This window comes from Haloferula luteola, assembly GCF_014201715.1.
GTDB classification, from domain to species: Bacteria; Verrucomicrobiota; Verrucomicrobiia; order Verrucomicrobiales; family Akkermansiaceae; genus Haloferula; species Haloferula luteola.
Map to the genome: position 1 here is coordinate 286,913 of NZ_JACHFD010000001.1, position 169,828 is coordinate 456,740.

General features: G+C 59.1%; 139 protein-coding genes, 1 tRNA gene and 1 pseudogene (1 of these 141 only partly in view). 78 read left to right on the forward strand and 63 right to left on the reverse strand.

The window, feature by feature from the left end; translation table 11 throughout:
• Positions 1 to 31, forward strand: the final stretch of a protein-coding gene (gene argH, locus HNR46_RS01265; RefSeq protein WP_184015022.1) for an argininosuccinate lyase. Its footprint begins 1,331 nt before the window's first position; the window shows 31 of its 1,362 coding nt (coding positions 1,332–1,362); its start codon lies beyond the left edge, outside the window; its stop codon occupies positions 29 to 31.
• Here the strand turns inward: argH and HNR46_RS01270 are convergent.
• Complete coding sequence (locus HNR46_RS01270) at positions 28 to 1,704, reverse strand: ShlB/FhaC/HecB family hemolysin secretion/activation protein (protein ID WP_184015024.1); 1,677 nt, start codon at positions 1,702 to 1,704, stop codon at positions 28 to 30. The genes argH and HNR46_RS01270 overlap by 4 nt on opposite strands.
• Before the next feature lie 62 nt (positions 1,705 to 1,766).
• Positions 1,767 to 2,867 (reverse strand): hypothetical protein, encoded by a 1,101-nt coding sequence (locus HNR46_RS01275; RefSeq protein ID WP_184015026.1) that lies wholly within the window; start codon positions 2,865 to 2,867, stop codon positions 1,767 to 1,769.
• A 299-nt stretch (positions 2,868 to 3,166) separates the two neighbouring features.
• Between HNR46_RS01275 and tatC the strand changes: the two genes are divergently transcribed.
• The 6 genes from tatC (at position 3,167) to HNR46_RS01305 (ending at position 9,226) form a co-directional block, all read left to right on the forward strand.
• Entirely contained in the window at positions 3,167 to 4,402 is a 1,236-nt protein-coding gene (tatC, locus tag HNR46_RS01280) for a twin-arginine translocase subunit TatC (RefSeq protein WP_184015028.1), read from the forward strand.
• Positions 4,403 to 4,477: 75 nt separating this feature from the next.
• Positions 4,478 to 5,353: a YicC/YloC family endoribonuclease gene (locus HNR46_RS01285; RefSeq protein ID WP_184015030.1), complete on the forward strand. Its 876-nt coding sequence runs from the start codon at positions 4,478 to 4,480 to the stop codon at positions 5,351 to 5,353.
• Positions 5,354 to 5,416: 63 nt separating this feature from the next.
• A complete protein-coding gene (locus tag HNR46_RS01290; protein WP_184015032.1) occupies positions 5,417 to 6,226 on the forward strand; it encodes an ABC transporter permease in 810 nt (269 codons plus the stop codon).
• Positions 6,227 to 6,329: 103 nt separating this feature from the next.
• Complete coding sequence (ribH, locus tag HNR46_RS01295; protein ID WP_184015035.1) at positions 6,330 to 6,824, forward strand: 6,7-dimethyl-8-ribityllumazine synthase; 495 nt, start codon at positions 6,330 to 6,332, stop codon at positions 6,822 to 6,824.
• Positions 6,824 to 7,708: a transcription antitermination factor NusB gene (nusB, locus tag HNR46_RS01300; protein ID WP_184015037.1), complete on the forward strand. Its 885-nt coding sequence runs from the start codon at positions 6,824 to 6,826 to the stop codon at positions 7,706 to 7,708. Before ribH ends, nusB begins: the two co-directional genes overlap by 1 nt.
• 126 nt (positions 7,709 to 7,834) lie before the next feature.
• Positions 7,835 to 9,226 carry an AI-2E family transporter gene (locus HNR46_RS01305; RefSeq protein ID WP_184015039.1) on the forward strand — a complete coding sequence of 464 codons (1,392 nt, stop codon included), beginning with the start codon at positions 7,835 to 7,837 and terminating at the stop codon, positions 9,224 to 9,226.
• 17 nt (positions 9,227 to 9,243) lie between these two features.
• On the opposite strand, the gene HNR46_RS01310 is transcribed toward HNR46_RS01305, so the two are convergent.
• Together HNR46_RS01310 and HNR46_RS01315 are read right to left on the reverse strand one after the other, a co-directional pair.
• Positions 9,244 to 10,893: a LamG-like jellyroll fold domain-containing protein gene (locus HNR46_RS01310; RefSeq protein ID WP_184015041.1), complete on the reverse strand. Its 1,650-nt coding sequence runs from the start codon at positions 10,891 to 10,893 to the stop codon at positions 9,244 to 9,246.
• Entirely contained in the window at positions 10,890 to 11,441 is a 552-nt protein-coding gene (locus HNR46_RS01315; RefSeq protein ID WP_184015043.1) for a sigma-70 family RNA polymerase sigma factor, read from the reverse strand. The genes HNR46_RS01310 and HNR46_RS01315 overlap by 4 nt, the downstream gene beginning before the upstream one ends.
• A gap of 167 nt (positions 11,442 to 11,608) precedes the next feature.
• On the opposite strand from HNR46_RS01315, the gene HNR46_RS01320 reads away from it, so the two are divergent.
• Positions 11,609 to 12,553: a hypothetical protein gene (locus tag HNR46_RS01320; protein WP_184015045.1), complete on the forward strand. Its 945-nt coding sequence runs from the start codon at positions 11,609 to 11,611 to the stop codon at positions 12,551 to 12,553.
• A gap of 84 nt (positions 12,554 to 12,637) precedes the next feature.
• Positions 12,638 to 15,541: a BNR-4 repeat-containing protein gene (locus tag HNR46_RS01325; RefSeq protein WP_184015047.1), complete on the forward strand. Its 2,904-nt coding sequence runs from the start codon at positions 12,638 to 12,640 to the stop codon at positions 15,539 to 15,541.
• A gap of 502 nt (positions 15,542 to 16,043) precedes the next feature.
• Here the strand turns inward: HNR46_RS01325 and HNR46_RS01330 are convergent.
• Complete coding sequence (locus HNR46_RS01330; protein WP_221284949.1) at positions 16,044 to 19,682, reverse strand: LamG-like jellyroll fold domain-containing protein; 3,639 nt, start codon at positions 19,680 to 19,682, stop codon at positions 16,044 to 16,046.
• 364 nt (positions 19,683 to 20,046) lie between these two features.
• On the opposite strand from HNR46_RS01330, the gene HNR46_RS01335 reads away from it, so the two are divergent.
• Positions 20,047 to 22,884, forward strand: a complete 2,838-nt coding sequence (locus HNR46_RS01335; protein ID WP_184015051.1) for a glycoside hydrolase family 2 TIM barrel-domain containing protein — start codon at positions 20,047 to 20,049, stop codon at positions 22,882 to 22,884.
• A 38-nt stretch (positions 22,885 to 22,922) separates the two neighbouring features.
• Here the strand turns inward: HNR46_RS01335 and HNR46_RS01340 are convergent, their stop codons facing one another.
• From HNR46_RS01340 to HNR46_RS01350, 3 genes are all read right to left on the reverse strand, one after another.
• The gene (locus HNR46_RS01340; RefSeq protein ID WP_184015053.1) at positions 22,923 to 23,540 is read right to left on the reverse strand and encodes a pyroglutamyl-peptidase I; all 618 of its coding nucleotides are present in this window, start codon (positions 23,538 to 23,540) and stop codon (positions 22,923 to 22,925) included.
• A 29-nt stretch (positions 23,541 to 23,569) separates the two neighbouring features.
• Positions 23,570 to 24,520, reverse strand: a complete 951-nt coding sequence (locus tag HNR46_RS01345; protein WP_184015055.1) for a malate dehydrogenase — start codon at positions 24,518 to 24,520, stop codon at positions 23,570 to 23,572.
• 290 nt (positions 24,521 to 24,810) lie between these two features.
• Positions 24,811 to 25,719: a LamG-like jellyroll fold domain-containing protein gene (locus tag HNR46_RS01350; RefSeq protein ID WP_184015057.1), complete on the reverse strand. Its 909-nt coding sequence runs from the start codon at positions 25,717 to 25,719 to the stop codon at positions 24,811 to 24,813.
• A gap of 398 nt (positions 25,720 to 26,117) precedes the next feature.
• Between HNR46_RS01350 and HNR46_RS01355 the strand changes: the two genes are divergently transcribed.
• The 4 genes from HNR46_RS01355 (at position 26,118) to HNR46_RS01370 (ending at position 31,325) form a co-directional block, all read left to right on the forward strand.
• On the forward strand, positions 26,118 to 26,672 hold the full coding sequence (locus HNR46_RS01355; RefSeq protein ID WP_184015059.1) for an ECF-type sigma factor: 555 nt from the start codon (positions 26,118 to 26,120) through the stop codon (positions 26,670 to 26,672).
• On the forward strand, positions 26,662 to 28,824 hold the full coding sequence (locus HNR46_RS01360; RefSeq protein WP_184015061.1) for a serine/threonine-protein kinase: 2,163 nt from the start codon (positions 26,662 to 26,664) through the stop codon (positions 28,822 to 28,824). Before HNR46_RS01355 ends, HNR46_RS01360 begins: the two co-directional genes overlap by 11 nt.
• Positions 28,825 to 29,055: 231 nt before the next feature.
• The gene (locus tag HNR46_RS01365) at positions 29,056 to 29,802 is read left to right on the forward strand and encodes a hypothetical protein (RefSeq protein ID WP_184015063.1); all 747 of its coding nucleotides are present in this window, start codon (positions 29,056 to 29,058) and stop codon (positions 29,800 to 29,802) included.
• Between the two features lie 110 nt (positions 29,803 to 29,912).
• A complete protein-coding gene (locus tag HNR46_RS01370) occupies positions 29,913 to 31,325 on the forward strand; it encodes a glycoside hydrolase family 30 protein (protein ID WP_184015065.1) in 1,413 nt (470 codons plus the stop codon).
• 14 nt (positions 31,326 to 31,339) lie between these two features.
• On the opposite strand, the gene HNR46_RS01375 is transcribed toward HNR46_RS01370, so the two are convergent.
• Positions 31,340 to 35,332, reverse strand: a complete 3,993-nt coding sequence (locus tag HNR46_RS01375) for a carbohydrate-binding protein (protein ID WP_184015067.1) — start codon at positions 35,330 to 35,332, stop codon at positions 31,340 to 31,342.
• A gap of 199 nt (positions 35,333 to 35,531) precedes the next feature.
• On the opposite strand from HNR46_RS01375, the gene HNR46_RS01380 reads away from it, so the two are divergent.
• Complete coding sequence (locus HNR46_RS01380) at positions 35,532 to 36,233, forward strand: FadR/GntR family transcriptional regulator (protein ID WP_184015069.1); 702 nt, start codon at positions 35,532 to 35,534, stop codon at positions 36,231 to 36,233.
• On the opposite strand, the gene HNR46_RS01385 is transcribed toward HNR46_RS01380, so the two are convergent.
• Positions 36,199 to 37,227 (reverse strand): hypothetical protein, encoded by a 1,029-nt coding sequence (locus HNR46_RS01385; RefSeq protein WP_184015071.1) that lies wholly within the window; start codon positions 37,225 to 37,227, stop codon positions 36,199 to 36,201. The genes HNR46_RS01380 and HNR46_RS01385 overlap by 35 nt on opposite strands.
• Positions 37,228 to 37,352: 125 nt before the next feature.
• Here HNR46_RS01385 and upp point away from each other — a divergent pair, with 125 nt between their 5' ends.
• Positions 37,353 to 37,970, forward strand: coding sequence for a uracil phosphoribosyltransferase (upp, locus tag HNR46_RS01390; RefSeq protein ID WP_184015299.1), 618 nt, complete (start codon positions 37,353 to 37,355; stop codon positions 37,968 to 37,970).
• Positions 37,971 to 37,974: 4 nt separating this feature from the next.
• Here upp and HNR46_RS01395 read toward each other — a convergent pair whose 3' ends face one another.
• Positions 37,975 to 39,690, reverse strand: a complete 1,716-nt coding sequence (locus tag HNR46_RS01395; RefSeq protein ID WP_184015072.1) for a hypothetical protein — start codon at positions 39,688 to 39,690, stop codon at positions 37,975 to 37,977.
• The gene (locus HNR46_RS01400) at positions 39,687 to 41,264 is read right to left on the reverse strand and encodes a hypothetical protein (RefSeq protein ID WP_184015074.1); all 1,578 of its coding nucleotides are present in this window, start codon (positions 41,262 to 41,264) and stop codon (positions 39,687 to 39,689) included. Before HNR46_RS01400 ends, HNR46_RS01395 begins: the two co-directional genes overlap by 4 nt.
• A gap of 193 nt (positions 41,265 to 41,457) precedes the next feature.
• Here HNR46_RS01400 and HNR46_RS01405 point away from each other — a divergent pair, with 193 nt between their 5' ends.
• From HNR46_RS01405 to HNR46_RS01420, 4 genes are all read left to right on the forward strand, one after another.
• Positions 41,458 to 41,613: a small basic protein gene (locus HNR46_RS01405; RefSeq protein ID WP_184015076.1), complete on the forward strand. Its 156-nt coding sequence runs from the start codon at positions 41,458 to 41,460 to the stop codon at positions 41,611 to 41,613.
• 89 nt (positions 41,614 to 41,702) lie between these two features.
• A complete protein-coding gene (locus tag HNR46_RS01410; protein WP_184015078.1) occupies positions 41,703 to 42,584 on the forward strand; it encodes a pseudouridine synthase in 882 nt (293 codons plus the stop codon).
• Between the two features lie 99 nt (positions 42,585 to 42,683).
• Complete coding sequence (gene acs / locus HNR46_RS01415) at positions 42,684 to 44,621, forward strand: acetate--CoA ligase (RefSeq protein WP_184015080.1); 1,938 nt, start codon at positions 42,684 to 42,686, stop codon at positions 44,619 to 44,621.
• Between the two features lie 7 nt (positions 44,622 to 44,628).
• Positions 44,629 to 45,501 carry a hypothetical protein gene (locus HNR46_RS01420; RefSeq protein WP_184015082.1) on the forward strand — a complete coding sequence of 291 codons (873 nt, stop codon included), beginning with the start codon at positions 44,629 to 44,631 and terminating at the stop codon, positions 45,499 to 45,501.
• A 7-nt stretch (positions 45,502 to 45,508) separates the two neighbouring features.
• Here the strand turns inward: HNR46_RS01420 and mpl are convergent, their stop codons facing one another.
• A complete protein-coding gene (gene mpl / locus HNR46_RS01425) occupies positions 45,509 to 46,897 on the reverse strand; it encodes a UDP-N-acetylmuramate:L-alanyl-gamma-D-glutamyl-meso-diaminopimelate ligase (protein WP_184015084.1) in 1,389 nt (462 codons plus the stop codon).
• A 203-nt stretch (positions 46,898 to 47,100) separates the two neighbouring features.
• On the opposite strand from mpl, the gene HNR46_RS01430 reads away from it, so the two are divergent.
• Entirely contained in the window at positions 47,101 to 48,033 is a 933-nt protein-coding gene (locus HNR46_RS01430; protein ID WP_184015085.1) for a choice-of-anchor A family protein, read from the forward strand.
• 27 nt (positions 48,034 to 48,060) lie between these two features.
• Here HNR46_RS01430 and HNR46_RS01435 read toward each other — a convergent pair whose 3' ends face one another.
• The 3 genes from HNR46_RS01435 to HNR46_RS01445 form a co-directional block, all read right to left on the reverse strand.
• Positions 48,061 to 48,942, reverse strand: coding sequence for an HAD family hydrolase (locus HNR46_RS01435; protein WP_184015087.1), 882 nt, complete (start codon positions 48,940 to 48,942; stop codon positions 48,061 to 48,063).
• A 68-nt stretch (positions 48,943 to 49,010) separates the two neighbouring features.
• Positions 49,011 to 50,936 carry a heavy metal translocating P-type ATPase gene (locus HNR46_RS01440; RefSeq protein ID WP_184015089.1) on the reverse strand — a complete coding sequence of 642 codons (1,926 nt, stop codon included), beginning with the start codon at positions 50,934 to 50,936 and terminating at the stop codon, positions 49,011 to 49,013.
• A gap of 72 nt (positions 50,937 to 51,008) precedes the next feature.
• The gene (locus HNR46_RS01445) at positions 51,009 to 51,896 is read right to left on the reverse strand and encodes a TIGR01777 family oxidoreductase (RefSeq protein ID WP_221284951.1); all 888 of its coding nucleotides are present in this window, start codon (positions 51,894 to 51,896) and stop codon (positions 51,009 to 51,011) included.
• A gap of 84 nt (positions 51,897 to 51,980) precedes the next feature.
• Between HNR46_RS01445 and HNR46_RS01450 the strand changes: the two genes are divergently transcribed.
• Both HNR46_RS01450 and HNR46_RS01455 read left to right on the forward strand, forming a co-directional pair.
• On the forward strand, positions 51,981 to 54,500 hold the full coding sequence (locus HNR46_RS01450; protein ID WP_184015093.1) for an LPS-assembly protein LptD: 2,520 nt from the start codon (positions 51,981 to 51,983) through the stop codon (positions 54,498 to 54,500).
• The gene (locus tag HNR46_RS01455; RefSeq protein WP_184015095.1) at positions 54,497 to 55,135 is read left to right on the forward strand and encodes an NAD(P)H-dependent oxidoreductase; all 639 of its coding nucleotides are present in this window, start codon (positions 54,497 to 54,499) and stop codon (positions 55,133 to 55,135) included. The genes HNR46_RS01450 and HNR46_RS01455 overlap by 4 nt, the downstream gene beginning before the upstream one ends.
• A 76-nt stretch (positions 55,136 to 55,211) precedes the next feature.
• Here the strand turns inward: HNR46_RS01455 and HNR46_RS01460 are convergent, their stop codons facing one another.
• The 5 genes from HNR46_RS01460 to HNR46_RS01480 all read right to left on the reverse strand — a co-directional run bounded on the left by HNR46_RS01460 (position 55,212) and on the right by HNR46_RS01480 (position 59,813).
• A complete protein-coding gene (locus tag HNR46_RS01460; protein WP_184015097.1) occupies positions 55,212 to 55,652 on the reverse strand; it encodes a DUF2383 domain-containing protein in 441 nt (146 codons plus the stop codon).
• Positions 55,653 to 55,841: 189 nt separating this feature from the next.
• Complete coding sequence (locus HNR46_RS01465; RefSeq protein WP_184015099.1) at positions 55,842 to 56,522, reverse strand: ABC transporter ATP-binding protein; 681 nt, start codon at positions 56,520 to 56,522, stop codon at positions 55,842 to 55,844.
• Between the two features lie 13 nt (positions 56,523 to 56,535).
• Positions 56,536 to 57,516: an alpha-L-glutamate ligase-like protein gene (locus HNR46_RS01470; protein WP_184015101.1), complete on the reverse strand. Its 981-nt coding sequence runs from the start codon at positions 57,514 to 57,516 to the stop codon at positions 56,536 to 56,538.
• Positions 57,513 to 59,054, reverse strand: a complete 1,542-nt coding sequence (locus HNR46_RS01475; protein ID WP_184015104.1) for a UUP1 family membrane protein — start codon at positions 59,052 to 59,054, stop codon at positions 57,513 to 57,515. Before HNR46_RS01475 ends, HNR46_RS01470 begins: the two co-directional genes overlap by 4 nt.
• A 72-nt stretch (positions 59,055 to 59,126) precedes the next feature.
• Positions 59,127 to 59,813, reverse strand: coding sequence for an ATP-dependent zinc protease family protein (locus tag HNR46_RS01480; RefSeq protein WP_184015106.1), 687 nt, complete (start codon positions 59,811 to 59,813; stop codon positions 59,127 to 59,129).
• Positions 59,814 to 59,875: 62 nt separating this feature from the next.
• Here HNR46_RS01480 and HNR46_RS01485 point away from each other — a divergent pair, with 62 nt between their 5' ends.
• From HNR46_RS01485 to HNR46_RS01530, 10 genes are all read left to right on the forward strand, one after another.
• A complete protein-coding gene (locus tag HNR46_RS01485) occupies positions 59,876 to 61,285 on the forward strand; it encodes an efflux transporter outer membrane subunit (protein WP_184015108.1) in 1,410 nt (469 codons plus the stop codon).
• Positions 61,286 to 61,353: 68 nt separating this feature from the next.
• Complete coding sequence (locus tag HNR46_RS01490; RefSeq protein WP_184015110.1) at positions 61,354 to 62,559, forward strand: efflux RND transporter periplasmic adaptor subunit; 1,206 nt, start codon at positions 61,354 to 61,356, stop codon at positions 62,557 to 62,559.
• A gap of 217 nt (positions 62,560 to 62,776) precedes the next feature.
• Positions 62,777 to 63,655, forward strand: a complete 879-nt coding sequence (locus HNR46_RS01495; protein WP_184015112.1) for a LysM peptidoglycan-binding domain-containing protein — start codon at positions 62,777 to 62,779, stop codon at positions 63,653 to 63,655.
• Between the two features lie 190 nt (positions 63,656 to 63,845).
• On the forward strand, positions 63,846 to 64,853 hold the full coding sequence (locus HNR46_RS01500; RefSeq protein ID WP_184015114.1) for an AAA family ATPase: 1,008 nt from the start codon (positions 63,846 to 63,848) through the stop codon (positions 64,851 to 64,853).
• A gap of 13 nt (positions 64,854 to 64,866) precedes the next feature.
• Complete coding sequence (locus HNR46_RS01505; RefSeq protein WP_184015116.1) at positions 64,867 to 66,639, forward strand: hypothetical protein; 1,773 nt, start codon at positions 64,867 to 64,869, stop codon at positions 66,637 to 66,639.
• Between the two features lie 25 nt (positions 66,640 to 66,664).
• Positions 66,665 to 67,657, forward strand: a complete 993-nt coding sequence (locus HNR46_RS01510; protein ID WP_184015118.1) for an ABC transporter ATP-binding protein — start codon at positions 66,665 to 66,667, stop codon at positions 67,655 to 67,657.
• 8 nt (positions 67,658 to 67,665) lie between these two features.
• Positions 67,666 to 69,135 (forward strand): hypothetical protein, encoded by a 1,470-nt coding sequence (locus HNR46_RS01515; protein ID WP_184015120.1) that lies wholly within the window; start codon positions 67,666 to 67,668, stop codon positions 69,133 to 69,135.
• Complete coding sequence (locus tag HNR46_RS01520) at positions 69,132 to 70,016, forward strand: DUF58 domain-containing protein (RefSeq protein ID WP_184015122.1); 885 nt, start codon at positions 69,132 to 69,134, stop codon at positions 70,014 to 70,016. The genes HNR46_RS01515 and HNR46_RS01520 overlap by 4 nt, the downstream gene beginning before the upstream one ends.
• Positions 70,016 to 71,818 (forward strand): BatA domain-containing protein, encoded by a 1,803-nt coding sequence (locus tag HNR46_RS01525; RefSeq protein ID WP_246417864.1) that lies wholly within the window; start codon positions 70,016 to 70,018, stop codon positions 71,816 to 71,818. Before HNR46_RS01520 ends, HNR46_RS01525 begins: the two co-directional genes overlap by 1 nt.
• Positions 71,815 to 74,526 (forward strand): vWA domain-containing protein, encoded by a 2,712-nt coding sequence (locus HNR46_RS01530; RefSeq protein ID WP_184015126.1) that lies wholly within the window; start codon positions 71,815 to 71,817, stop codon positions 74,524 to 74,526. The genes HNR46_RS01525 and HNR46_RS01530 overlap by 4 nt, the downstream gene beginning before the upstream one ends.
• Before the next feature lie 10 nt (positions 74,527 to 74,536).
• On the opposite strand, the gene HNR46_RS01535 is transcribed toward HNR46_RS01530, so the two are convergent.
• From HNR46_RS01535 to HNR46_RS01560, 6 genes are all read right to left on the reverse strand, one after another.
• Complete coding sequence (locus HNR46_RS01535; RefSeq protein ID WP_184015128.1) at positions 74,537 to 76,354, reverse strand: sodium:solute symporter family protein; 1,818 nt, start codon at positions 76,352 to 76,354, stop codon at positions 74,537 to 74,539.
• 9 nt (positions 76,355 to 76,363) lie between these two features.
• Positions 76,364 to 76,648 (reverse strand): DUF4212 domain-containing protein, encoded by a 285-nt coding sequence (locus tag HNR46_RS01540; RefSeq protein ID WP_184015129.1) that lies wholly within the window; start codon positions 76,646 to 76,648, stop codon positions 76,364 to 76,366.
• Positions 76,649 to 76,763: 115 nt separating this feature from the next.
• Positions 76,764 to 78,059, reverse strand: a complete 1,296-nt coding sequence (locus HNR46_RS01545; protein WP_221284952.1) for an AI-2E family transporter — start codon at positions 78,057 to 78,059, stop codon at positions 76,764 to 76,766.
• 66 nt (positions 78,060 to 78,125) lie between these two features.
• Positions 78,126 to 79,136, reverse strand: coding sequence for a TIGR01777 family oxidoreductase (locus HNR46_RS01550; protein WP_184015131.1), 1,011 nt, complete (start codon positions 79,134 to 79,136; stop codon positions 78,126 to 78,128).
• On the reverse strand, positions 79,133 to 79,627 hold the full coding sequence (locus HNR46_RS01555) for a hypothetical protein (RefSeq protein ID WP_184015133.1): 495 nt from the start codon (positions 79,625 to 79,627) through the stop codon (positions 79,133 to 79,135). The genes HNR46_RS01550 and HNR46_RS01555 overlap by 4 nt, the downstream gene beginning before the upstream one ends.
• A gap of 59 nt (positions 79,628 to 79,686) precedes the next feature.
• A complete protein-coding gene (locus tag HNR46_RS01560; protein WP_184015135.1) occupies positions 79,687 to 80,208 on the reverse strand; it encodes a GbsR/MarR family transcriptional regulator in 522 nt (173 codons plus the stop codon).
• A 192-nt stretch (positions 80,209 to 80,400) separates the two neighbouring features.
• Between HNR46_RS01560 and HNR46_RS01565 the strand changes: the two genes are divergently transcribed.
• The 5 genes from HNR46_RS01565 (at position 80,401) to HNR46_RS01585 (ending at position 88,077) form a co-directional block, all read left to right on the forward strand.
• The gene (locus HNR46_RS01565) at positions 80,401 to 83,055 is read left to right on the forward strand and encodes a lamin tail domain-containing protein (RefSeq protein WP_184015137.1); all 2,655 of its coding nucleotides are present in this window, start codon (positions 80,401 to 80,403) and stop codon (positions 83,053 to 83,055) included.
• Positions 83,056 to 83,177: 122 nt separating this feature from the next.
• On the forward strand, positions 83,178 to 83,813 hold the full coding sequence (gene pdxH, locus HNR46_RS01570) for a pyridoxamine 5'-phosphate oxidase (protein ID WP_184015139.1): 636 nt from the start codon (positions 83,178 to 83,180) through the stop codon (positions 83,811 to 83,813).
• A 92-nt stretch (positions 83,814 to 83,905) separates the two neighbouring features.
• Positions 83,906 to 84,658, forward strand: coding sequence for an ABC transporter permease (locus HNR46_RS01575; RefSeq protein ID WP_184015141.1), 753 nt, complete (start codon positions 83,906 to 83,908; stop codon positions 84,656 to 84,658).
• Positions 84,658 to 86,178: a motility-associated ABC transporter substrate-binding family protein gene (locus tag HNR46_RS01580; RefSeq protein WP_184015143.1), complete on the forward strand. Its 1,521-nt coding sequence runs from the start codon at positions 84,658 to 84,660 to the stop codon at positions 86,176 to 86,178. The genes HNR46_RS01575 and HNR46_RS01580 overlap by 1 nt, the downstream gene beginning before the upstream one ends.
• A gap of 9 nt (positions 86,179 to 86,187) precedes the next feature.
• Positions 86,188 to 88,077: a DUF4340 domain-containing protein gene (locus tag HNR46_RS01585; RefSeq protein WP_184015145.1), complete on the forward strand. Its 1,890-nt coding sequence runs from the start codon at positions 86,188 to 86,190 to the stop codon at positions 88,075 to 88,077.
• Between the two features lie 64 nt (positions 88,078 to 88,141).
• On the opposite strand, the gene purC is transcribed toward HNR46_RS01585, so the two are convergent.
• The 3 genes from purC to HNR46_RS21125 all read right to left on the reverse strand — a co-directional run bounded on the left by purC (position 88,142) and on the right by HNR46_RS21125 (position 93,039).
• Complete coding sequence (gene purC / locus HNR46_RS01590) at positions 88,142 to 88,858, reverse strand: phosphoribosylaminoimidazolesuccinocarboxamide synthase (RefSeq protein ID WP_184015147.1); 717 nt, start codon at positions 88,856 to 88,858, stop codon at positions 88,142 to 88,144.
• Positions 88,859 to 88,898: 40 nt separating this feature from the next.
• Positions 88,899 to 91,010: a right-handed parallel beta-helix repeat-containing protein gene (locus HNR46_RS01595; RefSeq protein WP_184015149.1), complete on the reverse strand. Its 2,112-nt coding sequence runs from the start codon at positions 91,008 to 91,010 to the stop codon at positions 88,899 to 88,901.
• 67 nt (positions 91,011 to 91,077) lie between these two features.
• Positions 91,078 to 93,039 (reverse strand): glycosyltransferase, encoded by a 1,962-nt coding sequence (locus tag HNR46_RS21125; protein WP_184015151.1) that lies wholly within the window; start codon positions 93,037 to 93,039, stop codon positions 91,078 to 91,080.
• A 174-nt stretch (positions 93,040 to 93,213) separates the two neighbouring features.
• On the opposite strand from HNR46_RS21125, the gene aroC reads away from it, so the two are divergent.
• Together aroC and HNR46_RS01610 are read left to right on the forward strand one after the other, a co-directional pair.
• The gene (gene aroC / locus HNR46_RS01605; RefSeq protein ID WP_184015153.1) at positions 93,214 to 94,299 is read left to right on the forward strand and encodes a chorismate synthase; all 1,086 of its coding nucleotides are present in this window, start codon (positions 93,214 to 93,216) and stop codon (positions 94,297 to 94,299) included.
• Between the two features lie 114 nt (positions 94,300 to 94,413).
• Positions 94,414 to 96,078, forward strand: a complete 1,665-nt coding sequence (locus HNR46_RS01610; protein ID WP_184015155.1) for a DUF5722 domain-containing protein — start codon at positions 94,414 to 94,416, stop codon at positions 96,076 to 96,078.
• Here HNR46_RS01610 and HNR46_RS01615 read toward each other — a convergent pair whose 3' ends face one another.
• Complete coding sequence (locus tag HNR46_RS01615; protein WP_184015157.1) at positions 96,079 to 96,423, reverse strand: hypothetical protein; 345 nt, start codon at positions 96,421 to 96,423, stop codon at positions 96,079 to 96,081.
• Between the two features lie 5 nt (positions 96,424 to 96,428).
• A complete protein-coding gene (locus HNR46_RS01620; protein WP_184015159.1) occupies positions 96,429 to 96,782 on the reverse strand; it encodes a hypothetical protein in 354 nt (117 codons plus the stop codon).
• A 476-nt stretch (positions 96,783 to 97,258) separates the two neighbouring features.
• On the opposite strand from HNR46_RS01620, the gene lysS reads away from it, so the two are divergent.
• The gene (lysS, locus tag HNR46_RS01625) at positions 97,259 to 98,737 is read left to right on the forward strand and encodes a lysine--tRNA ligase (RefSeq protein WP_184015161.1); all 1,479 of its coding nucleotides are present in this window, start codon (positions 97,259 to 97,261) and stop codon (positions 98,735 to 98,737) included.
• Between the two features lie 150 nt (positions 98,738 to 98,887).
• On the opposite strand, the gene HNR46_RS01630 is transcribed toward lysS, so the two are convergent.
• From HNR46_RS01630 to HNR46_RS01650, 5 genes are all read right to left on the reverse strand, one after another.
• A complete protein-coding gene (locus HNR46_RS01630) occupies positions 98,888 to 99,430 on the reverse strand; it encodes a hypothetical protein (RefSeq protein ID WP_221284953.1) in 543 nt (180 codons plus the stop codon).
• A gap of 55 nt (positions 99,431 to 99,485) precedes the next feature.
• Entirely contained in the window at positions 99,486 to 100,271 is a 786-nt protein-coding gene (gene folE2 / locus HNR46_RS01635) for a GTP cyclohydrolase FolE2 (RefSeq protein ID WP_184015165.1), read from the reverse strand.
• A gap of 70 nt (positions 100,272 to 100,341) precedes the next feature.
• Positions 100,342 to 100,584 (reverse strand): 30S ribosomal protein S18, encoded by a 243-nt coding sequence (gene rpsR / locus HNR46_RS01640; protein WP_184015166.1) that lies wholly within the window; start codon positions 100,582 to 100,584, stop codon positions 100,342 to 100,344.
• A 6-nt stretch (positions 100,585 to 100,590) separates the two neighbouring features.
• A complete protein-coding gene (gene rpmG / locus HNR46_RS01645) occupies positions 100,591 to 100,764 on the reverse strand; it encodes a 50S ribosomal protein L33 (protein ID WP_184015168.1) in 174 nt (57 codons plus the stop codon).
• A 54-nt stretch (positions 100,765 to 100,818) separates the two neighbouring features.
• Entirely contained in the window at positions 100,819 to 101,403 is a 585-nt protein-coding gene (locus HNR46_RS01650) for a TraR/DksA family transcriptional regulator (protein WP_184015170.1), read from the reverse strand.
• Between the two features lie 185 nt (positions 101,404 to 101,588).
• Here HNR46_RS01650 and scpB point away from each other — a divergent pair, with 185 nt between their 5' ends.
• The 3 genes from scpB to HNR46_RS01665 all read left to right on the forward strand — a co-directional run bounded on the left by scpB (position 101,589) and on the right by HNR46_RS01665 (position 104,520).
• A complete protein-coding gene (gene scpB, locus HNR46_RS01655; protein WP_184015172.1) occupies positions 101,589 to 102,311 on the forward strand; it encodes an SMC-Scp complex subunit ScpB in 723 nt (240 codons plus the stop codon).
• Positions 102,308 to 103,378 carry a prephenate dehydratase gene (gene pheA / locus HNR46_RS01660; RefSeq protein ID WP_184015174.1) on the forward strand — a complete coding sequence of 357 codons (1,071 nt, stop codon included), beginning with the start codon at positions 102,308 to 102,310 and terminating at the stop codon, positions 103,376 to 103,378. Before scpB ends, pheA begins: the two co-directional genes overlap by 4 nt.
• Before the next feature lie 290 nt (positions 103,379 to 103,668).
• Positions 103,669 to 104,520: a hypothetical protein gene (locus tag HNR46_RS01665; RefSeq protein ID WP_184015176.1), complete on the forward strand. Its 852-nt coding sequence runs from the start codon at positions 103,669 to 103,671 to the stop codon at positions 104,518 to 104,520.
• Positions 104,521 to 104,596: 76 nt separating this feature from the next.
• Here the strand turns inward: HNR46_RS01665 and HNR46_RS01670 are convergent, their stop codons facing one another.
• From HNR46_RS01670 to HNR46_RS01680, 3 genes are all read right to left on the reverse strand, one after another.
• Positions 104,597 to 106,549: an amylosucrase gene (locus HNR46_RS01670; RefSeq protein ID WP_221284954.1), complete on the reverse strand. Its 1,953-nt coding sequence runs from the start codon at positions 106,547 to 106,549 to the stop codon at positions 104,597 to 104,599.
• Positions 106,550 to 106,640: 91 nt separating this feature from the next.
• Positions 106,641 to 107,507, reverse strand: a complete 867-nt coding sequence (locus HNR46_RS01675) for a CvfB family protein (RefSeq protein ID WP_184015178.1) — start codon at positions 107,505 to 107,507, stop codon at positions 106,641 to 106,643.
• A gap of 6 nt (positions 107,508 to 107,513) precedes the next feature.
• Entirely contained in the window at positions 107,514 to 108,083 is a 570-nt protein-coding gene (locus HNR46_RS01680) for a ribonuclease H-like domain-containing protein (protein ID WP_184015180.1), read from the reverse strand.
• Between the two features lie 91 nt (positions 108,084 to 108,174).
• Here HNR46_RS01680 and HNR46_RS01685 point away from each other — a divergent pair, with 91 nt between their 5' ends.
• Complete coding sequence (locus HNR46_RS01685; protein ID WP_184015182.1) at positions 108,175 to 108,795, forward strand: hypothetical protein; 621 nt, start codon at positions 108,175 to 108,177, stop codon at positions 108,793 to 108,795.
• Here HNR46_RS01685 and HNR46_RS21135 read toward each other — a convergent pair.
• The 5 genes from HNR46_RS21135 to HNR46_RS01710 all read right to left on the reverse strand — a co-directional run bounded on the left by HNR46_RS21135 (position 108,750) and on the right by HNR46_RS01710 (position 119,784).
• Positions 108,750 to 113,873, reverse strand: a complete 5,124-nt coding sequence (locus tag HNR46_RS21135; protein ID WP_184015184.1) for a DNA repair ATPase — start codon at positions 113,871 to 113,873, stop codon at positions 108,750 to 108,752. The two genes, HNR46_RS01685 and HNR46_RS21135, sit on opposite strands and share 46 nt — an antisense overlap.
• 232 nt (positions 113,874 to 114,105) lie before the next feature.
• The gene (locus HNR46_RS01695; protein WP_184015185.1) at positions 114,106 to 116,187 is read right to left on the reverse strand and encodes a flotillin family protein; all 2,082 of its coding nucleotides are present in this window, start codon (positions 116,185 to 116,187) and stop codon (positions 114,106 to 114,108) included.
• Positions 116,184 to 116,831, reverse strand: coding sequence for a hypothetical protein (locus HNR46_RS01700; RefSeq protein WP_184015186.1), 648 nt, complete (start codon positions 116,829 to 116,831; stop codon positions 116,184 to 116,186). The genes HNR46_RS01695 and HNR46_RS01700 overlap by 4 nt, the downstream gene beginning before the upstream one ends.
• 121 nt (positions 116,832 to 116,952) lie before the next feature.
• Complete coding sequence (locus HNR46_RS01705) at positions 116,953 to 118,578, reverse strand: FtsX-like permease family protein (protein WP_184015187.1); 1,626 nt, start codon at positions 118,576 to 118,578, stop codon at positions 116,953 to 116,955.
• A 39-nt stretch (positions 118,579 to 118,617) separates the two neighbouring features.
• Positions 118,618 to 119,784, reverse strand: a complete 1,167-nt coding sequence (locus tag HNR46_RS01710; RefSeq protein WP_184015188.1) for a class I SAM-dependent rRNA methyltransferase — start codon at positions 119,782 to 119,784, stop codon at positions 118,618 to 118,620.
• A gap of 96 nt (positions 119,785 to 119,880) precedes the next feature.
• Between HNR46_RS01710 and HNR46_RS01715 the strand changes: the two genes are divergently transcribed.
• Positions 119,881 to 121,461, forward strand: a complete 1,581-nt coding sequence (locus HNR46_RS01715; RefSeq protein ID WP_184015189.1) for a trypsin-like serine peptidase — start codon at positions 119,881 to 119,883, stop codon at positions 121,459 to 121,461.
• Positions 121,462 to 121,574: 113 nt separating this feature from the next.
• Positions 121,575 to 122,027 carry a c-type cytochrome gene (locus HNR46_RS01720; protein ID WP_184015190.1) on the forward strand — a complete coding sequence of 151 codons (453 nt, stop codon included), beginning with the start codon at positions 121,575 to 121,577 and terminating at the stop codon, positions 122,025 to 122,027.
• Between the two features lie 136 nt (positions 122,028 to 122,163).
• On the opposite strand, the gene mscL is transcribed toward HNR46_RS01720, so the two are convergent.
• From mscL to HNR46_RS01745, 5 genes are all read right to left on the reverse strand, one after another.
• Positions 122,164 to 122,565, reverse strand: coding sequence for a large-conductance mechanosensitive channel protein MscL (gene mscL / locus HNR46_RS01725; RefSeq protein WP_184015192.1), 402 nt, complete (start codon positions 122,563 to 122,565; stop codon positions 122,164 to 122,166).
• Positions 122,566 to 122,601: 36 nt separating this feature from the next.
• Positions 122,602 to 123,867 (reverse strand): competence/damage-inducible protein A, encoded by a 1,266-nt coding sequence (locus HNR46_RS01730; protein WP_343076005.1) that lies wholly within the window; start codon positions 123,865 to 123,867, stop codon positions 122,602 to 122,604.
• Positions 123,868 to 123,906: 39 nt separating this feature from the next.
• Entirely contained in the window at positions 123,907 to 124,263 is a 357-nt protein-coding gene (rsfS, locus tag HNR46_RS01735; protein ID WP_184015194.1) for a ribosome silencing factor, read from the reverse strand.
• Between the two features lie 57 nt (positions 124,264 to 124,320).
• Complete coding sequence (gene rnc / locus HNR46_RS01740) at positions 124,321 to 125,016, reverse strand: ribonuclease III (RefSeq protein WP_184015196.1); 696 nt, start codon at positions 125,014 to 125,016, stop codon at positions 124,321 to 124,323.
• Between the two features lie 60 nt (positions 125,017 to 125,076).
• Positions 125,077 to 125,152, reverse strand: a tRNA-His gene (locus HNR46_RS01745).
• Between the two features lie 89 nt (positions 125,153 to 125,241).
• Between HNR46_RS01745 and HNR46_RS01750 the strand changes: the two genes are divergently transcribed.
• The gene (locus tag HNR46_RS01750) at positions 125,242 to 125,538 is read left to right on the forward strand and encodes a Smr/MutS family protein (protein WP_184015198.1); all 297 of its coding nucleotides are present in this window, start codon (positions 125,242 to 125,244) and stop codon (positions 125,536 to 125,538) included.
• Here the strand turns inward: HNR46_RS01750 and HNR46_RS01755 are convergent.
• Entirely contained in the window at positions 125,492 to 126,016 is a 525-nt protein-coding gene (locus HNR46_RS01755; protein WP_184015200.1) for a cob(I)yrinic acid a,c-diamide adenosyltransferase, read from the reverse strand. The genes HNR46_RS01750 and HNR46_RS01755 overlap by 47 nt on opposite strands.
• Before the next feature lie 68 nt (positions 126,017 to 126,084).
• Between HNR46_RS01755 and HNR46_RS01760 the strand changes: the two genes are divergently transcribed.
• The 13 genes from HNR46_RS01760 to HNR46_RS01820 all read left to right on the forward strand — a co-directional run bounded on the left by HNR46_RS01760 (position 126,085) and on the right by HNR46_RS01820 (position 136,326).
• The gene (locus HNR46_RS01760) at positions 126,085 to 126,822 is read left to right on the forward strand and encodes a 7-carboxy-7-deazaguanine synthase QueE (protein ID WP_184015202.1); all 738 of its coding nucleotides are present in this window, start codon (positions 126,085 to 126,087) and stop codon (positions 126,820 to 126,822) included.
• A 93-nt stretch (positions 126,823 to 126,915) separates the two neighbouring features.
• Positions 126,916 to 127,305 carry a hypothetical protein gene (locus HNR46_RS01765; protein ID WP_184015204.1) on the forward strand — a complete coding sequence of 130 codons (390 nt, stop codon included), beginning with the start codon at positions 126,916 to 126,918 and terminating at the stop codon, positions 127,303 to 127,305.
• Between the two features lie 13 nt (positions 127,306 to 127,318).
• Positions 127,319 to 127,984 carry an HAD family hydrolase gene (locus HNR46_RS01770; protein WP_184015206.1) on the forward strand — a complete coding sequence of 222 codons (666 nt, stop codon included), beginning with the start codon at positions 127,319 to 127,321 and terminating at the stop codon, positions 127,982 to 127,984.
• A gap of 96 nt (positions 127,985 to 128,080) precedes the next feature.
• The gene (gene hpf, locus HNR46_RS01775) at positions 128,081 to 128,668 is read left to right on the forward strand and encodes a ribosome hibernation-promoting factor, HPF/YfiA family (protein WP_184015208.1); all 588 of its coding nucleotides are present in this window, start codon (positions 128,081 to 128,083) and stop codon (positions 128,666 to 128,668) included.
• A 134-nt stretch (positions 128,669 to 128,802) separates the two neighbouring features.
• Positions 128,803 to 129,378 carry an RrF2 family transcriptional regulator gene (locus HNR46_RS01780; RefSeq protein ID WP_184015210.1) on the forward strand — a complete coding sequence of 192 codons (576 nt, stop codon included), beginning with the start codon at positions 128,803 to 128,805 and terminating at the stop codon, positions 129,376 to 129,378.
• A complete protein-coding gene (locus HNR46_RS01785) occupies positions 129,362 to 129,550 on the forward strand; it encodes a YezD family protein (RefSeq protein ID WP_184015212.1) in 189 nt (62 codons plus the stop codon). Before HNR46_RS01780 ends, HNR46_RS01785 begins: the two co-directional genes overlap by 17 nt.
• A gap of 107 nt (positions 129,551 to 129,657) precedes the next feature.
• The gene (locus HNR46_RS01790) at positions 129,658 to 130,929 is read left to right on the forward strand and encodes a porin (protein WP_184015214.1); all 1,272 of its coding nucleotides are present in this window, start codon (positions 129,658 to 129,660) and stop codon (positions 130,927 to 130,929) included.
• A 19-nt stretch (positions 130,930 to 130,948) separates the two neighbouring features.
• Positions 130,949 to 131,701, forward strand: coding sequence for a PTS sugar transporter subunit IIA (locus HNR46_RS01795; protein ID WP_184015216.1), 753 nt, complete (start codon positions 130,949 to 130,951; stop codon positions 131,699 to 131,701).
• Positions 131,702 to 131,721: 20 nt separating this feature from the next.
• Positions 131,722 to 132,741: a sulfate ABC transporter substrate-binding protein gene (locus HNR46_RS01800; protein WP_184015218.1), complete on the forward strand. Its 1,020-nt coding sequence runs from the start codon at positions 131,722 to 131,724 to the stop codon at positions 132,739 to 132,741.
• Between the two features lie 51 nt (positions 132,742 to 132,792).
• Positions 132,793 to 133,617, forward strand: coding sequence for a sulfate ABC transporter permease subunit CysT (gene cysT / locus HNR46_RS01805; protein WP_184015219.1), 825 nt, complete (start codon positions 132,793 to 132,795; stop codon positions 133,615 to 133,617).
• 3 nt (positions 133,618 to 133,620) lie between these two features.
• Positions 133,621 to 134,460, forward strand: coding sequence for a sulfate ABC transporter permease subunit CysW (gene cysW / locus HNR46_RS01810; protein WP_184015221.1), 840 nt, complete (start codon positions 133,621 to 133,623; stop codon positions 134,458 to 134,460).
• 2 nt (positions 134,461 to 134,462) lie between these two features.
• Complete coding sequence (locus HNR46_RS01815) at positions 134,463 to 135,455, forward strand: sulfate/molybdate ABC transporter ATP-binding protein (RefSeq protein ID WP_184015223.1); 993 nt, start codon at positions 134,463 to 134,465, stop codon at positions 135,453 to 135,455.
• Between the two features lie 67 nt (positions 135,456 to 135,522).
• Positions 135,523 to 136,326: a lipid II flippase family protein gene (locus tag HNR46_RS01820; RefSeq protein WP_221284955.1), complete on the forward strand. Its 804-nt coding sequence runs from the start codon at positions 135,523 to 135,525 to the stop codon at positions 136,324 to 136,326.
• Here the strand turns inward: HNR46_RS01820 and HNR46_RS01825 are convergent.
• Together HNR46_RS01825 and HNR46_RS01830 are read right to left on the reverse strand one after the other, a co-directional pair.
• Entirely contained in the window at positions 136,313 to 139,333 is a 3,021-nt protein-coding gene (locus HNR46_RS01825; protein ID WP_184015227.1) for a UvrD-helicase domain-containing protein, read from the reverse strand. The genes HNR46_RS01820 and HNR46_RS01825 overlap by 14 nt on opposite strands.
• Complete coding sequence (locus HNR46_RS01830) at positions 139,317 to 142,037, reverse strand: PD-(D/E)XK nuclease family protein (RefSeq protein ID WP_184015229.1); 2,721 nt, start codon at positions 142,035 to 142,037, stop codon at positions 139,317 to 139,319. Before HNR46_RS01830 ends, HNR46_RS01825 begins: the two co-directional genes overlap by 17 nt.
• An 86-nt stretch (positions 142,038 to 142,123) precedes the next feature.
• On the opposite strand from HNR46_RS01830, the gene HNR46_RS01835 reads away from it, so the two are divergent.
• A complete protein-coding gene (locus HNR46_RS01835) occupies positions 142,124 to 144,208 on the forward strand; it encodes a sulfatase-like hydrolase/transferase (protein WP_184015231.1) in 2,085 nt (694 codons plus the stop codon).
• Here HNR46_RS01835 and HNR46_RS01840 read toward each other — a convergent pair.
• On the reverse strand, positions 144,193 to 145,215 hold the full coding sequence (locus tag HNR46_RS01840) for a glycosyltransferase (RefSeq protein WP_184015232.1): 1,023 nt from the start codon (positions 145,213 to 145,215) through the stop codon (positions 144,193 to 144,195). The two genes, HNR46_RS01835 and HNR46_RS01840, sit on opposite strands and share 16 nt — an antisense overlap.
• A 91-nt stretch (positions 145,216 to 145,306) precedes the next feature.
• Here HNR46_RS01840 and HNR46_RS01845 point away from each other — a divergent pair, with 91 nt between their 5' ends.
• Positions 145,307 to 146,326 (forward strand): glycosyltransferase family protein, encoded by a 1,020-nt coding sequence (locus HNR46_RS01845; protein ID WP_184015234.1) that lies wholly within the window; start codon positions 145,307 to 145,309, stop codon positions 146,324 to 146,326.
• 84 nt (positions 146,327 to 146,410) lie between these two features.
• On the opposite strand, the gene HNR46_RS01850 is transcribed toward HNR46_RS01845, so the two are convergent.
• Positions 146,411 to 146,878, reverse strand: a complete 468-nt coding sequence (locus HNR46_RS01850; protein WP_184015236.1) for an ecotin family protein — start codon at positions 146,876 to 146,878, stop codon at positions 146,411 to 146,413.
• Between the two features lie 48 nt (positions 146,879 to 146,926).
• Positions 146,927 to 148,441: a phytoene desaturase family protein gene (locus HNR46_RS01855; protein ID WP_184015238.1), complete on the reverse strand. Its 1,515-nt coding sequence runs from the start codon at positions 148,439 to 148,441 to the stop codon at positions 146,927 to 146,929.
• A 71-nt stretch (positions 148,442 to 148,512) separates the two neighbouring features.
• Between HNR46_RS01855 and gluQRS the strand changes: the two genes are divergently transcribed.
• From gluQRS to HNR46_RS01880, 5 genes are all read left to right on the forward strand, one after another.
• Positions 148,513 to 149,373: a tRNA glutamyl-Q(34) synthetase GluQRS gene (gluQRS, locus tag HNR46_RS01860; protein ID WP_184015240.1), complete on the forward strand. Its 861-nt coding sequence runs from the start codon at positions 148,513 to 148,515 to the stop codon at positions 149,371 to 149,373.
• A gap of 8 nt (positions 149,374 to 149,381) precedes the next feature.
• Entirely contained in the window at positions 149,382 to 149,885 is a 504-nt protein-coding gene (locus HNR46_RS01865; RefSeq protein WP_184015242.1) for a YceD family protein, read from the forward strand.
• Between the two features lie 12 nt (positions 149,886 to 149,897).
• A complete protein-coding gene (gene rpmF / locus HNR46_RS01870; RefSeq protein ID WP_184015244.1) occupies positions 149,898 to 150,080 on the forward strand; it encodes a 50S ribosomal protein L32 in 183 nt (60 codons plus the stop codon).
• 88 nt (positions 150,081 to 150,168) lie between these two features.
• Positions 150,169 to 151,206 (forward strand): phosphate acyltransferase PlsX, encoded by a 1,038-nt coding sequence (gene plsX / locus HNR46_RS01875; RefSeq protein WP_184015246.1) that lies wholly within the window; start codon positions 150,169 to 150,171, stop codon positions 151,204 to 151,206.
• 43 nt (positions 151,207 to 151,249) lie between these two features.
• Positions 151,250 to 151,744 (forward strand): hypothetical protein, encoded by a 495-nt coding sequence (locus HNR46_RS01880; protein ID WP_184015248.1) that lies wholly within the window; start codon positions 151,250 to 151,252, stop codon positions 151,742 to 151,744.
• Here the strand turns inward: HNR46_RS01880 and HNR46_RS01885 are convergent.
• The 5 genes and pseudogenes from HNR46_RS01885 to HNR46_RS21140 all read right to left on the reverse strand — a co-directional run bounded on the left by HNR46_RS01885 (position 151,738) and on the right by HNR46_RS21140 (position 155,693).
• Positions 151,738 to 152,952, reverse strand: coding sequence for a bifunctional folylpolyglutamate synthase/dihydrofolate synthase (locus tag HNR46_RS01885; RefSeq protein ID WP_184015249.1), 1,215 nt, complete (start codon positions 152,950 to 152,952; stop codon positions 151,738 to 151,740). The genes HNR46_RS01880 and HNR46_RS01885 overlap by 7 nt on opposite strands.
• 67 nt (positions 152,953 to 153,019) lie before the next feature.
• On the reverse strand, positions 153,020 to 153,847 hold the full coding sequence (accD, locus tag HNR46_RS01890; protein ID WP_184015251.1) for an acetyl-CoA carboxylase, carboxyltransferase subunit beta: 828 nt from the start codon (positions 153,845 to 153,847) through the stop codon (positions 153,020 to 153,022).
• A gap of 57 nt (positions 153,848 to 153,904) precedes the next feature.
• Positions 153,905 to 154,363: a ComF family protein gene (locus HNR46_RS20795; RefSeq protein ID WP_184015253.1), complete on the reverse strand. Its 459-nt coding sequence runs from the start codon at positions 154,361 to 154,363 to the stop codon at positions 153,905 to 153,907.
• A 72-nt stretch (positions 154,364 to 154,435) separates the two neighbouring features.
• Positions 154,436 to 154,642: pseudogene (locus tag HNR46_RS21480) on the reverse strand (double zinc ribbon domain-containing protein); the annotation flags it as partial.
• Complete coding sequence (locus tag HNR46_RS21140) at positions 154,635 to 155,693, reverse strand: CPBP family glutamic-type intramembrane protease (RefSeq protein WP_184015255.1); 1,059 nt, start codon at positions 155,691 to 155,693, stop codon at positions 154,635 to 154,637. The gene HNR46_RS21140 and the pseudogene HNR46_RS21480, both read right to left, overlap by 8 nt.
• 98 nt (positions 155,694 to 155,791) lie before the next feature.
• On the opposite strand from HNR46_RS21140, the gene HNR46_RS01905 reads away from it, so the two are divergent.
• The 8 genes from HNR46_RS01905 (at position 155,792) to HNR46_RS01940 (ending at position 164,020) form a co-directional block, all read left to right on the forward strand.
• Entirely contained in the window at positions 155,792 to 156,064 is a 273-nt protein-coding gene (locus HNR46_RS01905) for a hypothetical protein (protein WP_184015257.1), read from the forward strand.
• A gap of 98 nt (positions 156,065 to 156,162) precedes the next feature.
• Positions 156,163 to 157,239 carry a M42 family metallopeptidase gene (locus HNR46_RS01910; RefSeq protein ID WP_184015259.1) on the forward strand — a complete coding sequence of 359 codons (1,077 nt, stop codon included), beginning with the start codon at positions 156,163 to 156,165 and terminating at the stop codon, positions 157,237 to 157,239.
• Positions 157,236 to 159,113: a hypothetical protein gene (locus tag HNR46_RS01915; RefSeq protein ID WP_184015261.1), complete on the forward strand. Its 1,878-nt coding sequence runs from the start codon at positions 157,236 to 157,238 to the stop codon at positions 159,111 to 159,113. Before HNR46_RS01910 ends, HNR46_RS01915 begins: the two co-directional genes overlap by 4 nt.
• A gap of 9 nt (positions 159,114 to 159,122) precedes the next feature.
• On the forward strand, positions 159,123 to 160,064 hold the full coding sequence (locus HNR46_RS01920; protein ID WP_184015263.1) for an AAA family ATPase: 942 nt from the start codon (positions 159,123 to 159,125) through the stop codon (positions 160,062 to 160,064).
• Positions 160,065 to 160,078: 14 nt separating this feature from the next.
• On the forward strand, positions 160,079 to 160,975 hold the full coding sequence (locus HNR46_RS01925) for a helix-turn-helix domain-containing protein (protein WP_184015265.1): 897 nt from the start codon (positions 160,079 to 160,081) through the stop codon (positions 160,973 to 160,975).
• A 91-nt stretch (positions 160,976 to 161,066) separates the two neighbouring features.
• Positions 161,067 to 161,480, forward strand: coding sequence for a DoxX family membrane protein (locus HNR46_RS01930; RefSeq protein WP_184015267.1), 414 nt, complete (start codon positions 161,067 to 161,069; stop codon positions 161,478 to 161,480).
• Between the two features lie 84 nt (positions 161,481 to 161,564).
• Positions 161,565 to 162,647, forward strand: a complete 1,083-nt coding sequence (locus HNR46_RS01935; RefSeq protein WP_184015269.1) for an L-dopachrome tautomerase-related protein — start codon at positions 161,565 to 161,567, stop codon at positions 162,645 to 162,647.
• 134 nt (positions 162,648 to 162,781) lie between these two features.
• Entirely contained in the window at positions 162,782 to 164,020 is a 1,239-nt protein-coding gene (locus HNR46_RS01940; protein WP_184015271.1) for an MFS transporter, read from the forward strand.
• 153 nt (positions 164,021 to 164,173) lie between these two features.
• Here the strand turns inward: HNR46_RS01940 and HNR46_RS01945 are convergent, their stop codons facing one another.
• Positions 164,174 to 166,633 carry a LamG domain-containing protein gene (locus tag HNR46_RS01945; protein ID WP_184015273.1) on the reverse strand — a complete coding sequence of 820 codons (2,460 nt, stop codon included), beginning with the start codon at positions 166,631 to 166,633 and terminating at the stop codon, positions 164,174 to 164,176.
• Positions 166,634 to 167,404: 771 nt separating this feature from the next.
• Here HNR46_RS01945 and HNR46_RS01950 point away from each other — a divergent pair.
• Both HNR46_RS01950 and HNR46_RS01955 read left to right on the forward strand, forming a co-directional pair.
• Positions 167,405 to 168,274 (forward strand): glycoside hydrolase family 25 protein, encoded by an 870-nt coding sequence (locus HNR46_RS01950; protein ID WP_184015275.1) that lies wholly within the window; start codon positions 167,405 to 167,407, stop codon positions 168,272 to 168,274.
• Between the two features lie 216 nt (positions 168,275 to 168,490).
• Positions 168,491 to 169,276 carry a hypothetical protein gene (locus tag HNR46_RS01955; protein WP_184015277.1) on the forward strand — a complete coding sequence of 262 codons (786 nt, stop codon included), beginning with the start codon at positions 168,491 to 168,493 and terminating at the stop codon, positions 169,274 to 169,276.
• 165 nt (positions 169,277 to 169,441) lie between these two features.
• Here the strand turns inward: HNR46_RS01955 and HNR46_RS01960 are convergent.
• On the reverse strand, positions 169,442 to 169,828 hold a 387-nt coding region (locus tag HNR46_RS01960; RefSeq protein WP_184015279.1), incomplete at its 5' end, for an IS630 family transposase.

Genomic DNA, 169,828 nt, shown 5'->3' on the forward strand with positions numbered 1-169,828 from the left:
CCGCTGGAACACTGGGCTCTCATCGAACTAAAAGCTCATCGAGACGCCGAGGTGATTCCGATGTTCGGTATCATCAAGGCGCCATCCATGGTCGAAGCGGAGATCCACGTGCCCCCATAGCCGGGCGCGAAGGCCCAGTCCAACGCTACTCAGCGAGACGGAACCCCCATCGTCATCCTGCAACGCAGCATGGTCGAAGAAGGCCAAAAGCCGAAAATCACAGCGCGGAATCACCGAAATCACCGGGGTCTGCACCTCCAGCCCCCCAACGGCACCGTTGTCCATCGAATAGGCTCTTTCATCGACTCCTCGAACCGTCTGGTAACCTCCCGCGCCCAATTGCTCTGCGGGGAGAAGATGAGAATCGGCCGCCTGAAGGGACCATCGCCCCACCCAGCGCCAATCTTTTTCCGTCCTCCACCACGCATTGGCATCGAAATTGGCAATCAGGTAGGTGGCATCCGCCTGCAGATCATAGGCGCGAAACGCCGCGTCCCGATTGCGATCCCCCAATCCACCTGGAGAATATCGCAAGTCCGAGGAAAACTTGACGCCAGCCGACTTCCATTCTCGTTCGATTCGATGGGAAACCTTCCAATCCGCCATCACCACCTCCCCCGGCGTGACGGAGGCACCACCGAAAAGCAAAAACTGGTCGGTTCCCTTGAGTTCAAATCCCGCCCATAGGCTCTGCTCCCACGCTCCCGCTTTAGGTAAGATCATCCGATCCAACACCGCGAGGGTCCAGGAACTGCCCTCTGTTTCCAACGGAATGCCACGGAACAAATAGCGCGACGCGACCTCTGCATAGGCGGCATCCACCTGAATCACCTGGTGACTGCGGTGCAGTGGAATCTCCCACCGGATCGCGTTGGCAGTGAGCGATGACGCCGGCATGCCCATCACTCCACGCCAAGCCAGCAAATGCTCATTCGGCAGTAGGCCGCTGACTCCAAAAACCATCCGATCCTGGCCGAGCACATCCGGCCCACTGTTCTCATAGCCCACACTGACTTGCCACGGACGCCGCTCCTCCAGCGCGATCAATAGATCAGCACTGGCCAGGCCCTCTCCCGGAGACACGAACAAACGTGGATGGCGAAATCCAGTCCGCCCATACCACGTGAGCTGCTCCTCCAACTTCTTGCGCTGCAGCCATTCCCCGGTCCTCAACCTCAGTCCCTGGCGAATCAGCTCAGGATTTCCGTGCTTCGGTGGAGTCACCCCCACCTTGCCGACTTTCCCCACTTCCACGTCGATCACCAATCCCCCCTCAGAAAAATCCTGTTCTGGCGCACTGACCAGCACCACAGGGAAACCCTCCGCATCGTAGTGCAACAAAATCTCATCGGCCATTTGCCCAAGAGAAACATCCGTCACCGGATGCCCCAAAAAGGGCTTCAACCTCGCCGCGAGAGTCGCAGGCGAAGGAAGCACCAACTCTCCACTGGCTTCGATTCCCTCCGCCAACGCAAACCAGTCGCCACCTTCGGCCGAACGCAAGCGAATGACCTTCAAAGCATCCGCCCACGTCTGGTTGGGAACCTCATCCTGACCCGTTTGAGCCTCCACGGAAGGCAAGGACTCCACTTCCGCCTGATCCGGCAAGTTGGGCTGAATCCCAGGCAGCGATTCGGCCCGGACCACCCCCAGCCCCATCAGCAAAATCCATCCTTTCACCCTCACAGGCGTCCATCCTCTCATGAAAAAAGGTCGCCGGACAAGGGACGGCATCAAAGATTTCCAGCCCGAGATCCGGGGAAAGCTCACCGGCGGGCGGTTTTCTTTTGCTCATCAGAACTCGATCCTCCGCGAGTTCCACGCATCCCGAAAAATGAACTCCGCGCCATCAAGGCTTTTTTGACCGGTGCTGCGACGTTGCGTGTTGGATTCGGTTGAGTGACCGAAGAGCTCGCACTGACGGCATTGCTCGTCCGCACCGCGGAAGCCGTGGTGATCCGTGTTCCATCCGGACGTCTCAGTGTCGGCACCTTCAAAATGGAGTCACTCACCACCGCAGGGGCATCGGCCTCGTCGAAATTGGCCCGTGGAGCCTGCTCGATCACTCCCTTGAAGGCCATTTCCCCGACAATGATCGCGCGATTGTCCGAGAAAACCCGCCCATCGCCGCCCACTTCGATGAAGATCCGACCCGTCTGTGCGTCCAGAGTCCCGACGTTGTGGACCTCCTTGCCAGCACGAATATCGATCTGTGACGCGTGCGTGGTCCCTTGGTAGAGCACAAACCCTTCTTCTCCAGCATCCTTGAGGCGTTGATTCCCACTCGCGGAAACCTTGATCCGATCCGTCCCAGCCATCCGCACGGCCCCTGTCGCAGTCAGCTCGCCCCGCCGACCCACGATCAATTGCTGGCCGCCGAGCATGATATCGCCATCCGTAGCATTGACGAAACCATCGACCTTCAGAATTCCCGATCCCAGGCTCCCATCAAGGGTGTATCCATTGCCATCAAGAACATCGGCCGGGTTCGCATTCAGACTGGCCAGAGTCACACTCTTCGCCGTGATCGATCCGCCCACGAAAAGATTTCCTCCGGGTGCAAAAAAGCTCACCGAGCCATTCGACGTCACCGTTCCGTTCAGGAAGTAGCTACCACCCCCATTCAGGTAGTTGAGCACTTGGTTGCCTCCGATGAAGTCAAAGACCAACTCGCTTCCCTGATCCAAGTTGAAGTCCCCCCAATCAAAGACCGAATCATCAGAAATCGTAAAAATCGTCTTCGTGCCCGTCTCCGTCTCGATCGTTTCCCACGTCGCGGAGCCTGAGGACAGGACGGGGTCAGCCGCCTGAACAACAGGAACACAGGCGGCAATGGCCACCCGGAGGGAGCGGGAGTTGAGGGACATGGGGAGAAACGGAGGAAACAGGTAACTTCGGGGAGTTCGTTTACCTGCACGGGATATACAACCCTCTCGGTATTTAAGGGAATACAAAAAACGCACGTGATAAAAGACTTGACCCTCCAAACCATCAAAATCCCCCGATATCCTGACCCGGACGGCTTCTCATGGTGTCGAGCAATCAGGTTCTGGCGACCGATTTGACCACTCCGGACCGAGCGTCGCGGCGGCAGTCGACTTCAGGGCATTTTTGCCTCGGCACTTGCGAAAGATCCCTTCCCACGCGCAGTATCCGCCCGCCGCCGATGTTTTTGCTCAAGAAGGTCTTCCAACTCCGGGACAAAACGAACCCAGAAATGGAGAAGCCATTTTTGGATCACCTTGAGGACCTGAGAGTCATGATCATGCAAGTGGTCGTGACCCTGATCATCTCCATGATCCTGTGCTTCTCGCTCCAAGGGTATTTGATGGATGTGTTGCGGGCACCCGTGCAGAACGTCTGGCTCGAGCACACCCGGGGATCTCTTCCCTCCGACATCACTCCCGAGTCTTGGGAGCAGGCTAAAGACCTCCTCAATCGGTCCATCGACCTCTCTCCGGAACAACGCTCCGCATTTTATGAGCACTTTGATCCTCAGGTCCTCCGATATTTGGACGCCATTCGATTGATGCGCGCCGCAAAGGCTTTGAACGAAACCGATCGCCTGCCATTCCTCGAACAACAGGCGGCGGACGACGCCGAACTCAAGCGCATCATCGAAGCCGTCTCTGCCACTGGAGCCGATCCCGACAGTCGGGCGGGCTCGGACGTGATGATGATGTCCGCCCTGAAACCGACCGAGACCTTCATGCTCTCGATGAAACTGGCGTTCTTCGCCGGCGTTGTTCTGGCCTTTCCATTCCTGCTCTACTTCATCCTCCAGTTCATTCTCCCGGGCCTCCACCAACACGAACGCAAGATCCTCTGGCCGTCCATGTTCGTCGGCTTTGCGCTCTTCCTCACGGGGGTGTTCTTCGCCTACTTTTTCGTTCTCCCGAAAACTCTCGTCTTCTTCTTCGAGTGGAGCATCGACATGGGCGTCACCAACGACTGGCGAATCGGTGAATACATCACCTTCGCCACCCAATTCACCCTGCTCTTCGGGCTCTCCTTCGAGCTTCCCGTCGTGATCATGGCCCTCGTCAAACTCGGCCTGCTGACCTACGACATGATGCGCCGGACCCGTTCCTATGCCATCGTGGCCATCGTCGTGGCAGCCGCCATGATCACTCCGACTTCGGACGTGCTCACCCTCTCCCTCATGGCTGTTCCGATGTATGTGCTCTACGAAGCCTGCATCCTCCTCGCGTGGCTCGACCAACGCAAGCGGCGCCGCGCGGAAAAGGAAGAAACCCTCCAGCGCTATGGCCTGACGCCTCCATCAACCGACGACGAAGCCCCCAAAACCATCGATCTTCCAACCGATGAGCCCGAAACCATGGCTTCGGATGACGACGATGACTCCCAGGAAAAACCCTCGGATCCAGAGGATGCTCGTTGAGGCCACCTACGACTTCGAGTCATGACGGAGCTTTCCCCTTGGCCCAGGGCAGCCCCTTCCCTCTACTTTCGATCCATGCATTCCATGACAGGATTCGGTCGCGGTTCGGCAACCTCCGATGAGGGAACCGCCACCGTGGAAATCGCCGGTGTGAACCGCAAACAAGCGGAAGTCGTCATCGCAGGTATCCGCGACCTCCCTGAGCTGGAAAATCAGATTCGCAAGGCGGTTTTGACCCGGATTTCCCGCGGACGCCTTCAGGTCACCCTCGATTTCCAGGCCCGTGCTGGAGATCGCTCAGCGGTCGCCATCGACCCCAACTCCTCCATGGAGCTCGAGGCCGCCTTTCGTCAGCTTTCCGATCGCCTTGGACGCGAAGTCCTTCCGCTCGCTGCCGATTTCCTCCGCGCTCCGGGAATCGTCACCTTTGAGGATCGAGTGCTCGACCCCAAGACCGCTTGGAGCGCCATCGAAGCTGCCCTCGAAACGGCCTTGGGACAGCTTCTCGAAATGCGCGCCAACGAAGGTCGCGATCTCGCTCAAGACCTCACCCAGCGCCTGAATACCCTCGCGCAACTCCGCACCACCATCGGCGAGCTGGCTCCCGCCCGCCCGGAACGCTACCGCGAGGCCCTCGCCAAACGCATGGCAGATGCAGGCTTGGAATTCGATTTGGCCGACGATCGGGTTCTTCGTGAATTGGTGCTTTTCACCGACCGGATCGATATTACCGAGGAACTCACACGCCTCGATTCTCACTTCCGCAAATTCCGCGAGTACCTCACCGGCAGCGAACCTGCCGGACGTCACCTCGATTTCCTCTGTCAGGAAATCCATCGCGAATTCAACACCATCGGCTCGAAAGCCAGTGACGCGCAGATCGCCCAACATGTCGTGACCGCCAAGGCTGAGTTGGAGAAAATCCGCGAGCAGGTCCAAAACGTCGAATAGGCGTCCTTCGCCCACTCTTTGCGGTCGCCAGACCACCCCGGATGCTCCAGCTTCCGGCGCGTCATGTTCCACCCCGCCATTGTCCGTGCGCTGGTGATGCGTCAGGTTCTGCTTTACACTCGGAACCCCGTCCGCGCCATCGAGCTGTTTTTCTGGCCCATCGTTCAGCTCCTTGTTTGGGGCTTCGTCACAGTCTTCCTCCAACAACAATCCGGCGGCGGCCAGGAAGGATTTGGCCGCGTGATCACCTTCCTGATCGGGGCCATCATTCTTTGGGACTCCCTTTTTCGTTCCCAACAAGGGGTCGCCATCTCCTTCCTTGAAGACGTTTGGACACGCAATCTGCTCAACGTCTTCGCGGCGCCGATTCGCATGACCGAATACCTGGCGGCCTCCTTCACGGTCGGCCTTTTGCGAGTCATCATCACGGGGATCGTGCTCTTCGCCATCGCCCTTGCGGCGTACTCCTTCAACCTGTTCCAATTCCAAGGCTATCTTTTCGTCTTCTACGCCAACTTGATGATGTTTGGTTGGACCCTCGGTATTCTCTCCACCGCCCTGGTATTGCGCTGGGGACATGGCGTCGAATCGCTTGCTTGGGCGATTCCCTTCATGGTCCAACCCTTTGCCTGTGTCTTCTACGACATTTCGGTGCTTCCGAGCTGGATGCAGGGAATCGCTCTCGCCATGCCTCCCGCCCACATCTTCGGGGGCATGCGGGAAATGGTCGCCACCGGCAGCCTGAATCTCTCCGACCTCGCTTGGGCTGTAGGCCTGAATTTCCTCTACCTCGCTTTCGCCAGCGCCCTGTTTTCCCGAACCCTGGGAGTCGCGCGCGAACGGGGACTCTTGGTCAAAACCGCTTCGAGCTGACGAGGGATCCCTGCGAAAATCCCCTTAGTCCGGTTCCTCGGTTCACCCCTTAAAGTCGCGCCGCTCCGTTGACAATTCGTGCTTCGCCACGCATACGACCCCCATGTCCACGGCGCTCCCACCCAAGCCCCGCATCATCGGCCCCCGGATGCGCGTCTGCATTGTCGCATCTCGCTACAACGAGCAATTCTCTGACGCCTTGGTGGAAAACACCGTGGCCGAGCTCAGCGAGTTGATGCCGAACACGCGGATTGACGTCATTCGTGTCCCCGGTGCTTACGAAATCCCCGTGGTCGCGGCCGCCGTTCTCGACCGCCAACTTCCTTCTGCCTTGATCGCCCTCGGCGTCATCATCAAAGGTGCCACCGCCCATGCCGACCTGATCGCCGGATCGGTGGTCGACAGCCTCCAACAGCTCGCCGTGCAGTATCAGACTCCGGTCATCAATGAAGTCCTCCTCGTTGAGGATGAGAAGCAGGCATACGCCCGCTGCATCGGTGCCAACCTGAACCGCGGACGGGAAGCCGCTCGGGTCGCCGCTTCCATGGTCGACGTCTTCCAGGAACTCAACCGCACCCTGCCGCTCGGCACCCGCTGATGCCCAGCCGACGTCAAATCCGCCAAACCGCCATCCAGTTTCTCTACTGCTCGGACGTCGAGGGTGGAGGGGATCCTGCCGCCTTGCGCGATCCATTCTGGCAATTTGTCACGGAGTCCGATCGCCGGGCGATGATGCTGGCGATTCGCCGTACCATCCAACACCTCAACCTGGGTCGCGAACAACGCCGCGCGGAATTCTCCGAACGACTTCCCGCCGCACTCGCCACCCTCAAGGCCAATCCCGAACTCGAAGAACACGCCTCGCAACTCCGCCGGGTCTCCGAACTCGAGGATGAATGGGACCGCGTCATCGTCGAACTCGCCCGGTCCACCGGTGACGACGAAGGCGACGCTCTCGTCGCCCGCCTCACTCCGCTCATCGATCGCCTGTTTTTGGTCAACCGAGAACTCATTTACTCCCGCCAACAACTCACGCGCGTCCTTCTCGACTTTCCCAATCTTCGCTCCCAAATCGAACCGATTCTCGGCTCCATCAAGCGTCTCGACCGAATTTCCGCGCGACTCAAAATGGTCGAAACCCCCGAGGATTTCCCCGAGCACGCCGAGTTCGCTCGCATCCGCCAATCGCGCGCTGAACTCCGTGAACTCCGCGAACAGGTCGACCGACTCGTGGATCGTGTCCTTGCCAAGAAAGACGCCATCGATCGCATGCTGGAAAGCATCATCGACAACTACGCACCCGAACGCGTCGACCCGATCGACCGCGCCATTTTGCGCCTCGGCACCCTCGAAATCCTCTTCGACGACGACGTTCCGGCAGCTGTTGCCATGAATGAAGCCATCGAACTTGCCCGCCAATTCGGGACCACCGATTCGCCACGTTTCGTCAATGGCATCCTCGACCGCATCGCGCGCGGTTGATCTCCGGGTTTCCCCTAGGCATCCTTGGGTGGGCCCGGCGATTCCAACTGCCAGGCGATTTTCCCATCCCCTCGCCCGGCAAAAGCTGCTAGTTCACCATCTGTTCGCCGATGGCGATTCTGATCCATGCGCCGCCACCCGACTCCTTTCCAGATCCGCACCCTTTGGAATGCCGCGACAGGCGTCGCCATCACCATCCTTGGACTGCTCTTGGTGCTGATCATCTGGTTGATGGGAAAAGTGCTCGGGTTCCTCCAACCCGTCATCGTTCCCCTCGCCGTCGCCGGCATCATCGCTTATCTCCTTGATCCGGTTGTTCGCTGGTTCCAGAAGCGCGGGCTCTCCCGGATTCGCGCCGTCGTCGCCACCTTCGGCTCTTTCCTTGCAGCGGGGGCGCTCCTTACCGCCATCACCATTCCGATGGTCGGAAACCAAATCAATGCCTTCCGCTCGAATAAGCCCGGAACGCAAGAGGCCTCATCGACGCCAGCCCAAGAAAGCTCCGAGGAGAAATCCAACACTCCTTTCGACCAACGCATTGTCGATGCCTTGGTGGACATCCGCACCCGCACCCCGTGGACCCGCCCCGTCATCGATTCTGTCCTCGCTCCTCCTACGGACGAACTGCCCGCCCCCGAACGGGCCACCCAAGGCGAAGAGATCTCCGACCGGCTCGACACGTATGCCGAGGAACTCGACGATCAACCCGACCAGAAACCCGAACACGGCATCCGCTTCAGGGAGACCAGTCTATGGAGCCAGGTCAAAGCCCTCAATGACGACGCCGTCCACTGGATCAAAGGTGGCACCGGGAAAATTCTCAACTTCCTCGGCCTCGTCCTCGGCTTCGTGATGGTGCCGATTTACCTCTACTACTTTCTCAAGGATAGCTCCGCAATCCGCGAACATTGGCACGAATACGTGCCGCTGAAAGCCTCTCGCTTCAAAACCGAAGTCATCGAAACTCTGACCGAGATCAACGGCTACATGATCTCCTTCTTTCGCGGTCAGGTTCTCGTTGCCTTCATTGATGGCCTTCTGATCGGAGTCGCCCTCACCGCCTTCCGCCTTCCACTTGGGTTGCTGATCGGCATCATGATGGCCATTGTTGGCATCATCCCCTTTGTCGGAAATATCCTTACCCTCATCCCGGCGTGTCTCATCGCCTGGTTCCACTATTCGGACCCGAATCACGCCTCCATCGTCGGTTCCAACCCCTGGGCCAATGTGGCTGCCGTTTGTGCGATCTTCTTCATCGCCCAACAAATCAACTCGATGGTCACTGCGCCGAAAATCGTCGGTGACTCCGTGGGCCTTCATCCCATGACCGTCATTTTCTCCATGATCTTCTGGTCCCTCATCCTTGGAGGTTTTGTGGGAGCCTTGCTCGCAGTCCCCCTCACCGCCTCCATCAAGGTGCTCTTCCGCCGCTACATCTGGGAGCGGAAAATCAAGGAACAATCCGCCGAATCCGAAGTCGTCGCCCCCGACGAACCGCTCACTGAGCCCGCATCCTAGGAGAAGTCCCCATCGATTCAGTCCGCCCGGCCGACTTCATACAACTGGCGTAGTTCACTCCCATCGAGCACACGGGAGAACAACATGAACTCGTCAATCAGGCCGGTCCAATTGCGGAAACTCCACTCTTCCCCCAAGTCCGGCCGAGCCACGTGAGCTTCGGGCTCCGGGTCGAAGAAATTTCCCAGCGTGGCACGCCCAAATCTTAGCGCGACGGTTTCTTCCAGCCGATTTCGGCCCACCTCCACGCCGTCCACATAGTGGACCACTTCCCCGGCACCGGCATCATAGGTCGTCGCTAACATCCTCCAACTCCCGTAGGTCCACGGCGTCACCACCGGATCACTGAATGCCCGGAGAAAAGGACTCACCGGCTCCGATCCCGGAGGGCGCACACCAAAAAGGAAACGCCCGTCATCCGATAGCTGCCAATGCACCTCGCCATCGATGCCATATTCACTGAGAAACAATCCATTGTAACGTCGCGGAAGTCCATCCACCCGTGCCCATGTGACGAACGAAGCCGCCAAGAATCGCCCGGGAATATCCACACGCACACGATCCGCCGGACGTCGAAAGGCCAACGCCGGCTTCCCGGGCCAGCGGCCGGTCGCCCACTCCGCAGAAATCACGGTGCCGCTCTCAGGTTCTCGCCCATTACCCGCGTGATTCCGAATCACACGCGTTCCTCGCTCTTCCGGCGTGAGGCTGAAATGAGTGATCAGTGACGGATCTGCATCGATCCTCACACAAGATTCCCGCCATCGCTCCAGTCGGCTCAGATCTTTCCGCTGCCGCACGGACTCCAACTCCCCCGCAAGATCCATCGGCAACCACTCCAACGGATTCAGCCCCTGCTTTCCGGCCAATGAAACCGCCTGGCCTTGCTGCAAGCGCCTGGTCACTCCTGAACCACCTTCCTTGGCGGTCGTCACTTCAATCTCTCCTTCCAGCGCTTGGACACGAGTGGTGGATTGGCCCTCCACCCGCACGCTGAAACGCCTTCCAAAATCGGTCACCATCCCATCCGGCAGCATCATGCGAAATCCCACTGCACTCTCGGGCACCTCTGCCTGCGCCTGACCATTCAAAACCGTGACCTGAAAATCACTGTCCGGAATAAACGTCGCAGGCCCCTGGAGAGTGATTCTCGCACCACTGAAGAAATCCAATTCGATCAGGCCTCGACGAATCTCAATGGCCTGGCCGGCCCCGATCGACTGCCCTCGCAGAAATCGAACGTCCGCCTCCACATCCACCGAACTTGTGAGTGTCGCCACCGGATTTCCATCCGCAGAATGCAGCACCGGGCGCGGCGCAACGGCGTCGGCCATCTCACGACTCATCCCCTCCTGCCCCCGAGATTGCCAGCCCCAAGCGATCAGCACTGCCGCGGCCGCCGCCCAACCCGCACCACCGGTAATCCATATCTTCCACCCACCTCTTCGAGCTTCGCGAGCGTCGGAATGCCCGGGGAACTTCAATTCATCGCCCCGTTGCTCACTCCCCCACGACTCCAAGGCCTGCTCCATGGCAGCCCGTTCCCAGAAAGCTTCCCGTGCTTCCCCCGAAACCTGCAGCTCCGCCTCAAGAGCCTCCCAATCCTCCTCGGACAGCTCTCCTGAAAAATAGCCATCCAGGCGGCGATCGTGAGAGTCCGACTTCATGAGTTTCGAAAGGGGGCCATGCGCGTTTCCAAGCACTCCTTCAAACCACTCCTTGCCCGAGAAAGCGAAACATACACCGCCTCAACGGTCCATCCGACCCGCTTGGCGATCTCTGCAGGCTTCTGCTCCAGCACATAGCGCAGATGGACCAACTTCCGCATGCTGGCAGGCAACCGGTCGATGCAATGGCGCAAGTGATCGAGCCGGTAATCCTGCTCCTCCGCTGCCTCGTCGCTCGCCAACCGCTCCAATGTTTCCTCAGCAAAAAACCGATGCCGGCTCGACTCCCGCCTCACCATCTCCAGCACCTTCAGGCGAGCCACCGTACACGCCCACTTCGGAAACGAAGTGCCTTCTTCAAATTGCCCCGCCTTGCGCGTGATGGTTAAAAAAGTTTCCTGCAACACATCATCCGCCAAATGCCGATCCCGCACCAGGCCACGAATGAAGCCACGGATCAAATCGATGTTCGCGAGGAACAACGAATGAACCAAACGGACGGCATCCTCAGACGCCTCTGACGAAGGAGAGCTCAACTTCCCCTCCATGTCATGAAAGTCCGAAACCTTAGCCAAGTCTGCGGAAAAAAGATTTCGCAGAAAAATCTCACTAAGGTTTTCAGCCCTTCAGACATCGGCTCCTGACCTCCGAGCTGCCTCCTCATGATTGGGCGGCATCTCCTCACGGTCTCGATTGATCACCGACTCCCATTGCCATGAAAAATACCCCTTTTCTCCTTGCTGTCGCCCTGACCGGCTTGTCCGCTCCGGCATCCGCCATCACTGTCACCCTCACCTCCGGCAACGCCGCCGGCACCTCCGGCATCAATAGCGCCACGGGCTGGAGCAACGGGGCGGCACCCTCGGCCGGAAACACCTATGAAGCATCCACCACCTGGTTGCGGACTCCAACCAGCAGCGGCGACTTCGTTTTCGCCGGTGACTCCCTGCAACTGAACACAGGTGGAGCCATTCTCACGAAAAACACCGGTGCCCAATCGCTGACCGCCAACCTCATTCTCAACGGCGGCTTCGTCCGTTCCGGAGCCGGTTACTCCGACACCTTCACCCTTGCCGGCACGATCCACATCACCAGCATCGGCGGAGGCATCGTGGCCGACCAAAGCCCCTTCGTCATCAGCGCCGACCTTACCGGAACCTCCGGCACCCTGGTCTTCGCCAACTCGGGTGCCGATGTCGGGTCCTCCGCCAGCGGCCCTGGCCGGGTCATGAGCTACACCGGAACCAGCACCTTCACTGGCGACCTCTCCGTCCTCGCCTCTGCAGAAGGTGGAGTGACCTTCTCCAGCACCAGCAGCTGGACCTTTGGGATCGGAGCCAGCGGCGTGAACAACACCATCACTGGCAGTGGAGCCATCACCTACGCTGGCACCTTCCTCTTTGACCTCACGGCTGCCAGCAGCGTGGTCGGAGACAGCTGGTTGCTCTCCTCCGTCACCACCCAAACATTCGACAGCTCCTTTGCCGTCGATGGCTTCGCCAACCAAGGAGATGGCACCTGGACTCAAACGATCGATCCGTCCAAGTCCTACGAATTCGACACCGCCACAGGCACTCTCTCCGTGGTCGCAGTTCCGGAGCCCTCCGTCGCCCTGCTCGGTCTCCTCGGAGGTCTCGGCCTGATCCGCCGTCGGCGTTAACCTTTCGGGCACCGCCCATCGGGCGTGGAGTATCCGGACGCCACTCCTGCTCCACGCCCCCCATCTCTCCCATTTCCGATTTTCATGAAGTTTCTCCGCCACGCCACTGCCGCGTTCCTACTTGCTCCCTTCACTCCCGCTCTTGCTCAGCTGACCTACGTCGATGCCACGGACGGAACCACCGGCAACACCAGCCTCTCCGACGGAGGTGTTCTCGACGCCTCAGACACCACCGGGGCCACCACCTGGAGACAACGCGACTCCGCCAACTTCGGGGCCTCGGCCACCGTTTTCGAAGGCGTGGAACCTTCACCGGAAATCTGCACCCGGCTCACCGGTCTCACCCCAGGTCAAACCTACCAAGTATACGTTCATTTCTGGGACCCTCAATCCACCAATGAAGCCTGGAACATCCGTGCTGGCTTCACATCCGGTTCATTGACCCTCTTTACCCGTGAAGCCGCCGCCCTGACCGGTTCCACTGCGTCCGTTCTTGCCAGCAGCCTTTCCTTCGATACCGCTCCCGATCTCCTGGGACCGATCAGCGGCCGAGAAAACCTCGCCGGCCTGCTCGGCACTCGAGTCGCCGACGTCAATGGAGAGATCGCCGTCTACCTCGATGACTACGGCTCTACGGACGTCAACTATCGAACCTGGTATGATGGACTCTCTTACGAAGCCGTCCCGGAGACCTACAACATCACCTATGTGGATGCGTCCCTCACTCAAACTGTGCGCTGGGACGGCTCCACCTTTTCCCCGGCTGCCCAAGGAACCACCGCTCTCGACAACAACTGGGAACTCCGCACGCTTGGCAACTCCGCCACCGTCTTTGAATCCAATGCCGATGGCGCTGAGGATGCGCCCCTCCTCGTTTCTACCCTTACCGGCCTGAAGCCCGATACCGACTACGTCCTCTACGCCTACTTCTGGAGCGATGGTCGCAACTGGCGCCTCAAAGCCTCCGCCGATGCCTCGGATATTCAAGACAACGGGACTCCCGCTGATCTCAGTGACGACTTTTTGCCTTCCTCGCCACTGACCAACTTCGCCGCGATCGATACCGACGGGGGAACCGCAACCATCGCACCCGCTGCCATCGCCTTGGACTTCGAGACCTCCCCGTTGGTCACCGAAAGCAACCGCACCCTACGCCAAGCATCCTTAGGCCTCGCGACCTCCAATGCCTCAGGTGAAATCTCCATCTTCATCGATGACCTCGCAGCCGTGGGAGAACCCGGCCGCACATGGTTCGACGGACTAGGCTACAAACAAGCCACGCCGCTCGATCCTGAAGGCGACGAAGACGGAGACGGTCTCACCAATGCCCAAGAAGAAACCATCGGCACCGATCCCTATCTCGTCGACACCGATGGCGACACCTACGGCGACCAAACAGAATGGCTCGCCGGTTCGGATCCCTTGGATCCACTCTCCGTCCCTCCTCTTCCCGGGAATGCTTTGGAAATCTCTCCCGATGGCGCATGGACCTGGTTCAACGACGAACGCGCGATTTTTCACCAAGGCTCGCTTTTCACCGGATACGTCAAAAGCAACGGCGAGTACGGCGTAACCCGCTATGATCCGGCCACTGACACCAGCTACGTCATGGTCGTCAGCACAGCCAATTCCCAACAACAGGACGACCACAACAACCCTTCCATCACCGTGCTGCCCGATGGCAAGCTCATGGTTTTGTATGCCAAGCACCTCGGTGGATCCCAGTTCTACCAACGGACATCTCTGGTCGCGCTGCCATCCAGCGAGGCCGATTGGGGACCGGAAATCACCCACGCCGTTCCGGCCAATAATACTTACAACAACACCTACTTGCTCAGCTCCGAGTCCAACCGGATCTACAACTTCCACCGCTGCATCAATTTCAACCCCACCATCACCATCTCTGATGATCTGGGAGCCACTTGGCAGACCTCTGTTGCCTTCATCGAAGTCGGGTCGGGAAATGTTCGACCTTACCCACGCTACTGCTCCAATCACACCGACCGCATCGACCTCATTTACACGGATGGTCACCCGCGCGACGTCGAGAACTCCGTCTATCACATGTACTACCGGGCGGGCGGTTTTTATCGCACCGACGGCACCTTGATCGACTCTTTCGACAACCTTCCCCTCGACCACGAGGGCGGCCAGCGTGGATCCGTGATCTATCAGTATTCGAACGATAGCTGGGGAGAAAACGACGGACCGAACGATTGGATCCCAACCGGCCGCGGCTGGACCTGGGATGTCCACTATGGCAAGGACGGCAACCCTGTCTGCGTCTTTCAAGTTCAGGCGGACGATGTCACCGGCACCGGTTGGAACCACGACCGCATCTACTACTACTACGCCCGCTGGACCGGAACCGAGTGGCAGAAGCGCTTCATTGCCCAAGGCGGTCGTCCAATTTACAGCGACGAAGACGACTACGGCGGCGGCATGACCCTCGACCCGGAAGACCCCAACATCGTCTACATCTCCTCCAGCGCAGCCGATCCGTTCGCCCTCGATAGCATCTCCGACGTCCCGTTGAGCGTCAACGAACGCTTTGAAATCTGGCGTGGCGTCACTAGTGACGGCGGTCTCACATTCGAATGGGAAGCCATCACTCAAGGCTCCCCTGCAGACAACCTGCGGCCCATCGTTCCCGAAAATCACGGCTACGACCGTTCGCTGGTTTGGTTCTACGGCACCTACACGACTTACACCAATTTCAGTGCCAAAGTGCTCGCCATTCTGAACAACGGTCTGGCCGTTTCCGACTTCAACAAAAGCCCCCTCGCGACGTCCGCAACTTTGAAGTGGGACTCATCGCCTGGGCAGAGCTACCGCATTACAGGGTCGGACGACCTCCAAAGCTTCCCTGTTGGAGTGGCGGCAGGCATCCCCTCGCAGGGCCCCTCCACTGAGCACACGTTTACGATTCCTTCCCCCCTCGACACCTCCACCCGAGCCTTTTTCCGGGTAGAAACCGAGGAACCCTGATTTTTCTCAGGCAAAGTTGGCAAATGGGAACTCCCTTCGCTTCTTCTTGAGGAGCGTAGGGAGTCACCCCTCGCCGGAGAGATCGAAGATGGCTCCGACGCCACACACAGGCATACCGGTCCTGCATGGGAGTCGCCAGGTGATGCTGTCTTGAAAAACTCCGCACCCGCTTCTTTCTGGAAGCGTTCGAGGACACCGAGCCTGTTTCAGACCGTGCCCTGACGAGCTTTAACATTCACCAAGTCCGCCCCGTCACCAGCGGAGAACGATCTCAACACTCGGGGAACTCAGAGTGGAGATCAGCGCAAATGCGCAAGAGGCGCTCTATCGTAAGCTTCGTCGTTGAACGACTTTCGCGAAGCACTGAAGAGCTGGCGTGAACCCTGAACATGGAAGCGCCTTCAGCTCAAGGCACTGGAAAGGGCCTTTTCCGTTCAGCCAGGAATGCGCACGCCCCCCCCGTTGGAGAAGGCGTGCGCGGGAGGCTCCCATTTTGAACTCCTCAGGGAGCCGTGACTCTCAAGCGAAGGAACAGCTTACTTGCCGTGTCTGCCGGGCGTGTGAAGCGAACCAACTCCACACTTCCATCGCTCGACAAGATCTCCTCCGAACCCATGGCCGACACCCAGTCTCCTTCAAGAGTTGCCGACTCTTCCACCGTCCAGGTCAAATCCGTCGCCGCCAAAGACCGAGGATACTCGAGGCTCAACCGCTCCGCGCCATCGTTGACGACCGGAAGCACCGTCGGATCCGCCCCATTCGGATCACCGCCGAAGGCACGCTCAAGGAGGTTCACGACACCATCTCCGTCCGGGTCGGCGTCATCAGCCGCATTGCCCAAATTGGCAGTCGTACCAAAATGCTCGCTGCGCCAAACCTCTGCAGGATCGGTGAGCGGGTTCAAAGGAATCATCTGTTCCACTGTCAGAACTCCCTCGGTGAACCTGACATTGTCCATGCGGCCATCGATGCGATTCACTTGGGCTCCATCATACCAACCGCGTCCAAACAACCAGGCCATCGGAGAACCGGGCAGGGCATTTTCAGCGGGGGATTGCGCGGAGATATCAAGGCTTCCAACTTGCTGGTAACCGGAACCGCTATCGAGCCACATCTTGAGGGTCACGCCATCGCTGGTCACGGCCAGTGCATACCAAGTGTTCGCCAGGACGCTTGGGGTGCCGTCCAAAGTCCAACGCTGTCCCCCCACGGTATCGAAATTGATGCGGAAGCGGTTGTTGACCCCGTTTTTCTGGAGATAAAAATCGGCAGAAACATCCTCCTGACTTGAGCCATCAATTCCAATCAAGGTTTTCCAATCGCTGATCTCTTCGAGGAGTACCGTGCATTCGATGGTCCATTCGGTCGGTGACCATCCAACCAAGGGGCCATCAATCACATAGCCGTCTTGGGCGTTGTCCGCCGCGCTCATGGCCAACTGATCTCCGTTGGGTGGGGCGTCAGCACTCCAGCTGGGGCCATAGGTGGCGCTGTAGCCACGCATCAGAATCCCGCTCACCAAATCGTAAGAGCCTCCAGATTGCGCCACTGCACCTACTGGAGTGAAGGATTGCCCCGCGACTCCATCTTCAAAGTTCCAGAAAGCCACGGTGCCCGTTGAAGTTGCCGGTGCGGTCACCGACAAGGCCGCGACTTCGCCGGCACTCAACGTCTGGTTGTAGACACGGAAATCATCGAGCATGCCTTGGAACATCGGGTCGGCGTCATACTGGCTGTCTCCAATCAAATTGAGCACCGGATTCACATCCGATGGATGAACGCTCAAGGTTTCCGACTCTGCGGAGAGCTCTCCATCGACATAGATGCAGGCGGTGTCACCGAGAGTCACTGCCACGTGTACCCAACGACCACTCGGTAGAACCGTGGTGTTGAGCTGGTGTTGGACGCCACCATGTTGAATTTCAAATCTCAGGTTTCCGTCGCCAGCCTTCGGACTGAGGAAGAAGTAGGACTCCGTGCCGTTTCCGAAATCGAAGATCCGCTGCCAATCATCCCCTCCACTCCACCAGACCCAGCCGGCAACGGTCAGTGCGTCGTGGCTGGCAACCGTCGCGGGCAAAGTGACCTGAGTCTCACCATCCATGATCAATGCCCCACTGCCAACGTGACCGCGCCCAAACCGACCCTGACCTCCGATCAACCCCTCATGTCCGTTACCGGAAGCGTCACTCCCGTCACCATCGAACGGCAGATGGGCGACCAAAGTTTCACCCCCTTGGGGAGAGGCACTCGATTCTGCCGAAGCCACGGAGCGATTCAGCGAATGATCCGCTGCTTTCACCACATAGTGGTAGGTATGACCCTCCAGCACTTTGCCATCGGTAAACGTCGTTCCTGCCACTCCACGGCCAATCATTTCATACGGCCCCCCAAGAGTCTCCGAACGCAGCACTTCATAGCCAGCCAGGTCGGCCACAATCACCGGATCCCAACTCAGGTCGATGGCGACTTCACGAGGAGTGGCCACGACTGAAGCAGGTGCAGGAGGGGCCTCGAAATCGTAGGCACCAGCAGAAGCGGGAATCAGACGCCATTCCTGATTCGCTTCCCCATCCAATACCCCTTGTTGAACATTGGCACCCGCATCCGCAGAGCGATCGGCCACTTCGAGATAGAGTCCGCTCCAGCGGCTCCTCAGACGAAAATACCCGTCCTCCACGTATTCAGTCACCCACTGCTGGTTCACCCCAGACGCCGCATCCCACAGGCGAACATCGCCGCCATCATCCAGCGAGTAGTTGTAAATGTCGGTCGACTTCCCATTGTGAGCCGCCGTCATGGTGAAATAGTTGAAGTCGCCCCCAATACGAGAGTCCACCGGTTGAATGTCCCACTGCTGGGCTTCCGTCCCGGTGAAATTCCCTTGCTGGATATTGGTGCCGTTCTCAGTGCCACCACCGGCGACTTCCACGACCTTGCCGCTGCTCCGAGACACCAGGAAATAGCGCCCCCCCACCACCGGTTCAATATCGTCTCCCCAGGTGATGTTCACCATCTTTTCTGCATTGGGTTGGTCCACCCAGTAGCCATTGCCACCTGGCACCTGTTGAATATAGGCGCGTTGCGGACCCTGACCATCAAAGAACACATCTCGAGCTGTCGAGACGAATCGGAAGTCTGTGGTCACGGCCTGGCGCTCTGATGCGCCCACAAACCCTTTCACGCTGCCGTCCGGAGCCCGGTAAACGGAAGCAGCCGACCAGTTAGGTCGGTGTTCCGCATAGCCGAGGCGCTCGCCGTCACTAGCCTGGACAAACTGCCCCCGCGTGTACTCGGCAGTTCCCCACCAAATGCCCACGCTGACGCCATATTCGATCCCCACCATGGCCTCCATCACGTTGTGAAGCTCGTCATTGGTCGCGACATCTCCATTGGCGATGACCGACTGATAGAAAGCGGCATAGCTGTCGAAGGTGCCCGCCAACTGGTGAGTGTTCCCTTCGTCCATGAAATCGTAAACATCATACCAATAGTAGGCGTTGTCACAGTTCAGAGCGCTTGAACAAAGCCGGATGTCGCTGAATGCCGCCGAAAAATCACCAAATCGCAACTGCCAGCAGATGTCCCCCAATCGCGTCACCGTCCCCTGGTTCAGGAAACCGTCGTCAGGTTCATTGAACGGGGCGACGGAAAGCACCGTACGTCCCGCGTCTTCGCACTTCTGGCGAGTCACATCGATCAGCTGTGCCCACTTGTAGGCATCCGTGGTGCCATCACCGAGCCGGAACCAGCTGGCGATCCCGTTGTCGGCAGCATCGCTGTTGAAATAGAGCTCTGTGTCCTCCTCCGTGTAATTATCGACGATCGCCATGCGCGCGTCGAACTCGGCTTGTGCCGCGGCGCTCAAATCACCGTCCTCCAATGCCGAATCGGGTGTGAACGAAAACCGGATCAAGTCGACCTGGGGTTTCCCCATAAACTCCACCCCTCTTCGGACATTGCCCTCACTGAGCCACGCCGTATCCAATCCCCAAAGGTCGATCGCTTTGTCCTCCCCGGGCGCATCGACATCGAAAAACAGGCTTCGGTCCTGAGCCCGCGCCAGACCTGCCGCCCCCAACAGGGCGGCCGTCGAAAGGATCCAAACTCGGGAGGAAACTCCGCCATCGCGGCGACTCATCTGATTCATCTAAAACGTTGATTTTTGGTGACTCACAAACTACCCCAGAATTCCATCGTCTCAACCAGAAGACCTTTCCAGGGGGAGATCAGGATCCCAAAGCATTCCTCAAAAGAGGTCGATGACCTCGTCTTCCGTGAACTCTTCAGGATCCCGATGCAGGGGGACCGTGCTTAGCGGTCCGCGTACCAAGAAACGTTTCACTTAGCAATCCTCTGGTATCCACTTAGAAGACAACCCCGCTCTTTTCGGATTTGTGCGGAATCACAAGAACTGGATCTTTTCTCTGTCGGGTCTCGCCATGAAAGCGGGTTCGTAAGCGTGAAAGGAACCTCGCTCCCCTTGCTCCCGTAGCTCCCTGACCATGTTAAAATCCTTCTTCTCTCTCTGTTACCTCGCGGGCATTTTGATCGGCTCCGCGGAAACCATCGACTTCAACGCCGATTGGAAATTTCTCCGTGGAGATCGGCCTGGCGCTGAGCAGCTGTCCTTCGATGACTCCGATTGGAGGACACTCGACCTCCCTCACGACTGGAGCATTGAAGACCTCCCGGCTCAGGATGGGTCGATTCCGGAGCTGGAGGCCGTCGCCGGGGAGTGGCGGTTCATGCCCGGCGACCAACAAGCATGGAGCCAACGGGATTTCGACGACACCGCTTGGTCCAAAGTCACCCTTCCCGACGCTTGGGAAAACCACGGTCAGTCCGACCAAGACAACGTCTATGGTTGGTACCGCAGGACTCTTGAGGTACCACAAGCCCTCCGCGGCAAGGATCTGGACCTACTTCTTGGAAAAATCGACGACGTTGACGAAACGTGGGTCAACGGCACTCGCATCGGTGGCACAGGGTCCTTCCCTCCCCAATATCACTGGGCCGATGAAGTTCCCCGCCGTTATCGGGTGCCAGCCTCGCTGGTAGGAGCCGATGGTCTCCTGACTCTTGCGGTCCGCGTCTTTGATGGAGCCAATCGAGGTGGGATCCTGGCTGCCGGAACTCCCTCCGAAAGGGTCGGCCCCTTCGACCCTGTCGCCGCATCCAACCGCCATTTTACGGGATTCACCGTGGGTGGGACCGGCTGGTACCGAAAATCCTTCACGCTCCCAGAAAAAGGGCAGCGTGTCGCTGTGATCTTCGATGGCATCTACATGAATTCCGAAGTTTGGATCAATGGACACTCTCTAGGGGACCATCCTCACGGCTATACGGGCTTCGAGCTCGATCTCAGCCCTTTCCTCAACCCCTCTGGAGAACCCAATGTTCTCGCGGTGAAGGTTCGCAACGAGGGCCAGAATAGCCGCTGGTATTCCGGATCCGGAATCTACCGCTCCGTCCAGCTTCGAGTGACCCATCCCGTTCACATTCCAACTTGGGGAACGTTCGTGACGACACCCACCGTCACACCTCAAAAGGCCGTAGTTCGAGTCTCCGCCGAGATCACCAACGGCGAAGCGTCTCCACGACAATTGCTCGCTCAAGTGCGCATCCTTGATCCTGCAGGAAAATCCGTCGGCAGCACCCGCACTCCAGTGGAGATCCGTGGTGGAGAAACTCACATTCCCCAACTCGAGATCGCCGTCCCCTCTCCGCTGCTTTGGACGCCTGACTCACCCCATCTCTACACAGCAGTGACCGAGATCCTTGACGGGAACCAACTCCTGGATGCGATCACCACCGTCTTCGGCATCCGCTCGATCGAAGTCGATGCCCGCCGTGGCTTCCTGCTCAATGGCCAACCGCTCCTTCTCCGTGGTGGCTGCATTCACCACGACAATGGTCCGCTTGGAGCGCTGGCCTTGGCTCGAGCCGAAGAACGAAAAGTCGAATTGTTGAAAGCTCAGGGCTTCAACGCCCTGCGCAGCAGTCACAATCCGCCCTCCACCGCCCTTCTCGATGCATGCGACCGCTTGGGGTTGCTCGTCATTGATGAAGCCTTCGACCAATGGAACGAACCCAAGGAGAACAACCTGGAAGGACATCAGCGATTCTTTGCGAACTGGCACGCGCGCGACCTGGCCGCGATGGTTCGGCGTGACCGCAATCATCCTTCCGTGATCATGTGGTCGGTCGGAAACGAAATCCCCGAACAATTCCGGGCTCCGGAAATCGGTCCCCTGCTGCGCAAAGAGGTGCTCCAGCATGACACCACCCGCCCACTGACCCAGGCCTTCCATCGCATCGAACCCTGGGACGAGGTTTCCAAAGAGGGCTTTCACCACCTCGATGTTGTTGGCTACAACTACCTTTCCGACAAATACGAAAGCGATCACCGGCAGGCACCCGACCGAATCATGCTTGGCACCGAGTCCTACCCCAAGGAGGCCTTCAACGACTGGTCCGCCGTTGAGCAGCACCCCTACGTGATCGGTGACTTTGTTTGGACCGCCTTCGACTACCTCGGAGAGGCTGGATTGGCCCACAGTGTCCTTAGCAACGAAGCCAATCCCTTCTTCATGGGCTGGCCGTGGACCAACGCCTGGAGTGGAGATCTTGACCTTTGTGGTTTCAAAAAACCTCAATCATACTATCGCGACGTACTGTGGAATCGCCGAGACATCGCCTTGTTTGTCCACGACCCGATCCCCGCTGGCCTTACTGAAGTCCTCAGTGGATGGGCCTGGCCCAAGGAGTCGGAAAACTGGAACCCTCGGGAAGAGGACCAAAGAACACGCCAGATCTCCGTCTACTCACGCTGCGAAAAAGTACGGCTTGAGCTCAATGGCCGCACTGTCGGGGAACAACGAATCACGGGCGAATCCAAACTCACTGCCCACTTCGAAGTGCCTTACGAGCCCGGTGAGCTCAAAGCCATCGGCCTGCGCAATGGACGGCCAGTCGCGGAAACTCGACTTGTCACCACGGGTAAGCCCGCTGCCATCCGACTCGTAGCCGACCGCTCCACACTTCACGCCGATCGGCAGGACCTTTCCTACGTCACGGTTGAAGTGGTCGATGACCACGGCCGGCGAGTGCCGGATGCTCGGATCTCCATTCACTTCTCCGTCACCGGTGAAGGGGAGCTGGCTGGGCAGGCCAATGCCCGACCCCATGAACCGGCCAGCTTCCAACAACCCTCATGCATCACCTGGCAAGGACGCTGCCTCGCGATCATCCGGCCCCAAGGAAATATGGGCGAAATCCAACTCAGCGCGGAGGCCGATGGACTCAAGAGCGCGACCCTCTCCTTCGAGGTGAAACACTGAAGCGGCAATCCTGCAAAGGTGAATCGACCCTCGCCGAGTCAAACCCAGGCCGAACGGCGCTCGATCACCTCTTCCACCAGCAAACGAATCGCATCAACGCACTGATCAAACCCCACGGTTGGCTCCTTCACCTCTCCTTCTCTGAGACGCGGAACATGAACAAATCCGGCGGGCACGCTTGGGCCCTGCGTTGCGAGGTAGTGCATGACCTGATAGAACAGGTGATTGCAAAGATAGAGCCCCGCCGTATTGGAAATTTCAGCAGGGATCATCGCATCCTTCCACCGCCCAAGGATTGCCCGAAGGGGGAGAGTGGAAAAATACCCCACGGGGCCGCCGGATACGATCGCTTCATCGCACGGCTGAAAGCCCCCATTGTCGGGAATGGGATAGTCATCGAGATTGATCGCCACTCGTTCAGGCGAGATCCCTCGCCGACCTCCCGCCTCCCCCAACATCACCACCAAGTCCGGACGTTCCTCCTGGATGACGCGTATCAGCTGCTTGGGTGCCTCAAATCGCACGACCGGCAACTCAACCATCTGCAGTTGCACCCCCGGAATTTGCTCGTTTCTCAGAGCCTCTGCGACTTGCAGCGAGGTATTGGTGGCATCTCCCCCAAACGGCTCAAACGCGGAAAGCAGTACTTTCTTCATGCCCTTCCTTTTACTTCATCGACCCGAATCTACCCGAGAGGACATGGCGAGGGAGCAACTCCCTCAAGACAGGAAGAGCGAATCTCTTGAATGGCACTGTTGACCGCTGCCGCGGCCCGCAGGAACGATTGCCTTTCTTCGTCATTCAGCTCGGGGTAGAGATACCGCTCAATGCCATTTCTCCCGATCACGACGGGTAGGCTCAAGTAGACTTCATCGACTCCCAGATAGCCCTTCACCTGCACACTCACCGGCATGGTCCTTCGTTCGTCCATCAGGATCGATTTCACGATATACGCCGCAGCCAATCCCACCGTATAGGAAGTATTTCCCTTCTTCGAAAAGACCTCAAATCCCCCGAATTTCGCCCTCTCGAACAATCCCCTCCTCTCCACGGTGTCATCGATCCGCTCTCCACCAACACCCGCCACACTGAGAGCCGCGAATTGATGATCGCCATGCTCACCCAAAATGTAGGTCCTCAAGTCCTGAGGGTGGATGCCGATGGTCTCCGAAAGCAATTCTCTCAACCGCACCGAATCGACCAAGGTCCCGGTTCCCATGACGCGCTCTGCAGGAAACCCTGTGAGTTCCTTTGCCCACCACGTCAATGCATCCACCGGATTACTGACCATCAATAACTTGGCAGCAGGTGCAACTCTTCCCAAACGAGGAAGCAACGCCTGCATCAACTCCACATTTCCACGAAGCAGCTCGTTCCGATTTGAAAACTCTTTTCCCATCGGGACCGAGGCGCAAACCACGACCACTTCGCTGCCCTCCGCATCTTCGATCTCTCCGGCCCTGACTTTCACAGGCACCTCCAGAAACGTCTGCGCGTGCATCAAATCCAGCGCCTCCCCTTCCGCCTTGGCTCGATTTCTCCCCACCAAGACCACTTCTCGCGCGATCGCTCTCAATACCAATGTGTAAGCAAGAACCATCCCCACAGCTCCGGGACCGATAATGGTGACTTTCATCGAGGATCGAGAGGATTTCGTGGAGGACGTCAGAAGGCACTGCCTGGGAACAATGGAAGCGGCCCGGAACCGAAGAATCTAGAAGCTCTCAGGTCCGGACCGCCCCACGGGTGGTTTTTTTGGACCTCGGCCCTAGCCACAATCGTACCAACCTCGCCCACGGATCTCCTATTTCTCAAGTATCTCGCATCGAGACAGCACTTCGTTGAAAATGAAGCCGCCGCCGAGTCCCCGGAACCCGGCGGCGGAAAAAATGCGCACGAGAGTTTCAATGCACACTCATCAAGCCATCAAGCCCGGCGACGGCGCAGCCATACCAACAGCCCGCAGCCTCCGAGCAAGGCACTGGATGGTTCGGGAACATTCATGAACTCGGACATCGCGAGAGCCGAATCGCTGATCGTTACCTCATCGATCTGGCCGTCCACAAAGTCGCCATTGCCACCGTAGTAGCCGCGGCCGATTGACCACGACTGGTCGGCCGTCGAATCATAGAGACCATCGTACCCAGTTGCGCTCCCATCGAGGATGTAGTTCCCGTTTCCGTCGGAAAGATTATCGAGAAAAAGTGACACGGTACCCGTCGAGATATCCGCCACCATCGCCAACGCATACCACTGCCCGGCTTCCAGGACTGTCGAGCCCGCCACATTCACGTAGTCTCCCCCCGTCGTGGCAAAATAGGCCCGGATCACATTGGAATCCGTCTTTTGCAGGTAGAAGAGCGCCTCGGAACCCGCAATCTCCACCGCGTAGTCATCCCTCCCCAGAATCGTCTGATACCCACCAAGGGAATCGAACTGGAAGTAGGCTTGGATCGTAAGACTACTGGAACTGTAGTCACCCGTCACCAAAGGTCCGGCAGCACTGGTGTAAATGTCACGGTTGCCGCTGAAATCAAGACTCAGCGTGTTGGCGGCACCCGTCTGAGGGATGACCGACACTGGAACATTCGACACATACGTGGGTGAAGTGTAGTCGGCATAGGTATGAAACGGATCGTCCGTGCCCGCGAGATCGGCGGTGTCTCCGCCTTGGTTCCACAGCAGAGTGCCGTCGCTGCCGTCATCAAACGGCAAATACACCACCGTGGAGGCTGAAATCGGACAACTACTGATAAGGACAGCACCGGCAAGGTAACCAAGCACCCGACGATGAGAACCGGGGGCGCGCAATGAGGATTTAGGGAATTTCTTCATGAGGTAGCAAATGGCAATGCAATCGTCTCCTCGTTTCACGCTTCCGCCATGAAACGCATCGCGATCACCAGGGCACCACGCCCTGATGGAATCCGCAGCGCAGCGGAGCCTATGCCACCTGCATCCGCAAAGCGCCCCATTCAGATGTCCATTCGTTAGACACCTTCGACGATATCGAAATCGACCTTACCTTCCTTGATGCGGGACTTCCTTGTGAATCAGGACGAAGATCACGATTGCCTCCCCCCATCGAGAACCGTCATTTTCAACTCATAGAGCCACCGGCCGCAAGGGAGCAGGCACGGGGCCCCACGGCAAGCTTCCTGCACAAGCGGGCAGAAATTCTCCCGTGAGTGCCGCGATCTGACAAACCCTTCCTCGTTTCGCTGCCTGATGCCATGTCCGACGATCTCGACATCCTCAAATCCGCCCACCCCTCCGGCGGGCTCGTCTCCTCACAGCTTCTACCCTTGGTGTATGATGAACTTCGCAGCCTTGCCGCCCGGCAAATGGCCCGCGAGCGCGCCCACCAGACCCTTCAACCCACCGCCCTCGTGCATGAAGCATGGCTCAAACTTGGCCATGAGGATCTCGCCTGGAATGACCGTGAACACTTCTTCAGAGCCGCAGCCCAAGCGATGCGGCGAATCCTCGTGGATCGCGTACGTGAAAAGTCGGCCCTCAAACGTGGCGAAGGGATCCCCCTCCTCGACCTCGATCAACTCGACATCGCGGCCACGGGTGAAGACGAGCGGATCCTGCAAATCGATGAAGCCCTCACCATCTTAGAAAAAGATGACCCCGATGTCGCCCGCGTCGTTTCGCTAAAATTCTTCGGCGGTCTCACCAACAAAGAAATCGCCAAAATGGACGGAGTGAGTGAGCGAACCATCGAACGGCACTGGGCCTATGCCAAGGCCCGACTCCTCCTTTTCATTCGCGATGCCCACTGACCTTGACCCCTCCATCCCTCTTGAGCGTTTGCTCTTCGAGGCGGCAGCGGGATTCTCGACCCACGAAGAACGCCGACGATTTCTCGATCACACCACGGCTGGCGATCCCGATCTGCGAGCTCGTCTGGAAACCCTCCTCGCCGTTCAAGAGGAGGCCGACTCCTTCTTTGAATTCCGTCCCCACGAAGGGGCCACCCGAGCCGAATCGCTGGAGGCCACCGATCTCGACATCGGCGTGGGTCGTTACCGACTCATCGAACGCCTCGGCGAGGGGGGCTGCGGAGTCGTCTATCGCGCCGAACAACTGGAACCCGTCAACCGGGAGGTCGCGATCAAGATCCTCCGCGTCGGTCTCGAATCTCCTGAAGGAAGGGCGCGTCTTCGCGCGGAAAGCCAAGCTCTCGCCTCCCTAGCCCATCCTCACATTGCCAGGATTCTGGATGCCGATTCATTCCCCGATGGCCGTCCCTATCTCGTGATGGAGTGCGTTCATGGTACGGCGCTTACCGAATTTTGCCGTCTCCATCATCTCCCCTTGCAGTCACGGCTCGAACTCTTTGTCAAAATCTGTCGCGCCCTTCAGCACGCCCATCAACGAGGCGTAGTTCATCGCGACCTCAAACCCTCCAATTTGCTGGTCGAGCTTCACGACTCGGTGGCGGTACCAAGAGTCATCGACTTTGGCCTCGCCCTGGAACTCGATTCTCGGCCATCCGATGGTCGCGATCTGTTTCTCGGCACTCCTTCTTACATGAGCCCCGAACAGGCCTCGGAGAGTCCGCTGCACGATACTCGCAGCGACCTTTTTAGCCTGGGAGTCATCCTGAGTGAACTCATCGCTGGCCCCCCACGACATCTCCCGGAGTCTCTCGGCAATCAAGACATCAAGACGATTCGACTCGCCATCCAACAAGCGCGCGCCTGGCTCCCCTCCAAGACTTTGGCCCACCTGACTCCGGAACAACGCGCCGATTGGGCGAATCTCCTCGGCCTCAAGGAATCCACCTTGATCGCGGCCTGTCATCACGAACTCGACTGGCTGGTGGCCAAGGCGACTCAGCACGATCCCTCCTTACGCTATGAATCCGCCTCGGACCTCGCATCCGATGTCCAACGTTGGCTCGACCATGAACCCGTGCGGGCACGCCCCCACTCTCAGCGCTATCGATGGCGCAAACTCATCCGCAAGCATCGGGTCGGATTCTCAGCAGGGGCCTTGGCACTGGCTGGTTTGATTGCAGGTCTGGGTGTGGCCACCGTCCTCTTCTTTCGGGAAAAATCCGCCCGCTCCCTGGCCGAGCGAGCCCTCGCGTCCGAAGCCCAACTACGGCAACGTGCGGAGATCCGATCGCGTGTCGCCGAAGCTGCCGTAAGGGTCCATTACCACGATTGGACCGAAGCATCCCGATGGCTCTCCGGCATTCCCGTCGAACAAACCCCACCCTCTCTTGAAGCGGTTCACACCAACCGGGCGGTAGCCGAATGGCACCTCCGAGCCGGCCGCCAGCAACAAGCCGATGAACGCTTCCTTGCCATGGCCGTCGCCTTGGCGCGCGTCGATCCCACCGATACCGAGACCGTCTCGATGGATCTCCTGCCCGGTGCCACCGCGGTCTGTCGCTCCGGCGATCTTCAACGATACGACTGGTTTCGCCACATCACGCTTCAGCGATTTGCCGACACCCACCAACCCGTCGTCGCGGAACAGGTCCTCAAAGGATCTCTCCTGCGTCCTGCCAATTCAGATCTATTAGATCGCCTCCAACCGCTCGCCATGCGGGTTCAGAATGCCCTTGAAAATCACCAGAGTCGGACTTGGCGCGATCCCGATCTACGGGCCTGGAGTTGCTTCGCTCTCGAACTGCTCCGATTTCGCATGGGGCAGGATGAGGATGCGCGGAATTGGGCGGAACTATGCCTGCAACAGCCCCCGGTCAACCCTACCTGCCCCATTTCAGCGCGCATCGTTTTGTCGATGATTGCCCGCAATCAGGGTCGCAACGAGGAATTCGAGCTGCTCCTCGCCGAAGCCGCTCAGGAAGCGCAGGGACACCTCGACGACATTCGAGAACTGGGAGGCACCCAAAGCGGCTTTTGGTTCGATTGGGTCAACGTCCAACTTTTGCTCGAGGAAGCGAGGACTCACCGCTGATGAGGTCGCTCCGGGTCGGATCCGGATTTTCTGAGCGGAAATGGGCGCGCATCCTATCGACTCTTACGACTCAGAAAAAATTTCCGCATGGAGTGTCGGGTTTCTTCTGGGGATTCCGCTCCTTCCCCTTTGAGGAAGTCCTCTTTCTTCCGAATCCCAGCCATCGGAAGCAGGACAACCACCCAGAAAATCCAGAATTCCAATCCATCCAGAACTCCCAACCCATACCCTATGAAAGGCACCTTTCGGTCCGGCCTCTTGGCCAGCCTCGCGATCTTCGCTCCATCGGTCTACGGCGCCCTGACCCTGACCAACGGAGATTTCAACGCTGCCGGTGACAATCAAGACGATGTCACCAGTTGGTTCGACACGAGCAACGGCACCTTCTGGCAAGGAAGCTGGCAATCCAACAACGCCGGACAAACGCCCAACGGCACCGGCATCGTGATTCTGGGTTCTTATGAATCCGGGGGCATCCAAAACACCACCTCGGCCGATCCCTTGGTCGGAAACTGGATCTATCAATCCATCGGGACTGCCGACCCTGGAACGACCCAGCTCACCGTCAATTTTGACTTCGGGCAACCTGACGACGATCCAGGCGGCCGAACCCTCGGGATCACGGTGGCCATCTATTCCTACGATGGGTCTGGAAGTTTCACACCTGACGAGAACGCGAGCCTCTACACGGCATCTCTCGATTCCGGAACCACGGGCATAACCTTGCTGGATTCTTCCAGCTTCTCGTTCGGTCCGACGACGTCCGCAGACGACATGATTAGTTCCTACGAAGCCACGCTTGACCTGTCGTCTGCCGGCAGCCAGCAGCTCTTTCTCAGTTTCAACAATTACCGCCCCGCCAATACGGACTCATGGTCCGTCATTGACAACATTGCGATCACTCCCGTTCCCGAGCCGACCCTCTCTCTGCTGGGAAGCTTGAGTGCTCTGGGGCTTCTGCGTCGACGTCGCGACTGATTTTCACGCCCCCCTCCTTCCCCCGGGCCGTCTTGGAGAACACCAAGACGGCTTTTTTGCTCTCGCCTGACGGATTTGCCATGCGTTCCGGGTTCTTCATGGCAACTCCTATGCTGATCCCTTCTTCCCGCCTCGCCGTCCTCTTCCTCGTTCCCTTCTGTGCCATCACCCGTGCCGAATCGCTTCGATGGACTTGCACGACCGCCACCCAACGTTGGCAGGAAATGCCCGAAATAAAACTGGGTGAATCCCGTGTCTACGCCGATCGCGAAGCGATGCGGGTATTGGTCAACACCAAGCTCACCCACCAGAAAATCGAAGGCTGGGGCGGATGCTTCAATGAGCGAGGGTGGAAAGCGATGGACTCCCTGCGGCCTGCGGATCGAATCGCACTCCTCCACGATCTTTTCGATCCGGACGGAGCGCTCCGACTCGACCTTTGCAGAACTCCGATCGGTGCCAGCGACTATGCGATTGATCTCTATTCACTCAATGAAACGGCCGGCGACACGGAAATGAAGCACTTCAGTCTCAAACGAGACAAGAAATGGCTCATTCCTTTCATCCAAGCCGCACAAGAGATTCAACCCGATCTCAAATTGTGGGCCTCTCCCTGGTCGCCACCCTCGTGGATGAAGGAGAACGGCTCCCTCCACGGTCCCGGGCAGGAAAACCACATCAAGGACGACGCCTCGACCTTCGATGCTCTGGCGCTCTACTTCGCCCGCTATATCGAGGAATATGCGAAGGAAGGCATCACTATCTCCATGGTCATGCCTCAGAATGAGCCCAACATGACCACCAACTACACCTCCTGTCTATGGACGGGCGAGCAAATGGCTCGATTCATCGGGCACCACCTCGGTCCAGTCTTCGAGGAGCGGAAGCTTGCCACGGAAATTTATCTGGGGACCATCAATGATGACGATGATCGAGGAGGCTTTGCGTATTGGGTTGAGCCCTGTTTCTCTGACCAGGCGACTCTCAAATATCTCGCTGGCCTGGGTTGTCAGTGGGACTCCGCTCCGACCATGGCAGAGACCCACCTGTTGCACCCTCGACTTCCGCTCATGCAGACGGAATCCGAATGTGGGAATCACGAAAACGACTGGGGGTTTGCCGAATATCAATTCGGTCTCGCTCAGAAGTGGTTCGAGGCCGGAGCAAGCTCCAACATGATCTGGAACTTAGTGCTCGATGAAACAGGTCTCAGCACGGGCGGCTGGGCTCAGTGCTCGCCCGTGGTGATCGATACCCGCCAACGCACCGTCATCCGCACCCCCTACTTTTATCTCTACCAACATTTCTCCCACTTCATCGAACCAGGCTCCCATCTTGCCCAAGTGGAAGGCGATTGGGGTGACAAGCTGGCGTTCACTCTCCCCGACGGAAAGGCCGTGGTCATCCTCGCCAATCGCTCGGATCAAGACCACCCCGTGACTTTGAACATCGACGGACGACGTACCGATCGGGTGATGCTCCCAGCTCGTTCCTTCAATACCTTCGTCACATCAGGGACTTGAGTCGCCGAGACCGATCAAGGCAACTCAACCGCAAGGCGAAAGAAAGCCGCGCCGTCATCGTCCGGGACCGTCAAGGTCACCCAGTCGTTGGCGTCGGATGGGTCGCGAGCCACCAAGGATGAGGTAAAGTCCGCATCCTCATCGGAACTCCACAACAGCTTCCAGGTTTTCAAATCCCGTGTCCTCCAAACTTGATAAGAAACATCAAGAGCTTGCGCCGAGTGGAGGAAACGAAACTCTGCCGACGCGGGCTCTTCCCAGGCAAACTGGGTGACCGGTTCCGCGTCCTCGCCTATAGGGTCTTGGCTGGAAGCATACGCCATCAGATTACTCAGGCCATCGTGGTTCGGATCTGCGTCCGGTAGCGCCCCAGCCTCGTTTGTCGCATTCTCAAAGTGATCTTGGGCCCAACTCGCGTAGTCCCTGTAGGGAAAGGTATCGGTGATCCCTGCCACCAACCCTAACTCGATGAAACAAATCTTGTTGCGAATCGCTCCCGCTCCGTTCGTGAGGGTCATTCGACCATCCTCGACCGTCACCAACTCTGTGTTTTCGACGAAATACCGAGAGCTCGAAGGTACTCCCCGCACCAAGGTCTCGCCCTCCGCCAACACATGATAGGAACTGTCCGTGTAGCCTGGGTCTCCGCAAACCAGATGCACCTGATAAACCCCATTGGGGACCCCGATCTCCCAGGTATGCGTCTCCGTCGCAGGGGAATTGTACTGCATCTGATTGAGCGTGTCGTAGCGCTCATCGGGTGACTGGGAGAGATTGCGATTGCGATAGAGAAGATTCGCCCCCTCGATCCAACCGTAGCTCCGTCCACTTCCGCGAACCCCGTAAGCTGCCCCGGAATCAACCTCATAACCTGGGTATCCTGCCGAAGCCGCATCCTGGAAGTTCACTTTGATATCCATCACGCCGGGCTCGATGATCACGGGGTAGTTCGTCACCTCTACATGCGAGGCTAAGGAGGCACTCCCCAGCCAAGCCAAGGTATCCAGATCATCGACCGACGTCACCGAGGCGGGCAGCTCCGCTTGCACGATGAGACGCCGTTCCGGTTCGCCCTCCGGCTTTACCCAGAGGGAATAGCGGTGGGCCTGAAGGTCGAATAAAGCACGAAGCCTGTAAACCACTCCCGCCTCGTAGGAAAGATCCACTCTCGAACTTCCCGCCAAAGGCACGATCTTACCGTGTTCCGCCCACTTCACCCCTGCGACAAGGGCCCCTTCGTCCGTCACTCCGTCAGCCGCCCACCCGACCGGAAGATCGACAGCCGTCGTTTCCGGAGTGAAGTCGACCTGAACTTCGAACCGATTCTCCACGGCGGGAACTTCCAGATGCTGCCAAAGACTGGCTGTCTCAAGCCAGTTCACCGGAGTGTACGGAGCCAGGCGAACCTCTTTCCCTCCATGCGTCATCGTGACGAATTGATCCACTTCTACGGTCACCACCTGCGCGCCTTCACGCCGAAGCACGAAATGGCACGGGGCGCTGAAATGAACATCCTCGACCCCATCGTCATCGAGGTCGATCGCCTCTCCCTCTCCACCGGCCATGGTGCCATTGAAAAACTGGTTCCCCGTGACGCGACCAAGCACCGTCGCAAAGCCGTCCTCCTCCACCACATAACTATCTCGCACCGCTGCAGCGGTGGGTTCACCGGCACTTCGCGGGTAGATATAGGTGAGAATGGGACCCTCCCCAGAGCGACTCATCCGAACCGGACGCAAGTCCCCATAACCACTCCGAATGACCGCGGCACTGGCATCGAGCTGATGGTCTTCTCCGAAGGCGATGAAATTCTGCTCATCCATTTCCAATGGATTGGCGGAAGCGGGGATCACGCGCAGCTCATCGAGATTCGCTCCGTCTTGCCCGATCGATGCCACGCGGATCTCATTCGTCGCTCCCGCCAACAACGTGACGGGAAGCTCTACCGAATGCCAATCCGCGAACGAACTCGTGCTGTCAAAAGTCAGCGTCTGGGTCACTCCGTTGACAGTCAAATTCACCGTGCGAGCGGCATTGCCCAATGCGTAGCGAAAGCCGATCACCGTCGGGCCACCGGCCCCACCCTCCACGTTTTCCCACCGGACCTCTCCCCCAGTCGCAGGAAGGTTGGCATAGCCAGTCCCCTTGAATCCGGCATGGTCGGATTCGCTGAGAACGCCACCGGAAAGCACCGCCGACTCGGCCTGATAACTTTGAAAACTACCATTTTGATAGGGAAACGAGGTTGAGGCAACCCCATCCCCTACTGAGGTCACGAGCCGAGTGCGGCCGTCGTATTCCAGCACCGGACAACTGACTCCGAACTCCTGCGTGCCCGAAGTACGAGTCGTTTCCACCAAGGCACCACTCGGCGTCAAAGTAAGCTTCATTTCAAAGCTCGGCCCACTCTGACCGGAAACCGGTTGAAATCTGAGCACACCACGAATCAACAGTGGACTCACCAATTCAGGCGTGAAATTCCCCTCAAACCGGTCCGGCATCGTGCAGAGATTTTTCCACACTCCGTCCTCCAGGAAGGTCGGAGCAAACGAAATCCCCTGTGACAGATCCCAGGTTGCAAACCCATCCGAGGGTCCCAATCGCGAATCCCACCCCACACGACTGAATCGCGGAATTCCCAACTTATGCCACCGGGTCACCCACTCATCCGTCACCGTTCCGCGGGTGCAGATTTGCACCTGCATCCCACCAGCATTGATGAAAACATTATCATACTCTGGATCGAGTTGCACACAATACCCACCGATCTCGGCTGGAACCGGCTGCTCGGGGATCTCACTTTTCCGGGAGGCAAAGGCTTCGGATGTGTGAATCTCCATGTAGCCATTGTAGTTGGTGAGAGCACTATAACCGGCGTAGTTCACCCCCAGGCTTGGATGAAAATGATTTTTCGTCACCGAAAACCAGCCGTCTTCGGACTGAAATCTCCAGGCACTCCCGAAGGCCAGCGCGGCGGCTCGACGGAACTGACCGGCACTCCTCAGGTCTCCTTTCCGCCAGGCAACCTCAGCCATCATCTCGAAGGCATTGCCATACACCACGTCATTCCACGTGTGGGCTCCCGATCGCCCACCTGCCGGGGCCTCTCCCGAGGCCCCCATGAACAGCAGATCAGAGGTAACGCTCCGCTCGATGACCTCTCTCATGTCATCCGCCGAGGCCCCCGTGTAGCCATTTTCTAGGAGATCGAGATAGTTTCCTGCCGCGGCACCACTGTAGGCGAACGTCTCCGGATCACAGGTGTCGTCGTGGTAGATATCGAAATAAGGGCTGGCTTCATACTCGTCGCGATCTCGACGAAATCGACTGCGCTGCTTCTCGTTCCACTTCGCTTCGATCCAATCGACCCCTTGGGTGATCCGGCCATCCTTGTGGCGCAGCCACTCCCCCTTGGAAGCGTAGGTGAGCCAATTGATGTCATACGCTTCACGCATGAATGAGGTCCGAGGAGTCGACATGCGGTTTTCCCAGGTGGCGATGCGAGCCGCGGTAAGTTCGGCGGGAAACTTACCCGCCTGCTGCATCGACCGGAAAAGAACCAAACCCTTCATGATCGGCGCGCTCACAAACTCCCCGTGGCTTTGAGGTACGGTATTGCTCGCCACCTCTTGGGTCGCCCGGTCCATGGCCAAGGCCCCTTGGGTGATCAACTCGGGCGCCCGCCCTTCCGAAAGGACGGTTGCCGCCGCAAACGCAAAATAAGGCGTCGAATACTGCCACTCTTGTGCCTTGTAAGGATCGATGATCGCCCCTGTTCCGGAATCCTGATAGACGGCCATGGCACGTACGATGTCTTCGACCTTATCCAGCAAATCATCTGCAGGCTGATCCACCGGTGTCCAGGGCCGTGCAGTGAGGTGCCACTTCAACTCCGGGAGGGTTTCCGGCAACGACTGCGCCGATGCGGTGGGAACCGCGAGCAACAAGGCCCACCGGTAGCTTCGATTGAAAGAACGGAACGCGAAAAAGGCGAAGGATGACGACATGTGGGGTTGGGGCAAAGCTCCCGAAATCGAGTGTTCACCACCGGCCCAAGACCGGCAGCCGCTCAAGAAATCAACCGAGCAAAAATCGTGAAAATCGACAACCCCACGAACGGAGGGACCTCGCGCGCGCCCAAGAGTTCCCCAACATTGCGTATATTGGGCATTTCCCTCTGGTCCGGAAGGCACCACACTCTTCCCAATGCCCCGTCTGAGTGCCCAGATTGCCAGCACCCTTGAAGTCGAAATTCTTTCCGGAAGCCTGCCTTCGGGTTCTCGCCTGCCTTCGGAAGAAAAGCTCAGCGAGCGATTCGCTGCGAGCCGAACCGTGATTCGCGAAGCCATTCAGCAGCTCCGAGGTCGCGGATTGCTGATCTCCCGCAAGGGATCGGGCACCTTCATTGCCGATCCTTCACTCGAGAATCTAGGAACGGCCTTCGAAGCCTATTCAGTCCTCGCGGATACCCCAGACTTCCTCGAACTGATCGACTTTCGGATTCTCATCGAAAGCGAATGCGCCCGCCTGGCCGCGCCCCACGCCGGCGAACGGCATCTTCAACGGATGCGTCAGGCCATCGACCGCATGGAGCAAGCCCGCGGAAACCAAGCGCTCTTCAGCCGCGCCGATATCGCCTTCCACGTGGCCATCGCCGATGCATCGCGAAACAAACTCTACGCGGCGATGCTCGGAGCTCTCGAAAAGACCTGCATCGACTTCGCCCAAACCAATCGCGCAGAGAGCGACTGGTATGGGGAAGTCATCGAGCAGCACCGAGGCATCCTCGCCGCCATCGAAACCGGACGGCCCGATCAGGCGGCAGACGCCATGCGCCGCCACCTGCTCTCGTCACGACGCCACTTTGTCGACCTTACGACCGAGCCGAAGGCATCCACCCCCGGTTGACAAACCCATTGAGGATTCGAGTCACTGAGCCGAGGCCATCGGCGACCACCTGCGCATAATCGCGCCCATCTCGGGTATCGACACCATGCCCGGGATCAAGTTTCCGCAGCGCTTCCAGTGCGGCATCTTCGTGATGGAAGACCTCCACGAACACCTGACGAAGCTCCCCCGTCTGCGCAGCGGCGGCTAGCAAAGCGGCGGACCAACCATCGTCGGTCGCCAAGCAGCCACGGGTGGTCTTTGAGGAGGCGTGCATCACCCCGAGACCACCGCCGGCGGCAATTTCTCGGATCAACGCCTCATTCTCAGGGATCTCCAGCGCCGAATCCCCACAGTGGGCCGCGTCGACCAGACAACGGAAGAACCGACGCCCCAAGGCCTCATTGGCGGCTTTGACGAAGACCCATAGCCGTCCGACATCCGTGAAAGTGGTGAATTCCCCGGGACGGAGAAACTCGACGTCAAAAGCTTCGATGCAGGATCCCTCCAATCCCGCTTCCCGATAGACGCGAAGATGCAATTTCACCAACTGCGCGACTGCTTCTTCGAAAGCCACACCTTCTTTCCGCTCAGCACCCTGCTGCATCCACAACTCGACCGAGGTGGCGGAGACATGAGTCACTCCATTGCGCTTGGCCGCCTCCAATGGGACCCGCAACTGACCAAGTGCTGCTTCTTCATCGGCGGGATCCATCGGATCCACCCCGCCCATCATGATCACCAAATGGACCGCCAGCCCCAAACCCTGGAGCTCAGAAATCATCTGATCCCATTCGCTTTCCAAGGTCCCTGAAAACACAGGAATCTGTACTCCCGTTACCTGAACCGGAGATTTTGCCAACACGGCCTCCGTTGCTTCCACCACTCGCAGCTTTCCACCCTCTGAGCGCGGCAATCGGCCGTCCTCCTCAGGGACCAAGGAGCCGACAAACTTCTCCTGGGTACAAACAAAACCCAGCTCAACGGGAGCTTTCAATTCGATCGAATGCGACATGATGGTGGAACTTCGGGAGAATCCTACGCCGGGTGAAGTACGAATCTGTCCATACGGCGAAATCGTCTCAGGCTCCGGCAGGGATTGATGCTTCCGCTTGGCCCACGGATCGCTATGAAAGGCGCATGCTCCATGTTTCTGAACATCCGCTGATTCACTCCGAGCTCACCCGTCTGCGCGAACGTTCGTGCCCGGGACCCGAGTTCCGCCAGCGGGTTCGCCGGATTGCGTCTCTCATGGTGGCCTCCGTCACCGCCCGTCTGCCGACCCAGGTGGTGCCATGTGAAACTCCGCTGGAACTGACCAGTGGCGTTTCTCTGCAAAGACCCATCGTTCTCGCCCCCATTCTCCGCGCAGGGATCGGTTTTCTCGATGGCTTCCTCGACCTTCTGCCCGACGCTCGAGTTGCCCATATCGGCCTTGCTCGCAACGAAAGCACCTTGGTTCCGGAGCCCTATTATTTCAAGGCTCCCGCTGGATTGGAGAACTCCGAAGTCATCGTCCTCGATCCCATGCTCGCTACAGGGGGATCGGCCATCGAGGCCATCCGTACCCTGCAAGACGCAGGTGCTCACCACGTCTCCCTGGCAGTCTTGGTCGCCTCCCCCGAAGGAGTGGAGGCCATGGAGGCGGCATTGCCCCATGTGCCGGTATTCGCCGCAGCACTCGACCGCTGCCTCAATGAAAAAGGCTACATCCTCCCCGGCTTGGGAGACGCTGGAGATCGCCTCTTCGGAACCTGATCCTTCAAGGATGCTCCTCAAGAAAGGTTCTGACCTCTCTCTGCTCGGCAGCTGGCAAAGCTTGAAGCCATTGCTCGGAAGCCTCCGGATCGTTCAACATCCAATTGCGGACCAAGTTCTGCTGCGCCCAGCTTCGCCCCTGGCCTGGCGGCAAGGAGTTGACCCATTGACTTGCCGCTACCGGATCATCGTTCACCCACTGCACTGCAAGCTTTGCTGCCTGAATGGGGATGTTCTGATTCTCTTCGTCCGCCAACGACAATTGATCGCGAATCACCTCCCCAGTCAGATTGGGTCCAAGTCGATGCCCGTTTTCCATCAAACCCTTGGCAACCTTACTCCTCTGCTCCTCGGGAAGATGTCGGTAGCCCTCAAGAAAGGCCGTTTGCTTTTCAGAATCCCAAGATCGAAGAGTCTCGAACATCGAATATCCGATCTTCCCTTCTGCCGCCGCTGCGAACCACTCGTCAGGACCATTGGGTTTGAAATCCCTTTGTTCCTCCGACATTTCCACCAAGTCCGTCCGATTTTTCACCAGAGCCATTTCTTCCTCGGAAAATCCACTCAGAAGCGTCGACTGCTGATCCGCCGGAATCAGATGCGCCCAGTTCGCCAACACATTGCGCCTTTCGTTTAGAGAAAAGTCCGACTCCCGCAGCATTCGAATGCCCTCTTCGATGTTCTCGCGGCCCAGGTAATTCAACGCCCTTGCCCTTAGTCGGTTGGCACTTTGATGACTGACCCCCAGCCCCTCCAGATCCATTTGAAACCAGGCTCCTGCATTTTTCGCGTTGACCACCGAATAGGGATTCTCGGCGATTCCTTGGATCCAGTTCGGAGGAAGTTGATCGATTTCTTCCAGAAGTCGATCGCCCTTTCCTTCGAAATCCAACCGTGTGAAAACCTTCCAACCATCTTCGCGCCCGATCAGATCCTGAAGCCCTTCGTGAAAAGACTCCTGGAGTTTCCGCGCTGTTAGCTGATCTTCGAGCTTTCTCGCAAATTTCGCAGGGAGTTTTGACATCAACCCTTCCGCCAAAGTGGGGTCGGCAGCAATGATCGCCCGCAGCGCTGCCTCGAGCCGATATTCTTGGGTTCCGTTCGAGCCCCACAGCGAACTACCCTCGCTGAACATTTCTTGGATGCGGAGAGCCACCATGGCAGGATCACGCTTCGCCAACGATTCAAGATGCTGCAGCTCCATCGTCGGGTCGGGATGTTCACGAAAGTAGTCGATCAGGCGAGCTGGGTCCGATTGAGCCCATTCCGAGAAAACATCCCAAGCACTCCCCCCTCCCTGCCGAATCTTCCACAGTTGAAACCCCTCTGGATCCTCCCTCTGCCATCGCTTCTCGGCGAGTTTGTTGAAAAATGACAGATTGTAGTCGTCGACATGCTCGAACCATCGGCCCTCTAACCACTTCGCCAATTCTTCCAAACTGAGAGACTCGACGAGAGCATAGGTCGCCCGCAATTGCTCGGATTGGGTAGGCAACGCACGAATCGCAGCAACCTGAATGCGCGCAGGAGATGGGGTACTCTCTCGATTCGAAATGCGGGCCGGACGGCTTGGGTTTGCCGATGCTGATGCCTCCGTTTTGGGCTCGTCAAACGGGCTCTGCGATGGCGCAGCCATGCTCCAGCCAAGGGAGAACAAGGCGACCACCGTCACCCCCAAACCTCCCCAAACCCACGGTGAAATCTGAGTTGGCTCGCTCATGGATTCAAAATCGATTGGATCGCTTTCACTTCCTCCGGATTCAGGTCTGCCGACTCAGCCCATTCTCGAGCTCTCTCAGGGGATTCCGAAAACCACTCCCGAAAACTCCACTGAATCTGAGTCTTCAGCTGAGGTTCGCGGAGAATCCACTCCATTCTTTCTTCCTGCATCCCTTCCTCCCTTAACTCCTCGACCAAGACAACGGTCGCCTGAGTTCGGGCGTGTGAGGGCTCCTCCCCGGCAACCCACTCTGAGAACCCATAGAGATCTTGTTCTGCCCACTGCCTGGCAACGAGGCTCACCGTACTTCCCTGCCCAAATGGAGACTTCTGATCGGTGGCGTTCGTTGCCCTCGCCGCGGCATCCTTCGCCAAATCCATCGTCCGGCCGGCGTCGGTGGCCACCAAGAGAGATAGGTAGTTCTGGACTGCTCCATTCCCTCCTGAATACCCCGAGTGATTGCCAGTGATCACTTCATTCGACCTTTCTATAGCCCGGAAGGGCTGCGCGAAAAGTTTCACCGCCGCTTCGAATGCCTTCTCGGGATCCTTTTGAATCCATTGCTCCCCTGTCTGGCATAATCTCTCGATCGCAATCTTGGGCGCTTCGGTGGCCAGCGCTTTCTCCAGGGCAGCGTCAGGATCCGATTCCATCAGCTGCTTGAATACGACTTCATCGAAAGCCCGACGATACCGGCCTGCCGGCATCTGCTCCCCCATTCGCTCAAGAAGATCGGGATGAGAGAGGCTCACCGTATGGATGAACGTTTCGATCGTGGCGCCGCTGTAGTTCATCTCATTTCCAGATTTCGACAAAATCCAGTCGAACGCCGCCCAAGGATCTTTTCTGACGAGGCTCTTAAACATCCTCACGTCTGCCGGCCTTCCTTGATCGGCGAGAAAATCCAAAATCGATTCAGGATCGGCAGCATCGTCCCATTTCACCAAGCCACGGATGGCCATCTCCCGATTCTCTTCAGGGATTTTGTCGAAATGCTCCATCAGCCACTTCGCGTGAAACTCCCCGATGCCCCAAGCCACATTGTTGATCCGGTCAGGATGATTGGCGAGGGCCTCTCGAAGTGCAGCATCCGGATCGTGACACGCCCATGCCCACCAGGCGTAGTGCTCGTCGGAGGTTCCCTCGGCCGCTGCAATCGCCCCATCGGTATCCTCGGCCGTCCAACGAATGAAGATGAGATCACTGACCTCGTTGTTGCGGTTTTCCCGATTCCGATAGGCCTCCCAATAGCTCGCGATTTCCTCGGCGTCGGCCCCTGCGATCCACAAGGCAAAGCGCTCAAACTCCTCGCCGGGATCCACGCGGAGGATGCTTTCCAAATCGTCGGAAGATCGCGGCACTCCCAGCTGCCGCATCGATGGGCGGGCCCGATTCTCTCCTTCAGCAGGGTTCCCAACTTCTGAAATCAGCCCCGTCCCCTCTCCTTCCTCACGTCCATCGACCGAGGCCCATGACGAGCGTTCGTTCCCTAAAGTCAGTCTCCGGACGCCCCATCCGGCACCCATTGCCAGAGAGCCAACGAGGCCAAAAATCATCCATACACGGGTCTTCATCGCCAATGGGATCCCAAAATTGCGGGATCTTGCGTATCCTGCTGCGATCTTCCCCCCCACTGTCAATGGGATTCGAATCTTGATCAAGATCTCCAAAGGACTTCCCTGAAATCTCCCGATTCTTTCGCCTTGCCAAGCTCGGCAGAGCCCCCTAGTTTCCGCGCCCCGCGTCAGGCAAACCGCGATTATTCTCATGTCCAAGCACAACAGTCTCAAGCTCAAGGGCGGCGCCGAAGGTAAGCGCTCTGTGATGAAGCGTTTCGAGCGCATCAAGGTTCTCAAGTCCCGTGGCCAGTGGCAAGAAGGCCGCAGCCCGATCGGTCTTCCGAAGACCAAGGGCGAGGGCTGAAGCCATCCGTTTTCCGATTTTCATCGAAAGCGCGCGGTCCTCACCGGGGCCGCGCCTTTTGTGTATCCGGACTTTCCAAGCCCCTCTCTATGAACGATTCCGACGGCATCCGCTTGAACAAATTCCTCGCCTCCTGCGGGGTGGGATCACGCCGCGCCTGTGACGCGCAGGTCCAGCAAGGACACGTCGAAATCAACGGCAAAGTCTGCCTCAATCCCGCCGAGAGAGTCACCCTCACCGACTTCGTCAAAGTCGACGGGAAACGGGTACAGCCGAAACGAACCACCACCATCGCCTTCAACAAACCGCGAGGACTGGTGTGTTCCAAAGATGACGAACTGGGTCGCAGCACGATCTTCGAAGCACTCCCCGTTCAGCTATCCCACCTCAATCACGTTGGCCGCCTCGACCGCGACTCCGAGGGCTTGCTGATTCTCACCAACGACGGCCAGCTCGCCCAGACACTTCTTCACCCCTCCAAGGATGTGGAGAAGGAATACCTTGTCACCGCGAACCAGCACCTCGCCGACGAACACCTCGACCAATTTCTCCGGGGTATCTTTGTCGAAGAGGGCAAAGTCAAATTGCGCGCCAAGGAGATCGAGCGCCTGTCGCCACGACGACTCCGCATCGTTCTCACCACCGGATACAAGCGCCAGATCCGCGTCATGCTGGAAGCCATGGGCTACACGGTGCAGCGACTGGTTCGGGTGCGCATTGGTTCATTCCATCTCAATGACATGCCACCCGGAGCCTGGGTGCCCCTCGAAGCCGAGGAGATCGCCGCACTTTCGGTGAATCCTCGAGTCAAAGCTCGCCCAAAGGCGAAGCGTGAAGTCCCCGCTGATCGCCGCAAGCCCTCTTCGTCGAAGCGCCCTCCCGGCAAGAAGCTCGCCAGTTTTGGAAAAGGCCGTCCTGCCGCCAAAAAATCCCCCGCCGGCAAAAAAACCGGTCGACGGCGTCCCCAGTAATCTCCGGGAGATACCTCAAAAAAGTCGGATCGAATCTCCAACTTTTGATTGGCCCCATCGATAGGCTTTCTAAGGTCATTCCTTAGAAACCCACGATTCATGAGCCAGAAACCCAGTCCGGACATCTACAAACCCTCCAAGGAGTTCTCCAAGCAAGCCCGCATTTCCAGCCTCGCCGAATACAAACGGATGTGGCAGGAATCGATCGCTCAGCCTGAAAAATTTTGGGCCGAACAAGCCCAAGAACTGACTTGGCGGGAACCCTGGAAAAAGGTGCTCGAGTGGAAGGCTCCCGATGCCAAATGGTTCGTCGGTGGAAAGCTCAACATCACTGAGTCGTGCTTGGATCGACATGCGACGGGTCCCAGGAAAAATAAAGCTGCCATCATTTTCGAAGGCGAACCGGGCGACCGCCGAACTCTAACCTACGCCCAACTTCACAAGGAAGTTTGCCAGTTCGCCAATGTGCTCATCGGTCAGGGCGTCAAATCCAAGGATCGCGTGCTCATCTACATGCCGATGATCCCGGAAGCCGCGATCGCCATGTTGGCTTGCGCCCGCCTTGGAGCCGTTCACTCAGTGGTGTTTGGCGGATTCTCCGCCGAGTCGATCGCCGATCGCCTTTCCGATAGCGGAGCCGTCCATATCATCACGGCTGACGGTGGTTGGCGACGCGGAAAAGTCGTCCCACTCAAGGACAACGTCGATGAGGCCATCAAGGGCAATCGCGAGATCAAGAGCGTCATCGTCTATCAACGCACCGGCCAACAGGTCGCCATGCAAAAGGACCGCGACCATTGGTGGCATGAACTCACCGCGACGGCTTCGAGCCGCCATCAGGCCAAAGCCTTCGATAGCGAACATCCGCTGTTCATCCTCTACACCTCCGGCTCGACGGGCAAACCCAAAGGCATCCTCCACACCACTGGAGGATATCTCACCGGCACCTACACCACCTGCAAATACATCTTCGACATGCGCGATGATGATATTTATTGGTGCACTGCCGACGTGGGTTGGATTACCGGACATTCCTACATTGTCTACGGCCCGCTCGCCATGGGAGTGACTCAGGTCATCTATGAAGGCGCTCCCAACTTCCCCGACTTTGGACGATTCTGGAAAATGATCGAAGATCATGGGGTCACCATTTTCTACACGGCACCCACCGCAATCCGCGCATTTATCAAGGCGGGCGATGCATTCGTCGAGAACCACGACCTCTCCTCCCTCCGCCTTTTGGGCTCCGTCGGCGAGCCGATCAATCCGGAAGCTTGGCGCTGGTATCACCAGAAAATCGGCGGCGGCCGCTGTCCGATCGTCGATACCTGGTGGCAGACCGAAACGGGGGCGATCATGATCAGCCCCCTACCGGGCGCAACCCCACTGGAACCCGGCACCGCAACCTTGCCCTTCTTTGGGGTCGATGCCGCCATCCTCGACGATTCCGGCAAGGAGTGCAAAGCCAACGAGCAAGGCCGACTCGTCATTCGCAAGCCCTGGCCGTCAATGACCCGAACCATCTACGGCGACAAAGCCCGCTTCAAAAAAACCTACTGGTCCGACTACGAAGGACTCTACACCGCAGGCGATAGTGCTCGCCGTGACAAACGAGGCAATTTCTGGATTGTCGGGCGGTTGGACGATGTCCTCAACGTTTCGGGCCACCGTCTCGGCACGGCTGAAGTCGAAAGCGCTCTGGTTGGCCACAAAGCCGTTGCCGAAGCCGCCGTGGTCGGCCGACCCGATGACCTCAAAGGCCAGGCCGTCGTCGCCTTCGTCACCCTCAAGGCCGGCTTTGACGAAACTCCTACGTTGCAAAAGGAACTTCGAGACCACGTCGGAAAAGTCATCGGAGCCATCGCCAAGCCCGACGACCTCCACTTTGCCCCCGCCCTGCCCAAGACCCGCTCTGGAAAAATCATTCGCCGACTCTTGAAAGAACTGGTCACCACCGGCAGCGTATCAGGCAACCTGACGACGCTGGAGGACTTCTCGGTCATTGAGTCCCTCCAACAACGTCTCGCCAAGCGTTGAAACCCTCATGACTCCCGGTCGCTACTTCCTCGCCCGTCTCGCCCTTTCTTTTGGTATCGCCCGCCGCCAGAAGCGGATGGCCGATGCTGCCACTGAGGCTCACCTGCTGCGCGAGGCCGAGCAGTTCCTCGGATTCCACATCTGGCAGCAGGTCGAGGGCGTCGAAGAACTCGGCATCGAATACTGGAACCTCCGCCGTCTCCAAAAACGGCGCGAGGAACTCAGAGTCGCGCTCGAATCCTCCGAGGACAAACTGCGCGGAGCGCATGACGAACGCTCGTCCATGCTCAATGAGGTTTCAGCCAAGACAGAATCTCTCGTCGAGGAACGCTCTCAGCGGGTCGCCGAGTTGGAAGCTCTCGCCCGCAAGCGCGATAGCATCGTCGTCAAGGCGCGAGAAGTCCGCAGAGTGTACGATGGGGTCAAAGCCAAACTCGAAGTTCTCAAACAGGAGGATTCAGGGGATCAGGAGAGCATCCGCGTTTCGCGTACCCGCCTCACCGAACTCCGAGAGCAATTCGATGCCATTAAGATCGAGCGCGATCAGACCGCGGGTGAGGTCGAACGCCTCAGCGCTGAAATCCAAATCATCGACGATAAGTTGAATGCTGAACGAAAAGTCCATCGCGACGACAGCGCCGGGGCCTTTCAAACCATCAGCGACATGAATCGAGAGATCTCGCGCAGCAAGGCGGAGCTCGGCATCATTGAAACGGAGATGCACCAACTCTTCGGCGAGATCGGTCGTCACATCAGCCTCAATGCCCGAACCAACGAACCCTGCCGCCGAGCAAGCAAAACGTATTCGGCATTGATCGGAGTGATGGCCGCCCTGCGGCGATCCATTCTCCTGAATCACCGCCTGGCGGAAGCCTCCTGAAGGCGTCTTACTGACCCAGCGATTCCAGCAATCGGCGGTGAATGCCTCCGAAACCGCCGTTGCTCAAAACCGCGACCGTATCGCCGCTAGCTGCCTCTGCGGCGACCGTGTGGACGATTTCCTCCACGGTTGGAACATAGCGTCCCCCACCCCCGGGAACGCTTGCGGCCACCTGCACTGGGTCAAGGCGATCCGCCTCCGGCACCTTCTCCGGGTCCGGTAAGGCCGCAATGATTGCCACATCGGCCTCCGCGAAACACTCCGCCAGTTCGTTCTGGAAAACCTTGCGCTTCGTCGTGTTGGAACGGGGCTCGAAAATCACCCACAATCGACCCTCAGGATACTGCTGCCGGAGTGCCCGGATGGCTTGTCGGATCGCCGTCGGATGATGGGCAAAATCATCGACCACTCGCACCCCGCCTGCCGTTCCCCGCAGCTCCTGACGACGAGCCACTCCCTCAAAACTTTCCAAGCCAACGCGGACTTCCTCCGCACTCAATCCGCCCAATCGCGCCGCTGTAGCAGCCATCGCGGCATTGCGCACGTTGAACTCTCCGGGCATGGCAACGCGAAAACGTTCGCCCTCAAGGGTGAAAGCACTGTGATCGGGTTGATAGTCGATCTCCGAAATCTGCACTTCGCAGGACTCCCCCAGCCCCACTCGCACCACCGGACAATGAGCCTTTTCCGCCACATCCAGACAATGAGGGTCGTCTCCATTGATCACCGCGTGGCCATTGCGCGGAACCACCAGCAATAACCGCCGGAAGCTCAGTTTGATTTCGTCGAGAGATTGATAAATATCTGCGTGATCAAACTCGATGTTATTGATCACGGCGATCTCCGGGAGGTAGTGGAGAAACTTCGACCGTTTGTCGAAAAAGGCCGTATCGTATTCGTCGCCTTCCAGAACATTGATGTCGGAATCACTGAACTCCGCACCCCGCCCGAGATTTCTTGGGAGCCCGCCAATCATCCATCCCGGATCCTTGCCGGCGGACTGGAACAACCACGCCAGCATGGATGAAGTCGTGGTTTTCCCATGCGTGCCGCTGACCACGAAGTTTCTCTTTCCGCGCAACAAATACTCCTTCATCACCTCCGGCAGAGAGCAGTACAACAAGCGCCTTTCCAGAGTCGCCTCCGCCTCGTCGTTCCCACGGCTGATGGCATTGCCGATCACGATCACATCCGCATCAGCGGGAATGTTTTCGGCACGATATCCTTCGTGAATTTCCACCCCTTCTGCCCTCAGAAAATCGGACATCGGAGGATAGACGTTGGCGTCCGATCCTGTGACGGTGAAGCCTTTGCGCTTCATCGCCACTGCCACCGAGCCCATGGCCGTGCCACACACTCCGACAAAATGAAAATGCTTGTTGCTGAGTCCTGCCATGCTTGAGGCGTGACGCTAGAGGGCAGGGACTCCCCTGCCAATGCGGAATCCCCCAAGCCATCGACCCCCGCATTTTTACCCCCCACCCTACGCGATCGATCAGTGGACGGCGTCCCTCAATCCCGTTTAACTCCCGCCATCCCCACTGCCACACCCCCAAACGTGGCAAACTTCCCCACCTCATACCCCCTTACCCCCGACCTATGTCCCCTGTCCCCTTCCGTGGGCTCGTGCCCACGACGTGTGCCTTCTTGTTGGCTCAAACCCTCCCAGGTCTCAGCCAAAATCTGTCGATGGTCGACGGCTTCAACATCTACGTCCTCGGCGATATGACCGAGTCCAACGTCGACTCCGAGGGCCGCGTTGCCGTCGCCGGCGATGCCACCCTGACCAACTACGGGATCGGCACCGCCTTCAGCTCGAACCCTTCTTCCGCAGGCGATGCGCTGGTGGTGGGAGGCTCTCTCAGCTACTATGGCGGTGAGGTTCACTACGGAAACGTGGTCTACGGCGACACTCTCTCCGGCACACCCTCCGTTCCAAACGGCACCATCACCCAGGACAACTCGCTGGCCTTCGACTCCATCAGTTCGTCCTTGATCGGATCGTCCATCTACTGGTCAGGCGTCACCGCCACCGGAACAACCAGCAACAACTACGGTGGCATCGTGCTTTACGGCTCCGATAGCTCCCTCAATGTGTTTGACGTCACCGGCTCGATGCTGAGTTCGGCCTGGGGAATCACCATTGACGTTCCCGCTGGATCCACCGTGCTCGTCAACATCAGTGGCACCATCATGGATTTCGACAACATGGGCATCAGCTTCGCCAGCAGCAATGGCTCGGCGACCGACAATCAGCACGTGCTGTATAATTTCTACGAAGCCACTTCGCTTTCCATCAGCGGCATCAGCGTGCAAGGTTCCGTATTGGCCCCTCTCGCCGATGTCAGCTTCGGGAATGGCAATGTCGAAGGGCAGCTGATTGCTGGCAATCTGACCGGCAACGGCGAGGCCCATAACGACCCCTTCATCGGCAACTTGCCTATCGTTGCGAGCACCGTTCCCGAAGTTTCCACCGCTGCACTGGCTGGCCTTTCCGGGCTGCTTGCCTGCCTTCGTCGCCGCCGCGCTTGATCGCACGGCGCGACGACTCCTAACGGTTTAAAAAGTGGGCGCGGAAACGGTTCCGCGCTCTTTTTCTTCGGCGCGCTGACGCAAAATACGATCGGCGATCTCCCTCACCATTTCGGTGAGGAGCAACCACAGGTGGCTGCCCTGACGATAGTCGGCGGGAGCAATGTGCTTCACCCGATTGGCGTGAGCACAAAGTTGATAGCACTTCCGAAAACTGCGTCCGCTCGGATCCTCCGGGTTGTAAACCGCGATGCCCTGCCCGCCATTGCGGGTGATCACCGTGAAACACGGGACGTCCGTCGGGCCATCGCCGACATACACCATATTTTCGAACGGGATCGGTCGCAATTCTGCAGGCATGTGGTCATTCACATCCTGAGAGTAGTCGAGCATCCCCTTGTTGATCCGAAACAGGAACTGAGTTTTGGTCGTGTGCGAAATTGCCCGCTTGGGAAATGAAATGTGACCCGAAGCGTTTTCTCCGAACTCGCATCCAAAGATCCGCTTCACACGCGATGCCAACGGAGAGCCATCGAGTAGCGCCTTCAACCCCGACGAAATGATGTAAAACTCGACCACGATTCCCGCGGCTTCGTGGTCGGAGGAAAGCACCAACTTTGAAAGCTCATCGAAGACATCGGGAACCCCCGGGAAGTAACGCAAGCCGGCTCCCAGCTCCTGGAGCCGGGCATTGGTGACTCGATCCATTTCCAGATAATCGAGGAGGCACTTCAAATACGCCAGTTCGCCATCCCACTGCTCCTCTTTCACGAGTTGATTGCACTTGCTCCAGAACTGTTGGGGATCGATCCCGAATTCCGGAAACAAAACATCATCCTGCATGTAGCGCGGACTCAGAGTCTGATCGTAGTCAAAGACCAGTGCGATGCGATTTTGAGGAACAGCCATGGCGCTGGGGGCAAACAAGCAGCCCACTGGCCAATCGCAAGTGCAAAGCCCTGCAAGTCCGTGGAGATTCAGTGAGGAGAAGTCTTCATTCTCAGCAGACGAAGGCCATTCAAGCATACCAAAACCGTGCTTCCTTCGTGCCCCACCACACCCGCAGGAAGAGGAAGGGCAAAACCCAGGGCCGCTGCCACCAAGGTGAGAATCACAATCCCGGCAAACACCAGGTTCTGCAACAGGACTCTCCGGGCCCGCCGAGCGTGGGCCAATAAGCGGGGAAGGTTTTCAACCCGATCTCCCATCAGGACCACATCCGCCGTCTCCATCGCCACATCCGTGCCCGCAGCCCCCATCGCCACCCCCAGATCGGCCGCAGCCAATGCCGGCGCGTCATTGACCCCATCTCCTGCCATCAACACGCGACCTGACCGCTTGAGCTGGCGAATGACCTCCAACTTATCAATGGGGAGCAACTCAGCACGCACTTCATCGACCCCTGTCTGACGGGCAATCGCCTCTGCAACCCGAACCTGATCCCCCGTGAGCATCACCACCTTCTTCACCCCCACCGCTTTCAGCTCGCGCACCAAAGCCGCTGATCCCTCCCGGACGGTATCCGCCATCGCCACCACCAAATGCAGGCTTGCCCGGTCCCCCTCCACTTGGGCGAACCCAACACAGGTCTTGCCCTCGTCTTGCAACTGGCGCGATGCCTCCTCAAATCGGGGTGCGATGTCCACCTGACGTTCCCTGAGAAACCGCAAACTCCCGACCAAATAGCGGCCCTCTCCGACCTGCGCTTCCGCTCCTTTGCCGGGGATCGACTGGAAATCTCTGACTTCGGGCAATGCCTGCCCATCACAGGCATGAACGATTGCCTGCGCCAACGGATGCTCTGAGCGACTTTCCAGCGCACCGCAGATTCGCAACAAGGCCTGCGATTCCACCGAAAACTCACCGGCTTTCTCCACCCCATACCGGCTCACCACTTCTGTCACCGATGGCTTTCCCACCGTCAGGGTGCCGGTCTTGTCGATCGCCACCACGTCAATCGTGGCCGCTCGATCGAGGTGCGACCCTCCCTTGATCAAAATTCCTTTCCGCGCGGCACCACCAATCGCAGAAAGCACCGTCGCGGGAGTACTGATGATCAGGGCGCAAGGAGAAGCCACCACCATCACCGTCATGGCCCGATAGAAGGCCTGGGAAAAAGGCTCATGTCCGATCCACCAAGGCACTCCAAGAACCCCCACCGTGAGAAGGATCACTCCCAGCGAATACCCCTTCTCCGCAGTCTCCAGGAACCGCTGAGCATCGGATTTTTCCTCCTGTGCCTCTTCTACCAACTTCACCATCCGAGCCAGAGTCGAATCCTCAGCACGCTTGGTGACTTCTAGCAGAATTCCCCCGGCCTGATTGATCGTGCCGGCAAAGACCTCCGAGCCTGCATCTTTGGCAACCGGCAGCGACTCCCCGGTCAGGGAAGACTCATCAATGCTCGTCCGCCCTTCGACGACCCGGCCATCCACGGGGAGTTGCTCCCCCGGTTTGACCTCAACTTGCTCTCCCACCGCAAGATCCTCGATAGGCACTCGAATCAGCCTTCCGTCTCGCCGCACCCATGCCTCGCTTGGACGCAAAGTCAGCAGCGCTTCGATGGCTCGGGTCGTGCGATCCATCGCGCGCGTTTGCAGCACGTTAGAAAGACTGAAGAGAAACAGCAGCAGTGCTCCCTCCAACGGTTGTCCAATGGCCGCCGCACCGAGTGCCGCCAGCACCATCAGGACATCCACATCCAGATCTCCGGCACGCAACGAGGCCCATGCCGATCGAACTCCTTGCTGACCGCCAAAAACATAGGAAGCAGCGAAACAAAGATTCACCCCCACCGGAGGCCCTCCCGATTTCTCCCAGCCCCAGCCTGCCAACAAAAACACCAATCCCAATCCGCACGAGATCTCTTCCCGGAGCGATCCCCTTTGCTCAGCCGCACTCATTCGTCGACATCATCTATGCCCCGAATGACCGCCCTCGCAATCCCCCATCAGGGCTGCTTGGGAATCATTCCGTCATGCACCGCCCACCAAGTCCTCCAGCGCTTCTGGCAGACGGGCAAATCGGAACGCGTATCCGCTTTCCTCCAGTGCCCGAGGAATTGCCCTTTGGCTTGCCAACAGTGCACTCGCAAACTCCCCCAAACCCACCTTCAGAGCCCACGCGGGAGCGTGCAGGATCGCAGGTCGACCCAGCACCTTCGCCAACTCACGCGTCAGCTCTTCATTGCGCACCGGCTCCGGAGCCACCCCATTCACAGGTCCTGAAATGCCCGCTTCGAGGGCGTGGAGCATTCCCCCCACGAGGTCCTCCACGTGGATCCACGGCATCCACTGCCGACCGGAACCGAAATTTCCCCCCAACCCCCAGGAAAACACCCGCTTCATCTTCCCCCAAGCCGCTCCCCCCACCCCTAGCACGACCCCAGTCCGCCAGACAAGCACCCGGCACGGTGCCGCACGAAACGCCACGGCTTCCCAATCGCGGCAAAGGTCCGCCAAAAACCCTTCTCCAGCCACGGCGGACTCCGGAAGAATCTCCTCACCCCGATCCCCGTAAATCCCCACAGCGGATCCATTGAGGAGAACTTCTGGCCGTTCCGAACACGTCTCCAGGGCATCGACCAAAGTCTGAGTCACGCCAACTCGGCTGCTTCGAAATGCTTGCTTGTGAGCGTCGGTCCATCGCTGATCGATGGCCTCTCCGGCCAGATTCACCACCGCATCAAGGCCACTCAGAACCGGTGCTTCGTTCCAAATTCGCCACTCCGACACCACCCCGTTTGAAACGCGGGGGCGTCGGCTGAACCCGACCACTTCCCAGCCCTTTTCCTGAGCCCGAGCAGCCAACCGGCCTCCAATGAAGCCCCCAGCCCCGACGATTCCCATCCGTTTGCCCTGCATCGCATCCAACTTCTTCCTTCCTCGTCCCTGCGCAATCGCTTTCCACCTTTACTTGCAGGCCCCTGATCTCTGCAATCCGGCCCGATGAGGTTCGCCGCCGCCCTGCTCTTCCCAATCCTCCCGCTCGCCGCTCAGGACGTTCTTCCGGAGATGAATGGGGCCCCGCCCTCCATTGGCCCGATCACGCCGGTCCCGTTGCCGACCGATTCCGACATCATGCTCTCCGAGGAGATCCAACCGGAGATGCCCAAATCGGTGAATCTCAGCTTCGAAAAAGGTTGGGAAGCCGACACCAAGGCCAAGGTGATCACCGCCCTTGGACCGATTTCCGCCACGGGTGACACCGGCATGGCCCTCCGCTCAGACCATGCGAAATACCTTTGGGAGGAGAAGAAACTTGAGGTCACGGGCGCGGTCAAGCTGCGCACCGAAACCGGAGTGGAAGTATTCGCCGATCGCGGGGTCCTTGATGACACCCAGCAGTTGCTGACACTCACCGGAGATGTCTCGATTTACCAAGGCCAGACCGTCCAGCGCGGCAAAGAGGTCGTCTACAACATCCAAACCGGGAAACTGGATTTCTCGGGCCTCCGCACTGGCGTCGATCCTTTGCTTCTGGAAGCCGATGGCTTTGTCCGCGAAATCACCCCAAATGGCGGTCAGGTCTTTGTAGGACAACACGCGGGAGTCACCACCGATGACTCGGAAAACCCCGGATTCTGGGTTCGAGCCGACGAAACCCGCGTCTATCCGGATGACCGCGTGACCTTCAAAAACATGAAGATCTACGCGGGAGACACCCCCATCTTCTGGCTCCCCTACTTTGCCCAACCTCTTGATGCCGATCTCGGTTACCATTTCGTTCCAGGTGGACGCAGCAACTGGGGAGCCTACCTCCTCAACAGCTATGGGGTGATGCTCGGTGAAGAAGACGATCCCTGGCTGCTTTCCCGCTGGAAGCTCGATTTGAGAAGCCGTCGTGGTGCCGCTCTGGGCCTCGATCTTGTCGACCGCAACCAAGAACGTACCAACAAGAACCTTGAAGGCCTCTCGCTGTATTATGCGAACGACCTCGATCCCACCATCTCTCGAACCGGTTTGTCCCGCGGGATCGTCAATGAAGACCGCTGGGAGGCATCGCTGAAATACCGGGTGCCCATGGGGCTCGAAGGTGGTGACAAATGGCGCACGGACTACAACCTGCACCTGCTGAGTGACAAATACTACATTGAGGACTTCGACCCTCAGCTGTTTCGTACGGATCCAGCTCCCGACAACACCATCGGCCTCTTCCGCCAGGATGACGAGTCCTTGTTCGGTGTCATGGCCCGGTTCCAGCCAAACGACTTCTACCGCTCGGACACCCGCCTCCCGGAAATCACCTTCGATCAATCTCGTCGCCCGATTTTTGGCACCTCGGTGCTTCATGAAGGCAACACTTCGTTCTCCATCATCGAAGAACGCATCGGCAGCACCGCCCAAATCAATGCCCGCACCCTGCTGGGCCTCCCGGCAACCAGCCCTCAGGCGGAAGCCATCTACAACAACCTGCCCATCTACGAACGACAACTCGTTCAGACCATCCGCTCTCTCCCTGCCGGCAGCCCTGCCATCCCGGCCCTCACCAGCCAGCTCCTCAACCCTGGCTACTCACGTTTCCACACCTACCAGGAACTCTCCCTTCCCACGAAGCTGGGCGGTTGGCTGAATTTCACTCCGGAAGTCGGCGTCGGCTACACGCGCTACGATTCCATCGAAGGACCTCTCGATTCATTGGACCGCCCCCTGTTCTACGCAGGTGCCGAAAGCTCGGTGAAGTTCTCGAAAGACTACGCCGCCGTGGCGGATCGGTTCTGGGGGCTCGATGGCTTACTCCACGTCGTCCAACCCTACGCGCGCTTCTCCTTCCTCAGCACCGACGATCCCGACCCATTGTTCCCCGGCATCGATCGCGAAACCTTCTCCACCCGTCCGCGCACCCTGGCACCGGACCGCTTCACGGCCCTCGATTCGTTTCGCAACTGGTCGATCATTCGACTCGGCATGCGCAATCACCTCATCACCCGGCGCAACAACCAGAACTTTGAGTGGCTGTGGATCGATACTTACATCGACGGTTATTTTGACGATCCCGAAGGCCTCGATCGCCGTTTCTCCAACCTCTACAACGACGTCACTTGGAATCCCCTGCCGTGGCTGAACTTCCGCCTCGAAACGCAATTTCCGGTGGTCGATGACGGCTCGGGATATTCTGAAGTCGCCGCCCGTGTGAACTTCATGCCGACGGAAAACTTCGAATTCTCCATTGGCAATCGAATCCTCAACAACCACCCGATCGTCACCGATTCGAACCGGATCGACGCCAAGGCATTCCTTCGCCTCAACGACAAGTGGGGCCTCGGTGCCACTCAGATCTGGGAACTCGACGATGGCACGTTGGAACTCCAACAATATACCATCCACCGCGACTTCAATTACTGGATCGGCTCGGTCGGCATCACCACCCGCGACAACCGCCTCGATACCGAGTTCGGCATCATCTTCGCTTTCACTCTCAAGGATTTTCCCTCGGCCTCCGTGCCCTTCTCTCTCGACGCCCAATGAGCCCCGACGAACTTGTCCAATCCCTGCAGTGGCGCTATGCCACGAAACATTTCGATGCATCCAAGCCCATTGCTGAAGACGTCCTTGACGCTCTTCACCAGTCGCTGGTGCTGACGCCCTCCTCATTTGGGCTGCAGCCTTGGAAGTTCTTCATCGTTCGCGACCCGGAACTCAAAGAGAAACTCAAGACCGCCTCTTGGAATCAACCCCAGCTGACCCAAGCACAAGAAATCGTCGTATTCGCCGCCAGGGTGGAACTGGGGCAACAGGACATCGATCGATGGATCGATTGCCTGGGAGAAGCGCAGAATCAACCGCGCGAAGCCCTCGCCCCTCTCGTGGGAATGATCGAGGGATTTGTCCACCGCATGTCACCCGGCGAACAGCACGCCTGGAACTCCAAGCAGTGCTACATCGCCCTTGGCCAATTCATGGCCGCCGCCGCGGCCTTGGGTGTCGATGCCTGCCCGCTGGAGGGCATCGATCCTGCCGCTTACGACGTGATTCTGGACCTTGGGGCGACGGGTTACGCAACCTGCATGGCATGTGCCATTGGCTATCGGTCCAGCACCGACCACACGGCGAATCGCCCCAAAGCTCGCTTCCCGTTGAACGAGGTTGTCGAGATTCGCTGATGCCACCCATGAAATCGGCGGCGCTCCGTGATATGGGAGGCCGCCGAGGTTTGAAGGCAGGGAATCGTCAGAGACTTCAGCCCTCCAAAGCCGACAAAGTCACCAAGTGAGTCCGAAGCTTAGGCAAAAGCTGCATTCGGATCAGCGATTTGCACTCCGGCATCACATCGTCGTTCTCGATCGCCGCTTCGTATAGCCCGATGCCGAACTCCTCGCCTTGCCGCAAAGCTGCTACGGCCGAGGCTTCCCCGAACAACTTGGCCGTTGCTTCGACACCCTTAGCAAAAGTTCCCCAAGCACCGGAATTCGACTCTGGAACTCCGCCCATCTCAAGGATGTTCGCCTTGAGCTTGGCGACGCTTTCACGGTGCTCGTCCTGGACTCGGCGCAGCGTCCCAACTTCAGGTTCGCCGGCAAACTTTTCGATCGCCTGACCATAGGTTTCGACCGCGGAAATCTCACCGCGGAGGAGCTGGTTGCAGACTTCGATGCATTCTGTATGAAGGGTCGTATTCATGGATTGTTGGAGTAAGAGCTCAAGGTCTTAATGACCTGTGTTCTCCCTCCATTCGCAATCATCTCACCAATCACTTTCCACAATCATCACCCTTCATTTCAGCGACTTATAAATACCCCTCAAGATTCCCCTGCGCTCTCTCTTTGCAAAGCGCGATCCTCGCCGTGCAGGGCGCCCGATCCTGGTTGCTCAAATCACCGCCCCACCCGGCAGGCGCTCTTCCAACTTGCCATCACACATCCAAAGCGTGCGATCTCCCCGTTGCGACAATGCAGGATTGTGGGTGACCACCACCAAGGTCGTTTCGTTTTCCCGGGCTAGATCCAACAACAAGCCCATCACCTCTTCACTGTTTCGGGTGTCGAGGTTCCCGGTGGGCTCGTCCGCGAATAACACCGACGGCTTGCCGCTGATGGCACGAGCGATCGCGACCCGTTGTTGCTCGCCACCGGAAAGCTCGGCGGGCAGGTGCTCCGCACGCTGCGCCAAACCCACTCGCTCCAGCGCCTGCAACCCCCGCTCCCGAGAATCCACGCCACCTATCGCCCCGGGGACCATCACATTCTCAAGTGCCGTCAGTTCCGGAAGTAACAGATAGTTTTGAAAAATGTATCCGACGTGACGATTCCTAAAGGCCGCCTGCTTCCGTCCCCCAAGTGCATAGAGGTCCGTTCCGGCAATCACCACCGAGCCCTGTTGGGGTTTCTCCAACCCGGCAAGGGTATAGAGCAGGGTCGTTTTTCCAGCGCCACTCGGCCCACAAAGAAATACGCTTTCCCCTTTCTTGAGGTGGAGATCCACACCATGCAGAACCTCGATCGACTTGGGCCCGATCCGGTAGCTGCGGTGGAGATTCGTCGCTTCAATCATCGTGCCTTATCCTTCACCCTTCCTGAATCGGAGCAAAACGATTCTTTGAAAACAAAAGGCGCTCCGCAGGCGTTTCTCCCGGGTGCTTGGCTCTCCGTTCCGTAATCGGTTCCAACCGTTTCAAGAGGCCCACACCATTGGCCAACTGAATCGCCAGACCAGGCCGGGCATTCACCTCGATCATCAAGGGGCCACGGTTTTCGTCGATCATCAGATCCACTCCCAGATAGCCGAGGCCGGTCATCTCGTAACACTGAACGGCAATTTCCAAAATCCGCTCCCACTCAGGAACCGTCACCCCTACCAACGGAACTTTGAGATCCGGGTGCATCTTCACCGCTCGCCCGTGGTGCACCGCATGCACGGTTTTTCCTGAGCGGATATCCACCCCGATCCCCAGGGCACCTTGGTGCAAGTTGGATCGTCCGTCCGATTCACGGGTGGAGGCCCGCAACATCGCCAGGACCGGATACCCGTGGAACAACACCACACGAATGTCAGGAGCGCCCTGAAAGCTGATCGAGGTCATCGTCTTCTCCGGGGCCACCTTGTATTCGATCAGGGCGGTGTCGCGCTTTCCACCCAAACTATGAAGCCCTGCAAGGATGTTCTGAAGATGGTTGCGCACATCCCCCACGGAGAGCTGAGCGCCACTCGGCTTCAAATACATGCCGTCTTCACGCCCAGCGATCACCAGCACCCCTTTTCCGCCTGAACCACGAGTCGGTTTGATCACAAACGACTCCCGTCCCTCCAGCATTCGCTCAAAATTCCGGACATCTCCTGGATTCGTGACCACGCCGTAGGTTTCAGGAACCGAAATTCCGCGTTCCACCGCCAATGATTTGGTCCGCACCTTGTTGTCGACCAGATCATACAACTTGCGCGGGTTGCTCGGGAGCACGTAGCGCGCATTGCGCATGTTGATCCCCACCACACCCATCTCTCTCAGTTCCGCTGGCGTGCGGAACCATCGGTGCCACCAACGTGTCATGCTGCGGTTTCGAAGTTTTTGAAGCGCATCAGCTCACTGAGGCGATAACCCGTATAGCGCCCGATCAGGATGATGCCACCCAGCAGCACCAACAGCAGCTCGGGGAAGTAAAATGCCCAATAGCGGATCTGCCGCATCTCCATCACGGAGAAGGCCACCACCGCCACAAACAAAGACCCACCCACCTGCAGCAAGGCACTGCGCTTGCCCTCCTCCTCCCAAATCAGGGACATCCGCTCGATGGTCCAAGCCAGAATGATCATCGGGAATAGCGTGATCTTGAGCCCATCACGCATCCCCAACCGCCAACTCACGACGCTGAGCACCATCATCAGCAAGGTCACAATCACCACACACGCGGCCACCCGCGGCACCACGAGCAAATTGAGCCGCGATAAGAGGAAACGGAACCACAATCCCGCACCAATGATCACCGCAAACATGATCAATCCGCTCTGCAAGGGCATCTCCAACAATGAAAGTGCCAGCAACACCGGCATGAAGGTTCCCAAGGTGGCAATCCCCACGATATTGCGCAGCAAGACGACCACAAAAGCCCCGATCGGAATCAACACGACAAAACGAAATACCTGCCGCTCTGATGCCGGAAGCGCCAAAATGGTGGCAACCAAAAGACTCGATTCCCTCAGGTCGGTTTGGCGCTCGATCGGGATCAAATCCCGTGTCGCCGTGAAAACGATGCTCGAATTCTCAGCCCCTTCGTTCACTTCAAACAACGCGTCCCCGCCACGATTCCAGACAAAGATCTGGTCAGGACGCAATTCGTCCGTCGGCTTGTCTGGATTGCGGATTTTCCAGTGAACCCCATCGAAATACTCGACCAGCAACAAGGCCTCCTGGGGCCCTCGCATTTCCTCCAGACGCACTCCGTAGGCCATCCGCGCCGGAATCCCTGCGAGCTTGAGCAAGTCCACGCCGAGGGAGATCAGTCCGCGACGCTCGTCTTCATCCGCATATGCCCGCTTCAACAGGGAGATCTCTTGGGACGACTCCAACGCCGTAATTTCCTGGAAGATTCCGACGAATCGACTGTCGGGCGACGAAGAGAATTCGCTGACTCGCCGGACCACACTTTCCGCCGCCTCGCGCGCGTTGCGTGTCAGACCTGGATCCACTGCTTTGGGAAGATCCCCTGAGACGGACACCGGACCCGCACTGTTGACGCCGGATTCGGGAAATCGCACGCGATAGTAGAGCGCTTGAGGTCCTTCGACCGAATCCGCCTCCCAAACCGCTGACAAGTTGCCGCTGGCATCAGCTTCCGTGCGGAAACTGTAGCCCGACGATTGGGCATCAATTCCCAGATCCCGAGTGATTTCCGAGGTCGGCAAAGCCAATCGCACACTGACCGGCTCCCCGAAAGCCGCGAAGGTGATTTTCGATTCCACCAACCATTCCGTTGAGGCCTTCCCCACCTTCAGGGGGATGCCGATCACGATATGTTTGTAGGCGGCGAGCCCGCCCCCGGCGAGGACCAGAAACGCGACAATCGCGAACAGCTTGAAACGAGCGCTCATACGAAGAACGAAAAACCCTCACACGGGTCGATGAAAGAAGGCCCCTCCAAGAGGCCCTCGGGGGAAAACCCATTATCGCAAGACCTTCTTGTCCGCAAGGTAAGCACGGCTCGGATCCACCCAGCCCAGCTCCTTGATGGTCTTCCGACCGATCAGCACGGGACTGAGCATGTTCGACCGGTTATTGAGGGTGAACTCTGCCTTCAGGCTACGCTCGCCGATTTTGAAGCGCAGAAGCACCGTCTCGCGGGCTTCCGATTCACCCGCCGGCTCCTTGATGTGCGCGATGCGGACCAACGGAGCCTCCATTTGCATGCGCTTGGAATCTTTATTCTGAGGATTGGTCACGATGAACCGCACCCACTTCCGGCCATCCCGCTCAAAGAGATGCTTTTCCTCGCAATGAATCGAGCTGGTGAGAGCACCGGTATCCAACTTGGCCGGAAACTTCTCCGATTCGTTCTCATTCTCCAGCACCACCCATTCTTTCCATCCGTAAACCTGAACGGGATCACCATTGACCGGGCGTGCCACCGCCGCCTCAACCTCACGATTCTCTTCCTCTTCAAGGTCGATCACCACCTCTTCATCCGCTTTGGCTGCGGGCTCCGTATCGACGGCGTCCTTATTTTCGCCCTCTTTGGCCTCGGATTTTTTCGGTTCTTCCGCCACCTCCGCTGCAGGAGTGGGCTCATTTTCCGCCTTTTCCTCGGCAGCCCACAACCCTCCGCCCTTGCCAAGAAAAACGAGGCAGGCCATCCACGTAACGAACTGTCGATTGCTGATCACGCGCGGCGACTTTCACCACCGATCCCTTTTCAATGCAACGGAATTCACGAGCTTATCCCGGCATACTCAGCGCCTCGATCCTGCTAGTTACAGGCTGCTCCCCCCTCACTTTCCGGACTCCTGTCAGTTCCTTACATGGCTCCCCGCCTGCTTCATGGGAAAACTCCCTGACCGGCCATTCCGGCCGCATCAGCACCGGTTGGCTGGAAACGTTTCATGATTCCGACCTGATGGCCACCGTCGATGCCGCAATGGATCGCAACCAAGACCTCGCAGCGGCTGCGGCCCGCATGCGAGCCGCCAAGTACCAGCAACTCGCCGGTCGAGCCCGCGTGAAACCGGACGCCTCACTCCTCACTTCGGGCAGCGTCAGTCGCTCCGAAAATGGTCGCGCCCCCGCCCAGAGCTCGGAAAGCTACGGCCTTTCCCTGTCCACCTCATGGGAACTCGATGTTTGGGGTCGACTGCGCGATCTCAACGCCGCCGACGAAGCGGACCAAGTTGCGACCGAAGCCCTGTTCCGTGGTGCCCGACTTTCGTTGGCCGCCTCCACCGCCCGCAGTTGGTGCAACCTCATCGCGGCCGAACAACAACTCGAACTCGCTCACATCACTCTCGATTCTTTCCAGCGCAACCTGCGCATCAGTGAGCGCAACTACAAGGGCACGGGCCAAGGGGCTCTGGACGTTCAATTCGGCCGGACCAATGTCGCTTCTGCCCAACGTGATTTGGAGTCGCGACGCCTGGCTCGCGATGAAGCCGCCCGTACTCTTGAGGTTCTGACTGGCCGATTCCCGGCGGGAACCACCCGGGCCGGGCATGAATTGCCTACCTTGCCCAAGAAAGTCCCCGCTGGACTGCCGTCGGAACTGCTGGATCGACGACCCGATCTGACCGCCGCCCGTGCCTCGCTGCTCGCCAGCGCGCATCGCGCCCATGCCAGCCGGAAGTCGTTGCTCCCTTCCCTCAGGCTCACGTCCTCGGCAGGAACCCCTGTCTCCGGATTCTCCCAGCTCCTCAATCCCGATTGGCTGGTCGCTTCCATCGGGGCGAATCTCGTGCAAACCCTCGATACCGGAGGGGCGCAGAAGCTGGAAGCCCGGGCAGCACTCGAACAAAATCAAGCAGCCGTCCACGACTACCAACAGGTCGCCCTCACGGCTTTTCGCGAGGTCGAATCGGCCTTGGATGCCGATCAATCCCTCGCCCGGCAGGAGGACTTTCTCGTGGCTGAAGTCGAACAGGCCGCTCTCGCCGAGCGTCAATCCACTCGCGACTACGCCGATGGCATCGAAGGCTCTGACATCCTCGATGTCCTTGAAGCCCAACGCCGTGCCAACAACGCCCGTTCCAGCCTCATTCGCCTGCGCAACGAGCGCCTCCTCAATCGCATCGATCTCCATCTCGCACTCGGCGGAGATTTCAAAACTCGCGGGGCCTGAAGCAACATTTCCGGCCCGTCTTCGTATTTGGCAAAACTCCGCTTTCCGTCGACATTCCGCCGCCCCACATGCTCACCCGCATCATCATTCCCATTCTCGTCCTCTGCGCTGGCGCCTTTTTCGCCTGGCGTTTGTCGATTCCGGAAGCTCCTCCGGAAATCGAGCATGTTGAACCCCAGAAGCTGAAGACGGAAATCGTGGAACTCGAATCGGTCGATTTCCCCGTCCTGCTCGATTCTCAAGGCGTGGTGCGAGCCCACCACGAAACCCCACTCACCCCCACCATCAGCGGCACGATCGTCGCCATCCATTCGCCCTTCGAAGATGGAGCTTTCTTTAAAAAAGGCGACATCCTAGCCGAACTCGATCCAGCAGACTACACGGCAGCACTCGAAAGCGCACGCTCGCGCCTGGCCCAGGCGGAGGCCGCTCTCGCCCAAGAAGACGCTCGCGCTCGTCAGGCACGCCTGAACTGGGAAGACCTTGGCTACGAGGAAGCCCCCTCCGATCTCGTTCTTCGGGTCCCTCAACTCAAGGAGGCCCGCGCCAATGTCGACGCCGCCAAGGCGACCCTTGATCAAGCCAGCCGCGATCTCGATCGCACCAAAATCCGCGCTCCCTTCGACGGCCGCGTCCGCCAACGCCTCGTGGGACTCGGTCAAGCTGTCGGCGCCTCCACCGAACTCGGCACAGTGTTTGCCACCGATTTCGCGGAGATCCGCCTGCCGCTCACGCCCGCTCAACTCGGCTTCATCGATCTCCCCGCGCACGAAGGGGATCCGGCGGTTCCGGTGACCTTGGTCGATGCTCTCGGTGAGACCACCCGCGAGGCCCCGACCACCTGGTCCGCCCGCATCGTCCGCACCGAAGGCACCCTCGACCCCTCTTCGCGCGAGCTTTTCGTGATCGCGCGCATCGACGATCCCTTCGGCCTCCACTCCGACCACCCTCCCTTGCGCATCGCCCAACCGGTGCGCGCTTCGATCGTCGGTCATACCCTCCACAACGTCTTTGTCATCCCACGGAACTCCCTCCGTGGCGTCAACGTGATCTACCTCGTCGATCCCGTGGAGTCCGCCATCGTTCGCCAAGAGATCGACCCCATCTGGTCGACCGCCACTCAACTGGTGGTCGATCAAGGTCTCGAAAACGGCCAGTGGCTCGCCATCACCCGCCTTCCCTACGCCCCGAACGGTGCCCCAGTGCAGATCCTCGACTCCACGGAGCCAGCGGACATCGCCACCACTCCGGAGAAAGAAAGCGCCGATTCCTAAAAAGCTTTCCGGGAGGAGTTTGCAGGCAGCAAGCGCCTCCTCCATCCCTTCGGCCTTCGACGGATCCGGGCCTTGAATTTCCGGATCCCCGCGACCCTCCGTCGCCGCCTCTTGAGATCGACCTCAACCTCCAAAAGGGAATCTTGCGCGCTTAATATTTAAGAAAATTTAAATTCTAATTGCGCCGTTAGATCTTTTTTGAAAATGTCTCGCCACCATGAAGACGTTGGCATCCATCCTCATGACCACCTGGGTCGTCACCCAACCTTTCGCGTCCGCAGCGGAAACGGGAGATGAGCTTCGTCGACGCTGCGACGAGCAGGAGCGCCAGATTCGCAGGCTTGAGCTGGAGAACGGCCGCCTTCGCGAACTCCTCAATGAATCTCGGGAAGCGCCCGTAGAGCCCAACCGCACGGACGATCTCAAGCGCCAGGCAGAGACCTTGGCCCCTGCGACTCCTACTCACTCAGCACCTACAGCCACTCCGGCCATCCACACGGTCAAGGCGGGCGAAACTCTTTCCTCGATTGCCAAGCAGCACGGCACCACCAGTTCCAAGCTGGCGCAATGGAATGGGCTGAAAAACGAAGGCCTCATCCGGGTCGGCCAAAAACTGAAAGTCGAATCAGCATCCCCTTCCGTCGCGCAACATAAAGCGTCTACGGAGGCCGTCACTCATCAAGTTCGCTCGGGCGAGACCTATTACAGCATCGCCCGCCGTCATGGCATCACGGTCGACGCCCTGACCCGCGCCAACCCTAAGGTCAACCCCAATGCCCTGCGGATTGGTCAGTCCCTCACCATCCGTGATGCCACCGCTGGTGCTTCTCCGGCAAAGTCCTCTCCCGCCCCCGCCCAGCCAGCACCCGCTCCTCGAGAGATCGCGGAAAAGGCGCCGGCGAAATCCAGCCAAACCGTCAGCCAACCCGCTCGATTCCGGTCCATCCACCTCAAGGAAAAGACCACATTCGGGGAGTTTGCTGCCCATTACGGCACCACGCCGGACAAACTGAATGCTCTCAATGGACTGAACTTGGAAGCCAAGCAAGTCCTGGCCGAGGGTTCGGAGCTCTACATTCCCGCTCAGCCTCAATAGAGCCCGATCTCCTTGCCGAGAAAATGCCCTTTCTGGGCCAAGACAACCCGTCCGGAGCACCCCCTCCGGACGGGTTTTTTGCGTCTGGCGACGTCGGTTCAGATCCATGGACATGCCGCGATCATCCCTTTTTCATGGCGCATTCATGAAACCCTCCAATAATGCCGACAGGTTCTTTCGTTAGATCATCATGGAATTCGCCTCGGAAAATGAAGTCGCGGCCGCAGGGCAGCATGTGAGCGCCCTCACTGAGGCGCTCAATCAGGTCATCTTTGGCCAAGAGGAATTGGTCGAATTGGTGCTCACCGGCGTCCTCTCCCGCGGGCATATCCTGCTCGAAGGCCTCCCCGGACTTGGCAAGACCGAGCTCGTCAAAGGGCTCTCCAAAACCCTCCGCCTCGACACCAAACGGATCCAATTCACACCCGATTTGCTGCCGGGCGACATCACCGGCAACCCAGTTCTCCAGGAGGTCGATGGGCGCCGCGAATTTGTTTTTCAACCCGGCCCACTCTTCACCCACATCGTCCTCGCTGACGAAATCAACCGGGCCTCCCCCAAAACCCAATCGGCGCTCCTTGAGGCGATGCAAGAACGTCGGGTCACGGTTCTGGGGAAAACCCATGACCTCCCCCAGCCTTTCTTCGTTCTGGCCACCCAGAACCCCATCGAACTGGAGGGCACTTATCCCCTTCCCGAAGCCCAGCTCGATCGCTTTCTCTTCAAACTCGAAGTCACCCGGAACCGCGTCGATACGCTCGAGAAGATCGTCTCCCATCGCGAACTCGGTGCCGAACCGGAAGTGAACCCCATCATGGACGCCGACGAGTTGGCGCAGGTCTTGGCTCTCGTCCGCCGAATCTACCTTCCCGATGTGGTCGCCAACTACATTGCTCGCCTCGTCGACGCCACCCATCCAGAAACCTCCTCAGCTTCGCGCCATATCCGCTACGGCGCCAGCCCACGGGCGGCGCTTTCCCTCGCTTCCGCCGCCAAAGCGCGAGCCTTGATGAATGGGCGGATCAACGCCTCCTTCGAAGATGTGCGATTTGTGGCTCCCGCGGTCCTTCGGCATCGCATCGTTCTCGAATACCATGCCCGGGTGGAAGGGGTAACGCCCAACGAGGTGGTCCGATCGATTCTCGACGAGATCCCGGGACAATCCGCCGCCACGCCAAAAGTGATGAACACCCCCTAACCTGGATCACCCCATGAGGCTGCTTCCGCTTCTCTTCCTCTTTCTTTCGTGCCTGACGGGCGCTCTCCGTGCCCAAGAGTCCCTCTTCCAGCTGGTTCCCAACCCCCAACACCCTGCTGACAAAACACGCATTCAAGTCGAAGCTTTGTTTAGCCGCCCGGCACCTCGGGGGTTCCTTCCGGTGCGCGTTACCGCCGTCAACCAGCGAAAGTCCGATGGAGAATTCGGGCTCCGCTCGTTAGCGGTGAGCGGCAATCAATCCAAGTTGGACTCCCATATCACTCTGAACCTTTCCGCAGGGCAACAACTGACCCGCGATCTCCTGATCCCACTGAATACTGCCCTGCCTTATTACAGTGAGATTTCATGCTCGATCAATGTCGAAGCCACAGGCTCGTTTGGAGACAGCAATGGTTGGTTGCAGGGCGAGTGGTCCCCTCGAATTCCTGCCGTTTTGCTCTCAGAGTCGCTTTACACCCCGAACATTGGGGAGCTCGACAAGGAGCTGAACAGCTCTTCCGGATCCCGCAGCTATCGAACCTATTCGTTCGCTGCCAGTTTCACACCCGCCCGCATGCCCACGGATTGGCGGGCTTACTCGGGATACGACCGGATGATTCTTACCGAGGTCGATTGGAACGACTTCGACCCCGGCGCGCGAACGGCCATTCTCGAATGGTGCCGCCTCGGCGGCGTGATCGAGATTCTTCGGATGGGTGACAGCTCGGCCAACCTCGCTTCACTTGGGATCGAGCCCGACACTTCTGAACCGGACACCTCCTATGGCTACGGAACGATCCTTCTGGGCAACGTGCCGAACGATCTTCGCCTCGATGCCAAAAGCATGGTTTCACGCCTCGATCAACGGCGCGCCAATCGAACCCAGAATCTCGACAACGATTATTCCCCAACCTGGCCATTGCAGGTCCAATTTGGCTCCCGCTCGTTCAGCTACGGGATCTTCATCGTGGTGCTCATCCTGTTCGGATTGCTGGTCGGCCCCATCAACCTCTTCAAATTTGCAAAATCCGGGCAGCGCCACCGCCTGTTCATCACGACCCCGATCATTTCCATCGCCACCTGCCTCATCCTCCTCATTCTGATCATCACCCGGGATGGGCTCGGCGGCCACGGTGAGCGAATGGCCCTGATCGAAGTGCGTCCGGATACTAACGAGAATCGAGCCTACATTCACCAAGAACAGGTTTCTCGCAGCGGTGTTCTCCTAGGATCCTCTTTCGATCTGAATGAGGAAGCTTTGATCTCCCCTGTGCCGATGGCCCCCGGGCCGTGGACCCGCCTTACCAGCGACTCGGGAGGCGAGGGTCTCCACTATTCCGCCAACCTCAAGGACGGCTCCCTGAAACTCGGTGGAGATTGGTTTCGGAGTCGCTCTGAACAAGGACAGGCCCTGCAAGCGATCGTTCCGACGCGTGGCCGTATCGAGGTCCGCGACGATGCGGGCACACCCTTGCTTTCTTCCACCTTCGAATTCCCGATCGAATCCGTGAGCTTTGTCGATGCCGATGGCCATTGCTGGCTGGTAGAAAACTTGGAAGCCGGCAGGCCCGTGCATGCCCATTCCATCTCGGTGGAAACGAATCAGCAGCGCCTAAAGAATTTGATGAATCAATTCACCCAGACGCATGCCGGCATCTTGAAGCGGGCTGGGAAGCGCAGCGACCACTTCGTCGCGATCACTCAACAAGCTCCGGCCATCGAGACCTTTTCTTCGATCCGCTGGAATCAAACGACCACCGTACTCACCGGTCCGGTGGTGCGTTGAAACCCTCCCTTTTTCCCTTTTCGCCATGTCCGATCCTGCGATCAGCGTCCAGAATCTCTACCGCTACTTCGGTCCACTGAAGGCCGTAAACGGCCTTTCATTCGATATTCCCCATGGCTCGGTGTGCGGGTTTGTGGGAGCCAACGGCGCGGGCAAAACCACCACCATGCGGATCCTCGCTTCGCTGGACTATCCAACGATGGGCACCGCGAAGATCTGTGGCATCAATGTCATCCATTACCCCGAGGAAGTACGACGCCTGATCGGGTGGATGCCCGACCACTTCGGCAATTACAACCACATGACAGTGGCGGAATACCTCGACTTCTATGCACGAGCCTTCGGATACCGCGGCTCCGAGCGCAAACAACGAGTCGAGGAAGTCATGGAGTTCACCGACCTGACCGGCTTGGCCGATCGCTTTTCCAACAAGCTCTCCAAAGGCCTCACTCAGCGCCTGTGCCTCGGCCGAGCCCTCCTTCACGACCCCCAAGTTCTCATCATGGACGAGCCTGCGGCGGGCCTTGATCCAAAGGCGCGGGTCGAACTCAAGCACCTCATTCGAGTCCTCGCCGAAGAGGGCAAAACCATCTTCATCTCTTCCCACATCCTCTCCGAACTCGGAGAAATGTGCGATTCTCTCCTCTTCGTCAACCAGGGACGCATCGTTCACCACGGAGATGCCGAGTCCCTTCGGCAGGGAACCGACGCCTCCGGAGGCATGCTGTATGATGTCCAAGTGGTCGGAGAACCATCTCGGCTCCAAGAATGGTGCTCGATCACCCCGCAGGTGGAGTTCCTCGAATCCCGCAAGCAAGGCGCGCGAATTCGGATTGAGGGTGTGGAGGGAGCATTGGCTGCCCGAGTTCTTTCCCGCATGATCAAGGACGGTTTGGAAGTGACCGAGTTCCATCGCGAACAGCGCAATCTCGAAGATGCCTTCATCGATATGCTGGGACGCCTCGAAAACCCCTCTTCAGAATCGGGGACACCCACCTCATTCGCACCCCAACCCTGATTCTCATCATGTCGGCCTCTCCGCCTCCCTTACCGACACCCGCATCGCCTACCGCGAACTTGGTGGACTTTGGTGATCGCATCTCGCCCATGGTGGTGAAAGAGCTCCGCCAAGGATTGCGCGCCCGCACCTTCGTGGCGGTGTTCCTGGCTCTTCAAGGGCTCCTGATGCTGCTGATGTTGATTTCGGTCACCGCCACCAGCCAACCAGGCGAGGCCGGCCGTGCCATCAGCCACATTGTCTTCCTCTTTTACGGCTTTGCTCTTCTGGTCATCCAACCCATGCGAGGCATCGGCAGCCTGCATCGCGAAATCGAAGCAAACACCATCGAGCTCATGGTGCTCTCCCACCTGAGCGCCTGGCGCATTGTTTTGGGAAAATGGATTTCGATCATCAGCCAATCGGCCCTGATGTCGATCTCGGTGATGCCCTACCTCGTGCTCCGCTACTGGTTCGGAGAAATGAACCTCTTCGGAGAAATGGCGGTGGTTGTTCTGTTCCTCTTGGCTTCAGCAGCCCTCACCGCGGTGGTGGTTGGCATTTCAGCGCTACCCAATATTCTGTTACGCGGCCTGCTCCCTTTGATCGGACTCGCCGCCGGCATCTTCATCGTTCCCACGATGGTCTTCAATCGAGGAGTGGAAGAACTGGCGGATGCGATCACATCGTCAAGTTCTCAAGCGCAAGCCGGCATCTTCTTCATCGTCGCCTTGGGAGCCTACTTTTCCTGGCTCGCCCTCGGCATCGGAGCCTCGATGATTGCACCTTCCGCAGAGAATCAGAGTTCCATCAAACGAATCGTCACCTTGGCCCTGATGGGGCTTCTCTTTTTCGTCCTTCCAATGATCGATTCTTTTGATGGAGACGAGAGCAGCCTCATCATGCTTGCGGTTCTTTGCCCCGCGATCTTTTTGGCTCTTTCCGAGAACTGGAATCTGCTTCCTCCTCACTGCGCTCCATTTCTTCGTTTCGGGCCCGCTGGACAATTGGCGGCTCGATTTCTCTATCCTGGCTGGCCCAGCGGGGTTCTCTTTTCCCTGCTGATGCTCATTCCCTTCGCGGGGACTCTCGCTTGGATCAACCATCGCCACTCGATCGACGACGAATTGCCGTTGGCTCTTTTCACCATGCTTTCGTGGGTGACCTTTCCTGCGGTGGCCATGCTTCCCATGAAAAAATCGGAACGTTCTCGGGTGACCTTAGGCCTGGTGATTTTGGTTGCCATTTCCGTCGCTTTCGTCGCCCTCGCCATCCTCGCGGAGGCACTCAATTCCGATGCCACGAATTTCCTCTGGCTCTTCATTTGGATTCCAGGAGTCCCCTTCATCCTCCACGAGAGCACTTCATCGACTTCTCAGGCTACAATGAACTCGCTAGCAGGTCTGATCTTCGCCGTTCAATTTGCCATTCTCGTCATCGCCGCCATGCTGAAGCTGAAGCAGGTCAGCAAGGTGGAGAAAGCCATTCCATCCGCATGAATCAGGACCAGCTCGTCGCTTGCCATCACCGCGCCCTGGCCGCCGCGGGACGACTCCGGCTTCCCTTCCGCTCGCGCGTCTGGCGAGGCGCAGCGGGTGAGTTCGGCGGAGCTGGAGCTGGTTCCTCACTCGATTTTCAAGACCATCGTACCTACGTCCCTGGCGATGATCCCCGCCATATCAACTGGCAGGCCTATGCCCGGACTGGAAGTTACACCATGAAGCTGTACCGGGAGGAGGTTCGCCCGACCGTGGACGTGATCATGGATACCTCCGAATCGATGTTTTTCGACCCGGGGAAAGCCACACGCAGTGCGGAATTGCTCTACCTCGCCACCGAAAGCTCGCGTGCTGCTGGGGCCGCGGTGGCGGTTCATCTCATCCGGGGTTCGGCCATGCGAACTCTCCCTCTTGGCGAGGTTTTCTCGCACCGTTGGCTGGAAACGGCTCGGGCCTTGGCCTCGTCCGAAGCCGGTTCCATCCCCGACTTATCCCGCACCCCTCTGCGGCCCAATGCCCTGAGAGTCTGGATTTCCGACCTCCTCTACGAAGCCGATCCTGAACCCCTGTTGCGTGTGCTCGCCGCACGACACGGAATTCCTCTGCTATTTGCACCATTCGCCCGCTGCGAATCGGATCCCGATTGGAATGGCAATCTTGAGATGATCGATGCCGAAAATGGTAACCGACACGCGCACCGCATCGATCCCCCTGTCTTGAAGCGCTACAAAGAAGCCTACGTTCGTCACTTCGCTGTCTGGAAAAGCACCTCCCTTCGCCACCGCGCCATCTTTGCCCGGGTGTCCGCTGAACCGGACCTCGCCACCGCCTTGTATGCTGAGGCCGTGCCCTCCGGAGCGCTCGAATCTTCTCTTGGATGATGTTCTTAGCCAATCCAGCCGGCTTTTGGGCACTGCTCGGTATTCCCGCCGTGCTCGCGATCCACTTTCTCCAACGCAAAGCGCGTGAAATCCCCGTCTCCACCCTATTTCTCCTCGCCCGCACCCACCGCGAATCTTCCAGCGGACGTCGTTGGGATCGTCTCGTTCCTTCCGTTCCCTTGTGGATGCAACTTCTCGGAGTGTTGCTGCTAGCTTGGCTCCTTGCTGAGCCACGATTTCAGCGCCCCCGCAGTGTTCAGCGCGTGGCCATCGTCCTCGACGGCACCGCCTCGATGCAGGTCTTTCGCGAGTCGCTGACGCAGGCTCTCCACGAGAAGCTTCCCCCTCTTCAAGGACCCGCGGCCGAGCTCGATCTGCTTGTCCTCGAAAGCACTCCCGGCCGGGAGCGACTTTACCATGGCAGCTCGATCGACGACGCTCTCAACGCCCTTGAGTCATGGAATCCCGGTGAAGGCACTCTCGATCCCGGCCCCGCTCTTCGCATCGCCCGTTCCCTTATCGGCCGCGATGGGATTCTTATCTTTGCGACCGATACCCCCGTCGAAAATCCACCCTACGACGCTCGTCTTCTCGCCATTGGACATCCCGAGGAGAATGTCGGATTCACGGGTCTCCGCTTCACCCAAGAACAAGGGGCTGCGGTTTGGCACGCCTTGGTCAAAAACCACGGAATTGCTCCCGCCGTGCGTTCCTGGCAGATCACCTATCCCGGAGGCAGAAGCACCGAACCCCGAAACATCGAACTCCAGCCTGGAGGATTGATTTCCCTTCAAGCTGCGCTGCCCCCGGATCAAGAAAGCGCCATCCTCCGACTTTCGGAAGATGTGTTCACGATGGACGACTCCCTTCCTCTGGTCCGCCCTCGCCCAAAAACCCTGCGGGTTTTCCGCCAAGCCTCTGCCTTGGGAGAGCTCGAAGAGCGCCTCGTTCAGTCCCTCGACGCCGTTGAAATGGTCCACGACGCCGCGGAAGCCGATCTCACCCTTTGCACCTACGATCCACTCGATCCCGCCCTTCCCCCCGGAGACGCGATCGTATTTGTTCACGACCCAACCCGAGCTGGCCAGTACCTGAAAGGCGGCATCATTGCCGAAGAGCACCCCCTGATGTCGGGGCTCAATTGGCAAGCACTCCTCGTCCGCGAAACCATCCAACTGGATCGCCAACCCTCCGATGAAGTCCTTCTCTGGCAAGACCAGCGTCCCTTGATTTTCCTGAGATCGGTTCTCCTCGAAAACCAAGCACCCCACCAACAACTGTGTTTCAACTTTGACGTCCGGCATTCCAACGCCACTGCCAACCCGGCCTTCATCGTTTGCCTTCATCGCTTCGCCGAAAGCGTCCGCCAGGAAAGAGTGGCACCTTCCTCCAGCAATCTGGAAACCTCTCAAGAAATCGAACTCACTGCCGACCCCGAATTTCCAGCGTCCATTGAGTTCACCCCCCTTCACGAAGCCCACACCACGATTCGCGACCTTCCCGCCTCGCGACGCCTCCGTTTTGAGGCCCCGGCGCGCCCCGGGCATCTCATCGTAAAGCAAGCAGACGTTCCCTTGTTAACCGCCGCATTGACCTTCGCGGACTCCCGTGAAGCGGATCTCACCCATTGTGGTTCGGCGGATACCTTAGGCGATGCCTCTTCCATTCCCGTCGAACGCCACACCACGGCCGATCACTGGTGGCGGGCCTGGGTATTGGCGCTGCTCGCGGCCTTGCTCACTGGCTGGCATTTCAGTCGTCCCCGCACTTCCTCCACTCCTGACCTTTCGCCATCACCATGAGCTTCGATGCGCCCGAATGGTTTTTGCTCCTTCCTGCTGCCCTCCTGATCGGTGCAGTCTGGCGCGGCCTTCATCTATTTCGCCCGCTGCGACTCGCACTGTTGATTTTTGTCGCTTGCCTCCTCGCCGAACCCAGCTGGGTCCGGCGAGACGATTCGATTGACCTCTGGGTGCTTCTCGATCGCTCCGATTCGACGGAGGACCTCGTCGACCAAGGATTGCCCGAGTGGCAACGACTTCTCGAAAAAGCCAAGCCTTCGCGCAAAGACCGCATCCTTTACCAAGACTACGCCGCCGAAATGGTCGAGCACGGTGCCGACGGAGCCATGTTCACAGGCTCCCGCAAGCTCACTCGCACGGGGCTTGCCCTTTCTCATGTCGCTGCGCTTGCGGATGAGGACCGATCCTCTCGCGTCCTCGTCTTTACCGATGGCTATGCCACCGAACCCCTTGATGAAGCCGTTTCCCAGCTCCAGAAACGCGGCATTCCCGTCGATTTTCGCCTGATCCGCGATGCCGCTCTCGACGATTTTCGGATCGCTCGCATTGAGCTCCCCGACCGAATCCAAGCAGGCGAACCCTTCCTCTTCTCGGTTCTGGTTCGCGGATCCATTGATGGCAAAGTTCCCCTCACTCTTTTCCGGGGGAACCAACGCCTCCTCGAGACCGAAGTTGACCTCGTCAATGGCGTCGGCCGGGCGGAATTCACCGATCGGCTCACCAGCACCGGATCCTTCGAATACCGAGCGATCATTTCTCCTGAGCACGACGCCCATCTCGGAAACAACCGGGCTGCACGTTGGATCGAAGTGACCGGTGGCCCGCGCGTCCTCATCGTCACGAACTATGTTGACGACCCACTTGCCAAAGCCTTGGCAGCCCTGGATTTCACCGTCGATGTGGAGCTGCAATCCGAGAATCTCCAGCCAGGGAGACTTTCCGGCTGTCGAGCCGTGATCTTCAACAACGTCCCGGCACACGAGGTCCCTGGCCCCTTCCTCACTGCCTTGGATTTCTTCGTCCGCGAACAAGCCGGTGGGTTCCTAATGGTCGGCGGCAAACACTCATTCGGCTCGGGCGGATATTTCCAGTCTTCCATCGATCCCTTGCTCCCCGTCTCCATGGAGCTGAAGAATGAGCATCGCAAGCTCGCTGTGGCCCTCGCCATTGTCCTCGACCGCTCCGGCTCCATGAGCGTCAGCGTGAATTTCGCCGGCAAAAACGTGACCAAAATGGATCTCGCCAACAATGGCGCCGCCGAAGCCATCGGCCTTCTTGGAGCGCAGGATCACGTCTCCATCATCGCCGTCGACAGTGCCCCGTATGAAATCGTGCCGATGACCCTCATTGGCAACCATCGCGCCCAACTCCAGGCTCAAGCCCGAAAAGTGAAATCGATGGGCGGGGGCATCTTCGTCTACGAAGGCCTCAAGGCCGCTTGGGAGCAGCTCAAAAAAACTCCCGTGGGCACCCGCCACGTCATTCTCTTTTCCGATGCCGCAGACTCCGAGGAACCTGGCGACTACCAACGTCTCCTCGAGGAGATGAAAGAAGAAGGCGCCACCGTTTCCGTGATCGGGCTGGGCACCCGACGAGATTCGGATGCCGCCCTTCTCGAAGACATCGCCAAACGAGGCGAAGGGCGCATCTTCTTTTCGGAACGGGCGGTCGACATTCCAAAAATCTTTGCCCAGGAAACCGTCACGATCGCGCGCTCAGCCTTCATCGATAGCCCGGTGGGGGCCCAAGCCACCGGTCGCTGGTCGGAAGTCTCGCCAAAACTCCTCGATTGGCTTCCTCAAGTGGATGGCTACAACCTGTCCTACGCTCGCAGCGACGCCTCGGTTTCGCTCGTCACCACCGACGAGTACGTCGCTCCCTTGGTCGCTCAGGCCCGCCGTGGGTTGGGTCGCACCGCTGCCGTTTCCTTTCCTCTCGGCGGCGAATATTCCCAGCTCACTCGAGCCTGGCCTGGATACTCCGATTTCGTGCAAACCCTCACCCGTTGGCTGATGGGCCTCGATCTTCCCGCAGGAATAGGCCTGCGTCACCGGGTCGATGGTACCAGACTCACCATCGATCTTCTCTACGACACCGAAAGCTGGTCCGAACGCTTCGCCACTCAACCGCCCAAAGTCCGGCTCCTCGAAGATGGCGACTTTGCCCAAAGCTGGGATGTCCCCTGGCGGCGGATGGAGCCCGGCCGCTTTTCCCTCACTCGCGATCTTTCGGAAGGGTCCGTGATTCGAGGAGCGGCCCAAGTCGGCAGCCATGCCATTCCGTTCGGGCCCATTTCCATCGGTAGCTCGGCTGAATGGGCCTTCGATCCCACCCGACTCACCGAACTTCGCCAAGCCTCCGTGCAAACCGGAGGCCGAGAACTGGTCGATCTATCCGAGGCATGGGTCCGCCCACCCAGCCAACGCCCGGTGAGCCTCCGCCCTTGGCTTGTCGTCGGCACGCTCCTGTTGGTGCTCGCCGATGCCCTGATCACCCGCACCGGTTGGCAGCTTCCCTCCTGGAAACCTCAGTTGCGCAGGGCACCCAAGGTCGCGCGCGCACCCAAGCCCACACCCGCTGCGGCGACCCCGCCCGCACCCGCTCCAGCGGACAGGCCGAGACCTTCTGAGCCTCCCTCCACGGCAGCCCCCACTCCCGCCTCTTCAGAGCGGCGGTCCCGCTACCAACGAGCCAAGGACCGCCGATAAAACGGCCCCTTCAATGGGCCACGGGGCCGCTGTCTTCTTCTCCAAACGCAGCTCTCGGAAGCCGCACTCTCTCGACCAAATCGCGCACCGCTTCAGGAGGGGCTGGCGTCGCAAGTGAAACCGCCACAGCGATCCCAACATTCACCAGCATGCCCAACATGCCGATCCCCTCCGGCGAAATGCCCCACCACCACTGGCTGGCATCGCCCATTCCCAATCCCGGGAGTCCAAACTTGAAATAGCAAATGTAGCAGGCCGTGAACAACAGCCCGCAAATCATCCCTGCCACCGCGCCTTCACGAGTCGCCCTCTTCCAGAAAATCCCTAGAATGATCGCCGGGAAAAACGATGAAGCCGCCAAACCAAAGGCGAACGCCACCACCTGCGCGACAAATCCCGGAGGTCGGATGCCAAAGTAACCCGCCACACAGACCGCCACCCCGGCAGCAGCCCGCGCGACGAGCAATTCCCCCTTCTCTGAAATGGACGGATTCAGCGTCCGTTTCACCAAATCGTGGGCCACTGAGGTGGAGATCACCAACAGGAGACCCGCCGCCGTTGAGAGCGCTGCTGCCAATCCACCCGCGGCTACCAAACCGATCACCCAATTCGGCAAATTGGCGATTTCTGGGTTCGCTAGCACGATGATATCCGCATCGATGTAGAGCTCGTTTCGCGCCGGCGTCGCCGCATTCAAAAGCACTCGCTCCCCGGAAGCCCCCCGTGCATCTCCTTCAGCAAACACGGGCGCCAATTTCGCAGCCCCCTCCATCTTGGCAAATGGATCCCCACTGCCATCGTATTGGATCTTGCCGTCACCATTTTTATCCAACCACGCAATCAATCCAGCGTGCTCCCAATTCTTAAACCACGTCGGCACTTCCGCATACGATCTCCCCGGAATGGTCTCCAACAAATTCGTCCGCGCAAAAACCGAGACCGCCGGTGCCGTTGTATAGAGAATCGCGATGAACAAGAGCGCCCAAAACGCCGATTTTCGCGCGTCGCTCACCTTTTTCACCGTGTAGAAACGGACAATCACATGAGGCAATCCCGCGGTCCCTACCATCAGCGTGAGCGCAATCGCAAACACGTCGATCATCGGCTTGTGCCCCTCAGTATAAGCTGCGAACCCCAACTCCTTCTGCAGCCCGTCAAGCTTATCGAGCAGGTACGTTCCTTCCGCCGTCGTCGCACCCAGCCCTGTTTGTGGCAATGGATGTTGCGTCAACATCAGGGAAATGAAAATCGCCGGCACCATGAATGCGAAAATCAACACACAGTACTGAGCCACCTGAGTGTAGGTGATCCCCTTCATCCCGCCGAGCACCGCGTAGAAAAACACGATCGCCATCCCAGCAATCACCCCCGTGTTGATGTCCACATCGAGGAAGCGCGAAAACACAATGCCGACCCCTCGCATCTGCCCTGCCACATACGTGAAAGACACGAAAATGGCACACACCACCGCCACCACTCGGGCCGTGTTCGAATAGTAGCGATCCCCGATAAAATCCGGCACCGTGAACTTGCCAAAGCGTCGTAGATACGGTGCCAGAAGAAGCGCCAGCAAAACATAGCCTCCCGTCCATCCCATCAGGTAGACACTCCCGTCACGCCCCATCGACGAGATCAAGCCCGCCATTCCCAAGAAAGAAGCGGCGCTCATCCAGTCGGCTCCCGTCGCCATTCCATTGGCGATGCTCGGAACTCCTCCACCCGCCACATAAAAATCCTTGGTCGATCCTGCTCGCGACCAAATGGCAATGCCGAGATAGATGGCGAAAGAAAATCCCACCAAGATCCAGGTCCAAAGTTTGACGTCCATGACCTTTGCTCAATCGTTTTTCCCAAGCAACTCCCGGTCGAGCCGGTCCATCACCTTCACGTAGATCGCGATCAACACCACGAAAACGAAGATGCTCCCTTGCTGGGCAAACCAGAAACCAAGCTTGAAGCCGGTCCCAGGAATGCGAATCCGATCCAGGGCATCCACCCATAAAATCCCACAACCATAGGAGACCAAAAACCACACCGATAACAGCCCTCCTAACCAACTCAGGTTCTTCTTCCAGTAGCGGGACTTCGCCTCTTCGCCAGGCAAGGATGGATCGTTTCTCATGGGTTTCCCATCCCTCTAGCAGTCTCGAAGGGAAGCGCCAAGCACCCTCTTGGGTTAACTGGGAAGGGTCGTCCGGCTCAAAACCCGAACACGCCACGGATGCTTCTCCGCACCTTCAGGAACCTCCTGCGACATCGGCGGTTTCTCCCACCACCTCGTCGCCCTTTTCCTTGGCCCCTTCGGTGAGGATGCGCGATTCCTGAGCAGGCCGACGTCCCTCTTTCCCAATCGCGACCGCAATCCAGCGGAACTCATCACTGTTATCGAGGATCACCTTAACCACCATCGTCAGTGGCACCGCCAGCAGCATGCCGATCGGGCCCCAAAGCCAGCCCCAGAAAATCACCGACACCAACACCACCAAAGTCGAAAGGCCGAAGCGACGGCCCATCAACATCGGCTCTAAAACGTTGCCGAGGAATGTATTGATCAAAAGATACCCACCCAAAACCGCCAATGCGTAGGGAGGTCCCGAAACCAACAATGCCAGCAATGTCGGTGGCACTCCCGCGATCACCGACCCCACCACCGGGATGAAATTCAGCGCGAAAGCCAAAATCCCCCACAGCGGCCAGAAGTCGATGTTGGCAGCCCAGCACAAGGCTCCTGCCATCACTCCGGTCGCCAAGCTGATCGCCGTTTTGATTCCGAGATAACGCTGAGTGTCCCGCAGCGCGCTTAACATCCGCTGAATGTTGGGCCCCCGGGCCTCGCAAATCGCATCCATCCGCCGTCCAAACATGCGCGCTTCCGTCAGCATGAAGACCGTCAAAATGACCACCAGCACCGTCGTTCCCAAGAAACTCACCATGGTGCCCAAGACACCCGTTCCCAAATTCCAGATTTGCGAGACCTGAACCTCGCGCAGTTGACCGATCATCAACTCGGCAGCCTTTGCCAACCGGTTGTCTTCCTGCCCTTCCGGTTCAGGATATTCGATCACCTCGGCCCTCGGCGCCGCTTCCAGCTCCTCCTCGGTCGGCGTGTCGATCTCCGACTGCATCTCGGGGTTCCGAGCCGGATTCATCTGCCACCAATGACGCAGTTGATCCTCGGTATTCGCGAAAGACTCCACCGCCTGCTCCAGTTTCCCAAAGGTAAGCGGTCCGTAGTAGCTATTCCACCGCGCTTGCAACTCCCCCACCACCGACAAGGCGAACACAATCACCCCGGTCAGAAAGGCGAAGTCGACCAGCACCGTCAACATCACCGCAATCGACCGCGGAACCCGCCGGTTGCGCAGCCAGTTCGTGATCGGAAAACTCACCGTCGCGATAAAGAAGGCCAAAAGAATCGGCACAACAAATGTCTGCGCCGCCTTCAAACCCGCAACCAGCACCACCAAGGCAGCCAGCATCACGAGCACCTGGGCGGCGCGCGGACGGCGATTGGCGTTAGCAGCGCTACTCATTTCGACGCGCCAGTCTAGTCGCCCGCGAAACGGGTGACAAAGGATTCCTTTGTCTCTTAGAAGATTTCATGCGGGTTCCACTCGATGCCCGGGTACCCATGCACGGTGGCCGATGCTCCGGCAGTCTCTGGGAGCGAAGAACTCACGCAACCCCGGACGCTGATGAAGATCCGCCAATGCCTGCCCCAGCGCTGGCCATCGAAAGGCATATCCCTCGCCCAGCAGCCGCGCCGGCTCCACCCAACGACTCTTCAACACCAACTCCATCTCCGTTCCACGCAGCCAAGTCCCCATGGCCAGCATCCACTCCCTCGATCGCATTCCGATCGGCATCCCCCACTCCCGCCTCATCTCCGCCATGAATTGCTCATTCGTCGGAGCGTCTGGTGCCACCAGATTCACCACCCCATCGAGGAAAATCTGATCCTCCAGCCAGTCCACCACGCCCAGAAAATCGTCCATGTGCAACCAAGCCATTCGCTGGTGCCCGTTCCCCATCGCACCGCCCAGGCCCCACTTCACCAAATGGCTCAACACTTCCAATACGGTGCCCTTCTCCATCGCCAAAACCATCCCGGTCCGCAGCGCCACCTTGCGCACGGACCCGGGCACCTTCATCGCAAAAAAAGTCTCCTCCCACGCACGAACCACGCCCACCGAGAAACCCTCACCCGGTTCGCCCCCCCACTCATCCTGCGGGCCATCCTCGGCATGCCGATAATACGTCGCCGAGCTCGCATTCATCCAAACCCGAGGCGGATTTCGACACCCGGCAATCGCCTCTCCGATCGCCTGCGTCGAGCGCACCCGAGATTCCAGAATGCGACGCCGATTCTCCTCATCATAGCGGCAATTCACCGTTGCCCCCGCAAGATTGATCACCAAATCCGCCCCTTCCATCGCCAGCGCCCATGGCCCCTGCGAGGCCCCGTCCCAAGGCAAAGACATCGCCCGTTCATCCATGCCATCCTGCACACGCGCCACCGCGACCACCTCCCGGCTCTGATTCAGAAAGTGCGTCGTCAAATACCGGCCCAGGAACCCATTGGCCCCAAAAATCACCACATTCCCTTTCATGCCCGGCCTCCTTTCCGGACCAACTCAGCCGCGGTCCATATCCCACAGACGCCTCCTGCTACCGCCGCCAGCCCCCCAAAACCCCATGCCACGGCAATCCCCCAATCCATCACCCATGGCAGAATCCCCATCAGCAAGCCCAGGCTCGCACCCATCACCCCAAACACTCCCGGCTCCAACAGCCCCGCGTGAATCGAGCTCGCCAGACAAAAAGTCACGGGCATCGCCACCAAAAGCCATGCGATCCCACACACGAGCCCTGACATCAAAACGAAAACCACCATGAATCCCCCCCAGTCCGCCCAATCCACCGATGTCCAACCGATCCGGATAAGCGAAATCCCTCCCAGCGCGCTGCATTGCGCTGCCCACCCCAGAACCATTCCACGGAAGCTCGAACCGTGGACCGTAGCATGCCGGTTCGTCGCCAAAATCCGTTGGCCGCTCGGTGGATCTTGTCCCCATTCCCCTCCCAATTGAAAATCATTCATTTTCCCGATTATGATATTTTCGATAAATTCTGAAACTCATCCCTAACAAAACGGAACATTCACCCGAGCAGCTTGGCCGCCATCTGAATGGCAAATCCATGCTTCATCGAACCGACCTGATCGGCCACCCGCGACGCAAAGCCCACGAACTCCTCCAACTGCCGCATTTGCTCGTGAAACTGCTGACCCTCAGCACTCACCATCTCCTTGCTGTCCGCAGCGCATTCCCGCAAAACTCCCAAAGCCGGATCGATTTCCCTCCGCTTCCGCTCCCGGGTCACCGTCTTGAAGATCTGCCAGACGTCTTTCTCGGCTTCGAAATACTCCTTTCGATCTCCCTTTTTGACGATGATGCGCAACAAACCCCACGAGACCAATTCCTTGAGATTGCTATGGGCATTGCCCCGACTGATCTGCAGAGCTTCCATCACCTCATCGGTACTCAGCGACTCCGGAGTCGTCATCAAAAGCGCATGAATCTGAGCCATCGTCCGATTGATCCCCCACTGACTCCCCATGGCTCCCCATTGGGCAACGAATCGCTCCCTCGCCTCTCTCAGTCGGATTGCCTCGTCGCTCATTACGTTTTCACTATTTCCTGAAAATTCGATCACATCAAGCAGAATCTTCAGCCCGCCCCTTCCCTCGTGACAAGAGCGTCACGATAAACTAAAGGCGAAAGTTGATCTCCGGCTCCAGCCTCCCAAACGTTGCAGACCCGCAACCCTGCAGAGGCTGGCCCAAGCTCTGCTACACCATTCGGTTACAAGCTCATGACCCCAATCCGAACGACCCTCCTCGCCGCACTCGCGGCCCTGCCCGCCTCTGGTCAGGTCGTCATCAACGAGATGATTGCCAGCACGACCGGTACCGACAGCGAATTCATCGAACTTTACAACACCTCCGGAAGTGCCATCGATCTCACCGGTTGGACCATCGAAGTTTTCGATAGCAACAACGGCGAAAGCGACACGACTTACGGCGCCAATACCCTGACCCTCTCGCTCGACGGGGCGACGATTCCTGCGAATGGCTTCTATCTTCTTGGGTCGGCCGAATTCACCAGCGCCTTCCAGATCACACCGGATGCGACCTTTGCCAACGACTCCCTGATGAATGCGTCGTGCACCGTGATCCTCCGCGATAGCTCCTCCGCGGTGGCTTACGCCGCTTTCCTGACCGATGCGGATACCGAAACCGACACCGCCAACGATGGAGGTGTCGCGATCACTCCCAACGTGACGGTGGGGCCCGATGGCACCTTCTTCCCTGCCGGATACACCTTGGTCGGCGATGGCGGAACCTCCGCCAACCCATTGGAATTTAGTCCAAAACCCGCCCCATCGGCCACTCCAACGACTTCGTTGGACGAAGATCCTCCGGTTGTCTTGAGCCTTTCTCCAGCCAATGGCGTCATTCTTGCCAGTGCCCCGACTGAGATTCTGATGAGCTTCAATGAGGCCATCATGCCCGGCGCCACTGGCAGCATCACTCTTTATGATGCCGCCGACGATTCCGTCGTGGAGGCCTTCGACATCAACAGCACCAGCGGCAACGTCATTCTCTTTGGCAAAGACGTCTATCTGGCACCCACCGTTCCCCTGGAGCTTGCCACGGAATACTACATCCTCATCGACTCCGGAACGATCCTCGATCTCAGCGGAAATGCTTACGAGGGGATCTCTGCCACCGACGGTTGGACCTTCGCCACCGCGGGTCTCGCAGTGCTCGACAACTCCGGCCCCTACACCGAGGACTTCGCCTCCTTCGTATCGAGCGAAACGGTGCCCGAGGGCTGGACTTTCGAAGGAGCTGATCTCACCTATGACGGGGATTGGAACACCGGAACCACTGGTGGCTTCCGCGGCAATGCCAGCGTGCTCGGTTACCAACATTCCAGCAGCACCGGGATCTTGGTGGAGAAGTTGACCCTCCTCAACGACACGGGCAGCACGATCACCGACCTCACCATCTCCTATGACGGACGCGTCTCGCGAGCGGACCAGACTCGTGTTCCGCAATACGAAGTGGCCGTCGATGGCGTCACCATTGCCTCGCTGCACTACTCCACCGCCGAAGGGGACGGCATCACCAAAACGGGAACGGTCAGCGATCTCGCCATCGAAGATGGCGCCACCGTGACCCTGACTTGGACCTCCGACCGCGGCCTCAGTTCCGGCAGCTCAAAGCAAATCGGCATTTCCAATGTTTCTGTCGAAGTGGGCTCCACAGCGCTTCCTCCCACCGTTTCCACCACCGCCGTCGATCTTACCTCAGTCACCACGTCGGGTGCCTCAGTTTCCTCAGAAACCCTGAGCGAGGGCAGTGCTGAAATCACCACCATGGGCTTTGTGGTCGCCCCGACTTCTGTCGACGACACTCCCGAGATTGGCGAAACCGGAGTGACTGATTTCCCAAGCGAATTTGCGGGAGTCTTTCCCTTCGATGGCACCCTCACGGGTCTGACTGCCAGCACCTCCTACACCGTGCGTGCTTATGCCACCAACAGCGTCGGCACCACCTATGGAGCCACCGCAGAATTTTTGACCTTGGATCCCGCCCCTTCATTCACCGGCACCTACAGTGAGCCCTTCGATGCCTTCGACGGCACCTTCCCAGCAGGATGGACAGGGATCAGCACTGGGGGCAGCAACTCCTTCGGTGGAGATTGGGGGTCGGGCTCCAGCGCAGGCTTCCGTGGCAACATGAGCAGCCCAGGCGTCGTCGGCTACCAACACACTTCGACCTCACAGACCCTTGAGCTCACCCTGCGCATGGTCAACGATACCGGTTCCACCCTCACGGCGCTCAACTTCTACTACCTGGGTCAAGTTGCCCGCGTCACCGAGACCCGTTCGCCGATCTGGACCGTGAGCCTCAACGGCACGGAAGTTCCCGAGCTTTCCTACAGCACTGAAGACGGCGTCAACAAAGCCGTCACCGCGAGCCTCTCCGGCCTCAGCATTCCGGCGGGTGCCGAATTCGAACTGGTCTGGTCCTGCGATCGCGGTCTTACCACAGGAGCATCCAAACAAATCGGCATGGGCGAACTGATCATCTCCACCGAGGAAATCGTGGTCGAGGAACCTGGCTTTGCGGATTGGGCCACCACCAACGGAGTCACTCTAGGTGCCTCGGGCGACGATGATGGCGACGGCATCGCCAACCTCATCGAATACGCTCTGGGACTCGATCCCCAGGTCGCCGATGGATCACCAGGCTCCTTCGATGGTTCTCTCCTCAGCTTCACCAAGTCGACGGAAGAGCGCACCGACATCACCTACAGCATTGAAGTCTCCACCGACCTCGGCGTGACGGATCCTTGGGTGGCGGTCACCCCGGACACCAACGACACCAGCACCATCGCTTATACCCTTCCCGAGGGCAGCGCCAAGCTCTTCGCCCGGCTCGTCGTCACCCAAAACTGAGCTCGATCGCTTTCGACCTCTTATTCGGCGGCTCCGGAAATTCCGGAGCCGCTTTTTGGTCTCTGAATCTGCCCGGCATTTTCCGCATGCATGGGTCCCCGAAACCCGCTTGGCTGTCGGGCATGGACCTGTCCGACTTCCGCAGAGAATACTCCGCCAAGGGCCTCCGCCGCGAGGATCTGAACGCAGATCCCATCCAACAATTCGAAGCCTGGTTCCAACAGGCGATGGCCTTGCAGGTCCATGAGCCCAATGCGATGTCCTTAGCAACCGTCGACGCGCGAGGCATGCCGCTTCTGCGCACGGTCTTGTTGAAATACTTCGATCTCTCAGGCTTCGTCTTTTTCACCAACTACGAAAGTCGCAAAGCCCATCAAATCGCCGAAAATCCCCAAGTGTCCCTGATGTTTCCATGGATCACCCTGGAACGGCAGGTCATCATTCAGGGACGAGCCGAGAAAATCGGCGCCGCTGAGTCATTGCGTTACTTTTCCAGCCGGCCCCGCGACTCCCAGATCGGCGCTTGGGTATCCCAACAAAGCTCTGTCATCAGCTCGCGCAAACTCCTGATGCAGAAGCTCGACGAGCTGAAGCGCAAATTCTCCGACGGCGAGATCCCCCTTCCGTCGTTCTGGGGCGGATTCCGGGTCGTTCCCGAAACCGTGGAATTTTGGCAAGGTGGACCTGCTCGCCTCCACGACCGCTTCCTCTACCAAAAGCAGGCAACCGGCTGGGAGATCGAACGACTCTCTCCTTGAATTCCGGAGCAGGATCATCCGCTTTTTTGGTTTTCCGCCCGCTCTGCATCTCGTAATCAAGCGGCCCGCCCGAACGGCAAGCCCGATTTTCCATGTCCACCCTTCTCATCCTCCTCCGCAAGGAGTTCAAGAGCTTCATCTACAACCCATTCGGCTGGGTGGTGGTGGCCGCGATCACCCTCGCCAATGGCGTCGGGATCTCCACCGCGATGAAAGGTCTGATCGATACCCCTTCGCAGTACAGCCTCACCTTTCTGACCTTCCATTCACCGGTCTTTTGGTTCTGGTTTCTCTTTGTTTTTCCGCTCATCACCATGCGATTGTTCGCAGAAGAAGAGCGCTCCGGCACCCTTGAAACTCTGCTCACCGCCCCCGTCAAAACCTGGCATGTGGTGGGATCCAAATACCTCGCCGCTCTCATCTTCTTCTGCATCGCCCTGCTGCCCACAGTCGTGCAATTCAACCTCTTCGGCTGGGTCGCTGACTTCCCGGATGCCTGGACGCCGGGTGAAATGCTTTCGACCTACCTTGTTTTTGTCCTCATGGGCACGGCTTTCACGGCGATCGGTTGCTTCGCCTCCGCCCTCACCTCCAGTCAAATCATCGCCGGCCTCCTGACACTGGCCTTTCTGGTGCTCCTCTACTTCTTCGGCTACGTCCCCGTCATTTGGGGCAGCGCATTCCGCGGCGTTGGCGTTTTCGACTACATTTCCAGCCAAAACCACATGAACAACTTTGCCCTCGGCTGGCTCGATACCCAACCGGTGGTCTACTACCTCTCCCTCGCCGCCACCGTTCTTTTCCTGACCTACCACGTGGTCGATTACCGCCGCTGGAAACGCTGATGTCTGACGACCCCAAGCCCCCTGCCCGCTCCGTTCGCCGTTTCCGAATTGGCTTTCTCTCGGTCCTCCAGATCGTTTGCGCCCTTCTGCTTTTTTTGGCGATCAACTTCCTCTCCTCCCAGATCCATCGGCCCTGGGATGTCAGCGATGACCTCACGTTCACCCTTTCCCCGTCCACCCGGCGCTACCTTGAGTCGCCCGCCGTTCAGGATCGCGAGGACCCGATCCACATGATCGTCGCCTTCCGGGCGAGTTCCCCTTTCTACACCCGGATTCGCCCCGTCGCCGAGGAATTCGCCCGCCTCTCCCAAGGGAAAGTCAAGATCTCCGTCCTCGATCCCATCCGCGCCAACGACCTCGCCGAATCACTCGCTGCTGAATACCGCATCCAGTTCACTCAGGACCTCGTCGTCATCGACGCCAGCCCGAAGTCAGAAGATAGCGGGGAAACCCAGGCCATGGACGGGAAACACGTCCAAATCGTTCGCCTGGAAGACATGCTCGTTCACGACACCGACTCCAGCAATCAGCGCAAAGTTCGCGGATTCATCGGCGAAGAAGCCCTTCGCGCCAGCCTCGTCAACGCCATCGAGGGCAAACCGCGCCGCATGTGGATCTTTGCCGACAAAAGTGACCTCACCAGCGTTGGCAACGAAGGCATCTGGGACGTCGTCGTCACCCAGCTCGCCACCCAGAACATCCTCGCTGAACGCGTTTCCCTCTCCGAAACCGAGGAAATCCCCGAAGATGTCGAATCCATCGCCATCATTGGTGCAGTCACCGAATTCTCTCCGGCCGAAATCTCCGTCCTCGAAAGCTACTGGCGCCGCCCCCGTGCCTCCATCCTCGTCACCACCGGTTCGAAGGACGTGCCTCCCCGCCTGCGCGCCTTCCTCCGCACCAGCGGCGTCACCCCCCAATCCGACCGGGTCTTGACCGTCAAAAGCAACACCACCCAGACCACCGTCACCGCCTCCTTCTCCAAAGGACTCGATTTCCTCCGCGACCTCGCCGAAAAATCCACCCTCTTTGAAGGCTACACCCGTAGCCTTGAAGTTCGTGAAAATGCCGAAGACTTGCTGAATCAGAGGATCATGCCCTACTCCCTCCTTGATGCGGGCAGCCAATTCTGGGGAGACCGCGACTTCGCTCCGCCAGCCCTTCCCGTTCAGGACCCTCAAGGCGAAACCTCCGGCCCTCACCTCGCTGCTGCCGTCGTCCGGGGCAATGCCACCGACGACCGCTTCGCCGGGCAAGTTTCCCGCATGGTCGTCATCGGCAATACCGACTTCCTCGCCCCCGACAACCTGCGCCAAACCAACCTCGACTTCTTCGCCTCCTGTGCCAACTGGCTCATCGGTCGCGAAGACCTCGCCGGCGAAGGCCCCGCCAACTTGCGCCTCTACAAACTGCCCCTGCTTCCTCCGCAAGTCACCTTCATCAACCGCATCAACCTGCTCCTGATGCCAGCCCTCATTCTCGTCATCGGAGCCTTCATCTGGTCTTCCCGCCGGAGCTAAGACCCGCCCATGCGATCCTACCTGGCCACCCTCTTCCTCCTCATCACCTCCCTCATCGCGGTCGGGATGGCCTCGATGTACTTTCGTGAAGGAGACCTCTCCCGCATCTTCGGCCAGCCCACCACCCCCATAGGCGAGCCGCTCTACCGCTTCAACCCCGAAGAAGTCACCGACATCTACCTCGCCGGAAATGGCGTCGGTGCCCACTGCCGCCACACCGAAGCCGATGGCTGGCAGATGATCGCTCCGTGGAAAGACCGCATGGACTCCCGCGCTGCCCAACGGCTCATGGCCTTCATGCTCGGAACCCGAGTCGAAGGTGGCATTCCCACTGACAAATTCGAAAGCTCCGCCATCGGCGTCGAAGACGGCAAAAGCGCCCTTCGCGGCAAAATCGAACTTCGCGTCTCCAACAAAGCCGACGATCCCCTCGCAAAATTCTGGATTGGCCACCGCACCCCTTGGTTCGGCACCGATTCAGAAAGCGGAGAAACGATCCCCACAGTCTTCGTGACGCCTCGTGACCGTAGTCGCAAAGACTACGTCTACGCCTGCACCGATCGCGAAAACATCCTCGAACTCTTAGGCGATGGATTTCGTCGCCTGCGCGATCACCACCCCTTCCTCTTCCACCCCTACGTGATCGGCCAAGTCCGGATCAAATCCGACCAAGGCGAACTCCTCCTCACCCAGAAAGCCAAAGGCGAGTGGCACATCACCAAGCCTCTCGACCTCAATCCCGACTCCGAAAAAATCCTCTCCCTCCTTCAGGGCCTCTACGATCTCGAAGCCGTTCGCGTCCACAACCGGGACGAAATCACCCTCCCTTCCGAAAACAGCCAGGCCCATCGCCAGGTCGGCCTGCGCTTCCTCACCACCGGTGAAGAGGTCGTCCTCGATATCTACCCTCCCGAAACCGAAGTCTCCCAGACCGTCATGGCCACCGTCAGCGATCGGCCAAACACCGTCTTCGAACTGCCGCTCGTCAAACCTGCCAATCCCGACATCAAAGTCGCCCTCAACGAGCTCCCCCTCTCCGTCAACGCCCTCCGGGATCCCACCCTCACCTCCATCACCCCTGCGGGCATTCGGAGCATCCTCATCTCCCCGGCCTCGGGCGAAGACCTCCTCATCACCCGGCCCACTCCGACAGATCGATTCGGCCTCCGCGTCGACGACCGCCTTGAGGAACCCAACGAACAAGCTCTCTTCACCCTCCTCAAAACCGTCAGCGAAGCCAAAGTCTCTGAGTTCGTCTCCGACACCGCTACCGACCTCTCTCCCTATGGCCTGAACCAACCCTTCCTCGTCCTGCGATTCAGTGGCTTCGACAACTCCGTCATCGAACTTCGCTTTGGCGAAGCTCCTGACGGACAAATTCACGCCATGCGGGCAGGCACCACAACGGTGGTCAAAATCGACTCCTCACTTCTCCAAGTCATCCCCACTCAAATCTGGGAATGGCGCAGCCCGGAACTCTGGCGCATCTCCCAACCCGACGTTCTCGGGATCGGTCGGCGCATCGGGGGGCAGCCCCCCCTGCAACTCCTCTACGACTTCGCCTCCGAACGATGGACCGTCGACGGCGGCGACCCAGCCCGCAGCGCAGATCTCAACACCGGCCGCGCCGGTCAATTGCTCAAGCACCTCCTCGATCCCAAAGTCACCAACTGGCTCCCCCCTGGCCAAGTGGATCCCACCACCATCTTCGCCTCTCCGGATGTTTTCCTTGAGCTGCTCGTCAAAGACATCGACGACCAAGGCAAACTCCAAGGCGTCAAACGCATCCAGCTCGCGATCAAAGGACGCGTCGGCGCCACCAGCGCACGACCGGATACCTTCCTGATCAATGGCCCCTTCCTCGACCAACTCACGGTCGACCTCTTCTCCTTCGATTGATCTCCCGCCGCCCTCCAGCGGGCGACGGTCCAAAATCAATCCTCTGGCGGGCCAGCGTGGGGAATCAAGCGCCCGTCGCCTTCTTCACCCGATCCAGCACCTCGGCATACGCCTCCATCACGTTGCCCAGATCACGGCGGAACCGATCCTTGTCCATCTTCTCCCCCGTCTTCAAATCCCACAGCCGGCAGCCGTCAGGGCTAATTTCATCGGCCAGCACGATTTGCGAAGGATCCTCAGCAAGCCGCCCAAACTCCAACTTGAAGTCAACCAACTTCAATCCGCACTCTCCGAAAAACCGGATCAGAATCTCGTTCACTTTCAGCGCCGCTTCCCGCAGAAACGCCAGATCCGCCTCAGAGGCCAGATCCAACTCGCGAATGTAATCGTCATTCACCAGGGGATCGCCCAGTTCATCGCTTTTGATCGAAAACTCCACGATCGGACGGGAAAACTCGCGACCTTCCTCCACGCCCGTGCGCTTGCAAAAGCTGCCCGCTGCCAAATTCCGGACAATCACCTCGACCATCAAAATCTCCACCTTGCGCACCTCGACATTCGTCTCGTCGATCTGCCGCACAAAATGGGTCGGCACTCCCTCCTTTTCCAACATGCCGTAAATCAGCGTGCTGATGGCGTTGTTCAGGCGACCCTTGTCTTCGAAGCTCGCCTTCTTTTCACCATTGAAAGCCGTCGCGTCATTCTTGAACTCCATCCGGAGCACATTCGGATCGCTGGTCGCCCACAAGCGCTTGGCCTTGCCTTCGTAAAGAGGAGTCATGCAGCCTACGTACGGAGCCCCCGCGATCCGGTCAAGCGCGTCAGTTGCCAGCAGTGAAACGAACGTTGTCGTTCAAGTTCCGTCCCTCGTTCGAGCGAAGCTGGTTGGACTCATAAGTGTCCGCCCGCAACCCCTGTTCCAGAATCAATCCACTGCCTTCGTTGTTCTCGATCGTGTTGCCTTCCACGATCACACTCATCGCCGCAAAACGCACCAGCAGACCTCCGAGCTGATTCCCGCGGCATGCATTGTCTGCGACCTTCCCCGCGGCCCCGGCATTCAGCAACAGACCATACTCACGATTTCCCCGTAGCTGGTTGCCCACCACTTCCAGATCATCTGCCACGGAGTCCACTAAAATCCCGTTCCGGGTATTCTCGCGCGCCACCGACTTCAGAATCCGCGCGGAAGCTCCGTCCCAAATCTCGAACCCATGCGCGAAGTTCCCCATCGAGCGGCACTCCAGAGCCTCCATCCTGCTGCCCTTTCCTCGCGCGGCAAAACCATCCCATCCATTGTTCTCAAAGAGACACTTGGAAGCCTTCGCCAGCCCGCCATCGATCACCTCCAGGCCATTTCCCGAAGCATCGCGGAAAGCACAGCCGCTGAACTCCACCTCCCCACCGCGCACCTGCACGCCAGGAAATCGCAGCTCAGCAACATCGAAACCCGTGGAGCGAAAACTCAACCCACGGATCACCGTGCCCGTCGCTCCCGGCCCAAACGTCAAAGTCGGAGCATCCGTCGCATGCGATTCCAGCACCGTCTCCTCCAAGCCCGCGCCCTCCAGCTCTACTGGCAGGTCGATCACCACCCCCGCTTCAAACGTGCCCGCCGCGAGCACGATTCGATCCTTCGCCCGCGCACCCTTCAAGGCATCGCCCAGCGTCGCCACCTCCCCCGGCACATGAATCGTCCGCGTATACGAAGCCACCCGGTCATACAGCTCCCGAATTTCCGCATCGTCCGGTGCCAATGCCACCGCTTCACGCATCCACTCCAAGACCAAGGGATCAAACTTTCCGGCATCCCGCAGCCGAGCTGAATTCGCCAGCTCCTTCGCCCGTTCGTGATCGATCCGCGCCTGCTCTCGGCCCGCCGCGATTTCCTTCGCCAACACCGAAATCATCTCGTCCTCCGGAACCCGATTCGCCAACTCCGCCACTCCCGCTTCGGCCGCCTCCCAATCTTTCTTTTCCACCGCGGCCCGCACTTGCGTGCTCAACTGACTGCGGACCGCCTCCCGCCGTGCTGCCACGATCTGGCCTTTCAAAGCATGCACCTCAGCATCCTCGGGATAGCGCTCCAGAACCTTATCGGCAGCCTCCAAGGCTTCATCCAGACGGCCCGCTTCAAACGCCGCCTGGGAGGCACCCGACCAGTAGCCAACAAACTGCTCCTGCTCTTCGCGCCGTCCCGCTTCGATGCTCGCCCGCCCCACCCGAGCCTGCTCGGACTCTGGCACCAATTCCTCCATCCGCAAATACACCTGGGTTGCCTCCTCCCATCGGCGATTCGCTACCAGATTCGCTCCCAGCCTCTCCAGAGTCAGCATGTCCCGCGTCACCTCCAAACGTCGCTGCTCTTCCTGCTTGAAGTAAAGCCACCCACCGCCCGCGCCCCCAATCACCAAAAACAAAAATGCCCAGGCGAAAAACCGTCCACCCGACCCAGATTTCACCACCTCTCGCTCCGCCACCGCATCCTCGTCGACCTCCGAAGACGGCACCACCGCGGCACCATGCGATTCAGAAAAAGTCTCTTCCTCCTCCGCAGCACGAGGAGGAGTGGGGACCGTCGCACTCACAGGCGACGAGATCGTTTGAGATTTCACCACCTTCGGCGGACTTGGCTCATCAAGAAAACCCTCACGCTTCGACTTCACCACCGTTCCCGTGACCGCACCCGGCACCAGAGCCATCATGCCAGCCATCTTCTCCTGGCGCCGCCGCTCCGCATCCTCCCGCAGAGCCGCCAACGCCTTGTCAAAACTCACCAACTCCGCCTGAAATTGATCGCCCAACTTCTCAGTGGGGGCCATCCGCACCATCTCTGCCAGACGCTCCCGAGCTTCCGCCAGACGCTTCACCGCCTCCTCCGAAGTCTCCTCCGCCGGAATCCCCAATGTCGCTCGTGCCTCTTCCAGGGTCATGAATGCAGTCGCTTTAGCACCCGCATCCGGGTTCGGGAAGCGTCCATTGGGATAAGAGCCTCATCTTTCAGGCAGATAGCGCAACCGGATCCCCGTCGCCCTGCCGCTCTCGTGTCGCCGATTCCACCGCTTCCGCACCCAGGCGCGCCATGAACTCCTCGTAGTGGACCAACTCCATTCGCCCGTCGTGGTGCTCCAAAATGGCCGTGAGACTTTCCACCCAATCTCCCGAATTCAAATACCGGATCCCTCCCACCTCACGATCCTCCGGCGTGTGGATGTGACCGCAAATGATCCCGTCACAGCCACGACGCCGCGCATACTCCTGCAACTGCAATTCGTAGTTGTCCACGAAGCTCACCGCCGACTTCACCTTCGCCTTCACCTTCTTACTCAGTGAAAAGTACTCCTTGCCGCGCCATGCCCGCCAACGGTTGTACCAACGATTGATCACCAACATCGAATCGTAGCCCAACGCCCCCACCACCGCCAACCACTTGTGGCGGGTGGAAACACTATCGAAACCATCCCCGTGCACCACCAGATAGCGTTTGCCATCGGCTCCCAAGTGAATGTGCTCCTTCACAAAGCGAATCGACCCGAACGCCAGAGGAAGGAATCGATCGAGAATGTCGTCGTGATTTCCCCGACAATAAATCACCTCCGTGTTCTCCTTCTCGGTTTTCTTCAAAACCTTCCGCACGAAGCGGCTGTGACGCTTCCGCCACTTAGCACCGCGGCGCAATGCCCACCCGTCCACAATATCCCCATTCAGCACGAGCTTCTCACAGCGCAGGTGCTCAATGAAGTCCGTCACCTCGTGCACCTTGCTCTCCACCGTACCCAGGTGGATATCCGAGAGGAAAACCGTCCGCACGCTCATCTTTCCCACCTTGCGGCGTTCCTTCAGGCCCAACGGACGCAGCTCATCACCGCGAGCAATCCGCTCCAGCTCACCCTCGAAGGTCTCCACCACACGGTCCCACCCCAAGCCCTCCACCGACAGCCTCGCCGTTCCTCGCATGTCTCCCTGCCAATGTTGCAAAGTTTCCACCGCCAAGGCCCGGAACTGATCATCGTCGCCCTTTTTCGCCTTCAAACCGTTGGCCCCGTGGTCGATGTAGCGCGCGGACGCCGCATAGTCATAGCTCACGGTCACCAAACCCGAAGCCATTCCCTCTAGCAGCACATTCCCAAAAGTCTCCGTCTCGCTCGGAAACAACAAAATGTCGGCCGAGGCATAGTGCGCAGCCAGCTCATCGCCGCTCTTCACCCCCACCCAGTGCACAAACGGATACTTGGAACTCAAGGCCTCTTTCACCGGCCCATCTCCCACGCAAACACACTGCAAATCCGGCACCCGCTCACGCATCTTGCGAAAACAATCCATCGCCAGAGGAAGATTCTTCTCCGGAGCCACCCGTCCCACCACCAGCGCGACCGGCGATCCTTCGCGGGCACCCCAGGCCGTCCGTAAGCTCCCATCCCGGCGTTCAGGATGAAACAACTCCGTGTCCACCCCCCTCCCCAACAAGGCCACATTTTCGAACCCCTCCGCACGCAGCGCCTCCACCACATCCGGCGTCGGTGCCAAAGTCACCGCCGCTTTCCGGTGAACCCGCTTCAACCAAGCCATCGTCGCAGGCTGCAGGCTGCCCAAACGATACTGCTCCATGTACTGATGGAAATTCGTGTGGAAACCCGTCGCCACCGGAATTCCCAATGAATTGGCCGCCTTGATGGCTGAAACCCCCAAGGGACTCTCCGTCGCCACATAAATCGCATCCGGCCGCCGCTTCATCCACCGCTTCCGCAGCTTGAAAGGTCCCGGCAGGCCCACTCGCACTTCCTTATAGCCCGGCAGCGTGATCGCCGCGACCGGCGTTTGCCCGGCCTCTTGCGTTTCCCCGCTGCAAATGACGTGCACCAAATGTCCCTTCGAGCGCAGGCCGCTCGCCAGACGTCCCAACGTCATGGCCACTCCATTGATATCCGGAACGTACGTGTCGGTGATGATGTCCACTCTCATCGATTCAAGACGGCTCAAATTCCGCCCGCAGAACCCCATACCCGGCCCCCGCACCCATCCTGCAAAAAATCCAGTGTCGATTCCGACACATCCCTCGCCGCCTCCTGCGGCTCTCCTGTCACCTCAGACCACTTCGCGCTTCGCACTCGCCTGATCCTTCCTACACTCCCACCCATGTCTTCGAGCTTCGGCCACGTTTTCCGCATCCACACCTTCGGCGAATCCCACGGTGGAGGCGTCGGCGTCATCATTGACGGATGCCCTCCCCGCATCCCCCTCACCGAAAGCGACGTCCAACACGAGCTCGATCGCCGCCGCCCTGGCCAGTCCGACATCGTCACCCCGCGGAAAGAATCCGACACCGCTGTCATTCTTTCCGGCACCCACGATGGCCTCACCCTCGGCACGCCCATCGCCATCGTCGTCAAAAACGAAGACCAACGGCCCGGCTCCTACGACGAAATGGCCGTCAAATACCGCCCCTCCCACGCGGATTACACCTACGATGCCAAATACGGCACCCGTGCTCCCTCAGGTGGGGGACGCGCCTCCGCTCGCGAAACCATTGGTCGTGTGGCCGGTGCCGCTGTCGCCCGCCAAGTCCTCGCCACCCTTGCTCCCGGCCTGGAGATCCTCGCATGGGTCAAATCCATCCATGACCTCGAAGCCCAGGTCGACCCCGCCACCGTCACCCATGAGCAAATTGAATCCAACATCGTCCGCACCGGTGACCCCGTGGCTGCCGAGAAAATGATCCAACGCATCAAGGACATCCGGGCCGAAGGAAACTCCATCGGAGGGGTCGTCGAATGCGTCATCCGCGGCTGCCCTCCTGGCCTTGGAGAACCTGTCTTCGACAAACTCGAAGCCGAACTGGCCCGGGCGATGATGTCGCTCCCCGCTACCAAAGGATTTGAGATCGGTTCTGGATTCGCAGGCGCCCGCATGACCGGCCGCGAACACAATGATCCCTTTCGCATGGTCGATGGCAAAGTGCGGACCACCAGCAACCGCTCAGGCGGTATTCAAGGTGGCATCTCCAATGGCGAAGACATCATTTTCCGCGTCGCCTTCAAACCGACCGCCACCATCATGACCTCTCAGGAAACCGTCACCTCCACCGGCGAAAACACCGAACTCAAAGGCAAAGGTCGGCATGACGCTTGCGTGCTTCCGCGTGCCGTTCCCATGGTCGACAACATGGCGGCCCTCGTCCTCTGCGACCACCTCCTTCGCCAACGCGGTCAGTGCGGTCAGTGAGACGTTAGAAGCGCGACCCTTGGGCAGAGCAGTCGCACTTCTGGCGATTCGCACTTGGCTGAAGTCATCCACTTCAGGTGATACCGAACTCGGCGATGAAGCGTATCTCTGCCCATGTTACGCGGTCTTTTTGGGGTCATCCTCGGGGCCCTCTCCTTGCAAGGACATGGAGAGGAGGCCTCCTTCGTTGCGGAAGCCGATCTACTTCAGGAACAACACCAATCCTACCCAGACCGGATCGACAAGGTCGAGGTCAGCAAGGATGAGGTGATCATTGAAGGACGTGCCGGTCCCCTCCCAGCGGGTTTGCGGCTTGCCGACATCCCGCTTGATCGATTGCTAACGTCTCCCGATCGATTTGAGACGACCCTGCCACTCACCACGGATGATCACGGCATTTTCCGTGTCGTCGTGCCCCGGCATCGATGGCGCCACGAGATGCCTTACGACCGAATTTATTCAAGCTGGAGGGTGGTCGAAGAAAAAGGAGGAGTCCTCACTCCGCGCTCCCACGCTCGCTATCCTGAAGTCGTCCCCTGCCGATCTCCAGACCTACCTCCTGCCCTGATTCGCAGCAAAAAAGGCCTGGGCGGGTGGCATCGTGGAAGGCTGGACAATGAACTTGAGGAACTCGGAATCTCCGCCGTTACCGTCAATCTCCTTGTCCATAGCCTCGTGGCCGATGGCCCGGGCGCAGACAGCTTGGAGTTCCCTTGGATGGGCCGGACCTACTACCTCCGCCGGAGCACGATCGAGGACTACGACGCGACATTCCAGGAAGCCGCTCGACATCAGGTCATGGTTTCCCTGATCCTGCTGGTCGGCAATCCGGCCCGCGACGCTTCTCCGGTTTTGAAAATTTTGGGACATCCCCAAGCCACCGCGGAAGGGATCTTCGCCATGCCTCAGCTTACCCAAGAGGATGCGTTCACTCTCTACAGCGGGCTCCTCCATTTCATGGCCGAGCGGTGGTCACGCCCCGAGGGAACCTATGGAAGAGTTCACCATTGGATCATCCACAACGAAGTGGATGCCGGCCGCGAGTGGACCAATGCAGGGCCCCTTTCTGCTGCTTCCTACCTTGATCTCTACCTGCGGTCCCTGCGACTCAGCGATCTCACACTCCGTCAATTTGACCCTCATGCCCGCGCCTTTGTGAGTCTCACCCACCACTGGGCGAATCCGGGGAAGCCGGAGTGGTATGGATCGAAGCTGCTCTTGGAGATGCTCGGCGAACGAACCGCCGTGGAAGGAGACTTCCCCTGGGCACTCGGCTATCATCCCTACCCCCAAAATTTGTTCCAGCCGCGCACTTGGGAAGACCATCAAGCGACCTTCCGCTTTTCCAGCGAGAAGGTGACTCCCAAAAATCTCGAAGTTCTCACAGAGTGGATGAAGCAACCCGCCATGCAATATCGTGGTGAAACCCGAGAGATCCATCTGACCGAGAACGGATTTCACTCGCCAGACTATTCTCCGCAAGCACTCCGCGACCAAGCCGCTGGCATGGCTTTCGCATGGAAAAAAATCATGGCTCTCCCCGAAATCCGCATGTGGCACTACCACAATTGGATCGATAACCGAGGCGAGGGAGGCCTCAGGATCGGATTGCGAAAATTCCCCGACGAACCGGGCGCAGCGCTCCAGCCCAAGCCCATTTGGTACCTTTATCGAGACCTCGCAACGGCTCGCGAGGCCGAAGCCTGCGAGCCCTATACGCCCACCACCGGACCCCTCCATGAGGCCTCGGTGATTCACACCGTGCCTCATGAAAATTGATCACCCTTGGGAGTTGGGAAAGGGAGTCGGAGTGGGTCCTTCTGCCTCCATGGCTTGCGCCATGCGCTCGTTCCGAATGGCTTCGTAGGCTCGCGCGGCGCCAATCAGGGCGAGGACGTAAGGAGCTGCCCCGGCAATTCCCCTTAAGGTCAATCCGGCAGTGCGGAATAAAGGAAGCGAACGTGCCGCGTAGCCTGCTCCGAAGGCAATCGCCAAAGCTTGAGCAGGATGGCGGCGCGTCGCGTCCTTCAACTCGTCGCAGTAACCACGCACCTTGCGAGCTCCTTCACCCGCTTTCTCTTCCATCCACTGTTCAGGATGGGTTTTGGGATCGATATCGCTCATGCCAATCAAGAAGCACGGAGTTTCGAAATGCCATCCTGAACGAGGTGCACCGGGCGGCTGTGGCGCATCGTGTCGAACGCATCATTGAGCCCACGTGAAGCCCATGGGCGCAGCGAATCATCCACGATTTGCCCCAAAGTCGGATGCCGTCGCGGCGATGCCACCAACCAACCAATGGCAAAACCAGCGACCGCCGCGACGGCAATCTCGGGCCAAGTAAGTTTCTGAAGCCGTTCACAGGCGCAGTCCGTCGCTTTCTTGAGCTTGTTCGGCTCATCGACATGACGCGGTGGAATCACCGGATATTCGGCGCGAGGATTTTCGGGAGAGGTTCCCTGAGTTGGATCAAAATCGGACATAACTCCTGCTGTCTCGCAATCCCTGCGCCAATCCCACAAACCCCAAGAAACCAGCGATTTCAGGTCTTTATCTCGACTCGCGCCTCCCCCTTCATCATGCAAAGGGCAAGATGCTTCGTCGCGAAATGCATTTTGCAAACTGACGAATTCTCAGGGGCTCCCTTGGCCCGTCATCCACGCCATCACGGCTCAAGAATCGACCACCACCATCCTCAGCCATCTCAAATCAGAGGCATCATCCTCGCGGGCGTCTCGAGAATCGGAGGACGTTCCCGACCCTCCCGAATCCGGATCGAGCGGTTACCGGAGTGCCACCACGGGGGCCATTGCCCATTCGGAGGCGAATGCCGATGCCTCCCCTGTCTTTTCCTGGGTCGCAGGCGATTTGGGCCTCGGAGTCCTTGTGCTCCTTCCTTCAACCCGGGTCATTTCAGCATTGGACGTTCGAACTTTGTTGCTCTAAAGCCTGCCCCGCCATGTCCGAAGACACCGCCTCCACCCACCAATCGACCGAAGCCGAATTGATCGCCGTCCGCCGCGAGAAATTGGCCAAGCTGCGCGATCTCGGTGTCGATCCCTTCGGCACGGCCTTCGAAACAACCCACACTCCGGTAGGCCTGCGGGAAAACTTCGCCGAAGGACTTCAGGTCAAAGTTGCCGGCCGGATCAATGGCCTCCGCAACATGGGCCGATCCTGTTTCTTCCACCTCGGAGACATTCACGGACAGATCCAGGGCTTCATTGCGATCAAAGAACTCTCCGAAGACCAAAAGGCGGTCTTTGACTGCCTGGATCGTGGAGACTGGATCGGCATTGAGGGCGAAACTTTCGTCACCCGGACCGGTGAACCCACCATAAAAGTCTCCGGCTTCACCGTTCTTTCGAAGTCGCTACGTCCGATGCCTGATAAGTGGCACGGCGTCGCCGACCGCGAACTCATTTACCGCAAGCGCCACCTCGACCTCATGTCGAACGAAGCGAGCGCCGCGATCTTCGTGACCCGCAGCCGAATGGTCGCGGAAATTCGCCAATTCTTCCACGATCGCGGCTACCTGGAGGTCGAAACACCGATGTTGCAAAGCGTCGCAGGAGGAGCGGCGGCTCGTCCATTTGAGACCTATCACAATGCCCTCGGCATGCCCCTCACCATGCGGATTGCTCCTGAGCTATTCCTCAAGCGGCTTCTTGTCGGTGGCTTTACCAAGGTCTTCGAACTCAATCGCAATTTCCGGAACGAAGGCATCTCCCGACGCCATAACCCGGAGTTCACGATGCTTGAGGCCTATCAGGCTTTTGCTGATTTTGAAATCATGGCCGAATTGGTGGAAAGCCTCGTCTGCCATCTGGCCGAGACGTTCTGCGGCGGGCTCGAAATCGAACATAAGGACGAGGACGGAAATGTCGTTCGCACCATTGACCTCACTCGCCCCTGGAAGCGCGCCAACTACCATGACCTCGTTAAAGATGTGGCAGGTGACGATTTCTTCGACATCACTCCCGAAGCTCGCCGTGCAAAGTGTGACGAACTCGGTGTCCAGATCTCCCCAGAAATGGAAGACTATGAGGTGATCCAGCAAGTCTTCGAAAAGAAGGTCGAAGAACACACCTTCAATCCCTGCTTCGTCACCCGCGTGCCCAGCGAATTGGTGCCACTCGCCAAGCTCACCCCCGGCGGCAAGACCGTCGAAGTGTATGAACTGATCATCAACGGTCAGGAAATCAGCCCCGGATACTCCGAGCTGAACGACCCTGATGTGCAACGAGATCGCTTGGAGCACCAAGCGGGCGGCGAAGAAGAACAAAAAGTCGACTACGACTTCATCGAGACTCTCGAACACGGCATGCCACCCGCCGGCGGCATTGGCATCGGTATCGACCGCCTCATCATGATGCTGACCGGTGCTCCGACCATCCGCGATGTCGTGCTCTTCCCCCTTCTCAAAAAGAAGGACTGACATCGACTGTCTTTCCACCGGTCGAACCGACTCGACTCAAATCAGCCAAGGTAGCGGCCCTCGAGTGCGGCACCTTGGCTCGGCTTTCTAGCAGGAGTGCCCGCGTTGTTGGCGTCACCCGGCATCTATCATCCGTCGACAGCCGCCTCTTCAAACCTCTCGCGGTCCAAATTCGCGCTCCAAAGTCTCTCGCCGAAGGCGATTCTCCTCCGCAAGCACCGACAATTCGTGCTCAAAACGCTGGTGCCTCCGACGCTCCAGAATCCGCCCCAGGAGGTTCGCCATCACCAAACAGCTCACCAGCATCCCCACTGCCACCCAGCGAACCCAATCCCAATCGGGCAGGCCGGTCAGCATCAGCACCGAAAGGGTCGTCAACGAACGCATGAATTGACGCCATAAGTCCTCTTCATCCGTGAAGAGACGCACGCCCACGATGGGCAATGCCACAAGGAGCAGAAGGATCGGGATCGTATTATAAGGTTCAATACCTGGAATGGCATGGAGCCAATTCACGAAAAAGTCTGGTAAAATCTCGAAGGGCAACAGCTTCCTGAACGCTTCGGACAGCCACAACACCCCCACCACCAGGCCAACAGCCAGCGCCACACAACTGACAAACGCGAATCCACGCTTCACGGCGGAGCCAATGCCGGCGCCAAGCATTTCCTCTATGTCCCATCCCTGTTGCATGTCCGAGCCATCTCACCATGAAGAGAGACGTCTCGAACCGCAAGAAATCAGTCGATCATGAACGAGGTTTCTCAATCACCGCGTAGGCCTGATGATTGTGAATCGACTCAAAATTCTCAGCCTCCACACGATACCAAACAATATCGTCATGAGCATTGGAGCGTGAAGCGACGTTGCGCACCAGGTCCTCCACGAAGACCGGATTGTCATAGGCTCGCTCAGTGACAAACTTCTCATCGGGTCGCTTCAGCAAGCTATACAACTCGCAGCTGGCCGACCGTTCGACGAGAGCGATCAGATCCTCGACCCACACAGGCTCCCGAAAACGGACCGAATAGGTGACGATCCCCCGCTGATTGTGAGCTCCGCGCTCGCTGATCTGCTTCGAGCACGGACACAACGTGGCCACGGGCACCTGAATGGTAACGACGAAGTCGACATCGCCATCTCGTTCCGCCTCCACTTCGAATTTGACGCCATAGTCCATCAAGCCCGGCTTGCCGGTAACCGGGGCAGGCTTGGACAAAAAGAAGGGAAACTCGAACTCCACATGAGCCTTCCGAGCATCGAGCCGCCTCAACAACTCCGCAGGCAGCGAAGCCATGGAGCGCACATCCAGGCAGCCTCCATGAGCATTCAGAGCCTCGACGAAGCGGCTCATGTGCGTGCCTTTGTAGTGCTCGGGAAGATCGACCGCGAGGGCGACCGTCGCCACCGAACGCTGGGTCGAGCCGTCCTTATCACGCACTTCGACGGGAAAGCGCAGTCCTTTCACACCGACTCGGTCGATGGGCAGATTGCGGTCATCCCGCTCATTCTGAGTATCCTTGAGTTCCTTCATCACGGCGAAAAAAAACCCGTACGCGCGAACGCGGACGGGCCTGGATTCGATGGTTTCCCGGACGCGCAGGTCAGCGCATCAGGTTCACGGCACGGGCGCGCTTGATCTCGCGGGTGATCTTGCGGTGCAGCTTGGCCGACACGCCAGTGACCCGGCGCGGAAGAATCTTCCCGGTGTCCGAGGTGAACTTCGCGAGCAGCTCGGGGTGGGTGTAGTTCACATTTTCCGTCGGGATATCCAGACGGCGGCGGGGCATGGTGCGGTTCGCCTTACGGAAGGCGATCCGACGTTCGACGGTCTTCGGTTCGGACATGATGGATTAGCGAAGTTCGCGGTGAATGGTGCGACGCTGAAGAGCCGGATTGAATTTCACCTTCTCGAGGCGGCCGGGCGTGCGGAGGCTCTTCTTGTTGCGAGTCGTCACATAGCGCGACGGGGATTTGCCCTCGGCGCGGGCCTCGGTGCACTCAAGGATAATGATATCGCGTGGCATGAATGAAAGGGGTGGGAAACTCAGGTCGAATGACGCAGGGGCGCGGAGACTAAATCAATCATTGTCACCGTCAAGAGAAACCGAATCAGAATCGTCGTCATCATCGGAAAGTCGGCCATTGCTGAAGCCCACTTCACTCTTCGGGCGGTAACGCTGATTGCCATACTCCTTCTCCCACTGGGCCTGGCACTGCACCGTCAGGCGGGCAAAGGGAATCGCCTCAAGGCGAGCTTGCGGGATTTTTTCCCCGGACATTTCGCACACGCCATAGACGCCGCGCTCGATCCGGCGCAGAGCCTGCTCGATTTCATAAAGGGCATCCTGCTCTTTCGCCAGCACACTGAGCGCGAAATCACGGTCGTAGGCATCGCTCCCGGCATCACCCTGGTGCATCCCACTGCCAGAAGCCTCACTGCCTTCTGGGCCATTGCGGATCTCACCGGCCACGCCTGACATCGCGTCCACCAACTCGTCGCGAAGATCGAGAAGGCGCTGGCGCTGCTTGACGACAAAGGAGCTGAGTTTCGTCGCTTCGGAACCGTTCGCATCAGCGACGGCTTGGGTTTCGGCGTCCGGGGCCGAGGTCTCTTTCGCGGCCTTTGGGGCCGTCGCCTTCTTTGCAGCTTTTTTGGCAGCCATTGTTCGAGGGTCTGTTCGCAAAGTGCCTGAACAGGAGGAGCCCACCACAGGCCCTCCGACGAGGGGCGCGGTCGATTAGCGTCGGACCCGATTCACTTCAAGCGGAAAGTTTTGTGCCTTCCCTTCTCCGTCCCGGTTCGGGACGCTTGAACTGCCGCTCCGGACCACTAAGCTGCCCGCCCGTCATGGAACTGACCTCGATCATCGAAGCCCTACTCACTGCCTCCGACGAGGCCCTGCCCGCCGAGGAAATCGCCCGGCTGATCCGGGCTCGTGTCGCCGAGGCCGAGGACGTGCGTGCTCGGCAGATCGAGGAAGGGGAACAGCCGCCCGAACTGCCGGATTGGCTCACTCCCCTCGCGACCCTGTCCGGCGAGCAAGTGGTCGCCGCGATTGGCGAGCTGAACCGCCACTACCGCGATACCCATCGCGCCTTCACCCTCTCGGAACGGGCCAAGGGCTGGCGAATCTTTACCCGCGGCGACTATGGCGAGTTCGTGCGCCAGCTTTTCCCCGGACGTCGCCCTGAGCGGCTGAGCGCCCCTGCCATGGAGACTCTGGCCATCATCGCCTATCGCCAGCCCATCACCAAAGCGGCCATTGAAGCCGTGCGTGGCGTTTCCTGCGATGGCATGCTGCAAAAGCTCCTCGACCGGGAACTGGTCCGGATCGGGGGCCGTGCAGAGCTACCCGGACGTCCCCTCCTCTACGAAACTACGGAACTTTTCTTCGAACACTTCGGCATTCGATCGATCGACGACCTCCCCAATGCCGGAGAGTTGCGGAAAGTGAAGCTTCCGGAGCCCAGCGACGCCACCCCTGCCCCAGGCCCAGAAGAACAACTCGCCCTCAAAGCCGCCGGTGCCGATGCCGCCCCGACGGAAGACGCCTCCCAGATATCCAAGTGAACCTCGACGACATCCGCAGCGACATCGATCGCATCGACCGCCAATTGCTTCAACTGCTCTCCGACCGTGCTGACCTCGTCCACGAAGTGGGAGTCGTCAAAAAGCGCGACGGCCTTCAGATCTACGCCCCGGAGCGTGAGCAGGCCCTTCTCCGCAAGCTGGTGGCCATGAACACCGGCCGATTGCCAGAGAAGTCGATCCTCGCCATTTATCGGGAGATCATGTCCGCGGCACTGGCCCTCGAAGACGACCTTAAAATCGCCTATCTCGGTCCCGAAGGCACTTGGACCCACCAAGCGGCCATCAAAAAGTTCGGCCATTCCGTTGCCTATTCCGCCCAGCCCAACTTCTCCGAGGTCTTCGATCAGGTCAGCCGACGCAAAGCAGACTATGGCGTCGTCCCCATCGAAAACTCCACCGAAGGTGCCGTTTCGCACACCCTTGATTTGTTCGTCGATTCTCAGCTCCAAATCTGCGCGCAGATTCTCATGCGCATCGAGAATGGCCTGATGGCTTCGATTCCTCGCGAACAGATTCGCACGCTCTACTCACACCCTCAGGTGTTCGGCCAATGTCGGAACTGGATTCTTCGCCATTTTCCTGAGGCCGACCTGGTCGAAGTCTCATCCACCACTCGCGCCGCGGAAATCGCCCGCGAGAAAGCCAGCGAAGGCGCCGCGGCTCTGGGCGGCCCTCTCGCTGCCGAGCTCAATGGCCTCACCCTGCTTGAAGAGTGCATCCAGGACCGAGCGACCAACACCACCCGCTTCTTGGTCATTGGAGAAAAGACCTGCCCTCCCACGGGAAACGATCGCACCTCGCTGCTATTCGCCATTCACGACCGCCCCGGCTCATTGGTCAGAGCCCTTCAAGCCTTTGAGCACTTCGACATCAACATGTCGAAAATCGAAAGCCGCCCCTCGAAACGCAAAGACTGGGAATACATCTTCTACGTCGACCTAGCCGGCCATTGCGAAGATCCCCAACTTCGCGAATCCCTCGAAGCTCTCGAGAAACATTGCTCTCTGGTCAAGATCCTCGGATCCTACCCGGACACAGGCGAATAGACCTCCGGGTCTGATCATCCCTATCGCCCGAACGGGAGCCTCCTTCAAGGGAGCACCAGATACCACCGACCCATAAAGAGTGCGGTGGACCTGCCGGGAGATGACCTGAGCCGCCCCTCCGACTGCAGGCTGCATGGACTCGGCTCGATCCCCCATGCCTGGACCTCGCGCCATTTGAGCGAATCGACGCATCCAAGTTGACCGATCGCAGATCCAGCGGAGGGTCACGCCCCTCGGCAGAGAACCACTCTCTCCGAATACAAACCTCCGCGCGACCGTCTCAAGGCCTCATGCAATCTCCTCTCCAGCCCTTTCTCTTCCTCGCACTCCTGCCTGCCGCCCACGCCGATGCCATCGCCGGAGCCTGGGAAGGATTTCCGACACAAGACAATACCGACGCCTGGAGCCTTTACGCCTATGACGACGACGCCGTTGCTCCCCCCCTATGGTCGGGAACCGCTTCAGACATCAATCCCTATGCCTACTCCTTCTTTCTAGGCGGCGATGGCGTCTGGTTCTTCGCCGATGCCCAAACCGCGCAAGGAGCCTTCGTGGGTGACTACGGAGCCCAGAAAATCGAAGGCATCGACGTCGCGATTTCCATCGATCCAGCCGAAATCGACTCGCTGGATATCGCCGTCTACGCGTCGGGCCCCATCGGATCGGCCTACTACTATTCCCTTGCGAGTTTCGGCGAGGAATTTGAAGACGGACCTAACTGGTATTTCCCTCACTTCTCTTTCTCCGACGAGTGGTTCTACTTCCAAGACGGCGAATTTGTCGCCTTCCAACCGGGTGATGGGTTCCTCGCCTCCATCTCTGAAGTCGGTCTCCGGGTCTTTCCCGTAAATGGAGTCGGCGAGGATGCCTACGTCGGTGTCGATGATTTCATCCTTACCCCAACCGTGGACGCCCCTCTGCTCACGACAGCTGTCGACCAGAGCCAGTTCTCCCTCACCTTCGAATTGAACCCCGGAGTCGCGGCGACCCTCCAGACAGCAGATTCCACCTTCCAGTGGTCCACCGTCACAGGCCAAACGAACCTGACCGGATCGCAATCCTTCACGACGCCCATTGAAGAGACACCTCACTTCTTCCGCGTCGCCACGGAGGAAAAGCTCACTCCCGTCAGCAGCTCTTGAAATACCCACCCGCTCAAATCGAGGGCGTGGAACCTGAATCGCGAGGGAGGAGCCTCGATGCCGTTGAAATTCGGCATCACAAGATCGCCATGAATTGGAGAGGCTCCATCACCAACTTCTCGGTCGCCACGATAGGCTGACCCGCCACCAGATCGGTAAATGTCTTTCGCAATCCGAGCTGCCGCAGCCGAGTCGCAGGAATCTCCTCCGGGTGATCATTGAAATTCGCCAAACACAAAATGCTCTGCCCCTCGTGCACCCGGAAATATCCGAACACGTGGCGATTTCCCAAATCGACAAACTCCGTGCGCGTCGCATGGAAGGCCTGATTGTTTTTTCGGATCCGGCAAAGCATGAGCAGGCCGTTGAAAATCCTGCCTTCTACCGTCTCGGGGTCGCGACGGAGTTCTGCTACCTCCCAATCAAATGGCGGCCGGTGCAACCAACGCTCGTCCCCCGCCTTCTCGATATCGTTCTCGTAGCTGTAGTCATTTTGGAGACCGATTTCATCCCCCAGGTAAACCAGCGGAATCCCTCCCATCGTGAAAATGATTCCGTAGAGCAAAAGCATCCGTCGGATCGCGAAATCCTCCTGATGCGCATCCTTCTCGAAACGCGCCTTCTCCAAACCACACAACGAAGCCGTCGTTCCACAAATTCGAGCATCGCCCGTCTGCGGATTGTGCTGGAACAATCGCCCCCGTGAAAAACTGGCTTCATGCTCGCCGATAAAAAAGCGATTCAAAAACCAACGGTGGTCGTGCGGATTGATCCCCAACTCCCAAAGATCACGATCTTCGAACCCCCACCCGATGTCGTCGTGACAGCGCAGATAATTCACCCACGAGCACCCCTCCGGGAGCTCGAAGCGCTTCGGCAAAGCGTGCAACATCATGCTGCAATCTCGCGAAGCCAACGAGTTCCACAGCAGCACCATCAACGGTGGATCATACGACAAATGGCACTCCTCCTCCGACACATACTTCTTGATGTCGTCGGGAGCAACGATTGCCTCCGACTTGAAGACCAACGCCGGAGCGGCAATCCTGGCCACAGAATTGAAGGCTTGGATCAGGAGGTGAGCCTCCTCGAGATTTTCGCAATTCGTCCCCTTCTCCTTCCAAAGAAATGGCACCGCATCCATCCTCAACATCTCCACCCCCGCATTGGCCAGGTAGAGCATCTCCCCCGCCATCGCGTTGAACACTTCGGGATTTCGGTAATTCAGGTCCCACTGGAAATTATTGAACGTCGTCCACACCCATTTCCCCAATGAAGTGCGATACGTGAACGAACCCGGATGCGCGTCCGGAAAAATGGGCCGAAGCGTCTTCTCATACTCATCCGGTTCCGTCCGATCCGGGAACATCCAGTAGTACGCTTGGTAATCCTCGTCGCCCGCTTGCGCCCGCTTCGCCCACTCGTGCTCGTCCGACGTGTGATTGAAAACAAAATCGAGCACCAAACTGATTCCATGATGCCGGAGCTCCGACGACAACTGCCGCAGATCGTCCATGGACCCCAGCGCCTCGTCCACCTCGCGGTAGCTGCTGATCGCATACCCCCCGTCGTCGTCGCCGGCCGGGCTCTTGAAGAGCGGCATCAGGTGCAGGTAGGTCACCCCCAGCTCCTTCAAATACCCCACCTTGTCCCGCAGACCTTCCAAATCGCCCGCAAACAAGTCCACATAGGCCATCGCTCCCACCACCTGATTGGATTGATACCAGGTGGCATGACCCTCACGCGTCGCATCGAGGCTCTTCAATTCCCCCGGCCGGGCCAACCACGCCTCCGCACAGGTCCGAAGAATCTGCTCAACATGGAAAAAGAAATCGTAGCTCGGCCCATACACCCGCCACAGCAAATCAAACAACACCGGGAAATGCCTCTCTAGCCGATCTTCAAACGCTGCCCACTCGGCAGATTCGATGTCGTTCGGAAAACTCTTCCGCAAGCGCGGCAGAAGTCGGTTCAGAGAAAGTCGGCTTTCGTGGATCGTCGGAGGCGGTGAGGGAAGATGCATGCTCATGGGGAGGAAGGATTCCTTTCTGCCATGGCAACATCCATGCCACACGCGTTAGGTCAAAGAACTTCCTCACACCAGGGGATGCGGAACCCACTCAAACTCCGTTTCCAGGCGACCAATCTTCCCCTCCCACCAACCGGATCCCCTCCTCAGAAACCTCGATCTTTCGCTTCTTGTAGAGGGCTCCCACCGTCTGCTTGAAAGTCTTCTTGCTCACTCCCAACTCGGCGTGAATCTCCTCCGCCGGGCTGCGATCGTGCAGCGGACTCGATCCCCCGCACTCGCTCAAATAAATCAGCAGTCGCTGCTCAAAATCCTCAATCCGTTCCCGCCCTTCCGGCTGCATCACCAGATCCAGTTTCCCATCCGGCCGCACGAGCTTCACCCACGCATCCCAGCGCTCCCCAGGGAGCAACCGCTGAAACACCTCGTTAGAAAAAATCAACCCGCCGAACTTCCCGTCGACCACCGCCTTGAAACCCAACTCGGTCCGCGCGTAGATCAATGCCTCCACCTTATCGCCCGCCACGTAGGGTGGACGCGATGAATCAAGATAACGCCCCAATCGCTGCGAGGCGACAATGCGCCGACTTTCTTCGTCGACCGCCACTCGAACCACCAGCACCTGCCCCACGCGCGGGCGCGTCCGTTGCTCACCAAACGGCAGCAGCAGATCCTTGGGCAGACCCCAATCCAAAAACGCACCAAATGCCGTCGTCGCCACCACTCGCAGAGCTGCGAACTCTCCCGGCAATGCCCTCGGCTTGCGCATCGTCGCGACCGGACGATCCTCCGAATCGGTATAAAGAAACACCCGTAAGCTCTCCCCCACCTCCCACACGGCAGGCATCTCCGCCCGCGGCAGCAGCACCTCTCCCAAGGGACTACCCGCTTCCAAGGCGAGCCCGAACTTTCGCTCTCGCAGCACCTTCAACTCAGACCATTCTCCCAGTCGCGCCATGATTCCTCACTTCCAGTCGACCGCGACTTCCTGCAACTGGCCACCGCGGTCGTGGTACTTCAGATGGCCGTTCTCCACGGCAAATTCGTGCACACATTTCGTCACCTTGACGTCGTAGGCGCAGTATTCGGCAATCTTCATCAACGGCTCCTTACTCCCCGTTTTCTTATATTCCTGCCACCACCGCAAGGCATCCAGACCATCGGCCGTTTTCCCTTCGCCGCCCAACGACCCCTTCGCCGCGGCATCCAGCTTCAATCGGAACCCGAGCAACTCCTGCAAGGCCAGCATCATGTCGAGATTCACCGTCTGGTTCGGAAGATCGTAAATCGTATACCCCTGCAGCACCGGATAATCGAACTCAACGTGGTTCCATCCCACCACCAAATCCGCCCGCACCAACTCGTCCACCAGCGCATTCACCTCCGATTCGCCATAAATTCGGTACTCTCCCGATCCCGTGCTGTAAGTCACCCCTACCGAAATGCCCATCTTGTCCTTGTGAGCGGAGCCCCCCACATCATTGAAGCTGCGTTGGGTCTCCAGGTCGAAATACACGATGTTCTTGGCGGACACGCGCCGACCCTAACCCCGCCTCGACGCCTGAGAAGCGCCAAGTTTGCCGGGATGGCATCCCGGCCATCCCGTGGTATGAATTCCCCATCTCATGTCCGAATCCCCTCCAGACAAGACCGCTCACGCCGTCACCCAAGCCATTCTCGGCTTCCTCGGCCAGGTGCCCGAGAGCCAACGTGAACTTGCAGCCTCACCCGCAGATGCCGCCCGCGCCATCGCCAATGCCGCGGCTTCACGAGCCGCCACCACGGCAGGCGTTCTTGCCCTCCCTCCCGGCCCCCTCGCCTGGGCCACCATTCTCCCCGAAATCATCGCGGTTTGGAAAATCCAGGCCCAGATGGTCTCCGATATCGCCGCCGTCTTCGGCAAACGCGCCCAACTCTCCCAAGAACAAATGCTCTATTGCCTGTTCCGGCACACCGCCGCACAGGCCGTGCGCGACCTCGTCGTCCGCGTCGGCGAACGCTATCTCATCAAGAAAGCCAGCTACAAAACACTTGAGAGCGCGGCCCGAAAAGTCGGCCTCAAGATCACCCAGCGCGCCGTGGGCAAAGGCATTTCACGCCTCATCCCCCTCCTCAGCGCCGTCGGGGTGGGTGGCTACGCATGGTATGACACCGCTCGGGTCGCCAAAACCGCCATCGATCTCTTCCAAAGCCCCATCGATCACGAACTGCCCGCGCCAGAGCCTCCGGTATCTCTACCTAACTGACGGATCTCCGGCTGCACATCCAGCGGCGAACGGCTCTTTTCCACCTTCTCAATCGTCCCCTCCTCGTCCTGCACCGGCACCACTTTGATATCCACCTCCACCGGCACCGCGCGCAATCCCGCGATGATCTCCTGCAACCGCTGCACCGTCTCTTCTCCCAAGGTCTGGGGCTTCGCATAATGGGCCCCTGCTGCTGCAATCCCCTGATGAATGGCAGATAAGCCGTCGTTGAACTGCGTCAGCTGCGCCACCACCCGAGCCACCGGATCGGTCTCCCCCGCTCCGCCGAGCAACTTATGGCGCACAAAATCTTTTTTGATCTGCTCCCACCGGACTTCCTGCGCCCCCTGGAGCCGACCTTCCAGCTCATAAAACTTCAGCAAATTCGCCTCGGCTGCCTTGGTGAGGTTCTGGGACTCGCTGCGATAGTGATCGTCGACCCGCTGCTGCACCTCCTCAGCCGTCATCAATGGCAACACCTTCTCGGCGATCCGATTCATGTTGCGGTAAGAGCCCTGCAGCTTGAACGAAGGTTCCGTTCGATAGGCATCTTCCTGCGCGGCACTCCGGATATACTCCAGATTCACCCGCAAAATCGTATCCCTCACGGCCAGCAAATGGCGAGTGACTGTGACCATTTCATCGATCTCCGCCGGCGTGTAGTTTCCCTCGAAATCCGCTCCGTCCCTGCTCCCCGTCTCCGCCATCCGAATCACCGTCAGCACATCCTTCTGTGAGCGACTCGCCAGCCGCGACAAAGCCGCATTGGAGGTCAGAGCATTCTCAATGTAGCTCGATTTGAACGCCGCTTCATGACCACCCAGAATATCCCCGAGATTGTAGGTATCCGCTCGGTTCGCCAACATGTCTGGGATCTGGAACTTTCCACCGCTCTCCGTGTAGGGGTTGCCAGCCATCACCACCGCCACCTTCCGTCCCCGCAAATCATAGGTTCGGGCACGCCCTTTCCAAACCCCCTCGATCTTCCTTTGGGCATCGCAAAGGCTGATGAACTTCTGCAAGAACTCCGGATTCGTGTGCTGAATGTCGTCCACATACAACATCACGTTGTCGCCCATCTCCAATGCCAAATTGAGCCGAATGACCTCCTCTCGAGCCGCCGCGTTAGGGGCCTCCGTGGGGTCCAGCGACAACACATGGTGCCCCAGCGCCGGACCATTGATCTTCACAAAAGTCAGCCCGAGACGATCGGCCACGTACTCCATCAAAGTCGTCTTTCCGTAACCCGGCGGAGAAATCAGCAGGAGCATGCCCATCCGGTCTGTCCGGGTATCAACTCCTGCCGTTCCCAACTGCTTGGCCAAATTGTCGCCAATCAGAGGCAGATACACCTCGTCGATCAACCGGTTCCGCACAAACGCACTCATCACCTTCGGCTTGAACTCGTCCAACCGCATCCCACTCCGCTTCTCGTGGATCATCCGCTGCTTCATGGCCGACAACTCACGAAACGCCACCGCAACCGTCGCCTCGTGCCGCGAAAGGCGATCCAAAAACTCGCTATAGTGCACCGCCAAACGCCCACCTTCGATTCTCGCATGACCTGAACGCAGACCGTCGACCTCCACCGTCAACACGATCGTCTGAACCGACCTTTGCTCAAATCCGCCTCGGGCCAAATGGGCGGATGCCTCATCAATGACGGCATCCCGCAAGGCAACTGGCGTGCTTTCCAACACCCCCTCGCTGCTCGCCTGGAAACCGCTCAGCCAATCTCGCACCACCTCGAATCGACCTTCCGGAGGAAGCCCCGCCATCGCATCCGCAAACGCTCCTTCGGCCCGCTTTGCCACCAAAGCATGCTCAAATCCCCGCACCAACTCTGCGGCAGAAGCCGATACCACAAACCCGCCCCCATGCGACAACTCCGCAACCAAATAGTCGACCACCTGGCTCTGATGTTCCGTCACTGAGGCTAACTCCGCGAACCAACCACTCTCTTCCAGCCACCGCCCCAGGCCCCTCTGCAACTTCCCTCGCCACCTCTCAATGTCCCCCCCTTCCCGGAACCACATCCGACGTTTCCCGTAGCTCGCCAACTGCCCCGCCAACATCAACTTGGCAGAATCCTCCCAACAATCCCAAAACAAGATTCCCGCGGCGCGCGCCCGCGGACCGAAGCGCAGCAAGCCCGCCTCCTCATGCACCGGCAACAGCGCTTCCAACAACTTGGCGGCATCCTCATCGTGCACCCCTTTGGTGTATCCCTCCGCATATCGCGGCTGCATGAACGCCTGAACCTCCTGCAACAGATCCTCCCGATCGACCCGACCCGACCGAAGAAACTGCCACGCCAAATACTCCACCCGTGCCACTTCTGGCCCCTCGCTCGGCACCTCCAAATCCCAAGCCTCACGCGTCGCCAAAAATGCAGGATCCTCGATTCGCTCGAAATACTTCGTCCCAGCCAAATGGAACGCCATGCCATCCTCAAACGGAACAATCGTCGGCTCAAGCGGCTGCGTATTCACGCTAAAGGCATGCTTCCCGAAGCGCAGCACATTCTGCCCGTCGACGAACAAATCCTTTTTGTCCTTCAGCTGCCTCACGCCATCCTCGCGCAAAGTCTTTAGACGCGTTTGCAGATCGTCCGCCTTCACCGGATCGCCCAATCCGCTCAGCTGCGCCACGATATCCCGCACCTTTTCGATCATCGGGTCCGTCGCAAAATAACTGTGGACCTCCTCGATCTCCTTGAATCCCGCCAATCGATTGCGAATCCCATTGAGAATTCGCTCCGCGCTCTTGAAGAGAGCTCCAGCCCGCTTTTGGCGGGCCTCCATCAACTGCGTCCGGCGCCCTTCAAAAGCATCGTAAATCTCCTCCCGGCGCGCAGCCAACTGCAGGATGTATTCATCGAACTCCGAAAATCGCCCTTCCAACTCTTCCACCTGGACCATCAACCGCGTCAGCGATTCGTCACAGCGTTCCGGCGTGTCACACAGATCGAGATAGTTCGCCAGCGCTTGCGAAAGCAGCTTCATCTGAGCTGAAAACTGCGCCTCACCCTCACCCCGCGCCAACTCCTTGCGCCGATTCCGCAGCCCCCCACGCGTTCCATTCAGCTTCGCGTAGAGTGCCGAAATCCGCTCGATGATCGCGGTCGTCTGCGTGGCATCCGCAATCTTCAGTCCGCCGACGATTTCAATCAGCATCTCCAACTCTCCTGCCGAGCGATCCAGTGCTGCACCCACCTCGTCGGCTTCCGTCACCTTGCCAATTCGATCCAGGCCCATTTCTTGGACCTCGATCGCCTCTGCATAGGAACGCAGCGAATCCTCTCCCAGCAGAAAATCCACCGTCCTTTGTGATGTCGCCGCCGTCGCCGCCACCACCTCCTTCTCCAGATCCTCCACCACCTGCGGATCGGTGTAACGCACCTCACCCAAAGCCATGATCTCGCCCCGCAGCTTGCGAAGGGTCGACAGATGTTCCACCAGCGCCTTCAACTCCGCACCCGGAGCCGTTTCCGCCGCGCGCACCGCGACTCCGACCGCCGCGCGCACCCCAGCGGTCCGCTCCGTCGCCGTTTCGCGCAATCTCTGCACCTTTTCAAACTCACCGATAGCCGACTCCGCGGCCTTTTTGATCTCCCGCAGAGGACCTGCCAGAGACCCGCATTCCTCACGGTCCAACCAAAAGTAGGTATCCAGAAGATCTCCCGCCCGCTTTGCCAAATCGAGATACAGTCCCGAAAACGAATCATCCTTTTGCAGCAGCGTCAGCAATTCCCGGGACTCCGCCATCCCCCGTACCAGCTCGGCATTGCCGATCTTGAACAAATACGAAGAAGGATCCGCCGCACAGGCCGCTGCCGCCTCGTCATCCAAATACGGCGTTTGCCAGATTTGCAGGGAATGATGCTTCTGCGGCTGGCCATCGGTCCGGAACAACACCAATTCCCCATCGCCAAATAGCGAGAACCCGGAACACAAGATCGGGGTGTCCACCCCCTGCTGAATCCGGTTGTAAGAAAGGAGCACGTACTCCCCGTTCGGCCGATTGTAGAACGAGAACAGCACGTCTTCACCATTCGAAGAGGCCACCCGGCGTTCGAAGCGCATGTCAACTAGACCGTGGTCGAACGTCTTCAACTCGCCACTCTGCAACAGGTAGCCATTGGCAAAAACGATCCCGTGATCGTCCGGAAGCAGCACGCACGAATCTCCAATCGCGTCCAGCCGGTGCACCGTTCTCGTCTTCTCGTTGAAGACCAAATAACGATGCAGGGACTCCCGGTAAGGAAGCACTTTCAACAGAATCAACGACCCTACACAGGCGTAGAAAATTTCCGCATCATCGAGCGTCTGATCGCTCTCTGTGACGGGCTCGGCGTAGATCCCTTCCCCCGACTCCGTATTGTCCTCCACCTTCACCGTGAGGTCACCCCCGACGGTCTCGATGAACACTCGGTCCTCGATCGAAATGTGCGGGTGCAATCCCGACCGGTGCATGCCTCGATGCGCCCGTGTCCATTCGAACTCATGCTGTTTCGGATAGACATACTCATGGTCGAATCGACTGCCCACGTATTCCAGTCCGTCCGCCGTCATCCGCCACTTGAAAACCTTGATGTCACTCAACGTCTTCCCGGCCCGCATCGCCAAAAACAGATGCGGACCAATCACCAGGAATTTCTGAAATACCGTTTCCCGGTAATACTTGTAAAGATCGGTGAAATCCGCCGTGAACCGCGGATCATCGAGCACCTCAGTAACCGGTATCGCCGTGAATGCCTTGGTCTCCGGGTTGAAATCGTAAACCGAGAAGACGTCCTGCACCTCCGTCGTCTGCTTCAGTCCGAACTGAATATTGTAGCCGAACAGAAAGCGATGCTTCCCCACCGTCACCAAATCACGGGCCACACAATTGTGCTCCGTCGCGATCCTCTCCGTTCCTAACAAGGCCGTCTGCACCCCGCCAAAAACAGCGAGTCGCTCGGTATTCAAACGGTCCAGAGAAGCACGCAGCGCACTCCCGTGTTTCTCCAAGCGGGCGCGAATCACCTCATAGGCTCCGCCCTCAAGTTGATCGGGTATTGAGTTCTCCTCAGCCATGGGAATCGAGAATCAGGAATCAAACGTCGCTAAAAAACGACAAACTAGCATTTCGAAAATAGGACAGGCCCCACCGATCTCCCCCACGACGGATCGAGTGAATCCCTGCGAATTCCCTCAACTCTGGAGGCCACCGCCGATTTCAACGGGCAGCTGTGCAGAGAGTCTCGACAACCACAAGATCGCTCGGACCTCGCCACCGGTGGCACGACACCCCCTGCCATGATTGGGCTCATTTCAAGAGATCAGACGCCTGCGTCTCGGCGAGGTCGAAACGATCGGCGGCACCCAGGAAACGAAGCAACTTGCGGCGGGTTTCGCCACTGGCATCCACCAATAACTTGCCCAGAACCGCGCCCACGGTGAGGTCCTTCACATCTTCGGCCGTCACCCCGAACTGTCCCGCCCACTCGCGAAGCTGAGAACGGAAATAGTCGGGATCGCCATTGAAGAACGTCTCTTTCACATCGCGCAGCGTCTCGCTGTTCTCGACCAATCGATCCACTGCCTTGCCACGAGCAATCGCTGAACTGATCTGATCGAAGAACTTGTTCTCGCCACCGATGATCTCGATTTTCGCCGACTTCATCGCCTCGCCCAACACCATAGCCTGAGCTTCCGCGATGTCCTTCTGGATGTGAATCTGCGCCAATTCGATCGCCTTGTCCTTCTCTAGATTCAGCTTGAACTCCTCGTGAGCCTGGCCGGCTTCCTCGAACAACTTCATCGCTTCCGCCTTCTTGTGGATTCCGTCGGCTTCGGCTTCCAGCTTCAGGCGCTGCACCTCGGCTTCAGCAGAACCCTGCTTTTGAGTCGCATCCGCCTTCGCCAGCATGACCTCCGCCTCGCCGATTCCCACCGCTGCCGATTCCTTGGTGGTCGCCTCTGCAAGGAGCTTTTTGGCCACCGCCTCTTTCTCGCTTGCCGCCTGTTCGGCCTCGGCGATCACGATCCGCTCTTCCGCCTTCAGCTCGGCAGCCTTGCGCGCGGCTTCGGCAGCCTTGACCTCCTCGTAAACCCGCTGATCGGCGGCCAACTCGGCGGCCTGCTTCACCGCCTCCGCCTCCTTCACCCGGCGAATCACCTCCTCCTGCGCCACCGCCTCGGCCAAGGTCACCTTGACCTGCTTTTCCCGATCGGCACCAGCAAACGCTTCGGTGTCCTTGATCCGCTCTTGCTCGATGACCACGAGCTTCTCCACCGCCACGCGCTCCTTGATCACATCCTGAATCGCCTTCCGCTCGACTTCGACTGCCTTTTCCTTGTCGATATCCTTGAGAGTCGTCAGCCGCTCGCGCTCGATCGACTCGAGTTGCTGGTCTCGCTTCACTCGCTCCACTTCGACCGCATCCGTGCGCTCTTTATTGCGTTGGGCAACCAAGACCTGGCGTTGCTTGTTCTCCTCCGCGACCTGGATTTCTTCCTCCGCGGCGATCCGGGCACGCTCGGATTTCTGGCGTTCCTCTTCACGAACTTTGGCCGTCTCGGCCTCTTCGCGAGCTCGTACGCTGTCGACCTCCCGTTGCTGCTTCGCCTCCGTTTCCGCTAGCTGGCGTTCAAGTTCCAGAATCGCTTCCCGGGCCTCCACATCCTGTTGCTTGATCACCTTTTCTTTGTCCCGCTGAATGTGGTTCGCCAGCTTCGCTTGGGTCGCCGTCAGCTCGGTGATCTTCTTGATCCCCTCAGCATCGAGAATGTTGTCGGGATCCAGTGACTCAATCGGCGTCTGTTCCAGGAAATCAATGGCGGCGTCATCAAGCACGAATCCATTCAAATCCGTGCCGATCACCTTCAAGATTTCGTCCCGGAAGGTATCGCGATCTTCATAGAGCTGCGTGAATTCGAAGCGCTTGCCGACCGTCTTCAATGCCTCGGAGAATTTAGCATCGAACAACTCACGAATCGCATCCTGCGAGCTTGCTCGCTCGCAACCCACCGATTGCGCCACACGCAGCACATCTTCATCCGCGTGATTCACCCGAACGAAGAAGGCGACCTTGATATCCGCCCGCATGTTATCTTTGCAAATCAATCCATTGCGCCCCGTCCGATCGATCTCAATCCGCTTCAGGGAAATATCCATCGTTTCGAGCCGGTGAAAGACCGGGAAAACCAACATCCCGTTGAAATTCACCATCGTCCCACCAAATCCGGTACGAATCAAAGCGGTGCCCTTCTTCACCTTTCGGTAAAGCATCGCATACACTCCGCTCACCATCACCACCAAGCCGATCGCAATGGCGAGACACAGCGCGACGATTCCCAGCCACGGGGGAAGCTCAATCAGGGCAAAAAATGTCGAATTCAATTTCATGGGTTTTCAGGATCAGGTTGAACCAAGTAAGTGCCTCGGACCGGATCATGGTCCCGCACCACCACGCGTGTTCCGCGCGGAAGAGAAAGTTGTCCCGGTGCCAGCCGGGCATTGATCAGTAGTGGAGCCTCCGAATTCTGAACCTCCACTTGCCCGGAGTGCTCGTCACACTCACGGCTACGCACAAAGCCAATGCGACCAATCACCGGCGCCGCCAGGCCCTCGGCTCCTCGAAGATTCGCAAACATCGGGCTCAAAAGGCGCGAGGTCAGCTTTGTCAGCGCCAACGCCGGCACCAAACAGGCGAGCGCAATCCACCATGAGTCCGCGGCTCCCGGCACCTCCTCTTTCAAGGAATGGACCACCATCACCGCTCCCCATTCATAGACCAAAAGAAAGCTCAGTAGTGCCGCCACGGGAACCTGATCGCCGTGAAAGTAGCGGAACAAATAGCGCACCGTCCCTCCCAGCCATTCCCCACCGTCGCCCGAATCAAAGCCACCTTCCCCGCCGTCAAAACTGAGGAAATCGAAATCCAGTGAGCCCAGCAGGCAACTCACCCAAAAAATCCCCATCGGAATCAGCATCAAGGTCAGGGGAATCACCCCCGGACGCATTGCCAAATGCCAGATTTCCACAAACATGACGGTCGTCATCCCATCCCACCGAGCTGGAGATGACCACTACAAATCCTATCAGTCCTTCCAATCCTGACCCCTAAGCCACCGCCTCAAGCTCCCTACCCAGAAGCCCCTAAGGATACGGTTAGAGGTTTCTGAGAGAACGCGCCGCATCACTTCGGGATGCGAAGAACGCCGGTAGCCATGCAGCCATCGCACAGAGCAAAAAGGCCACCAGGCCAATCACCACCACCTCACTCGGATTCACGTGAGCCGGCAAGGTGGTAAAGCCCGTCAAATCGGCCCGGAACGGATCAAATCCGATGCCTCTGAGTACCATCTGAAGCTGCTCCCGCACTTGGATCACAAGCAACCCCACGGCGATCCCGATCACCGCTCCAAATGCGCCCAAAACCATCCCCTGATAGACAAAGACCCGAATGATCTGCCCGGGAGCCGCGCCCAGCGCCTTCATCACCCCAATCTCGCGGCGCTTTTGAATCGTCACCGTGAACATCACAGCCGTCATCGAAAAGGCCGAAACCAAAACGATAAAAGAAAGCACGAAATACATCATGATCCGCTGCTGCTCGATCAGCACTGAGAAATTCTTCATCACCTCGACATCCATCCACGGCTGAAGATACCAGCCGGGCTCCTGAATCCCATCCGCCAATCGCTGCGACACCTCGCGGGCTTGATACGGATCGTTCAATCGGATGCCGATCCCTTGAACTTGATCCCCCAACCCCGCCAACTCCTGCGCCAAGTGCAGCGGCATGAACACATCCGGGGTCATCGCCATTTGTGAAGTCGCATACACGCCCACCACCACGGCCTCCTTGGGCAGCACGAATTGCTCGATGTTTTTCAGAGCCGCCGCATCCATTTTCTCAACGTCGGTCGTCTTCAGCTCATCGAGAATCTTCAAAAACTGCGCGGGTGAATCTGCACCGAGCTTCTGCACCCGATTCGCTTCATCGTTGTCGGCCGCATCGAGCAAAGTCAGGGCATTGTAAACCACCTCCTCCTCTGCCTCCCGCGGACCCGAGTTCAGCATCTCCACCAAGGGTTCTGAAATCGCATTCCAATCATCGGTGCTCAGCTGAGAACCTTCAGCGGTCACCTTCCATGAGGCATCCACCCTTGTCCGAATCTCTTCCAACTGTTGGGCATACGCCTCACGCAATGGAGGCTCCTTGGTCTTGCCAAACACCCGCTCCACCTCCTCCAGATTCCTCATGGTCAACAAGTTGATTGAGTCCCCCACCCCAATTCCAAACTGCCCGGCAATGCGCGACGAAATCACCACCCGGTCGTCGATTCCCATGTCGGCCGAACTCTCCGGATAGGCATCGAGATCCAACATCGCCTTGAGCCCCTGAACCGCCGCTTCGCTCTCCGTATCAATCCCCTGAAATGTCCCGTAGAGACGCCGACCTTCGACGTCCATCATCATCGAATCCTGCACCACTGGCCCCGCTTCCGCCACTCCGTCGAACTGCTCGACCTCCTTCGCCATCGTCCGCCAATCGGCCAATCCCTGATACAAACCACCGGGCGCATATTCGAGCCGGATGTGGGGGATGAACCCGAGAAACCGGTTCTTCACCTCCCGCTCCATCCCGGAATACACCGACATCACCACCACCAGCGCCAGCACGCCCAACATCACACCGATCACTGAAATCATCGCCACGACGGAAAGCATCGCCCGGCGCGGATTGAGGTAGCGCCAAGCGAGCATGAAACTGAACGAGCGTCGGGCCATGCCCTCCCCTAGCCGCCCACCGGGACGGGCGCAAGTGCTTCACCCCAACTCCATCGCGACCGCCTTCAAATAGTGAGCTTCTGCGAAAGCCGCCGGGTGGTCCGGAGCATGCCCTGCCGACCAAAGCTCCCGGCTTTCGCGCCCACTCCGCCGAACCTCCTCGCGAATCATGCCCAAAAACTCTCCCGCTCGCACGTGGGCCGAACAGGACGCCGCCACCAAGACCCCCCCCGGTTTCAGACAGCGAATCGCTTGGGCATTGAGCGCGCGATAAGCTTTCAGAGCTCCCGCCTTGTCCCGCTCCCGTTTCGCCAGCGATGGTGGATCCGTTACAATCAAATCCCAGCGCTCCTGAGTCTCGCCCATCCAACGAAAAGCATCCGCCTGCACCCCAGTTCGAGGCACCGAGGAGAGCTCCGGGTTCAGTGCGAAATTCCGGTCAGCACTCTCCAACGCGTGGGCGCTGATATCGACATCCGTCACTCTGGATGCTCCCCCACGAGCTGCATGCACCGAGAATCCCCCGGAAAAACTGAACATATTCAATACATCGCGTCCTTTCGCCAGCTCACCGACGCGCGCTCGATTCTCCCTCTGATCCAAAAAGAAGCCGGTCTTCTGACCGTGCCGGACAGCCGCCTCGAAATGCAACCCCATCTCCTGAAAAACGACCACCTCGGGCCCGGTCTCTCCCACGAACCCTTCTTCGATGCCCGACAAGTTCCGCGCGACTCGCCGGATCAGGAAAGTGGGCTGAAACACCTCACGCAGCACCCCTTCCATCTCGTCCCAACGAGAAATCCACGCCGCACTGTAGAGCTTCACCACCAAGGTATCGCCATAGCGATCCACCACCAACCCAGGAAATCCCTCACTGTCCCCATTGATGCAGCGATAGCCATTGGTCTCGCCTGAAAAAAGCACCTCCCTCCGTGCCCGGCACTCTGCTGCCCGGGAAAGCCACCAGGACCGATCCAAACGAACCGGCTCCCCTCGATGCGCGATCCGCAAAGGTATCGGCGAATCCGGGTCCCAGAAACCCACCGCCAGAAACCGATCCTGGCGATCATAGACCACCGCCAATTCGCCTGCCTCACCCGACCGGTTGGTCGATTTCACCGAATCGGAAAACACCCACGGGTGCCCCGCTCGCACCGTCGCCTCCGCACGAGGAAAAAGCCGAACTTTCAGGGTGCTCTTCGCCATCGGACAGAAGCCTGCCGCCCGCTGCATCGACCGGCAACCTTTCGTTCGCCAGAAGGTTCAACCTCGGCGAGCGTTTCCGCCTCCCGCCTCCCAGTCATGCGCCGATTTCTTTTTCCCGCTCTCGCGATCGTCTCACCCGCCTCCGCCTTGCAAATCCGGGAATACCTTGCCGCTTCTCACGATCGTTTCCTCAATTTCCCCTCGTCTCCCACCCCCAACCCCTCGTTCATCCATGCCGGCACCGACCTCACAGGAGTCGGCTGGTTCGCGACCAATAGCAACGTCCAGTTCGCCCTCGTCGGTCGCCAGCACGTGGTCACCGCCACCCATTACGCAGCTTCGTTTGGAATCGGCCAAAACATCCGCTTTTTGACTCCAGACGGAACCATCATCCAGCGCAGCATCGCCGCGAAAACAATCATCACGGATGATGGAGAATCCAGCGATCTCACTCTCATGCGCCTCGCCAGCCCCGTAGAGGCATCGACCGGAATCACTCCTCTCACCTACCTCAATCTCTCCAGCAACAACAGCTATCGCAACCTGCAAGCAGGAGTCCTTGGCATCACTGCACGCGGCGGCCAAGCCACCTTGGCCAGCGTCGATCCCTTCAGCCGCACTCTCAACTATGGGGAAACCGTCGGCGACCTCCAAACCCGATACGTCCACTTCACCTACACCTTGGATTCAGGGGGGGAAAACGATTGCTACTTCCAGGGTGGCGATTCCGGTAGCCCCACCTTCGTCGATGTCAACGGAGCGCCTGCCATCGTCGGGGTCCACAGCTACATCGCCACCACCGTCAATGCGGACTCCGAGGCGACTGCCTATCAAAATTACGACATCTTCGTGCCTGCCTATGTGTCAGAACTCGATGCGGTGATGGCTGCCGACGGCTACCGCATGCGTCCCGCATCCTTCACACCGACCACACTCTCGATTGCCAGCACAACGCCATCCGCACCGCGCCAGGGGCATCCCCTCATTTGGCCTCTCACCTTTTCCCAGGCAGGCTCAGGAACCACAGGAAACATCGAGCTGGAGGTCCCCATCGACGCGACATCGCCCGATACCATTTCCTCCACCACCGCGATCTCCTCTACGACCGCCGACTCCCGGATCCTCCGCCAGGCGACCCTGAGCAGCGGAACCACCGGAGAGGCCCAACTCGAATGGGCGACCGCGCCCTTCGTCGACACCCTTGAAATCGAAGTTCACCTCCGTTCCGACACCGCGTCGGAAACCACATCCTCTCTTCAACTCACTCTACTTCCGTCGTACCTCGCCTGGGCCTCCACGCTCGAAAACGCCGAGGAATCCGACGATCCCGATCAGGATGGCCTCTCCAACCTTCTTGAATATGCGCTTGGCTCCAACCCGCTCGACCCTTCGCCCCTTCTTTCCAATGGGTCGAATTCCCGCCCGATTCTGGAACAAACCCCAGACGGACTGCGCTTTTCCTTCCCCCAACGCACGGATGCCGCCGAGCGCGCCCTCACCTACCAAGTGGAAATCTCCGAGGACCTCCAGCAATGGACCACCACCCTTCCGGATGGAACGGTCGACACCACATCATCTCTCGAACCCGACCTCGATGGCTTCGCATCGCGCACGCTCGAATTCCCTCTTTCCTTGGTAAGTCGCTACCTTCGCTTGCGTATTGAACTCAACGAGTGAAGCCCGTCCCGATGACAGAATAATCGCCGCAAATGCCTCATGGCAGAAAACGCGGAGGTTGCGCAACACGGTGATGAGTTTCATGGTGAACCCGCATCAAGCACAGCATTCCAATGAACCGAATTTTGATCCTATTCCTTGCCTCGCTCGGCATCGCGGCCGCGCAAGACGACGCCAAAGCCAAGCTGATGGAAGCCGGCCAAAAGGCCTTCCCAACCTGCATGGCGTGCCACGGCCAAGACGGCAAGGGCCTCCCCATCGGTGATAAAAAAATGGCCCCGTCCCTTGCGGGCTCGAAAATCGCCAACGGCAAACCCGAAATTCTCGCTGCCGTCATTCTCAAGGGCATCGCCAAGGAAACTCAGGACTACATGGGGATCATGGCTCCTCTTGAAGCTGCCTTCGCTTCCGACGAGCAACTCGCCGGCATCATGACCTACATTCGCAACTCCTTCGGCAATGAAGCCAGCGTGGTGACTCCCGAAGAAGCGAAAGCATTCCGCACCCAATGGGCGGAACAGAAACAACCGATGACCCGGGCCAAAATCGAAGAACTCGAGAAATAACCCGAGAGCCTTCCTTTCCAGCCGGACTTCGACCGCAGCAGAACCCGCGCGGGCAGAAGTCCGGCATTTTTTGTGAAATGAAAAAGCCACGGCCCCTTGAGGTGCCGTGGCCATTGCTGGCGAAATGGAGATGGTCTCAGCTCTGAGCCTTCAGGAGATCGCGGATCTCCATCAGCAACTTCTCCTGTGCCGTCGGTGCGGCAGGTGCCGCCACGGGCTTCTCCGCCTCTTTCTTCAAGCCTGCGATCACTTTCTTCACCACGATGAACACCACAAAGGCGACGATCGTGAACGAGAGAAAGTCCTGAAGAAATTGACCCACTTTGATGGCCACCTCTGGAACGTCTCCGTTCGCTTCCTTGATCGTCCACTTGATGTTGGAGAAATTGATTCCGGCCAATAACATGCCCAGCGGAGGCATGATCACATTGTCCACCAATGACTTCACCACCGCCGAAAATCCGGCTCCAAGGATGAAGCCCACGGCCATGTCCACCAAGTTGCCTTTGAAGGCGAATTCTTTGAATTCTTTAAGCATATCGTTCTGAGGAGGTTGCGATGAAACCTGACGGGATTAGGGGCTGTCTGCAATGAGATTTGATTCTTCATGCTTCGCCACCGCCTGACGGATCAAATCGAGCGCACTCTGACTCACCATCCGTTTGAATCCTCGGCGGTCTCGCGGATGCATCTGGCGAACCACTCTCGGGGCTTTCCCTTGTTCCGCAACGCCCAGAAACACCGTCCCCACCGGCTTTTCTTCACTCCCACCCTCGGGACCCGCGATTCCGGTCACCGCCACCGCCAAATCGGCACCGGATGCCTTCAATGCCCCTTCCGCCATGGCCGCCGCCACCGCCTCGCTCACCGCGCCGTGCTCAGCCAGCACTTCAGCGGGAACTCCCAGCTCAGCCATCTTCGCTTCGTTGGCATAAGTCACCCATCCATGGGTCAACACCGCACTCGCACCGGGGACGTCCGTCACCCGGCTGGCGATCAACCCACCCGTGCAACTCTCCGCGGTAGCGAGCTTCAATCCTGCAACTCGCATCGCTTTCACCACCACCTCCTCCAAGGATTCTCCGGCCTCCGAAAAACACTGTTGCGAGAAGCTCTGCATCACCCGAGCCCGCCCGACATCGATCGCCTCTTGGGAACCAATCAAACGCACATCCACCTCTCCCAGCCGCGCACAATATCCGACTTCCAAGCCTTCTATCTGGGCCAAATCCGTGTCGACCTCCTGGTGCAAATCACTCTCGCCCACCCCGGCAAAGGTCATTTGCCGCATCTCGGATCGAAAACCACCGCCCGACAGTGCCCGCAATTTGGGCACCACCTCGGCCGCCCACATCGGATACAGCTCCCGCGGTGGCCCCGGCAGGAGAAATACAGCACAATTCGCCGCCTGGTTGAGCCGAGGAGGAATGTAGATCCCCGGCGCCGTGCCATGTGGATTGGGGAGCACCTCTGCCCCCACGGGAACCTGAGCCTGCTTGCGATTGTCCGGAGCCATCGGACGACCCCGCTGCGCGAAAAACGCCTCCAGCGATCGCAACGCCGCCTCATCTTCGATCAACTCGATCCCCGCCACTCCGGCGGCGGCCTCTCGAGTGATGTCGTCACTCGTCGGACCCAACCCTCCCGTGACCAAAACCACATCGGCCCGGCGAACCGCCTCATCGAGCGCTCCATGAATGGCCTCGCCATCGGGCACCGTCACCAAGCGGGAAACTCGCAAACCCAGCTTGAAGAGCTCCTGGCCCATCCATTGGCCATGAGTATTCAGCCGGGTGCCCAACAGCAACTCGCTGCCCGTATTGAGAATCTCGATGTTCACGACGGTTTCCCTACGCCAACCGTCGCCAATGTCCACCCGTCACTCCCAGTCCACTGACTTCGCGTCTCCCCAGAGACTCTCCAGACCATAGTAGTCCCGCATCTCCTCATGCATCACGTGAACCATCACGTCGATGTAGTCGAGCACCACCCAGCGGGTATCGGCCTTTCCTTCGGCATTCACCGGCATGGCTCCCGTCCAATCTTTCACATGCCCGCGGACGTCCCGCAGGATCGCCCGCAAATGCGGCATCGAGCCTCCGGAGCACACCACCATGAAATCGGTCAGTGTCGAGAGACCGCGCAGGTCCCATACCCGAATGTTCTCGGCTTGGATTTCTGCGGCGGCCTTCGCACAGGCGATGGCCAAATCTTTTCCTTTCGCTTGCTGGGTCATGTCGTTCGGGGTGCGGTCAGCATCATGCGTCGCACGTGTTCCGTTGTGTGAAAATTCTCACGCCTCTTTCTTCTCCCACAGGCGATTGCGGAGAGCCTCGGCTGCGGCGCGCGCCTCGGCTTCTTTCTTACTCTTGCCACGGCCTTGGGCCAGTTCCTTTCCGCACCACGTCACTCGCGCCTGAAAAACTTTGCGGTGATCCGGGCCAGTTTCGCCCAAAATCTCGTATTCTGGAGCTTCGGGACGCAAGGCCTGCAGGCATTCCTGCAATTCGCCCTTGGGATTCTTTTCCTCAGGACTCCCTGCCAGAGATTCGATCTCCTTCTGAAACAAGCGAAGAACCAAATCGCGTGCCGCCGTGAACCCCCCATCCATGTAAACCGCGCCGATCAGTGCCTCAAACGCATCAGCCAAGGTCGAAGTGCGACGGCGCCCACCTGTTGCCTCTTCGCCCTTTCCGAGCAGCACGAATGAGCCCAGGTCGATCGTCAGTGCGAACCGAGCCAGCGCCCGGCGCGAGACCAAGCGTGAGCGCAATTTGGTGAGAATCCCCTCCGGAAAATCAGGAAACATCCGGAAAAGATCTTCCGTCAGAATCAGTTGCAACACCGCATCTCCTAGAAATTCAAGCCGCTGATTGTCGAAATGCGGCCGGCGGGATTCATACGCCAAACTCGGGTGAGTCATGGCCTCCGCCAATAGGAAGGAGTTCCGGAATTTGTATCCGAGTCGGCTCTCGAGGTTCTGCTCCATGGTCAAGTACTGCCCTTCGCCTCTTCCTCCCGGAGCTTCACGAGCTCCCGATGAAAAAGGTGGGGTGACCGACGGGGCTCGAACCCGCGACAACCGGAACCACAATCCGGGGCTCTACCAACTGAGCTACGGTCACCGTTACTTTGCGGCGGGCGGAGACCTAAGTTGCCAAACGACATTTGGGAAGAGAAAAAACAGAAGATTTCATCAACTTTTTCGAAATCCATGGAAGAAGCTCATCAACACCCCATCACCGCGGAACTCGATCTCCACACCTTCCGCCCATCGGAAATCGGAGAACTCCTGCCCGAATACTTTCATGAATGCCAACTCCGTGGCATGCGGTCCGTCCGGGTGATCCACGGCAAAGGCACGGGAACCCTGCGTGAAGGCGTCCACACCCTGCTCCGCCGCCTCCCCAGCGTGGAATCCTTTCACTATCCCGCCAGCGTCGGAAGCTGGGGGGCGACCCAGGTCATCCTGCACGCGCCATCAGCCACAGCAGATCCGACAAACGATTGAAATACAGCCGAACACTCACCGAAATCGGACCTTCTGATTCGTGCAGCTCCCATGTCCTCCGCTCGGCTCGCCGGGCGATCGAACGGGCAAAATCCAGTCCCGCCCGCGCCAATGTACCGTCCGCACCTGGCCGCGCCCACCCGGTAAAACGAATGTCGCGATCCTCAAAGTTCTCAGCCTCGGACTCCAACCACTCCACATCGCCCGCCTCCACCCGATCGAATCCCTTCTCTCGATAACGTTCGACGTCCTCCGGCAAACAGGCCAGCTCACCCATCAACCCTACCAACTTGGCCTGAACACGATCCACAATCCCTTCGACCTCCTCGGAAAGCCCCGCTGCACGGGCCCATCCCAGCGCTGAATTCAATTCATCCAGCGTTCCTAGTACTTCGGCCCGCAGGCTGCTTTTCTGCATCCGGCGCCCGAACAACAGGTCGGTCTCACCCTCATCACCTCGCTTCGTCACGATCTTCACGGCCCCGAGCTAAACCTCGCATTCCCGCCTTTCACAACCCGCATTCCATCATCCATCCTGCCTTCCCCATGAAGCTTGCTCGCCTCGACAACTGCCCGGAAATCTTTCACACCCTTCAGGGTGAAGGAGTTTCCGTCGGCAAGGCCGCGGTCTTCGTCCGCACTTCCCGCTGCAACCTCCATTGCCGATGGTGCGACACCGACTACACTTGGAATTTCAAGGGCACCCCTTGGGAGCACGACCGCGGCATCAAGCACGACAAGGCTGCCTGCACCTTCGAGATCTCCCCCGCATCCCTCGTCGAACGACTCGCCACCTACCCCTGCCGCCATATCGTCCTCACCGGCGGAGAACCTCTCCTCCAACAAGAAGAATTGCTGGAAGCCATTCGGTCCCTCCGCCAGCTCGATCCAGAGTGGACCTTTGAAGTCGAAACCAATGGCACCCGCATCCCTGATCCCGCCTTCGAAGCCGTGATTTCCCAATTCAACGTCTCCCCCAAACTCGCCCATTCCGGGATGGACGCAGCCTTACGGATCGTTCCCGCAGCGCTCACCCACTTCGCTCGCAATCCCAAAGCGTGGTTCAAATTCGTCGCCTCATCCAACGCCGACATCGAAGAAATCGAAGCCCTCGCCCAAGCCCACCAAATCCCTGCCTCGCGCATTGTTCTCATGCCCGAAGGGCGCACTTCACAGGATCTCGATCGCCATTCCGCCGAGCTTGCCGCCCGCGTACTTGAAAAGGGCTGGCGATTCAGCGATCGTCTCCACGTTCGCCTGTGGGGCGATCGACGCGGCGTCTGACGACGGAATTCGGAAGGATTTCAGGTCCATTCCGCAAATCTTCGAAGATCCCCGCAACTTCCACCCCATCGTCGAGGTTTTCCCAACGAGACCATGAAACACGAATCGCCTGATCCCCTTGAAAACGATCCTCTCTGGGATCTCCTGCGGCAGTCGCCTGCCCGCCAGGCGGGGCCACGATTGGTGGATGATACATTGCGCGCAGCTCGCCTCGCAGGGCAGGACGATCCTTGGTGGAAAAAAATCGTCATTCCCGTTTCCCTCGGCACCTTTGCTTCCGCAGCCACGGCCCTCATCGTCGGCATGCTGGTTCTCCGCAATCCATCGCCGCAAGCGTCTCAGAACCTGGCAGATCGCACTCCGCAGGCCTACGAAAGCTTTGAGTTCCTCGATGAATATGCCCGCTCCGAAGCGATCGAGATCGTTGCTGAAAATCCAGCAGATTATACCGACGCCGAGCTGGTCAGTTTGATCGCTTTCTGATTCGACGGGCTCCGTGACGGAAGCCCTCATCTTCGACCTCGACGGAACCCTCGTCGAATCCCTATCCGGCATTGCCGTGGCCCTCAACGCCGCGCTCAAAGAATCCGGACTCCCCAGCCATTCAGAAGCTGCCGTGCGCGGATTCATCGGAAATGGCTCGCTGGAACTCGCCCGGAAGGCCCTTCCCGATGACAGTCCCATCAACGCGGAAGCCCTCGAGGCAGCCTTCCGCCGGCACTACGCGGAAAGTTGGGCCACCGGCACCCATTTCTACCCGGGCATCCTCGAAATGCTCCAATCCGTTCGCCACCTCCGGCTCGCCCTCCTTTCCAACAAGCCCGATCCCTTCACCCAAGAGATCGCAAGCCGATTGTTTCCCGAATCCACCTTCGACCTCGTGCTCGGTCACTCCACGCGCTTTCCACGCAAGCCCTCTCCGGATTCCACTCTCGCCATCCTGAATGCCTGGGGAGTCCCCCCGCACAACGCTCGCTTCGTCGGTGATTCCTCCATCGATCGAGCCACCGCATCCGCCGCAGGTGTCCCCTTCATTGGGGTCACTTGGGGCTACCATCACGATGCCGATCTCGGCCCCATCACGATCGACACCGCGGCGCAACTGCCATCGATTCTCGACGATGCAAGCGATTCTTCCCATGCCGCGATTTTCTCAAGTTAGGCATGGCGTACTCGAAGAATCTGTCACATTGTCAAAGGTGGATAAGGCGGATGAAACCGCCGTCCCATTCACCTGAAACCAAACCAAATCAAAGCGATGCAAACTGAAAACGTGAACCTGCCCATTACGGTCACCGTTCGTCACGAAACCGTCACCGATTCGCTGCGGGAGTATGCGCACAAAAAGATCGAAGGACTCCACCTCGACTACCCGCGCATCATCGAAGCCAAAGCAATCCTCGACGTTCAGAAAAACCGCCACATCGCCGAAATCATTCTATTCTGCGCCAACCACATCGTCATCGAAGCCCACACCGAAGGAGGTGACATGTACGCCGCCATCGACGAGACGATCGACAAAATCGCCCGGCGCATGCGCAAGCAAAAGACCCGCCTCATGAAGAAGCGGAGACCTCATCGCAATGAGTCCATTCGCTACATCGACGAGAGCTACTTTGATGAGTCCGCCCTCGATCACCCTGCCGAATCCGAGCACGACCCGGAACCCTTCATCGTCCATCGCGAACGCTACGGCATCCGCGAAATGTACAAGGAAGATGCCGTGATGGAGCTTGAGCTCACCGATCGTCCATTCGTGCTCTACAAGAGCGCCCGCCGCGGTTGCCTCACCATCCTTTGGCGCCGAGGTGACGGCGAATACGCCTCCTTCGATGTGAAGGACTGAGATTCCCCGATTCTCTGAGCCCACTGCCGACTTCCCCATTGGGGGAGTCGGCATTTTTTTGCCCTAAAATCCCAAATTTCTAATTTATACTTGCAGGTAGGGTTTTAATCCCTACAAATCCGTCCAGATTTCGCATGCACCTTTCCAAGAAAGCCGAATACGCGCTCCGTGCCATGATTCACCTCGGCATTGCCTCCGAACTGGGTTTGGCCAACGTCGCGGGAGTTGACCTCGCTGAGGCCAATCGGCTGCCTTTGAAATTTGTCGAGCGCATCCTTCAGGAACTCCGAGATGCGGGCTTGGTCGAAGCCAAGCGGGGCAAGTCCGGGGGGTACTCTCTCGGCTGCTCTGCTGATGCCATCCGCATTGGCGATTTGGTGCGACTGATGGATGGTCGCCTCGCCCCCATTTGCTGCGCCAGCGAGGGTGCGTATCAACGCTGCACCTGCCCCGACGAAGATCATTGCGGCCTGCGCATGTTGATGATCGACGTTCGCAATGCCATCGCCAGCATCCTGGACCGCTACACGCTTTCCCAAGTCGTCGAAGTCACCCTGCGGAAAATGCGCCGCGATGGCGTCGCCCCCCCCTTCGCCAACCTTGCTTCCATCACCGAGATTCAGGTCCCTCAACGCCGCCGCGCCGACCCAGCAGACGGCTTCCTCGCAGGACTTTCTCAACTCGCCACCCACCATGAAACCGAAGACTGATGCGTCCCCAAGCACCACCCTTCCCGCCGATTCCTGGCTGGAAGTGGTGCGGGAAAAGGTTTCCCGACTCCAGTTCGGCTCCGTTCAGGTGACCGTCCATGATGGACGTGTCACTCAAGTCGAAAGCATCGAACGCACCCGCTTTCCTCAACCGGGAAGATCTCAGGGCTAACGACCCTTTGTTTGCTCGAATCTCACGCTATCCGCACGAGCGGAAGCTCTCATCACCTTCTGCGAACGCCCACCGGACCACCGGAGACGGACGCTCTGCAGAATATCATGAAACTCCCTGACCGTTCCGGTCCTCCATTTCCCAATCCACGGGCACTCCATCGCCCTCTCCGGCGGAATCTCACTCCCGCCACCCGCCTCACCACTCAAGTCGTACTCACGCAGCTTCGGCTTCCCAAAGCTGTCGCCATCCTCCTTCTCGGCGGGACCTCGACGCTTCAAGCCTACGATTTCCTCGGTTCCCCGACGACCGAAGAAACAGCAGAATTCAATCGATTTTGGCGGGGCTGGATTCTCTACCAAAATGGAGAGAATTCCATTCTCCAAGAGTTCAAGCTCCGGGGGCGCTACCAAGGACAATACTACGATGTTGACGCCCGCCAGGGATCGGACAGCGATTGGGAAGACCGACGCTCCCGATGGGGCTTCGACGCTCTCCTTTTCGATTCCCGACTTGAGGCGAGGTTCGACGTCCAGAGCAATGATGGATTCCGCGACCTCTACGACGGCCTCGTCGATGCCTACCTCCGCTGGCACGCCAGTGAATCCCTTACCGTGACCCTAGGCCGCACAAAACCCTTCATCGGCTACTACGACTGGCTGCAATCCTCCAACAGCCAACCCACATTCGAGCGCTCCCAGATCTTCAATCAACTTCAAGTCGACCGGGCGACCGGCTTCACCATCGAAAGCACCTACCACGACTGGAGCTGGCAAGCAGGAGTCTTCTCCAATTCTGTCGACCCTGACCGCAATTCCTTCACCAGCGCCTTTGGGGAATTCAATGCTTCATGGAGCCTTTCCCTCGGACTCGGATATGACTTCTCCGAATCGACGAGGCTCGATCGGGCTGAACTTCACCTGAACGCCCTCCACAACGAACGAGATGCCGACAGCAATCTCCTCACCCGCTATCAAGACATCGTCTCGGCCACATGGTGGGTTCAAAATGGGCGCTGGAGTGCGGTCGCCGAAGGATACTGGGCGACAGGCGGCGAAGGCTCGGACGGCGATGTGCTTGGGGCATTCCTGCAAGGAACCTACGACCTGATTCCCAAACGACTTCAGTTGGTAGGCCGCTACTCTTTTGCTCTCGGCGACGGCATTGCCAGCGTGCGCGGTCAGCGTCGCTACGAGGCTACCGTTTCCGCAGCCACCGGGGACACCTACCAAGCCGTCTACCTGGGTGCCCAGTACTTCATCCACGGCGACAAACTCAAGCTGATGGGAGGAGGAGAATTCGCCTCCCTCCAGGGGGGGGCCACAGGCCGCGACGTCTCCGGCTTCACCTGGCTCTCAGGCCTTCGCTTTTCATTCTAACACTAATCCATCTACCACCATGCAACCTCAAGTTCTCAACAACGAGCTACAGCCATCCGACGCCATCACCGTCGGTGAGCTTGCCGCCGCCTTCGGCTGGTCGATTCGATTCATTGAAGGTCTCGTCCGCGGTGAAAGACTCCCCGCCGAAGAGATCGACGGACAACTTCGATTTCATCGCGACGAAGTCGTCGACTGGCTGCAGCAGAAAATCCATATTCTCGACTCTGCCCATGTCTCCGAATTGGAGAACCGGATCGAAAGTGAGCTTCTCGACAATGGAACGTTCCGAACCCATCGCAGCGATCGCCTAGCCTCACGGCTGCCTCTTCGCGGAATCGCCCTCGATCTCGAAATCGAATCGAAGACAGAAGTTCTCCGGGCCCTCGTTGAGATCGCGGCAGGAACCGGACATCTCCACGACCGTGACCACCTGCTCGCATCCCTCATCGATCGCGAAGAGTTATGCAGCACGGCTCTGCCCGGTGGTGTGGCCATTTGCCATCCTCGACGACCCATTTCCTCATCTCTCGACCGGCAAATCCTCTGTGCCCTGAGAACGGCCCACCCGATCGAATTCGGTGCCGAAAACGGTGAAGATACTCAGCTCTTCTTCCTCCACTGCGCCCCTGACGATCGCTCCCACCTCCATGGCCTCGCCCGACTTGCGAGAGTTCTCCATCACGGAGGAACCGCGGCCTTCCTCGCCGCAAACGACCCCGAGCATTTCAAAGAAACCCTTTCCTACCTCGAAGCCGGCCTCAGCCGCTGAACTTTTGCCCATTTCACCTCATGAAACCAAAGACCATTCTCCTCCTGCTCGCCACCCCCGTCGTGTTTCTCGGACTCGCGGCGTGCGATGCTTCCAAGGACTCAGGACCAAAAGTTCACTTGCTCAATGTGTCCTATGATCCCACTCGAGAACTCTACGAGGATTACAACACCCTGTTTGCCCAACACTGGAAGGAGCAGACCGGCGAAACCGTCGAAATCGAAGCCTCTCACGGAGGCTCCGGCAAACAAGCACGCGCCATCATGGATGGCTTGGAGGGAGACGTGGCCACCCTCGCTTTGGCCTATGACACCGACGCCATCGCCGCCGAAACTGGAATCCTCCCTGAGAACTGGCAGTCCCGCCTTCCTCACAACAGCAGCCCTTACACCTCGACCATCGTTCTGGTGGTTCGCAAAGGGAATCCAAAAGGAATTCGAGATTGGCCAGATCTGATCCAGCCTGGCATTCAGGTCGTCACGCCCAATCCCAAGACATCAGGGGGTGCCCGCTGGAACTATCTCGCCGCCTGGGCCTACGCCAAAAGGGCCGGTGATGGTAGTGACGGCTCTGCCCGCGACTTCCTGCGCGCGCTCTTCAAGAACGTTCCGGTTCTCGATACCGGTGCCCGTGGAGCCACCACCACCTTTGCCCAGCGGAAAATTGGCGACGTCTTCCTTTCATGGGAGAACGAAGCCTTCCTCATCGAGAAGGAATTCCCCGGAGAGACCGAAATCGTCGTTCCCTCCATCAGCATCCTCGCTGAGCCAGCCGTGGCGGTGCTCGACAAGAACGCGGAAAAGCACGGCACCTCCCAAGTGGCCCAAGCCTATCTTGAGTATCTCTACTCACCCCAAGCACAAGACCTCATCGGAAAGCACTACTACCGTCCCCGTAGCGAGGAGACTGCCGCCAAGTATGCGGACGTTTTCCCGAAGCTGAACCTGGTCACCATCGACGAAGAATTTGGCGGCTGGAAAGCAGCACAAGCCACTCATTTTGCCGATGGCGGCGTCTTCGATCAAATCTACACACCCTAACCCCTCGGGCGGGGACTCACAAGGTTCCCGCCCTCTCCACCCACCATCACCATGGCCCTCATTGCACGACGCATTCTTCCCGGGTATGGGCTCACATTGGGCATCACCCTGGCATTTCTCTCCTCGATTGTTCTGGTGCCCCTCGCCGCTCTCTTCCTGAAAGCGGCTGGCTTGGGTCCTTCGGATTGGGCCAGGATCCTCACCTCTCCACGCACCCTCGCCGCGTTCCGACTCACCTTTGGCGCCAGTGCGGCGGCCGCCGGGGTATCGACGGTCTTCGGCCTTCTCATCGCCTGGGTGCTCGTTCGCTACCGGTTTCCTGGTCGGCGGATCCTCGATGCCATGGTCGATTTACCGTTCGCACTTCCGACTGCCGTTGCGGGAATCACTCTCGCCCAACTCTATGGCCCCCGAGGTTGGATGGGCCAAGTTCTGCAAGCCCTCGGAATTCAAGGGGCCTATAGCCCCTTCGGGGTCTTCATTGCCCTAACTTTTATCAGCTTTCCCTTTGTTGTTCGCACCGTCCAACCGGTTCTGGAAGATCTCCAACCCGATGCAGAAGAAGCTGCGGCGACTCTCGGTGCAAACCGCCTGGTCACCTTTCGACGAATCCTCCTCCCCACCCTCTTTCCAGCCCTGCTAACCGGCTTCACCTTGGCCTTCGCCCGGGCCATCGGAGAGTATGGCTCGGTGGTCTTCATCTCAGGAAATCTTCCCTTCAAAACGGAGATCCTGCCGCTGCTGATCATCGGACAACTGGAGCAATTTCACTACTCCGCCGCCGCCGTGATCGCCGCTTCCATGTTGTTGGTTTCCTTCACCCTCCTCTTCCTTATCAACCTTCTCCAAAGGCGCCTCGTCGCGCGCTCCCACTGAGCCATGTCCCTCCGTCCCGTCACCTCCGAATCCTTGCCGGTTCGCATCGTTCTCATTGCCTGCGCGGTGGGGTTTCTCGGGCTCTTCCTTCTTGTCCCCCTGGGCCTCGTATTTGTCGAAGCCTTGCGGCGGGGAGGTTCCGTGTTTCTTGCCGCTCTGACCGATCGTCATGCGCTCTCCGCGATTCGTCTCACCCTCTTCGCAGCCGCCATCGCGGTTCCCTTGAATACCTTGTTCGGAATCGCCGCCGCTTGGTTGATCACCAAATTCCGCTTCAAAGGTCGCACATGGCTCCTGGCACTCATCGACCTCCCCTTTGCCGTATCACCAGTCATCGCGGGTCTCGTATGGGCACTGATTTTCGGGGCCCAAGGATGGCTGGGGCCTTGGCTGGCAGAACACGACATCCGGATCATTTTTGCCGTCCCAGGCATTGTTCTCGCCACCCTCTTCGTCACCTTTCCATTCGTGGCACGAGAACTCATTCCTGTCATGGAAATGCAGGGAACCGATGAGGAAGAAGCCGCCCTGACTCTCGGCGCCGGTGGCTGGCAAATCTTTCGACGGGTCACCCTGCCCAACATCCGCTGGGGCCTGCTCTATGGAGTTCTCCTCTGCAATGCTCGCGCCATGGGAGAATTTGGCGCGGTCTCGGTCGTCTCAGGCCACATCCGTGGCAAGACCAACACCCTCCCGCTGCACATCGAGGTCCTCTACAACGAGTACCAATTCAGTGCCGCATTCGCCGCCGCCACTTTGTTAGCCCTCCTCGCCCTTCTCACCCTTGGGCTCAAGTCCCTTCTTGAGCTGCGCCTCGGGTCCCACTCTTCGATCCGCCACTGACCATGTCCATCTCCATCCAACATCTCACCAAATCGTTTGGAAGCTACCGGGCACTTGACGACGTCTCGCTCGACGTTCCCGAAGGTTCGCTCACCGCACTACTGGGACCGTCCGGCTCCGGAAAGACCACATTGCTGCGCATCCTCGCTGGCCTCGAATTTGCCGATCCCGGCGGCGCACGCATTCTATTCGATGGCGTGGATGTCGCCCAAATTCCCGCGGGCGACCGCGGCATTGGCTTCGTCTTCCAGCACTACGCACTCTTCCGACACATGAGTGTCGCCGAAAACATCGGCTTCGGATTGTCCGTTCTCCCCGCTTCCCAACGACCACCCCGCAAGGAAATCCGCGAGCGCGCCCTTGACCTCCTGAAACGAGTCAAGCTGGATGGACTTCAAGATCGGCGCCCCTCCGAACTCTCCGGAGGACAACGCCAACGCGTCGCCCTTGCCCGGGCGCTTGCCGTCCAACCCAAGGTTCTTCTCCTGGACGAACCCTTTGGGGCGCTCGACGCCCAAGTTCGCAAAGACCTGCGTCGCTGGCTCCGCCAATTTCACGACGAGATCGGCCTCACCACCTTGTTCGTGACTCACGACCAGGAAGAAGCCCTCGAACTTGCCGACCAAGTCGTCGTCATGCGCCATGCTCGCATCGAACAATCCGGTGCCCCTCAGGAAATCTATGACCAACCTCGTACTTCCTTTGTCTACGAGTTTCTCGGTGAGGTAAACAAGCTGCCTGGCGACCGCTACATTCGCCCGCACGAAATCGAACTCAAATTCGCGGCGGATGAAGGAGTCGACCTCACCGGGCGAGTCCACCGTTTGTTCGTTGCGGGCCCCATAGCCCGCATGGGAATTTTGCCAGACTCCCCTGCGTTCCAGGAAATCGAAGTCTGGGCACCCCGGGAGCAAGTTCGTGAAATGGCTCTGACCGATGGCGATCTTGTCGGTCTGCGCTTTCCTACCTTTCCTCGCCTTCCCCTCAAGAGCTGAAAGTCGGCGCTTGTCTCCGGCCACCGGCCCTCCAGCATCCCCCCCCACCGGATCACCGGCTTCCATTGTGTCCCTACTCCTGCTCTGCGTTTTCCTAGGCGTCACTCATTTGGTGTCGACTCTTTCCTACGGGGTCCGGATCGCCGGAGCTCGGACCGGAAAAATCGCATTCTGTCTGTCGCTCTTCAATCTTCTGGTGCTGGTCTCGCGCAGTGCCAACACCCTCCTCACCCCCAGTCTTTCCAAGCGAGTCGAATCCCAACTCAACGGATCAGGAACTCACCTCCTCGGCGACTTCCACGCTCTCATCACTTCCGCCACCATCGCCACCGTCATCGGACTCGCCGCCATCCCTTCTTTCCAGCGCTACGTCACCTCGATTGTCGGAGCCTTTGATCGATTCCCTTCGCTCGGTCGCCTCACCATGCACGCCTGCAGCCCGGCCGGCTGGACTTCGCTAGGACAAGCCTGGACCCTCCCATCGAAAAAGAACCTCATCTTCCTCCAACCGACGCTTCGCCTCCCCTGGAACGTCTTCTTTCTGAACTTCGCCGGCAGTGCCCTCCTGACCACGGGTGTCCTCAGTTCCCTCTACGCCGGAGTCTACGCGCCAGAACTCCGCATGACCACCGGCCAGCTCTCTGCTGTGGTCAACTTCGCCGGAACCATCCTCCTTTTCGCCTTCGTCGATCCCTACCTGTCTTACGTCACCGATTCGGCGGCCGCGGATCATCGAAACAGCGATACCCTCTTGCGTTCCGCGGTCTTCGGCATGGCTCTCAGTCGACTTCTCGGAACCCTGCTTTCCCACCTTCTCCTGGTCCCTGGTGCCCAACTCATCGCTTCGATCGCCCGTCTCATTCCGGGCTAAGGCGAATCCAACTTCGAAGCTTCGTGCTCAACAGCAAACAGTCCAACTGCGCCTCGGGATAGATCGCAGCCATCACCCGTCGATACGCGTTCATGGGTCCCGCATAGCGCTCACGGAGTTCTTCAGCGGAAGTCACTCCATCGGTTTTAAAATCGATGATCTCCACCCGCCGCCCCCCATCGTGAACGTGCAAGCGATCGATCACTCCACTGAGCCACCGACCATCCAAAATCGCTTCAATCGGCTGTTCGCGAAACAACTCCACCGAACTTCCACCGCGACGAAAAACTTTTCGAACCTCCGGATCCTCAAGCAAATCCTTCACCCAATTCCCGGCAGGACCCTCGAAGGCCTTCGGCTCCTCTTCATCCAGCCAACCGATTTGCTCCAAAGCCGCATGCACCTCCTGCCCGAACCTCATCCCTGAGGAGGATTTCGGCGCAGCGATCGCATCGGCAGGCAACGTCTCTCCACTGGGCTTGATCCGCGATCGTAGAGGCTTGGGCGCCTGCAGTATCACAGGGACAGTGTCGTCCTTTCTCTCCACGACCGGCACCTCCGCAAGCCAATCGTCATCTCCAAACTCCGCCATCACTCCGGCTTCGCCACCGTCCACGCCACAGGCGGACCGAACCCATTCCGCAGGCGAAGCCCAAGCCTCGGCTTGGCGGGACGAAGGCACCTTGGGCAACAAAACATACAGTCCGCGTTTTGCTCGCGTGAGCGCCACATACAGCAAACATAGCGCCTCGTATTGCTGGGCTTCTCCCCAGCGGGCTTCTGCATCCTGCAGTTCGGGAACCCGCTGCCGCACCCATTGCGCCGGAGGTTGCAACAGCCAATCCGGTCCTTCCGCCATCTCGAACTTACCCGCATTCGGCACCTGCTCGTCGCTGATCTCCGGAAGAATCACCACGTCAAACCCCAAACCTTTGGACTTGTGCATCGTCATCACCTGCACCGCTGCGGCCCCAGGCTCCTGAGCCACCTCCAACTTCTCAATGGTCTGCAATGCTTCCCGCGCACTGCCCCCCCCGGCGGCATCGAAGCCCTCCAATGCGCGGACCACATCCATCGCCCGACCATACCCGAACTCGGAGATCGTGTCTCTGAGCGGCACCACCAAACCTTCCAGCATCCCCCCAAAGCCTAGCAACTCCACCTCGCGGCAAAGGCCCTCCCATCGCGCCTGCCAAAATCCCCCATACCGTTCCTCCAACGCCTCATTCAAGGGCGACATCGACACCACTCCCCGCTCCATTCCATCCGCTGGATTGGCCAACCACGCCATCAATGACCGCAGGGCAACCCCCACGACGTGATCCTCGGTCGGTCGCCTCCTGCCTTCCTCAATCACCTGATATCCGGCCTCTCTTAGCCGGTCAGCCAACTCCACCACCTGATCATTCTTCCTTACCAGCACTCCACAACTCAGCGCCCGCCGGCCCACTCCGATCTCTTCCAACAACTCGATCACCCGGGCATAGCGAGCGTCTTCCTCCCGACTTTCGATGACCTCCACTCTCACGAAGCCTGTCAGCTCAGGATCCGCGGGCTCATGCGTTTCCCACCCCTCGCTCCATCGATCCGCCACCGAAGCTCCGAAGTTCCTCCGAAGCCCGACATCGTCCGCTCCCACTCGATTCACGAAGTCCAAAACCGCTCCACAGGATCGCCGCGACACCGGCATCGACTCCGGCACCAGTTGGAAGTGGTTGCGCACCGTTTCGAACAAGCTCACATCCCCACCTCGCCACCCGTAGATCGCCTGTTTGGCATCCCCGACGACAAACATTGAGGAATCTTCATCACTGGCCGCTTCTTCGATCCAGGGCCTCAACCCGGTCCACTGCGGGCCGCTCGTATCCTGAAATTCGTCCAGCAGCCAATGGTCATAGCGGGCATCCAACCGGAAATCGACAGCTTCTCTGCGCAACCGACTCGCTTCGCTCTTCAGCCACTCGCCCATCAGCACCTTCACATCGTCAAAGCCAAGCCACCCCCGCCGCCGCAACTGTCGTTCACAGGCCGCATCGAAAGCCGAAACCAACTCCAACACGGCCCGCGTGCGCTCCACTGCCGCCGCCAATTCACAGCCCACCAATAGCTTCATCAGATGGCGCAACCGATCTTCGAACACCGGGCCAGGCACCACCTCCTTGTAGTGTTTCAGCACCAACCGCTCCCGACCGTCCCACGCCATCATCCCTTTCGAGAACCCTGAAGCTCCACTCAAGGAACCACTCCCGATGGTGTGCGTTTCAAAGGCAGTGAGGGCTCTCTCCATCGCCTCGTCCTGACCTTTGCGCGTCCACTCAATCTCCTTGGATGCCGACCTCAGGCCCGCCACCGCCTTCGCCTTCGACGATTCCCAAATCTCCACCTCCGGCAAATCTCCGAAGGCGCGTGATAATCCCTCCTGCAATACCTCTCCATGTTCACGCCACTTCTCCTGCCAGCTCTGGAAGAAACCTAACAATAAATCCACGACGGCCTTTTGCTCCCGGCCCATGGTCGCCCGGCGAAAGGCGGCGAGGAACTCCTCCGACTGCTCATCCCATCGAGAATCACTCACCCATTCCCCGAGCACGGCATCCAGCTTTGCCCGCCGCTGTGGACCCTCTAGCAGCTCGAAGCTTCCTCCTGTCACCCCCAGCTCATACTGGAATCCCCGTACCACTCGGGTGAAAAAGCTATCCATCGTCCCCAAGGCCAAACGAGGCAGAGCACGAACCACTTTCTCTAAAACCTCCATGGCATCGAAGGGGCCTCCCAAAGCCGCTTCAATCTTCCTCCGTTCTGCCGCGTCCAACGCTGCTTTCGCGAGTTTCTCCAAAACCGCATCCGCGAACTCTCCGGCAGCCTTACGGGTGAATGTGAGCGCCACGATCCGTTCTGGATCGATCCCGCCCCGCCCCACCAAGCCAATCACTCGATTGCTCAGCTGATAGGTCTTCCCCGAACCCGCCGAGGCTCGAATCATCAAGTTTTTACGCAGGATATCCATCTCTCCAATCATTCGGGTTCATCACCAGATCCTCCAGCGGGCGGCCCACCGCCAACGCTTCAAAGTCATCATACTTGGTTTTCTTCGCCGGCGGCCAAAACACCCCCGCCTTCACCTGCTCCAAAACCCACGTCGCACAGGCAACAGCCGATTCCCGCTGTTCCTCATCAAAGGGCCCCCACCAACTCCCGTCGCATTCGCCCTCGCTGGCTCCGAGCACAAAGTAGCCCATCGCGCTCACTTCTCCCAACGCCACCGCATACAACGGCACCTGAAGATCCCGCCAAAGATGCTCCGAAGGATTCTTTGACTGCCCCGAGAACATCGATACCCGGGTGGCCTTCACTCCCTCCAGGTGCTCGGGAATGCGCAATGCTGCCGTCACTTTCGACACGTGGGATGTCCTGACTTCACGCCCCTGAAGCTTTGCAAAGGTCTTGTAGTCGAGCACCCGAATTTCGTCCCCGCGCCGGTCGATTCGGTCGATAGTGCCGCGAACCGTCACCCCCGCCAACTCGAATTCAAATTTCTTCTCCACCGCCTCGACCCGCCATCCTTCCGCATGCTGCGCCCCTTGCCACCGGGCAAACCAGCCAAGTCGTTGCTTCAAGCTTTCCGCCTGCATCCGGGCCGCCAATGGCACCCGATCTCCGAAGCGCTCCGCGAGTTTCGTCGTCACTTGTTCATTGAAATAAGCCTGCAGCGCCTCCCGCTTGTTCAACTCCCGCGCCTCCGGATCCAGCCCCCATGCTTCCAAGATTTCATGCGCCACATTGCCGAAGTCGCGAGCGTTCCACTCCACCCGCTCAGGTTCCGAACGACTCATCCCTAATCCATGTTTCAGATAGAATCGAAATGGGCAGGCAAGATAGTCCTTGAAGGCAGAAACGGACAAACTTTGGCGACCCTCCTTGACCCTCACCTCGCGGCGTTCGGGCCGCCAACGCCAGTCGACCTCAAAAGCCACTCCGGCATCGGGCGGCTCCACCCCCTGAAACAACCCTTTTACCCGCCTCGCCAATTCTTCCCCTTCCGCCGCCAGCAACAACCGGGACGGCAACAGCGCATCCCCATCTCCGCCCGATTTCGCCAACAAGAGGTCCACCCTGCCGGACTCCCGACGTGCCTCCATCACGGCCCGCAGAACAAAGGCATCGCGCGCCCCTCGCTGCGCCTCACTTCCCAATTCCAGAGATTCTCGCACTCCTTCCGACAACCACGGATTCGCACCAGACGGTGAGGGCACCCTGCCTTCATTCAGCCCCGCCATCACCAAATGTTCCCCATCGGCATGGAGCAGCTCAAACCAACCCAGCACATCCACGACCCGACCTTCCGGAACCTGCGCCACTTGACCCGTCAACTCTCCTAAAACCAAATCCAACCAATAACTCGTGGGCCGATGACTGCGCTCCGCCACGACCGAGATTCCATCGACGGCCTCCCGCAAGCCTCCCCACTCACCCGCCGCATCGACCCGATCCATCAGATTCGCCATCGCTTCAGGAAACGATAACCGCAAGAACCCCCCGCGCCATTGGAGCAGTCGGCTCAAAGTCTCCTCGGCCAATTCCGCCAACCCGGCGCTCCGTGCATCCATCGCGGCCACCCGCTTGACGTCCACCTCATCCCGCACCAACCAAGCATCCCGCAACCGCGAAAGCGCCTCCACTCTCTGCGCACGCTGTCCCCCCACCAGAGCCGAAGTCGCCGCAAACCCGAGCAAATCGATGGCCTCCGCCGCCTCCGGCTTCAGCACAAATCGCCGCCAGGATTTCAGCCACGCCCGTGCCCCGGAGCCCGTCACAGCGCCAGGATGATGAACTTGCCATCCCGCGACCTGAAACGCGCGCACCAATTCGCTCGCCGTCTCCTCGTCGGCGCAGCCGAGAGTCAACGCGTCCGATTTCGTCCTCGCCGCTGCCACCTGCTCCACCGCCCGCTGGGCCTGATGCCTCGCGTGAGCCGTCAAATGGACGCCCCCCACCTCGGGCCAATCCAACGTCTGCTTTGCCCACGCCTCCGGCAACGGCCGCCCCCAAGCATCGAAGAGCGCAGCCTCACTCTCCGGGGCCGCCAGCAGACAGGTCACCTCCGCCACTTCCATCCGCTGCACAAGCGCCTCCGGAAAATCCCAGACACCGGCAAAAATCCATTTTCCCGAAAACTTTGGCGCCTCCGCCAAAGCCCGATTCGCACCGGTCCCGCCCCACTGCCGCAGCACCTCATCGCGCCGCCGCGACAACTCCGCCAAAGCTCTCCAGCGTTCCGCCTCGATCGAACTCTCCATCCATTTCGCCGCCTGAGGAATCGCCAACGTGTTCTCCCGCAGCGAGCGCTCCAAATCCACCAAAGAGCGAGCCAATGAAAGTCCCCACCCTGGAGCTTCCCCTTCATGAGGAGGCTCCCGAAACACCGCCTCAAACGGAGTCCAGTCGTCCACCCCTTCCAGCGCTTCAACCCACGCCGCCACCTCGACCCCGCGACTCACCGCCCCTTCCGGAACCAGCAATTGCCCCGGAGTGACCACTCTCGGCGCAAGGCATGCCCCCTTTTCCGCCAACGCCTCCCGCACTCGTCGTCCAGCCTGCGCCGTCGGCACCACCACTTGCCAATGAGGCAACTCTTCTCTCCGCGCCCACAACCACTCCACCACCCGCCCCAGCAATGGCCGGTCCCAGCCCAGAAACACCCGTCGATCCATCGCTCCCTTCTTGCCTCTCCTGCCCTTCTCACGAAAGCAAAACTCCTTGAAATCTTGGACGCTCCTTCCCCGTTGCCTAAGTGCCCATGACGTCTCGCATCCTCCTCGCCCTGCTGACCTTCAGCCTCATGCTTGGCGCCCGTGCCGAGCGTCCGAACATCGTCCTCATGCTTTGCGACGATCTTGGCTACGGCGACCTCGGCACCTTTTTCCAAAATTCCCGGGCCCGGAAGGCTCAGCGCGACGAGCCCTGGCTCCTCACTCCAGGCATCGATGCCATGGCCGCCTCTGGGATTCGGCTGCCGGGACTCTATTGCCCTGCCCCCGTTTGCGCCCCATCCCGTGCCTCCCTCCTCACGGGCGTCCACCAAGGTCACGCCCCAATCCGCGACAACCAATTCGACAAAGCCCTCCCCGACCACATCACTCTGGCAAGCATGCTCCGTCAGGCCGGCTACGCCACCGCGGCCGTGGGCAAATGGGGACTCCAGGGAAAGTCGGGCCCCCAACTGGGCGATTGGCCCGCCTACCCCACCCGCCGGGGCTTCGACTTCTTCATGGGCTACGTCCGCCACCAAGATGGTCACGAACACTACCCCAAAGAAGGCCTCTATGGTGGCCCAAAGGAAGTTTGGGAAAACGACGCCGAGATCTCCGCCACCCTCGACCGCTGCTACACCACCGACCTTTTCACCGCCCGCGCGAAATCCTGGATGGCCCAGACTCACCAATCGGCTCCCAACCAACCGTTCTTTCTCTATCTGGCCTTCGACACCCCCCACGCCGTGCTCGAACTCCCAACTGGCCCCTATCCCCCCGGCTCCGGATTGCACGGTGGACTCCAGTGGCTCGGCCAACCGGGTCACATGATCAACACCGCGCAGGGCACTCCCGATCACTACCTCGAACCGGACCTGGCCAACGCCACCTGGGATCACGACTCCAATCCCAACACCCCTGAAGAACCCTGGCCAGACGCCTATCGCCGCTACGCCGCCTCCGTTCGCCGGATCGACCGAGCCGTCACCGATCTCCTCCAGACGCTCGATGACCTCGGCATCGGCAACAACACCCTTGTCGTATTCACCACCGACAATGGCCCCTCCCAGGAATCCTATCTCAAAGGCCAGCCCTATGAAGCCGACTTCTTCAACTCCTTTGGCCCCTTTGACGGCATCAAACGGGATTGCCTTGAAGGCGGACTTCGAGTGGGAGGCATCGCCCGCTGGCTCGGAAAGATTCCTCCGAACCTTACCGACACCGCTCCCTGCCAATTCCACGATTGGATGCCCACCTTTGCCGACGCCGCAGGCATTCCCTCACCGGCCCGCAGCGATGGTGTTTCCCTGCTCCCCCGCCTCACCGGCCACGGCACCCCTCAGCCTTCCACCATCTACTCCGAATACCACGTCGACAGCCGCACTCCTGCCTACCCTGAGTTTGCCGCCTCCCGCAGAGGCCAGAAACGGGGACACATGCAAATGATCCGGATCGGGAATCACGTCGGCCTGCGCTATCGCATCCAATCCCACAACGATCCCTTCGAAATCTACGACATCCTCCATGATCCCGGACAGCGCCACGACCTTTCCTCCCAGCTTCCCGAGCTTCAGCAGGAAATGCACGATGCCGTTCTGCGCCTGCGCCGCCCCAACCCATCGGCACCTCGACCCTACGATGACGTTCCCATTCCTGCGCTCGAGCTCCACGCTCAGCCCGGTCTTTCTCGCTCTCTCTTCCCAGGAAAGTTCCCTTGGGTCCCCGACTTTTCCCCTCTCACCCCCAGTCACTCAGGCACCTCAGAGATCCCCCAAGCCGAACCCACAGAGAACGACCTCGGAATTCTCCACACCGGCTTCCTCCATGCCCCCGAATCCGGAGAATACGCTTTCCGCCTCCGTTCCGACTCCGGGGCGCTTCTTCGACTTCACCGCATGATTCTCCTCGAAAACGCCGGCAACCCCTCCAAGGCCGCCTCCACTTCATCGAAAGTCCACCTCGCCGCTGGCGACCACCCGCTCCAACTCTCCAGCATTCACCGCGCCGGCGTCGCTCCTCAGCTCTCCCTGGAATGGAAGCCGCCAGGAACGAAAGCCTTCGTCGCCATCCCGGCAGACGCCTTTGGACACACACCTCACTTGCCTTTTCCCGCCCCTCACAAGCGAGAATAGACCTCCAAGACCTTACGCGTCATGGCCTCCAACGTCACCTCACGGGCCACCAGCGCGTATGGTTTCTCCATCAACGCTTTCACCTCCTCGGGCTTTTCCATGGCCCACTGGAGCCCCCGCACCAACTCATCAATCGAGTGCGTTTCCATCAACGCTCCTTCCGGCAGGAACTCCGGGGCAAATCCGACCTTCGTCGAAAGGCATGGCACCTTCATATGGAGAGCCTCCGCCAAGGTGTAGGGCCCTCCCTCGTTGCGCGATGCCACAATGAACAAATCGGCACACCCCATCAGTCCCACGGCATCGTCGCGATGTCCCGCCATCCACACCCTCTCGGCCAGTCCATGCTTGGCAATGATGGCCTCCAACTCCCCACGCTGCAGCCCTTCACCCACCAACCACAACTTGAATCCAGGCACCTTCGCCATCGCCTCCAACAGCAAATCCATGCCCTTCGCCGGCACCAGCCGTCCCACCGTGCAAAACACCGGCCATTCACCACCCAACCAAGGCGGATTCGTCGCCGCCGCCGCCTCTTGAGTTCCAACAGGAGGGGGCTCGATGGAATTCCAAATCACCGTAGCCGGAATCCCACCCAACGAATCCCGCACCTGCCCGGAGGCCGTGATCACCGCATCGTAGTCCTGAAACGGCTTCGCCGTACTCTTGATATTCTGGACCGTGGCCACCCGCTTCATCCCTTTCAGACCACCACGAATCGACCGCACCATCTGCCCCGCCTTATTCGCATGCGCATGCACGATCTCCGCTCCGGTGCCGAGAATCCGGCGCTTCAACGCCGCCAGATTGAGCGGATTCAAGCGCCCGCCCGACATCGGATGCGCCACAAACGTCACCTTCGGAGAGAAATGCGGATGCATCGTCTCATCCGCCACCGCGCTCACCTGATGCCCCAGCTCCGCCTGTCGACCGGCCAATTCGATGACATTCTTCTCCAAACCACCCTTTTCCCCGACGCTGGCCAGCACATGACAAATCCGCAACACGGCGCCGACCTTCAGGGCTGACGCTCTGGGATTCAAGCCCGCGCCCCTCTCCACTTGAAACTTCAAACCTGACACGGGAAACTCCTCCCCGATGCGCATCGTTCACGCCTGCAACCTCCAGTTCGACAAAGACGGTGCCCACCTTTGGAACCAGGATCAAAAAATCCACCACGGACTCATCCGCCTCGGGCATTTCGTCTACTCCTTCTCCCTCAACGACCGCGCCCGCATGCTATCCGTCACCGGAAGCAAAAACTTTGGCAAAGGAAAAGCCAACAAGGCGCTCATTGAAACCTGCCTCAACGTCCACCCGGACCTCCTCATCCTCGGCCACGCCCAGTGGATCACACCAGAAACCCTTCGCGAAATCCGCCGGATCCTTCCCCAAATCCGCATCGCCCTATGGTATGTCGATCCACTTTGGGACGAAGAACCTACACGCCACTTGCGTGAGCGAACTCCATGGCTCGACGCCCTCTTCTGCTCCACCGGAGGCCCCCTGCTCAAGTCCTTCGCCACCTCCCACTGTCCGGCCTATTTCATTCCCAGCGCCGTCGACCCCGGAATCGAATGCCATCGCGCCTTCGAAACTCCGGACGATCAAATGCTCCACGATGTCCTCTTTTTTGGTCGCGATAAAGGACAGCCCGAGCGTCGGGCATTCCTCGCGGAACTCCGCGACCTGCTTCCCGAGCTCAACCTCGGCTACTATGGATGCCTCGATCAACCCCTCATCATGGGATGGGAGAAAGAACAAATCATCCGGCGCTCCAAAATGGCGCTCAACCTCAGTCGCCGCAGCGACGTCGAACTCTACTCCTCTTCCCGCATCGCGGAACTCATGGGCAACGGCATCCTCACCCTCACCCCTCGAGGTGCCGGCCTCGAACAACTCTACGCCGAAAACGAAATCGCCTACTTCGACCATCTCGACGACCTCGTTTCCCGAATCCGCCACTTCGTCCAACACCCCGACGAACGTCGCGCCACCGCCCAACGAGGCTGGCAACGCAATCACCGTGACTACTCCGGCACCGAAATCGCCCGTACCATCGTCGAAAAAACCCTGAACTCCCCCGTGGCGGCCCCCATCACAGCTCCACGGGCCTAGATTCCGATCTTCGACAATCGGGAAAGAGGCAGGCCCTCGATCGGACTTCCAACCGGCCGATGAGGAATCCCGCTACCCCCTCGCTCAACCTTCCGGCACCGGCTCCAACTCCTCCGGCGCCGTCCAAATGCGATACCGCACCTCACAGCCTTCCGGTACATAGAGCACCACAGGCAACTGGCTCTGATACGGAAACCATACCGGATCTCCACCCAAAGTCACAAAAGTCTCCACCTTCGGAGCACCTTCAGGGGGAGCCATTCGAGTCCCAATCATCGGGCCTAGTTCGGGGAGAATCCAATAATCGTAGCCCCAACCCTCAACGGTCCGGGATTCCAGAGAGCCTCCATAAAAATGCCGGTTCACCCCGTCGGTCATCACCAGCTTCCCCACCACCACCTCCACGCGCAAACGCCCCGCATCCTCACGCTCGGGCAACCGCAGCACCCATCGCGACATCCCCTCCTCCGCCTTGGGAAAAGCCTCCAGTGGCTCCGCTGCCGTGGCACACGCAGCAGCACCCATCCATCCCAAAGTCATGAGGGTTTTCATGGTCGCCAAACTCGCACGGTTGTTCCCTTCGTCCAGAGAACCGTTGTGTCATAAAAACTCAACCGCCTTGTCCACTCGCTCGTATCCCACCCCCCGGGCATCACACAACAAATTGGCAGAAATCCGGCCACTTTCGTAGATCGTAGGAAGCCCGCTTCCCGGATGGGTTCCCCCTCCCACCAGATACACATTCTCAAGCCCCGCCATGCGGTTATGCGGCCTGAAATAGAGCATTTGATCCAGCGTGTGAGCGAGATTGAAGGTCGCCCCCATGAACACATCCATCCCATCTCGCCACCCATCCGGCGTGATGATCCTTTCTTCGACAATGTGGGATCGCAAATCATGCATCCCAGTGCGCGCTTCAATCCGGCTCAAAATCCTCTCCCGGTACTCCTCCTGCAGCGTCTCCCAGTCGGTCCCATGGCGCGTATTGATCGTCGGAACCAGCACGTAGAGCTGCGATTGACCCGGGGGTGCCACTCGTGGATCCGTCACCGAAGAATTTCGCAAATACATCGACATGTCATCCGAGACCACCCGCTCACCTTGAATCTCGGAAACATTTCGCCGGTAGTCATCGGCAAACAGAATGTGATGGTGCGGCTCTTCCGAGTACAGCGTGTCGAGCCCCAAATAGAGCATGAACGTGGAACAGGAGAACTTCTTTTGTTCCATCGCAGCCCCACTCACCGAGCGACCATTCCAGAGCTCCGTGACAGCATGGGCGTAGTCCGCATTGACGATCACCTCGTCCGCCTCCAATCGCTCGCCATCTTCGAGCAGCACCCCCGCAGCGCGATCTCCAGAGAAAACCAACTCGCGAATCGGCGCGCTCAACCGCAGGGAGCCACCGTGCTCACGGAACACCTCCGCCATCGCTTCTGAGATCCGGCACAGCCCACCCTGCACATGGTGGATGCCGTAGCGATACTCCAGAAACGACAAGATACTGAACAAGGCCGGGCATTTCCACGGCGACATGCCCAGATACTTCGATTGAAACGTGAAAGCCAACTTCAACCGATCATCCTGGAAATACCGGTCGAGCACATCACACACCGATTCCCGGGTCGCCACATAAGGAAGGGCCTTGAGAAGATTCACATGAAAGTAGGCACCCAGCCGATGGTAAGGACGCTGCAGACAGGGGAAAATCGTCCGCAGCTTCCCCTCGTGATCCTCCATGAACCGCCGGTAACCTTGAGCATCGCCGGGGAACGCCGCCTCAATGTTCGCCGCCATCCGCTCCACCTCTGAGGTGGTTTCCAACGAAACCTCGCCCCAACTCAGGCGGGTCATTGGATCCAAGGCCACAAAATCCAAGTAGTCTTCCGCCTTCCGGCCCGCCTCCTCAAAAACTTCATCCAGCGTGAACTTCTGGTGCAGAAACGTCGGCCCCGTATCGAAGGAGAAGTCCCCTAGCCGAAGCTCCGCATTTCGCCCCCCCACCCGATCCCGCTTCTCCACCATCGTGACGTCCAAACCCCGCCGAGCCAGAATCATTCCCGCCGTCAGCCCCCCCGGACCGGCACCTACGATGACTACCTTCTTTGTGCGCATGCTTGAAAATCGTTCTCCATCGATAGCCCAAGTCCCTTGCGACGCTAACGGAAATCTGCGATGGCCCCCCCATGATCACGCGCTTTGCCCCCAGCCCCACCGGCCTGCTCCACTTGGGGCATGCCTATGCGGCATGGGTGGCTGCCGAATGGGCCCGTCGCGCCGGGGGCCAGTTTCTTCTCCGCTTCGAAGACATCGACCACACCCGCGTACGGGAAAACTTCTACACGGCGGCATCCGAAGATCTCGCCTGGCTCGGCTTCGCCCCGGATGCCCCGCCGATTCGCCAACTCGATCGCAGCGACGCTTACGATCAGGCTCTCGCCCGACTCCGGGAACTTCGCGTTGTCTATCCCTGCTTCTGCACCCGCAAAGAAATCGAGGCCGAAATCGCCTCCATGTCCACCGCACCCCAAGGCCCCGAAGGCCCCCTCTACCCGGGAACTTGCCGCCAGCTCTCACCCGACGACCAGCAACGCTTCCTCGCCGCCGGCCGCGAGCCCACCTGGAGAATCGACGCCCACCGCGCAGCCGCAAAAGTCGGTCGTCTGCATTTTCACGACGGATTGCATGGGGAAATGCAGGTGGATCCCTCCCTTCTCGGCGATGCCGTATTGGCACGCCGGGACATCGGCACTTCTTATCACCTGGCAGTCGTCACCGATGATGCTTGGCAAAAAATCACCCACGTCACCCGCGGCGACGACCTTCTCCCCTCCACTCATCTTCACCGGGTCCTCCAGACCTTGCTCGGACACCCCGCCCCTCTCTACCTTCACCACCCGCTCGTCACCGACGCCGCAGGCCGACGCCTCGCCAAACGCGACGACGCCCGCTCGATCCGCGCTTACCGTGAATCCGGTCTATCCCCGACTGAAATCCGCGCTATGCTCCCCCCACTCCCGCTCTGCGTCTCTGAAACCCGAGCCTGATTTTCGCCATGTCCAAAAAATTGATCATCGACCTCGCCACGCTCCCTGATGAGGGCAAAGCCGTTGCCGGCGAGCTGGATCCCACTCTGTTCGACCTCCCTCAAGGCGATGCCCGTCCGGTAGGTCCGCTGGAGTATGATCTCTATATCCAGCGCTTCAGCTCAGAACTCCTCCTCACGGGACGATTATCAGCACCCTTTGAATTTACGTGTGTCCGAACCCTCCACCCCTTCGTCCAAACCGTCGTCGTCGAGCCGGCAGCCGTTTCGCTCGAGATCGCCGATGGGGCGGAAATCGATGCCAGCGAGGCCCTTCGTGAGGAAATCCTCATCAATTTTCCGTCCGATCCCCGTTGCGATGATGCGGACGAACCTCAGCAGTGTGAAATCGATCCGCGATATTTGGCAGTGGACAAACCCGTCGACGATGCTGTAGAGACGCGCCCCCGCGCGGAAGGGGACAGCCGATGGGCTGCCCTGGACGTGCTGAAGAACACTGATTCAGACCGCTAACTTTTTCCCGTCATGGCAGTACCCAAGCGTCGTCAATCCAAGAGCCGTCAGAAAATGCGCCGTGGCGCAAACCGTTGGCGTGCCCCCATCTTCAAGACTTGCCCGGAATGCGATAGCCGCATCCCGTCCCACATTGCCTGCCCGTCCTGCGGTTACTATGCCGGACGCAAGGTGCTTGAGGTGGACGCGTTCTAAAGCGCTCTGCGCTTTGGTGAACCTCTTCCCCTGATCGCCGCTCCGCTCGACGGAGCGGTGATTTCTCGTATCCACGTCTCTCGCACCCATGAAAGTAGCTCTCGACGTCATGGGCGGCGACCGTGCCCCGGAAGTGAATCTTGCCGGTGCCGCCGCCTCCCTCGCCGATTTTCCCTCGCTCCAAAAACTCTTCCTCGTCGGTGACGAGGCAGCCATTCGCTCTGGAGCACCCGCTCACGGCCTTCGGCTCGACGATCCGCGTATCGAGATTGTCCCCTCGACCGAAGTGATCGCCATGTGCGAGGCAGGCGCCACGGCCATTCGACGAAAAAAACAGTCGTCCATCTCCATCGCCATGGATTTGGTCAAATCTGGCCAGGCCGATGCCTTCGTCTCCGCAGGGAACACCGGAGCCTGTGTCGCGGCTGCCCAGATCAAGCTCCGCCTCATTCCAGGAATCGAACGTGCTGGCATCGCCTCTGGCCTGCCCAACGAACACGGCACCTGTCACCTTCTCGACGCTGGCGCCAACCCCGAGGCCAAACCCTCCCACCTTCTCGGCTACGCCATCATGGGCGCTGCCTTCTCCCGCGGCGTGTATGGAGTGAAGAACCCGAAAGTTGGCATCATGTCGAACGGCGAGGAGGACGAAAAAGGCACCCCTTTCACCAAGGAAACCTTCGCCCTCGTCAAAGACTTCGCCGCCACCGGCAAAGCCCCCTTCGAATTCATCGGCAATGTCGAAGGTCACGACCTGTTCGACGAAGAACTTCACGTCTGCCTGTGTGACGGCTTCACCGGCAACATCGTCCTCAAGACCGCCGAAGCCACCGCCAAAGCGATGTCCAAGTGGCTTCGCCAAGCCCTCACCGCCAGCCCCGTCCGCAAGGCAGGAGCCCTGTTGGCCAAAGGTGCCTTCGGCGAGCTCAAACAACGGGCAAGTGCCGAAAGCTACGGCGGCAGCCCGCTACTGGGCGTCAACGGAGTCGTCATCATTGCCCATGGAGGTTCGACCGCCGTCGCGATTCGCAATGCCATCCGAGTGGGCCTGGAGAGCGCCGAACAAAAGGTCAACGATCACATCCGCCAAGCCCTCGCCGCTTTGGACACGGAGTCCGCCGCCTGAGGAAAGGATTGCCGATCGGGGATTTCACGCTCCATTGGTCTGCATGCCAGAGCCGCATATCCCGCCCCGGCTGTTCGAGGACTTCGAAGCGGAACGCATCACCCGCGAACAGCTGCATGCCGCCATGGCGTGGCATGCAGAAACCTTGCTCGTCGAGGTGGAGGAAGCGGTCGACGACCCTGTTGCCACCTGGTGGGAAACCATGCTCGCCAAACGCGCAGCCGCCCGCTTTTGCCATCGCCATGGCGAACGCCGCGTCCGCCACGTACTGCTCGCCCTGTCACGCATCCCCGGCTACCCTCACGCCCGGTTTCTTTGGAATGCCGCCCACCCCGATGTTCCCCTGCATTGTTTTTTCCGCGTGCGCCGGGCACCGCTATTTCGCCCCTTGGAGCTCAAAAATCGCCAAGGCATGCTCCGCATCACCCTCGATCGAGGAGACTCTGATGGCCAGCTCGTCCGCGAGACCTTCCTTTTGGAGCACAGCCCCCAGGGCCTGATCGCCCACCCGGCCCCTGCCGGACCTTCGACTCATTGATCGCTGGCACGATGGTCGAGCTCCTCCAGCCACGCCTTCACGTCGCCGATCAGAAACAATGAGCCCGCAACCAACAGCGGCCCATCAAAATCTTCCAAAGCACTCATCGCGGAGGACAGCGAGGCATGCTCGGTCACTTCCCTGCCGCCAAAGGCTTCAGCCAGAGCGTCCGTGGGTAAGGCGCGAGGGCTGTCCACCGCCACCACGTGAATCACCTCCGCCAGCGGTCCAAGCTCCCGCGCGATCCCCACGAGATCCTTGGCTGCGACCACACTGAAGAGCAGGCCTGCCTGACTTTCTCCAAAGCGCTCCCGCCACGTCTTGGCCAACACGCCAGCCCCCTGCGGATTGTGGGCACCGTCCAGCACCATCGTCTTCCCCTGCCACGACAAAACCTCAAACCGCCCCGGCCAGGAAACCTGCGCCAGAGCGTGAATCAGCACCTCATAGTTCACCCGAAGCCCCGCCGCATGGGCACACTCCACCGCCAACGCGGCGTTCCATGCCTGATGCTCGCCCGGCAACCCGATCGGATAGCCACGCAAGGGAGCTTCGACAAAACTCAAAGGAGATCGACGCTCGTTCGCCTCCATCTCCAACACTCGTCGCGCCTGCGGATCCTGAGGGGCGCTGAAGCAGGGCTTCCCCTCCACCAAAATCCCCGCCTTCTCCCGGGCGATCTCCGCAATCGTCTCTCCGAGCCATTGGGTGTGATCAAGGCCGATGGGCGTGATCGCACACACATCCGCCGGAACCGCCGTCGTCGCATCCAGTCGACCACCCATGCCGGTTTCCAGCACGATCACCTCACACTCCCGCTCCCGGAACCACCGCATCCCAAGAGCCAGGGTGATCTCAAAAAAGGTCGGATGCGGATCCAAGGTTTCACACAGCTCACGCAACTCGGTCAACATCGCCGCACACGCGTCCTCAGGAATCTCCTCTCCACCCACCCGAATCCGTTCACGAAAATCCACCAAATGGGGAGAAGTGAACAAGCCGCAGCGGTGACCTCCCGTACGGGCGATCGCATCAATCATCGCACAGGTACTCCCCTTGCCATTGGTCCCCGCAACATGCACCACCGTCACCCCATGCGCGGGAAACGCGAGGTACTGCTTGAGCAGTTGTCGCGGCCCATCGAGGCCGAGCTTGATGCCAAACAACTGCGTCGAGAACAGCCAGTCGATCGCTTCGGAGTAGGTCATGCAGGTGATGCACGCGAATGAACGCAATCCCGCCGGATGCGCAACCCTCGAAACGCCGCGAGACGGCTCAAGGCATCATATAGGTGAACAAGGTCACCATCTTGTCGCGCATCTGACCCCGCGGCACGATCGCGTCGACCAAACCATGATCGAGCATGAACTCTGCCGTCTGGAAGCCAGGAGGAAGATTCTGGTGAGTGGTCTCCTTCACCACTCGTGGCCCAGCAAAACCAATCATGCACTTCGGCTCCGCCAAATTGATATCGCCGATCGTCGCAAAGCTCGCCGTGACCCCACCGGTCGTCGGATGCGTGAGCACTGAAAGATACGGCAGTCCTGCCTCGCCAAGGCGAGCCAGCGCGCCACAGGTCTTCGCCATCTGCATCAAGGAAAGCATGCCCTCCTGCATGCGGGCGCCCGAAGAAGCCGAAACGATCACCATTCCTCGCTTTTCCTCAATCGCCGTCTCGATCGCCCGAGTGATTTTCTCTCCCACCACCGAACCCATCGAGCCAGCGAAGAACTTGAAATCCATCACCGCGATCATCCCCGGCTTGCCTCCGATCGTGAGGCGCCCGGTCACCACCGCATCTTCCAATCCGGTCGATTCTCTCAGCGCCGCCGTCTTTTCCGGATATCGGTCGAATCCCAAAGGGTTGGCCGAAATCAAATGCTTCTCGGTTTCCTCGAAACTCCCCGAATCCGCCAGCAGCGCAATCCGATCCCGAGACCCCAACAAAAAGTGGTGACCGCAATGATGGCAGGTCTGGTGGTGCTGGCGCAGCTCCAATTGATGAAGCATCGCGGAGCATTCCGGACACTTGGTCCACAGCCCCTCCGGCATTGCGTCCTTGGCCTTGTTCTTCCGAAGCGGCGGTCGATCGAAAATCCCCATGGTCGGTATCTCAGGATGAAAATGTTGCGCGAACCCTCGCGGAGCGCGACGCCCACGCTAGCCACGCATGACGGTGACGACAACCACGTTTTGAACACCTGCAGAAACCAACATCCGCGCGCACTCATCCACGGTGGATCCCGTGGTCAAAACATCATCCACCAGCACCGCACCGGGCCACCCATCAATGGCACCCCTGATTCGAAATGCCCCCCGCAAATTCTGTTGTCGTTCTTTGCGACTCAGGCGCGTCTGCGTGCGCGTGGCACGCACCCGCCGCAGTACGTCCTTCACCGGTAAGCCCAATTCCTTTCCCAGCGGCAATGCGATCTCCTTCGCCTGATTGAATCGACGCCACCCCTTCCTCCGCCAATGCAACGGGACCGGCACCAATGGCCAGCCTTCCTCCCGCACCCGCTCAAGCCGCCGATCCACAAATGCCCGCGCCGCCAACCGCGCCAAATCGCGCCCCAAATCGATCCTCCGATTGTATTTGAACTGGTGAATCCATGCCATGGCCTCTGGCGACCGCCTCACCCCCGATCGAGCGAACTCAAACGAAAATCGTTGGCCCCGACAATTCGGGCAGGCGAAAGCCCCGTCGATCCGACCCTCAAAAGGCTCCGAACACATCCCACAAAACGGCGCCTCAATACTCGGCATCGCCGCTTCACATCCCGCGCAAAGGCCCCTGCCTCCCGCCACCGTCTCGCCACACCCAGCGCAGACGCCCGGGTAAATCCAATCCAACGCCCACTCCCAACCGCGCCGCCACAAGCCCGGGCGCTCAACCATGGCCTGGCCCCTCCGGCTTCCGGGGCGTCCACGCCACCACCAACAAGGCCGTCACCACCGCCAATCCCAGAGGCACCAACCCTTCTACCAAAGTCGTCCCCACCAGCATCCGGGCCCATTCCGGCATCTTCAGCACCGGCCACGTCGCCCCTTTGTACAGCTGATACGCAAAAATCCATCCGGCGTGCAGCCCCACGGGCATCCACAGCGATGCCGTCCGCCACCGCGCCACCGCCAACACCACTCCCACCGCAAAGATCGTCAAAAACCGCCCGATCAATGCCTGAGGCTCCACAAAATGATGCAGAATTTGCCGCAACAACACGAAGCCAGCATCATATGCCTCTGGATCCGGCACCTTGGCCCCGGAGGGAGGGTCCAGGAAATGCACCGCGGCAAACAGCAGCGACAATCCCACGATCGCCCACGCCGGCCGCATCGCGCGCAGAAAAATCCCCAACAACATCCCTCGAAAGAGCCATTCCTCAATCACCGCCACCATGCAGGCCGTGATCAGCGACCGGCGCAGGATGCTGCTCCAGGCAATGTCTGAGACCACCAAATTGGGCACTCCACGCGCCGACACCTCCGCGTCCCGCCAAACGAAGAACCCCGCCTTCGCCAGCACCCACCCTGAAATCAGCAACAGACCCGCCGCGATCAGGAACCCTACCAGAAAATCCAAGGGGCCTCGACGGTTCTTCTCAAGCCGCTGCCCAGGCATCCCCGCGGCCTCTTCCGGCACCGACGTTTGCCACCCACCAGCGGGCGGCTTGCCCCGCCCAAGGCGCAGCCAAGCAATCAGCGGGCCCAATAAAACCAGGGCCGAAAACAGCACCGAACGGTCAAAAAACCGCGGGAAATTGTCCTTTGAACGGCGCGCCGCAGCTCCCAGCCACTCCACCAAACCATTGGTGTCCTTGCCATAAGTCACCTCGGCAATCCCCATGCCACCGTTATAGATAAAGGGCGCCAAGGCCGCCCCAAGAAGAAGCGTCGCCACCACATAGATGACAATCTTGACCACATCACTCTGCGCATACCGGGACACGGGAACGGACGCTAAGCCGCCCCCGCCTCCTGCCAAGTGATAACTTGCCGGGGAAGCGCGCTTGATCTGCCGGCCCGACCCGACCGATGCTCCCGCGCATGGAATCCCACGAGTGGCGCGAACGCACCGACGAAGGCCTCCGTTTCTGGCGCGCCTCCCGTCACGCCGGCCAATGGACCTTCAAGACCACCCTCAAATCCGATCCCGACTGGGAAGATATCGATCCCGTCCCGCGCGAGCTCTGGGAAGAACTGCGCGAGATTCTGTGGCGCAAGTACCAGCGCAAACGTTGCCCATGGAAACTCATCGAGGACATCGACAAATTGTTGGAGTCCGATGGAGACTCCTTCCCTGCCAATCCCTCGCGTTGATTCCCCAGCGCTACGGGGATCTCCCCCCATTTTTCGAAGAAGTCGTTCCCGCCCCATTCCCCGTTGCCCTTGGAAAGCATCGTGCTTGAATGCGCCCCATGACATCCTCGGATCGCGAATTCCTCCACGAACTCCTCGAAACCCCCAGCCCCACCGGGCGTGAAATGCCCGGCCAGCGGGTCTGGGCCAAGCACATCGGCCAGCACGCCGACTCCGTGGAATGCGATGCCTATGGCTCCACTTGGGCGACCCTCCAGGGAACCAGTGACCAAACCGTTGTGCTCACCGCACACGCCGACGAAATCGGCTGGATGATCCGGCACATTCAGGACGATGGATTCCTGCGCCTGGAACGCGTCGGAGGCTCCGATTTCGCCGCTGCTCAGGGCCGTCGCCTGCGCTTCTTCGGCGACAAAGGCGAAGTCCCCGGAATCATCGGCAACACTGCCGTTCACCTCCGCCGCGATGAACTGGGCAAAGAAAAAGCCCCTCAAATCTATGACCTGTGGGTCGATGTGGGCGCATCCTCCGCTGCCGAAGTCGCCGAGATGGGCCTCCGCGTCGGCCATTGGGCCGTCTATACCGACGGACCCGCCGAGCTGGCCAACCAACGCATCATCTCCCGTGCCCTCGATAACCGCATCGGCGGCTACATCATCGCTCAGGCCCTCAAGCGCATCGCCGAGTCAGGCACCAAGCCCGCTTTCACCCTCATCTGCCTGAACACCGTGCAGGAGGAAATCGGTGGCCACGGCGCCATCATGGCCACCTATGCGCTCAAACCCGACGTCTGTGTGTGCCTCGATGTTACCCACGCCACCGACACCCCCGGTATCGACCCCAAACGCTTCGGCCTCGTCAAACTCGGTGGCGGCCCCGCCCTCAGCCACGGCACCGCCAACCATCCCCTGGTGGTCGATCGACTCATCGCCACCGCTGCCCACCGGGACATCCCCGTCCAGCACGAAGCCAGCAGCCGCTACACCGGCACCGATACCGACAAAATCTTCTACCAACGCGGCGGTATCCCCAGCGCCCTCGTTTCCCTTCCCCTGCGCTGCATGCACTCCGTCGTGGAAACCGCCCACCTCGATGACATCGAACGCATCATCGACCTGCTGGCTTCATTTGTTCTCGGCCTCAGCGCGGAAGACAGGTTCCATCAAAGCCTGTGACGCGTGCCCTGCTCTTCCTGCTCCTCACTCTACCCGCCGCCCTAGCGGCCGGGACGCGAGGCCCTGCGGAGAGCGCCCTCGCCTTCCTCCAGAAACTTCAGGAGGAAGGCTCCAAACCAGCCATCGACGCCGCCGAATTGACCGCCCTGTTCCCCGGCACCACCCGGGACCGCAGGGCGGAAATCGAAGGCCAACTGCTCGACCTCGCTTCCCATCTTGAGGGCGCTGAATTGGAGATCCTCGAGTCCCGCACCGACTCTCGCCTCGCGGCAGTTCTGGTCGCCAGCACCTTCGGGCTCAACACCCCTGCCGCTCGCGTTCACGCCATCGGACTCATCCAACAAGAGGGCGAGTGGCGACCCGCTCCCGTGCCCGCCTCCTTTGCCAATCTTGGCATCGACTACTTGCCCGATCTTGCCCAGCCCATGAAGCAACTGGGTGCTTGGATGAAATCCGAAATCCTGCCGCGCACCGCGACCCTGCGCGCTGCGCTCGATCAACGACTGCACCAGGAGATTCTCTCCAGCGAGATCGCCCAACAAACCCCCGATCCGGTCTCACTCGTCGTGGCCTTCCGCGATGCCATCGCCACCCATGACTTGCCGACCCTCCTCGCCTGCCTCGGGGGACTCGAAGATCCCCTTCCGCCGAATTTCGAAGCCACCCTTTCTTTCCTTGGCGAACACCTCGATCGACTCCCCGAGGGCGCTCCCGTCGCCCCCCAGATTTTCATTCCCATCGAGCAGGAAACTCAGGACCAGCACGCCATCCTCACCTTCGCCGAGTTCGACTGCCTAAAAACCCGCCGCGGCTCTGAAGCGCTCCACATTTACACCTTCGATCTTTCCCAGGGCGCATCCGGACGCTGGCACCTCGATGCCTCCCCGGAGATCGTCTTCCCCCGCCGCGCCATCCCCACCCCCGATAACCACGCGCGCTTTCTCCGCGCCCTCCGTCAGGACCTCTCGTCCCAACCCACAGCCACTCCTGCCGAACTGATGCAGCGAACCTTCGCCGCCATCGCCGAAACCCAGCCGACCCCCTACCTCCAACAATTCTCGCTTCCTGAGAACCTGGATGCCGACACCCTAGCAGGTCTCTTTCGCCCGTTCACTCGGGGCGTCACTCTGCACCGCCATCCTATCCTCCTCGAAATCCACGAAATCGGGGATCGCGCCGCGGCCTTGGTGGCCGAAGTCGACCTTGATCATCCCGATTTGGAATCGCGCAACCTCTCCGCCTACCACCTCCGGCACACCTCCGATGGCTGGTTGATCGATCCCGCGCCCCCTCTCGACCCCGCCGAAAACCCCCTGCACGACTGGGTCAAGGAGCGCTCGCAAAACTCCCCGGAGGATTGGCTCAAAGTCCTCGGTCTCGCCCAGCTCCCTCCTGCCGCACAGGCCGGCCCCGTGGAGCTTTCCGAAGCCCGCACCGTCGCCCAAGCCTGGGTGGAAGCTCTCGGACATCGTGACCTTCCCGCGGCCCTGCAGTACGCCACCGCTCCCGCAGGAACGGCTTCAACCCGATCCTTGCTCGACTACCTCGGCACCGAATTCGCCAGCCATTGCGAACTCACCTTGCTCGAAGTCCATCAGGCAGGACCGTGGACCGCGGCCACCGTGCGCCACCAGCCCGCCAGCCCGGACCAGCCCGCCACCTACCTCCTCCATCCCATCGTGCCCGGCCCCGAGGGCCCACGGGTGCTGCCCGAAGCCATCCTTTACTCCGAGGACACTCGCGCCCGCCAGCTGCTCAACGACCTGGCCCGCAAACGCCTCTCCAAAGCCTTCCCCAACACTCCCTCCGGGGACCTCGAGCCCCTTCTTCACCACCATGAAGAACTGGCCCGGACCGATCGCGCCCAGCCCTGATTCCCACTCATGCCCCACCCTGCCCAGGAAACCGCCCTCCAGCTCGAAAGCTCCGTCCACCAGGTCGTCATCGGCCAAAACGATACGGTCCGTCGCATCCTCGCATGCTTCGCCGCCGGCGGACACGCCCTCGTCGAAGACGTTCCCGGCACCGGCAAAACCACCCTCGCCAAAGCCATCGCGCGCTCCATCTCAGGCACCACCTTCAAGCGCGTCCAATTCACCCCGGACCTCCTCCCCACCGATATCCTCGGCGTCTCCATCCTCGACCCGCGCACCCAGGAATTCCGCTTTCGCCCCGGTCCAATCTTCACCGACATTCTCCTCGCCGACGAAATCAACCGCGCTTCCCCGCGCACCCAGTCCGCCCTCCTGGAAGCCATGGCGGAACGCCAAGTCACCACCGACGGTGAACGCCGTACTCTCGACGGAATCTTCTTCGTCATCGCCACCCAAAACCCCGTCGAATTCCGCGGCACCTACCCGCTCCCAGAAGCCCAAATGGACCGTTTCATGATTCGGACCCGCCTCGGCTACGTCTCCCACGAACAGGAAATCGCCATCCTCCAAGGCCAAGTGGAACACCACCCCGTCAACCACCTCGAGCCGGCCATCTCCCGCGAAAACCTCCTGTCACTGGTCGATTCCGTGCGCCGCGTCCGCGTCAGCGATGCCATCCAATCCTACATCGTCGCCCTCGTCTCTGCCACCCGCGAACGCGAGGAAGTCCAGCTCGCCGCCAGCCCACGCGCCTCGCTCGCACTCATGCGCATGGCACAAGCCGTCTCGATTTTCGAGGGCCGCGACTACATCATCCCGGAAACCGTCCGCGACCTCGCGCCCGATGTCATCGCCCACCGGCTCGTCATTGAACCGGAAGCCCGCCTCTCCGGCAGCGATGCCCGCACCCTCGTCGGCACTCTTCTTGCTGAAATCCCCAGTCCCGACTGAGCCACCATGCCCGCATGAACCACCGTCCGGTTCCCGTTTATCCCATCGAAGACTACGATTCCCCTGCCGCCGCTACGGGCATCCACCTCGCGCGGTTCGAGGAAGGCATGCGGCGGCTTACCAACCGTGCCAGCCTTCATCGCCACGAATACTTTGAAGTCTTCTTCCTCGATGGCACTGGGCTCCACCTCAACGATTTTCGCGAGCATCCGATCGCCGGCCCCACCATCATCTTCGTCACTCCCGGACAAGTCCACGCGTGGACCGATTACACCCAGCTCCGAGGCATCATGGTCGCCTTCACCCAGGAGTTCTTCGATGGGCGCTGCCAGCCCCCCAGTGAACTCCTCGAATTCCCCTTTTGGTACCCCGAAGACGGCTCCCCACTCCTCACCATTCCCGATGCGTCCGTTCCGGGATTCCACGGAATCCTCGAAGAACTCATGAACGAGTTCGAACAGCGTGCCCCCGACCACGAAAATGTCATCCGCTGGATGCTTCGAACCCTCTTCGTCCGTGCCGCTCGCATCTTCGGTGATCGCCACCCCGGCACTCCCCCCGAGGCACCCTCCACCCTCGTCAGAAACTTCCGACTCATGCTCGAGTCCCGCTTTCGTGAAGTTCAGAAAGTCTCCGACTACGGCGCCCGCCTCGGGCTTTCTGGCGACCGCCTCAGCGAGCTCACCAAAAAACACACCGGCTATTCTGCCGGTGAACTGATCCGTCAACGCCTGCTGCTCGAATCCCAGCGCCTCCTCGCCCACACCGACCTCACCATGGCCGAGATCGCCTACGACCTCAATTTCCAGGATCCCTCGTACTTCAGCCGCTTTTTCCGCAAACAAACCGGCAGCTCTCCCGGAAACTTCCGCAGTTCCGTACGCGATGGCATGCGCCCCCCCGATGCCTAATGCGCCGGAAAAAGTCCCAACTTTCTGGGATAAACACCCGAGCCCGCCCTAGAGCTTCCTCCGCTCCTCGGCAGAGTGTCGCTTCATCACCATGAAGCTTCCTGACAACGATGCCTCCCTCGCCTACGCCCTCGCCCGTCTCGGCCTCGGCATCAACATCGCTCTCCACGGCCTGACCCGGCTGCCACACCTGCAAAGCTTCGCCGCAGGCCTTCGCGAGCAATTCGCTGCCACCTTCCTCCCCTCTGCTTCCGTCACCATCGCCGCCTACGGCATCGCCATTGCCGAAGCCCTCCTGGGCGTCCTTCTCCTCCTCGGGACCTTTCTCCGCCCGACTCTCATCGCCGGCTCCCTCCTCATGAGCCTGCTCCTTTTCGGCACCTGCCTGATCCAAAACTGGAACGCCGCTGGCATCCAAATGATCTACCTCGCCTTCTACAGTGTCATGCTGGCCACCGCGAAGTTCGATGCCTTTTCCATCGATGCCCTGCGCCGCCGCGCCTAACACCTGCCCTTCCCCCAAAAAACCGCTGGCATTGCCCGCGATCGGGCCGAGTCGTTCGCCATCGCCTTCCTTCTCTCCCCATCCATGAAGTTCATTCTTCCTCTCGCAGCCCTTGCGCTGTCCTGCTGCTCCTTGGCCCACGCCACCGAACTCATCGAGGTCGCCCGCTCGCCCGAGAAAATCTGGAATGGCGTCGCCGTCTCCAGCACAGGCCGCATCTTCGTTTCCTTCCCGTCCCTCCAAGAGGGCCCATCCGATCACGTCGCCGAAATCGGCCGCGATGGGTCCATCACCCCCTATCCCGGTGGCACCTGGAATGATCCGACCCCTGACACTCCGTCCCGCAACCATTTCATCGGCGTCAATGCCGTCGTGACCGATCCCCATCACCACCTCTGGGTCGTCGATCCCGCAGGGCGCTTTGGCTCAAAACCGCTCCCCGGAGAAGCCAAACTCGTCAAAATTGACCTCACCACCAATCAAGTCCGCCGCGTCTATGCCTTTCCCACCGACGTTTTGCCCGAGGGAGGCTTCATCAATGACGTCCGCCTCACCGGCAGCCATGCCATCCTCACCGATTCAGGACTCGGAGCCCTGCTGATCGTCGACCTCGATTCCGGTCGTATCCGCCGCGTCCTCTCCGACGACCCGCGTCTCAAGGCCGACCCTCAACATCGCCTCACCATCAACGGCAAACCCTACCTCAACGCCCAGGGCAAAACCCCGCAGATGCACGTCAACACCCTGGACATCGATCCCGACGGACGGTTTCTCTACTTTCAGCCCAATGGCGGCCCTCGACTCCTTCGGATACCGGTGCCCCTCCTCTGCGACCCCCACACCGACGATGCCACTCTGGCCGCCGCCATCGAAGACCAGGGACCCACTCGCTTCAATGCCGGCATGACCTTTGGTCCTGATGGTTCACTCTACTACAGCGATATCGAAATCAGCGGCATCACCCGCCGCACTCCCGATGGGACCTTCGAAACGATCGTCTCCGATCCCGAACTCATCGCTTGGCCGGACGCCTCCCGGATCGGACCCGATGGCGACCTCTACTTTCCCGCCGCCCAAATCCATCGCCTCCCTGGCAATCAGCCTGACGGGAAATCACGACTCCAGCCCCCGTTCCGACTCTTCAAAGTCGCACTCCCCCGCCCCTGATCCGCGGAATTCTGTCATCACGGGAAAAACACCCGACAAACCGGGAATTGTCCCCGGCTCCGAAGTGGCGGCTCACCCGGGGTCGCCTCTAGTTCCCCGGGCGACGGCACCCACCGCCCGTCCGAGATCTCGACATGACCTCCGCTTCATCCGCCCGCCTCTTCTCCAATCCCGCACTCCTGGCACTCGCCGCCGCCACCTTTGGCATCGGCACCACCGAGTTCGTGATCATGGGTCTGCTTCCAGAAGTCGCAGCTGACCTCCGCGTTTCTATCCCCAAAGCCGGACTCCTCATTTCTGCTTACGCCCTTGGAGTCACCCTCGGCGGCCCACCCATCGCCGCGCTCACCGCCAAGCTTCCTCGCAAAGGCACCCTCATCGCCCTCATGGCGATCTTCATTGCCGGCAACCTTTGGTGCGCCCTCTCCGCCCAATACAACTCCCTCGTCTTCGCGCGGCTCCTCACATCCCTGGCTCACGCCGCCTTCTTTGGCATCGGCTCCGTCACCGCCGCATCCCTGGTTCCAGAAGACAAAAAAAGCCGTGCCATCGGACTCATGATTGGGGGCCTTACCCTCTCCAATGTCCTCGGGGTTCCTCTCGGCACCATGCTCGGTCAACACGCCGGATGGCGCACCACCTTCTGGGCAGTCGCCGGAACGGGAGTCGTCGCGATGTTCGCACTCGCCCGCTGGCTGCCCCGCCAGGAAATCACTCAGGCCCCCAGCTTGCGCCGCGAACTCGGCGCGCTCCGCGAATCCCAGGTCTGGCTTGCTTTGGCCATCAGCGTCTTTTCATCGATCAGCATGTTTGTCCTCTTCACCTACGTCTCGCCTCTCCTGCGGGATGTCTCGGGAGTGGCCCCCCACCACGTCGGCGGGGCCCTGCTGATCTGCGGTGTCGGCATCGTCATCGGAAATGCGGTCGGAGCCTGGCTGGGTGATTGGAAACTGATGCCTTCCCTCGTGGGCGTCTTCCTCGCCCTTATTGCGGTCTTCGCGCTCTTTGCCGGCGTGAGCCACATCGCCTGGGCGGCCGTCGCCGTCCTCTTCCTCTGGGGTCTCGTCCACTTCGCCGTGGGAACCATGACGCAGACTCGCGTCGTCGATGTCGCCCGAGAAGGAGCCAACCTCGCCGCCACCCTCAACATTGGCGCTTTCAATCTAGGCAACGCCATCGGGGCCTGGATGGGCGGAGCGGCCCTCGATCATGGCATGCCGCTCCGCCACATCCCCTGGCTCGCCGCGGCCCCCGCTGCCGGAGCCCTCGCCCTCACCGTCACGGCCATCGCCGTCTCCCGCCGCAACCGCGCCACCTCGACTCTCGCATGCCCGACACCCGAGACCTGCAACTGCAGCGGCTCGGCCCTCTGACCCCATTCCCCCGCCCCATGGCGCTCCTATCCCCCCGCATCGCGTTGGTTGGCTTCGCAAGCATGGGGGCGCCGTGGGGACCCTCTCTCCCCCCATAACGCAACGAAGCCCGACCTCACGGCCGGGCTTCTTCATTTCCCATCTTCCCTCCGCTCAATAACGCAGCCGATAGAAGTGCCCTGAACCGTCCTCAGGCAAATAGGGAGAAACCGCCTCCGATCGGTCGGTCCAGATCTTCAAATCCTCCGATTCCTGCAACGTCCCGCCCGACCACTCCAGCGTGATCACGCCGTCATTCCGAAACAGCATCAAACCCGGAGGCATTCCCGCCGCCCCACTGAAGTGCGCCTGAATTCGCTCCTCAGAAAGGGCCGAATCAAAGATCGCCGCCGATCCAATGCCGCCGCTGAACACCCGCAAAGCCCCCGGATCCACAGCATCAGGGAACACCTGGCCATACTTCCAGCGACCGCGAGATCCGACCGACCAATTCGCATTGTCAATCGCCACCGCGCCCTGCCCGTCCTCGCCCGTCGCGACCCCCACTCCGTTCCGATACAAAGTCCACTCGCCGTCCTTCCAAGTTCCCGCGAGATGCACCCAGGCCTCCCCCGTGAGATCCTCAGTAGGAATCGCAAACGATGCCTTTCCTCCCGTCGCTCCCACCTCATACTGGCCGTTCTCGATCCTCAGGAACACCTCCTTCGCAAAGTTGTCATTCCCTCCGTGACCCACAATCGTCGCCGAAGATTGCAGCTGCTCCGCATCCGGCCGAATCCAGGCTTCCAGGGTGATTTCGCCGCTCAGGTTCAAACCCTCAGGATTGCGCAGCTCGACAAAGGTCGACTCCCCATCGAACCGGCTCGCCACGGCCCCCTCCTCGAAAATCGGCAAATCCGGCCCCGCGATCACCTCCGGAGCCTGAACGTAGAAACCGTCTGCCGACTCCCCTAGAGATCCCAAGTTCTCCTCCACCGACACCGCCGCCTCATCGAGTCGATAATAGACCACCGGGTCGCTCGCCTCGATCAGCGATTCATAGGAAACCTCGCGCGAAGCGTTCATCCCATTGGCATAACGATCCGCCACTTCCCCAGCCGACAGCACCTTGTCATAAAAGGCCACCTCATCCAAATCCCCTGCAAACGCGTTCTCACTGCCATTCGGAAACCCCGCGAGTCCCACCGACAACTGCCCCGGAAGATTCGTGAGATAAGCCCCCGCCGACACGCCCTGACTCGCAGCTTCCACCCCATTGACATACATCACCGCAGTCTGGGTCGCTGAACTGTAGGTCACGGCCAGGTGCTGCCACTCCCCGAGGGTGTAACCACCCGCTCCGCTACCGGAGGTCAGGTTGATCGTCGCTTGGTTTCCATTTCCGTTGTACAACCGCAGATTCCAGCCAAAGCCCCCTCCTTGGTCACTGCCCTCATTTGATGCCCGTTGCCAAATCACCCACCCCGTACGATTCCCGTTAGGTTCGTGATTCTTCACCAGGCACTGAGCATTGCCCAGCCCCTCAGCCAGAGGCTTCACCCATCCTTCCCAGGAAAAACTCTCCGAGTTCAAACCCAACTCGCCCGGAATCACCGTCGGATACCCCCCATCTGCCGAGGAAGCATCAATCATCGCGAACCGCATCGCCGGATTGTCATCTCCCGCCAACGCACCCGGAACCTGATGAGTCACTCCCGGGAAATGCACACCATTTCCAGCCCCTCCAAGCGATCCTCGATTCTCCGCCACCGAGCGCCACGGCGCATACTCATTCATTCGCAGATAGAGCGTCGCTCCATCCTCTGCCACCAAATCGGCATAGGGAACCTCAGGCGTCAGCGTCCAGGCATTGTCAATGTGCGCGTTGATTTGCTGAGAACTCAGAGCCGATGGATAGAACGCCACCTCATCCACACCGCCGATGAACGGGTTGTCACCCGGTGCATCCGCACCATACGCCCCCACACTCAACGGCCCCTCACTGTTGGGAACATAGGCCCCCGTCTGACTCCCCACCAGAACCCCATCGACATAGAGATTCGCTGTGGAAGTGCTCCCATCCCAAACCATCGCCACGTGGCTCCACCAACCCACCGTATAACTCCCTCCCGTGATGTCGATCGACACCGAACCTCCATTTTCGGCATACATCCGAAAATTCCAGCCTTCTCCCGGAGCCCGCTGGAAAAACACCCACCCTTGACGATTCCCCGCCGACCGGCGGTTGAACAACGGCGATTGGGCATTCGACAAGCCCGTCTCGTCCGGGCGCAACCAAGCCTCAATCGTGAAGGACTCCGACGCCGCCGGATTCAATGCCGCTTGGTAAGGAATCGACGTGTAGGCACCTCCAGCATAGTAAACCGATGGATTCGCACTCGCATCCAAAGCCCCGAGATCGCGATACTCCACCCCATGGTGAACACCATTCAGCGTGGCACCGAGGCTGCCTTCATTCACCGCCACACTCTCCGGGGTCGCACCGCCGAGAGGCAGGTAAACCAGAGGTTGATCCGCCATTACCGCATCTGAATAAGACTCCGCCTGCGCCGAAACCGCCGCCGCTGCGAGCACCATCAGACTCCACGTCCATTGTCTATCTCCGTTGATCATGATTCGATTGGGTTGATTGATGAATCCACCGATGGCAGGCACATTCACCCTGCCCGCCCATCATGAGTTCGGACCTTATGCCACCTGCCTAACCCAAGAATACTCCTGCACTGGCACGACATTGTCACCAATCCTCCCCAAACCTTTCATAAGAACACCGCAGCAGCCAAACTGACCCAGTGCCCTCATTCGAGACCATCCTCCCCAGCCTCAGAGTCAGTGGGAAAGAAGGGCATCGATCTCAACGATCCCCCTGAGCCGGTCGCCCCCCTTGGCGAAATCAAAAAACGGAACACCCCCAGCTCCGCCGCAGGCAACCCCTTCATTCCCTCGTCCAGCCACCTTTCGCACTCCCCCCAGCACGCACCGGACGTTGGACCTGTCCCTGGCCTTGCGGTTCGATCAATTGCGGCCACTCGCATGAATCCCGATGACCTCAATCCAGAAATCGAGAGCTTTCTCGAACCTACAATAGATCCACCAACTCTTCGGGGCGAATGCCCATGCTGAACTCACGACAGCCAGAGCCCCACTTGCAGGGTAAAACAAGCAGGACTCCGCCCCTTATCAACGCGGAGGGCCTCCTTTTCGGCCACAAATATTTTCGTTGCTTGAAGTCCCCATAGCCCACGAATCTCACCTTAACTATTCCCACAAAGATTCACGCACCGCCGAACAAATTCAATATATCCTTGCACGTTTCCGCAAAACACCCTATTCGACATCAAGCTATCCATCCTGTAATTCGCACCATCCATCCCCTCACTAACGATGACCCGCGATACTGAAGACAACCTGTCATTTCCCACCTTTATCGGCAAACGACTTGACCCCGAATCCTCTCAGGTAGCAACCGATGTGATTCCCGATACGATTCCTCTCCAACCAAGATTCGACCCGGCTGGCATCGGAGGTGACCGATATCTCCCCACCGATCCAACATCTCCCCTTTCGGTTCCTTCGGAACCTGACGGTGACCCATTCAACGAACCTTGGACAGACTCCCGAACCTCCATAGTAATCGACGCATATCAGGGCAACGGGATTGACTGGTCTCAACTCCTCAAGGATCCGAGAGTGGCAGGAGTCATCCACCGCGCCACCATTGGCACTCAACAAGACAAAAAATATTCCGACCGACGGGCAGCTGCCCAAAAATTCGGATTGCTTTGGGGGAGCTACCATCTGGGTAAGAGTGGAGATCCTTTGGCCCAGGCAAGGGAATACCTCGACATTACGAGTGGCGAAAAGAACACCATGTTTGCTCTCGACCTAGAGGATACGGGCCATCACTCCATGATGAACGTCGATGGGGCAAAACGTTTCGTGAAATTCTTTTACGACCAAAAAGGATTCTTACCGGTGATCTACGCCAATCAAAACGTCACTCGCCACCTCAATCAGTCACTCGCTGGCGATGCTCATTTCAGCCAAACGCGCCTATGGTATGCACGATTCAAACGCAAGGTCTCCGATTTCCCCAAGGGACTTTGGACGACTTATTTTCTCTGGCAGTTCTCCAGTGAAATCAATTGCCAACAAACAGGCCAATGCCTTTATAACGTACCAGGAACACGTTTTGACATGGACGTAAATGTCTATTTCGGCACACCGAAAGAACTTGCCAAGCACTGGGCTTAAAACATCCCGCCACCTTGGCCTGACAGCCCATCATTTCCAGACTCTTTGGCATGGATACAGTTCGAAAAGCACCTTCATCCGAGCCATTCACCCACCACTCGACTGCGGCCGGGGCATTCTGGTGGACCTATGCGAATCGATCGTCAACCCCGGCTATCCATGCCGAAGCACCTTCGTCATCCATTGCCTCAACCCAATCCTCAACCGATATCAGCCATGAAACCCTTCCCACTAGTGCTCTGCGTCTCCGCGTTCTCCGTCGTCCTGCTTACCTCCTCCACCTGCACGCCGAAGATGACCGTGGGCCTTCCATACGCCAAGACAGACGGTCGCCAGTACCTCAATACGGGGCTGCACGACTTCGGCTCGTTTTATGTCTGGGATCGAGGTGCGAAAACGCTGACGAGACTGGAAATTCTCGATGACGGTCTGCAAGCATCGCCCATAGAGGCCTCCGTGGTGAAGCAATCCCTGTCCTCTGGTTTCGACATCTCGTTTTCAGGCAACGTTCCTGCCTCAGCGGTCGATAACAGCCAGTTCATCGCAGCGGCGGCAAGCACGGTAAGGCGGGACTCCTCCATCACCTTGCTGAATGCGAAGACCAAGAGATTCAAGAGGGGCTTCGGAGTATTGAATAGCTCGGAAACCTATGAGTTCCGATCCCGAATCGCGGAGCAATTTGGGCACGATCCGAAACGCTATCGTTTCGTATTTATCGAAGGGCAAATTGAGGCAGACGATGCCACCTTCAAGATCACCAAATCGTCCGATAGCAGTGTCACCGTTAGTGAGCCATCCGTGGGCTCCGTCAAATTGAAGGTGCTGACCTCCGGAATCAACGAAGAGAGTTACAAAGGAAAAAACGTTCCCGTGCTGCTTGAAGTTTCGCTGCTCAAACTGACTCGTTCGCCCTCGACTGAGGGAAGCGGAGCCGGATATCGGTTCGCCGCCGATACCGAAAACACCAATCAGGTGCTCACCCAACTGCTTCGCGGAAACTAAAACAACCCGCTCGGAACTTTCCCGACCCCTTCCCTCGAGCGCTGGAACCACGGGGCCGCTGGAAATGCCCGGCAGACAGATCTTTCGTAAGCGCTCCACGATCTCCATCTTCCCGTCATCGGTGGTGGCGAGCATCGTTAGACCGATTGCCAAAAGTTCTTTCCGCTATGGGGAGTGGGTGCGGCAGACCGAACGCATGAGATCCGGGCGCTTGAGCAGATCCCGGATGGACTCGGTGAGCTTCTCGCGAAGAGCCTCGCGGCTCTTGGTCAGAAAGCCTGCGAGGTAGTGCCCCTTAAGATGCTGCCAGAGTCGTTCGATCGGATTGAAGTCAGGACTGTAGGAGGGTAAATAGATCGGTTCGATGTGGTGCCAGCGCAGCCGCTTGGTCTTGTGCCATCCGGCGTTGTCGAGCACTAGCAGGACGCGCTTGCCTCGACGTTGCGGTACCTCCTCGGCCATGGTGTTGAGGAATGCTTGGAAGACCTCCGTGTCGCAGTGGGAAACGATCAGGCTGACCAGTTCCCCGGTGGATGGATTGACCGCGCCGAC

Excerpts from the sequence above, each read along its gene's own strand:
- mscL (WP_184015192.1), bottom strand. The coding sequence starts at position 122,565 with ATGCTTAAAGAATTCAAAGAATTCGCCTTCAAAGGCAACTTGGTGGAC.
- HNR46_RS01330 (WP_221284949.1), bottom strand. The coding sequence starts at position 19,682 with ATGAGTCGCCGCGATGGCGGAGTTTCCTCCCGAGTTTGGATCCTTTCG.
- HNR46_RS01665 (WP_184015176.1), top strand. The coding sequence starts at position 103,669 with ATGCAATCTCCTCTCCAGCCCTTTCTCTTCCTCGCACTCCTGCCTGCC.
- HNR46_RS01480 (WP_184015106.1), bottom strand. The coding sequence starts at position 59,813 with ATGGCCTGCCTCGTTTTTCTTGGCAAGGGCGGAGGGTTGTGGGCTGCC.
- rpmF (WP_184015244.1), top strand. The coding sequence starts at position 149,898 with ATGGCAGTACCCAAGCGTCGTCAATCCAAGAGCCGTCAGAAAATGCGC.
- cysT (WP_184015219.1), top strand. The coding sequence starts at position 132,793 with ATGGCCCTCATTGCACGACGCATTCTTCCCGGGTATGGGCTCACATTG.
- rnc (WP_184015196.1), bottom strand. The coding sequence starts at position 125,016 with ATGGAGCAGAACCTCGAGAGCCGACTCGGATACAAATTCCGGAACTCC.
- HNR46_RS01845 (WP_184015234.1), top strand. The coding sequence starts at position 145,307 with ATGCGCATCGTTCACGCCTGCAACCTCCAGTTCGACAAAGACGGTGCC.
- HNR46_RS01450 (WP_184015093.1), top strand. The coding sequence starts at position 51,981 with ATGAGGTTCGCCGCCGCCCTGCTCTTCCCAATCCTCCCGCTCGCCGCT.
- pdxH (WP_184015139.1), top strand. The coding sequence starts at position 83,178 with ATGGACCTGTCCGACTTCCGCAGAGAATACTCCGCCAAGGGCCTCCGC.
- HNR46_RS01610 (WP_184015155.1), top strand. The coding sequence starts at position 94,414 with ATGTTACGCGGTCTTTTTGGGGTCATCCTCGGGGCCCTCTCCTTGCAA.
- HNR46_RS01370 (WP_184015065.1), top strand. The coding sequence starts at position 29,913 with ATGCTGATCCCTTCTTCCCGCCTCGCCGTCCTCTTCCTCGTTCCCTTC.
- mpl (WP_184015084.1), bottom strand. The coding sequence starts at position 46,897 with ATGGCAGGACTCAGCAACAAGCATTTTCATTTTGTCGGAGTGTGTGGC.
- HNR46_RS01630 (WP_221284953.1), bottom strand. The coding sequence starts at position 99,430 with ATGCAACAGGGATGGGACATAGAGGAAATGCTTGGCGCCGGCATTGGC.
- scpB (WP_184015172.1), top strand. The coding sequence starts at position 101,589 with ATGGAACTGACCTCGATCATCGAAGCCCTACTCACTGCCTCCGACGAG.
- HNR46_RS01400 (WP_184015074.1), bottom strand. The coding sequence starts at position 41,264 with ATGAAGACCCGTGTATGGATGATTTTTGGCCTCGTTGGCTCTCTGGCA.
- HNR46_RS01460 (WP_184015097.1), bottom strand. The coding sequence starts at position 55,652 with ATGAATACGACCCTTCATACAGAATGCATCGAAGTCTGCAACCAGCTC.
- HNR46_RS01530 (WP_184015126.1), top strand. The coding sequence starts at position 71,815 with ATGAGCTTCGATGCGCCCGAATGGTTTTTGCTCCTTCCTGCTGCCCTC.
- HNR46_RS01930 (WP_184015267.1), top strand. The coding sequence starts at position 161,067 with ATGAAGCTTCCTGACAACGATGCCTCCCTCGCCTACGCCCTCGCCCGT.
- plsX (WP_184015246.1), top strand. The coding sequence starts at position 150,169 with ATGAAAGTAGCTCTCGACGTCATGGGCGGCGACCGTGCCCCGGAAGTG.
- HNR46_RS21125 (WP_184015151.1), bottom strand. The coding sequence starts at position 93,039 with ATGAGAGTGGACATCATCACCGACACGTACGTTCCGGATATCAATGGA.
- HNR46_RS01855 (WP_184015238.1), bottom strand. The coding sequence starts at position 148,441 with ATGCGCACAAAGAAGGTAGTCATCGTAGGTGCCGGTCCGGGGGGGCTG.
- HNR46_RS01440 (WP_184015089.1), bottom strand. The coding sequence starts at position 50,936 with ATGAGTGCGGCTGAGCAAAGGGGATCGCTCCGGGAAGAGATCTCGTGC.
- HNR46_RS01795 (WP_184015216.1), top strand. The coding sequence starts at position 130,949 with ATGCAACCTCAAGTTCTCAACAACGAGCTACAGCCATCCGACGCCATC.
- HNR46_RS01925 (WP_184015265.1), top strand. The coding sequence starts at position 160,079 with ATGAACCACCGTCCGGTTCCCGTTTATCCCATCGAAGACTACGATTCC.
- HNR46_RS01555 (WP_184015133.1), bottom strand. The coding sequence starts at position 79,627 with ATGAATGATTTTCAATTGGGAGGGGAATGGGGACAAGATCCACCGAGC.
- HNR46_RS01310 (WP_184015041.1), bottom strand. The coding sequence starts at position 10,893 with ATGAAGTCGGACTCTCACGATCGCCGCCTGGATGGCTATTTTTCAGGA.
- HNR46_RS01800 (WP_184015218.1), top strand. The coding sequence starts at position 131,722 with ATGAAACCAAAGACCATTCTCCTCCTGCTCGCCACCCCCGTCGTGTTT.
- HNR46_RS01525 (WP_246417864.1), top strand. The coding sequence starts at position 70,016 with ATGTTCTTAGCCAATCCAGCCGGCTTTTGGGCACTGCTCGGTATTCCC.
- HNR46_RS01350 (WP_184015057.1), bottom strand. The coding sequence starts at position 25,719 with ATGAAGAAATTCCCTAAATCCTCATTGCGCGCCCCCGGTTCTCATCGT.
- HNR46_RS01420 (WP_184015082.1), top strand. The coding sequence starts at position 44,629 with ATGACTCCCGGTCGCTACTTCCTCGCCCGTCTCGCCCTTTCTTTTGGT.
- HNR46_RS01945 (WP_184015273.1), bottom strand. The coding sequence starts at position 166,633 with ATGATCAACGGAGATAGACAATGGACGTGGAGTCTGATGGTGCTCGCA.
- HNR46_RS01560 (WP_184015135.1), bottom strand. The coding sequence starts at position 80,208 with ATGAGCGACGAGGCAATCCGACTGAGAGAGGCGAGGGAGCGATTCGTT.
- HNR46_RS01500 (WP_184015114.1), top strand. The coding sequence starts at position 63,846 with ATGGAATTCGCCTCGGAAAATGAAGTCGCGGCCGCAGGGCAGCATGTG.
- HNR46_RS01715 (WP_184015189.1), top strand. The coding sequence starts at position 119,881 with ATGCGCCGATTTCTTTTTCCCGCTCTCGCGATCGTCTCACCCGCCTCC.
- HNR46_RS01290 (WP_184015032.1), top strand. The coding sequence starts at position 5,417 with ATGTTCCACCCCGCCATTGTCCGTGCGCTGGTGATGCGTCAGGTTCTG.
- HNR46_RS01535 (WP_184015128.1), bottom strand. The coding sequence starts at position 76,354 with ATGGACGTCAAACTTTGGACCTGGATCTTGGTGGGATTTTCTTTCGCC.
- HNR46_RS01705 (WP_184015187.1), bottom strand. The coding sequence starts at position 118,578 with ATGGCCCGACGCTCGTTCAGTTTCATGCTCGCTTGGCGCTACCTCAAT.
- HNR46_RS01695 (WP_184015185.1), bottom strand. The coding sequence starts at position 116,187 with ATGAAATTGAATTCGACATTTTTTGCCCTGATTGAGCTTCCCCCGTGG.
- HNR46_RS01470 (WP_184015101.1), bottom strand. The coding sequence starts at position 57,516 with ATGACACGTTGGTGGCACCGATGGTTCCGCACGCCAGCGGAACTGAGA.
- HNR46_RS01830 (WP_184015229.1), bottom strand. The coding sequence starts at position 142,037 with ATGGATCGACGGGTGTTTCTGGGCTGGGACCGGCCATTGCTGGGGCGG.
- acs (WP_184015080.1), top strand. The coding sequence starts at position 42,684 with ATGAGCCAGAAACCCAGTCCGGACATCTACAAACCCTCCAAGGAGTTC.
- HNR46_RS01465 (WP_184015099.1), bottom strand. The coding sequence starts at position 56,522 with ATGATTGAAGCGACGAATCTCCACCGCAGCTACCGGATCGGGCCCAAG.
- HNR46_RS01835 (WP_184015231.1), top strand. The coding sequence starts at position 142,124 with ATGACGTCTCGCATCCTCCTCGCCCTGCTGACCTTCAGCCTCATGCTT.
- HNR46_RS01335 (WP_184015051.1), top strand. The coding sequence starts at position 20,047 with ATGTTAAAATCCTTCTTCTCTCTCTGTTACCTCGCGGGCATTTTGATC.
- HNR46_RS01575 (WP_184015141.1), top strand. The coding sequence starts at position 83,906 with ATGTCCACCCTTCTCATCCTCCTCCGCAAGGAGTTCAAGAGCTTCATC.
- HNR46_RS01435 (WP_184015087.1), bottom strand. The coding sequence starts at position 48,942 with ATGGCTGTTCCTCAAAATCGCATCGCACTGGTCTTTGACTACGATCAG.
- HNR46_RS01315 (WP_184015043.1), bottom strand. The coding sequence starts at position 11,441 with ATGGAGGGGAAGTTGAGCTCTCCTTCGTCAGAGGCGTCTGAGGATGCC.
- purC (WP_184015147.1), bottom strand. The coding sequence starts at position 88,858 with ATGACTCCTCTTTACGAAGGCAAGGCCAAGCGCTTGTGGGCGACCAGC.
- folE2 (WP_184015165.1), bottom strand. The coding sequence starts at position 100,271 with ATGAAGGAACTCAAGGATACTCAGAATGAGCGGGATGACCGCAATCTG.
- HNR46_RS01710 (WP_184015188.1), bottom strand. The coding sequence starts at position 119,784 with ATGGCGAAGAGCACCCTGAAAGTTCGGCTTTTTCCTCGTGCGGAGGCG.
- hpf (WP_184015208.1), top strand. The coding sequence starts at position 128,081 with ATGCAAACTGAAAACGTGAACCTGCCCATTACGGTCACCGTTCGTCAC.
- HNR46_RS01395 (WP_184015072.1), bottom strand. The coding sequence starts at position 39,690 with ATGAGCGAGCCAACTCAGATTTCACCGTGGGTTTGGGGAGGTTTGGGG.
- HNR46_RS01585 (WP_184015145.1), top strand. The coding sequence starts at position 86,188 with ATGCGATCCTACCTGGCCACCCTCTTCCTCCTCATCACCTCCCTCATC.
- HNR46_RS01780 (WP_184015210.1), top strand. The coding sequence starts at position 128,803 with ATGCACCTTTCCAAGAAAGCCGAATACGCGCTCCGTGCCATGATTCAC.
- aroC (WP_184015153.1), top strand. The coding sequence starts at position 93,214 with ATGTCTTCGAGCTTCGGCCACGTTTTCCGCATCCACACCTTCGGCGAA.
- upp (WP_184015299.1), top strand. The coding sequence starts at position 37,353 with ATGCTCCATGTTTCTGAACATCCGCTGATTCACTCCGAGCTCACCCGT.
- HNR46_RS01490 (WP_184015110.1), top strand. The coding sequence starts at position 61,354 with ATGCTCACCCGCATCATCATTCCCATTCTCGTCCTCTGCGCTGGCGCC.
- HNR46_RS01865 (WP_184015242.1), top strand. The coding sequence starts at position 149,382 with ATGTCCAAAAAATTGATCATCGACCTCGCCACGCTCCCTGATGAGGGC.
- HNR46_RS01650 (WP_184015170.1), bottom strand. The coding sequence starts at position 101,403 with ATGGCTGCCAAAAAAGCTGCAAAGAAGGCGACGGCCCCAAAGGCCGCG.
- HNR46_RS01405 (WP_184015076.1), top strand. The coding sequence starts at position 41,458 with ATGTCCAAGCACAACAGTCTCAAGCTCAAGGGCGGCGCCGAAGGTAAG.
- HNR46_RS01455 (WP_184015095.1), top strand. The coding sequence starts at position 54,497 with ATGAGCCCCGACGAACTTGTCCAATCCCTGCAGTGGCGCTATGCCACG.
- HNR46_RS01515 (WP_184015120.1), top strand. The coding sequence starts at position 67,666 with ATGTCGGCCTCTCCGCCTCCCTTACCGACACCCGCATCGCCTACCGCG.
- HNR46_RS01375 (WP_184015067.1), bottom strand. The coding sequence starts at position 35,332 with ATGTCGTCATCCTTCGCCTTTTTCGCGTTCCGTTCTTTCAATCGAAGC.
- HNR46_RS01760 (WP_184015202.1), top strand. The coding sequence starts at position 126,085 with ATGAAGCTTGCTCGCCTCGACAACTGCCCGGAAATCTTTCACACCCTT.
- HNR46_RS01580 (WP_184015143.1), top strand. The coding sequence starts at position 84,658 with ATGTCTGACGACCCCAAGCCCCCTGCCCGCTCCGTTCGCCGTTTCCGA.
- HNR46_RS01940 (WP_184015271.1), top strand. The coding sequence starts at position 162,782 with ATGACCTCCGCTTCATCCGCCCGCCTCTTCTCCAATCCCGCACTCCTG.
- HNR46_RS20795 (WP_184015253.1), bottom strand. The coding sequence starts at position 154,363 with ATGGCATGGATTCACCAGTTCAAATACAATCGGAGGATCGATTTGGGG.
- HNR46_RS01360 (WP_184015061.1), top strand. The coding sequence starts at position 26,662 with ATGCCCACTGACCTTGACCCCTCCATCCCTCTTGAGCGTTTGCTCTTC.
- HNR46_RS01270 (WP_184015024.1), bottom strand. The coding sequence starts at position 1,704 with ATGAGAGGATGGACGCCTGTGAGGGTGAAAGGATGGATTTTGCTGATG.
- cysW (WP_184015221.1), top strand. The coding sequence starts at position 133,621 with ATGTCCCTCCGTCCCGTCACCTCCGAATCCTTGCCGGTTCGCATCGTT.
- HNR46_RS01720 (WP_184015190.1), top strand. The coding sequence starts at position 121,575 with ATGAACCGAATTTTGATCCTATTCCTTGCCTCGCTCGGCATCGCGGCC.
- HNR46_RS01445 (WP_221284951.1), bottom strand. The coding sequence starts at position 51,896 with ATGCAGGGCAAACGGATGGGAATCGTCGGGGCTGGGGGCTTCATTGGA.
- HNR46_RS01380 (WP_184015069.1), top strand. The coding sequence starts at position 35,532 with ATGCCCCGTCTGAGTGCCCAGATTGCCAGCACCCTTGAAGTCGAAATT.
- HNR46_RS01565 (WP_184015137.1), top strand. The coding sequence starts at position 80,401 with ATGACCCCAATCCGAACGACCCTCCTCGCCGCACTCGCGGCCCTGCCC.
- HNR46_RS01495 (WP_184015112.1), top strand. The coding sequence starts at position 62,777 with ATGAAGACGTTGGCATCCATCCTCATGACCACCTGGGTCGTCACCCAA.
- HNR46_RS01910 (WP_184015259.1), top strand. The coding sequence starts at position 156,163 with ATGACATCCTCGGATCGCGAATTCCTCCACGAACTCCTCGAAACCCCC.
- HNR46_RS01790 (WP_184015214.1), top strand. The coding sequence starts at position 129,658 with ATGAAACTCCCTGACCGTTCCGGTCCTCCATTTCCCAATCCACGGGCA.
- HNR46_RS01545 (WP_221284952.1), bottom strand. The coding sequence starts at position 78,059 with ATGAGTAGCGCTGCTAACGCCAATCGCCGTCCGCGCGCCGCCCAGGTG.
- gluQRS (WP_184015240.1), top strand. The coding sequence starts at position 148,513 with ATGATCACGCGCTTTGCCCCCAGCCCCACCGGCCTGCTCCACTTGGGG.
- HNR46_RS01345 (WP_184015055.1), bottom strand. The coding sequence starts at position 24,520 with ATGAAAGTCACCATTATCGGTCCCGGAGCTGTGGGGATGGTTCTTGCT.
- lysS (WP_184015161.1), top strand. The coding sequence starts at position 97,259 with ATGTCCGAAGACACCGCCTCCACCCACCAATCGACCGAAGCCGAATTG.
- HNR46_RS01815 (WP_184015223.1), top strand. The coding sequence starts at position 134,463 with ATGTCCATCTCCATCCAACATCTCACCAAATCGTTTGGAAGCTACCGG.
- HNR46_RS01305 (WP_184015039.1), top strand. The coding sequence starts at position 7,835 with ATGCGCCGCCACCCGACTCCTTTCCAGATCCGCACCCTTTGGAATGCC.
- HNR46_RS01320 (WP_184015045.1), top strand. The coding sequence starts at position 11,609 with ATGAAAAATACCCCTTTTCTCCTTGCTGTCGCCCTGACCGGCTTGTCC.
- HNR46_RS01675 (WP_184015178.1), bottom strand. The coding sequence starts at position 107,507 with ATGGCGCGACTGGGAGAATGGTCTGAGTTGAAGGTGCTGCGAGAGCGA.
- HNR46_RS01750 (WP_184015198.1), top strand. The coding sequence starts at position 125,242 with ATGGAAGAAGCTCATCAACACCCCATCACCGCGGAACTCGATCTCCAC.
- tatC (WP_184015028.1), top strand. The coding sequence starts at position 3,167 with ATGTTTTTGCTCAAGAAGGTCTTCCAACTCCGGGACAAAACGAACCCA.
- HNR46_RS01615 (WP_184015157.1), bottom strand. The coding sequence starts at position 96,423 with ATGAGCGATATCGATCCCAAAACCCATCCTGAACAGTGGATGGAAGAG.
- HNR46_RS01885 (WP_184015249.1), bottom strand. The coding sequence starts at position 152,952 with ATGACCTACTCCGAAGCGATCGACTGGCTGTTCTCGACGCAGTTGTTT.
- HNR46_RS01920 (WP_184015263.1), top strand. The coding sequence starts at position 159,123 with ATGCCCCACCCTGCCCAGGAAACCGCCCTCCAGCTCGAAAGCTCCGTC.
- nusB (WP_184015037.1), top strand. The coding sequence starts at position 6,824 with ATGCCCAGCCGACGTCAAATCCGCCAAACCGCCATCCAGTTTCTCTAC.
- HNR46_RS01550 (WP_184015131.1), bottom strand. The coding sequence starts at position 79,136 with ATGAAAGGGAATGTGGTGATTTTTGGGGCCAATGGGTTCCTGGGCCGG.
- HNR46_RS01955 (WP_184015277.1), top strand. The coding sequence starts at position 168,491 with ATGAAACCCTTCCCACTAGTGCTCTGCGTCTCCGCGTTCTCCGTCGTC.
- HNR46_RS01410 (WP_184015078.1), top strand. The coding sequence starts at position 41,703 with ATGAACGATTCCGACGGCATCCGCTTGAACAAATTCCTCGCCTCCTGC.
- HNR46_RS01935 (WP_184015269.1), top strand. The coding sequence starts at position 161,565 with ATGAAGTTCATTCTTCCTCTCGCAGCCCTTGCGCTGTCCTGCTGCTCC.
- accD (WP_184015251.1), bottom strand. The coding sequence starts at position 153,847 with ATGGGGATTTTCGATCGACCGCCGCTTCGGAAGAACAAGGCCAAGGAC.
- HNR46_RS01950 (WP_184015275.1), top strand. The coding sequence starts at position 167,405 with ATGACCCGCGATACTGAAGACAACCTGTCATTTCCCACCTTTATCGGC.
- rpmG (WP_184015168.1), bottom strand. The coding sequence starts at position 100,764 with ATGCCACGCGATATCATTATCCTTGAGTGCACCGAGGCCCGCGCCGAG.
- HNR46_RS01340 (WP_184015053.1), bottom strand. The coding sequence starts at position 23,540 with ATGAAGAAAGTACTGCTTTCCGCGTTTGAGCCGTTTGGGGGAGATGCC.
- HNR46_RS01880 (WP_184015248.1), top strand. The coding sequence starts at position 151,250 with ATGCCAGAGCCGCATATCCCGCCCCGGCTGTTCGAGGACTTCGAAGCG.
- HNR46_RS01850 (WP_184015236.1), bottom strand. The coding sequence starts at position 146,878 with ATGAAAACCCTCATGACTTTGGGATGGATGGGTGCTGCTGCGTGTGCC.
- HNR46_RS01765 (WP_184015204.1), top strand. The coding sequence starts at position 126,916 with ATGAAACACGAATCGCCTGATCCCCTTGAAAACGATCCTCTCTGGGAT.
- HNR46_RS01595 (WP_184015149.1), bottom strand. The coding sequence starts at position 91,010 with ATGACCCTGGAAGAGGCACGAGCGACATTGGGGATTCCGGCGGAGGAG.
- HNR46_RS01485 (WP_184015108.1), top strand. The coding sequence starts at position 59,876 with ATGCAACGGAATTCACGAGCTTATCCCGGCATACTCAGCGCCTCGATC.
- HNR46_RS01540 (WP_184015129.1), bottom strand. The coding sequence starts at position 76,648 with ATGAGAAACGATCCATCCTTGCCTGGCGAAGAGGCGAAGTCCCGCTAC.
- HNR46_RS01325 (WP_184015047.1), top strand. The coding sequence starts at position 12,638 with ATGAAGTTTCTCCGCCACGCCACTGCCGCGTTCCTACTTGCTCCCTTC.
- HNR46_RS01670 (WP_221284954.1), bottom strand. The coding sequence starts at position 106,549 with ATGAGCATGCATCTTCCCTCACCGCCTCCGACGATCCACGAAAGCCGA.
- HNR46_RS01685 (WP_184015182.1), top strand. The coding sequence starts at position 108,175 with ATGTCCGAATCCCCTCCAGACAAGACCGCTCACGCCGTCACCCAAGCC.
- HNR46_RS01365 (WP_184015063.1), top strand. The coding sequence starts at position 29,056 with ATGAAAGGCACCTTTCGGTCCGGCCTCTTGGCCAGCCTCGCGATCTTC.
- HNR46_RS01520 (WP_184015122.1), top strand. The coding sequence starts at position 69,132 with ATGAATCAGGACCAGCTCGTCGCTTGCCATCACCGCGCCCTGGCCGCC.
- HNR46_RS01505 (WP_184015116.1), top strand. The coding sequence starts at position 64,867 with ATGAGGCTGCTTCCGCTTCTCTTCCTCTTTCTTTCGTGCCTGACGGGC.
- HNR46_RS01385 (WP_184015071.1), bottom strand. The coding sequence starts at position 37,227 with ATGTCGCATTCGATCGAATTGAAAGCTCCCGTTGAGCTGGGTTTTGTT.
- HNR46_RS01620 (WP_184015159.1), bottom strand. The coding sequence starts at position 96,782 with ATGTCCGATTTTGATCCAACTCAGGGAACCTCTCCCGAAAATCCTCGC.
- HNR46_RS01510 (WP_184015118.1), top strand. The coding sequence starts at position 66,665 with ATGTCCGATCCTGCGATCAGCGTCCAGAATCTCTACCGCTACTTCGGT.
- rsfS (WP_184015194.1), bottom strand. The coding sequence starts at position 124,263 with ATGACCCAGCAAGCGAAAGGAAAAGATTTGGCCATCGCCTGTGCGAAG.
- HNR46_RS01905 (WP_184015257.1), top strand. The coding sequence starts at position 155,792 with ATGGAATCCCACGAGTGGCGCGAACGCACCGACGAAGGCCTCCGTTTC.
- HNR46_RS01825 (WP_184015227.1), bottom strand. The coding sequence starts at position 139,333 with ATGGATATCCTGCGTAAAAACTTGATGATTCGAGCCTCGGCGGGTTCG.
- HNR46_RS01285 (WP_184015030.1), top strand. The coding sequence starts at position 4,478 with ATGCATTCCATGACAGGATTCGGTCGCGGTTCGGCAACCTCCGATGAG.
- HNR46_RS01430 (WP_184015085.1), top strand. The coding sequence starts at position 47,101 with ATGTCCCCTGTCCCCTTCCGTGGGCTCGTGCCCACGACGTGTGCCTTC.
- HNR46_RS01785 (WP_184015212.1), top strand. The coding sequence starts at position 129,362 with ATGAAACCGAAGACTGATGCGTCCCCAAGCACCACCCTTCCCGCCGAT.
- ribH (WP_184015035.1), top strand. The coding sequence starts at position 6,330 with ATGTCCACGGCGCTCCCACCCAAGCCCCGCATCATCGGCCCCCGGATG.
- HNR46_RS01475 (WP_184015104.1), bottom strand. The coding sequence starts at position 59,054 with ATGAGCGCTCGTTTCAAGCTGTTCGCGATTGTCGCGTTTCTGGTCCTC.
- HNR46_RS21135 (WP_184015184.1), bottom strand. The coding sequence starts at position 113,873 with ATGGCTGAGGAGAACTCAATACCCGATCAACTTGAGGGCGGAGCCTAT.
- HNR46_RS01355 (WP_184015059.1), top strand. The coding sequence starts at position 26,118 with ATGTCCGACGATCTCGACATCCTCAAATCCGCCCACCCCTCCGGCGGG.
- HNR46_RS01275 (WP_184015026.1), bottom strand. The coding sequence starts at position 2,867 with ATGTCCCTCAACTCCCGCTCCCTCCGGGTGGCCATTGCCGCCTGTGTT.
- HNR46_RS01700 (WP_184015186.1), bottom strand. The coding sequence starts at position 116,831 with ATGTTTGTGGAAATCTGGCATTTGGCAATGCGTCCGGGGGTGATTCCC.
- rpsR (WP_184015166.1), bottom strand. The coding sequence starts at position 100,584 with ATGTCCGAACCGAAGACCGTCGAACGTCGGATCGCCTTCCGTAAGGCG.